Annotated in this window: 209 protein-coding genes and 7 pseudogenes (1 of these 216 only partly in view); 103 read left to right on the top strand and 113 right to left on the bottom strand. The window is 60.5% G+C overall.

Features of this window, described 5'->3' with window-relative positions; genetic code table 11:
• Positions 1-139: 139 nt before the first annotated feature.
• The 4 genes from ACP7D9_RS11050 to ACP7D9_RS11035 all read right to left on the bottom strand — a co-directional run bounded on the left by ACP7D9_RS11050 (position 140) and on the right by ACP7D9_RS11035 (position 4,106).
• Positions 140-742 carry a hypothetical protein gene (locus ACP7D9_RS11050; RefSeq protein WP_426157367.1) on the bottom strand — a complete coding sequence of 201 codons (603 nt, stop codon included), beginning with the start codon at positions 740-742 and terminating at the stop codon, positions 140-142.
• A 46-nt stretch (positions 743-788) separates the two neighbouring features.
• A complete protein-coding gene (locus ACP7D9_RS11045) occupies positions 789-1,733 on the bottom strand; it encodes an alpha/beta hydrolase (RefSeq protein ID WP_426157365.1) in 945 nt (314 codons plus the stop codon).
• A 113-nt stretch (positions 1,734-1,846) separates the two neighbouring features.
• Positions 1,847-2,845: an NAD(P)H-quinone oxidoreductase gene (locus ACP7D9_RS11040; RefSeq protein WP_313003337.1), complete on the bottom strand. Its 999-nt coding sequence runs from the start codon at positions 2,843-2,845 to the stop codon at positions 1,847-1,849.
• Between the two features lie 61 nt (positions 2,846-2,906).
• Positions 2,907-4,106 (bottom strand): YbfB/YjiJ family MFS transporter, encoded by a 1,200-nt coding sequence (locus tag ACP7D9_RS11035; protein ID WP_426157363.1) that lies wholly within the window; start codon positions 4,104-4,106, stop codon positions 2,907-2,909.
• A gap of 112 nt (positions 4,107-4,218) precedes the next feature.
• Between ACP7D9_RS11035 and ACP7D9_RS11030 the strand changes: the two genes are divergently transcribed.
• Together ACP7D9_RS11030 and ACP7D9_RS11025 are read left to right on the top strand one after the other, a co-directional pair.
• Positions 4,219-5,094: a LysR family transcriptional regulator gene (locus ACP7D9_RS11030; RefSeq protein ID WP_101159894.1), complete on the top strand. Its 876-nt coding sequence runs from the start codon at positions 4,219-4,221 to the stop codon at positions 5,092-5,094.
• 247 nt (positions 5,095-5,341) lie between these two features.
• On the top strand, positions 5,342-5,779 hold the full coding sequence (locus tag ACP7D9_RS11025) for a hypothetical protein (protein WP_426157361.1): 438 nt from the start codon (positions 5,342-5,344) through the stop codon (positions 5,777-5,779).
• A 41-nt stretch (positions 5,780-5,820) separates the two neighbouring features.
• Here ACP7D9_RS11025 and ACP7D9_RS11020 read toward each other — a convergent pair whose 3' ends face one another.
• Positions 5,821-6,543, bottom strand: a complete 723-nt coding sequence (locus tag ACP7D9_RS11020; RefSeq protein ID WP_101159892.1) for a pirin family protein — start codon at positions 6,541-6,543, stop codon at positions 5,821-5,823.
• Between the two features lie 217 nt (positions 6,544-6,760).
• On the opposite strand from ACP7D9_RS11020, the gene ACP7D9_RS11015 reads away from it, so the two are divergent.
• A complete protein-coding gene (locus ACP7D9_RS11015) occupies positions 6,761-7,711 on the top strand; it encodes a GlxA family transcriptional regulator (protein ID WP_313003718.1) in 951 nt (316 codons plus the stop codon).
• A gap of 90 nt (positions 7,712-7,801) precedes the next feature.
• A complete protein-coding gene (locus tag ACP7D9_RS11010) occupies positions 7,802-9,274 on the top strand; it encodes an ATP-binding protein (RefSeq protein ID WP_426157359.1) in 1,473 nt (490 codons plus the stop codon).
• Here ACP7D9_RS11010 and ACP7D9_RS11005 read toward each other — a convergent pair.
• Together ACP7D9_RS11005 and ACP7D9_RS11000 are read right to left on the bottom strand one after the other, a co-directional pair.
• On the bottom strand, positions 9,239-12,076 hold the full coding sequence (locus ACP7D9_RS11005) for an ATP-binding protein (RefSeq protein ID WP_426157357.1): 2,838 nt from the start codon (positions 12,074-12,076) through the stop codon (positions 9,239-9,241). The genes ACP7D9_RS11010 and ACP7D9_RS11005 overlap by 36 nt on opposite strands.
• A 134-nt stretch (positions 12,077-12,210) precedes the next feature.
• Entirely contained in the window at positions 12,211-12,642 is a 432-nt protein-coding gene (locus tag ACP7D9_RS11000; protein ID WP_101159889.1) for a helix-turn-helix domain-containing protein, read from the bottom strand.
• A 348-nt stretch (positions 12,643-12,990) separates the two neighbouring features.
• Here ACP7D9_RS11000 and ACP7D9_RS10995 point away from each other — a divergent pair, with 348 nt between their 5' ends.
• From ACP7D9_RS10995 to ycaC, 5 genes are all read left to right on the top strand, one after another.
• Positions 12,991-13,914, top strand: coding sequence for a LysR substrate-binding domain-containing protein (locus tag ACP7D9_RS10995; protein WP_313003308.1), 924 nt, complete (start codon positions 12,991-12,993; stop codon positions 13,912-13,914).
• Between the two features lie 321 nt (positions 13,915-14,235).
• A complete protein-coding gene (locus ACP7D9_RS10990) occupies positions 14,236-14,649 on the top strand; it encodes a DoxX family protein (RefSeq protein WP_101159886.1) in 414 nt (137 codons plus the stop codon).
• The gene (locus ACP7D9_RS10985) at positions 14,642-15,268 is read left to right on the top strand and encodes an antibiotic biosynthesis monooxygenase (RefSeq protein ID WP_426157354.1); all 627 of its coding nucleotides are present in this window, start codon (positions 14,642-14,644) and stop codon (positions 15,266-15,268) included. The genes ACP7D9_RS10990 and ACP7D9_RS10985 overlap by 8 nt, the downstream gene beginning before the upstream one ends.
• Positions 15,269-15,308: 40 nt before the next feature.
• Positions 15,309-17,147 (top strand): amidohydrolase, encoded by a 1,839-nt coding sequence (locus ACP7D9_RS10980; protein ID WP_101159884.1) that lies wholly within the window; start codon positions 15,309-15,311, stop codon positions 17,145-17,147.
• Between the two features lie 69 nt (positions 17,148-17,216).
• Positions 17,217-17,840 carry an isochorismate family cysteine hydrolase YcaC gene (gene ycaC / locus ACP7D9_RS10975; protein WP_016774080.1) on the top strand — a complete coding sequence of 208 codons (624 nt, stop codon included), beginning with the start codon at positions 17,217-17,219 and terminating at the stop codon, positions 17,838-17,840.
• 46 nt (positions 17,841-17,886) lie between these two features.
• Here the strand turns inward: ycaC and ACP7D9_RS10970 are convergent, their stop codons facing one another.
• Positions 17,887-19,314: a mechanosensitive ion channel domain-containing protein gene (locus ACP7D9_RS10970; protein ID WP_426157351.1), complete on the bottom strand. Its 1,428-nt coding sequence runs from the start codon at positions 19,312-19,314 to the stop codon at positions 17,887-17,889.
• A gap of 108 nt (positions 19,315-19,422) precedes the next feature.
• Complete coding sequence (locus ACP7D9_RS10965; RefSeq protein WP_101159881.1) at positions 19,423-20,442, bottom strand: alpha/beta hydrolase; 1,020 nt, start codon at positions 20,440-20,442, stop codon at positions 19,423-19,425.
• Between the two features lie 233 nt (positions 20,443-20,675).
• Between ACP7D9_RS10965 and ACP7D9_RS10960 the strand changes: the two genes are divergently transcribed.
• Positions 20,676-21,575, top strand: coding sequence for a LysR family transcriptional regulator (locus tag ACP7D9_RS10960; RefSeq protein WP_426157349.1), 900 nt, complete (start codon positions 20,676-20,678; stop codon positions 21,573-21,575).
• A 72-nt stretch (positions 21,576-21,647) separates the two neighbouring features.
• The gene (locus tag ACP7D9_RS10955) at positions 21,648-22,298 is read left to right on the top strand and encodes a methyltransferase domain-containing protein (RefSeq protein WP_426157347.1); all 651 of its coding nucleotides are present in this window, start codon (positions 21,648-21,650) and stop codon (positions 22,296-22,298) included.
• A gap of 136 nt (positions 22,299-22,434) precedes the next feature.
• Here the strand turns inward: ACP7D9_RS10955 and ACP7D9_RS10950 are convergent, their stop codons facing one another.
• The 17 genes from ACP7D9_RS10950 to ACP7D9_RS10870 form a co-directional block, all read right to left on the bottom strand.
• The gene (locus tag ACP7D9_RS10950) at positions 22,435-23,127 is read right to left on the bottom strand and encodes a GNAT family N-acetyltransferase (protein WP_426157345.1); all 693 of its coding nucleotides are present in this window, start codon (positions 23,125-23,127) and stop codon (positions 22,435-22,437) included.
• A gap of 69 nt (positions 23,128-23,196) precedes the next feature.
• A complete protein-coding gene (locus tag ACP7D9_RS10945) occupies positions 23,197-23,988 on the bottom strand; it encodes a carbohydrate deacetylase (protein ID WP_426157343.1) in 792 nt (263 codons plus the stop codon).
• Positions 23,960-25,147, bottom strand: coding sequence for a GNAT family N-acetyltransferase (locus ACP7D9_RS10940; RefSeq protein WP_426157341.1), 1,188 nt, complete (start codon positions 25,145-25,147; stop codon positions 23,960-23,962). Before ACP7D9_RS10940 ends, ACP7D9_RS10945 begins: the two co-directional genes overlap by 29 nt.
• A gap of 4 nt (positions 25,148-25,151) precedes the next feature.
• On the bottom strand, positions 25,152-25,841 hold the full coding sequence (locus ACP7D9_RS10935; RefSeq protein WP_426157339.1) for an N-acetyltransferase: 690 nt from the start codon (positions 25,839-25,841) through the stop codon (positions 25,152-25,154).
• A gap of 68 nt (positions 25,842-25,909) precedes the next feature.
• Positions 25,910-27,829 carry a hypothetical protein gene (locus ACP7D9_RS10930; RefSeq protein ID WP_426157337.1) on the bottom strand — a complete coding sequence of 640 codons (1,920 nt, stop codon included), beginning with the start codon at positions 27,827-27,829 and terminating at the stop codon, positions 25,910-25,912.
• Positions 27,826-29,130, bottom strand: a complete 1,305-nt coding sequence (locus ACP7D9_RS10925) for a lipopolysaccharide biosynthesis protein (RefSeq protein WP_426157335.1) — start codon at positions 29,128-29,130, stop codon at positions 27,826-27,828. The genes ACP7D9_RS10930 and ACP7D9_RS10925 overlap by 4 nt, the downstream gene beginning before the upstream one ends.
• A complete protein-coding gene (locus ACP7D9_RS10920) occupies positions 29,127-30,128 on the bottom strand; it encodes a polysaccharide deacetylase family protein (protein ID WP_426157333.1) in 1,002 nt (333 codons plus the stop codon). The genes ACP7D9_RS10925 and ACP7D9_RS10920 overlap by 4 nt, the downstream gene beginning before the upstream one ends.
• 13 nt (positions 30,129-30,141) lie before the next feature.
• A complete protein-coding gene (locus ACP7D9_RS10915; RefSeq protein ID WP_426157331.1) occupies positions 30,142-31,278 on the bottom strand; it encodes a glycosyltransferase family 2 protein in 1,137 nt (378 codons plus the stop codon).
• Positions 31,271-32,239 carry a glycosyltransferase gene (locus ACP7D9_RS10910; RefSeq protein ID WP_426157329.1) on the bottom strand — a complete coding sequence of 323 codons (969 nt, stop codon included), beginning with the start codon at positions 32,237-32,239 and terminating at the stop codon, positions 31,271-31,273. Before ACP7D9_RS10910 ends, ACP7D9_RS10915 begins: the two co-directional genes overlap by 8 nt.
• Positions 32,236-33,606 carry an O-antigen ligase family protein gene (locus ACP7D9_RS10905; protein WP_426157327.1) on the bottom strand — a complete coding sequence of 457 codons (1,371 nt, stop codon included), beginning with the start codon at positions 33,604-33,606 and terminating at the stop codon, positions 32,236-32,238. The genes ACP7D9_RS10910 and ACP7D9_RS10905 overlap by 4 nt, the downstream gene beginning before the upstream one ends.
• Complete coding sequence (locus ACP7D9_RS10900) at positions 33,603-34,694, bottom strand: glycosyltransferase family 4 protein (RefSeq protein ID WP_313003246.1); 1,092 nt, start codon at positions 34,692-34,694, stop codon at positions 33,603-33,605. Before ACP7D9_RS10900 ends, ACP7D9_RS10905 begins: the two co-directional genes overlap by 4 nt.
• On the bottom strand, positions 34,691-36,283 hold the full coding sequence (locus ACP7D9_RS10895; protein WP_426157325.1) for a GumC family protein: 1,593 nt from the start codon (positions 36,281-36,283) through the stop codon (positions 34,691-34,693). Before ACP7D9_RS10895 ends, ACP7D9_RS10900 begins: the two co-directional genes overlap by 4 nt.
• A gap of 16 nt (positions 36,284-36,299) precedes the next feature.
• Positions 36,300-37,322 (bottom strand): polysaccharide biosynthesis/export family protein, encoded by a 1,023-nt coding sequence (locus ACP7D9_RS10890; protein ID WP_426157323.1) that lies wholly within the window; start codon positions 37,320-37,322, stop codon positions 36,300-36,302.
• A 21-nt stretch (positions 37,323-37,343) separates the two neighbouring features.
• Positions 37,344-37,991 carry a CpsD/CapB family tyrosine-protein kinase gene (locus ACP7D9_RS10885; RefSeq protein ID WP_313003235.1) on the bottom strand — a complete coding sequence of 216 codons (648 nt, stop codon included), beginning with the start codon at positions 37,989-37,991 and terminating at the stop codon, positions 37,344-37,346.
• Positions 37,991-38,737 carry a sugar transferase gene (locus tag ACP7D9_RS10880; protein ID WP_101159864.1) on the bottom strand — a complete coding sequence of 249 codons (747 nt, stop codon included), beginning with the start codon at positions 38,735-38,737 and terminating at the stop codon, positions 37,991-37,993. Before ACP7D9_RS10880 ends, ACP7D9_RS10885 begins: the two co-directional genes overlap by 1 nt.
• Before the next feature lie 14 nt (positions 38,738-38,751).
• Positions 38,752-39,786 carry an NAD-dependent epimerase gene (locus ACP7D9_RS10875; RefSeq protein ID WP_101159863.1) on the bottom strand — a complete coding sequence of 345 codons (1,035 nt, stop codon included), beginning with the start codon at positions 39,784-39,786 and terminating at the stop codon, positions 38,752-38,754.
• Complete coding sequence (locus ACP7D9_RS10870; protein WP_426157320.1) at positions 39,783-41,135, bottom strand: UDP-glucose dehydrogenase family protein; 1,353 nt, start codon at positions 41,133-41,135, stop codon at positions 39,783-39,785. Before ACP7D9_RS10870 ends, ACP7D9_RS10875 begins: the two co-directional genes overlap by 4 nt.
• 388 nt (positions 41,136-41,523) lie before the next feature.
• On the opposite strand from ACP7D9_RS10870, the gene ACP7D9_RS10865 reads away from it, so the two are divergent.
• The 7 genes from ACP7D9_RS10865 to ACP7D9_RS10835 all read left to right on the top strand — a co-directional run bounded on the left by ACP7D9_RS10865 (position 41,524) and on the right by ACP7D9_RS10835 (position 50,089).
• On the top strand, positions 41,524-43,221 hold the full coding sequence (locus ACP7D9_RS10865; protein ID WP_426157318.1) for a sulfatase-like hydrolase/transferase: 1,698 nt from the start codon (positions 41,524-41,526) through the stop codon (positions 43,219-43,221).
• 1,429 nt (positions 43,222-44,650) lie between these two features.
• The gene (locus ACP7D9_RS10860; protein ID WP_426157316.1) at positions 44,651-45,304 is read left to right on the top strand and encodes an ABC transporter ATP-binding protein; all 654 of its coding nucleotides are present in this window, start codon (positions 44,651-44,653) and stop codon (positions 45,302-45,304) included.
• Positions 45,304-47,772, top strand: coding sequence for an FtsX-like permease family protein (locus ACP7D9_RS10855; RefSeq protein ID WP_426157314.1), 2,469 nt, complete (start codon positions 45,304-45,306; stop codon positions 47,770-47,772). The genes ACP7D9_RS10860 and ACP7D9_RS10855 overlap by 1 nt, the downstream gene beginning before the upstream one ends.
• Positions 47,762-48,829, top strand: a complete 1,068-nt coding sequence (locus tag ACP7D9_RS10850; RefSeq protein WP_426157312.1) for a lipocalin-like domain-containing protein — start codon at positions 47,762-47,764, stop codon at positions 48,827-48,829. Before ACP7D9_RS10855 ends, ACP7D9_RS10850 begins: the two co-directional genes overlap by 11 nt.
• Positions 48,830-48,963: 134 nt before the next feature.
• Positions 48,964-49,206: a hypothetical protein gene (locus ACP7D9_RS10845; protein ID WP_426157310.1), complete on the top strand. Its 243-nt coding sequence runs from the start codon at positions 48,964-48,966 to the stop codon at positions 49,204-49,206.
• 11 nt (positions 49,207-49,217) lie between these two features.
• Positions 49,218-49,418 (top strand): hypothetical protein, encoded by a 201-nt coding sequence (locus ACP7D9_RS10840; RefSeq protein WP_101162686.1) that lies wholly within the window; start codon positions 49,218-49,220, stop codon positions 49,416-49,418.
• 86 nt (positions 49,419-49,504) lie between these two features.
• On the top strand, positions 49,505-50,089 hold the full coding sequence (locus ACP7D9_RS10835) for a hypothetical protein (RefSeq protein ID WP_426157308.1): 585 nt from the start codon (positions 49,505-49,507) through the stop codon (positions 50,087-50,089).
• A gap of 323 nt (positions 50,090-50,412) precedes the next feature.
• On the opposite strand, the gene ACP7D9_RS10830 is transcribed toward ACP7D9_RS10835, so the two are convergent.
• From ACP7D9_RS10830 to ACP7D9_RS10795, 8 genes are all read right to left on the bottom strand, one after another.
• Complete coding sequence (locus tag ACP7D9_RS10830; RefSeq protein ID WP_426157395.1) at positions 50,413-51,240, bottom strand: glycosyltransferase family 2 protein; 828 nt, start codon at positions 51,238-51,240, stop codon at positions 50,413-50,415.
• Between the two features lie 156 nt (positions 51,241-51,396).
• Positions 51,397-51,894 (bottom strand): hypothetical protein, encoded by a 498-nt coding sequence (locus tag ACP7D9_RS10825; protein ID WP_101162683.1) that lies wholly within the window; start codon positions 51,892-51,894, stop codon positions 51,397-51,399.
• A 183-nt stretch (positions 51,895-52,077) separates the two neighbouring features.
• Entirely contained in the window at positions 52,078-53,457 is a 1,380-nt protein-coding gene (gene hglS / locus ACP7D9_RS10820) for a 2-oxoadipate dioxygenase/decarboxylase HglS (RefSeq protein WP_426157306.1), read from the bottom strand.
• A gap of 88 nt (positions 53,458-53,545) precedes the next feature.
• On the bottom strand, positions 53,546-54,766 hold the full coding sequence (gene glcF, locus ACP7D9_RS10815; RefSeq protein WP_426157304.1) for a glycolate oxidase subunit GlcF: 1,221 nt from the start codon (positions 54,764-54,766) through the stop codon (positions 53,546-53,548).
• Between the two features lie 2 nt (positions 54,767-54,768).
• Entirely contained in the window at positions 54,769-55,818 is a 1,050-nt protein-coding gene (gene glcE, locus ACP7D9_RS10810; protein ID WP_426157302.1) for a glycolate oxidase subunit GlcE, read from the bottom strand.
• Positions 55,818-57,317 carry a glycolate oxidase subunit GlcD gene (glcD, locus tag ACP7D9_RS10805; protein ID WP_426157300.1) on the bottom strand — a complete coding sequence of 500 codons (1,500 nt, stop codon included), beginning with the start codon at positions 57,315-57,317 and terminating at the stop codon, positions 55,818-55,820. Before glcD ends, glcE begins: the two co-directional genes overlap by 1 nt.
• Before the next feature lie 163 nt (positions 57,318-57,480).
• Positions 57,481-58,407 (bottom strand): alpha/beta fold hydrolase, encoded by a 927-nt coding sequence (locus ACP7D9_RS10800; protein ID WP_426157298.1) that lies wholly within the window; start codon positions 58,405-58,407, stop codon positions 57,481-57,483.
• Positions 58,408-58,428: 21 nt separating this feature from the next.
• Positions 58,429-59,883, bottom strand: coding sequence for a flavin-containing monooxygenase (locus tag ACP7D9_RS10795; RefSeq protein ID WP_313003168.1), 1,455 nt, complete (start codon positions 59,881-59,883; stop codon positions 58,429-58,431).
• A gap of 186 nt (positions 59,884-60,069) precedes the next feature.
• On the opposite strand from ACP7D9_RS10795, the gene ACP7D9_RS10790 reads away from it, so the two are divergent.
• From ACP7D9_RS10790 to ACP7D9_RS10770, 5 genes are all read left to right on the top strand, one after another.
• Positions 60,070-61,143 (top strand): diguanylate cyclase, encoded by a 1,074-nt coding sequence (locus ACP7D9_RS10790; RefSeq protein WP_426157296.1) that lies wholly within the window; start codon positions 60,070-60,072, stop codon positions 61,141-61,143.
• A 122-nt stretch (positions 61,144-61,265) separates the two neighbouring features.
• On the top strand, positions 61,266-62,501 hold the full coding sequence (locus ACP7D9_RS10785) for a M20/M25/M40 family metallo-hydrolase (protein ID WP_426157294.1): 1,236 nt from the start codon (positions 61,266-61,268) through the stop codon (positions 62,499-62,501).
• A gap of 471 nt (positions 62,502-62,972) precedes the next feature.
• A complete protein-coding gene (locus tag ACP7D9_RS10780) occupies positions 62,973-63,443 on the top strand; it encodes a hypothetical protein (RefSeq protein WP_426157397.1) in 471 nt (156 codons plus the stop codon).
• 37 nt (positions 63,444-63,480) lie between these two features.
• The gene (locus tag ACP7D9_RS10775) at positions 63,481-63,906 is read left to right on the top strand and encodes an HPF/RaiA family ribosome-associated protein (protein WP_415762988.1); all 426 of its coding nucleotides are present in this window, start codon (positions 63,481-63,483) and stop codon (positions 63,904-63,906) included.
• 11 nt (positions 63,907-63,917) lie between these two features.
• Complete coding sequence (locus tag ACP7D9_RS10770) at positions 63,918-65,093, top strand: hypothetical protein (RefSeq protein WP_426157291.1); 1,176 nt, start codon at positions 63,918-63,920, stop codon at positions 65,091-65,093.
• Between the two features lie 169 nt (positions 65,094-65,262).
• Here the strand turns inward: ACP7D9_RS10770 and ACP7D9_RS10765 are convergent, their stop codons facing one another.
• The 8 genes from ACP7D9_RS10765 to ACP7D9_RS10730 all read right to left on the bottom strand — a co-directional run bounded on the left by ACP7D9_RS10765 (position 65,263) and on the right by ACP7D9_RS10730 (position 73,489).
• The gene (locus tag ACP7D9_RS10765) at positions 65,263-66,132 is read right to left on the bottom strand and encodes an isocitrate lyase/PEP mutase family protein (protein WP_101162672.1); all 870 of its coding nucleotides are present in this window, start codon (positions 66,130-66,132) and stop codon (positions 65,263-65,265) included.
• 154 nt (positions 66,133-66,286) lie between these two features.
• Positions 66,287-67,321 carry an arginine N-succinyltransferase gene (gene astA / locus ACP7D9_RS10760; protein WP_101162671.1) on the bottom strand — a complete coding sequence of 345 codons (1,035 nt, stop codon included), beginning with the start codon at positions 67,319-67,321 and terminating at the stop codon, positions 66,287-66,289.
• Between the two features lie 49 nt (positions 67,322-67,370).
• Positions 67,371-68,387: an arginine N-succinyltransferase gene (locus ACP7D9_RS10755; RefSeq protein WP_426157289.1), complete on the bottom strand. Its 1,017-nt coding sequence runs from the start codon at positions 68,385-68,387 to the stop codon at positions 67,371-67,373.
• Positions 68,388-68,505: 118 nt separating this feature from the next.
• Complete coding sequence (locus tag ACP7D9_RS10750; RefSeq protein ID WP_426157287.1) at positions 68,506-69,855, bottom strand: APC family permease; 1,350 nt, start codon at positions 69,853-69,855, stop codon at positions 68,506-68,508.
• Between the two features lie 68 nt (positions 69,856-69,923).
• Positions 69,924-70,676 carry an N-formylglutamate amidohydrolase gene (locus ACP7D9_RS10745; protein WP_426157285.1) on the bottom strand — a complete coding sequence of 251 codons (753 nt, stop codon included), beginning with the start codon at positions 70,674-70,676 and terminating at the stop codon, positions 69,924-69,926.
• Entirely contained in the window at positions 70,660-71,991 is a 1,332-nt protein-coding gene (locus ACP7D9_RS10740) for a glutamine synthetase (RefSeq protein ID WP_313003128.1), read from the bottom strand. The genes ACP7D9_RS10745 and ACP7D9_RS10740 overlap by 17 nt, the downstream gene beginning before the upstream one ends.
• Positions 71,988-72,632, bottom strand: coding sequence for an isochorismatase family cysteine hydrolase (locus ACP7D9_RS10735; protein WP_426157283.1), 645 nt, complete (start codon positions 72,630-72,632; stop codon positions 71,988-71,990). Before ACP7D9_RS10735 ends, ACP7D9_RS10740 begins: the two co-directional genes overlap by 4 nt.
• Before the next feature lie 2 nt (positions 72,633-72,634).
• Positions 72,635-73,489 carry a MurR/RpiR family transcriptional regulator gene (locus ACP7D9_RS10730; protein WP_101162666.1) on the bottom strand — a complete coding sequence of 285 codons (855 nt, stop codon included), beginning with the start codon at positions 73,487-73,489 and terminating at the stop codon, positions 72,635-72,637.
• A gap of 408 nt (positions 73,490-73,897) precedes the next feature.
• Between ACP7D9_RS10730 and ACP7D9_RS10725 the strand changes: the two genes are divergently transcribed.
• Both ACP7D9_RS10725 and cobF read left to right on the top strand, forming a co-directional pair.
• A complete protein-coding gene (locus ACP7D9_RS10725; protein WP_426157281.1) occupies positions 73,898-74,377 on the top strand; it encodes a histidine phosphatase family protein in 480 nt (159 codons plus the stop codon).
• The gene (cobF, locus tag ACP7D9_RS10720) at positions 74,377-75,132 is read left to right on the top strand and encodes a precorrin-6A synthase (deacetylating) (protein ID WP_426157279.1); all 756 of its coding nucleotides are present in this window, start codon (positions 74,377-74,379) and stop codon (positions 75,130-75,132) included. The genes ACP7D9_RS10725 and cobF overlap by 1 nt, the downstream gene beginning before the upstream one ends.
• A 211-nt stretch (positions 75,133-75,343) precedes the next feature.
• Here the strand turns inward: cobF and ACP7D9_RS10715 are convergent, their stop codons facing one another.
• The 3 genes from ACP7D9_RS10715 to ACP7D9_RS10705 are packed head-to-tail and all read right to left on the bottom strand — an operon-like array spanning position 75,344 to position 77,925.
• Positions 75,344-76,525: an acetyl-CoA C-acetyltransferase gene (locus ACP7D9_RS10715; protein WP_426157277.1), complete on the bottom strand. Its 1,182-nt coding sequence runs from the start codon at positions 76,523-76,525 to the stop codon at positions 75,344-75,346.
• Between the two features lie 11 nt (positions 76,526-76,536).
• The gene (locus tag ACP7D9_RS10710) at positions 76,537-77,202 is read right to left on the bottom strand and encodes a CoA transferase subunit B (protein ID WP_426157275.1); all 666 of its coding nucleotides are present in this window, start codon (positions 77,200-77,202) and stop codon (positions 76,537-76,539) included.
• 24 nt (positions 77,203-77,226) lie between these two features.
• Positions 77,227-77,925: a CoA transferase subunit A gene (locus ACP7D9_RS10705; protein ID WP_076567492.1), complete on the bottom strand. Its 699-nt coding sequence runs from the start codon at positions 77,923-77,925 to the stop codon at positions 77,227-77,229.
• A gap of 255 nt (positions 77,926-78,180) precedes the next feature.
• On the opposite strand from ACP7D9_RS10705, the gene ACP7D9_RS10700 reads away from it, so the two are divergent.
• Positions 78,181-79,077 (top strand): LysR family transcriptional regulator, encoded by an 897-nt coding sequence (locus ACP7D9_RS10700; RefSeq protein ID WP_101162661.1) that lies wholly within the window; start codon positions 78,181-78,183, stop codon positions 79,075-79,077.
• Positions 79,078-79,095: 18 nt separating this feature from the next.
• Here ACP7D9_RS10700 and ACP7D9_RS10695 read toward each other — a convergent pair whose 3' ends face one another.
• The 4 genes from ACP7D9_RS10695 to ACP7D9_RS10680 all read right to left on the bottom strand — a co-directional run bounded on the left by ACP7D9_RS10695 (position 79,096) and on the right by ACP7D9_RS10680 (position 83,235).
• Positions 79,096-79,938: an NAD-dependent protein deacetylase gene (locus tag ACP7D9_RS10695; protein ID WP_397478348.1), complete on the bottom strand. Its 843-nt coding sequence runs from the start codon at positions 79,936-79,938 to the stop codon at positions 79,096-79,098.
• A gap of 54 nt (positions 79,939-79,992) precedes the next feature.
• Complete coding sequence (locus ACP7D9_RS10690) at positions 79,993-81,039, bottom strand: class I SAM-dependent methyltransferase (RefSeq protein ID WP_426157272.1); 1,047 nt, start codon at positions 81,037-81,039, stop codon at positions 79,993-79,995.
• Positions 81,040-81,187: 148 nt separating this feature from the next.
• Entirely contained in the window at positions 81,188-82,498 is a 1,311-nt protein-coding gene (locus ACP7D9_RS10685) for an ATP-binding protein (RefSeq protein WP_426157270.1), read from the bottom strand.
• A complete protein-coding gene (locus ACP7D9_RS10680; RefSeq protein WP_039762337.1) occupies positions 82,495-83,235 on the bottom strand; it encodes a response regulator in 741 nt (246 codons plus the stop codon). Before ACP7D9_RS10680 ends, ACP7D9_RS10685 begins: the two co-directional genes overlap by 4 nt.
• A 297-nt stretch (positions 83,236-83,532) precedes the next feature.
• Here ACP7D9_RS10680 and ACP7D9_RS10675 point away from each other — a divergent pair, with 297 nt between their 5' ends.
• From ACP7D9_RS10675 to ACP7D9_RS10665, 3 genes are all read left to right on the top strand, one after another.
• On the top strand, positions 83,533-83,796 hold the full coding sequence (locus ACP7D9_RS10675; protein ID WP_426157268.1) for a DUF2790 domain-containing protein: 264 nt from the start codon (positions 83,533-83,535) through the stop codon (positions 83,794-83,796).
• 33 nt (positions 83,797-83,829) lie between these two features.
• The gene (locus tag ACP7D9_RS10670; protein WP_426157266.1) at positions 83,830-84,168 is read left to right on the top strand and encodes a hypothetical protein; all 339 of its coding nucleotides are present in this window, start codon (positions 83,830-83,832) and stop codon (positions 84,166-84,168) included.
• Positions 84,169-84,258: 90 nt separating this feature from the next.
• Positions 84,259-85,470, top strand: coding sequence for a cytochrome c biogenesis protein DipZ (locus ACP7D9_RS10665; RefSeq protein ID WP_426157264.1), 1,212 nt, complete (start codon positions 84,259-84,261; stop codon positions 85,468-85,470).
• Positions 85,471-85,488: 18 nt separating this feature from the next.
• On the opposite strand, the gene ACP7D9_RS10660 is transcribed toward ACP7D9_RS10665, so the two are convergent.
• Positions 85,489-85,950, bottom strand: coding sequence for a GNAT family N-acetyltransferase (locus tag ACP7D9_RS10660; protein WP_101162652.1), 462 nt, complete (start codon positions 85,948-85,950; stop codon positions 85,489-85,491).
• Between the two features lie 230 nt (positions 85,951-86,180).
• Here ACP7D9_RS10660 and ACP7D9_RS10655 point away from each other — a divergent pair, with 230 nt between their 5' ends.
• Positions 86,181-86,993 (top strand): class I SAM-dependent methyltransferase, encoded by an 813-nt coding sequence (locus ACP7D9_RS10655; protein WP_426157262.1) that lies wholly within the window; start codon positions 86,181-86,183, stop codon positions 86,991-86,993.
• A 140-nt stretch (positions 86,994-87,133) separates the two neighbouring features.
• On the opposite strand, the gene pcsA is transcribed toward ACP7D9_RS10655, so the two are convergent.
• The gene (gene pcsA / locus ACP7D9_RS10650; protein ID WP_101162650.1) at positions 87,134-87,856 is read right to left on the bottom strand and encodes a phosphatidylcholine synthase; all 723 of its coding nucleotides are present in this window, start codon (positions 87,854-87,856) and stop codon (positions 87,134-87,136) included.
• Between the two features lie 258 nt (positions 87,857-88,114).
• On the opposite strand from pcsA, the gene ACP7D9_RS10645 reads away from it, so the two are divergent.
• Complete coding sequence (locus tag ACP7D9_RS10645) at positions 88,115-88,849, top strand: tellurite resistance TerB family protein (protein ID WP_426157260.1); 735 nt, start codon at positions 88,115-88,117, stop codon at positions 88,847-88,849.
• Between the two features lie 111 nt (positions 88,850-88,960).
• On the opposite strand, the gene ACP7D9_RS10640 is transcribed toward ACP7D9_RS10645, so the two are convergent.
• Positions 88,961-89,404, bottom strand: a complete 444-nt coding sequence (locus ACP7D9_RS10640; RefSeq protein ID WP_426157258.1) for an REP-associated tyrosine transposase — start codon at positions 89,402-89,404, stop codon at positions 88,961-88,963.
• Positions 89,405-89,598: 194 nt separating this feature from the next.
• Here ACP7D9_RS10640 and ligD point away from each other — a divergent pair, with 194 nt between their 5' ends.
• Positions 89,599-92,220, top strand: coding sequence for a DNA ligase D (gene ligD / locus ACP7D9_RS10635; protein ID WP_426157256.1), 2,622 nt, complete (start codon positions 89,599-89,601; stop codon positions 92,218-92,220).
• Here the strand turns inward: ligD and ACP7D9_RS10630 are convergent, their stop codons facing one another.
• Positions 92,221-92,622, bottom strand: coding sequence for a hypothetical protein (locus ACP7D9_RS10630; protein WP_426157254.1), 402 nt, complete (start codon positions 92,620-92,622; stop codon positions 92,221-92,223). It lies immediately after the preceding gene.
• An 80-nt stretch (positions 92,623-92,702) separates the two neighbouring features.
• Entirely contained in the window at positions 92,703-93,017 is a 315-nt protein-coding gene (locus ACP7D9_RS10625) for a DUF2388 domain-containing protein (RefSeq protein WP_039762352.1), read from the bottom strand.
• Positions 93,018-93,176: 159 nt separating this feature from the next.
• Here ACP7D9_RS10625 and ACP7D9_RS10620 point away from each other — a divergent pair, with 159 nt between their 5' ends.
• Positions 93,177-93,830, top strand: coding sequence for a DUF2238 domain-containing protein (locus ACP7D9_RS10620; RefSeq protein WP_101162644.1), 654 nt, complete (start codon positions 93,177-93,179; stop codon positions 93,828-93,830).
• Between the two features lie 4 nt (positions 93,831-93,834).
• Here ACP7D9_RS10620 and sodC read toward each other — a convergent pair whose 3' ends face one another.
• Positions 93,835-94,356, bottom strand: coding sequence for a superoxide dismutase [Cu-Zn] SodC (gene sodC / locus ACP7D9_RS10615; protein ID WP_426157251.1), 522 nt, complete (start codon positions 94,354-94,356; stop codon positions 93,835-93,837).
• 178 nt (positions 94,357-94,534) lie between these two features.
• On the opposite strand from sodC, the pseudogene ACP7D9_RS10610 reads away from it, so the two are divergent.
• Positions 94,535-95,353, top strand: a pseudogene (locus tag ACP7D9_RS10610) (MCP four helix bundle domain-containing protein); the annotation flags it as partial.
• Positions 95,348-96,211: a methyl-accepting chemotaxis protein gene (locus tag ACP7D9_RS10605; protein WP_371918404.1), complete on the top strand. Its 864-nt coding sequence runs from the start codon at positions 95,348-95,350 to the stop codon at positions 96,209-96,211. The pseudogene ACP7D9_RS10610 and the gene ACP7D9_RS10605, both read left to right, overlap by 6 nt.
• 153 nt (positions 96,212-96,364) lie before the next feature.
• Here the strand turns inward: ACP7D9_RS10605 and ACP7D9_RS10600 are convergent, their stop codons facing one another.
• Positions 96,365-96,796, bottom strand: coding sequence for a nuclear transport factor 2 family protein (locus ACP7D9_RS10600; protein WP_426157249.1), 432 nt, complete (start codon positions 96,794-96,796; stop codon positions 96,365-96,367).
• A 526-nt stretch (positions 96,797-97,322) separates the two neighbouring features.
• On the opposite strand from ACP7D9_RS10600, the gene mqo reads away from it, so the two are divergent.
• On the top strand, positions 97,323-98,969 hold the full coding sequence (gene mqo, locus ACP7D9_RS10595; protein ID WP_101162641.1) for a malate dehydrogenase (quinone): 1,647 nt from the start codon (positions 97,323-97,325) through the stop codon (positions 98,967-98,969).
• A 182-nt stretch (positions 98,970-99,151) separates the two neighbouring features.
• Here mqo and ACP7D9_RS10590 read toward each other — a convergent pair whose 3' ends face one another.
• Positions 99,152-99,580, bottom strand: a complete 429-nt coding sequence (locus ACP7D9_RS10590; protein WP_426157247.1) for a nuclear transport factor 2 family protein — start codon at positions 99,578-99,580, stop codon at positions 99,152-99,154.
• A gap of 441 nt (positions 99,581-100,021) precedes the next feature.
• On the opposite strand from ACP7D9_RS10590, the gene ACP7D9_RS10585 reads away from it, so the two are divergent.
• Complete coding sequence (locus ACP7D9_RS10585; protein ID WP_426157245.1) at positions 100,022-100,831, top strand: OBAP family protein; 810 nt, start codon at positions 100,022-100,024, stop codon at positions 100,829-100,831.
• A gap of 730 nt (positions 100,832-101,561) precedes the next feature.
• Here ACP7D9_RS10585 and ACP7D9_RS10580 read toward each other — a convergent pair.
• Complete coding sequence (locus tag ACP7D9_RS10580) at positions 101,562-102,332, bottom strand: alpha/beta hydrolase (protein ID WP_426157243.1); 771 nt, start codon at positions 102,330-102,332, stop codon at positions 101,562-101,564.
• Between the two features lie 111 nt (positions 102,333-102,443).
• Between ACP7D9_RS10580 and ACP7D9_RS10575 the strand changes: the two genes are divergently transcribed.
• Complete coding sequence (locus ACP7D9_RS10575; protein ID WP_426157241.1) at positions 102,444-103,403, top strand: aldo/keto reductase; 960 nt, start codon at positions 102,444-102,446, stop codon at positions 103,401-103,403.
• Positions 103,404-103,409: 6 nt separating this feature from the next.
• Here ACP7D9_RS10575 and ACP7D9_RS10570 read toward each other — a convergent pair whose 3' ends face one another.
• Entirely contained in the window at positions 103,410-104,303 is an 894-nt protein-coding gene (locus tag ACP7D9_RS10570) for a LysR family transcriptional regulator (protein ID WP_426157239.1), read from the bottom strand.
• A gap of 96 nt (positions 104,304-104,399) precedes the next feature.
• Here ACP7D9_RS10570 and ACP7D9_RS10565 point away from each other — a divergent pair, with 96 nt between their 5' ends.
• Positions 104,400-104,870, top strand: a complete 471-nt coding sequence (locus tag ACP7D9_RS10565; protein ID WP_101162636.1) for a (R)-mandelonitrile lyase — start codon at positions 104,400-104,402, stop codon at positions 104,868-104,870.
• A 122-nt stretch (positions 104,871-104,992) separates the two neighbouring features.
• On the opposite strand, the gene paoC is transcribed toward ACP7D9_RS10565, so the two are convergent.
• The 4 genes from paoC to ACP7D9_RS10545 form a co-directional block, all read right to left on the bottom strand.
• The gene (gene paoC / locus ACP7D9_RS10560; protein ID WP_426157237.1) at positions 104,993-107,191 is read right to left on the bottom strand and encodes an aldehyde oxidoreductase molybdenum-binding subunit PaoC; all 2,199 of its coding nucleotides are present in this window, start codon (positions 107,189-107,191) and stop codon (positions 104,993-104,995) included.
• Positions 107,188-108,144, bottom strand: a complete 957-nt coding sequence (locus ACP7D9_RS10555; protein ID WP_313002996.1) for an FAD binding domain-containing protein — start codon at positions 108,142-108,144, stop codon at positions 107,188-107,190. The genes paoC and ACP7D9_RS10555 overlap by 4 nt, the downstream gene beginning before the upstream one ends.
• Positions 108,141-108,764, bottom strand: coding sequence for an aldehyde dehydrogenase iron-sulfur subunit PaoA (gene paoA / locus ACP7D9_RS10550; protein ID WP_101162633.1), 624 nt, complete (start codon positions 108,762-108,764; stop codon positions 108,141-108,143). The genes ACP7D9_RS10555 and paoA overlap by 4 nt, the downstream gene beginning before the upstream one ends.
• Positions 108,765-109,031: 267 nt before the next feature.
• Positions 109,032-110,786, bottom strand: coding sequence for an L-lactate permease (locus ACP7D9_RS10545; RefSeq protein ID WP_426157234.1), 1,755 nt, complete (start codon positions 110,784-110,786; stop codon positions 109,032-109,034).
• A 245-nt stretch (positions 110,787-111,031) separates the two neighbouring features.
• Here ACP7D9_RS10545 and ACP7D9_RS10540 point away from each other — a divergent pair, with 245 nt between their 5' ends.
• The gene (locus tag ACP7D9_RS10540; protein WP_016775135.1) at positions 111,032-111,238 is read left to right on the top strand and encodes a hypothetical protein; all 207 of its coding nucleotides are present in this window, start codon (positions 111,032-111,034) and stop codon (positions 111,236-111,238) included.
• 44 nt (positions 111,239-111,282) lie between these two features.
• Here ACP7D9_RS10540 and ACP7D9_RS10535 read toward each other — a convergent pair whose 3' ends face one another.
• Positions 111,283-111,564 carry a hypothetical protein gene (locus ACP7D9_RS10535; protein ID WP_313002985.1) on the bottom strand — a complete coding sequence of 94 codons (282 nt, stop codon included), beginning with the start codon at positions 111,562-111,564 and terminating at the stop codon, positions 111,283-111,285.
• Positions 111,565-112,044: 480 nt separating this feature from the next.
• Here ACP7D9_RS10535 and ACP7D9_RS10530 point away from each other — a divergent pair, with 480 nt between their 5' ends.
• Positions 112,045-113,130, top strand: coding sequence for a hypothetical protein (locus ACP7D9_RS10530; protein ID WP_426157231.1), 1,086 nt, complete (start codon positions 112,045-112,047; stop codon positions 113,128-113,130).
• A gap of 114 nt (positions 113,131-113,244) precedes the next feature.
• Here ACP7D9_RS10530 and ACP7D9_RS10525 read toward each other — a convergent pair whose 3' ends face one another.
• From ACP7D9_RS10525 to ACP7D9_RS10495, 7 genes are all read right to left on the bottom strand, one after another.
• Entirely contained in the window at positions 113,245-114,246 is a 1,002-nt protein-coding gene (locus ACP7D9_RS10525; protein ID WP_426157229.1) for a glutathione S-transferase family protein, read from the bottom strand.
• Between the two features lie 92 nt (positions 114,247-114,338).
• Positions 114,339-115,340: a glycosyl transferase family protein gene (locus ACP7D9_RS10520; RefSeq protein WP_101162628.1), complete on the bottom strand. Its 1,002-nt coding sequence runs from the start codon at positions 115,338-115,340 to the stop codon at positions 114,339-114,341.
• Entirely contained in the window at positions 115,337-115,672 is a 336-nt protein-coding gene (locus ACP7D9_RS10515) for a TusE/DsrC/DsvC family sulfur relay protein (RefSeq protein ID WP_313002969.1), read from the bottom strand. Before ACP7D9_RS10515 ends, ACP7D9_RS10520 begins: the two co-directional genes overlap by 4 nt.
• The gene (gene tusB / locus ACP7D9_RS10510) at positions 115,669-115,962 is read right to left on the bottom strand and encodes a sulfurtransferase complex subunit TusB (RefSeq protein ID WP_101162626.1); all 294 of its coding nucleotides are present in this window, start codon (positions 115,960-115,962) and stop codon (positions 115,669-115,671) included. Before tusB ends, ACP7D9_RS10515 begins: the two co-directional genes overlap by 4 nt.
• A complete protein-coding gene (gene tusC, locus ACP7D9_RS10505; RefSeq protein WP_101162625.1) occupies positions 115,962-116,318 on the bottom strand; it encodes a sulfurtransferase complex subunit TusC in 357 nt (118 codons plus the stop codon). The genes tusB and tusC overlap by 1 nt, the downstream gene beginning before the upstream one ends.
• Position 116,319: 1 nt before the next feature.
• Positions 116,320-116,712: a sulfurtransferase complex subunit TusD gene (gene tusD / locus ACP7D9_RS10500; RefSeq protein WP_313002958.1), complete on the bottom strand. Its 393-nt coding sequence runs from the start codon at positions 116,710-116,712 to the stop codon at positions 116,320-116,322.
• A 161-nt stretch (positions 116,713-116,873) separates the two neighbouring features.
• On the bottom strand, positions 116,874-117,206 hold the full coding sequence (locus ACP7D9_RS10495; protein ID WP_101162624.1) for a DUF6388 family protein: 333 nt from the start codon (positions 117,204-117,206) through the stop codon (positions 116,874-116,876).
• 133 nt (positions 117,207-117,339) lie between these two features.
• Between ACP7D9_RS10495 and ACP7D9_RS10490 the strand changes: the two genes are divergently transcribed.
• Positions 117,340-117,690: a hypothetical protein gene (locus ACP7D9_RS10490; protein ID WP_426157225.1), complete on the top strand. Its 351-nt coding sequence runs from the start codon at positions 117,340-117,342 to the stop codon at positions 117,688-117,690.
• 103 nt (positions 117,691-117,793) lie between these two features.
• On the opposite strand, the gene ACP7D9_RS10485 is transcribed toward ACP7D9_RS10490, so the two are convergent.
• Positions 117,794-118,219: a GNAT family N-acetyltransferase gene (locus tag ACP7D9_RS10485; RefSeq protein ID WP_313002946.1), complete on the bottom strand. Its 426-nt coding sequence runs from the start codon at positions 118,217-118,219 to the stop codon at positions 117,794-117,796.
• Positions 118,220-118,370: 151 nt separating this feature from the next.
• On the opposite strand from ACP7D9_RS10485, the gene ACP7D9_RS10480 reads away from it, so the two are divergent.
• The 3 genes and pseudogenes from ACP7D9_RS10480 (at position 118,371) to ACP7D9_RS10470 (ending at position 119,586) form a co-directional block, all read left to right on the top strand.
• Positions 118,371-118,808 (top strand): hemerythrin domain-containing protein, encoded by a 438-nt coding sequence (locus tag ACP7D9_RS10480; protein WP_426157222.1) that lies wholly within the window; start codon positions 118,371-118,373, stop codon positions 118,806-118,808.
• A 16-nt stretch (positions 118,809-118,824) separates the two neighbouring features.
• Positions 118,825-118,899 (top strand): annotated as a pseudogene (locus ACP7D9_RS10475) (chitin-binding protein); the annotation flags it as partial.
• Between the two features lie 99 nt (positions 118,900-118,998).
• The gene (locus ACP7D9_RS10470) at positions 118,999-119,586 is read left to right on the top strand and encodes an NUDIX domain-containing protein (protein ID WP_101162620.1); all 588 of its coding nucleotides are present in this window, start codon (positions 118,999-119,001) and stop codon (positions 119,584-119,586) included.
• 71 nt (positions 119,587-119,657) lie between these two features.
• On the opposite strand, the gene ACP7D9_RS10465 is transcribed toward ACP7D9_RS10470, so the two are convergent.
• The gene (locus ACP7D9_RS10465; RefSeq protein ID WP_101162619.1) at positions 119,658-120,173 is read right to left on the bottom strand and encodes a methylated-DNA--[protein]-cysteine S-methyltransferase; all 516 of its coding nucleotides are present in this window, start codon (positions 120,171-120,173) and stop codon (positions 119,658-119,660) included.
• 150 nt (positions 120,174-120,323) lie between these two features.
• Between ACP7D9_RS10465 and ggt the strand changes: the two genes are divergently transcribed.
• From ggt to ACP7D9_RS10445, 4 genes are all read left to right on the top strand, one after another.
• On the top strand, positions 120,324-122,051 hold the full coding sequence (ggt, locus tag ACP7D9_RS10460; protein WP_313002935.1) for a gamma-glutamyltransferase: 1,728 nt from the start codon (positions 120,324-120,326) through the stop codon (positions 122,049-122,051).
• A 66-nt stretch (positions 122,052-122,117) separates the two neighbouring features.
• Entirely contained in the window at positions 122,118-122,651 is a 534-nt protein-coding gene (locus ACP7D9_RS10455; RefSeq protein ID WP_397478327.1) for a cysteine hydrolase family protein, read from the top strand.
• Positions 122,652-122,669: 18 nt separating this feature from the next.
• Positions 122,670-123,770, top strand: coding sequence for a lysozyme inhibitor LprI family protein (locus ACP7D9_RS10450; protein WP_426157218.1), 1,101 nt, complete (start codon positions 122,670-122,672; stop codon positions 123,768-123,770).
• 134 nt (positions 123,771-123,904) lie between these two features.
• Positions 123,905-124,540 (top strand): hypothetical protein, encoded by a 636-nt coding sequence (locus ACP7D9_RS10445; RefSeq protein ID WP_101162615.1) that lies wholly within the window; start codon positions 123,905-123,907, stop codon positions 124,538-124,540.
• Between the two features lie 39 nt (positions 124,541-124,579).
• Here the strand turns inward: ACP7D9_RS10445 and ACP7D9_RS10440 are convergent, their stop codons facing one another.
• Positions 124,580-125,125, bottom strand: coding sequence for a hypothetical protein (locus ACP7D9_RS10440; protein WP_426157216.1), 546 nt, complete (start codon positions 125,123-125,125; stop codon positions 124,580-124,582).
• Between the two features lie 201 nt (positions 125,126-125,326).
• Between ACP7D9_RS10440 and ACP7D9_RS10435 the strand changes: the two genes are divergently transcribed.
• Positions 125,327-126,772 carry a SulP family inorganic anion transporter gene (locus ACP7D9_RS10435; RefSeq protein WP_426157214.1) on the top strand — a complete coding sequence of 482 codons (1,446 nt, stop codon included), beginning with the start codon at positions 125,327-125,329 and terminating at the stop codon, positions 126,770-126,772.
• Here the strand turns inward: ACP7D9_RS10435 and ACP7D9_RS10430 are convergent.
• Both ACP7D9_RS10430 and ACP7D9_RS10425 read right to left on the bottom strand, forming a co-directional pair.
• Positions 126,740-128,971, bottom strand: coding sequence for a response regulator (locus ACP7D9_RS10430; RefSeq protein WP_426157212.1), 2,232 nt, complete (start codon positions 128,969-128,971; stop codon positions 126,740-126,742). The genes ACP7D9_RS10435 and ACP7D9_RS10430 overlap by 33 nt on opposite strands.
• A gap of 187 nt (positions 128,972-129,158) precedes the next feature.
• The gene (locus tag ACP7D9_RS10425) at positions 129,159-129,677 is read right to left on the bottom strand and encodes a carboxymuconolactone decarboxylase family protein (RefSeq protein WP_426157210.1); all 519 of its coding nucleotides are present in this window, start codon (positions 129,675-129,677) and stop codon (positions 129,159-129,161) included.
• Positions 129,678-129,808: 131 nt separating this feature from the next.
• Between ACP7D9_RS10425 and ACP7D9_RS10420 the strand changes: the two genes are divergently transcribed.
• Positions 129,809-130,624 carry a cupin domain-containing protein gene (locus ACP7D9_RS10420; protein ID WP_426157208.1) on the top strand — a complete coding sequence of 272 codons (816 nt, stop codon included), beginning with the start codon at positions 129,809-129,811 and terminating at the stop codon, positions 130,622-130,624.
• Between the two features lie 3 nt (positions 130,625-130,627).
• On the opposite strand, the gene ACP7D9_RS10415 is transcribed toward ACP7D9_RS10420, so the two are convergent.
• Positions 130,628-131,521 carry a DMT family transporter gene (locus ACP7D9_RS10415; protein ID WP_426157206.1) on the bottom strand — a complete coding sequence of 298 codons (894 nt, stop codon included), beginning with the start codon at positions 131,519-131,521 and terminating at the stop codon, positions 130,628-130,630.
• An 88-nt stretch (positions 131,522-131,609) separates the two neighbouring features.
• On the opposite strand from ACP7D9_RS10415, the gene ACP7D9_RS10410 reads away from it, so the two are divergent.
• Entirely contained in the window at positions 131,610-132,941 is a 1,332-nt protein-coding gene (locus tag ACP7D9_RS10410; protein WP_426157204.1) for a PLP-dependent aminotransferase family protein, read from the top strand.
• A gap of 40 nt (positions 132,942-132,981) precedes the next feature.
• On the top strand, positions 132,982-133,356 hold the full coding sequence (locus tag ACP7D9_RS10405) for a c-type cytochrome (protein WP_426157202.1): 375 nt from the start codon (positions 132,982-132,984) through the stop codon (positions 133,354-133,356).
• A gap of 441 nt (positions 133,357-133,797) precedes the next feature.
• Here ACP7D9_RS10405 and ACP7D9_RS10400 read toward each other — a convergent pair whose 3' ends face one another.
• Positions 133,798-135,453, bottom strand: a complete 1,656-nt coding sequence (locus tag ACP7D9_RS10400) for a sensor domain-containing diguanylate cyclase (protein WP_426157200.1) — start codon at positions 135,451-135,453, stop codon at positions 133,798-133,800.
• 175 nt (positions 135,454-135,628) lie between these two features.
• On the opposite strand from ACP7D9_RS10400, the gene ACP7D9_RS10395 reads away from it, so the two are divergent.
• A complete protein-coding gene (locus tag ACP7D9_RS10395) occupies positions 135,629-135,964 on the top strand; it encodes a hypothetical protein (RefSeq protein ID WP_101162605.1) in 336 nt (111 codons plus the stop codon).
• 75 nt (positions 135,965-136,039) lie between these two features.
• On the opposite strand, the gene ACP7D9_RS10390 is transcribed toward ACP7D9_RS10395, so the two are convergent.
• Positions 136,040-136,363, bottom strand: a complete 324-nt coding sequence (locus ACP7D9_RS10390; RefSeq protein ID WP_426157392.1) for a hypothetical protein — start codon at positions 136,361-136,363, stop codon at positions 136,040-136,042.
• A 124-nt stretch (positions 136,364-136,487) separates the two neighbouring features.
• Positions 136,488-137,057, bottom strand: coding sequence for a chorismate mutase (locus ACP7D9_RS10385; RefSeq protein ID WP_426157198.1), 570 nt, complete (start codon positions 137,055-137,057; stop codon positions 136,488-136,490).
• 198 nt (positions 137,058-137,255) lie between these two features.
• On the opposite strand from ACP7D9_RS10385, the gene ACP7D9_RS10380 reads away from it, so the two are divergent.
• The 3 genes from ACP7D9_RS10380 (at position 137,256) to ACP7D9_RS10370 (ending at position 140,021) form a co-directional block, all read left to right on the top strand.
• On the top strand, positions 137,256-138,614 hold the full coding sequence (locus tag ACP7D9_RS10380) for an MATE family efflux transporter (RefSeq protein WP_426157196.1): 1,359 nt from the start codon (positions 137,256-137,258) through the stop codon (positions 138,612-138,614).
• 74 nt (positions 138,615-138,688) lie between these two features.
• On the top strand, positions 138,689-139,246 hold the full coding sequence (locus tag ACP7D9_RS10375; protein ID WP_101162601.1) for a YceI family protein: 558 nt from the start codon (positions 138,689-138,691) through the stop codon (positions 139,244-139,246).
• An 88-nt stretch (positions 139,247-139,334) separates the two neighbouring features.
• On the top strand, positions 139,335-140,021 hold the full coding sequence (locus ACP7D9_RS10370) for a GNAT family N-acetyltransferase (protein ID WP_426157194.1): 687 nt from the start codon (positions 139,335-139,337) through the stop codon (positions 140,019-140,021).
• Between the two features lie 62 nt (positions 140,022-140,083).
• Here ACP7D9_RS10370 and ACP7D9_RS10365 read toward each other — a convergent pair whose 3' ends face one another.
• Positions 140,084-140,524: a hotdog fold domain-containing protein gene (locus ACP7D9_RS10365; RefSeq protein ID WP_426157192.1), complete on the bottom strand. Its 441-nt coding sequence runs from the start codon at positions 140,522-140,524 to the stop codon at positions 140,084-140,086.
• 156 nt (positions 140,525-140,680) lie between these two features.
• On the opposite strand from ACP7D9_RS10365, the gene ACP7D9_RS10360 reads away from it, so the two are divergent.
• Positions 140,681-141,301: a TetR/AcrR family transcriptional regulator gene (locus ACP7D9_RS10360; RefSeq protein ID WP_426157190.1), complete on the top strand. Its 621-nt coding sequence runs from the start codon at positions 140,681-140,683 to the stop codon at positions 141,299-141,301.
• A 1-nt stretch (position 141,302) separates the two neighbouring features.
• On the opposite strand, the gene ACP7D9_RS10355 is transcribed toward ACP7D9_RS10360, so the two are convergent.
• Positions 141,303-142,265, bottom strand: coding sequence for a class I SAM-dependent methyltransferase (locus ACP7D9_RS10355; protein ID WP_426157188.1), 963 nt, complete (start codon positions 142,263-142,265; stop codon positions 141,303-141,305).
• 197 nt (positions 142,266-142,462) lie between these two features.
• On the opposite strand from ACP7D9_RS10355, the gene ACP7D9_RS10350 reads away from it, so the two are divergent.
• The 4 genes from ACP7D9_RS10350 to ACP7D9_RS10335 all read left to right on the top strand — a co-directional run bounded on the left by ACP7D9_RS10350 (position 142,463) and on the right by ACP7D9_RS10335 (position 144,991).
• Entirely contained in the window at positions 142,463-142,876 is a 414-nt protein-coding gene (locus ACP7D9_RS10350) for a response regulator (RefSeq protein ID WP_312998451.1), read from the top strand.
• 56 nt (positions 142,877-142,932) lie between these two features.
• Entirely contained in the window at positions 142,933-143,601 is a 669-nt protein-coding gene (locus ACP7D9_RS10345) for an HAD-IA family hydrolase (RefSeq protein ID WP_426157186.1), read from the top strand.
• 160 nt (positions 143,602-143,761) lie between these two features.
• Positions 143,762-144,559, top strand: a complete 798-nt coding sequence (locus ACP7D9_RS10340; RefSeq protein WP_426157184.1) for an SDR family NAD(P)-dependent oxidoreductase — start codon at positions 143,762-143,764, stop codon at positions 144,557-144,559.
• 21 nt (positions 144,560-144,580) lie between these two features.
• Complete coding sequence (locus ACP7D9_RS10335) at positions 144,581-144,991, top strand: SRPBCC family protein (RefSeq protein WP_426157182.1); 411 nt, start codon at positions 144,581-144,583, stop codon at positions 144,989-144,991.
• 65 nt (positions 144,992-145,056) lie between these two features.
• Here the strand turns inward: ACP7D9_RS10335 and ACP7D9_RS10330 are convergent, their stop codons facing one another.
• On the bottom strand, positions 145,057-146,451 hold the full coding sequence (locus ACP7D9_RS10330) for a sensor histidine kinase (protein WP_101162593.1): 1,395 nt from the start codon (positions 146,449-146,451) through the stop codon (positions 145,057-145,059).
• On the bottom strand, positions 146,429-147,112 hold the full coding sequence (locus tag ACP7D9_RS10325; protein WP_039762250.1) for a response regulator transcription factor: 684 nt from the start codon (positions 147,110-147,112) through the stop codon (positions 146,429-146,431). The genes ACP7D9_RS10330 and ACP7D9_RS10325 overlap by 23 nt, the downstream gene beginning before the upstream one ends.
• Positions 147,113-147,420: 308 nt before the next feature.
• On the opposite strand from ACP7D9_RS10325, the gene ACP7D9_RS10320 reads away from it, so the two are divergent.
• From ACP7D9_RS10320 to hcnC, 5 genes and pseudogenes are all read left to right on the top strand, one after another.
• The gene (locus tag ACP7D9_RS10320) at positions 147,421-148,350 is read left to right on the top strand and encodes a hypothetical protein (RefSeq protein WP_426157180.1); all 930 of its coding nucleotides are present in this window, start codon (positions 147,421-147,423) and stop codon (positions 148,348-148,350) included.
• Between the two features lie 106 nt (positions 148,351-148,456).
• On the top strand, positions 148,457-149,113 hold the full coding sequence (locus ACP7D9_RS10315) for a hypothetical protein (protein ID WP_426157178.1): 657 nt from the start codon (positions 148,457-148,459) through the stop codon (positions 149,111-149,113).
• A gap of 238 nt (positions 149,114-149,351) precedes the next feature.
• On the top strand, positions 149,352-149,666 hold the full coding sequence (locus ACP7D9_RS10310) for a (2Fe-2S)-binding protein (protein WP_101162591.1): 315 nt from the start codon (positions 149,352-149,354) through the stop codon (positions 149,664-149,666).
• Positions 149,663-151,071 (top strand): annotated as a pseudogene (gene hcnB, locus ACP7D9_RS10305) (cyanide-forming glycine dehydrogenase subunit HcnB). The gene ACP7D9_RS10310 and the pseudogene hcnB overlap by 4 nt, the downstream one beginning before the upstream one ends.
• Positions 151,064-152,323: a cyanide-forming glycine dehydrogenase subunit HcnC gene (gene hcnC / locus ACP7D9_RS10300; protein ID WP_426157176.1), complete on the top strand. Its 1,260-nt coding sequence runs from the start codon at positions 151,064-151,066 to the stop codon at positions 152,321-152,323. Before hcnB ends, hcnC begins: the two are co-directional and overlap by 8 nt.
• A gap of 168 nt (positions 152,324-152,491) precedes the next feature.
• Here hcnC and ACP7D9_RS10295 read toward each other — a convergent pair whose 3' ends face one another.
• On the bottom strand, positions 152,492-154,300 hold the full coding sequence (locus tag ACP7D9_RS10295) for a monovalent cation:proton antiporter-2 (CPA2) family protein (protein WP_101162588.1): 1,809 nt from the start codon (positions 154,298-154,300) through the stop codon (positions 152,492-152,494).
• A 258-nt stretch (positions 154,301-154,558) separates the two neighbouring features.
• Between ACP7D9_RS10295 and ACP7D9_RS10290 the strand changes: the two genes are divergently transcribed.
• Entirely contained in the window at positions 154,559-155,473 is a 915-nt protein-coding gene (locus tag ACP7D9_RS10290; RefSeq protein WP_064363592.1) for a LysR family transcriptional regulator, read from the top strand.
• On the opposite strand, the gene ACP7D9_RS10285 is transcribed toward ACP7D9_RS10290, so the two are convergent.
• The 4 genes from ACP7D9_RS10285 to ACP7D9_RS10270 all read right to left on the bottom strand — a co-directional run bounded on the left by ACP7D9_RS10285 (position 155,463) and on the right by ACP7D9_RS10270 (position 160,342).
• Positions 155,463-156,233, bottom strand: a complete 771-nt coding sequence (locus tag ACP7D9_RS10285; RefSeq protein ID WP_312998476.1) for a substrate-binding domain-containing protein — start codon at positions 156,231-156,233, stop codon at positions 155,463-155,465. The two genes, ACP7D9_RS10290 and ACP7D9_RS10285, sit on opposite strands and share 11 nt — an antisense overlap.
• A gap of 13 nt (positions 156,234-156,246) precedes the next feature.
• Positions 156,247-157,539, bottom strand: coding sequence for an MFS transporter (locus tag ACP7D9_RS10280; RefSeq protein ID WP_397478312.1), 1,293 nt, complete (start codon positions 157,537-157,539; stop codon positions 156,247-156,249).
• A gap of 223 nt (positions 157,540-157,762) precedes the next feature.
• Complete coding sequence (locus ACP7D9_RS10275; protein WP_426157172.1) at positions 157,763-159,724, bottom strand: M48 family metallopeptidase; 1,962 nt, start codon at positions 159,722-159,724, stop codon at positions 157,763-157,765.
• 21 nt (positions 159,725-159,745) lie between these two features.
• A complete protein-coding gene (locus tag ACP7D9_RS10270) occupies positions 159,746-160,342 on the bottom strand; it encodes a LemA family protein (protein ID WP_426157390.1) in 597 nt (198 codons plus the stop codon).
• A gap of 199 nt (positions 160,343-160,541) precedes the next feature.
• Between ACP7D9_RS10270 and ACP7D9_RS10265 the strand changes: the two genes are divergently transcribed.
• Positions 160,542-160,850 carry an RcnB family protein gene (locus ACP7D9_RS10265; RefSeq protein ID WP_426157170.1) on the top strand — a complete coding sequence of 103 codons (309 nt, stop codon included), beginning with the start codon at positions 160,542-160,544 and terminating at the stop codon, positions 160,848-160,850.
• Between the two features lie 19 nt (positions 160,851-160,869).
• Here the strand turns inward: ACP7D9_RS10265 and ACP7D9_RS10260 are convergent, their stop codons facing one another.
• Positions 160,870-161,181, bottom strand: coding sequence for a protealysin inhibitor emfourin (locus ACP7D9_RS10260; protein ID WP_426157168.1), 312 nt, complete (start codon positions 161,179-161,181; stop codon positions 160,870-160,872).
• Between the two features lie 14 nt (positions 161,182-161,195).
• The gene (locus ACP7D9_RS10255; RefSeq protein ID WP_426157166.1) at positions 161,196-162,242 is read right to left on the bottom strand and encodes a M4 family metallopeptidase; all 1,047 of its coding nucleotides are present in this window, start codon (positions 162,240-162,242) and stop codon (positions 161,196-161,198) included.
• Positions 162,243-162,375: 133 nt separating this feature from the next.
• On the opposite strand from ACP7D9_RS10255, the gene ACP7D9_RS10250 reads away from it, so the two are divergent.
• The gene (locus ACP7D9_RS10250; RefSeq protein ID WP_426157164.1) at positions 162,376-162,714 is read left to right on the top strand and encodes an FKBP-type peptidyl-prolyl cis-trans isomerase; all 339 of its coding nucleotides are present in this window, start codon (positions 162,376-162,378) and stop codon (positions 162,712-162,714) included.
• A 194-nt stretch (positions 162,715-162,908) separates the two neighbouring features.
• Here the strand turns inward: ACP7D9_RS10250 and ACP7D9_RS10245 are convergent.
• Positions 162,909-163,073: pseudogene (locus ACP7D9_RS10245) on the bottom strand (S-type pyocin domain-containing protein); the annotation flags it as partial.
• Between the two features lie 147 nt (positions 163,074-163,220).
• Positions 163,221-164,177 carry a transcriptional regulator FtrA gene (ftrA, locus tag ACP7D9_RS10240; RefSeq protein ID WP_426157162.1) on the bottom strand — a complete coding sequence of 319 codons (957 nt, stop codon included), beginning with the start codon at positions 164,175-164,177 and terminating at the stop codon, positions 163,221-163,223.
• A 101-nt stretch (positions 164,178-164,278) separates the two neighbouring features.
• Here ftrA and ACP7D9_RS10235 point away from each other — a divergent pair, with 101 nt between their 5' ends.
• The 4 genes and pseudogenes from ACP7D9_RS10235 to ACP7D9_RS10220 all read left to right on the top strand — a co-directional run bounded on the left by ACP7D9_RS10235 (position 164,279) and on the right by ACP7D9_RS10220 (position 167,888).
• Positions 164,279-164,707 (top strand): rhodanese-like domain-containing protein, encoded by a 429-nt coding sequence (locus tag ACP7D9_RS10235; protein ID WP_426157160.1) that lies wholly within the window; start codon positions 164,279-164,281, stop codon positions 164,705-164,707.
• Between the two features lie 252 nt (positions 164,708-164,959).
• The gene (locus tag ACP7D9_RS10230; RefSeq protein WP_101162576.1) at positions 164,960-165,739 is read left to right on the top strand and encodes an ABC transporter substrate-binding protein; all 780 of its coding nucleotides are present in this window, start codon (positions 164,960-164,962) and stop codon (positions 165,737-165,739) included.
• Positions 165,740-165,879: 140 nt separating this feature from the next.
• Positions 165,880-166,992, top strand: a complete 1,113-nt coding sequence (locus ACP7D9_RS10225; protein WP_426157158.1) for a succinylglutamate desuccinylase/aspartoacylase family protein — start codon at positions 165,880-165,882, stop codon at positions 166,990-166,992.
• Between the two features lie 179 nt (positions 166,993-167,171).
• Positions 167,172-167,888 (top strand): annotated as a pseudogene (locus tag ACP7D9_RS10220) (alpha/beta hydrolase).
• Here ACP7D9_RS10220 and ACP7D9_RS10215 read toward each other — a convergent pair.
• The gene (locus ACP7D9_RS10215) at positions 167,878-168,435 is read right to left on the bottom strand and encodes a hypothetical protein (RefSeq protein WP_101162573.1); all 558 of its coding nucleotides are present in this window, start codon (positions 168,433-168,435) and stop codon (positions 167,878-167,880) included. The pseudogene ACP7D9_RS10220 and the gene ACP7D9_RS10215 overlap by 11 nt on opposite strands.
• A gap of 84 nt (positions 168,436-168,519) precedes the next feature.
• Complete coding sequence (locus tag ACP7D9_RS10210) at positions 168,520-169,293, bottom strand: hypothetical protein (protein WP_426157156.1); 774 nt, start codon at positions 169,291-169,293, stop codon at positions 168,520-168,522.
• Between the two features lie 146 nt (positions 169,294-169,439).
• Here ACP7D9_RS10210 and ACP7D9_RS10205 point away from each other — a divergent pair, with 146 nt between their 5' ends.
• The 4 genes from ACP7D9_RS10205 to ACP7D9_RS10190 all read left to right on the top strand — a co-directional run bounded on the left by ACP7D9_RS10205 (position 169,440) and on the right by ACP7D9_RS10190 (position 173,612).
• Entirely contained in the window at positions 169,440-169,976 is a 537-nt protein-coding gene (locus tag ACP7D9_RS10205; RefSeq protein ID WP_101162571.1) for a chalcone isomerase family protein, read from the top strand.
• Positions 169,977-170,093: 117 nt separating this feature from the next.
• Positions 170,094-171,413, top strand: coding sequence for an Nramp family divalent metal transporter (locus ACP7D9_RS10200; protein WP_101162568.1), 1,320 nt, complete (start codon positions 170,094-170,096; stop codon positions 171,411-171,413).
• Between the two features lie 160 nt (positions 171,414-171,573).
• Positions 171,574-172,794 (top strand): putative DNA modification/repair radical SAM protein, encoded by a 1,221-nt coding sequence (locus tag ACP7D9_RS10195; protein ID WP_101162566.1) that lies wholly within the window; start codon positions 171,574-171,576, stop codon positions 172,792-172,794.
• Entirely contained in the window at positions 172,791-173,612 is an 822-nt protein-coding gene (locus ACP7D9_RS10190; protein ID WP_397478304.1) for a TIGR03915 family putative DNA repair protein, read from the top strand. Before ACP7D9_RS10195 ends, ACP7D9_RS10190 begins: the two co-directional genes overlap by 4 nt.
• A gap of 159 nt (positions 173,613-173,771) precedes the next feature.
• Here the strand turns inward: ACP7D9_RS10190 and ACP7D9_RS10185 are convergent, their stop codons facing one another.
• The 5 genes from ACP7D9_RS10185 to ACP7D9_RS10165 form a co-directional block, all read right to left on the bottom strand.
• On the bottom strand, positions 173,772-174,791 hold the full coding sequence (locus ACP7D9_RS10185) for a branched-chain amino acid aminotransferase (RefSeq protein ID WP_039762213.1): 1,020 nt from the start codon (positions 174,789-174,791) through the stop codon (positions 173,772-173,774).
• 233 nt (positions 174,792-175,024) lie between these two features.
• Positions 175,025-176,398: a dihydrolipoyl dehydrogenase gene (gene lpdA, locus ACP7D9_RS10180; RefSeq protein ID WP_426157152.1), complete on the bottom strand. Its 1,374-nt coding sequence runs from the start codon at positions 176,396-176,398 to the stop codon at positions 175,025-175,027.
• Positions 176,399-176,402: 4 nt separating this feature from the next.
• A complete protein-coding gene (locus tag ACP7D9_RS10175; RefSeq protein ID WP_426157150.1) occupies positions 176,403-177,671 on the bottom strand; it encodes a dihydrolipoamide acetyltransferase family protein in 1,269 nt (422 codons plus the stop codon).
• Entirely contained in the window at positions 177,672-178,730 is a 1,059-nt protein-coding gene (locus ACP7D9_RS10170; RefSeq protein WP_426157148.1) for an alpha-ketoacid dehydrogenase subunit beta, read from the bottom strand. It abuts the gene before it with no gap.
• A 1-nt stretch (position 178,731) separates the two neighbouring features.
• Positions 178,732-179,967: a 3-methyl-2-oxobutanoate dehydrogenase (2-methylpropanoyl-transferring) subunit alpha gene (locus tag ACP7D9_RS10165; protein ID WP_101162558.1), complete on the bottom strand. Its 1,236-nt coding sequence runs from the start codon at positions 179,965-179,967 to the stop codon at positions 178,732-178,734.
• A 186-nt stretch (positions 179,968-180,153) separates the two neighbouring features.
• On the opposite strand from ACP7D9_RS10165, the gene bkdR reads away from it, so the two are divergent.
• Both bkdR and ACP7D9_RS10155 read left to right on the top strand, forming a co-directional pair.
• The gene (bkdR, locus tag ACP7D9_RS10160) at positions 180,154-180,642 is read left to right on the top strand and encodes a Bkd operon transcriptional regulator BkdR (RefSeq protein ID WP_039762201.1); all 489 of its coding nucleotides are present in this window, start codon (positions 180,154-180,156) and stop codon (positions 180,640-180,642) included.
• A 157-nt stretch (positions 180,643-180,799) separates the two neighbouring features.
• Positions 180,800-181,516: a class I SAM-dependent methyltransferase gene (locus ACP7D9_RS10155; RefSeq protein WP_426157145.1), complete on the top strand. Its 717-nt coding sequence runs from the start codon at positions 180,800-180,802 to the stop codon at positions 181,514-181,516.
• A 14-nt stretch (positions 181,517-181,530) separates the two neighbouring features.
• Here ACP7D9_RS10155 and ACP7D9_RS10150 read toward each other — a convergent pair whose 3' ends face one another.
• Positions 181,531-181,779, bottom strand: coding sequence for a DUF6555 family protein (locus tag ACP7D9_RS10150; protein WP_101162552.1), 249 nt, complete (start codon positions 181,777-181,779; stop codon positions 181,531-181,533).
• 429 nt (positions 181,780-182,208) lie between these two features.
• Here ACP7D9_RS10150 and ACP7D9_RS10145 point away from each other — a divergent pair, with 429 nt between their 5' ends.
• On the top strand, positions 182,209-182,775 hold the full coding sequence (locus ACP7D9_RS10145) for a nucleotidyltransferase family protein (protein WP_101162704.1): 567 nt from the start codon (positions 182,209-182,211) through the stop codon (positions 182,773-182,775).
• A gap of 486 nt (positions 182,776-183,261) precedes the next feature.
• Complete coding sequence (locus ACP7D9_RS10140; protein WP_426157143.1) at positions 183,262-183,621, top strand: DUF6124 family protein; 360 nt, start codon at positions 183,262-183,264, stop codon at positions 183,619-183,621.
• 91 nt (positions 183,622-183,712) lie between these two features.
• Here the strand turns inward: ACP7D9_RS10140 and ACP7D9_RS10135 are convergent, their stop codons facing one another.
• The gene (locus tag ACP7D9_RS10135; RefSeq protein ID WP_426157141.1) at positions 183,713-184,672 is read right to left on the bottom strand and encodes an EamA family transporter; all 960 of its coding nucleotides are present in this window, start codon (positions 184,670-184,672) and stop codon (positions 183,713-183,715) included.
• Between the two features lie 162 nt (positions 184,673-184,834).
• Between ACP7D9_RS10135 and ACP7D9_RS10130 the strand changes: the two are divergent.
• The 7 genes and pseudogenes from ACP7D9_RS10130 to ACP7D9_RS10100 form a co-directional block, all read left to right on the top strand.
• Positions 184,835-185,017 (top strand): annotated as a pseudogene (locus tag ACP7D9_RS10130) (NADP oxidoreductase); the annotation flags it as partial.
• A gap of 337 nt (positions 185,018-185,354) precedes the next feature.
• On the top strand, positions 185,355-186,995 hold the full coding sequence (locus tag ACP7D9_RS10125) for a sensor domain-containing diguanylate cyclase (RefSeq protein ID WP_426157387.1): 1,641 nt from the start codon (positions 185,355-185,357) through the stop codon (positions 186,993-186,995).
• 155 nt (positions 186,996-187,150) lie between these two features.
• The gene (locus tag ACP7D9_RS10120) at positions 187,151-188,734 is read left to right on the top strand and encodes an EAL domain-containing protein (protein ID WP_426157139.1); all 1,584 of its coding nucleotides are present in this window, start codon (positions 187,151-187,153) and stop codon (positions 188,732-188,734) included.
• A 57-nt stretch (positions 188,735-188,791) separates the two neighbouring features.
• Positions 188,792-189,094 carry an ArsR/SmtB family transcription factor gene (locus ACP7D9_RS10115; protein WP_024012559.1) on the top strand — a complete coding sequence of 101 codons (303 nt, stop codon included), beginning with the start codon at positions 188,792-188,794 and terminating at the stop codon, positions 189,092-189,094.
• Between the two features lie 63 nt (positions 189,095-189,157).
• Positions 189,158-190,132: a zinc-dependent alcohol dehydrogenase family protein gene (locus ACP7D9_RS10110; RefSeq protein ID WP_426157137.1), complete on the top strand. Its 975-nt coding sequence runs from the start codon at positions 189,158-189,160 to the stop codon at positions 190,130-190,132.
• 16 nt (positions 190,133-190,148) lie between these two features.
• Positions 190,149-190,490: an antibiotic biosynthesis monooxygenase family protein gene (locus tag ACP7D9_RS10105; protein WP_426157135.1), complete on the top strand. Its 342-nt coding sequence runs from the start codon at positions 190,149-190,151 to the stop codon at positions 190,488-190,490.
• A gap of 179 nt (positions 190,491-190,669) precedes the next feature.
• Positions 190,670-191,816, top strand: a pseudogene (locus ACP7D9_RS10100) (ATP-binding protein).
• 39 nt (positions 191,817-191,855) lie between these two features.
• Here ACP7D9_RS10100 and ACP7D9_RS10095 read toward each other — a convergent pair.
• Positions 191,856-193,712, bottom strand: coding sequence for an ABC transporter ATP-binding protein (locus ACP7D9_RS10095; protein WP_426157133.1), 1,857 nt, complete (start codon positions 193,710-193,712; stop codon positions 191,856-191,858).
• A 299-nt stretch (positions 193,713-194,011) separates the two neighbouring features.
• Here ACP7D9_RS10095 and ACP7D9_RS10090 point away from each other — a divergent pair, with 299 nt between their 5' ends.
• Genes ACP7D9_RS10090 through ACP7D9_RS10080 form a run of 3 tightly spaced genes read left to right on the top strand, consistent with a single transcriptional unit; the run spans position 194,012 to position 195,899 of the window.
• On the top strand, positions 194,012-194,662 hold the full coding sequence (locus tag ACP7D9_RS10090) for a hypothetical protein (protein ID WP_426157131.1): 651 nt from the start codon (positions 194,012-194,014) through the stop codon (positions 194,660-194,662).
• Positions 194,662-195,090 (top strand): phage holin family protein, encoded by a 429-nt coding sequence (locus ACP7D9_RS10085; protein ID WP_101162531.1) that lies wholly within the window; start codon positions 194,662-194,664, stop codon positions 195,088-195,090. The genes ACP7D9_RS10090 and ACP7D9_RS10085 overlap by 1 nt, the downstream gene beginning before the upstream one ends.
• On the top strand, positions 195,087-195,899 hold the full coding sequence (locus tag ACP7D9_RS10080) for a DUF3618 domain-containing protein (protein ID WP_426157129.1): 813 nt from the start codon (positions 195,087-195,089) through the stop codon (positions 195,897-195,899). Before ACP7D9_RS10085 ends, ACP7D9_RS10080 begins: the two co-directional genes overlap by 4 nt.
• Positions 195,900-195,951: 52 nt before the next feature.
• Here the strand turns inward: ACP7D9_RS10080 and ACP7D9_RS10075 are convergent, their stop codons facing one another.
• Both ACP7D9_RS10075 and ACP7D9_RS10070 read right to left on the bottom strand, forming a co-directional pair.
• Positions 195,952-197,058 carry a M28 family peptidase gene (locus ACP7D9_RS10075; protein WP_426157127.1) on the bottom strand — a complete coding sequence of 369 codons (1,107 nt, stop codon included), beginning with the start codon at positions 197,056-197,058 and terminating at the stop codon, positions 195,952-195,954.
• 439 nt (positions 197,059-197,497) lie between these two features.
• Positions 197,498-198,391: a LysR family transcriptional regulator gene (locus ACP7D9_RS10070; protein ID WP_312998560.1), complete on the bottom strand. Its 894-nt coding sequence runs from the start codon at positions 198,389-198,391 to the stop codon at positions 197,498-197,500.
• Between the two features lie 131 nt (positions 198,392-198,522).
• Between ACP7D9_RS10070 and ACP7D9_RS10065 the strand changes: the two genes are divergently transcribed.
• Complete coding sequence (locus ACP7D9_RS10065; RefSeq protein WP_426157125.1) at positions 198,523-199,734, top strand: MFS transporter; 1,212 nt, start codon at positions 198,523-198,525, stop codon at positions 199,732-199,734.
• A gap of 1 nt (position 199,735) precedes the next feature.
• On the opposite strand, the gene ACP7D9_RS10060 is transcribed toward ACP7D9_RS10065, so the two are convergent.
• Positions 199,736-199,894, bottom strand: coding sequence for a DUF2986 domain-containing protein (locus tag ACP7D9_RS10060; RefSeq protein WP_426157123.1), 159 nt, complete (start codon positions 199,892-199,894; stop codon positions 199,736-199,738).
• A gap of 129 nt (positions 199,895-200,023) precedes the next feature.
• Between ACP7D9_RS10060 and ACP7D9_RS10055 the strand changes: the two genes are divergently transcribed.
• The 3 genes from ACP7D9_RS10055 (at position 200,024) to ACP7D9_RS10045 (ending at position 202,566) form a co-directional block, all read left to right on the top strand.
• Positions 200,024-200,515 (top strand): anti-virulence regulator CigR family protein, encoded by a 492-nt coding sequence (locus tag ACP7D9_RS10055; RefSeq protein WP_426157121.1) that lies wholly within the window; start codon positions 200,024-200,026, stop codon positions 200,513-200,515.
• Between the two features lie 153 nt (positions 200,516-200,668).
• A complete protein-coding gene (locus tag ACP7D9_RS10050) occupies positions 200,669-201,643 on the top strand; it encodes a quinone oxidoreductase family protein (RefSeq protein WP_426157119.1) in 975 nt (324 codons plus the stop codon).
• On the top strand, positions 201,640-202,566 hold the full coding sequence (locus ACP7D9_RS10045) for a LysR family transcriptional regulator (protein ID WP_426157117.1): 927 nt from the start codon (positions 201,640-201,642) through the stop codon (positions 202,564-202,566). Before ACP7D9_RS10050 ends, ACP7D9_RS10045 begins: the two co-directional genes overlap by 4 nt.
• A gap of 125 nt (positions 202,567-202,691) precedes the next feature.
• Here ACP7D9_RS10045 and ACP7D9_RS10040 read toward each other — a convergent pair whose 3' ends face one another.
• Together ACP7D9_RS10040 and ACP7D9_RS10035 are read right to left on the bottom strand one after the other, a co-directional pair.
• The gene (locus tag ACP7D9_RS10040; protein ID WP_426157115.1) at positions 202,692-203,165 is read right to left on the bottom strand and encodes a hemerythrin domain-containing protein; all 474 of its coding nucleotides are present in this window, start codon (positions 203,163-203,165) and stop codon (positions 202,692-202,694) included.
• 254 nt (positions 203,166-203,419) lie between these two features.
• On the bottom strand, positions 203,420-203,635 hold the full coding sequence (locus ACP7D9_RS10035) for a PLD nuclease N-terminal domain-containing protein (RefSeq protein WP_101162514.1): 216 nt from the start codon (positions 203,633-203,635) through the stop codon (positions 203,420-203,422).
• 170 nt (positions 203,636-203,805) lie between these two features.
• Here ACP7D9_RS10035 and ACP7D9_RS10030 point away from each other — a divergent pair, with 170 nt between their 5' ends.
• Together ACP7D9_RS10030 and ACP7D9_RS10025 are read left to right on the top strand one after the other, a co-directional pair.
• On the top strand, positions 203,806-204,933 hold the full coding sequence (locus ACP7D9_RS10030) for a saccharopine dehydrogenase NADP-binding domain-containing protein (RefSeq protein ID WP_426157113.1): 1,128 nt from the start codon (positions 203,806-203,808) through the stop codon (positions 204,931-204,933).
• 1 nt (position 204,934) lies between these two features.
• Positions 204,935-205,432 carry a DUF2269 family protein gene (locus ACP7D9_RS10025; protein WP_426157111.1) on the top strand — a complete coding sequence of 166 codons (498 nt, stop codon included), beginning with the start codon at positions 204,935-204,937 and terminating at the stop codon, positions 205,430-205,432.
• On the opposite strand, the gene ACP7D9_RS10020 is transcribed toward ACP7D9_RS10025, so the two are convergent.
• Both ACP7D9_RS10020 and ACP7D9_RS10015 read right to left on the bottom strand, forming a co-directional pair.
• Entirely contained in the window at positions 205,415-205,867 is a 453-nt protein-coding gene (locus ACP7D9_RS10020) for a thiol-disulfide oxidoreductase DCC family protein (protein WP_426157109.1), read from the bottom strand. The genes ACP7D9_RS10025 and ACP7D9_RS10020 overlap by 18 nt on opposite strands.
• A 415-nt stretch (positions 205,868-206,282) precedes the next feature.
• On the bottom strand, positions 206,283-207,266 hold the full coding sequence (locus tag ACP7D9_RS10015) for a GlxA family transcriptional regulator (protein ID WP_426157108.1): 984 nt from the start codon (positions 207,264-207,266) through the stop codon (positions 206,283-206,285).
• 127 nt (positions 207,267-207,393) lie between these two features.
• Between ACP7D9_RS10015 and ACP7D9_RS10010 the strand changes: the two genes are divergently transcribed.
• Positions 207,394-208,284: an MBL fold metallo-hydrolase gene (locus ACP7D9_RS10010; protein WP_397478286.1), complete on the top strand. Its 891-nt coding sequence runs from the start codon at positions 207,394-207,396 to the stop codon at positions 208,282-208,284.
• 61 nt (positions 208,285-208,345) lie between these two features.
• Here the strand turns inward: ACP7D9_RS10010 and ACP7D9_RS10005 are convergent, their stop codons facing one another.
• Positions 208,346-209,221 carry a LysR family transcriptional regulator gene (locus tag ACP7D9_RS10005; protein ID WP_312998590.1) on the bottom strand — a complete coding sequence of 292 codons (876 nt, stop codon included), beginning with the start codon at positions 209,219-209,221 and terminating at the stop codon, positions 208,346-208,348.
• Positions 209,222-209,319: 98 nt separating this feature from the next.
• On the opposite strand from ACP7D9_RS10005, the gene ACP7D9_RS10000 reads away from it, so the two are divergent.
• The 4 genes from ACP7D9_RS10000 (at position 209,320) to ACP7D9_RS09985 (ending at position 213,336) form a co-directional block, all read left to right on the top strand.
• On the top strand, positions 209,320-210,489 hold the full coding sequence (locus ACP7D9_RS10000; protein WP_426157105.1) for a mandelate racemase/muconate lactonizing enzyme family protein: 1,170 nt from the start codon (positions 209,320-209,322) through the stop codon (positions 210,487-210,489).
• Positions 210,490-210,591: 102 nt separating this feature from the next.
• Positions 210,592-211,899: a C4-dicarboxylate transporter DctA gene (gene dctA / locus ACP7D9_RS09995; RefSeq protein ID WP_101162501.1), complete on the top strand. Its 1,308-nt coding sequence runs from the start codon at positions 210,592-210,594 to the stop codon at positions 211,897-211,899.
• Between the two features lie 203 nt (positions 211,900-212,102).
• The gene (locus ACP7D9_RS09990) at positions 212,103-212,534 is read left to right on the top strand and encodes a MarR family winged helix-turn-helix transcriptional regulator (protein ID WP_426157103.1); all 432 of its coding nucleotides are present in this window, start codon (positions 212,103-212,105) and stop codon (positions 212,532-212,534) included.
• Positions 212,470-213,336, top strand: coding sequence for an NADPH-dependent F420 reductase (locus ACP7D9_RS09985; RefSeq protein ID WP_371918400.1), 867 nt, complete (start codon positions 212,470-212,472; stop codon positions 213,334-213,336). Before ACP7D9_RS09990 ends, ACP7D9_RS09985 begins: the two co-directional genes overlap by 65 nt.
• Positions 213,337-213,957: 621 nt before the next feature.
• Here the strand turns inward: ACP7D9_RS09985 and ACP7D9_RS09980 are convergent.
• Both ACP7D9_RS09980 and ACP7D9_RS09975 read right to left on the bottom strand, forming a co-directional pair.
• Positions 213,958-214,383: a DUF1850 domain-containing protein gene (locus ACP7D9_RS09980; RefSeq protein ID WP_426157101.1), complete on the bottom strand. Its 426-nt coding sequence runs from the start codon at positions 214,381-214,383 to the stop codon at positions 213,958-213,960.
• Positions 214,380-216,275, bottom strand: the 3' portion of a protein-coding gene (locus tag ACP7D9_RS09975; protein ID WP_426157099.1) for a TRAP transporter permease. 132 nt of this gene lie beyond the right edge of the window; the window shows 1,896 of its 2,028 coding nt (coding positions 133-2,028); the start codon falls outside the window, past its right edge; the stop codon is at positions 214,380-214,382. The genes ACP7D9_RS09980 and ACP7D9_RS09975 overlap by 4 nt, the downstream gene beginning before the upstream one ends.

Below are 216,275 nucleotides of genomic sequence, written 5' to 3'. Positions count from 1 at the left end.
TCGATAGAAATCTATAACCGTAAGCGACCTCATTTGTCCCTGAAATACAAAACGCCCGATGCGGTGCATCGGGCGTTTTGAAACTGAAACAGGTGTAAACCTATTTCAGGACTAGACATTTTGGATTTTGGCGGAGCATTCAGTCGACGATCACGCGTTCGTTGTCGTCGTCACCCAAGCACACTGTCAACTGCTGGCCATCTTTGGTAAACGCGCAATGCGGCAACGACATCTGTCTGGCGATATAAATGGGCACGCCAATAAACACTGACGCTATCACTATCGCCATGACCGATCTGGCGATCATCGCCCAAAGCGAGGGAGCGCCTTGCTTCTTGAGCCTTGAACGCAAAAACAGACCGAGCCCCAACAACACCGCACCGATCAGCATCGCGCTGCCGATTTCATGAGGGCTGATGCTATAGATCCTTTGTTCCGCGTCGTCCGGATAATTGATTTGCCACCAGACGCCTATGGCCAAAGGCATAACGCCCGCCAGAATGCAGGCATGAATCGCTCCCGGCATGCGCACCAGCAGAGCCAACAACAAAGCCACGGTAGCGGCGACCCAGCCAATGACGAACAACTGTCCGCCCATTCCGCCCATAAAGGTACCTCCGACGTCGATCGGAGTGAGCAGATACCAGTCATAAAAAGCGCTGTGCAGTACAACCGAACCTAAAGCAAGCCAGCAAATCGGGTAGTAGATCCAGAGGGCATTGGGGCGGGTTAACACACTCATTCCTTGTTGTGATGTCGGAAGGGGCGCCAGTATGCCAGTGCTTCAATCAAGAGTCGCGAGATCGTTTGGCCACTGCCGGCCCGGCAACCCGCGGCAACGGTTTGGTCTGCATCAACGCATCCAGCGCCTTGCGATAACCCTGGCCACCAAGCGCCATGCTGTTGTTGTGCGTCGCCCCAGGCACCAGCAACAGCCGCTTGGGCTGCTCAGCGGCGTTAAAGAGTTGCTCGCTGAAGCGTGGCGGCACGAAGGCATCAGCCAGGCCATGCACGACGAGCAGCGGCATATGAATGTCGGCGATCTTGTCGATGGAATCGAATTTCTGTGACAGCAGCCAACGCACCGGAAGCGAGGTGTCAGCCACTGCGGCGGCGACATCGGCGAGCGAGGTAAAGGTCGACTCAATAACCAGGCCGCGCACGGGCAGAGGTGTGTGATTGCGCGCGGCTGTCTGACCAAGTTCAGCGGCCAGATCGATCGCCACTGCGCCACCGAGAGAATGGCCGTAGATCAGCCGTTTGTCCGGATCTGGCTGCAGCAGTTGAAAGCGTTCCCACGCAACGCGAGCATCTTCATAAACGCTGCGCTCCGACGGCAGGTCGCCCTTGCTTTGGCCAAATCCGCGATAGTCGATGGCCAGCACTGAATACCCCGCCGCTCGCAGCTGTTCGATGCGGAACAGTTGTCCGGTGAGGTTCCAGCGCACGCCATGCAGATACAGAATCGCTGGCGCATTGGCACGTTCTGCCGGCCACCACCAGGCATGGATATTCTGTCCGGCGCTGAAGCTTTTCGGTTGCAGATCAAGTTCCTGGACGCTGCCGGGCAGACCGCGATACCAGCCGGCCGTACCCGGTTCGATGCGGAACAACAGTTTGCGCTCGGTGTGTTCCAGCACCGCACAACTCGTCGGCACGCCAATAATCAGCGCGGCCATTATGGCGAACGCGAACCGGCGGCGCCGCAGACGAGTCAGTAAGGACAGGAACATTAATCGTTTCACCACGGCGCAGACAAAGAACGCTTTTTACCAGATGCCTCAGTCTGCGCGTGATTATTTTCGACCACCGTGCATGCGCAACGATTACAAGATGCTGCAATCGCTCACGTTACTTGCAGCACGAGCTTGCCGATATGGTCGCCTCCCTCCATGCGGGCATGGGCCTGAGCCGCGTCAGCTAGCGGGTAGACCTTGTCGATGATCGGCAGGCAGCGTCCGGCGCCAAGGGCAGGCCAAACGTGTTCCTGCAATTGATCGGCGATGGCGGCTTTCTCCGCAGCGGTGCGCGCGCGCAGCAGCGAGCCGGTGACCACCGCGCGTTTGCCTAGGATCGCCAGCAAATCGATATCGTTGGCGCGGGCACCGCCGAGGAAGCCGAGCATCACCAGGCGCCCGTCCATAGCCAGTGCGCTGATATTGCCGTTCAGATACGAGCCGCCCATGATGTCGAGAATCACGTTCACGCCCTGATCTGCCGTCTTTTCGGCAATGACCTTGGTGAAATCTTCGTCCCTATAGTTGATCGGTTGCCCGCCAAGCTGACGAATCGCCGCGCATTTTTCAGCGCTGCCAGCGGTGGCGAAGGCCTCAATGCCAAATTCACGACAGAGCATCAGTGCGGTGGTACCGATGCCGCTGGTGCCACCGTGAATGAGCACGCGCTGGCCGGCCTTGGCACCGCCGAGACCGAACAGGTTGGCCCATACAGTGAAAAAGGTTTCCGCAATCGCGGCGGCCTGAATCCAGTCGACACCGTCCGGCACGGGAAGCGTTTGCCCCGCTGGCACGGCGCAATATTCGGCATAGCCACCGCCATTGGTCAGCGCGCACACACGATCGCCGACAGCGAACCGCGTTACTCCGGTGCCGAGTGCGACCACTTCACCAGCCACTTCCAACCCGGGAATCGGGTCCATGCCGGGTTTCATTGGATACTTGCCGGCGCGCTGCAAGGCATCCGGACGATTGATTCCGGCAGCGTGAACGCGGATCAGCACCTGGCCCTCGGCAACGGTTGGCAGGGCCACGCGCCTGGCTTGCAACACTTCAGGGCCGCCGGGTTCAGTTATTTCGATACGGGTCATTTCATTGGGCAGTGACATTGTCGATTCCTGTGAAAAAGGTCGTGTAGATGGGAGCGCAGGCAACGCGCAATGATTCCCTTCAGTTCGCCGCGCAACCAGTTTGAGTCGCAGCAGGCAGCCAGCGCATGGCTTGCTCCAGCAGCAGGGCAACGCCGATCGCGCCGGCGGCGATCATAAACAGCAGCGAATGCTGGCCGCCCGAAGCATTGAACAGCGCCGAATAGGCAAACCCGGCCAACGCCTGGAAAGTGGCAAAAGACACCGTAGCGCGGCTCCAGGCAATCTGTTGACGGTGATGCGACGGCACCAGCTCATGCACCCGGGCCAGCGCCAGCGGCACGATGCCCGGCGGGAAAGAGCCGAGAATCACCGCCAGTAATGCCAGCGCCAGAAACGAATGTGTGACGGCCAGCAAGCCGAGGGCGATGGCTTGCACGACCAGCACCATTCGAATGCCTGCGCGTGCGCCAAGCTGGTCAGCCAGGAAGCCGTAAGTCACCGGCCCGACAATCGCCCCCAGGCCATACATGACCCAGACCGTTGCGCCGACATGCGCCCCGGCCCCCAGCCCTCGAGCTACGTAATCGACCAGAAACACCATGGCGGGCACGAGCCCGGCGGCCATGAACGCATATTGAGCGAACAACAGGTAAACACCCGGCGGTGTCGGCTCATCAGCCGACGGGCCATGCACAGCCGCGGCGTGCGCGGTATCCGCAGGCCAGCCAAACCAGCTCGATGCGGTCAGCAACAACGCCAGCGCGCCCAGCCCCAGCCACGTTGCCTGCAAGCCAAGCGTCAGCAGTGGGGGCACGATGGTTCCGGAACCGGCGATGCCGAGGCCGATGCCAAGGAAGATCGCGCCACTGGCCAAGCCTCTGCGCGCCGCCGGAACGTGAGGCAGCACGGTTGCCGCAACCAGCACCATGATCGCGCCACCCGCAATGCCGGACAGCAAGCGCCAACCGAAGAACCAGCTCACCGACAGCGGATAAGCACAGGCAAAAAATGCTGCCGTAACAGCCAGCATCATCAGGCGCAAAGCGTGGCGATTACCCAATCGATGGGCCATAGGCCGACCGAGGAGGGCGCCAATCAAGTAGCCGACCAGATTGGCCGCGCCGAGGTAAACGACATCATTGGCTGAAAACCACTGCGCCTGAATCAGCGAAGGGATCAGTGGCGTGTAGGCGAACCGCGCCAGGCCAATGCTGACCAGACTGGCGCAAAGCCCGGCGAAGATTGGCAGCCAGAGGCCGGAAGAGTTTGAAGTACGCATGTTTAGCGATCTCGCAAGAGGTGTATGGCGCTCACCTTATCGGCTATTGTTGCTGCGCATATGCAGCGATTAAGCGGCACGATGATGCAAAATTGCTTCGGTGAGGATCAGCATGAATTGGGATGATGCGCGGGTGTTTCTGGCGGTCTGTCGCGAGTCGACATTGCGTGGGGCTGCGCGGGTTCTGGGCGTCGACCAGGCCACAGTAGGACGGCGCATCACCGCGCTGGAAAAATCTTTGCGCGCGACGCTGTTCCTGCGCACGTCCGACGGCTACGCGCTGACCGCCGTCGGTGAGGCGGCGCTCAAAAGTGTGGAAAAAATGGAGCACTCGGCGCTGGAACTGGAGCGACACATCCACGGGCTGGATGATCGTCTGACCGGTCATGTACGGGTCAGCACCACCGACTCGCTGGCCATCGATTTCATCATCCCGGCGATGGCGCGCCTGCATGATCAGCATCCGGATGTGCAGATTCAGCTGGATGCGTCGACGCAGATCCTCAGTCTGGCCAAGCGCGAGGCGGATATCGCCGTACGCAATACCCGGCCGGATAACCCGGATCTCATCGCCCGACGAATCGCCCGTTGGCCTGTAGGACTTTTCGCAGCGCAGGCCTACGTCGAGCGCCATGGTGGACCGCAGCCCGGCAGTGCTTTCGAGGGCCATGATCTGGTGGTGTATCAGCCGTATTTACAGAGCAAAAAAGACCTCACACTGGTATCCGAGCCGTTAAGCCGTGGGCGTATCGTGGCGACGCTCAGCTCCAGCCTTCTAGTGCGTCGCTCAATTGCCGCAGGCCTCGGAGTAGGGGAGATCCCGGTGTATATGGGCGAGCGTGACGGTCTGGTCAGACTCTGGCCGGAGCGGACCCGGCCATTGCCGTATGAAGTGTGGCTGGTCACCCACGCTGACCTGCGCCATACCGCGCGGGTGCGGGCCGTGATTGAGCAGATCGTGGAGGCCTTTGCACTGGAAAACGAATAAGTGATTTCGGGTTTTGCCAAGGCTACAACGCCTGACGAAACAGCCTACGTCCGAGGCAGAATGGGCCGGCTTGTCGCCGAGAGCGATGAAATCTATTGTGACGGCAGTTCGATGCGGATTTCAGTCCCGCATCCAAACGAAGAGCCAGGGAAGGCCTCGTAGCCATGAAGGTGTCGCATTGAAAATCAGGGAAGTGAATCGATATGCAGTCACGGACAGATCGGAAACGGGTCGGGATAGGCACATCATGAGCACCATAAGCCGCGAAGAATTCGATGCCAGGATAGAGACCATCGAGACGAGAATGGATGGCCGCGTGGCAGAAATGCGCGCCGACATTCGTGGGTTTCTCGCTGCCCAGGCAGAGCGGGACAAGGTCTATCTTGAGCGGGACAAGGCCCTGCAAGAACGGGACAAGCGTTATGACCTGATGTGGATGGGCGTGCAGAAAATGGCCGACGAATCGCGGGAAGCGATCAGACAGGCATCGACGGTAAAGGCCAATTACTGGGCTGCTACCACTGTGCATTTTCTCGGCGTGGCTTCATTGCTGGTTGGCGCGCATTTCGCCAATCAGGCGGCGGTGTTGACTACGAAACAAACCACGCTGGCGGCGATTCAGATTGGTAAAGAAGTGTCCGTCCCCAAACCTGTCGAACGATCTGCGCCGGTGTCGCCGCAATAAAAAACGGCCTTCATTGGAAGGCCGTTCCGAATCGCGCCAGGTCATGGCATTTCTGGCAACTCCTGTGGCCGCAAGTCGAACACCAGTACTTCGGCATCGACCCCATTGCTCAAGCTCAGCAGCTGCTCTTCTCGAACCCGCACGCCGTCGCCTTCCTGCAACGCCTGGCCATTGAACTCGACGCTGCCGCGCGCAACGTGCACATAGGCGTAACGATTGGCCGGCAATTTCAGCGTGGCACTTTCCTTGCCGTCGAATAACCCCGCAAAGACGCGCGCATCCTGACGGACTTTCAGAGAACCGTTGCTCCCGTCCGGCGAGATGATCAGTTGCAGGCGACCACGTTTTTTTGCCGCGCTGAAGTGCTCCTGCTGATAGCGCGGTTTGGCACCGCTGACGTCCGGCACGATCCAGATTTGTAAAAAGTGCACGGGCTTGGTGGCTGAGTGGTTGAACTCACTGTGTGCCACGCCGCTGCCGGCGCTCATCAGTTGCACATCGCCGGGGCGGATCACCGAGCCAGTACCGAGGGTGTCCTTGTGTTCCAGCGCGCCTTCGAGCACATAGGAAAAGATCTCCATGTCACGGTGCGGATGCTGGCCGAAGCCTTTGCCGGCAGCGACACGGTCGTCGTTGATCACCAGCAGATCGGAGAATCCTTGTTCTCGCGGGTTGCGGTAATTGGCGAAAGAGAAGGTGTGAAACGACTTCAACCAGCCGTGATTGGCGAGGCCGCGATCGGAGGCTTTGCGAAGTGTCAGCATGATGAAATCTCCTGGCGGGACGTGAATTCGTCCGAGTGAGGAGAAGGTTACTGGTTACCAGACAAGGCAATAAGTAGATGGAAATTGAAAGACTGTCCGGCTCAGGTTGACAGTTTTGCGCTATGGTTCACCCATTCGTGTGCGCTGATTAAGCCTGAGTTAGCCATAATGCCCCGGTTCAGCGTGCGTATTGATTCCCGAATGTGTGATGCCTCCCATGAAAACCGTGGCAATGGTGCTGTTTCCTGACTTTCTGATGCTCGACATGGCCGGGCCGCTGGAAGTGTTTTCAGTCGCCAACCGTTATCTGAAACCTGATTTGCACTATCAATTGACGACGTTAGGCACCGAGCGCGGCCTGCTGAGAGCTTCCAATGGCGTGCAGGTGCAGGCTGATCTGCACATCGACGAAGCGGCCGAGCGCTATGACCTGTTATTGGTGCCCGGCGGGCCTGGCGCCTACAACCAGAGATTTCCCGGGCTGTTCGCCTGGTTGAACAACGCCGTACCGCGCGCCGAACGCTACGGTTCGATTTGCACTGGCGCCTTCATCCTCGGCCATGCCTGCCTGCTTGATGGCTATCGCGTCACCACGCACTGGAATTACACCGAACGCCTGATCAAAGCCTTTCCGAAAGCCACGGTGACCACCGATCAGATCTACGTCGAGGATCGTAATCTCATCACCTCGGGTGGCGTGACCGCCGGCATCGATCTCGCGCTGGCCGTAGTTGCCAAAGATCACGGCAAGAAGATCGCTCAGGACGTCGCCAAGGTCTTGTTGGTGGTCATGAAGCGCCAAGGCGGGCAGGCGCAGTTCAGTCCTTTGATGGCCGCAATCTCACCGCAAGAGACGCCAGTCACTCGCGTACAGAATTATGTGCTTGAGCACCTGGACGAGGCCTTCACCGTCGAGCGAATGGCCGGACTGGCGAATATGAGCGCACGGCACTTTGCTCGCCTGTTCGCCCGCGACATCAGCATGACGCCGATGGAATTTTTGCAGAATGCCAGAATTGACTGCGCGCGAAACCTTTTGGAAACCAGTGATCTGCCGCTGAAGACAATTGCGTATAAAAGTGGCTTCGGCAGCGTCCGGCACATGCGCTCGCTGTTCGCCGAAAAGCTCGGCCTAACGCCGATACAATACCGGGAACAGTTCAGCTAGAGCGGTTCTGTCCGTCTGACGCAGCTGGATGTCCGTACTGCGTCGGCTGTGGCGGTTGTATCGTCACGCAAGAGTGCCAAGATGTCTGGCATGAATAATCACAACGACACCCACCCCGGCTCGGTGCTGCGATTTGGCCCTTACGTCTTTCACGTGCGCCAGCGTCTGGTTCTTCAAGGAGAGCAGCCGCTGCGCATGGGCGGGCGCGCCATGGATATTCTTCTGGTGCTGCTTGAGCACGCGGGCGAGGTAGTCAGTAAAGAGCAGTTGATTGCTCGTGTGTGGCCGACATCGATCGTTGAAGAGATCAACCTGCGGGTGCACATCGCAGCGTTGCGCCGCGCACTGGGCGACGGCACCAATGGGCAGCGTTACATCATTCACGTGGCGCATTGCGGCTACAGTTTTGTCGCCCCGGTGGAGCAGAACCCACGTGACGTGCCGCCCATGCCCGCCGCCGCGCTCAGGCCACTGCACAATCTTCCGGCACGACTGACCCCAGTCAGTGGGCGCGATGCCTTGGTCGGTAGTCTGGTTCGCCAAATGCCGGTGTGCCGCCTGATGACGATTACCGGTGCGCCAGGTGTCGGCAAAACCACGGTGGCGCTGCGCGTGGCAGAACTGCTGCTGCAATATTTTCGCGATGGCGCCTGGTGGGTCGACCTTGCCAGCCTTGAAGATGACCTGCCGCTGCTTGAGCAGCTGTTGCACGCCCTGAAGACAGATTTTTCAACACTGACGGGTCGCCACGCCTTGTTGCTACTGGATAACGGCGATCACCAGCGCGAGAGCTGCGCGGCTTTGGTCGAAACCCTGTTGCAGGCTGCGCCTCGCCTGTCGATTCTGGTGACCTGCCGAGAAGCCCTGCAAGTCGCGCAGGAGACCATCCAATACGTGCCGCTGTTGGCGATTCCCAAGCGCTCGACATTGAATACCGTTGAAGAGGCCATGAGCTATCCGGCGGTGCAGTTGTTCGTCAATCGCGCGCGGGCGCGGCAGCATGGCTTCAGCTTACGTCAACAGGATTTGCCAGGCGTGCGCGAGATCTGCCGTCAACTGGACGGTTTGCCACTAGCGCTCGAGCTCGCAGCGGCGCAGATCGACGCGCTGGGCTTGATCGGTTTGCAGGCCCAGGTTGAAAACGGTCTGCAGTTGCTTGGCCAAGGCCGGCGCACCGCGGTGCCGCGCCATCAGTCGATGGGTGCTGCCATCGATTGGAGCGTTCAGCGCCTGACTGCAATGGAACAGCTTGTGCTGCTGCGTCTGTCGGTGTTCAGCATGGGCTTTACCCTCGAGGCCGCACTGAGTGTGATCAGCAGCGCGGATCTGGCTGGCTCCAGGCTCGTCGCGATAATCGAAGGTCTGGCGCGCAAATCGTTGCTGATTCAGCAACCCGTTCAAGCAACGCTCCGCTATTGGATGCTTAATACCGTGCGCCGCTATGCGCGTGATCAACTCGAGCGAACCGACGAGAGGCTCGAGCTGGAGCAGCGCCATGCGCGCTATCTCAGCCGAACGCGCAACGCGTCAGGCCGGGCACTGGTCGCGCAGACGGTCGAGTAGCCGGCGCACTTTGCGCACGTCCGCAGTGGCGTAGCCTTCGGTGAAGCGCTGGTAGATCGGGGTGAGCAGATCCAGGGCTTCGCGCTGTCGGGACTGGCTTTGCCACAGTTCAGCGAGATCCGTGGCGCTGCGCAACTCCCAGGCCAGCGCGCCTTGGCTTCTGGCGATGATCAAGGCTTGTTGCAGCGTTTGTTCGGCTTGCAGGATTTTGGTGGCGCCTGCGCGGGCCGATTCGCGAGCAGGTTCGAGAATCGGCTTCTCGGATTCCTTCAATAATGCCGCCGCGTGCGCGCGCAATATCTCCGCCGCGCTCCACCCCGCATCGCCATTGCGCGCCCGCTCCACCAGTGTTTCGTCGACAAAGCGTTCATCGAGCGTAACCATCACTTCCCGGATCAAACCGCTGCTCTGCGCTGACACAGGCGCGGCATTGTCCGGATCGATCACCTGCGCGTAGTGCCGGCCCCAGTTATTGAACAGCAATACCGAATGCTTCTGCGATTGCTCCAGCAGCAACTGCAGCAGAGCGCGGGCGTTGGCGCGGTCGCCGTTGTAATGGGCGATCAGACAACTGGCCAGCGCCAGGGTGTAGCAGATCGACGTTCCATGATTGATCTGCACGGCAATGTCCAGCGCCTGTCGTGCTGTGCGCCATGCCTGCTCGGGCAGACCCTGCAGCCACAGCACGCGAGCCAGCACCGTCAGCGAAGCAACACTCTGGTCGTATTGCACGCCAAAACCATGGGTGAAGCGATTGAGATGACCGCTGTGGGCCATGCGTTGCAGCACCTGCTCGGCGTGCACGCGTGCCTGCGGTTGGTCGCCGGCATAATGCAGTGCCAGCACCCGCAAGCGATGTGTGCTCAGTGACAGCAGTGGCTCGCCGTGCAGGCCGATGCGATCGAATTGCTCACTCTGGGCCAGCGCCGTGCGGTAATGCCCGCAACTCAGATTGACCGCCATGTGCCCGGACACCGCGCGCAGTTGTCCCGCCAGATCGCCGTGTTTCTCAGCCAATTGGCAGGCATCGACGAAGGCCTGGATGGTCTGTGGCGTGCCGCCCCAGGTGTGATAGCTGGCGCTGCCGAGCGCCAGTTTCAAGGCGATTTGCAGACGAGGGCAGGGCTCGGCGGTTTCCTCGAGCAGACTCAGTGCCCGACGCACATAACGGCTGTAATTGCGCAGCCGCGACAGCTCTTGCCACAACGGTGCTGAAGCGGCTGTCAGTTGTACACCCAGTTCATCTGGTCCCGGCCCGTTGAGGCTCCAATCCAGCGCCGCGCGCAGATCCTCCAGACCCCGGGCATAGCGCTCCATCCATAATACGGTCGGGGTATTGTCCCAATCCGCTTGCGCCTGCTGCATCAATGTCAGGCAGCGCTCGGCGTGGCGTTGGCGGGTTGCACTGAGCTCGTCGGCCTGTTCGAGTTTTTCCAGTGCGTAGTGGCGCGTGGTGTCGAGCAAGCGGTAGAAAACATCTTCGTCGCCGACTTCGACGCTAAGCAGGGATTTGGCCACCAGTTGCGTGACAGCGCTGAACACCGCGCCGGGATCGATCTGCTGGCCGATGACCACTGCCGCCGCCGAGGCGAGGGTGAAGCTGCCGCGGAAAATACCCAATCGCCGCAGGCATGTTTGCTCGCAGGCGTTGAGCAGGTTGAAGCTCCAGTCCATCGTCGCGCGCAGGGTCAAGTGGCGTTCGGCACTGCTGTGCTGTCCGGCCGACAATGGCGGCAGCCCTTTGCGCAATTGTTTGAGCAACCCGTCCATACCCAATTCGCTGACCTGAGCGGCGGCCAGTTCCAGCGCCAGCGGAATACCGTCCAGGCGCTGGCAGATCTCGATTGCTTGCGGCAACTGCGCAGGGCTCAGTTCAAAGCTTTCGCGGGCTGCAGTGGCGCGCTCGACAAACAGTTGCAGCGCAGCAAAACTCAGCGCCTCGCTCGGCGCCATCGACGTCGACATGGACGGACATTCGAGCGATTCCAGACGCAGCACGAACTCGCCCTCGGCGCGCAGGCTTTCTCGGCTGGTCGCGAGGATATGCACCTTGGGCGCGCCGCGCAGAATCTGCTCGCTGAGCGACGCGATCGCATCGATCAGGTGCTCGCAGTTATCAATCACCAGCAACATTTGTCGCTCACGCAAACCATCGACCAGACAACCCTGCGCATCGCCGTCGGGCGCAGATAGATCGAGCAGCGCCGCCAGATGCGTGCCGATCAGCGCGGGCTCGGCGATGGGTGCCAGATCCACCAGGCGGATGCCGTCGCGATACTGGCCGATCAATTGCTCGGCGACACGCAGGGCGACGGTGGTCTTGCCGATGCCGCCGGGGCCGACCAGGGTGATGCAGCGTCGGCGTGGCAGTTGCGCAATCAAATGATCGACGACCGGCTGGCGGCCAATCATCCGCGTACGGCGCAGCGGCAGATTGTGTCTGGCGACGGCAACCGCAGGTTTTTGTTCGAGGCTGTCGAGCAGGATCGGAGCGACAAAGCTGTAGCCACGTTGCGCGACCGTGACGATGTAGCGCTGGCCGTTCTGCCCGTCGCCCAGCGCCTTGCGTAGCGCCGCCATGTGCACGCGTAGATTGATGTCTTCAACGACACTGTCTGGCCAGACCCCGGCCATCAGTTGCTGCTTGCTCACCACTTCACCGGCGTGGGCCAGCAAAATCAGGAGGATGTCCATCGCCCGCCGTCCCAGGCGCAAAGGCTGTTGGCCTTCAAGTAGCAGTCGTTGCCCGGGATGAATCCGATAGGGGCCAAACGCAATGGCCTGATTCGGGGGAAAACTCAACAGCGCGCTCCTGCGGTGATGCGGCGGACAGGGCGAATCAGTGCCTGGCGCGTGCGCAGGCCGTCTGATCCGGGGTGTCCGGGCATAATCCTCAGGTTTGAGCATCAGTGCAACGGGTGGCGTAACGGCAGCAGTCAAAAAACCGCAGGCTGCGCGGCGCTGCTTTTCAGCTTGCCCATGGCTCGACAGCGCCAGGCGAAGGGGTTGATGCCCTCGCTGCGGGTGAACATGTGGCAGAAGTGCGCCTGATCGCAGAAGCCGCACTCCAGGCTGATCTGCGTCAGGCTGAGGTCGGTGTGCTGGATCAGCAACTTGGCCCGCGCCAGACGCTGGGCGCGAATCCAGTCCTGCGGCGACAGGCCGGTGCTGCATTTGAAGGCGCGGGAGAAATGACTGCGGGACAGTGAGCAGGCACGGGCCAGCTCAGCCACTTCGAGGCTTTCGCCCAAGCGGTCGAGGATCAACTGTTTGATGTGGCGTTCGCGCTGTGGACTGAGTCCGCCAGTCGCGTTTTTACGCGGTTCGCAGGCAGGGGCGAGGGCGACGGTTCGCTGTAGATAAGCCATGGCCAAGGTCCGTGTCGGTGGGGAAGGCATGGTCGGCGCATTCCCTCAGGTCAAAACAGCAACGCTGCGCAGAGGACTTCATTGTTGGGCCGTGGCGTGAGGCTGACGAGTTAATCGTTGTTAATTTCCCTGCTCAGGCTGGAACTCAGCACATCCTTGCAAGTCACCGCCCGGCGTTTTGCGCGACGATGTCGACAAAGCATGGCCGCCGTCGGCCAGGTACAAGGGGAATGCAATGACAAGCGGGAGTACGGCCCCTGCAAACGCGCGGCGAAAGTGCCGTTGATCGAGTAAAGTGCCCAGCGCCTGTGGCAAAAAGTGCCTGACACCGACAAGGAAACCACGCCCATGAACCGTAATGATCTGCGCCGCGTCGACATGAACCTGCTGGTGATTTTCGAAGCGCTGATGTTCGAAAAGAACCTGACCCGTGTGGCGGAAAAACTGTTCATGGGCCAGCCGGCGGTCAGTGCTGCACTGGGGCGTTTGCGTGATCTGTTCGACGACCCGTTGCTGCTGCGCAACGGTCGCGGCATGGAGCCGACAGCGCGGGCGCTGGCGATTCTCAAGGAGCTGCAACCGGCAATGGATGTGATTTCCGGGGCGGTCAGCCGCGCCAAGGAATTTGAACCGGCGAGCAGTTGCGACGTGTTCCGCATCGGTCTGTCGGATGACGCCGAGTTCGGTCTGTTTCCGCCGCTGTTGCGCCAGCTTCAGCTGGAGGCGCCGGGGATTGTCGTGGTGGTGCGCCGTGCCAATTATCTACTGATGCCGGCGCTGTTGGCCTCGGGAGAAATCTCAGTGGGCGTCAGCTACACCACGGATCTGCCGGCCAATGCCAAGCGCAAGAAGCTGCGCGACATCCCTTGCAAAGTGCTGCGCGGCGATGACCGTCCGGGGCCGCTGACGCTGGATGAATATTGCGAGCGGCCGCATGCGATGGTGTCGTTCTCTGGTGACCTGAGCGGCAATATCGACCTGGATCTGGCCAAGATCGGCCGATGCCGCCGCGTAGTGCTCGGTGTGCCGCAATTCAGCGGCTTGCGTGCCTTGCTCGCCGGTACCGAGATGATCGCCACCGTACCGGATTACGCTGCCTGTGCCTTGGTCGAAGGCTGCGCCCTGCGCGCCGAAGACCCGCCGTTCCCGATCGATGCCGCGCAATTGTCGATGGCGTGGAGCGGGGTGCACGACAACGATCCGGCGGAGAAATGGCTACGCTCGCGCATCAGCCAGTTCATGGCGGCGCCGCTGGATATTCCGGCGCTTTAACCCATCGCGATCACACAACCACGTGGCAGCCTGCCAACTGAGTGCACGCCACCAACCCCTGTGGGCGCGGGCTTGCTCGCGAAATCGGTATGCCAGTCGCGGATGTGACTGACCTGACGCCTCCGCGAGCAAGCTCACTCCCACATGGTTTTGGGCGGCCCGCCAATTGAGTGAATGCCATCAAATCCTGTGGGAGCTTCACCTTGTCTGTCGTTGGAGGCGGACTGTCCGTGGTCTGAAAAACAACTAAGCACACCCATCCAATTTCTCCCGCCCTGGTCTTGGCATGATTCCCGTCAATGACATTCAAGGGGTCGGGTCATGATGGTGTCGAGGGATGAACAGGCGCGCAACATCGGGTTGCTGTTTCTGCGGGTCAGCGGCGGGTTGTTTCTGTTGTGGGTGCACGGCTTGCCCAAGCTGCTGGACTTCACTGCGCAACTGCAACTGATCGAAGACCCGTTCCACCTCGGCGCCCACCTCACTCTCATCCTGGCGATTTTCGCTGAAGTCCTTTGCCCGTTGCTGATCATCGCCGGCGTGCTGGCGCGATTGGCCTGCTTGCCTATTCTCTTTGTGCTGCTCGTTGCGTTGCTGGTCGTGCATCCGCAATGGAGTGTGGCCGAAGGGCAGTTTGGCTGGTTGCTGTTGATTCTTTTCACCACTGTATTGATCGCCGGGCCGGGACGGCTGGCGATTCCTGTTCGTTTGCCCGGAGTGCTGCGTTATGCCTGAAGTCCTTAATCAACAAGCACTGGGGGCCGATGAGACCGTCACGTTGATCATCAAGCACTCGGTCAAGGCCGGTTTCGAATTGGCCTACGAAGCGTGGCTGCGCAACATCGTGCGCGTCGCCGGGCAACGCGAAGGGCATCTGGGTGTGGACGTGGTGCGCGGCAAGCGCGGGCGTCTGGATTTTTACACCTGCGTGCTGCGCTTCAGCTCCACCGAGGCCATGCAAGGCTGGCTGGAATCCTTCGAGCGTCAGGCGCTGATCGCCGAAGCCGCACCGATGCTGGCTGACGGTGATCAGACCGAGGTCGCACCGGTCAACGAGTTCTGGTTCACACCGCTGGCCGAAGCCGGCTCGCCGCCGCCGCGCTGGAAGCAGGCTGTTGTCACCCTGTTGGTGATTCTGCCGCATACCCTGCTGGTGCCGCTGATCTGGGGCCCGCTGCTGGCGCTGCATCCGATTCTTTCCAACTACGTGGTTGCCACGTTTCTGATCACCCTGACCATCGTTCTCTCGGTGGTCTACGTGGTCATGCCGCCGGTCACCCGTTTGTTCACCCCGTGGCTGGAAGCCAGCCAGGCCCATGAACACCTCGATTCCCAAGAAACCTCGCCGCGTTAACGCGGGGTTGCTTCTTTTCACTTTTGCTTGAGGAACTGCGATGAGCGCCGATCTGATTTTATTCAATGGCCAATTTCATACCGTAGACCGCGAAAAACCACTGGCCAGTGCGGTGGCGATCAAGGATGGCCGCTTCGTCGCCGTCGGTAACGATGCCGAGGCCATGGCCCTCAAGGGCAGCGCCACGCAAGTGGTCGACATGAAGGGCCGCTGCGTCATCCCAGGCCTCAACGACTCGCACTTGCACCTGATTCGCGGCGGCTTGAACTACAACCTCGAACTGCGCTGGGAAGGCGTGCCGTCGCTCGCCGACGCGCTGCGCATGCTCAAGGATCAGGCCGATCGCACGCCAACCCCGCAATGGGTGCGCGTGGTCGGTGGCTGGAACGAATTCCAGTTCGCCGAAAAACGCATGCCGACCCTGGAAGAAATCAACCAGGCGGCGCCGGACACCCCGGTGTTCATCCTGCACCTCTACGACCGTGCACTGCTCAACCGCGCCGCCCTGCGCGTCGCCGGTTACACCCGCGACACGCCGAACCCGCCGGGTGGCGAGATCGTCCGTGACAGTAATGGCAACCCGACCGGCATGCTGGTCGCGCGGCCGAACGCGATGATTCTCTACTCGACACTGGCGAAGGGGCCGAAGCTGCCGCTGGAATATCAGGTCAACTCGACCCGTCAGTTCATGCGCGAGCTCAATCGCCTCGGCCTGACCAGTGCGATCGACGCCGGTGGTGGTTTCCAGAACTATCCGGATGATTACCAAGTGATCGAGCAACTGGCCAAAGACGACCAGTTGACCGTGCGCATCGCCTACAACTTGTTCACCCAGAAGCCGAAAGAAGAACTGACCGATTTCCAGAACTGGACCGGCAGCGTCAAGTTGCATCAGGGCGATGACTTCCTGCGCCACAACGGCGCCGGCGAGATGCTGGTGTTCTCCGCCGCCGACTTCGAAGACTTCCTCGAGCCGCGCCCGGACCTGCCGCAGACCATGGAACAGGAGCTGGAGCCGGTGGTGCGCCACCTGGTCGAGCAGCGCTGGCCGTTCCGTCTGCACGCCACGTACAACGAATCGATCAGCCGCATGCTCGACGTGTTCGAGAAGGTCAACCGCGACATTCCGTTCAACGGTCTGCCGTGGTTCTTCGACCACGCGGAAACCATCACCCCGCAAAACATTGAGCGCGTGAAGGCGTTGGGCGGCGGCATCGCGATTCAGGATCGCATGGCGTTTCAGGGCGAATACTTCGTCGATCGCTACGGCAAACAAGCCGCCGAAGCCACACCGCCGATCAAGCGCATGCTCGCTGAAGGTGTGCCGGTTGGCGCCGGCACCGACGCCACCCGAGTGTCGAGCTACAACCCGTGGACCTCGCTGTACTGGATGGTCAGCGGCCGCACCGTTGGCGGTCTGGCGCTGTACGAAGAAGGTTTGCCACGCAGCACCGCACTGGAGCTGTTCACCCACGGCAGCGCCTGGTTCTCCTCGGAGCAGGGCAAGAAAGGCCAGATCCGCGTCGGCCAACTGGCGGACCTGGCAGCCCTCAGCGCCGACTTCTTCAGCGTTGAAGAGGAAGCGATCAAGTGGATCGAGTCGGTGATGACCGTGGTCGGCGGCAAGATTGTCTACGCCGCCGGCGACTTCGAAGACCTCGGCCCGCGTTCGATTCCGGTGCTGCCGGACTGGTCGCCCGTGGTCAAGGTTCCGGGCCATTGGCGCCCGAATTCGCCACTGCAGGCGCAGGTTCACCAGTGCAGCGGGCCGTGCGCGGTGCACACCCACAGCCATGAAAAAGCGCGGATGTCGAATGCGCCGGTCAGCGACTTCGCCGGTTTCTGGGGCGCGTTCGGCTGTTCCTGCTTCGCCTTCTGAGTTCGAAAAAAAGCGCCGGTCATCACGGCCGGCGCTTCACGCAACAACCATCCCTCCAGGAGTTTTGCCATGAGCGTTCCTTACAAGCGTCTGAACAAAGATGATGCCGTCGTCCTGTTGGTCGATCACCAGACCGGCCTGATCTCGCTGGTGCAGGATTTCTCGCCGAACGAGTTCAAGAACAACGTGTTGGCACTGGGCGACATCGCCAAGTTCTTCAAGCTGCCGACCATTCTGACCACCAGTTTCGACGCAGGCCCCAACGGCCCGATCGTGCCTGAGCTGCTCGAGCAATTCCCCGACGCGCCATTCATTCAGCGTCCTGGCCAGATCAATGCCTGGGACAACGAAGACTTCGTCAAAGCGATCAAGGCTACTGGCCGCAAGCAACTGATCATCGCCGGTGTGGTAACCGACGTTTGCGTAGCTTTCCCGACGCTGTCGGCGATTGCTGAAGGCTTCGAAGTGTTTGTTGTGACTGACTCGTCGGGCACCTTCAACACCACCGTGCAACAAGCCGCCTGGGCGCGGATGTCGGCCGCCGGTGCCCACCTGATGAACTGGTTCGCTGTGGCTTGCGAGCTGCAAGGTGACTGGCGCAACGATATGGAAGGTCTGGCGCATCTGCTGTCCGAGCGTTTGCCTAACTATCGCAACCTGATCAACAGCTACACCAAGTTCACTGCCAAGTAAGAAAATCAAAAGATCGCAGCCTGTTGCAGGCTGCGATCTTTTGCTGTTAGCGCTTCTGCAACCAACCCAAAAAACCTCCCTTCTTCACCGCCACCGGTTTGGCCATCAATGCGAGGCGACTGTTCTGCTGACGCACCGCCTGCAATTTGTTCAAGGCCCGGCCGACTTCGCTGCGCTTGTCCATGCACTCACGGGTCAACTGTTTGTCGAGACGATAGATGATGCTCGACGTCAGCGCCGTGAACGTCGCCTGCGACGGCGTATCGGCGAGAATGCTCTGCTCACCCATGACCTCGCTCGGCCCCATGCGCCCGGCCTCGGTCTGGCCGTTGCCATCCGGCACCGTCGCGCTGACCACACCCGTGGCGATCACGAACAGGCTGTCCGGCACTTCATCCAGGTCCAGCACTACCTGACCCGCCGTGTACTGTTGCGCGACCATCGACGCAGCCAGGCGATCGCGTTCGTCACTGCTCAGCGAGCGGAAAATCTTCACCTCATCCAGCAAGGCACGGGCGCGGCTCGACGGTTCGATCACGCCGTCGGGATGCCGAGAAATTCCCGCCGCTTCGAGATGGCGGTGGGCGAGGTCGAACAGTTGATTGCGCACTTCACTTTTTTTGCCGAGCTCGGCGATGAAACCGCTGGCGACGTATTCCGACATGGTTTCGCCGGCCTCTTTGAGCACGGCTTTCGGCGCGGGACTGAGCAGCAGCGAACTGCTGCCCTGCAAGGTCCGATCAAGGGCATCGAGCACCCGACGCGGACGAATATGGTTCGGTACTTGGATGCTGATCGACACCCCATGCATGTTGCTCGGACGGCTCAGGTTGACAATCTTTGCCTTGGCCGCCACCGAGTTCGGTACCACGGCCATGGTGCCGGCGCTGGTCAGCAGGTGCGTGGCGCGCCAGTCGATATCGAACACCTTGCCTTCAACGCCGTCGATCATCACCAGATCATCCACCTGATAGGGCTTGGTGGTGTTGAGGACGATGCCGGAGAACACGTCGGCGAGTGTGCTTTGCAGCGCCAGACCGACGACGATGGCGACCACCCCGGAAGTGGCCAGCAGACCTTTGACCGGCAGCTCCAGCACGTAGCCGGCGGCTGCGACAATCGCGACCAGAAACACCAGCGCGCCGATGACATCCTGCAGCAAGCGACCGCTGTGACCGATGCGGCGCATCAACGCCAGGCCGATCACCTCGGTCAGCACCCGTGCTGCGTACAACCACCAGAGAATCCCCAGCGCCGTCGCACCCAGTTGTGCCACGCGATCATCGGCGAACAGCGGCGCCTGCAACGGGCTGACACCGGCGTTGATCACCAGCGCGCTGAACGCCAGAAACAATGCCAGACGTACGCCGACTCGCGGTGCGCGATGGCTGAAGGGCGAGAAATGCCAGAGTGCGGCGTCGAGCAGCAACAGTACGGCGCTCCAGGAGAGCAGGTGGGCGTAGAAAAGAGTCATGACCGGTACTCCGCGACGCTGGTGAGAAAAAAGATCGCAGCCTTCGGCGGCTCCTACAGGGAACCGTATTCCAGGGTAGGAGCTGCCGAAGGCTGCGATCTTTTGCTTTTATGGATTCAGATGAGTCTTCAGTTCAGCCGCAGCCTGACGCACCGCAGCCTTCACTTCTGGAATCTGGCTCAGCGGATTGAGCAGGCCGAAGTCATGAATCATCCCGTTGTAGCGCACCGAAGTCACCGGCACGCCAGCCGCATCCAAGTGCCGCGCATAGCCTTCGCCTTCGTCACGCAGCACGTCGAACTCGGCGGTCTGCACCAGCGCAGCGGGCAAGCCCCTGAGCTGTTCGGCGCTGGCGTTGAGTGGCGATGCGTGGATCTGCGCACGCTCGGCCGGGTTGGTGGTGTAGTTGTCCCAGAACCACTGCATCATGCCTTTGGTGAGAAAGTGACCCTCGGCAAATTGCTGGTACGAACCGTCATCGAACTGCGCATTGGTTACCGGCCACATCAACAGCTGAAAGCGCAGGGCCGGGGCTTTCTGTTCCTTGGCCATCAACGCCACGACTGCCGCCATGTTGCCGCCGACGCTGTTGCCGGCCACCGCCAGACGCTTGCCATCGACGCCGATGTCCTTGCCGTGCTCGGCCACCCATTTGGTTGCGGCATAAGCCTGATTGATCGCGGTCGGGTACTGCGCTTCCGGCGATGGTGTGTAGTCGACATACACCGCCACAGCGCCAGAGCCGACCACCAGATCACGGATCAGACGCTGGTGTGTCGGGAAGTCACCCAGCACCCAGCCGCCGCCGTGGAAGAACATGAACACCGGCAACTCGCCTTTGACCTTGGCCGGGCGCACCACTTTCAGGTTGATGGTCTGGCCATCGACCTTGATCGCCTTGTCGCTGACTTCCACGCCGGACAGATCAACCTTCACCGAAGCCTGGGCACCGGTCAGCACTGCACGGGCGTCTTTCGGGCTCAGTTGCTCCAGCGGACGACCGCCGCCGGCGGCGAGCGCATCGAGAAACGCCTGAGTGTTGTGTTCGACGCCAGGACTGCCAGCGGCGAAAGCGCTGCTGACGGACAGGGCAAGCAGGGACGCGGCGAGGGTTTTCTTGATGCTCATGTTCAATTCCATTTTTGAGTATTTATACGTTCGTGTAGGAGCTGCCGGAGGCTGCGATCTTTTGATCCTGTTTTGCCATTTCCAGCGTCACTGCAGATGAAGATCAAAAGATCGCAGCCTGCGGCAGTTCCTACCTGTTCAGGGTTGTTTTCAAACCGTGAGCACAGATTAATGGGCTGCTGAAAAGCGAAAAAGCGGCTATAAAGCGTTTAACTGTCCACCAGAGAGTGACAATGAACCCGTTCGAAGACATGCGTATTTTTTGCCAGGTCATGGACTCCGGCAGCTTCACCGCCGCGGCCGATCAGTTGGGCCTGTCCAAGCAGTTCGTCAGCCGTCGTTTGATGCAACTCGAAGAGCGCCTCGGTGTGCGTCTGTTGAACCGCTCGACACGGCGGCTCGACGTCACCCCATTGGGGCAGAGTTATTACGAATCGGCGCTACGTTTGCTCGGCGAGGTGGAGCAGGTCGAGCAGGGCATCGCCGGTGAAACCGCCGAGCCGCGCGGCACGATTCGTCTGAGCGCACCGCTGTCGTTCGCCGTAGCGCACCTGGGTTGTCTGTTGCCGTTGTTTTTGCAGCGTTATCGCGAGGTGACTGTCGAGGTCGACTTGAGCGATCGCCCGGTCGACCTGCTGGGCGAGGGCTACGACCTCGCCCTGCGCATCGGCGTGCTGGAAGACTCGACACTGATCGCCCGGCGCATCGCCAGCATCGAACGGGTCTACTGCGCCAGCCCCGCGTACCTTGCCGAACGCGGCACACCACTCAAACCCGAAGACCTGCACAGCCACGACTGCCTGCCGTACGGCCACGGGCGCTCGGTGCAATGGCGCTTCAACGAAGCGCCGGGCAAACCGGTGCTGGTCAACGTCACCGGACGCATGCGGGTGAACAACGGCGAACTGCTGCGGGACGCGGCGGTGCAGGGGATGGGGGTTACCTATCTGCCGACCTTCATCGTCGGTGCAGCGCTGAAGGACGGGAGGCTGGTGCCTGTCCTGGATGATTTACGTCCCGAGCCACTGACCTTATCGGCGGTGTATCCGCAACATCGCCAGGCTTCGCGGCCGGTGCAGGCGCTGGTGGAGTTTTTGCGCGAGAAGCTTAATCAGAGCCACGTGAATCTTTGATCCTTACGCTGATTAAACTGTAGGAGCACAAAGTTCACGCAGGAACTGGCTTACAAGTTTGCAACAACCGAAGTGACCAGGCTGATCTTCGTCGACGGCAAAGACGTAATCCAACTGGGCTGCAACGGTCGGGAAAGCCTGTCGCTGTTTGCGCTGGGTGCGCGCAGTGTCGTCGGCGTGGATCAATCGGCAGCCTTTCTCGCACAGGCCCGCGAGCTGAACAGTCGCTCGCCGCACACTGCCGAATTCGTCGAGAGCGACATCCACCATCTGCCCGCATCGCTGCATAACCGCTTCGACGTCGCCCTGATCACCATTGGGGTACTCAACTGGATGCCCGACATCGGCGAATGCTTTCGTCATGTCGCGCAGGTGCTCAAGCCGGGCGGGCAACTGGTGATCTACGAAACCCATCCGTTTCTGGAGATGGTTGATCCCCAGGCTGAAGATCCGTTGCGCCTCGTCAGCTCGTATTTCCGTGCCAAGCCGTTTGTACAGGAAGAACCGATCGTTTACGTAGGTAAAGTCGAGCAGCCGGCGGCAAAGTCGTACTGGTTCGTGCATACGCTGGGGGCGATCTTCAGCGGCGCCATTGGAGCGGGGCTGAACATCGTGGACTTTCAGGAGTACGCGCATTCGAATCGGGAAGAGGTTTATGACTGCTACCTGAATCAGACGGTGCAGTTGCCGATGTGCTTTAGCCTGGTGGCGAGCAAGGCCTGAAACGCTGTATTGCGACGGCTGGCCTTTTCGCCAGCAGGCTCGCTCATACACCGAATTTTCGCCGTACACGAATCCAGTGTGGAGCGAGCCTGCTCGCGATGGCGGCCATGTGACCGCCACATTTTTCGAGAGCCAGTCAAGCCTGCGCCGCTGCACTCACCACCGGCCGTCCCGGTTTGCGCAGCGGGTCCAGGCGTGACCCTTCGTAGCGGGTTTCGCGGAAGAACTTCCAGTGGCCGAACAGGCAGTAAACGTGGGTCACCCGGCCTTGTTCCTGATAGCCCATGCGGATATGCAGTTTCAGCGCCGGGATGTTATGGGTTTCACAGACGTCGACGACCTTGGTGCAACCCTGCGCCGCCATCGCCTGCCACAGCGCAACCTGCACGTCCACCGACAGGCTGCTGCCGAAGTAGGCGCGGATCATTTCGCCGCCGAATTCGAAGAACTCGCCGGGTTTGACCGGGAAGGTGCAGCCGTAATAGTGGCGGTCGTGGTAGTCGCGAATGCTGCCCCAGATGAAACCCACGGCATGGCCATCGGCGTCGAGGTACATGTGCCCGGTGTGGCCCTCGGCAGCCAGTTCGGCCATGGTGCCGACGCGGTCGCCAAAGTGTTTGCTGAACGCCACGGCATTCTGCGCGGTGATGTCGGCTTTGCGCAGGCCTTCATATGGGCGCAGTTTGTGCGGTGGCACCGGGCTGACCAGGTCGCGCTCCATCCACAGCAGTTCCCAGTGGAAGAACACGTAGCGTTTCCACAACGTCCCGACGGTGCGGCCCAGGCCTTTCTGTCTGATGCGATCTTGCACTTTGGTGATGATGCTCATGGTGCCCCTCCAGGGTCTTGGCCCGGATGTTGTGGTGAGTGTCGTGTCGGCTTGCGTTACAGCGGTGATTCATTCGAGCGCCGTGGCACCCTGTGTTTCTTCTCGATTGAGGTCGGCATACGAGACTCGCGCGACGCCTCTCAAACCCTGTTCGAGTATCTCGCTCAATGACTCGCCGGAGTCGAGATAGGCATCGCCGAAATCGACGCCGAGGCGGGTCGGGTGGGCAACGATTTCCAGCACGCCGTCGCTGGGCACGCTGGCATTGCGCAGGTCCACCGGGGTGCAGACGTAATCAGCGCAAACCCGCGCCAGACGCTGCAAACGACCATTGAGCAAACCTTTGAATAAGCGTTTGGGCAGCGTGAGGTTGTGCCCAAGATTGCGCGCCAGCCGGATCGGTACGCCTTGCTCAGCGGCAAACTTCGCGACGACTTCGCCGATCGGCCAGATGTTGTGTACGTGCTGGTGCGAGTCGATGTGACTCGGGCGCATGCCGTGATCGACGCAGCGTTGCCATTGCGCCTGCAATTCGGCGCGCACCGCGTCACGGTCTGCGCGACCCAGCCACAGGCTGTGGCGGGGCAGGTTGAGGTCGAACACGCCGTTGCCATCGCAGAACGTTCGCCGCCCCAGGATCGCCTGGCTCAACGGGCGCCCGTAGGTCAGGTTGAAGTGCAGGCCGATCCGACCTTCCAGTGCCGGATGCCGAGCCATGGCGCATGCGGCTTCGAACGCCGGCATGTTGGCCATGGCCGTGGCCGAGCTGATCAGGCCGGCCTGAAAGGCTGCGAAGATCACCGCGTTTTCATTGGCACTGAGACCGAAGTCATCAGCGTTGACTATGACTTGGCGAGGCATGGCCGCCCTCCGGAGTGATTGCGACAGGTTGCACCAGCGCTGCAGGTTTTTTGTTTGCACGGCGGGCCCGCCACTGTTGCACGGCGGGCTTGCAGCGATACCAGATGCGCAGCGCCAGACCCAATGCCAGCCCACTTGGGCGCCACGAATAGAAACTCCAGCGCCAGTGTTCCAGTTGCCCGGTCATGCGTTCGTGCAGTTGATGGCTGGAATTTTCCAGGCTGACCCGTGACGCGTCGATCCAGCGCCAGTGTTCATCCAGGCCCCAGCGAATCCATTCCTCCAGTAACACCCGGCCACTGCCCAGGTCGGCGTATTGCGGCAGGAATGCAAGGTTGTAATCGTAGAGCCGGCCCTGTTCGAGCAGGCCGAGGCGATAGCTGATGCAGCGGCCGTTCAGCTCGAGCATCACCACGCGTACCAAGCCTTGGCCGGCGAGGGCGGTGAAGGCGCGTTCGATCCATTGGCGACTGCGCGGCGTGGCGAAAATTCCGACGCCTTCATCGCCTTTCCAACTCACCGTTTCGACTTCGCTGAGGGTCTGCAACAAGGCACCCATGCTCAGTGCATCCGGGGTGATCCGGCGGATCTGCGCACCGCACGCGGCAATCCGTTTGCGTGCCCGTCGCAGTTTGTAGCGTGGATCGCCGGAGACTTCCTGATGGTCGGCTTCGCTGATCAGATGCACCGGCACCCGGCAACTCAGGCGTCGCTCGGCGGTGGAGCTGCGCGCCATCCATGCGGTGACGGCACTTTCTTCACCCGCCGGCTCCGACAACTCATTGAGTTGCAGCAGCGCATGGGGCAGGCGCTGGCGAATCAGCACCAGCGCCTCGTGCATGTCTTCGCCGCCGAGCAGCGACAGCAAAGCCAGACGATCGGCCAGCGGATAACCCAAGTGATGCAAGACCCGAAACGGCACCCCGGCGAAGCGCTCGCGGCTGGCCACCAGCGGCAGGCACAGACGCAGTTCTGCGGCCTCCCAACCGAGCAGAATGTGCAAGCGCTGATCCTCGCCCAGGGCCTGTTCCGCCGCGCACAACCAGCCGAGATTGTTGAACGGTGTATGGTCGGTTACGCCCAGGCGCAGCGTTTCATAAGCGGTTGCCGGGAAGTCGGCGGCGCATAGGGACGTGCGCCATTCGAATCGCATCACCATAGGTTCAGGCCGCCGTTGCGTTGACAGGTGGACGGGAAGTTTTACCCAGCGCCGCCAGGCGCGAACCGCTGTAGCGGGTTTGGCGATAGAAGCGCCAGCGACCGAACAGTGTGTAGATATTTGTGATCCGCCGTTGTTCGGTATAGCTCATGCGCAGATGCAGCTTGAGCGCCGGTATGTTGGTCGACTCACAGACATCGACCACTTTGCGGCAGCCCTGGGCGGCCATCGCTTCCCACAGGCGCAATTGCAGGTCCACCGAGAGCTCCGTCCCCCAGTAGGCCCGGGCCAGTTCGCCACCGAACTCGAAGAACTCGCCGGGTTTCACCGGGAACCGGCAGCCGTAGTAGTGCCGGTCGAAATAATCGCGCGGCGTGCCCCAAATAAACGCCACGGCATCACCCTGCTCATCGACATGCATGTGCCCGGTGTGGCCCTCTTTGGCCAGCTCGGCCATCGTGCCGACACGGTCGCCAAAATAACGCGCGAAAGCGCTGGCGTTGTCCGCGGTAATCCTGACCACGCGCAGTGGCGGATAGGGTTTGAGGCGGTGCGGCGGCACCGGGCTGACCAGGTCGCGCTCCATCCATAGCAATTGCTGATGGGAAAAAATGTACATTTTGCGGATCTTGCCCAAGGTCGCTCGCAGGCCTTTACGACGAATATGTCCGCTGAGTTTTTGCAAAACATCCATGGTCTCTTCTCCTGATGAGGGTGCCCTGCGCGGCATCAACCCCGCGCGGCAGAACATCGAAGGGCGGCTCATGAAGCGTTCCAGCTCAGGGCAAACAGGGTTTGTCCCGGCAGTTCGAAACGCACGCGCCCGTTGTCGCAGGCAAACGGTGCGTCGCGGCTGCGATTGTCGGCGCCGAAGTAACGCAGGGCGCCATGGTTCAACGGGCACCTGGCGCCGCTCAGATCGACGCGTTGCAGGCGCGTGCCTTTGTTCACTCCAAGCAACGCGCGCTGCTCTTCGCCGGCCATCGCCAGCACATCCACCTCAAAGGCGTCGTTGTCCAGTTGCAGCACTTGGCGCAGCCAGTGGCGGGCGATGAATTGCTGGGCCAGGCCGACGGGTTTGAGTTCGAAGCGATCCTCGCCCAACACGCGCAACATGCCTTTGGGGTATTGCGGTTCGTCAGCGGCCTGGAACCAGTTGAGCATGCTCAGCAAACCGTCCTGCGAGGCGTTGATCACCACCGAGGCCCACCACAGCGAGGTGTAATGGGTTTCCTGATCGTAGGGGCTGAGGCTGGAGCCGCTCGACAGGTTGGTCTGATCGAGGAGCAGGGCCTTGCGCGGCTGACCGTTGGCGTCGAGGCCGACCAGTGCGGCGGCGCGGCGCACGCTGTCGCGGTAGACGCGAGTAGCGAGCAGATCGCGAATCATCCATTCATGCCAGGCCAGTGCATCGACTTGATCGGCCGACTCGCTGAGCAGGCGCCGCGCCCAATCGATCCCGCGCTTGTCCGCCGCGTTATCGGCGAACGGGCCGTTGATCAGTCGCGAACTGGCCGGCATGGCGATGCGTACACCGGCGCGGGCATTCGCCGGGTCGCTGCGCACCTGACGGGCCATGCTGGCGAAAATCGTCTGATATTGCTCATAGCTGGAATAGTTGAGATTGGGCTCGTCGGCAAAGCCGATGTAATGCGTGCCGTTGCCGCCGAGGGCGCGGGTGCCCGCCAGCCAGGCGTCGAGGCCGCTGTTGCTTTGCAGATCGGCGCGCAGATTGGCCTGACGCTGACTGCCGGCCAGCAGGGTGATGTCGTTGCGGATGCCGAAGCGCTGCTGATAGACCCGGCGAAACGCGTCTTCGAACTGCGGTTTCTGCGCGGTGACGTCGACGAAACTGTAATAGCTCGCCGCCGTCGGCTTCAGCGCATCGAGCAGCGCGTGGCTGGCTGCGGGCGGCATCACGTACGGCAGGGCAATGCCCAGATCCGGCGTGCGTCCAAGGACTTTGTCATGCAGCACCAGCCGCACATCTCCGACCTCTTCGCGCAGCGGCTGCAGTTGCTGTGGATTCTGCGCAAACAGATTGGCCGTGCCATCGAGCCAGAACGCCGCTTTGCCGCTGCCTTGCAGCTGCAGACGCCAGACCTGCTCGCGCGGGCTGACCGGCAACGCCACCTGATCGAACTGCCAATAGGCACGATAGGGTTTCAATGCGAGGGTCAGCACCTCGTGGTCGCCGATCCGCTGCGCCTGCAATGCGGTGACGCCGCCATGGAATTTGCCGGCGAGCACTGCATGCTCACCGGCCGCGACTTTGAAATACAGCACGTCACCATTTTTGCTTTCAGCACTGAAGTGCACTTTGGCCGGGGCAAACAGGGCAACGGTGCGCGCATCGTGTTCGATGCGGTAGTGGCGGAAGCTGTAGCCAGGAATTTCCAGCCGATAACTCGCCGCGCCGGGCAGCAGCGACCAGCTCTGACTGCCACGGGTTTCGCTGGCCTTGATCAGGCGTTCGCCGAGCAATTTGCCGCGACCGTCGAGCAGGTACAACTGCTCTTCGTTGGCATCCGCTTGCCACGCGGGGGTCCAGCGCACGGTTACGCTGTCGGGCTGATCGGTTTGCAGAAACAGACTGCCGTCACGAATCTCGCCCCAGCGCATCGACGCCGCCAAAGCGTCCAGCGACAGGCCGAGACCGAACAGCACGTACAGGCCTTTCATGCCGGCTTCCTCTGCAGCATCGACCACATCGGCAGCACGTCGCGGGGCAGGATGACCAAGGTTTGCCAGAACGGCACAGCGCTCAAACGGCAATACAGCACAAGCATGGCCACGGTCACCGCCAGATAGGCAATCGATGATGCGGCGGCGGCGCCGACGATGCCGTAGGCCGGAATCAGTATCAGATTCAACGCCAGATTGAGCAGCGCGCCCAAGCCCATCAACAACGACACCGAGCCGGGGCGATTCTTGCCCAGCAAGTCCAGGCGCAGAATGCTCGCGTAGCACAGGCCCAACAGGCCAGGCAGCAACGCCAGCAGCGCCGGATACGCCGGTTGGTAGGCAGCGCCAAACAGGGTGACGATCAACCACTCGCCGATCACGGCCATACTCAGGCAGGCGCCGAGCATCACCGTCGCGGTCAGGCGCAGCGCCAGCGGAGTGACCTTGTCCATGCCTTCATCCTGTTGCAGCAGGCGCTTCATCAGCGGTGTGGTCACCGCTTCCGGAACGATCAGCAGCAGTTCCGCAGCAGCGCTGGCCATGGCGTAATGGCCCAGCGCGGTACTGCCGAGCAGGGCGCCGATGAACAGGTAATCGGAGCGCAGGATCACTTGCTGAAACAACAGATCAGGATGGCTGCGCGCGCTGTAGCGCAACAGTTCGTTCTGGCTGGCGCGGTCCCATTGCAGCTGCAACGGCTGCGCGCGCTTCAGCCAGACCCAACCGGCGAGCACCACCAGACTGATCCCCGCCAGCCAACTGATCAGCGCTGCCTCCAGCGCCGCGCTCTGCCACATCCAGAACAGTGCGACGAACAGCAACAGCGGCGCCAGCGATTCGATCAGGCGCAAGACGTTGAACGCGACCACGCCACCTGAGGCGTTGTGCAGCGTCAGCAGGCCGCTTTTCAACACGGTCAACGGCACCGCCAGCAGCAACAGCCAGGCGAGCAGGCCCAGTTGCATGGTCATGTCCAGTTGCGTGCCGAATTCGCGCACCAGCGCCACCACCAGCAAAGTCAGCAAACCGGCCAGCAGACAACCGAACACCAGCACCTGGCTCAGCAGCAAACCCATCGGCCGCTGCTTCGCCGCCTGATAGCCGACCGCCGAATTCAGACCGCCGCTGGTGGCCGCGCTGATCAGATCAGGCAGGGTGCTGAGCAGGGCGAACAGGCCGCGTTCGCTGGGGCCGAGAATCCGTGCGAGCAGGACGTTGCGCAGCAAACGCAAGGCGATCATCGCCAGCTTGGTGCCCATGCTCAACGCGAGATGCTTGAGGTAGCTGCCTCGGCTCATGGCCGCGCTCCCCGGTAAATCCGCCACGACAGCAATTGCGGATGGCGCGCAGTGCGCTGGCTGACGCCAAAACGCGGCAGGTTCAACGGGTCGCCGTCGCCGCGATAAATTCCGGTGCCGGTGCCCAGCGCAAACGGGTAATCGTGATCGGCGACCTGCTGGCGCACCCGCTCATCGTTGTCGCCGTTGGGGTAGCAATAGACCGGTAGAGGCCGATTGCAGCCGTTACTCAAGGCTTCGCGGCTGCGGCGGATTTCTTCGCTCAGGCGCACGTCGTCGAGGCCGGTAAGAATCGCGTGGCTGGCGCCGTGCGGGCCGAACCGCACCAGACCGGAGGCTTCCATCGCACGCACCTGATGCCAGTCCAGTGCCTGTGGCAGCGAGTCCTTCGGGCATTCGTCGGTGAGCTCTTCCAGTTCCTGCGGGGCCAGGCTTTTCAGCCCTTGCAGGTAATGCAGCAGTGCCAGACTGCGGCGCTCGACATCGATGTCATCAAGCAGCACCGGCAGCGGATGTTTGCGCGCATGCAGGCATTCGATCAGGTGCATGCGCGCTTTTTCGCCGTGGCTTCCCCAGAGGGTTTCGCCAAGGCTTTCCCACCAGAATCGCTGGCGGCTGCCGATGAAATCGGTGGAGAGAAAGATGCTCGCCGGCACCTGGTGTTTCTGCAGCAACGGGAAGGCGTTGACTGCGTTGTCACGCCAGCCATCGTCAAAGGTCAGCGCCACGCGTGGGCGCTCGCTGCGCAGGGCGTTGGGCTGGAGAATTTCCATCAGCGGCACGCAGTCGAAATGCTTGCGTAGCCACACCAGCAAATGCTCGAACGCTTTCGGCCCGACGCACAATTCATTGCGATGCGGCAGATCGGCGGCGCGGTCGTTGGACAGCACGCGATGCAGCATCAGAATCACCCCCGCGCCCTGCAACTGCTGGCGGCCCACGGGCGAGTTGAGATAGAGCCAGCCACTGGTGCTTTTTATCAGTTGTTTGATCGCCATGGCTTCGGTCCTCTTAACGGTTCTGTTCCGGATTCCACTGGGCATACCGCTGGCCGCGCAGGAACTGCCACAGGCCAAGACTCATCCCGGCGAGGGTGACCAGCAGAAACGCGGCGAGGCGGAACGGTTTCGGCAAGCGGTGTTGCCCATCCAGCAGCCCGGCAATCGCCACGCTGTAGCCGAACAGTTGCGCGATCAGGCTCAGGCGATAGAAGCCGTGTTCTTCCCACAGCCAGCAGTTGCTCAACAGCAACGGCAGCAGCAGCACCGGCGCGAGGCGGCGGATCAGTTTGTGGCTGATCAACGCCAGGGAATACAGGCCATGCTTGAGCGGATTGAGCAGCTCGCGGCGCTGAGCCAGGCTTTGCAGGCCACCGACGGTGACGCGCTGCCGGCGGCGGAACTGTTTGTCCGCCTCGTCGACGCCATGGTCGATCACTTGCGCTTCGGGCACGTAGACGATGCGCTTGCCGGCCACCGGTGCGCAGGTGCTGATAAAGAAGTCGTCGTTGACTTCGGCCGGTACGTTCTGGAACAACTCGCGGCGCAGGGCGAGCAGGGCGCCGTCGGCCGAGACCATGCAGCCGGTACGGTTCTCGACCCGGCGCAACCAGCCTTCGTAATGCCGATAGAGGCTGTCGCCGACGCTCAGGCCGCCACCGGTGACCGGGATCACCATGTGCCCGGCACAGGCACCGACCTGCGGGTTGCTCAGCGGCGCGAGCAAGTGGCCGAGAGTGTCGCGCGACCATTGGTTATCGGCATCGGTGAACACCAGAATGTCGCCGGTGCTCAGGGCCGCGCCGGCATTCAGCGTGGCGGCCTTGCCCTGACGCGGCAGGTCGAGCACGGTGACGCGCGGATCAATCACTTTGTGCGCGCAGGCCACGGTGTCGTCGGTCGAGCCGTCGCTGGCGAGAATGATCTGCAACGTCGCCGGTTGATAATCCTGGGCCAGCAGCGTGCGCAACTTATGCTCGATATGCCGCGCCTCGTTGTGCGCAGCGATGACGATGCTGACGTTCAGCGGCGGTGCCGGCGTGTGTCGCCACGCCGGAAACAGCGGCGCGAGGATCGTCAACAAAAGCGGGTAGCCGACGTAGGCGTAGACCGGCAGCAACAGGCACATCCAGAAAATGAACTCAGCCACGGGCAGGCCTCCTTGCGTTCCACTGACACAGACTCAGGATGAAAGCGGCGCCGGCCAGGTGCAGGCGCAGCCAGTGCAGGCCCCACAGTTGCAGGGTCAGGATCGGATCACGGTGCTTGAGGCTCTGGCGAACGCTGAGGATCAGACCGGGAAGCATGGTCAGCGCGACCATCACCGCCGCGTGATGAGGAAAACCGTCGAACAACGCGGAAATCGCCAGGAAATCAAGCAGCCAGACCAACAGCGACAGCATCGGGAAGCGCAGCAGGCGCAGGCTCATGCCGTGGGTGCGCAGCAGTTGCAGGTGGCTGCCCTGACGCCACATTTCTTTGCCCATCCATTCGCGCCAGTTCATTTCGTAACCCCAGTGCAGGGCGACGAGGTCGTTGACCGACAGCAGGCGAGCGCCCTGTTTGTGCAAGCGCAGGGTGAATTCCTTGTCTTCGCCAGTGCGCAGGGCCTCGTTGAAACCGCCGACCTTGTCGAACCATGCGCGACGCATCAGCAGGTTGGAACTGGGCAGCCAATCGACGCTGTGGCTGGCGCGGTGCGCCGGCTGCGAAGTGCGGCGCTGCCAGGCCGTGGCGAACCATGGCGCTTCGGCCGGCGTGTGCAGATCCAGGCCGAACACATCGGCCTGGCCACTGGCCTCGATGTCGAATAACGGCTGCAACCAGGTTTCCGGCATTTCTACGTCGGCGTCGATAAAGGCCAGCCATTCGCCGCTGGCGATCGCCGTGCCGCGATTACGCAGCGCACCGATCAACAACCCCGGCAAACTGAGCACGGTTGCGCCGAACTGCCGGGCAATGTGCGGTCCCTGGTCGTTCGAGCCGTTGTCGACCACGATCAGCTCGCACTCGACATTGGCCGCGTGTGCGGCCTTTTGTGCGGCGAGCAGGGTTCGGCCAATGTGCCGCGCCTCGTTGTACATCGGAATGACGATGCTGATCCGCTTCATGCCTGCGTCTCCGGGGTCAGTGGCGCCTGCTCGGCCTTGACGCGCAGCACGCTGGTCAGTGCCAGCATGATCCACACGTACTTCTGGTTCGGCGCGCTGAGGAACATCAGGAACAGGGTCAGCGACAGAAAGCTCACACCCAAATGGGTCATCATGTCTGCCCGATGCCCATCACCGCGGAGCATCCACGCCGACCGCGCGCGGATCAGGTTGTACAGACCGAGCCCGAGCATGCCGACGAAGAACAGCCCGGCAGGCACCCCCAGTTCGCTGAAGATTTCCAGATAGGTGTTGTGGGCGCGGCGGTACAGGTCGCCGATCTTGCGGTTGGCGGAAAACGCCTTGGCGTAACCGGTGGTCGCGTAATGCAGCGGGAAGGTGCCGGGGCCGGAGCCAAGCACCGGGTGCTCGCGGATCATCTGGCTGCCGACGACGATGTAGGAAGCACGGCGCCCGAGGGATTCGTCCTGCGCCTTGGAGCCGGCGCTGAGGATGCTCAATGACTGGATCCGCGCCATGTAACCGGCCGGCATGGCGTAGATCGCCAGCGGAATCACGATGGCCGCACCGAGCATGACGAAACCCAGGTGCCGTGGGCGGATGTGGGTCAGTTGCGCGCGGTAGTGCCAGATGCCGATGAGCAGGCTCAACGCCAATACCACCAGACCGGAACGCGATTCGGTCTTGGTCATGCCACCCAGCAACAGCAGGCAGCATGCGCCCCAGAACAAGCGGTGCAGCAGGTTCGGGCTGCGGATCACCAGCAGCAGTCCGAGAGGAATGGCGAAGGCGATCAGCATGGCGAAGGCGTTGGGGTCTTCGAGCAGGCCGGCGGCGCGGCCCTGATCCTGAAACTTCGCCGAGAACATCGCCATGGCGCAGGTCGCGGTGACGGCGAGGGTTACCAGCCGGGCGAACAGGTCGAGGTTCAGTTCGCGGCCAATCAACAACGTAATGACAAACAGCACCAGACCGACGCTGAGTTCGCGCAGGTGCCCCAGCGACATGCCCATGTCATCGGTATTGAGCAGGCTGAGAAAATACAGAACCATGAAGCCGATCAGGCAGTGCCACAGATTACTGCGCAGGCGCTGCGACGGAATCTGATGCAGCGCCAGTTGCAGCATCACGATCACCGCCAGCGAGGCACCGAGCAGCTTGCTCCCTGACACCGAGCTGTCCTTGAAGAAACCTTCGAACGGCACCAGCGCGGCAATGCCGAGCAGACCCCAGGCCGGTTTGCGATACAGGACGGTAAAACCGACCAGGCCAATCACCGCCCCCGGCGCCAGATAGGGCCAGGGACTGGCCAGCAAACCGAGGCTGACCAGGGCGAACAGACTGACGATCGAGAGCGGGAAAATCATGCGCGTGCCTCCCGTGCCGTTTGGATGTACAGCTGCGACCAGCGTTCGGCCAAAGCCTTGAGGTCGTAGCGTTCCTGTTGGGTGCGTCTGGCGTTGTCGCGCAATTGCGCGGCCAGCTTCGGTTCGGCCAGCAAGGTGTCGAGCTGGCGGGCGAGGGCGGCGGTATCGGTTGGCGGGGCGAGTAGCCCGTTCACGCCGTGCTGCAGGACATCGGGAATACCGCCGACCGCGAACGCCACCACCGGCACGCCGGCCTGCATCGCTTCAAGCAGAATCATCGGCGTGCCCTCGGTGCGCGAGCTGATCACCAGCGCATCGAGTTGCTGCCACCAGCCTTGCATCGCCGTCTGATAGCCCGGCAAGCGAATCCGCTGCTGCAAACCGGCAGCGTCGATGCGCGCCTGCAAGGCTTCGCGTTCCGGGCCGTCACCGAGCATCACCGCGTCCAGTTGCGGATGCTGGTGACACAAGGCAATCAGCGCATCGAGAAACAGATCCGGACCTTTCTCGCTGCTCAAGCGGCCGACGTATCCGGCCAGCCAGCGTTGCCGGTCTGCCACCGGCGCCATCGCCGGTGCTGCTGGCAAACCGTTGGGAATCACCTGCAACTTCTCCGCGCGCACGCTGGCCTTCAGGTGCAGCGTGGCGATGCTTTGCGCCACGCAGACCACCCGTTTCACCGACGCGGTGCGGCACAGTTGCAGGCTCAGCCAGGTGTAGAACTTCTGCTTGCGACTGCGCGGTGTGAAGCCGTGCTGAGTGATCACCAGCGGCAGGCGCAACAATGTTGCGCCGAGCCAGCCGAACAGCAGCCCCTTGAAGTTGTGGGTGTTGAGCAACGGTTTGTCGCCCCGGCGCTGACGCAAGTGCCGCAGCAGCTCGCCCAGCCCTGAACAAGCGCGAGCGTCCACCCCGGCTTCACGAAAGCGCGCGATCAGTTCTGGCGGCGCGTCGAGAAACAGCACTTGGTGCTGCCCCGGCGTGGCCAGACAATGATCCAGCAACATCCGCTCGGCCCCATAGAAGCCGCCGCTGCTGAGCACATGAATGATCGGCAGGGCGACGATTGGGGTGGACACCGCGTTCAATTGCGCACCCAGTGAACCAGGCTCGGCATGGTCCAGTTCTTGTGCGGATTGCCCGCCTGCGAGGTTTCTTCGTTGAGCACCAGCAAGACCGGCAGACCGAGCTCATGGCTGATTTGCGCCGGATGCTTGAAGCGATGATCGAAGAACTCACGTACGTAGACGAACGCGATTGCCAGCAACAGACCGGTGAACAGCCCGAACGGAATGATCAGCAGCGGTTTCGGAAACGCAGGCTCGGTGGGTTCGAACGGCGGGCTGAGCACCCGGGCGTTGGACAGGTCATCGTTGAGCGAGCGCGTGGTGCTGCTTTCGGCAAAACGCTGGGCATAGGTCGAGAACGCTGCGTGCAGCGCATCGATCTCGGTGTCCATCTGGCGCAGTTTGCTCTGGGTCTGCTGCAAGTCGCGGATACGGTTCTTGAACTCGGCGATGCGCGCGGTTTTTTGCTCGATCACCTGCTTGACCACGGCCAGGTCGGCGGTGCGTTCCTGGATGCGGTTGCTCACCACTTTGAGAAACTGCTGACGGGTGCGGGCGATCTGTTCGCGAGTCAGCAGCATCGGTTCGCTACCGGCCTGGAACACCGCCAGATCGTTCATGTAACGGCTGACCTGGCTGGTCAGTTGCTCGCCCATCTGTTTGATTTCCCGATCCTCGAACGCCACGTTGTCGACAGTGGTGGTGAAGGTGTAGGGGAAGGTGTAGTCGTTGAGCTTGCTACTGCTGGCGGCGGCGAGCGCGGTTTTCAGATATTCGAGCCAGCGTTCGCTTTGCAGCAGGCGATCCTGATACAGGTTCAGCGCCTGTTCTTCAGTGTTGATGGCGTTGAGGCGAAAGGTGATTTCCTCCTTTGGATCCGCCGCGCCGACGTTTTCCAGCAGTGCCTGGCGGTTACCTTCCAGGCCATCGAGGCGCACTTGATACTGGTGCTTTTTGGTCTCGTAGAAGGACTGCGGCAAGTCGATCGATTGCAGTGCCTGACGGCTGACCAGGTAGTTCTGCAACAGCGCGCTGACAAACATCGTGCCTTGGCGCGGATCCGGAAAGCTGTAGGTGATCGAGATCACGTTAGAGCCGGGCAGGGTCTCGATTTTCAGGCTGTCGACGGCTTGCTGGGTCAGGGCGTCGAGGGTGGTGTCACGCACCGGATCGGTTTCCATGCCGAGCCCGTTGCGCAGCGGGTTGATCACGTACTCGCGCAGCGGTGTCGAGACGTAGCGCTTGAACGGTTCTCCGAGCAACTTGGCGAACACCCCGGGTGGCGGGCTGTACTCACCGTTGTCGTGCAGTTCGCTGATGGTCTGGCGGATCAGCGCTGGCGAGCGGAGGATGTTGCTCTCGGTTTCCATGTCCGCCAGTGACGGTGGAATGAAGGTCGCGTTGTCCACCGTGAGCGACGTGGTGGCGTCGCCCTGAGACAGCTTTTTCGACTGCACGATGACCTGCGCGGTGATATCGAAGCTCTGTTTGAGCAGCAGCGGCAGGAGCAGGGCGATCACTGCAAAGGTCAGGAAGACGCGCTTCACCAGTTGCTTGTTGGCGAAGAAAATCCTGAAGAACTCATGCAGGTAGTTTTCCTTTGGGTTCATGTCGGTCACCTGTGAGTTAGTTGTCACTGTCTTTGTTGTCGACGCGGTAGCCGAAGCTGAAACCGACGCCCTGGAACAACACCACATCAGCCAGTTGGCGGGCGAGTTCGCCGGCGCTGGCCAATTTGGTTTTTGGCACGTAGAGCATGTCGTCCGGTTGCAGGTAAGCAATTTGCGGAGCATCACCGGACAGCGCTTTTTCGACGTCGTAGCGCACCGCTTTCACCTGATTGCCGTTGCGCCGCATGATCACCACCGAATCCAGCCGCGCCTTGACGTTGGTACCGCGCGCCAGGGTCAGCGCCTCGAGCACCGACACTGGCCGGCGGATCGGATACGAGCCCGGTTGTGCGACTTCACCCAGCACGTAGATCTCGTTGCCGGCGGTGGACTTGAGCAGCACGTCCACGGTCATGCGGCCCGGCAGTTGCGCATACTTTTTGTTGAGGAAGGTTTCCAGTTGATTGACGGTCATGCCTTGCAGCGGCACGGCGCCGATTTCCGGAAAACTCGCGTAGCCGTCAGTGCCGACGGTGATCTCTCGGCTCATGCCGGTGGCCGGGTGGTTCAACGCGCTTTTCAGGTTCTGCTCATTGCTCAGCGGGCTGATGATCTGCACGGTGAGCTGGTTGCGGTTGGGCTGGAACAGTTGTTTGCGCTGATAGACGCGCTGGATTTCCTGGCGCGCTTCTTCGCTGGTCAACCCGGCGATTTTCACCGAGGTGTTGGCGCCCGGCAACTCGATGGTGCCGTCCGGCAGCACCAGTTGATTGCCGTTGAGCTGGCTGGCGGCGGTGAAATTCAGGCCGATCTGGTCGCCCGATTGCACGCGGTAAGCGTCCGAGCCGCTGGTGCTGATATGGAAGATCACATCCAGCACATCCTGCGGGCGCAGGGTCTGCTCGATCTTCGGCATATCGGTCGCCTGGGCGTTGGCCGGTGTGGCGGTGAGAATATTCACCGGCATGTTCTGGGTGTCGGAAGTGCTGGAGCAGCCCGCAAGCGGCAGCAACAGCAGGACAAGCATTCTGGCGTTCATGGCGTCATCCTTTGCGTTCGCTTACAGGTTTTTGTAAAGCCATTTGGGCATGTAGTACTTGCGCCGGTTGAACACGCTGCCGACCACTTTTGCCCCGGCCTGGGTCAGGCGTTGCACAGCGGCCTGGGCAACTTCCCAGCGGGTGTCTTCGGCGCGGACGACAAACACCACACCGTCCACTTGCGTGCTGATGACCAGCGTGTCGGCGTCGGAATACACCGCGTCGCCATCGATCACCACAAAGCGGTACTGGCTGCCCAATTGGTCGAGCAACGGGCTCAGGCGTTCGGCGGTCAGGTGCTCCAGCGTACGGATCGGCCGGCCGTTGGGCAGCACATGGAACGGCAGGCTGGAGGTGTGCACCACACAGTCCTGCAACAGTGGCGGGTTGCCAGAGCTGAACAGCAAGTCGCGCAGGCCGCGTTCCTTGCTCAGGTTCAACTGCTGGGTGAGGTTGCTCGCCGACTGGCTGGCATCGACCAGCAGCACCTGGCCGCTGCTCATTTGCGCCAGTTGGCTGGCCAGTGCCATGGCACTGGTGGTGGTGCCCGCGCCGGGGTTGGCGGCGGTCAGCAACAGGATCCGCAGATCGAGATCCAGCACGGTCGACGTCAGATTCGATTCGCTGGGGCTGGCGATGCTCAGGCTTGTATTGGTTGAACCGTCCATTAGCTTGCTCCGTGGCCGCTGAATACTTTGAAGGGGGTTTTCAACAGAATCTTCAGATCAAGCAGAAGGCTCTGCTCGGCGATGTAGCTGAGGTCCAACTCAACGCGCTGGTCGAAGTCGATATTGCTGCGTCCGGAGATCTGCCACAGGCCGGTCATGCCTGGGTAGATCGCCAGACGCGCGAGGTGATTGTCCTTGTAGCGGTAAGCGTTGAACGAGGTCGGGCGAGGGCCGACCAGGCGCATGTCGCCGGTCACTACGTTGATCAGGTTGGGTAATTCGTCGAGGCTGGTACGGCGCAGAAAGCTGCCGATGCCGGTGACGCGCGGGTCCTTGTCGATCTTGAAGTCGATGGCGTCGGCCCCGTGTTTGTTCAGGTGGCGCAGCGACTCCTTGAGGTCTTCGGCGTTGCTGACCATCGTGCGGAACTTGAACATGCCGAACTTGCGGCCGCGATAACCGGTGCGTTTCTGCACGAACAGCACCGGCCCCGGGCTGGTGAATTTGATCGCCAGCGCCAGACCCAGCAGCACGGGCGAGATCAGCAGCAGAATCGTCAGCGCGCCCAGGCAGGCGACCACCCGGTTGGTCCGCGACAGCTGCCATGGGCGGCCACCATCGCGGCCGCTGAGCCAGCCGCGACCCTGACGGTGGATCGCCGCGTCGAGGCGCATTCGATGTTCCGGGTCGACGCGCTTGTCAGGGCGCATTTGTGCAATCGACACACTTCTTTCATGTCCAGTCATGGCGTCCTCCGCATTCATTCAGCCGCAAGCGGCGCACGGGCAGTGGGGTAGTAGTTACGGAACCAGGCAATGAAGCGGCCCAGCCCTTCATCCAGTTCTATCCGGGGCTGGAATCCGGTGGCCTGGGCCAGATCGCTGGCCTCGGCGCAGGTGTTGAGCACGTCGCCCGGTTGCAGTGGCAGCAGCTCGACAATGGCTTTGCGATCGAGGTGTTTTTCCATCAACGCAAGGTAGGTTTTCAGCGCGACGGGTTGTTGCCCGCCGATGTTGAACAAGCGCCACGGCGCCATGCTGCTGGCCGGGTCGGGCTGCTCGCGGTCCCACTGCGGGTTGGCTTGCGGTGGCTGATCGATCAGGCGGGCGATGCTTTCGACGATGTCGTCGATGTAGGTGAAGTCGCGCTGATGCTCGCCGTAATTGAACAGCTTCAGCGGTTCGCCTTCGCTGATCGCCCGGGCGAACTGAATCGGCGACATGTCTGGCCGGCCCCAGGGCCCGTAAACGGTGAAAAAGCGCAGGCCGGTGCAGGGAATGCCGAACAGGTGGCTGTAGCTGTGTGCCATCAGTTCGTTGGCTTTCTTGGTCGCGGCGTACAGCGACAGCGGATGGTTGACACCATCCTTCACTGAGTAGGGCGTGTGTTGGTTGGCGCCGTACACCGAACTCGACGAGGCATAGATCAGATGCTCGACCGGGTGATGCCGGCAGCTTTCGAGAATGTTCAGGAACCCATTGAGGTTGCTGTCCAGATACGCTCGTGGATTGTCCAGCGAATAACGCACCCCGGCCTGCGCGGCCAGATGGATCACCACTTGCGGCAGCTCGCGAGCAAACAATGCGTCGATGGCTGAAGCGTGGGCCAGATCCACTGTGGCCAGCGGAAAATCGCCAACCTGCTCGCGCACCCACTGCACGCGGTCGTGCTTGAGCTGCGGGTCGTAGTAGTGGTTGAAATTGTCCAGGCCGACCACCGAATGCCCGTCGCGCAGCAAGCGCAGGACGCAATGGGCACCAATGAAACCGGCGGCACCGGTCACCAGAATCTTCATGGTCGCAGCCCTTCGGGGGCGATGTGGCGCAGGCCGATGCCGCTGTAATGCAGACCGGCGGCGGCGACTTGTTCGGGGTTGTACAGGTTGCGGCCGTCAATGATCACCTTCGAACGCAGCTTCTCGGCGAGCAGATCGAAATCAACCACGCGAAAGTTTTTCCATTCGGTGCAGATCACCAGCGCGTCGGCGTCTTCGAGGGTGTCATCGCGGGTGGCGCACAGGTGCAGGTCGTTGCGGTAGCCGTAGATGCGCCGGCACTCGGACATGGCTTCCGGATCGTAGGCCTGCACGGTGGCGCCTTCGGCCCACAACGCGTCCATCAGATAACGGCTGGGGGCTTCGCGCATGTCATCGGTGTTGGGTTTGAACGCCAGACCCCAGATTGCAATGGATTTGCCGGCCAGGCCTTGCGGAAACTGCGCGCGCAATTTGCTGAACAGGATATGCCGCTGGCTGTCATTGACGTCGGTGACGCTGCGCAGCAGTTTCAGCGGCATGCCGTTGTGTTCGGCAGTGTGGAGCAGGGCGCGCAGATCCTTGGGAAAGCACGAGCCACCGAATCCGCAGCCCGGATAAATGAAGTGGTAACCGATGCGCGGATCGGAGCCGATGCCTTTGCGTACCGCTTCAATGTCGGCGCCGAGTAATTCGGTGAGGTTGGCCAATTCGTTCATGAAGCTGATGCGGGTGGCGAGCATCGCATTGGCCGCGTACTTGGTCAGTTCGGCACTGCGGTTGTCCATGAACATCAGCTTTTCGTGGTTGCGGCAGAACGGCGCGTACAGCTCGCTCATCTGCTCGCGGGCAGCATCGTCGCGGGTGCCGATGATGATCCGGTCCGGACGCATGCAGTCGGCGAGCGCGCTGCCTTCCTTGAGAAATTCCGGGTTGGATACCACGCGCACCTGCAGCTCGGTTTTGCCGCGCAACAGCAATTCGCTGGTGGCCGTGGCCAGAACCTGGTCGGCGGTGCCGACTGGCACGGTGGATTTGATGATCAGCGTGCGATCGCCTTCCATCAGGCCGGCAATCTGTCGGGCGACGTTAAGCACATGACTGAGGTCGGCGGATCCATCTTCGTCCGCCGGTGTGCCGACGGCGATGAAGATCAGCTCGGCGTGAGTCACCGCATCGCTGGCCTGAGTACTGAACGAGAGGCGCCCGGCCTTGATGTTTTCTTCAAGTGTTGCGGACAGGCCTGGCTCACTGATCGGCGGTACCGCTTGTTGCAGTTGTCTGATCTTGCTCGGATCAATATCAATGCATAAGACCCGATGGCCGACATCAGCAAGTGCGGCGGCTTGTATAAGCCCGACATAGCCAGTGCCAAATACGCTTACGTCCATCTGCGCACCTCGATAAAACCGGAAAAGTTAACTACGGAATAAGATTGTTAAAGGGGTATAGCGCAGGGTTGGAAAAGCGTGTCAGCAAAATGACATGTTGCACGGGTATAACACTTGAGTCTTTTTTGGCGATTGGCCATCAAGTCATTGCTGCGATTGAAATTGTTCGTTTTTTGCAGATTTGTTCAGATTTAAAATAAGCGACAAGCGGTAGAAGGTATTGGTTTTAAAGGAATTTAGTGGCTGGTGTGTCAGATTTGAGGCACCGTTTTTTTGACGCTTGATTCGGCTATCAATCATTTCTTGCGCTTTCAGGGGCGGGTGCTAGTGTCAGGTTCTGACCGACAAACCTTTGACATCATGTTTTTTTTGCCCACCTGGTAGCGCCATGTTCAGATATGCCAAAGAACTGCTCTTAGTTGTCTTTATGTTGTCGTATTCCGACTATTACCTGGAGCGGTTAAATGCTATCGGGTGGAGTTTCAATGCACTTGTTTTTGGCGCGATGTTTTTGGCGCTAACGGTGGCGTTATATCTAACTGCCTATATACGTCAGGCTCTCGTTCGACAGACATTCGCATTGGCGATGTTTGCCGCCGCAGTTTTTTTTGATGTCTACACCCGGGTCACTGCGGATTACCTGAGGTACAGCGATTTTGTTTCTCTTGTGTATTCCGGCGGCTTCATCCAGGAAGCGGCGTATCAGTACCGCGACGCGATCCTGCGCGCGGTGCTCATTGGCTTGCTGCTGTTGTTCGGCATCGGGCTCAAGCCGCGTCATCCGCTGGTCATACCGAACACGCTGCGGGTCGCGGCGCCTATCGTCAGTGTGTTGATGCTCAGTGGAGTGCTTTTTTTACGCGCGGGCGAGGGCGCCCGGGGCCTGCCGATCATGTACACGCCTTTGGCCTACCTCAACCTGTTTGCCTATGAGGCACTGCACGACACCGTTGGCCCTCGCGAACCGGTGACGCTGGCTCGCGCCGCGCCTGCTGTCGGCCACGACATCGTGCTGATCATCGACGAAAGCATTTCCGGCAACTACCTCGACATCAACGCGCCGTTCGGCGTGCACAGCAACCTCAAGCAAGCGCCGCCAGGGGTCGATGTCTTCAATTTTGGTTATGCCGCGTCCATTGCCAATTGCAGCGCCGACACCAACGTCACCTTGCGCTACGGCGGCACCCGCGCCGACTACAGACGCATCAACAGCACGTTGCCGTCGATCTGGCAGTACGCGAAAAAGGCCGGGCTCGGCACGGTCTACATCGACGCCCAGCGCACCGCCGGCAACCTGCAGAACCTGATGACCGTCGCCGAGAAACACGACATCGACAGTTTCGTGCAATTCGACCAGACCAGCGTGCGCGACCGCGATATGGCCGCAGCGGCGAAGCTGATCGAACTGCTCAATGACGATCGTCCGGAACTGATCGTGATCAACAAGGTTGGCGCGCATTTTCCGGTGCACGACAAATACCCCGATGCGTTCATGGCCTACCGGCCGACGCTGCCACGCGGGCGGTTCACCGAAGTTGCCGACACGGGCGAACGCGCCGGTTTCAACGGCCAGCCGGATGACTGGTTGCTGTATCGCAACGCCTACAAGAACACGCTGTTGTGGAACGTCGGCGAGTTCTTCGCACGGGTGTTCGCCCAGGCCAATCTGAACAACGCCCTGCTGATCTACACCTCCGATCATGGCCAGGATCTGCATGAACGCGGCAACCCGGGCTTGAATACCCATTGCGGCGGCAACCCGGTGGAGGAGGAGGGACTGGTGCCGCTGGTGGTGATTCAGGGCCGTGGATTGCAGGCGCCGGACTGGGCGGCGAATCTGCCGGCAAACAAGAACCGCTCGAGTCACTACAACATCTTCCCGACGCTGTTGCAGGTGATGGGTTACGACCTGGCTGCCGTTGAAGCGGTGTATGGCAAACCGTTGAGCGTGCCGACGGCTGATGACTTCACCTTCAACTACCGTTTCAATGCGCGGTTGGGGGCCAAGCCTGAATGGAAGCATATCGATCTGAGCCGCATCGTCACCCCGGAGCGGGCGCCGGCGAGTGTGGCTTCGGGGCAGTGAGTCTGGCATAAACCCGGCGGGCCCTCTTCGCGAGCAAGCCCGCTCCCACACTGAAATACGCCGCGCCGCCGATGGCCGGCCAGCCGTTGCTCTTCTGTGGGAGCGGGCTTGCTCGCGAAGAGGTTGGGTCAGTCGATGCAGCGGCAACTGCCAGGACGCTTTCGCGAGCAAGCCCGCTCCCACACTCAAATACGCCGCCGCCGATGGCCGGCCAGCCACCGCTCTTCTGTGGGAGCGGGCTCGCGAAGAGGTTGGGTCAGTCAATGCAGCGGCAACTGCCAGGACGCTTTCGCGAGCAAGCCCGCTCCCACACTGAAATACGTCGCGCCGCCGATGGCCGGCCAGCCGTCGCTCTTCTGTGGGAGCGGGCTTGCTCGCGAAGAGGTTGGGTCGGTCAATGCAGCGGCAACTGCCAGGACGCTTTCGCGAGCAAGCCCGCTCCCACACTGAAAACGTCGCGCCGCCAATGGCCGGTCAGCCGTCGCTCTTCTGTGAGAGCGGGCTTGCTCGCGAAGAGGCTGGGTCAGTCGATGCAGCGGCAACTGACAGGGCGCTTTCGCGAGCAAGCCCGCTCCCACACTGAAAACGTCGCGCCGCCGATGGCCGGCCAGCCGTCGCTCTTCTGTGGGAGCGGGCTTGCTCGCGAAGAGGCTGGGTCAGTCGATGCAGCGGCAACTGACAGGGCACATTCGCGAGCAAGCCCGCTCCCACACTCAAATACGCCGCCGCCAATGGCCGGTCAGCCGTCGCTCTTCTGTGAGAGCGGGCTTGCTCGCGAAGAGGCTGGGTCAGTCAATGCAGCGGCAACTGCCAGGACGCTTTCGCGAGCAAGCCCGCTCCCACACTCAAATTCATCGCGCCGCCGATGGCCGGCCAGCCGTCGCTCTTCTGTGAGAGCGGGCTTGCTCGCGAAGAGGTTGGGTCAGTCAATGCAGCGGCAACTGACAGGGCACTTTCGCGAGCAAGCCCGCTCCCACATTCAAATACGCCGCCGCCGATGGCCGGCTAGCCGTCGCTCTTCTGTGGGAGCGGGCTTGCTCGCGAAGAGGTTGGGTCAGTCAATGCAGCGGCAACTGACAGGGCACTTTCGCGAGCAAGCCCGCTCCCACACTCAAATTCATCGCGCCGCCGATGGCCGGCCAGCCGTCGCTCTTCTGTGAGAGCGGGCTTGCTCGCGAAGAGGTTGTGTCAGTCGATGCAGCGGCAACTGACAGGACGCTTTCGCGAGCAAGCCCGCTCCCACACTCAAATGCGCCGCGCCGCCGATGGCCGGCCAGCCGTCGCTCTTCTGTGGGAGCGGGCTTGCTCGCGAAGGGGCCCGGACAGGCAGCGAAACGCTTAGCTCTTGAGCAACCGGGACCGATCATCAGCGGACAAAAACCCTTCAGGGCCGCTATCCTAGGCCCAGGTTCACTGATCGGGTTTGCTCATGCTTGAGGTTCGCGACGTTTTCAAAAGCTATGCCACGCCCCAGGGATTGTTGCCGGTACTGCAAGGCGTCGATCTGACGCTCAAGGCCGGTGGCAGCCTGGCGCTGATGGGCGAATCGGGCAGTGGCAAAAGCACGCTGCTGCATCTGGTGGCCGGGCTGGACAAGGTCGATAGCGGCAGCATCCGCAGCGGCGAGCATCGCCTGGAGTCGATGAGCGAAGCGCAGTTGGCGAATTGGCGGCGCACGGAAATCGGTCTGGTGTTTCAGCAGTTCAACCTGATCGGTAGCCTGCGCGTAGAAGACAATCTGGCCTTTCAAGCGCGCCTGGCCGGGCGCCATGAGCCGCGTTGGCAGGCGCATCTGGTGCAGCGTCTGGGGCTAGGGGATCTGCTCTCGCGGTATCCAGAGCAACTCTCTGGTGGCCAGCAGCAACGGGTCGCGCTGGGCCGTGCGCTGGCCTCGCAGCCGAAATTGCTCCTGGCCGATGAACCCACCGGCAGCCTCGATGAAGCCACCAGCGATGAAGTATTACGGCTGCTGCTCGAACTACTTGATGACACATCGACGACCTTATTGATGGTCACCCACAGCCAACGCGTCGCGGCACGATTGGCCCAGCGCGTGGTGTTATCGAACGGGCGGGTCGCCTGATGATCTGGCGGCAAACCCTGCGCGCGCTGCTCAGCCACTGGCGGCGCCATCCCGTGCAGTTTTTCAGTGTGCTGACCGGGTTGTGGCTGGCTACCAGTCTGCTCACCGGCGTCGAGGCGCTGAACAGCCAGGCCCGCGACAGCTATGCGCGGGCCAGCCAGATGATCGGCGGCGAACCGCAAGCCAGCCTGAGCACCCCGAATGGCGCACCGTTTCCCCAAGGCTGGTTCATCGAGCTGCGCCGTCAGGGCTGGCCGGTGTCGCCGGTGTTGCAGGGCCGGCTGACGCTCAAGGGCCACGAAGACCAACGCATTCAGGTGATGGGCATCGAGCCGGTGTCGCTGCCGGCGGACTCCCCAGTGGCCGGGCAGGCGATGCCGATTGAGGGAATCGTCGAATTTTTCAGCCCGCCGGGCAGTACCTGGATTTCCCCGGAAACCTTGCAGTTGCTCGGCTTGCGCGAAGGTGACACACCGCAAACCGCGGCAGGCCAGACTCTGCCGCCGCTGCTCGCGCAGAAGGACATGGCGCCGGGCCTGTTACTGGTCGACATCGGCGTAGCACAAAGCTTGCTGGAACAACCCGAGCAGTTGTCGCGGCTTCTGTTGCCCAAGGATTTTCATCAGGATTTGCCAGCCAGTTTCAAGGATCGCTTGCAGCTCAAAAGCAGCGGTGAAGAAAACAATCTGGCGCGGCTGACCGAGAGCTTTCACCTCAATCTCGATGCCCTTGGATTTCTATCGTTTCTGGTCGGTTTGTTCATCGTCCACGCCGCCATTGGCCTCGCTCTGGAACAGCGCCGAGGCTTGCTGCGCACGTTGCGCGCCTGTGGCGTCAATGCGCGAATGCTGATCGCGTGTCTGGTGGTTGAACTGGGTGTACTGGCGCTGATCGGCGGATTGTTCGGCGTGATCAGCGGCTATTGGCTGGCCAGCGTTCTGCTGCCGGACGTCGCCGCCAGCTTGCGCGGGTTGTATGGCGCGGAAGTGGCGGGGCAGTTGCGTTTGAGTCCCTGGTGGTGGCTCAGCGGTATCGGTCTGAGTCTGCTCGGCGCGTTGCTGGCCGGGGCCAACAGCCTGCTGCGGGCGGCGCGCCTGCCGTTGCTGGCGGTCGCCGATCCGCAGGCCTGGCATCAACAGTATTCGCGTTGGTTGCGCCGGCAGGGTTGGCTGGCGACGGTGCTGCTGGCGATTGCGCTGGCGGCGCTGATCTGGGGTGACAGCCTGAGCAGCGGCTTCGTGCTCATGGCCGGTTTGTTGCTCGGTGCCGCGCTGGCCTTGCCGGTGCTGCTCAGTGCGTTGTTGAATCCGTTGCTCGGGCGCAGTCGTTCGGTGCTCGGCCAGTGGTTTCTCGCCGACTGTCGCCAGCAATTGCCAGCCCTGAGTCTGGCGCTGATGGCGCTGCTGCTGGCACTCGCCGCCAACATCGGCGCCGGCAGCATGACCGCCGGTTTTCGCCAGACCTTCAATGACTGGCTCGAACAACGCCTGAGCGCCGAGTTGTACATCAACCCGGCCAACCCGGCGCAGGCCCGCGAGATGCACAGCTGGCTCAAGCAGCAGCCCAACGTGGCCGCAGTGCTGCCTAACTGGCAAGTCTCGGTAACGTTGAAAGGCTGGCCGGCCGATGTCTACGGCATTATCGACCACCCGCACTATCGCCAGCACTGGCCGTTGCTCGACAGCAGCGGCAGCGAACCATGGGGGAAGCTGGCGACGGATGATGCGGTGATGCTCAGCGAACAACTGGCGCGACGCCTGAAACTCAAAGCTGGCGACCATCTGCCCATTCCCACACCGAACGGCACGTGGTCGCCGCGCATCGTCGGCATCTACGCTGACTACGGCAATCCGAAAGGGCACGTGCTGATCAGCAGTGAGCACTTGTTGCAGGGCTGGCCGCAGCTGACGCCGAACCGTTTTAATCTGCGCATCGATCCGCCACAGATTCCGGCGCTGCTCAAGACCTTGCAGGCGCGCTTTGAGCTGGATGACAACCACATCGTCGATCAGGCGCGGCTCAAAGGCTGGTCGGTGCAAGTCTTCGAACGCACCTTTGCCGCGACGGCAGCATTGAACAGCCTGACCTTGGCCGTGGCTGGCGTGGCGCTGTTCATCAGTCTGCTGACCCAGAGCCAGAGCCGACTCGGTCAACTCGCACCGCTGTGGGCGCTGGGCGTGACGCGCAAACAATTGATGTTGCTCAACCTCGGCCAGACCTGGCTGCTGGCAGTGCTGACCCTGCTCTTGGCGCTGCCGTTGGGCATCGCTTTGGCATGGTGCCTGGATGCGGTGATCAACGTGCAGGCGTTCGGCTGGCGACTGCCGTTGCGGGTGTTCCCGTGGCAGTTGTTGCAACTGATGGGGCTGGCCTTGCTGGCGACATTAATGGCGTCGGCATGGCCGCTGTATTCTCTGTACCGCACGCAACCGGCGGATTTGCTGAGGACGTTTGCCCATGAGGATTAAATGGCGCGTGCTGATGCTGGCGTTGCTGCTCGGTGGCTGCGATCAGCCTGCACCCGAGGAAAAGGGCTTTGCCGGCATGGGTGATCAAGCGCAATCGTTCACGCCGGTGGTGCCCGATCGGGTATTCAGCTTCCCGGCCGATCACGGCGCGCATGATGGTTTTCGCATCGAGTGGTGGTACGTCACCGCCAATCTCAAGGATCAGCAGGGCAACGATTTCGGCGTGCAATGGACGCTGTTTCGCAGCGCCCTGAAACCGGTTGCCGAGCAGGCCGGGTGGGGCAATCAGACGATCTGGCTCGGCCATGCGACGGTCACCTCGCGCTCGGTGCATCACGCCGCCGAGCGCTACGCGCGTGGCGGCGTGGGCCAGGCGGGCGTGCGTTTGGCGCCGTTCGAGGCGTGGATCGATGACTGGATGTTTGCCAGCCAGGCGCAGGATCCGTTGCGCGATATGCAACTCAGTGCCCGTGACAAGCATTTCGCGTATCAACTGCGACTCACCTCCAGTCGCCCGCCGGTGCTGCAGGGCAACAACGGCTTCAGCCAGAAATCTGAAGAAGGCCAGGCCTCGTACTATTACAGTCAGCCGTTTTTCCAGGCCAACGGTACGTTGCAAATCGACGGCCAGACTTACACCGTCAGCGGCCCGGCGTGGCTCGATCGCGAATGGAGCAGCCAGCCGCTGACCGCCAATCAGACTGGCTGGGACTGGTTCTCGCTGCACCTGGACAGCGGCGAACACGTGATGCTTTATCGCATGCGACAAAAGGACGGCGCGCCTTATCTCACCGGCACCTGGATCGCCGCAGATGGCCAGATCCAGACGTTGCACCGCGAGCAGATCAGTCTTGTGCCGCAGGATACGGCCAAGGTTGCCGGTCGACCGATGCCAGTGACGTGGTCGATCCGCATTCCAGACAAGAAACTCGATATCCGCGTCGACGCGATCAACCGCAATGCGTGGATGGATTTGCGAATTCCCTATTGGGAAGGCCCGGTGAAGATCGATGGCAGCCATCCTGGCCAGGGTTATCTGGAAATGACCGGATATTAGCGGCGGGAACCGCTCTCCCGCCGGCGGCGAGCCTGCTCGCGAAGGCGCCAGCGCCGTGACCGTTGAGCGAACTGACTGAACTCTCACCAGCGCCCATCGCTCTACCTGGAAACCCGCTATTTTCGGACCCATCCATGAGCGACGACCTGCAATCCCCAGACCTCGATACCTGGCAGCGGCTGTTCGACGATCAGGCCTATTGGCAGGACTCCCCTGACGCTCACTACCTCGATCTGCAGCGCATCGCCGACGACCTGCTCGGCCAAGGCGCGATCGATCTTGAGCAATGGCAGTTGTTGCGTGCCAAAGCAGACGATCTGCACCGGCACTCACCCGAGGTCAACGTCGCCCGCGAACTCGACGATCCCGAAGCCTGAGGACTAGCGCCGTGAATAAATCCAGCAAGCCAAACGATAACCCCGATGAACCACGCCCGGCCGGCGAAACCGAACGCGACAACGACGCCTTGCGCCCGACCGACCCCAAACAGCGGCAGGACAGCGGCAAAGGCACAGCGAGTGGCGAGTCCACCGCCCAGGAGACCGCCGAGCCACACACCCGCGGGCCACAAACCCAGGTCAAGCCCTGAACAGCGTCTATGCTCACTGGCACGCCCGCCGCTGAAGTCGCTTCGGCGGCGGGCTTCGCCATTTCATCACAGGGAAAGTAATGCATATGAAGCTCAACGCACTGGCCAAGGCCATGACCCTCGCAACACTGCTTTCTGCCGTGAGTCTCGGCGCTTTGGCTGCCGACATTCCATTATCCGCCGTCGTTGAGGCTGATTCCGTTACCACCAAAGTGCTCGCCGTTGACCCGGCCAACCATCAGGTGGTGCTGGAAGGTCCCGAAGGTCGTCAGGTCCACGTCCAGCTCAGCGACAAAGCGAAAAACCTCGCCAATCTTAAAGTGGGCGACCTGGTGAAGATCGAGGTGCAGCGGTCTGTCGCCGCCTATCTCGACACCGAAGTGGATAAAGGTCTGCCAGGCACCACCGAACGCACCGGCGAACTCCGTAAAGCACCGGGCAGCGACAACCCTGGGGGTGAGGCCTATCGTCAGGTTCAGGTGCAGCTGAAAATCAGCAAAATTGATTTGAAGACCCATCAGGTCACTCTGGAAAATCCTTCCGGACAATCGAAGACGCTCGAGGTGAAGAAGCCGGAGATTCAAGCCAAGTTGAAAGATCTCAAAGTAGGGCAGAGCGTTATTGTCACTTACACCGATATCCTGAAAGTGACCAGCCAGCACGATAGTTGAGTATTAGCTCTACAAGTTTATTGCTCTTGTACAACTTTGCGTGTGAGAGCAATTATATTAAATATTTTGTAAGACAATTCTGGAGGAAAATCGGTAAAACACGGTTTTTAACTTTTCAGTTCAAAAATTTCATCTTTGTGCATGAGGACATGTGCACTCGTTTGAATTAAAATCCTCGGCGTTCGCCCAGTGTCGCGGCTCTTTACCGGTGCATGGATTGCCAGGCCATAACACTGGGCGAACTCCACCACGACAGCAGATGTATACAAAATTCAACAACAAAAAAGGGCGACTTCGAAGTCGCCCTTTTTTGTTGTCGTGGATTAAGCCGAAGCTTGCACGCCAGTCTTGCCTTGCTGCCCCTGAAAGCGTTTGAGCGTCGCCTGATACATCTTCGTACGGCGATGATCCTTGCCATACGTGCCTGCCGCCGCGACGGTCCCGGCCTGGATATGATCGAGGTAACGGAAAATCGTCCGCGGCGAGAGGAACCTGACGCCATAACCCAACTCGACCATTCGATCCTGCAGGGCGTATCCCGGCACCTCCTCATCCATGCAGAAGTGCAACCCCTGGGACTTCATCAAGCGCGCATTCCATAGCGTGCAGAAACTTTTCAGATGCGTTTCTTTATACGGACGTGGTGGTTTCGAACGCAGGCCAAGATGGACTTTCAGCCGCCGGACATGATGTTTGCAGAAGCGCGAAGTTAATCGCCAGGTATCGCGAAGTAACCCGCGATCAAGTTGCTCCACACAACCGACCGCCGCCATGTCCGCACTTTTCGTGCACTCGCGCATCATCATCGCGAACACTTCCATGTCGTAGACAAAGGTATCGGTGTGCAGCAGAAACAAGTAGTCCGTCTCAACTTTCGCCAACGCCAGATCCAGCGCCTTGCCATGGGCAATATGCCCCATTTCCTTGCCCGGCGACGGTCGCTCGATGAGATTGATCCAGTCCAGCGAACGCAAATAATCAAGGCTGGCATCCGCCGAATCGTTGTCCACCACCCACACCGGAATGCCCTGCGCCTGAACATGCTCGCGAAGCAGTTCAAGGCACATGCGAGTAATGTCCGGGGTTTTGTAATTGACCAGGACGAGGCTGAAGTTGGGATGCGGCGGGGCAGGCAGGTCGAAGGCTTTCATGTCGGAGGGACTCATCCACGGCTCAAGACGACAGGTTGTTGAGCCGGGATGCTAGCGGGGGAAGCTTAGGTGAAACTTAATTTGGCAGGGTCGAACCTGGGGGAATGAGAGGACGTAAAACGGTTCGGATGCGTTCCGGATGTCTTCATGCGTTCATCAGCTTGCGAAGTAAAGCTCATCCAGTTGGCGCCTGCGGATTGCCAGGTATTGCTCCCACAACTTAGGAAAATCCTCATCTCTGGTTAGCGGAAAGGTCAGATAGATGTGTTTCCCGGCAACACTGAGGTACTGGCGCACACGTTTGAAGGCCGGCTGTTCATACAGCGCAAGGCTTTCGTCGTAAACGTCGTGATGGTGGCGAATCGTTACTCGATGAGGGGCAATCATCCCTCGCGCAAAATCGATCACCCAGTCGCCGTCTACGGCCGTACGCAAATAGCCGTAAACACCATCGACCGAGAGCAGGATGCAGGTGTTGGCTTGGTTGCCGTCCTCGTCGTTCGCCAGAACAATCTGGTCTGCAAAGTATTTGATCGCCTGATCATCCGGGCCCTGTAGAAGCAAGCTCCAGCCCTCGACGCCCATGCGAAACTCACCGATGTTTTCGAAGGTCGCGGTCCATCCGTTGGCGAGAATTATGTGACGGGTTTTCATTGGGTTTTCAGACTCGAAAATTGTCGACTTATGGTCTCGGATAAACCGAAACAAATCGGCTTAACGTTTTAACAGATGTTGAAAATTGAAAGAAGCAGACGAACTGGGTTGCTCACATTTCATCCATGCAACCCCGCCACTTTGCACTATAGGAGCTGCCGCAGCCTGCGATCTTTTGATGTTTTAACGCGCAAGTCGGGTCAAACACTCCTCAATCGACCGCCGTTGCGTCTCGGCATACAACGCTAGTTCATCGATAGTCGAACGCCCCAGCGCCTGTTCGAAAGCCAAGCGATTGGAATGTTCGGCGTAGTGCGTCTGTGCAGAATCGCCGAGGTTCGACTGAAAAATCCCCGCCGCGCTCACCGGCAGGAAATCTTCGTACACCAGCGGCTCCGCTTTTACATAGCCTTCGCGCAGCAAGTCCTGCAGGGACGATTCGCCAAGTCCGTGCGCCGCCAATCCTTTTTCCGTAGCGAAATAACGAAAATACGCCAGCCCCTGTTCACGCATGCCCTCGACGCTGTCAGGAAATTGCGCAAAGTGCTGATTCATCAGCGCGTTGTAGCGTACGGCGTTGGCTTCACTGGGAAAGTCGCCCAGTTCATCCCGTGCGGCATTCAACAGGCGGTCGTACAGCGCTCGACCCTTTGGCGTCAGGGCTGCGCCGCGTTGTTCGATTTCGCCGAAACGCGCGCTGTGGCTGCCAAGGGTTTCGGGCTGATCGATGAAAGCGATCGGCTCGTCGAGCGCCTTGAAGCTGGTCTGGCGCAGCAGGATCGGGCAGTTGCGGCGCGGTGGCCCTTCGATCACGGCTTTCGGTGTGATGCCATGAACAGGCATCTGTTGCTGCACAGTGTCGATGTCCAGCGTGCGCGGCGTCAGGTGATTGATGTGCGGGCCTTTGAACGCAACGACGTCCGCGACCAAGCGGTGTTGTGCGCTGAGTTTCTGATATTGCGCGGCGCTGACGGTGGCGCTGTGGTGCCAGCGAAAAGTCTCCAGTGCTTGTCGGACGAATTCTGCGGCTTCGGCGTCATTCAGCCCGCCCGCCGTTTCCGCCTGTTCAATCAGGCGCAACGCGGAGTCGGTGAAAATCGAACGACCGGCCAGCACCGATTCGGCAAACTCACGCAACTCAGCGTCTTCAATCAGCTCCAGCCGCAGCAACGAGGTGAACACGCGAAACGGGCTGACCTGCAGCGCCTCTTCATGCACCGCACGAAACGCCGTTGAATGCACCGGCACGCCTGCCGGGGTCAGGTCGTAATAACCCACCGGTTGCATGCCCATCACCGCGAACAGGCGGGCGAGGGTGGCCAGTTCGCTCGCGGTGCCGACGCGGATGGCGCCGTGGCGTTCCATGTCCAGCCGTTCGATTTCGCCGCTGCGCTTGAGCTGTCCGGCGACATCAGGCTGCTGCGATAGCAGCGCGCGGTTGGTGTTTTCCACCAGTTCCATCAGCGCGCCGTACAGTGGCACCTCTTCGCGGTACATGTCGGACATCGCTCGGGAGAAGCGTTGGCGGATCAGGTCGGGGCTGACGAACGGCTGCACAGTCATGAAAAAAATTCCTGCCATGGTCACGGAATGAGTGCTGGAAAAGATCGCAGCCTTCGCCCACGCGGGCAAACGAAGAATCCGACGAACTTCATTCTGCCAGCGACTGATCCACCAGCTCGATCCAATGCTTCACGGGGGTGCGCCCGGCGCTGGCCAGATGACTCTGACAGCCCACATTGGCAGTGACGATCAACTCGGGCCGGCCACTTTCCAGAGCGTTGAGGCGCTGATCGCGCAGTTGTCGCGCCAGCGCCGGTTGCGTCAGCGAGTAAGTGCCCGCCGAGCCGCAGCACAAATGGCCGTCCGGCACTGGCGTGAGGTTGAAGCCGAGTCGGGTCAGAACTGCCTCGACGGCGCCGCCGAGTTTCAGTGCGTGCTGCAACGTGCACGGGCAATGCACGGCGATGCGTCGTTCGCTGGCTGCGCACACTTGCTCCAGCGGTTCCTCAGCGATGATTTGCACCAGATCCCGAGTCATTTCGCTGATCTGCCGAGCCTTCTCGGCATAGACCGGATCATCCGCCAGCAAATGCCCGTAATCCTTGATGAACGCGCCACAACCACTGGCCGTCTGCACGATAGCTTCGGCACCGTTTTCAAGATGTGACCACCAGGCATCAATATTCTGCCGAGCACGGTCGAGGCCTTTGGCCTGAGCGTCGAGGTGATAATCGAGGGCGCCGCAGCAACCGGCTTCGCTCACAGGTATGACGCTGATGCCCAGGCGATCGAGCACCCGCGCGGTTGCGTCATTGGTGTTCGGTGAAAGGCCCGGCTGCACGCAGCCTTCGAGCAACAACACCCGGCGCGCATGCCGAGGAGCAGGGCGCGACCCCATAACCGCGACGTGCTGCGGCAGTTTGCTTTCCAGCCGGCGCGGCAGCAGCGGCCGAAAGGTCGCGCCCATGCGCAGCAAGCCTTTGAACAACCCCGGATTCGGCGCCAACGCGCGCAGGCCTTCACGCAGCAAACGCTGGGCAGCCGGGCGCGCCACTTGGCGATCAACCACCGCGCGGCCAATGTCGAGCAGGTTGTGGTAATCGACGCCGGATGGGCAGGTGGTTTCGCAGTTGCGACACGACAGGCAACGATCCAGATGCAGTTGCGTCTGCTCGGTGGCCGGTGCGCCTTCCAGCACTTGCTTGATCAGATAAATGCGCCCGCGCGGCCCGTCGAGTTCATCGCCGAGTAATTGATACGTCGGGCACGTCGCGTTGCAAAAGCCGCAATGCACGCAGGTGCGCAGGATCTTTTCCGCTTCGCCAGCGCGGGGCAATTGCCGCGATTGCTCGCTGAGGGTGGTTTGCATGGCTAGACCTCCGCGTACATTCGTCCGGGGTTGAACAGCCCTTGCGGGTCGAGTTGCGCCTTGAGTTGCCGATGGTAGCGCAGCAGGGTCGGCGCCAAGGGTTGGAACGGCGAATCGGTGGCGCCGTGGGTAAAGCACGTCGCGTGGCCGCCGAAGGAATGGGCGAGTGCATGAATCTCGGTGCTGTCGGATTTAAGCCAGCGTTGCGCCCCGGCCCAATCGATCAGTTGCTCGCCGGGCAGCTCGAGCGGGCCGAGGTTGTTGGGCAATGACAGGCGCCACAGCGGCAAACCTTCGTCGAAAAAACTCAGGCGCTGTTCGTTGAGGTCGCGCCAGAAACCAGAATCCAGCGGCTCGCCGCCGAGGCGTTGATGCGCCGCCGTCACCGAACCTTCGCCACCTTCCAGACGCAAATACAGACTCTGGCCATCGTGACACGCGGCGCTGATCGGCAGCGGTTGCTGGCCCCATTCGGCTAGTTTGCTCAACGCCCGAGCGCAGTCGATATCGAGGCGAATGCTCAGGCACTGGCGCGGTTTCGGCAGGACTTTCAGCGACACTTCGGTGAGCACGCCGAGGCAACCGAAACTGCCGGCCATCAGCCGCGACAGGTCATAACCGGCGACGTTTTTCATCACTTCGCCACCGAAGCGCAGATGCTGACCGAGGCCGGTGATCACCCGCGTGCCGAGAACGAAGTCGCGCACCGAGCCGGACCATGGTCGGCGAGGTCCGGACAGTCCCGTGGCGACCATGCCGCCGACCGTGGCGCTGTCGGCAAAGGATGGCGGTTCGCAGGGCAACATTTGCCCGGCGTCATCTAGCGCCGCGAGCAGCTCGGACAACGGCGTGCCGCCGCGCGCCGTGACCACCAGTTCGGTCGGGTCGTACTGAACGATGCCGCGATGAGCGCGGATGTCGAGCACTTCGCCGGCCACTTCGCGGCCGAGAAACGCCTTGCTGTTGCCGCCCTGAATCTTCAGCGGCGTGGCATTGGCCCGCGCGGCGTTGACCTGATTGAGCAGGGCGTTGGCGGCGTCGAAATCAGCCATCAGAATCGCTCCAGCTCGGGGAAGGGCAGTTGCCCGGCGTGGATGTGCATCGCGCCGAATTCGGCGCAGCGGTGCAGGGTCGGGATGTTCTTGCCGGGGTTGAGCAGGCCTTGCGGATCAAACGCGGCTTTCACCGCATGAAACAGCAGCAACTCATCGCTGTTGAACTGTGCGCACATCTGATTGATTTTCTCGCGACCGACCCCGTGCTCGCCGGTGATGCTGCCGCCGACTTTCACGCACAATTCGAGGATCTTGCCGCCCAGTGCCTCGGCGCGATGCAGCTCCCCCGGCTGGTTGGCATCGAACAGGATCAGCGGATGCATGTTGCCGTCGCCGGCATGGAACACATTGGCCACGCGCAAGCCATATTCTTCGCCAAGACGCGAGATGCCTTGCAGCACAGCGGGCAATTCGCGGCGCGGGATAGTGCCGTCCATGCAGTAATAATCGGGCGACAATCGACCGATCGCCGGGAAGGCATTTTTGCGCCCTGCCCAGAAACGCACGCGCTCGGCCTCGTCCTGAGCCTGACGCACTTCAGTCGCGCCGGCCGCTGTCATGACTTCGCGCACCCGCTGGCAATCGTCGTGCACGTCGGCTTCAACGCCGTCGAGTTCGCAGAGCAGAATCGCCTCGGCGTCGACCGGATACCCGGCGTGGATAAAATCTTCGGCGGCGCGAATGGCCAGGTTGTCCATCATTTCCAGACCACCCGGAATGATCCCGGCGGCGATGATTTCGGCGACCGCGCGGCCGGCCTTTTCGACCGAGTCGAAACTGCCCAGCAGCACCTTGGCGACTTGCGGTTTGGGCAGCAGTTTCACCGTGACTTCGGTGATGATCCCCAGCAGGCCTTCGGAACCGGTGAACAGTGCGAGCAAATCGAAACCCGCCGAGTCGAGCGCCTCGCAGCCCAACGTCAGGCGTTCGCCCTCGATGGTCAGCACTTCGATTTTCAACACGTTATGCACTGTCAGACCGTACTTGAGGCAATGCACGCCACCGGCGTTTTCCGCAACGTTGCCGCCGATTGAACAGGCGATCTGCGAGGACGGATCCGGCGCGTAGTACAGGCCGAACGGAGCGGCGGCCTGGGAGATGGCGAGGTTGCGCACGCCAGGCTGAACCCGCGCGATGCGAGCAGCGGGGTCGATGTGCAGGATGTTGTTGAACCGCGCCATCACCAGCAGCAGGCCTTTTTCCAGTGGCAGGGCGCCGCCGGACAATCCAGTGCCGGCACCCCGCGCGACTACGGGCACATTGTTCTGATGGCAGAGTTTGAGCAGGGTTTGCACTTGCTCCAGACGCCGGGGCAGGGCCACCAGCATCGGCGTGGTGCGGTAGGCGCAGAGGCCGTCGCATTCGTAGGGTTTGAGCTCATCCTCGCGCCAGAGGATGTCCAGGTCCGGCAGGGCTTGTTGCAAGGCCTTTAGCAGTTCGGCCTTGTTCACCTCGGGCAAGGGACCGTCGAGGCGTTCGTCGTAAAGGATGTTCATGGGAACGCCAACCTTCTGTCTCCGCTGATCGTTCCCACGCTCAGCGTGGGAATGTAGCCCGTGACGCTCCGCGTCACTGGACGCAGAGCGTCCCCTGAGGCATTCCCATGCAGAGCATGGGAACGATCAGTTTCGCAACCTGGGGCATTGCGAATATCCATGTTCATCGCTGTCGTTCCAGAAAATCCTCGTACAGCCGTGCGGTATTTCCTGGCTGTTCGACCATCGGCATGTGCCCGACGTGATCCCATACATCCACTTGGAGATTGGCGATGCCCTTGCTCCACACCGGCACGCTGCTGACGTCGATCAGGCGATCCTTGCGCCCCCATAGCAGCAGCGCCGGGCATTTGATGGTGGCCAGTTTTGGCTCCATCGGCGCACTGGCATGGAATTCGCGGAATATTTCTTCGAGTTCGTCACGTTGCTGCTCATAACGCTGGGCGACGGCATCGAGCACCAGTTTCGGCACCCACGGCGGCGACTCCATGGTCATCGCATAGAAGCGCTGAAACTCTTCGCGGGAATTGATCAGAAACGGATTGTGCCCGCGCGCCAGGTGACGCTCCATGTCGCTCGGCTGCGGTGCGGTGACGCCCGCCGGGTCGATCAAGGCCAGCGAGGCGATCCGCTCCGGATAGGTCGCCGCCAGCCACGCGGCAATGTAGCCGCCCATGGAGTTGCCGATGACGTGGACTTTTTCCACGCCGCACACATCGAGCAGTTGAATCATGCGTTTGGCCTGCACCGCGATGTCATAACCGCCGCCAGCCTTGAAGCCGGTTTCACCGTGACCGGCCAGATCCGGGATGATCACCCGGTACTGGCGCACGAAATGCCGGGCGCAGCGCAGCCAGAGATTTTTGTCGGCGCTGAAGCCGTGCAGCATCAGAATCGCACTGGACGCCTCGTACGGCCCGCCTTGCCAGGTCGACACGGTCATTTCGGCGATCGGCACTTCGATCTTGTGCAGTTTGTACAGCTTGGCCTCGATGGCCATGGCCAGGTCGTACAGCCAATGGCCCACCGCTGGGTAACTCAACCAGCTCCAGGCCACGAACACCGCGAGTGCGACAAACAGCAAAAGCATCGACGTCTTCCTTATACGTGTTCAGGACAAAATATGGTCGGCCGGTTTCAGCGCCCGGGTCAGCAGGTGATAGCTGAAACTGAAGCCGGGAAACATGGCGATTACATGGCCGCTCTTGCTCTGGTACCAACTGTGGCAGCCACCGGACTTCCATACCGTGCGCTGCATTTCCCGGTGGATCATTGCAGTGTAGGTACGTTCCGCGTCAGGGCGCACTTCGATGCTGCGCAGGCCTTTGGCCTGCACGGTACGGATGCAGTCGAGGATGTAATTCATCTGCGATTCGATGATGAACAGCGCCGAGGTGTGGCCAATGCCGGTGTTCGGCCCGGTGACGATAAACAGATTGGGGAAGTCTGGCAGGCTGGTGCCGAGGTAAGCGCGCGGATATTCGGCCCAGACATCTCTGAGTTGCACGGCGTTTTTGCCGCTGACCGGGTAGGAAATCACCCCGTCCGTGGCGTCGTAACCGGTCGACCAGACGATCAGATCAACATTGACATGCTCGCCGTCTACGGTGTTGATCCCGCTTTCGTCGATCGAAGCGATGCCGTGGTCGCGACTGTGCAGCGTGACGTTGGCGCGGCTCAGCGCCGGGTAGTACGTGCTCGACACCAGCACGCGTTTGCAGCCGATGGTGAAATCCGGGGTGAGTTGCTGCCGCAGCAGCGGGTCTGGAACCTGACGCTTGAGGAACCGCAGCGCATGTCGCTGGACCAGGTGAATCGCCGGTTTCGAGTATTTGAAGGCGATGACCCGGGTTTCGAATTGCCAGTAGATCAGCCAGCGCAACAGCTTGTACGCCGGCTTCAAGCCGAGCAGCCAGCGCTGGAACCGGCCGAATTTACGATCGGCACGCGGCAGCACCCAATGCGGCGTGCGCTGGAACACATGCAGATGTTCGACCTGGGTTGCGATCGCCGGAATCACCTGCGCAGCGCTGGCACCGCTGCCGACGATCGCCACGCGTTTACCGCGATAGTCGTAGCTGTGATCCCAATGATTTGTATGAAAAGTCTTGCCTTGAAAGCGATCACTCCCTGGGAAGTGTGGAATGACCGGCTGACTCAACGGCCCGGAAGCATTGATCAGGAATTGCGTATGGAAGATGCCCTTGGCGCGGGTGTGCACCGTCCAGTGTTTTTCCGCTTCGTCCCATTCGACGCGCTCGACATCGGCTTGCAACTCGACCCGGTCGCGCAAACCGAATTGCTCGATCACCTGTTCGGTGTAGCGCTGCAGTTCCGCCTGTTCGGCAAACATCTGCGACCAGCGGTAGGGCGCGAACGACAGAGAATACAGCGGCGACGGCACGTCCACTGCGGCACCGGGGTAGGTGTTCTGGCACCAGGTGCCGCCGAAAAATTCGCGTCGTTCCAATATGCGAAAGTCATCGATCCCGGCCTTGAGCAGGTTGACCGCTGCGCACTGGCCGCCGAAACCGCTGCCGATGATCAACACATGGTAGGTGTGCATGGGCCCCCTTCTTATAATTGTCGTTGCTTTTCCCTCTTTCATTTATAGCCAACTCTGGGCCGCGTGTGCGGCGCTGATAGCGCTCTATTCAGGCCGCTGGCCGGTGATGGCTATTTAACGGTGCCCTGATAGACTCCGAACACACCGTGTCGGGGTGTAACCATGCATCGCGCGGTCGAGGCCCTTATGGGAAATACGCGAGGAAAGGGACTTTCACTGGCCAGGAGGCTGTATACGTCGCGGGTGTTCGGGCTGCTGCTCGGGCTCATATGCATCAGCGCCGCAATGTATTCCCTCGATCCGCCGCTGTGGGTGTGGGGCCTGATGCTGTTCAACGGCCTGGTCTGGCCGCATCTGGCTTTCCAATGGGCGCGCCGCTCGAGCGTGCCGTTCCGCGCCGAACACCGCAATTTACTGATCGACGCGTTCATGGGCGGTTTCTGGGTCGCTGCCATGCAGTTCAATCCGCTGCCCAGTGCAACCACGGTTTCAATGATGGCCATGAACAACGTCGCCATCGGTGGCGGCCGGTTTCTGCTGGCGGGCACGGCGGCACAGCTGCTCGGTATGGGCGTGGGGCTGGTGGTGTTTGCGCCGACGTTCATCCCGCAGACAACGCCGCTCCAGCTTTACGCCTGTTTGCCGTTGCTGTTGCTGTATCCGCTGGCGCTGGGCTGGATCTGCTTTCGCCAGGCCTCCACCCTCGGTCGACACAAGCGTGAGCTGCTGGCGTTGAGTCGCACTGACAGCCTGACCGGTTTGCTCAATCACGGCGCATGGAAAGATCAACTGAACCTTGCGTTCCAGCGTTGCACACGCCAGCAGCAGGGCGCGGCGATTGCGCTGATCGACATCGATCATTTCAAGGCAATCAATGACACCTATGGCCACGTCGCTGGCGATATCGTCCTTCGCCAGTTGAGCAAACTGCTCAAGTACAACCTGCGCGCCAGCGATGTGGCCGGGCGATATGGCGGGGATGAGTTCTGCGTGATCCTGCCGGACCTGCCGCTATTCAATGCCGCCCAAGCCATGGAAGCCCTGCGCGAGCGCTTCGCGATTCTGGGCTATGAGCAGAACCCGGCGCTGAAGGTCAGTCTGAGCATTGGCCTGGCCGCGTACGACCCGAGCCATGCCGACGCCACGCGGTGGCTGGATGATGCCGATCAGGCCTTGTACGAAGCCAAGGCCAGTGGGCGCAATCGAGTTATCTGCAACAGCGATAACAAACCGAGGCAGGCGCTGCTGGATTCGGTCTGATGGATGTCGGCAGTTCCTGCAATTTGTTCGGTGGCGGTCGGGCAAGTGTCGCATCCGCTATAGAGCCTCGCGCCGATGTCGGTTACGGTTGAATCCCTCCGACACGAAACAAGGACTGCTTCATGACGTTCTCATTTCCCCGCTCCCTGCTGGCCGCCAGCCTCGGTCTGTCCCTCGCGTTCTCGGCCGCAAACGCCGCTGAACCGCATAAGCAAGTGCTCGCCGATGCCGAGCAGTACCAGCCCGAAGCGCTGAAGTTATTGGAACGACTGGTCAATATCGACTCCGGATCCGGCTATGAACCGGGCCTGAAACAGGTCAGCGACATCGCCATCGATGAGCTCAAAAAACTTGGCGCAACCATTGAATTGGTGCCGAACACGCCGGAAAAATCCAACCACGTGCTGGCCACGTTCAAAGGCACCGGCAAGGCAAAAATCCTTCTGATGGCGCACATGGATACGGTGTTCAAGGAAGGCTCCGCTGCCGAGCGGCCATTTCACATCAAGGACGGCCGTGCCTACGGGCCGGGGGTGATGGACGACAAGGGCGGGATCGTCGCCGGTATCTACGCGCTGAAAGTGCTGAAAAACCTCGACTTCAAGGATTACGCGCAGATCACTTTCCTGCTCGACGCCAGCGAAGAAACCGGCTCGGACGTTGCTACCGACCTGCTCAAGAAAACCGCCAAACAGCACGATGTGACCCTCAACCTCGAACCGGGCCGCCCGGCCGATGGCCTGGTGGTGTGGCGCAAGGGCAGTGCGACGGCGCTGGTCGAAGTCAAAGGCAAGGCCGCCCACGCCGGCGTCGCGCCAGAGCTTGGACGGAACGCGGCGATGGAAGCGGCGCATCAGATTCTGCAACTGGGCAAGCTCGGCGATGAGGCGAAGAAAACCACCATCAACTTCACCGTGCTCAAGGCCGGCGATCGCACCAACGTGATTCCTGATCAGGCCACGGCCAAGGCGGATGTGCGCGCGGCGGTGCCGGAAGAGTTCGATCGCATCGAGAAGGATCTGGCGCGGGTCTCGCAGGACAAGCTCATAGCTGAAACCGAAGTGAAGACTTCCTTGCAGCGCGGTTTGCCGCCGATGCCGCAGACAGCCGAGTCGGATCGCTTGATGGCCATGGCGCAGGGGATTTACGGCGAGATCGGCCGCCAGTTGACGGAAGAGGGCAGCGGTGGCGCGGCGGATGCCAGCCTGTCTGCCGGGGTGGGGACGCCGACGCTGGATGGATTCGGGATTGTCGGCGGCAATATTCACACCCCGGAAGAATATGCCGAAGTGGCGAGCGTGGCGCCGCGGATTTATCTGTTGTCGCGGATGATCATGGAACTGGCCAAACCGCGATGAAGCAAGGGGTGTCTTGATGGTGGGCACGACCAGAACACCAGTCGGTAAAAGACCAGAGCGCGGCTCCTCGAGTGAGCTGCGCCTGTGCCTGAAACAGTTCCTTGCGCACTGCAAGAGCCGCCACAAGCGCTGAGATTGTGCCGGTTCTGCCAACCTCGCTGCGCTTCAATCCCATTGAAGCCACATCCGCTCATCGGTTTTCAATGCAAAAAAACCGAAGCTTCCTGATTGCTTGCTTGTCATCTCCATGAGACCGCAGCCCTTTCAATGCGGCCGTTTCGCTGTATCACACCGTCCGTCGACGCAGAGGAATGAGCGCACGATAGGCGCAGTCGACTTTGCACGGTGAGTGGCCATCCGCTGATTGCCAAGCGCTCAAACATGCGCTGAAGCAGGTGAGCTGAGCCGTGCGCAACGCCTGGTTCTGTACCGAGGACAACGTGCAACCATCGAGCCGAGAAGGACACCGCCGTGAGTGAAACCGATCTTGAAATGGAACTGAAAGCGTGGCGTCTGTTGCTGGAGGACGACGCCTATCGCCTGGATTTCCCCGACGATTATCACCGCACCCTGATCCAGCGTGCCGACGAATTGCTGCTGCACGAATGGATCACCCGTGACGATTGGCAGTTGCTGATAAACGCGGCGGATGACGCGCGTGATTTTACTCTCCAGAGCCTCGCGCGTGAGCAGCGCGATTGCCTGAAAATCCCGTCGCTTCGACTATCGACAGGCCAGGAAGACGAACAGCCTCAGCGACCGCAAGGCGCCGCATGTGTATCAACCAACGGGAGCGTCATCATGACTGATGAGAAGAAAGATCAACCAAGCAACCCGCCGAACAATCAGCCGAACGACACCATGCCTGCGCATTCCACCGAACAGGAGCGCGAGCGCTTGAAGGACTTCAACAAGGACGGCATCCCGCCGGGAAGCTGCTGATTGCCCCTCAAGCCCAGAGCACGCGGAGTATTTCACCATGCAAGTACAAGTAGACAGCAACCATATCGAAGGCAGCGCCGAACTGCAGGACTGGGTGGGCAGTACGGTGGTTGATGAACTGGACCGCTATTCGTCTTTTCTGACCCGATTGGAAATTCACGTTGGCGACGTCAACGCACAGAAATCCGGTGCGCAAGACAAGCGCTGCCAGATCGAGGCGCATCCCAAGGGGCACACCTCGCTGTCGGCCAGCCATCATGCCGAAAGTCTGGAGCTGGCCGTCGCCGGAGCGGCAAAAAAGATTGCCCATGCGCTGGAGCATCTGGTGGGGCGCCTGTCGCCGCGCGTCGAATCGACCGGACGCCTGACGGCACCGCCGGTCCGGGAGGACTCGCCAGCGGAAATCGACGCCATGCTCGAAGACGAGTTTCTCGCCAGACAAGCTGACCTGGAGAAAGAGTAAGGAGTGTCGTCATGGCCCGGATTCAACCCTTTACCCACGAAACGCTGAGCACACTGCTGGCCCTGAATGACCGTCTCAACCTCAGCCTGTACATGCCGGCGCATCGAACCTTTCCGGAACGCTCGCAAGACCCGATCCGTTTCAAGAATCTGGTCAGGCAGCTGGAAGGTTTGCTCGAACACCATTCTCCCGAGTCGCCCAGGGACAGCGTGTTCGCGCCATTTCATGAGCTGCTGGACGATCAGTCCTTCTGGAACACCTGCCCCGAGTCCATCGCAGTTTTCGGCGGCGAGGACCATTTCATCCTGGTCGGCCTGCATCAGGCGGTTCGCGAAGCGGTCATCGTCAACAGCCATCCGTATCTCAAGCCGTTGCTGCGCCTGGCGCCGGTGATTGATCGTTGCCAGGTGCTGTGCCTGTCCCGTGACAGCGTGCAGATTTATCAAGGGACGGGGCAGCAGATGCAGGAGGTCGAGCTGCCCGAAGCGGTGCCCACCCGACTGGCGGATGCGCTCGGTAACGAGCTCACGCCACGCGATCAGCAGGGCCACCCTGATGGCTTCAGCGGTGGGGGGGAGCGTGGTGATCCGATGATGCACGAGTCGGGCGGTGGCGGTAAGCAGGATGAAATCAACCTCGACCGAGAGCGGTTTTTCCGCGCGGTCGATAAAGCTGTCACCGAGCATTGCTCGCGCCAGTCCAGCCTGCCGCTGGTGCTCGTTGCGCTGCCGCAGAACCAGGCGGTCTTCCGTACGGTGAGCCATAACCCGTTTCTGTTACCCGACGGCATCGAGCGGGATCCGGCGACGCTTCAGCCCGCGCAACTGGCGGCAGCCTGCGCGGTTGTGTTGCGCAAGCGTCATGACGATGGGCTGAACAAAGCATTCGATCGCTATGGCGTGGCGCTCGGTCAGGGAGCGGTGGGGCAACATTTGTCGGAGATTGCCCAGGCAGCGGTAGAGGGCAGGGTGGCTTTGTTGCTGGTTGAGGCCGAACGTGAAATTGCCGGAACCATTGCGGCCAATGCGCTGAACCGCGAGGCTGCCGATAGCCGCAAAATTCATTCGAAGGACGTACTCGACGAACTGATTCTGGCGGTGATCCGCCAGGGCGGTGAGGTGGTGGTTGTACCGCCGGAACGCTCGATGCCGACCGAGACGGGGGCGGCAGCGGTTTATCGGTATTGATCGATTAGCCGAGACGTTGCTCAGTTACTTACGCCGGTTCAGCGCTGTGACGGCTGCCCCATCTCTGGCAAGCCAGGCTCCACAGGTTGCGCGTTGAACATCAATTGATGGTTCAACGCAAACTTTGTGGGAGCTGGCTTGCCAGCGATGGCGCTGGCCCAGCCAACGTTTACTCCTTGACGCTCATGTACTCCTTGGCCCAGAGAATGTATTCCTCGGGTTGGGTATAGGTGTGCGTCAATTCGGTCGCGCTCAGATCGGCGGCTTGGGTGAAGATCTGCCGCTGTTCGCGCAGGCTGTCGTAAGTCGCTTTGATCGCAGCGAAGTAGGCGCCGTGGCCGTCGATGGTCACGCGCACCCCGAGTTCTGCCAGACGTTTGTCATCGCGCAGGGCCGGGTTACCGTAGGTGACCAGCATCAGCGGCACGGTCAGGTGCTCGGCGATTTGTTCCAGTTGGTCGAAGTCCTGCACGCCGACCATGCAGATACCGTCAGCGCCGGCCGCTTGATATTGGCGGGTGCGGCTGATGATTTCCTGGATCGGCAGAATGCCGGCGTTGGTGCGGGCGACGATGGCCATTTCGGTGTCGACCCGGGCTTCCAGCGCCGCGCGGATCTTGCCGACGCCTTCTGCCACCGTAATCAGATCAGTGGATTTGCGCCCGAATTGCGCTGGCAGCAAGGTGTCTTCGATGGTCAGTGCCGCAACACCGGCGCGTTCCAGTTCGACAATGGTGCGCATCACGTTGAGGGCGTTGCCATAGCCGTGATCGGCGTCGGCAATCACGGGGAGTTGGGCGACGCGACCGATGCGCGTGGCCTGTTCGGCGAATTCGCTGAGGGTGATCAGGGCGAAGTCCGGTGCGCCGAGCACCTGCAGGGAGGCCACGGAACCGCCAAGAATACCCACTTCAAAACCCAGGTCAGCGGCGATGCGGGCGGACATCGGGTCAAACACCGAAGCCGTGTGGTAGCAGGTGTCGGAGGCCAGCAGCTGACGGAAATTACGGCGCAAATCTTGATGGGAAAGCCTGGTCATACGAGTTCCACCAATACATAAGAAATGGAAAGGCTTGAGCAAAGGTGTCAACGCCGAAGAATGAAAAGGCTATCACGCGAATGGGTCAGGAATCATGACGAATTTGCGCGGCAGGACTGGCGGCTGAAAGGTTTAACCTCTCGCGCCGGGAATATCAGGCTGCCACGGCGTGTGGTTGTTGATGGGGCAGGCGCACCGCGCGTACCGAATTGCCCGGCTGAAGCTGCAGGCGTTTGGCAGTGAGGCGATCGACCATCAGGCTGTTTCCGACCATTCGACCGGGCGCCACGGTGATGCGGCAGTTTTCCAACCGGCGGTTATGAATCAGCCACAGCGGTGCCTGCTCGTCCGGGGTGCCAAGGCTCAGGGCCAGTTCGAGGCTGTCGCGTACCGTGCGGATGCTGCGGATCGGCGCTTCGATGACCGGACCACCGTCAAAAATGTCGATGTAGCCCTGGTGCGCAAAACCCTCCGCCTGAAGGATTTTCAATGCCGGCTGGGTATTTGGATGAGTCTGGCCGATCGCGGCCTGCGCCTGCTCGGTCAGCAGACAGGTGTACAACGGCTGGCGAGGCATCAGTTCGGCGATAAAGGGTTTGTTGCCCAGGCCCGACAAGTGATCAGCGTAGGTGAAATCCATCTGGAAGAAGTGCCGGCCGAGGCTGTCCCAGAACGGCGAACAACCATTTTCATCGGCACTGCCTCGCAGCTCGGCGATCATTTTCTCGCCAAACAGATGCGGGAATTCGGCGACGAACAGCAAACGACCCAGCGACAACAGGCGGCCATTGCTGCCGCTGCGCTGGTCATGGCGCAGGAACAGCGAGCACAGCTCCGATTGACCGGTCAGTTCATTGTTGAGGAACAACGTCGGGATCTGCCGCTGAATGCCCAGGTCAGGTGCCGAACTGACCGTCATGCCGAGCCGGTAGTTGTACCAGGGCTCGCGCAAGCCAACGGCGCCGGCCATCGCGCTGACACCGACGACGCGCTGTTCGTCGTCTTCAAGCACGAACAGGTAATCGGCATCGGCCCGCTCCACCTGTTCGGCAAAAGCCCGTTGCGCCCAGCGCACCCGATGCGCCAGGCGGTCTTCGTTGGCCGGAAGTGTGGTGAACCCCGGTCCGGCCTGTTCGACGAGGGTCATCAAGGCAGGCAGGTCGCTGACTTTTACCGGACGAACTATCATGCTCCAACTCCTTCTGCGTACCGATTCAGGCACCCACGGCAAACGCGGCTCACAGCGCGACCAGTCGTATCGAACCGCCATCACTGACTTTCAGCGCCGCGCAGATCGCGGGCGACAGGGGCAGCAGCTGGTCGGTGTGATAGTCGAGTTCGGTGACAATCGCGCGGTAATCATGCAGGCCGTCGTTGCTCAGCAGATAACGGCCGCGGGCGTCGGTCGATGCTTGTTGGCGAACGATGGCGGTCTGGCTGTCAGCGATCGAGCGAATGTTCGCAGTTCGCGCATACAGCGTCGGGCCGGCGTCGAACAGGTCGATGTAGCTGTTGGTTTCGAAGCCTTCGCGCTCGAGAATGTCGAACGCTTCCTGGCCGTCCGGGTGCACGCGACCGATGCAATCCTGCGCCGCTTGCGGCAGCATCGGCACATAGATCGGGTATTGCGGCATCAGTTCGGCGAGGAACGTGCGGCTCTGCAACCCGCACAGACGCTCGGCTTCCGCGTAGGGCAGATCGAAGAAGTGTTTGCCCAGGGCATCCCAGAATGGCGAGTGACCGTGCTCGTCGCTGTAGCCGACGATCTCGGTGATTACCGCCTCAGAGAACCGCTGTGCATGCGCGGCAATGAACAGCAGGCGCGCCCGCGACAGCAGTTCGCAAAAGGGTGTGCGCACCAGCGCGGCATCGATGTGGAAACCGCGCAGCAAGGTGTGCCCGCTGAGGTCATGGCACAGCGACAACGCCGGCACGCCGTGCTCAATGTTCAATTCCCGCGAAGCGCTGGTGAAGTGGCGATTGCGCAGGCTGTAGAACGGCTCCTTGAAGCCGGCGGTGGCAAGGATCTCCGAGCAGCCGAGCAGTTGCTGGCGTTCGAGGTCTTCGAGCACAAAGAAATAGTTCTCCGGCCCCTGCGCTGTGGCGGCGCTGTCGAAGGAGGCGCACGAGGCGGCGATTTTTTCGCGCAGGTGTTCGCTGTCATCCGGCAGCGAGGTGACGCCGATCATGCTCTCGCGGGCCAGGCGCTGTAGCTGGGGCAGATCGTTCTGCTCGACTGGGCGTAAGACCAGCATGGATGTACTCCTGTATCAAAAGGTTCGGCCCGTTCGCCGAACCTGACTATCACTGTCGATTTCCACGCGATAAATCGGCGGTTACCTGATTTGTTGTCAGACGCCGCTCTTTTTCTTGTCAGCCTTTACTCGGATCGGGCAGCGCGGTGCTGGCGCCGAGCTTGTTGAGGAAGAACAGGTAAACCAGACCCAGGGCAATCCAGATCAGGCCGAGCTTCTGCGCATCGACGCCCATGTTGTACATGATGGCGGCGACGATGATGAAGCCGATCACCGGGCAGAGCAGATGGCGTACAACCTGCCCCGACTTCTGCCGACGCCAGTAGTGGTTGATTACCGTCAGATGCAGCAGCATGAAACCGCTGAGGGCGCCGAAGTTGATCAGCGAAGTGAGAATGTCCACCGCATTGATGAACAGGTAGCAGATAAGCAACGACAATACCGCCACCAGATAGATGCTCAGGTACGGCGTGTTGTGTTTCGGGTGAACCCTGGCAAGCACCTTCGGCAGCTTGCCGTCGCGGGCCATGCCGAACAGCAGACGAGAGACGGCGGCCTGCGAGGTGATCGCCACGGCCACGCCCCAGGCCAGCGCCGTCGCCACCGCAGTCAGGGTCGCCAGCCAGCTGCCGGCGGCGATTTCAGCAATTTCATAGAATGCGGTGTCTGGGGACTTGAAGCCCATGCCCGCCGCCAGATCGGTGGCAATCCACGTCTGTACGACGAAAATCGTGCCCATGACCGCGAGGGTAATCAGCGCCGCTCTACCCACGCTGCGGCCCGGGTCTCCCTTGATTTCTTCGGCAAGGGTCGAGATCGCGTCGAAGCCCAGGAACGACAGCACGGCGATCGACACCGCTTGCATCAGCAGGGCGAAGTTGAAGGTTTCCGGGTGATACAGCGGCGCCATGGTCAGCTCGCCATTTCCCGCGCCGTTGTGCAACGCGTTCCAGGCGTAGAACAGGAAGATGCCCAACACCACCAGTTGCGCCAGCAGGAACAGGATGTTCATTCGCGCGGTAAAAGTGATGCCGCGCAGGTTGACGAATGTCGCACTGACCAGAAACGCCAGGATGAAGCCAACCTTGGGAATGTCCGGGTACAGATGGTTGAGCGCCATCGCCGCATACAGGTACAGCAACGGCGGAATCAGCAGATAGTCGAGCAGCATCAGCCAGCCAGCGATGAACCCGACATGCTGATTAAGGCCGCGTTGCGCGTAGGAATATACCGAGCCGGCAATCGGAAAGGCCTTGGCCATGCTGCCGTAACTGAGCGCGGTGAACAGCATCGCGACCATGCCGATGATGTAGGCCAGCGGCACCATCCCTGGAGCTTCGGCGTTGACGTAGCCGTACACCCCGAACGGTGCGATGGGGATCATGAAAATCATCCCGTACACCACCAGATCGGTCAGCGTCAGGCTACGTTTCAACTCTTGCTTGTAGCCGAATTCTTCAATTTCCATGAAGCGCAACTCCTTGTCAGCCATCGGTCGTTTCAGTTGTTCCGTCGGTTCATCATTTACTGCGATTGCTACAGCAACGGTGCGAGATAGGCGGCCCAGCGCGATACCTCTGCGGGGCTGCGCAGCAAGTCATTGCGCACCTCGATCAGCACCGCTTCAAGGCCGCGGGCATCGCCGTGCACCGGCACGGTCATATCGCCCAAAGGATCGATTCTGTACGGCTGGTTGCCCGCGACTTTCAACGGATGCGCTTGCAGCCCGTCGAGCAGGCGCTGGGCGTAGGCTTTCGCCTGACCGAACAACACGCCGACTTCCAGCGGTCGCGGCTGACCGTAATACACCGGAGTGAAACTATGAATGCCGACCACCCGCACCGCTTGGCCTTTGGCAATGCGCTCGTCGATCAATGTCTGCAAACGCGCATGAAACGGTTTGAACAGGGTCTGCCGGCGGTATTCGCGGGCTGCTTCATCCAGATCGCGATTGCCCGGGATCTGATAGATCTCGCTTTGCAGTGGAATGCTGTCCGGCGCATGGCGCGGGCGGTTGAGGTCGATCAACAGCCGTGAATAGTTGGCACTGAGCAGGGTAGCACCGAGCTGTTGCGACAACTGTTCTGCCAGTTGCAGCGCGCCGATGTCCCAGGCGATATGTTCGCGTGCGGCCGCCTCGTCCAGGCCCAGATTGTTCAGAGCCTCGGGGATATAACGACTGGCGTGCTCGCACACCAGGATCAACGGGTTCGTCGAGTCCTCGCGGCTCAGGTCGTAGACCGGGCGAGTGAACAACCCCAGCTCGGCCGATTCAGTACAGGCGTGCATAGTGCTCACACAAGTCAGCGGGCGAGAGCTGTTCCGTCAGCGCCAGTTCCTCGGTTTTCAGGGCGTAATACGTGTCGAGCAGCGGCTTTGGCAGCCATTCATTGAAAGCTGCACTGTCGCGCAGGCAATCCAGCGCCTGGGACAGCGAGGCGGGCAGGGCGACGATACCCCGGGCCTTGCGTTGCTCATCGTTGAGTGAATCGGGGATTTCATCGGTGATCGCATTCAGCGCTAAGCGCTGCTCGATGCCCAGCCGCCCGGCAATCAGCAGCGCGGCCATGGCCAGGTGCGGCGAGGCAGTGGCGTCCATGGCGCGGAATTCCAGGTTGAACTGTTGCGCGGCGGACTTGCCACCCAACGTCACGGTCGGGCAGATGCGCAGCGCTGCTTCACGGTTCTGCTGCCCCAGGCAGGCGTACGACGCGCTCCAGTGGTGCGGCTGCAAGCGCTCGTACGACAGCGGCGTCGGCGCAGTGAACGCGCACAGCGCCGGCAGAAAATGCAGGATCCCGGCAGCCCAGTGCTGGCCGATGCTCGACAGGCCATTGCTGGTGCCGGCGTCGTACAGCATCGGCTGGCCGGCCAGGTCGTGCAGGCTGACGTGCAGATGCACACCGTTGCACACGGCTTCGGCGGCAGCCTTGGGCGCGAAGCTCAGTTCGAGGCCCATCTGCCGGGCGATTTCCCGGCTGATTTCGCGCACATTGACCGCGCGATCCGCCGCCGCCACGCCAAGGGTCGGACGGCAGGTGATTTCGTATTGGTGCTTGCCGTATTCCGGCAGAAACATTTCCGGCTCGACGCCACCGGCGCGCAGGGCGCTGAGTAGCCAGCCGCCGAATTCGGCGCCCTGGCGCTGAGCTTCCAGGGAGAACGCTGCGTGTTCGGCGAAGCCTGCATGCAGATTGAATTCATGTTCGAACGCCGCGTTGACCTGCAAGCCCAGTTCATCGCGATAGCGCTCGATCTCATCGCGCAGCAATGTGCGTGGGCAAGCGCCCCAGGCTTGGCCGTCGGTCTCGCGAATATCGGCGTGGATGAAATCGAGCACCGGTGCATTGGCATCCGGGCCGCTGCCAACAGTGACGCGGCTGTCCAGATCGGGTACCAGCCGCAGGTCGCCATACGCGCCCCACGGATTGCTCGAAGCGATGATGTCTTGCGGCGTCAATGCGCTGTTGGCCGGAACCCAGCCGCAACCGGCTGCCTGGTAATGCTCCAGCTCATCGGTTGGAAACGAACGGCCACGGGTGATGCCGATCAGGTCAGTGGTGACCAGCGTGGTCATCGGCAGCGGCGTCAGGCGTGCGCTCATGGCTGCATCTCCTGTATACGGCCGAGCACAGTCTGAGTATTGGTGATCCAGCAGTAACCCTTGATGGCGTTGAGGCAGGCGTGATGGCGTTCAGCGCTGTAAGTGGCGCAGGCGTCCTCCACCAGTGTCACCAGGTAGCCACGGTCGGCGGCGTCGCGCACGGCCATGTCGACGCACTGGTCGGTAACGATGCCGGCAATGATCAGATGGCGGGTTTGCAGGTTGCGCAGCACGTAATCGATAGTGGTCGAGTTGAACACCCCGGATGAGGTCTTCGGCAGCACGATTTCATTTTCCGTCGGGGTCAGTTCAGCGATGATCTGCGCTTGCAAGCTGCCTTTGGGCAGGTGCATGTCCGACAGTTTGTGATCCAGCGAGCGGTCGCGACCATCGGCGGTCAGGCTTTCGATAATCGTGTGCAGCACGTCCTGCTGCGCTTGGCGAACGGCGCTGAGCAGTCGTTGCTGGTTAGGCACCACCTGGCTGCGCGTGCGCCGGAGGAAATACTCGGCATCGGGCCTGCTCAGGTGCGGGTCGAATTGCGGTTCGAGCCAGGCGCGCTGCATGTCCACCAGCAACAAAGCCGTGTGGTCGAACGCAAACGGCAGATCCCGAGGCGAGCGGTGGGGAAGGCTGAACATCCTTATTTTTCCTCCAGCAGATGAGTCGCAAAGTCGTTGCGCAGGGCATCGATGCCTTCCAGGCGATCGGCCGGATCCGGCACGCGCAAGGTCAGGCAGGCAATCAACGCCTCGACCTGCGCCAGCGCTGGCACCATGGTATCGAACGGCGATGCCGACTCCACCGGTGCGCTGATGATCAGATCAGCCATTTCGCGCAACGGCGAGGCGTAGACATCGGTGAACAGCACCACTCGCGCATTATTGTTTTTCGCCGCAGTGGCTACACGCAGGGCTTGGGTCTGGTAGCGCCGGTAGTCGAACACCAGCACCACGTCCTGGCGTTGCAGATCGAACAAGCGGTCAGGCAACAGGGCGTTGTCTTCCAGGGCAAAGCAGCCGGGACGCAGCAGGCGCAAGTGGTTGAGCAGGTAATGGGCCATGAGAATGCTGAAGCGGCCACCGAAGCAATAGACCTGATGACGGCTGTCGAGCAGCCATTCGACGAGGATTCGCACATCTTCGGGTTGGGTCAGGGCTTGGGTGTCGACCAGCAAACGGTGGCTGTCGGCCAGGTAATGGGCCCAGGCATCGTCCTTGTTCTGCTGCGAGCGTGGCTGCAAAAGTGTGCGTGGCGAACGCAAGCGATGGTCCATGTCACTGAGCAAGGCTTCCTGAAACTCGGCATAACCGCCGAAACCGAGCTTTTTCACCAGGCGGACTATGGTCGGATCGCTGACACCGGCATGTTCGGCCAGCCGCGCCATCGGTCCGAGACCATTACGCGGATACTGATCGAGCAGGGCGCGGACGACTTTGCGCTCTGACGGCGTCAGGTCCAGGCCGGGATCCGTGATCAGGTCTCTGAGAGGGGGCATCCGTGCTCCTGCTGGATGGGGTGTCGAATTCGTTTCACAATCCGTTAAAAAGAGTATTTATGTAATGAGTGCTACATGTCTAGCGAATTTTTGTACACGTGCAGCGAGCACCCAAAGCGTGCAAGGTTCCCGTTTAACAAGGGCTACACCGAAGTAGCTCGGCGTTGTAGTCCATTGCCTTGGTTGGTGTGAGACATTGCCTATCCAAGCTTCTGCGGCTGGCAGGACGGCAATCCCGATACCCACGGTTTTACGGCACAATGGCTCGCGGATTGGCTGTGCCGTCACTTGTATTAACTTTCAACCGAGAACCTGCTTGTGCCAAGTAGCCGTTTGACATTGATTTGCCATGCGCGAACCGTCGCACAAAAACTGGCGCGTTTTCCTACGGACGAGCCTGTTGAAGATTTGCCTGCAGCGTCTGACGCCTTCAAGGCGCGATTCGCTCCGCCATCGCGACTGATTTGCGGGCCAGAGTTGCGGACTCGGCAGACGGCGGCGTGGCTGGGCGTCGATGCGCACATTGACTCAGCCCTGCGCGATTGCGATTGGGGAGGCTGGCACGGCCAGTCGATCAAGGGTTTGCAGGCCAATCACGCCAACGCGTTGCGGGTTTGGCTGGCCGATCCAGACGCGGCACCCCACGGCGGCGAGTCGCTCAGGCAACTGACGGAACGGGTCTCAAGATGGCTCGACAGCATCGCCGCAACGCCGGGGCCCGTGATGGCGGTCACCCATCCGTTCGTCATGCGCGCGGCGTTGATGCAGGTGCTGCAAGGCGTAACGTTTAACGCGATCGACGTCGAACCGCTGTCGATGATCGAGCTGCGCTTCAACGGCATCTGGCGACTACGCTTGCCGGGCACGGCTCTCGGAGAGGAATTGTGATGAAACAACTGCTGGTCATCGGCATTGGCGCCGGCAATCCGGACTACATCACGATGCAGGCGGTGAAAGCGCTGAACCGGGTCGATGTGATCTTTCTGCTGGATAAAGGCGAGGGCAAGCAGAAGCTGATCGATCTGCGCCGCGAGATTTGCGAGCGCTACATCACCGATCACGCTTATCGCTTTGTCGAAGCCAGCAGTCCGGAGCGCGACCGGGGTGATGTCGATTACACGGCAAGCGTCGATGCACTGAACCGCACCAAACAACAGACCTTCGGACGGCTGATCGATGAACAATTGTCCGACGGCCAGTGCGGCGGTTTCCTGGTCTGGGGCGACCCGGCGTTATACGACAGCACAGTGCGGATCCTTCAAGCGATTCGGGCATCAGGCCGCTGCGCGTTCGAGTACGAGGTGATCCCCGGGATTACCAGCGTCCAGGCTCTGGCTGCGCAGCACAAGATACCGCTGAATACGATCGGCCGTTCGGTGGAAATCACCACGGGCCGGCAGTTGGCGGCGGGGCAGGTGAGTGAGGCGGACAGTGTTGTGGTGATGCTTGATGCCGAAGATTCGTATCAGCGGGTGGCGGACCGGCAGACCGAGATTTTCTGGGGGGCTTACCTGGGCACGCCGGACGAGGTTCTGCTTAGCGGCACGCTGGCGGATGTCGCCGATGAGATTGAGTGGGTGCGCAAAGCGGCACGGGCGAAGCATGGGTGGATCATGGATACCTATTTGCTGCGCAAGCCATAGATTGGGTGGCTGACCTGGCCCCTTCGCGAGCAAGCCCGCGCCCACAGTGGAATGCATCGCAAATGGGAGAGAGCCTGCTCGCGAAGGGGCCAGACCATCCCTACGATTCTCGACGGCAAAAAGAAACCCGGTGCAACGCAAGTCGCACCGGGTTTTTTGTTGCCAGCCAACAGCGGATGTCGTGGATCCGCCGCTGGCCTTGAACTTCGTATCAGACGCGTTCCAGCGCCAAAGCCACACCCTGGCCGCCGCCGATGCACAAAGTCGCCAAGCCTTTTTTCGCGTCGCGCTTGAGCATTTCATGCAGCAATGTCACCAGCACGCGGCAGCCCGATGCACCGATCGGATGGCCGAGGGCGATGGCGCCGCCGTTGACGTTGACCTTGGCCAGATCCCATTGCAGGTCTTTGGCCACGGCCAGCGATTGTGCGGCGAACGCTTCGTTGGCTTCGATCAGGTCGAGCTGATCGATGCTCCAGCCGGCCTTGTCCAGGCAGCGGCGGGTGGCCGATACCGGGCCGATGCCCATGATCGCCGGATCGACGCCAGCGTTGGCGTAGGCAGCGATTTTGGCCAGCACCGGCAGGCCCAGCGACTTGGCTTTCTCGGCACTCATCAGTATCACGGCCGCAGCGCCATCGTTCAGCGACGAGGCGTTGCCAGCGGTGACGCTGCCGTCCTTTTTGAACGCCGGGCGCAATTTCGCCAGGGATTCGGCGCTGGTGTCGCCGCGTGGCTGCTCGTCGACCTTGAACGCGACAGGATCACCTTTACGCTGCGGAATCAGGATCGGCGTGATTTCCTCAACGAAGCGGCCCGCCTCAATCGCAGCGGCAGCTTTCTGCTGGGAAGCGGCAGCAAAGGCGTCCTGCTGTTCGCGGCTGATTTCATACTTGTCCACCAGATTCTCGGCGGTAATGCCCATGTGGTAATCGTTGAACGCATCCCACAGGCCGTCGCTGATCATGGTGTCGACGATTTGTGCGTGGCCCATGCGCAGACCAGTGCGCGCGCCCGGCATGATGTAGTTGGACAGGCTCATGTTCTCCTGACCGCCGGCGATGATCACTTCAGCGTCGCCGCAACGGATTGCCTGTGCCCCGAGATGCAAGGCTTTCAGGCCCGAACCGCAGACTTTGTTCAGCGTCATGGCCGGCACCGCGTGGGGCAGGCCGGCCTTGATTGCGGCCTGACGCGCCGGGTTCTGCCCGGCACCGGCGGTCAGCACCTGACCCATGATCACTTCATCGACCTGCGCAGCGTCCAGACCGGTCTGCTCGAGCAACTGGCGGATCACCGCCGCGCCCAGATCTACGGCGGACACGCTGGCCAGGGAGCCCTGAAAACTGCCGATCGCGGTACGCGTGGCGGCAATAATGACGACGTCTTGCATTTTCGAATTCCTCACTCGGCAGCGAACTGCATTTGCGGTACGTGATCCGGGACGATCAGTTTACCAGCGGTTTTGGCGACGATTTCCTCGACGCTGACGCCAGGTGCGCGTTCCTTGAGGACAAAAGCGCCATTTTCGATTTCCAGATAGGCGAGGTCAGTCAGCACGCGCTTGATGCAACCGGCTCCGGTCAGCGGCAGACCGCATTTGGCCAGCAGCTTGGATTCACCGTCCTTGGACGCGTGGGTCATGATGACAATGATGTTGTCGGCACCGGCCACCAGATCCATCGCGCCGCCCATGCCCTTGACGAGTTTGCCGGGGATCATCCACGAAGCGATGTTGCCTTCGACGTCGACTTCGAACGCGCCGAGTACGGTCAGGTCGACATGGCCGCCGCGGATCATCGCAAAGGATTCGGCGGAATTGAAGATCGACGCGCCGGTCCGTGCGGTCACGGTTTGTTTGCCGGCGTTGATCATGTCGGCATCAATGGTTTCTTCGGTCGGAAACGGTCCCATGCCGAGCAGGCCGTTTTCCGATTGCAGCATGACTTCCATGCCTTCGGGGATGTAGTTGGCGACCAGGGTCGGAATGCCGATACCGAGGTTTACGTAGTAGCCGTCCTGCATTTCGCGGGCGACGCGCTGAGCCATTTGTTCGCGGGTAAGTGCCATGTTGTTGTTCTCCGTAGGCCTGAATTATTTGCGGATGGTGCGCTGTTCGATGCGTTTTTCGAACGTGCCGCAAATGACTCGATCGACGTAGATGCCCGGGGTGTGGATCTGCGTGGGGTCGAGTTCGCCGGGCTCGACGATTTCTTCGACTTCGACCACGGTGATCTTGCCGGCAGTGGCCGCCAGCGGGTTGAAGTTCTGGGCGGTGTGGCGGTAAACGACGTTACCGAAATGGTCAGCCTTCCAGCCTTTGACGATGGCAAAGTCGCCGGTGATGGACTCTTCCATCAGGTACTTGCGACCCTTGAACTCACGCACTTCCTTGCCTTCAGCCACCGGGGTGCCGACGCCGGTGGCAGTGAAGAACGCCGGAATGCCGGCACCGCCAGCGCGCATTTTCTCGGCGAGGGTGCCTTGCGGGGTGAGGATAACTTCGATGTCGCCCTTGAGCAGTTGCTCCTCGAACAGCTTGTTTTCGCCGACGTAAGAGGCGATGACTTTGCTGATCTGGCGATCGGTGAGCAGCACGCCGAGGCCGAAACCGTCGACGCCGCAGTTGTTGGAAACCACGGTGAGGTCACGGGTGCCCTTGCGCTTGATCTCGGCGATCAGATTTTCCGGAATGCCGCATAGCCCAAAGCCGCCGGCGATAACGGTCATGCCGTCTTCCAGCCCGGCCATCGCTTCCTCGTAGGAATACACACGCTTGTCGAAACCTGCCATAGGCACCTCTTTTATTATTTGCGGGCGGCTGGCTAGCCGAATGACTGGAGTGTCTCTCCGTGAAATATATTTGTTAAGTTGATTTTTGCGGTTGATTGATTGATAAAGTTCAACAATCGCCGAAATTACTGAAATGGGTGATTCCCTGTAGGAGCTGCCGAAGGCTGCGATCTTTCGATCTTAAAAATCAACGTCAAAAGCTCGCAGCCTTCGGCGGCTCCTATATGACCGTGCTTCATGCTCAGAGCATTTATTATGACCATCAAACAGATCCGTGCCTTTCTCGCCGTGGCCCATAGTCTGAGTTTCGCGGTGGCCTGCGAGCGTCTGCACCTGTCGCAGTCGGCGCTCAGCCTGACCATCAAGGCGCTGGAAGAAGGCTTGGGCGGGCGCCTGTTCAGCCGCAACACCCGTAATGTCGCGCTGACCGCGGAAGGGGAATCGCTGCTGCCTTTGGCGCGCCGCTTGATCGCCGACTGGGACAACGCCGAGGACGAAATGCGTCAGCGCTTCAGCCTGCAGCGCGGGCGCGTAACGCTGGCGGCGATGCCGTCGTTTGCTGGCAATCTGCTGCCGCCGATCCTCAAGAGTTTTCGCGCGCGATATCCGAACGTCAACGTGACGGTCAATGACGTGATCAACGAGCAAGTGCTGGAAATGGTCCGCGATCGTCAGGTTGAACTCGGCGTGGCGTTCGCGCCAATGCAGAGCACTTCGATGACGTTCACGCCGCTTTATGTCGACCGCTTTGTCGCAGTGGTGCCGGCGGATTCAGTGCTGGCCAAACGCGCCGACATTGATTGGCAGACCTTGCTGCAAGAACCGTTCATCACCCTGCAGCGGCCCTCGACAGTGCGGGTCATGCTTGAAGAGCATCTGCAGGCGCGCGGGATGAAGTTACCCGTGGAATTCGAAAGCCATCAATTGGCGACGGTCGGCCGGATGGTGGCCAGTGGGCTCGGGGTCAGCGCGGTGCCGGCGTTGTGTGCGGGGCAAATGCGCGAGCTGGGCGCGCAGTGTCTGACCTTGAATGATTCGGTCGAGCGGGCAATTGGCGTGTTGACCGAGCCGGGCAATGAGCTCTCGGCGGCGGCCCAGGCATTGTTCGATATTCTCCAGCAGGAAAACCTGAGCGAACGTCTGCTGCCCTGAGCACCTGCGAAGTGGGCTTCAGAATTGCAGACGCTGTGCCAGCAGCGGCAGTAGCGCTTCGCACGACCCTTCAATCTTCAAATCGAGCAAATCGTCGGCCCGGGTCTTGCCCAGGTTGATCGCAATCAGCGGCTTGCCGCGCTCGGCGATGACCCGGCACAGGCGAAACGCCGAATACGCCATCAACGACGACCCCACCACCAGCAACCCCGCCGCATTCTCGGCAGCCGCCATTGCCCGTGCCGCCGTCGGCGGCGCCACGTTTTCGCCGAAAAAAACCACATCCGGCTTCATCCGCTCACCCGCACAATGCGGACACTGTGGCACCTGAAAGCGCGCCTCGAACGCCGGATCAAGCAGGGTATCGCCATCCGGCGCCTGCACCGCGTCAACGCCTCTCAGATAGGGATTGTGTGCTTCCATCTGCTGCTGAATCTCGTCGCGCTGGCTGCGCTGGCCGCAGTCCAGGCACAGCACCCGATGCAAGCTGCCGTGCAGTTCGATCACATCATGGCTGCCGGCCTGATCGTGCAAGGTGTCGACGTTCTGCGTGATCAAAGCGCTGATTCGGCCACGCTGTTGCAGCGTCGCCAACGCTTCATGCGCGGCGTTCGGTCGGGCCTGGCGCACGCGTGGCCAGCCGAGCATGGCCCGTGCCCAATAGCGACGACGTGATTGCGGGGCGGCAAGGAATTCCTGATACATCATCGGCTGCCGTCCGCGACGCACGCCGTCGCTGTCGCGGTAGTCCGGAATGCCCGAAGGTGTGCTGATGCCGGCGCCGGTCAGCACTAGAAACTTGTCTTCGGCCATGGCCTGCAGCAGCGTGTCGAAATGTTCACGGATCGGGCTGTCGAGCATGCTCAGCACTCCAGATTGGACAGTGCTCGCAGGTTAGCACGCGATCCGCATGGGTTACTTGCGCGCCTCCAGAATCAGGTTGAACGGCGTTTGCGTGGCACGGCGGAACTGTTTGAACCCGGCTTCGGCAAAGACTTTGCGCAAGCGCAATTCACCTGCCTGCGCACCGAGCCCGAGACCGACTTCCTGAGACAGTGAGTTGGGCGTGCAGATAAACGTCGAGGCGGCGTAGAACAGGCGCCCGACCGCGTTGAGATTGTCGTCCAGTTTATCGTTGGCGAACGGTTCGACCAGCAACACTGTTCCGTCGTCTTTGAGTGACTCATACGCATGACGGGCGGCACCGACCGGGTCGCCCATGTCGTGCAGGCAATCAAAAAAGCAGACCAGGTCATAGTCGCCGCCAGGATAGTTTTTCGCCGTGCCCTCGAAGAATCTGGCGCGGTTGCCCACGCCACCTTCTTCGGCGCGTTGCGTGGCAACCGTGATCGACGGCGCGTGAAAGTCAAAACCGACAAACTGCGACTTGGGAAACGCCTGGGCCATGATCACCGTCGACGCTCCGTGGCCGCAGCCGATGTCGGCGACTTTGGCGCCGCGTTCGAGTTTGGCCACCACACCGTCGAGTGCCGGCAGCCATTCCGCGATCAGATGACCTTTGTAGCCGGGGCGGAAGAAGCGTTCGGTGCCGCTGAACATGCACGGGTGGTGATCGCCCCAGGACAGAGCGCCGTTGCCGCGCATGGCCTTGACCAGTTTGTCCTTGTCATGGAAAAACGACGCGACCACGCCGAGTCCGCCAGCGACGTACACCGGCGAATCCTCTACGGCCAGCGCCATTGCCTGTTCTTGCGGCAAGCGAAACTGACCGTCAAGGTGCTCCATGTAACCGGACGCGGCGTGGGCGCTCAGCCATTCGCGCACCAGGCGCGGGTTGCAGTCGGTTTTTGCCGCGAGGGCTTCGGGGCTGAGCGGTTGGCTGTCGGCCATCGCGCGGTACAGGCCAAGCTCTTCGCCGACAATGACATTGGCCAGCATCGCCGCGCCGCCCATGTCGTTGACCAGTTTGCCCATGAATTCGTTGAGTTTCGCCTCATTCATCACGTGTGCTCCTGAAACAGGATCACCGTCCGGCGGCGTTGAATGTCGAGGCAGGCGCCACCGGGCGGTGGTCACGGATAGGGCAGGGCACAGCAGACGTCCTGCGGCCCCCTCGACTGGGTAAGAATGAGTCTAGTCGGTGTTTTTCTCAGCGTGGCAGCGGCAATTTCAGTTCCGCGCACAACCCGCCACCATCACGATTGCTCAACATCAGCGAACCGCCCAGCGCCATTGCCAATTGCTGGGCAATCGCCAGCCCGAGCCCGGTGCCTCCGGTGTCACGATTGCGCGAGTTTTCGACGCGGTAGAACGGTTCCAGCACCTGCGCGAGTTCGGCCTCGGCGATGCCCGGGCCACGATCAAGGACTTTCACCGACAGGCTGTTGCCCTGCGTTTCAACCTGCAGCTGCGCGGCGCCGGCGAATTTCAGGGCGTTGTCGGTCAGGTTGACGAGGACGCGGCGCAGCGCTTGCGGGCGGGTTTCGATCACCGCTTTGCTCTTGCCGCCGAGCTGCACGTCCTTGCCCATGTCCTGATAGTCGAACACCAGGCTGTCGAGGAACGAGTCGAGATCGGTGCGGCGACTTTCTTCGGTGGCACCATGAATGCTGCGGGCATAGGCCACGCCTTCGCGCACCAGATGTTCGATCTCGCCGAGGTCGCTGCTCAGTTTGTCTTTCTCGACCGAGTCGTCCATGAACTCCGCGCGCAGTTTCATCCGCGTGATCGGCGTTTGCAGATCGTGGGAGATCGCCGCCAGCAGTTGCATGCGTTCTTTCAAGTAGGCGGCAATGCGCGTTTGCATGGCGTTAAACGCCCGCGCCGCGTGAACCACTTCAGTCGGGCCTTGCTCGTCGAGTTTGACCGGGTGTGCGTTGGGGTCGAGGGTTTCCACGGCGTTGGCGAGGCGGGTGAGGGGACGAATGGCGATGCGCACGGCCAGCCAGGTGCAGAGGATCAGCAACGCCAGTTGGCCGAGCAGCACCACCGGCAACCACGGTGACAAAGGCACCATCGCCGGACGGATATCGATGGTCACGGGGCTGCCGTCGCTCAGGCGCAGATGGCCCTGGAAATGTCGTCTCTGCCCACCGGGAACCTCGGTAAACACGATTGGATAAGTATCGCCGATGGCCGCGGTAATCGAGGCAATGGCAACGGACTCTTCAGCCGAGGTCACCGGCATGCCCGGTTCGCCCTCATTGAGCAGGTAGCCATAATTGCGCCGCGCCAGACGCGGCAACCAGGCCTCGCGTTCGGCGGCGGGCAGGCGATCGAGGATCGCCATCGACGTCGAGACGTCGGTTTCGAGGTTGCCGAGCATGGTGCTTTTCGCACTCTGGTAACGCTCGTAATACTGCGCGCCGAACGACAGGCCCTGCGCCAGAATCAGCCCGATCAGGAAAATCAGCGACAGGCGCGAGGCGAGTGTGCGCGGCCATTGCAGCTTGAGTTTCATGCCGACGCCCCGAGCAGTTCGACCGGCAGTGAAAACACGTAACCTTCACTGCGCACGGTCTTGATGTAAGCCGGCTCGCGGGCATCGTCGAGCAGACGCTGACGCAGGCGGCTGACCAGCAGATCGATGGAACGGTCGAACAGATCGGCTTCGCGTCCCTGGGTCAGGTTGAGCAATTGGTCACGGCTGAGCACCCGTTGCGGATGGTCGAGAAATACCCGCAGCAGGCGGTATTCGGCGCCACTGAGGGCCACCATGGTGCCGTCGCTGTCGAGCAAGTGCCGGGCCGAGGTATCCAGCTGCCAACGACCGAATGCCAGCAGGCGTCCGGCTTCGGTGACCACCAGATTCGGCGGCAACATACGCGTGCGGCGCAACACGGCGTTGATCCGCGCCAGCAATTCGCGGGCAGCGAAGGGTTTGGTCAGGTAATCGTCGGCGCCCATTTCCAGGCCGATGATGCGGTCGGTTTCATCGTTGCGCGCGGTGAGCATCAGCACCGGCGTCGCCTTGTGTTTGCCGACTCGCAATTCGCGGCACAGCTGCAGGCCATCGTCGCCGGGCATCATGATGTCGAGCACGATCAGGTCGACGGTGTTGGCATCAAGGAAGCTGCGCATCTGCCGGCCATCGGCGACCACTGTCGTGCGCAGGCCGTTTTTCTTCAGGTAGTTGCCTACCAGCTCACGGATCTCGCGGTCGTCGTCGACGATGAGAATGTGATCGACATGTTCCATCGGTTCAAGCCTCTGTCAAAGGGGGAATGCCGTGCAGTCTATAGCGCCGTGAACTGCACGCCTGCCTGCCTTTGTATTGCAGTGTATCTGCCGCAACGGCGGATACACGCCGACGCAAAAACGCGATTTTCTGCGGGTTTTGTATCGCTGTGTATCTACACGCGGCGTGGATACACAACGAGTGATTCTCGTCCTTTCCTGACACAGACGCGATACCTCGAGGGCCTCAAATAGGCTCCATCGAGGCACACACAGACCGCCTCGGCTCAAACCCACTGAAGCCTTGAGGACACCACCATGATCAACAAATCCGTAGTCGCCGCTTGCCTGTTCGCCGCGCTGAACATCTGCACCCTGTCGGCCCACGCCGAAGCTGACGTCAGCCGGCAAACCTACACCTACGGCACCCATCTGGATATCAAGAAAGTGCTGTCGATGACTGAGGACACCTCGGTGACTTGTGGCATCACCGAGGCGCGCATGACCTACCTCGATTCTGCCGGCAAAACCCACGAGCTCGATTACAGCAAATTCGCTGAAGGCTGCAACAACCAGAACTGAGCCATCCCTACTTTTTCTGCAAGGAGTTTTGCCATGAACAACGTCTCGCGCTTTTTGACTGCCGCAGCCTTCGCTTTCACCGGCGCCGTCGCCCACGCCAACAGTGCCGTAGAGCAGAGCAGTTGCGCCAGCAGCACCTGCTTCCAGCTGACCACAGTGGCGAAGGAGGGCAGTGATGCACTGATCGCCGCTGACGGCTTCAGCCGCACGCCGCAAGGTCAGATGGTTGCTGCTGATGGGTCGAGCCGCACGCCGCAGGGCCAGATGGTTGCTGCTGATGGTTCCAGCCGTACACCTCAGGGCCAACTGGTCGCGGAAAACGGTGCCAGTCGCACGCCCCAGGGGCAATGGCTGGATGGCCAGAGCGCATGAGCCACGGCGTTAACAAAACAGGCTAGCGAGGGGGGTGTTTCTCCTCGCTGTCCGGTTGCGTGTCCAGCCCCCATTTCAAGGTGACCACTTATGTACCTCATCGCATTTCTCGGCGGTCTGCTGACCATCCTCAGTCCCTGCATCTTGCCGGTGGTGCCGTTTCTGTTCGCTGGCGCCAACCGCACACGCTCCTCAATCCTGCTGACCCTCGGCGGCATGGCGCTCACCTTCGCGCTGATCGCAAGCCTCGCCGTGGTCAGCAGCGAGTGGGTGATTCAGGCCAGCAACACCAGCCGCCACATTGCTCTGTTGGTGATGGCGCTGTTCGCCCTGTCACTGATCTCGGCCCGCGTCGGCGACTGGCTGACCCGCCCTTTTGTCGCGCTGGGCAACCGTCTCGATCAGGACACACGTAAACGTGCAGGACCGATGGGCTCGATCATGCTCGGTGTCGCCACCGGTCTGCTGTGGGCGCCGTGTGCCGGGCCGATCCTCGGCGTGATTCTCACCGGCGCGATGCTGCAAGGCGCAAATGCCCAGACCAGCCTGTTGCTGCTGGCTTACGGCGCCGGCAGCGCCTTGTCCTTGGGTACGCTGATTTTCGCCGGGCGCGGGTTGGTCAATCGGCTGAAACCGTCGATCCCGTTCAGCGGCTGGTTGCGCCGTGGTGCCGGGGTTGCGGTGCTCGCTACGGTCGCGGTGATTGCGACGGGCGCGGACAAATCCCTGCTCGCCAATACCTCGTCCGAAGGCGTGGCCAGCGTGGAGAAAAACGTCCTGGAAAACGTGCCGAAAGTGGTCGACTACTTTGTCAGCAAAGTCCGCGCCGACTCGATGATGGACGAAGCTCAGGGCCCGATGCCGTCGCTGGCCGGCGCTGTGCAATGGCTCAATTCACCAGAGCTGAGCGCCGAATCCCTGCGCGGCAAAGTGGTGTTGGTGGACTTCTGGACCTACGACTGCATCAACTGCCAGCACACCCTGCCGTACGTCAAAGCGTGGGCGAAGAAATACGCGAAGGATGGACTGGTGGTCATCGGCGTACACACCCCCGAATACGGCTATGAGCGCATCATCGACAACGTCACGGATCAGGTGAAAAAACTCGGCATCACCTACCCGGTGGCCATCGACAACGACTACGCGATCTGGCGCAACTTCGACAACCAATACTGGCCGGCGCATTACCTGATCGACGCCAAGGGCCAGGTGCGCTACAGCCACTTCGGCGAAGGTCGCTATGAGGCGCAGGAACACATGATCAAGCAGTTGCTGGAAGAGGCCAAGGCACCGGCCGCCTGATCAAAACAACGCAATGGCTCAAAGGTCGCGGACCATGAGCCATTGCGTTTTGTCCCACGCTTGAAAATGCTGCAGAACCTGCCAGCCGCGTCTGTTGTAGTAGTCGTGTTTGTCCTGCGTGTGCAGATACAGGCGCGCCACTCCTCGTTTTTTCGCCTCTTCGCATATCCCTTCAATCAACCGCTCGGCCAGGCCTTGACCACGCGCCTGGGGATCAACGAATACGCAGGCCAGCCAAGGGCCGAGATCGGCTCGATCAGCGAGGTCATCGCGCGCCAGTGCTGCGCCGCCGAGCAGCCGTTCACCGTCGATGGCAATCAGGCACGACCAGTCGCCATTGCTTTGGCCTTCGGCAAATTCCCGCTGCCATTGAGCCAAGGGTTGGTCGACATACTCGTAATGAAATTGATGATGAATCCATGCCGCGTAGCGATCGCTGTGCTGCATGTGTGCGGCGAGCCAGTCGAGTTGAAGTGACATCGGTCGAGTCCTTTCCTGAGGCGAGCCGGCATCAGAAACCAATCCAGCGGCGGTGGCAATGCGCAAGGTGTATCAGGCGCTTGACAGATCCCCGCCGCTCATCGGCAAAGTGCCCGGTTTACGGGGTTGCCGGACGATTGACAGGGACGCCGGGCAGCCCCGGCGCGATAGTGAGCAAGCACGGGCCGCGTCGACGCCTGTGCATTCTCTCTGCCACGGAGCTCGCTGTCATGAGTACCCCGATTGATCTCACTGCCCTGAAGGAACGTCAGAAAGTCGCTTGGGCCAGTGGCGACTACGCCGTGATCGGCACCACGTTGCAAATCGTCGGCGAAAGCCTCGCCGAGGCTTGCGATCTGCGCTGCGATGAGGAAGTGCTGGATGTCGCCGCCGGTAACGGCAACGCAACTCTGGCGGCGGCGCGGCGCGGTTGTGTGGTGACCTCGACCGATTATGTGGCGGCTTTGCTGGAGCGTGGCCAGGACCGCGCCCGGGCCGAGCATCTGGAGGTGATTTTTCAGGTGGCCGATGCCGAGGCACTGCCTTTTCCCGATGAAAGCTACGACGCCGTACTGTCCACTTTCGGCGTGATGTTTGCACCCGATCAGGTGACCGCAGCGACTGAGTTGGGGCGAGTCTGTCGTCGTGGCGGACGGATCGGTATGGCCAACTGGACGCCGGAGGGCTTTGTCGGCCAGATGTTCAAAATTCTCGGCCAGCATCTGCCCCCGCCCGCAGTTGCTCAACCTCCATCGAACTGGGGCTCGGATGCGTGGCTGCACAAACATTTCGATGATCGCGATTTTGTCGTGCGCGTGACGCGCAGCCATTTCAACTTCCGCTACCGGTCGGCGGCGCATTTCATTGACATCTTTCGGCACTGGTATGGGCCTGTGCACAAGGCATTTGCGGTGTTGTCGCCCGAGGCCGGGCAGGCGCTGGAGAATGATTTGACAGAGTTGCTCAACCGATCGAATCGGGCGGGAGAGCAATCGCTGGTGGTGCCGAGTGAGTATCTGGAGGTGGTGATTACCAAGCGCTGATGTTCGATTCGTCAGTATGACAATCGAATGTGCAAGTGGGCTTGCTCGCGAATGCGGTGCATCAGGCGGTGTGTGTTGACTGACACACCGCATTCGCGGGCAAGCCCGCTCCCACAGGACCTGCATTTCAGTCCGGATTCCTATTTCATCTGAGGCCGGTCAAACCACTCCAGCGCCGTGCGCCAGATGCAGATCCCCAAAAAGTAAGCCGACATCAGCAGCCACAAACCCATCACCAACGGATTGATCACCGGGTGATTGAGCACCAGCGACAAGCTGCACAACAGCCAGATCGCCGTCACCGCAATATTGATCGGCATGAAGCGGCGCACGCGGAACGGGTGCAGGAACTTCATCCGCGTCACCGTCAGCAATGCCAGACCGATCACGGTGAGAAAGGTAATCCACGGCCCCGGGCCGATGATGTACAGACACAACGCAACCACGTTCCAGGCTGCCGGGAAGCCGACAAAGTAGTTGTCCTTGCTCTTCATGTTGACGTTGCAGAAGCAGAACAGCGACGACACCAGAATCACCGACACCGTCAGCAGCAGGGTGTAATCGGGCAGGGGAATGTAGCGGTAGATAAACAATGCCGGGATGAATACATAGGTCAGGTAATCGATGACCAGATCGAGGATCGAACCGTCGAAACTCGGCAACACCGATTGCACATTGACCTTGCGCGCCAGAGCGCCGTCGAGGCCGTCGACGATCAGCGCCACGCCCAGCCACATCAGGCAATGGATTGGCTGGTTTTCCAGCAGGGCGAGGGTGGCAAGGAAGGCTGTGACCACGCCGGTCGCGGTAAAACCATGGGCGCCCCATGCTTTGAGCCTGGCGATGTGTACGGTGGATATCACGGGGGCGTTCTCCAGAAAGTGAAGCAAGCCGGGTATCGCCCATCGTCAGAAAGGGCGTCGGCAAACCGGGTCGGGTTGCAGCTATCGACCGGTTTCGCCGGGATAAGGTTCACCACCCTTGAATCTTAGCTCGCCGGCGGAAAATTTCTTGCGCGGCGATCCAGCGGTTATCGGGCGTCAGCCCAACGGTGCTGGCGCTATGGCCGCATCGGTCTATCGTTGCCTGACGCAATAGGGCCGGGCCCTGAGGATGACGTCATGAATACCAGCGATTTGCTCGAACAACTGCTGCGAGGCCAGGCCTCGGCGGGACAACAACGTGGTGCTTCGGCTGGCGGCGGGCTGGGCGGATTACTCGGTGGCCTGCTGGGTGGTGGCAGTCAGACCGGGGCGGGCGAGGCTGCTTCGGGTGGCCTCGGCGGCCTGGGTGGTCTACTCGGTGGCCTGCTCGGCGGTGGTGGCTTGGGAAGCGCCCTCGGTGGTGGTAGCCGAAGCCGTTCTGGCGGCACCAATTACGCCGCACTCGCTTCGCTGGGCATGATGGCCTACCAGGCGTATCAAGCCTGGCAACGCAGTCAGGCCAGCAAGGCACCGCAAAAACTGCCACAAACCGCCGACCTGCTCGCCGGCCCGCAAATCGAAACCCACAGCCACGCGGTGCTGCGCGCCTTGATCGCCGCCGCCAAGGCTGACGGGCGTATAGACGATGCAGAAAAGCATCTGATCAGTAGCGAAATCGGCAAACACACCGCCGATCCGCAATTGCAACAATGGCTCGACGCCGAAGTTGCCAAACCGCTGGATGCCGGTGACGTCGCGCAATCGGCTAATGGCGATCCGGCTGTAGCCGCCGAAATGTATCTGGCCAGCATCATGCTGGTCGACGATCAACAGGCCGCCGAACGCAGCTATCTGGATGAACTCGCTGCAGCGTTACGCATCGATCCGGATCTGCAGGTGCATCTGGAACAGCAGGCCAAAGGGCAAGCCTGAATCAACAGCAAAAGATCGCAGCCTTCGGCAGCTCCTACCTTTGAAATACGGTTCACCTGTAGGAGCTGCCGAAGGCTGCGATCCTTTGATCTTCAGAGCCATAATGGCGTCTCACAAAGGGTAGTCCCCAAGGCGTCTCACCAGACCGGCTCGCACGGGATTCTTGACTACGTAGAGCGCAGCGGCTTTGAGGTCTTCATCTCGTCTCAAGGCACGATCGTAATACCCTCGCTGCCATAATTGTCCTTGGCGACCATGTTGTCGATTGTATGCCTGGCAACTTCGTGATTTAACGCGACACATCAAATCTGCAAGCGAGCCCTCATTAAGTTCAATTAGCCAATAATGCAGATGGTCTGGCATTACGACCCAAGCCAGAGAGATCGCTAACCCGGATTCACTGCACCTCCTCAACTCGTTGACCACTAATCTCCCGTCGTGCCAATTGGTAAAGACACGCTCACGTTGGTTAACCACAGCGGTCAGTAAATAAACTCTTCCGGTTTCAGAATATCGGCCCGTTCTCAGACGACAGGCTGTTGCAGCAGCAGGCATTCCATTGCCTCCCTTTCAAGACCCTGAAAAAACCTTAGCGTCTGCACCCTATTTAGCCAGCTCATGCAGTTACTCGATGTGTCGCTAAACGCCTCGGCCATTCCATCCGTCCGGGGCTTTTTTACCTCGATTGAATTTTTCCGCTGCCGTATCGCTCTTCTGCATAACAGAACCCGCTTGCCATCGGTGTGCTCATGAACAGGAACCTCGACGATTACAACCGCATGCGTGATTTTTCTGCGACTTCGGAACCGGCTGCGGTCAAGCGCCCGGGCCGTAAGTCGGCCAAGGATCACGCCTTGCAGTTCTGCATCCAGAAGCACGACGCTTCGCACCTGCATTACGACTTTCGCCTGGAACTCGATGGCGCACTGAAGAGCTGGGCGGTGCCGAAGGGGCCGTCGCTGGACCCGAAGGTCAAGCGCCTGGCCATTCATGTCGAGGATCATCCGCTCGATTACGCGACGTTCGAGGGCAGCATTCCAGAGGGGCATTACGGCGCCGGCGATGTGATCGTCTGGGATCGTGGCGTGTGGATTCCATTGGAGGATCCGCACAAGGCCTATGCCAAGGGGCGGCTCAAATTCGAGCTGCAGGGCGAGAAGCTTGGCGGTGTCTGGAATCTGGTGCGCACGCATATGCCGGGCAAGAAGGAACAATGGTTTCTGATCAAGCACCAGGACAACGCCGCGCGTCCGCAGGATGACTTCGACGTGCTGGTGGCCGAGCCCGACAGCGTGCTCAGCGAGCGCACGATCGTCGGTAAATCTACGCCTGCCGTCGATAAGGCCAAACCGGTAAAAAAGGCCCCTGCCAAGGCGCGCAAGCAGGCGTCCGGGCAGCTCACCGGTGCGCGCAAGGCCAAGCTGCCGGCGCTGATAAAGCCGGAACTGGCGACGCTGGTCGACAGCGCACCCGACGGGCAGTGGAGTTACGAGATCAAGTTCGACGGCTATCGGATCATGGCGCGGATCGATCACGATGAGGTTCAGCTGTTTACCCGCAATGGCCATGACTGGACGCACAAACTGCCGCAGCAGGCCAAGGCGCTGGCGGCGCTGGGCCTTGAGTCTGCGTGGCTGGACGGCGAGATGGTGGTGGCCAACGAGCAGGGCGTTCCGGATTTTCAGGCGCTGCAAAATGCCTTCGACGCCGGGCGCAGCGGCAACATCGTTTATTACCTGTTCGACGTTCCATATCTGAACGGCGTCGACTTGCGCGACGTGCCGGTGGAAGAGCGACGCGCGGCGCTGAGCACCATCCTTGGCGCACAGAAAGACTCTTCACCGCTGCGCTTCTCCGAAGCCTTCGAAGAAACACCGGACGCGCTGCTCAACAGTGCTTGCCAGATGCAGATGGAAGGGCTGATCGGCAAGCGCCTTGGCTCGCCCTATGTGTCGCGGCGCAGCGGCGACTGGATCAAGCTCAAGTGCAAACATCGCCAGGAATTCGTCATCGTCGGCTATACCGATCCGAAAGGCGCGCGCAGTGCCTTCGGCGCTTTGCTGCTTGGCCTGCACGACCGTGACAGCGGCGAGTTGCGCTACGCCGGCAAGGTTGGCACCGGGTTCAACGAAACCACGTTGAAAAGCATCCTTGCCCAGCTCAAACCGTTACAGACCAAAAGCGCGGCGGTGGTCAATCCGCCCAGTGGTTTCGAGGCCAAAGGCGTGCACTGGCTCAAGCCCAGACTGCTGGCGGAAGTGGCATTCGCCGAGATGACCAAGGACGGCTCGGTGCGCCACGCCGTCTTCCATGGTCTGCGCGATGACAAACCGGCCAGGGACATTACAGAGGAGCGAGCGAAGCCTGTGAAAGCTGCCAAGTCGGAAAAAACCGAGAAGACCGAAAAAACCAAAACCGCTGGCAAGCAACCGGCGAAGAAAACCGCTGCCAGCAAAGCCGAAACCGCACCGTCGCAATCAGGACTGGCCGGCGGCAAGGTGCGCATCACTCACCCGGATCGGGTGATCGACGCAGTCAGCGGCACAACCAAAATGCAACTGGCGCAGTATTACGCCAGCGTCGCCGAATACATTCTGCCGCAACTCAAGGATCGCCCCGTGGCGCTGGTGCGTGCACCGGACGGCATTGCCGGCGAACTGTTCTTCCAGAAGAACGCCGATCGCCTGGCCATCCCCGGGATCACTGCACTGGACAAGGACGTGACCGGCCAGCCAGTGATGATGATCAACAATCCCGAAGCGCTGGTCGGCGCAGTGCAGATGAGCACCGTCGAGCTGCACACCTGGAACGCCACGAAGGTGGATCTGGACAAGCCTGATCGCTTTGTCCTCGACCTTGACCCGGATCCGGCGTTGCCGTGGAAAAGCATGGTGGAAGCCACCGCACTGACTCTCACCGTGCTCGATGAACTGGGCCTCAAAGCCTTTTTGAAAACCAGCGGCGGCAAGGGTATTCACCTGGTGGTGCCGTTGACGCGCAAGCACGGCTGGGACGAGGTGAAGGACTTCAGCCACGCCATCGTCAGCCATATGGCCAAGTTGCTGCCGGATCGTATTTCCGCGGTGTCCGGCCCGAAAAACCGCGTTGGCCGCATCTTCATCGATTACCTGCGCAATGGCCTCGGCGCCACCACCATTTGCGCCTACGCCGCACGCGCTCGTGAAGGCATGCCGGTCTCCGTGCCGCTGTACCGTGAAGAGGTCGCTGAAATCAAGGGCGGTAATCACTGGAACATTTACAACGTTCATGAACGTTTGACCGAAGTCGGCGACGAGCCTTGGGCAGACATGAAGAAAACCCGTCAGACGATCACTGCCGAGATGCGCAAACGGGTCGGCATGAAAAAGTGATCAGGTGTCGCGCAGCAAGTCGTGGGCGTTGAGCAGTTCGAAGGCGATTTGCGGATGGTTTTCCAGTCCTTTGCGGATCGCCGCCGGGATCGCCGCTCGTGTCTTGCGACACAAGCCCGGCAGTTCGTCGATCTGAATGGCAATGCCGCGCATGGTGCGCACTTCATTGAAGCCCGGGGCAACGTTGACGCGAATGCCTAGCTGTTCATACATGCGTTGCTGCAGCCGTTTGAGGTCGTCGAGGTCTTTGAGCTGTTCCAGGCGCGCCAAGAGGATTTTCTCCTCGGCGCGAGTCAGACGCAGGATGCGCAGATCGGCGCCGGGCGTTTCCAGCAACGGATCGCGCCCGCAGATGCAGGCGCCGGGTGGGCAGGGTGAGCGCAAGGGCACGTTCGTCGTCATGGCCTCCATCATAGAGGCCGGCGAACATATTTGCCTATGCGCACTCAGCGGCCGTCCATCGGCCGCTGCTTCCCGCGTGACTACTGATGCACGCCTTCGTATTGCACCAGAATGGCGTTGGCCAGGTCTTCATCGCTGGCATTCAGACCTGGGTTGGCCTGACGCACCTGTTGCAGTACCGACTCAAGATAAACCCCACGAATGGCGCCGCCGCTGGCGACAAACGCCGACACGTCGTCACGGGCCGGAATGACCATTTTGTCATCCTTGAAGGTCGAGTACAGCGACGCGGAGACACCCGCCGAAGTGGCGACATCACCCGCATCGACGCGGGCCAGCGCCGAACCAACCGGCAGGCAAAGCATAAGAGACGAAATCAGGACTAACTTGCGCATGACGTGTTCCTCCACAAGCGCGAAGCAAAAAGAGAAGGGACTACATAACCTCAGAGGTAAACGGCGCACCGGAGTTCCGTAGCGGCGAAAACGCAGCGGTAAGGAACCGGGTAAAACGGCCCAGGTCTACCGCATGCCTGTATTGCCGAGAAGCGAACCATGCTCGTCAGAGTCAGCCCCACTGTTGCCCGCCCCGCAGATCCGCGAATCGAAGCCGCATTGCTCGGCGGATTTGTCCTGTTGGCCTTTGCCCTCGGCATCGCCCCGCGCAGCCGCGTCGACTGGTTGCTGGAGAATGTTCTGGCACTGGCGCTGGTGTTGGCGCTGCTGTTGGCGCATCGGCGTTTTCGTCTGTCGACACTGTCGCTGGGGATGATTTTCGCCTTCCTGTGCGTTCATGAAGTCGGCGCCCATTACACATATTCCCGCGTGCCATACGACCAGTGGAGCACGCTGCTGACCGGCGTCAGCGTCAACCAAGTCTTCGGTCTGGAACGTAATCACTATGACCGGCTGGTGCACCTGAGCTATGGGTTGCTGCTGGTCTGGCCGATGCGTGAAGTGCTGCTGCGCCTGACCCCGTTGCGTGGCGCTTGGCTGGCGCTGATGACGTTGAATGTGGTGCTGGCGACGTCGGCGGTGTACGAGTTGATCGAGTGGATTGGCGGCGCTTATCTGGGTGACGACACCGGCCAGGCTTTCGTCGGTGCGCAGAATGATCCATGGGATTCACAGAAGGACATGGCCCTGGCGCTGTTCGGCGCCGGGCTGTCCTTGCTGGTGTTGACGCGCTGGCGTCGCACGCCGCGCTGATGGGTCAGATCACCCCGCAGGCCATGCGATCACCGCCACCGCCCAGTGGCTTGGGCATGTCGGAATGGTTATCGCCGCCGGCGTGAATCATCAGAGCGTGGCCCTTGATCTCGGAAAGCTTCTTCAGGCGCGGCGCCAGCACCGGGTAGTTAGCGACACCTTCAGCCGTCACGTACACCGCCGGCAGATCGCCCAGATGCCCATCGGCGTAAGGGCCAAGGTGCTTGCCGGTTTTCGCCGGATCGAAGTGTCCGCCAGCGGCCAGTGCCGCGCCTTTGACGCCATCCTTCATGCCGGCTTCGCAACTGCCGTTTTCATGAACATGGAAACCATGGATGCCGGCCGGCAATGACTTCAGGTCCGGGGTGAACAGCAGACCGTACGGCGTCTCGCTGATAGTCACCGAGCCGATCGCCTGCGGCGCGCCGTCGGCGCTGACCAGATTGATCGTGACTTCCTCCGTTGCTGCCTGTGCGGTGCCAATCGCCAGGGTGCCGAGCAGACCAAACCACAGTGCACGTTTCATAAGCGTTTCCTTGAGCTGCATGAATGTTCGAAAGGCTGGATTGATAGCCTGCCAGGGTTTACCGGCGATGAGGGCGTTATCCAGGCGCTGCAACGTGTGACCGGGCGCGCAGTTGAAAAGTTTTGCCCGATTCAAGTCGCCGCTGACATCAGCCGATACGCTCTTTGTCGGCAGTGCCATGCAAATAGGCTTAACTGAATTCCGACAAGCGCAATTCAGCGTGCCCACGGGAGATTCCACGGTGTCGATCAAACTGCGTTTGGTGCTGCTGATTGCGACCAGCCTGCTGACGGCGCTGATCGTGAGTCTGGTCAGTTACGTCGGCAACCTGCGAATGGCCACGGCGGTCGGCGACAACACGGTGAGCATGAGCGCGCTGCGCAATCACATGGAGGCCGACATGATGCACGACGCCCTGCGCGCCGATGTCTATTCGGCGATGCTGTTCGGCCTGGGCAAAAGCACCGCCACCGCCACAGAAGTGCGCGATTCGCTCACCGAGCACGCCGGGCATTTTCGTGAAGTGCTGAATGACAACCTGAAGCTGCCGATCAACCCGGCATTGCGCACGGCGCTGGAGCAGATCAAGCCGAGCCTCGACACCTATATCAAATCCGCCGAGCAGATCGTCGGCATGGCGCTGGACAACCCCGACGCTGCCCAGCAGCAGCTCGGCACGTTCAACAGCGCGTTCAGCCAGCTCGAAGAACAGATGGCAGCGCTCAGCGAGTTGATTGAAAGCAACACCCGACAAACCAGCGAAGGCACCGAAGCCGCCATTCGCAATGCCAATCTCGCCCTTGGCGTGGTGCTGATCGCCATCCTGTTGTTGCTGCTGGTTCAGGGCCGCTGGGTGATGCGCAGCATCCTCGGGCCGCTGAAGTCTGCCAGCCGCATCGCTGAAAGCATTGCTCATGGCAACCTCAGCGAGCCGATTATCGAGCCCGTCGGCAAGGACGAAGCCAGTGTTTTGATTCGGACATTGGCGACCATGCAGCGCGACCTGCGCAATATGATCGACGTGGTCCGGCGCAACGCCCACGGCGTCAGCGGCATGAGCGAGCAACTGAGCCACGGCTGCCATCAGGTCGCCGACAGTAGCCAGCAGCAGAGCGTCGCCGCCGGGACCATGGCCGCCGCCGCCAGTCAGATGACCGCCAGCATCGAAGAAATCACCCGCCACGCCGAGCGCGCCCTGAGCATGGCCAATCAAGCTGAAACCCTGGCCAAGGAGGGTGGCGGGGTGATTCATCAAGTGGTCAGCGACATGGACGACATCGCCCGCTCGGCGCAGCAGTCGGCGCAGGTGATCCGCACGCTGGACCAGGAATCCGAGGCGATTTTCAACATCATTCAAGTGATCAAGAGCATCGCCGACCAGACCAACCTGCTGGCACTGAACGCCGCGATCGAGGCGGCGCGGGCAGGTGAGCAGGGCCGGGGTTTTGCAGTGGTCGCCGATGAGGTGCGCAGTCTGGCGGCACGCACCAGCGCCTCGACTCAGGAAATTGCTGCGATGGTCGCGCGGATTCAGAGCAGCACGCGCGAAGCAGTAACCAGCATGGAGGCGGGCGTGGCGCAGGTCGACAAGGGCATGGCGGTGACGGCGGAAGTCGAGCGGGCGATTCGCGAAATCCTCGACGCCACGCTGAACACCACGCAACTGGTCAATGACATCACCCGCACGATTGGCGAACAGAGTATGGCCAGTAACGAAATCGCCCATCAGGTGGAGATGATTGCCGGGATGAGCGAGGGCAATAGCCGCGTGATCGGGCAGACGGCGACGACCACGGATGAGTTGTCGGATCTGGCGGGACAGTTGGCGCGGTCGGTGGATCGGTTTCGGTTGTGAGATTCATGTGAGGGTTTTGTGATGCCTGATCTGGCGCTTTCGCGAGCAGGCTCGCTCCCACAAGGTTCGGCAATGTCGGGTCCTTGGTGGGCGCGGGCTTGCTCGCGCAGAGGCCGGCTCGGGCAAATGTGGATCAGGCCAATGTGCCCTTGATCAAAACCTGAACGCCTGCCGCCCGACCAACAGCCATTTCCCGCCCTGTTTCTGCCAGATCTGAAAATTCTCGATCTCGGTCGGAATCACCTCGGTTCCCTTTAATGCCTGCGCAGAAAAATGGTGACGCACCAGCGCGGTATCGCCGGACATTGTGATCGTCTGCTTCTGCATTTCCAGGGTTTTGAACGCACTGCGGCCGGTTTCGATATCGGCGATGAATTCCTGCTTGTCCTGGATCTTGCCGCTGGAGTGGCCGTAGGTCAGGTTCGGTGCGGTGAGAGCGTTCAGTTCGGCGATGTCTTTGTGCAGCATTGCCTGGGTCAGGTGATCGACCGCTTGGGCCACTTCTTTTTCCGCTGGGGCAGGGGCAGCCATGGCGCAAGCGCTGAAGGCGCAGAACAAGCCGATAATGAGGCGAAATTTGATCATGTTGTTTCCTTGTTGTTATTGGATTGGAATAACTGGCGCATTGTTCGTCAGTCATCGTACAACGTAGCAGGTTATTTTCGACGTGAGCAACGAGCCGTTGGCAAATTCGCTGAGATGCGATGCGCATCGCGCAAAAATTTTCGTGGCCAATGCTTTAGCGGGGTCATGTTTGGAGCTTGATGGCCGATAAGTCCCTGAGCGCAAAAAGACTTTCAAGTCGGGAACAGACGCGCGGGTTCGCCCTGACGTGATATTCTCCGCGCCAATTTGCTTTGACCTAATTCGGTTGGCCTGCTTTTTCAGCGGGCCGACGGGATCCCTGTCGCTCAAGCAGCTGAAGCCAATAACGATAAGAAGTCAGTTCAGAAGGGACATTAACTGAGGTCGATGCAACAGGTCGGCCTTGTGTGCCCACCCGTCAATATTGAAGTGTGCCGATTGCGCGACGCCAGCCTGAGCGTCAACACAGCGCAACGCAGACTGATAACAACGACGGGCGGAAGGCGTTTTATCATAGGTGCAACAGATGTTTAAGAAAGTGAACACAGCCTTGCTCGGTCTGGCTTTGGCGATGGGGATGTCGTCTGCCAATGCTGCCGAAGCCAAGAAAGTTGACGTCCTGCTGATCGGCGGCGGCATCATGAGTACCACACTGGGTGTGTGGATCAATGAGCTGGAACCGACCTGGTCGATGGAAATGGTCGAGCGTCTCGATGGCGTCGCCCAGGAAAGCTCCAACGGCTGGAACAACGCGGGTACCGGTCACTCGGCGCTCGCCGAGCTGAATTACACCCCGGAAGACGACAAGGGCAACGTAACGATCCCGAAAGCCGTCGAGATCAACGAAGCGTTCCAGGTTTCCCGTCAATTCTGGGCCTGGCAGGTTCAGCAAGGCGTGCTGAAGAACCCTCGCTCGTTCATCAACACCACACCGCACATGAGCTTCGTGTGGGGTGATGACAACATCAAGTTTCTGAAAAAGCGCTACGAAGCCCTGCAGGCGAGCCCGCTGTTCGCTGGCATGCAGTACTCCGAAGACCCGGCGGTGATCAAGAAGTGGGTACCGCTGATGATGGAAGGGCGTGACCCGAACCAGAAAATCGCGGCCACCTGGAGCCCGCTGGGTACCGACATGAACTTCGGCGAAATCACCCGCCAGTTCGCCGCTCACCTGCAAACCAAACCCAACTTCGATCTGAAACTGTCGAGCGAAGTCGAGGACATCACCAAGAACGCCGACGGCACCTGGCGTGTTAGCTACAAAAACCTCAAAGACGGCAGCAAAACCGAGACCGACGCCAAGTTCGTGTTCATCGGCGCTGGCGGCGGTGCCCTGCACCTGCTGCAGAAGTCGGGCATTCCTGAAGCCAAGGAATACGGTGGCTTCCCGGTGGGTGGTTCGTTCCTCGTCACCGAAAACCCGACGATTGCCGAACAACACCTGGCCAAGGCTTACGGTAAAGCCTCGGTGGGTTCGCCACCGATGTCCGTTCCGCACCTGGACACCCGCGTTCTGGATGGCAAGCGCGTCATTCTGTTTGGCCCGTTCGCAACCTTCAGCACCAAATTCCTCAAGGAAGGTTCGTACTTCGACCTGCTGACCAGCACCACCACCCACAACATCTGGCCAATGACCAAGGTCGGCATCAAGGAATACCCGCTGGTCGAGTACCTGGCCGGTCAACTGATGCTGTCGGATGAAGACCGCATGAACGCGCTGAAGGAATACTTCCCGAACGCCAAGGCTGAAGACTGGCGCCTGTGGCAAGCCGGCCAGCGCGTACAGATCATCAAGCGTGATGAAGCCGCTGGCGGCGTGCTGAAACTGGGGACCGAGATCGTGGCTTCGCAAGACGGTTCGATCGCCGGTCTGCTGGGCGCATCGCCAGGCGCGTCGACTGCTGCACCGATCATGCTGAGCGTGCTGCAGAAAGTCTTCAAAGATAAAGTCGCGACTCCTGAGTGGCAGGCCAAGCTGCACCAGATCGTGCCGAGCTACGGCACCCAGCTCAACAGCGATCCGGCCAAGGTCGCTGCCGAGTGGGCTTACACCGCGAAGATCCTCGAACTGCCGACGCCTCCGGTGATCGGCCAGGTCGTTGCTCCAGCGGCACCTGCGGCTGAAAAAGCTGTAGCGCCGAAAGAAAATGCTGCACGTGACATGGCTCTGTAACCAGAACCCTGACACACCAAACCCACTGAACCGGCGACGGTCAGTGGGTTTTTTATGCCTGGTTGGTAGGAGCTGACGAGTGCAACGAGGCTGCGATCTTTTGACTTTGACGTTTTGAAGATCAAGATCAAGAGATCGCAGCCTCGTTGCACTCGTCAGCTCCTACGCACCGGTAATGGGATTCAGGCTTTTGTGGATGCCAGATAAGCCCCCAAACGACTTCCCATTTCCTCGCCCAATGCCTGCAATCCGCTCAACGGCCGCACCATCACTTCGAACTCGACGATCTTGCCGCTGGCGTCGAAGCGAATCATGTCGATGCCCTTGAGTTCCTTGCTGCCGACCCTGGCGCTGAATTCGAGAATCACATTCAAGCCATCCGCCGTCGCCAACTCGCGGTGATAAGCAAAATCTTCAAACACCTCGAACACGGTGTTGAGGATCATCGCCACTACCGGCGCGCCGGGGTAGGGCGTGTGAGCCATGGGCGAGCGGAATACAGCATGCGCATCGAGCAGTTCGGGAAGCGCTTTGAGCTTGCCGCTGCGGATCATTTCGTGCCAGCGCTTCAGGGACGCGGCGACGTTGGGCTGCAAGGTGAGGTCGGGCATGGTCACTCCGGTTGTTATTGTTGTCAGTGGGCAATGACTTTAGATCAACCGGGCCGAAAGTGGATCCTCACGCCTCAGGCTGAATACCGGTATATGCCCGAAGCGGATCAGATGCGCATCTGATCCGTATATTTCTGTTTCATCTGCCTCTGTATTCAGTACAGCCTCAGCCTCACAATGCCCCGGCAGTGCGGACATACATCCTCCGACCTCATTCCGAAGCGTCCGGTGCACCGCACACTCAGCATCAAGGAGCGCAACATGTACAAGATGGCGATTTTCCTCGGCGGCTTTCTGACCTTGACCATCCTGATTGGCGTACTGGCGACGATCTCTCCCGTCTGATTCGCACGCAGCTTTTTCGAACTCTGCCGTTCTCCTGCTTTCAGTTGCAGAACAGGGCCAGCACGTGCCCGCCACTGAATGTTTGAGGAGCGAAACATGCGTACTACAACCTCGCAGGGACGTTGGGTTCCCATCGGTTTCATGGTCGCTGTGCTGACCGGTTGCGCGATGAGCAACACCGATTCGCCGGTGCAGACTCCCGGTCACGCCAAGGCTTCCGACACAGAGATGCTCGAAGTCGGCGCGCAATGGTTGCAGGACAAACCGCCGATCCGCGCATTGAACATGTACCTGGATGGTTTCCATTTTTACAACGGCCATCCCGGCGCGCAGATGGAAGCACACCACTACTGCTCGGCGCTCAACGAGGAAGTTTTCCAGTGTGTGATCTACGACGGCAACAGCGCTGAAGCGAAGTTGATGGGCGTGGAGTACATCATCAGCCAGCGTCTGTTCACGCAATTGCCTGCGAAGGAAAAAGCCTTGTGGCACAGCCACGCCCACGAAGTGACGTCCGGCCAGTTGATCGCGCCCGGCATTCCGCAAGTGGCAGAAACGCGATTGATGGAGAAGCTCGCCAATACCTACGGCAAGACCTGGCACACCTGGCACACCGATCAGGACAAGCAACTGCCGCTGGGCGTGCCGCAGCTGATGATGGGCTTCACTGCTGACGGCCAAGCGGATGCGCAAATGGTCCGCCAGCGCGACCAGCGTCTTGGCATCGATAGCGCCGAAAAGAAAAAGGCCCGCGCCGACATCAAACCCGCGCCTGTCGCACCAGGGGCTGATGCGTGGCAGAAGGGCAATGCCGTGCAGCTCACCGACCCGACCGGGCATCAGCACGTCATGCCGCGCCCGGCCACGCCTGGGGATGAAAATGCCCGGAGCAGCAGTCAGCCATAGTCATATGCGCTAACCGATGTGGGAGCGAGTCTGTTTGCGAAGGCAGTGTGTCAGATACAGATTTTTGACCTGACCCGCCGCTTTCGTGAGCAAGCCCACTCCCACAGGTTTTTCGGCTGCACCCGGATCCCCGCCAACCCACAAATCTCCTGTAGGAGCGGGCTTGCTCGCGAAGGCAGTGTGTCAGATACAGATTTTTGACCTGACCCGCCGCTTTCGTGAGCAAGCCCACTCCCACAGGTATTTCGGCTGCACCCAGATCCCCGCCAACCCACAAATCTCCTGTGGGAGCGGGCTTGTTTGCGAAGGCAGTGTGTCAGATACAGATTTTTGACCTGACCCGCCGCTTTCGTGAGCAAGCCCACTCCCACAGGTTTTTCGGCTGCACCCAGATTCCGCCAACCCACAAATCTCCTGTGGGAGCGGGCTTGCTCGCGAAGGCAGTGTGTCAGATACAGATTTTTGACCTGACCCGCCGCTTTCGTGAGCAAGCCCACTCCCACAGGTATTTCGGCTGCACCCGGATCCCCGCCAACCCACAAATCTCCTGTGGGAGCGGGCTTGCTCGCGAAGGCAGTGTGTCAGATACAGATTTTTGACCTGACCCGCCGCTTTCGTGAGCAAGCCCACTCCCACAAGTTTTTCGGCTGCACCCGGATCCCCGGCAACCCACAAATCTCCTGTGGGAGCGGGCTTGCTCGCGAAGGCGGCCGCGTGATCGCTACATCCCTCAGCGATGCAACACATCCTTTATCCACCGCAGATATTCCTCACGCTCGGATATCGAGTTATGCCCCGAGTCCGGCACCACCTTCAGCGTCGCCACGCCCGCAGGAAAACTCTCGAACAGCCGCTGCGTGCTGCTGCGTCCAATCACTTCGTCATGACTCGCCGCCAATAACAGCGTCGGCACGCGAAGGTGCGCCGCGTATTTGCCCGATTCGAATCGATCCTTGAGCAACCATTTCACCGGCACCCAAGGGTATTGCCGGGCGGCGATTTCTTCGAGACTGTTGAACGGCGTCACCAGGATCAGCTTGTGCACCGGCCGCTGACTGGCCAGGCGCACCGCCACGCCCGAGCCGAGGCTGCGCCCGATCACCGCAATCTGTGGATGGCTGGCGTAGACCTGATCGAACAACGCCAGCGCATCTTCGGCAATCGCGGCCTCCGAAGGCGAGCCGGTGCTGCCACCAAAGCCCCGGTAATGCATGAAATACAGCGCATAGTCAGGAAACGCGTCAGTGAACTCCGGCAGATTGCGCGAGACGTCCTCGGCATTGCCGCCAAAATAGATCAGCGCCCGTGATCCGCTGCGTTCTCGCGCAGTCACCCACACGTCAGCGTCCGGCATCGACAGTTTCAATCGCGAATCTGCTGAAACCACCGCGGCAGGCTGGGGAAACCAAATCAGCGAACGCTGAAACACGAACAGCGCGGCGCACAGCACCAGGTACACGGCAATGATGAAAACGACGAGTGACATCAGGGTTCGGGACATTCGGCTACTTTTAACGGAGTGAGGAGGTGGCTGTGGCAGTGTAGTTCAGCGACTGCGCCTGCCAGCCTGCGCACACACCATGCAACAGATCCGCGCAGCAGGAGGATCCGCATGCGCCACACTGAAGGTTATACCCGTCGCCGCTTGCTGACCCTGGCTGCCGAGGCTGCGGTGGTGTTGACGATTGATCGGGCGTTGGCCAGCGGCACACCGCCGGCCATCACTGCGCCACACGCGGCAGGAGACCAGACCATGCAGACCCGCGCCATCCCTTCCAGCTCCGAGTCGCTGCCCATGGTCGGGTTGGGCACCTATCGCGGTTTCGACGCTGCACCGGGCGACCCGGTTTACCGACAATTACCCGCCGTACTCGAAGCGCTGTTCAGGAAGGGCGGCACGCTGATCGACAGCTCACCGATGTACGGCCGCGCCGAGCAGACCACCGGTGAACTGTTGTCGATCCACGAACCGCGATCGCCGGCCTTTCTCGCCACCAAGGTATGGACTCGCGGACGCGAGGAGGGCATCGCGCAGATGGAGGAGTCGTTCAGCCTGCTGCAGACAGAGCGCATCGACCTGATGCAGATTCACAACCTGCTCGACTGGCAAACCCACCTGCCGACACTGCGCGAATGGCGAGAGCAGGGGCGGATTCGCTACATCGGCATCACTCATTACACCTCGTCGGCGTATGACGAGGTCGAAGCGGTGCTGAAAGCCGAGCAGCTCGATTTCCTGCAGATCAACTACGCCCTCGATGACCGCGGCGTGGAAAAGCGCATCCTGCCTCTGTGCCGTGAACGCGGTGTGGCAGTGATCTGTAATCGACCTTTTGGCGGCGGCGACCTGCTCAACAGGCTCAAGGGCAAGCCACTGCCGGCCTGGGTCTCGGATGTGCAGGTCCACAGTTGGCCGCAACTGGCACTGAAATTTCTCCTGGCACATCCGGCGGTGACTTGCGTGATTCCGGGGACGAGCAATCCGCGCTACATGGCTGAGAACGCCGGAGCCGGATTTGGGCCGATGCTGACCGATGCGCAGCGGCATCAGCTGATTGCGTTGCTGGGCTGAACCGGATCAACCGCGATAGCGCAACGCTTCCAGCAACAACGCAAACGCCGGCGCTGCCTGGCGTCGGCTCGGGTAGTACAGGTGATAACCGGAAAACTTCGGGCACCAATCGGCCAGCACCTGGACCAGGCGGCCGTCGGCCAGAAAGGGCGCAGCAACGTTTTCCGGAATGTAACTCAGACCAAAACCGTCCAGCGCGGCGTCGAGCAACGGGTACACGCCGCTCAGCGTGACTTGTCCGCAGACGCGAACCTTCAGGCTTTCTCCCTCCTTTTCGAATTCCCACGCATACAGTCCACCATTAGTGGGCAGGCGCAGGTTATTGCAGGCATGGTTGGTCAGATCGCGCGGGGTCTGCGGCGTACCGCGCCGGGCAAAATAAGCGGGCGACCCGACTACGACCATGCGCATGTCCGGGCCGATGCGCGTGGCGATCATCCCTTGTGCCACGTCCTCGCCCAGACGCACCCCGGCATCGAAGCCCTGACCGGCGATGTCGACGAAACCGTAATCACAGCAGACTTCGACGGCGACATCCGGGTACTGCGGCAGGAACGCTTGCAACACCGGGCGCAGGATCCAGTTCAACGAGTGGTCAGTGGCACTGATGCGAATCTTCCCGGCCGGGGTCTCGCGCAGGCTGCTCAGGGCGGCCAGTTCGATCTCGATTTCCTCGAAGCGCGGACCGATGGTTTGCAGCAGATGTTCGCCGGCCTCGGTCGGCGAAACGCTGCGCGTGGTGCGGGTCAGCAGGCGCAGACCGAGCCGTGCCTCGAGGCTGCGAATGGTGTGGCTGAGCGCCGACTGCGACACACCGAGCTTGGCGGCGGCCTTGGTGAAACTGCGTTCACGGGCAACGGCGAGGAAGGCGAGCAGGTCGGTGGCATTTTCTCGAAGCATTGATGATTGTCCTGCATAAGTTTTTTTGGATTCTAGTCGATTATCCAAAGAGTGCTGACCGCTACAGTGAGCCATTATTTATCCGGAGGAACCGCCATGAACCCGATTGCTGCTTCCGCACTGGCCCTGTCGCTGCTGACTGGCGAGGTGCAGGCCACCGAAAAACCGCGTGTCACCGTTACGCCGAATGGCTCCCAGCCCTCGGCCAAGGGGCCGGCTGAGTGGTTCACCGGCACGGTGCGAGTGGATGCCCCGTTCAAGGGCACCGACGAGGGGCGCGTCAGTGGCGCCACCGTAACGTTCGAGCCGGGCGCGAGAACGGCATGGCATACCCATCCGCTGGGGCAGACATTGATCGTGACTTCGGGAGCTGGGTTCGTACAGGAATGGGGCCAGCCGGTTCGTGAAATCCGTCCGGGCGATACCGTGTGGATAGCCCCGGGCGCCAAGCATTGGCACGGCGCGGCGCCGACGACGGCGATGAGTCACATCGCGATTGCGGAAGTGCTGGATGGCAAGGTCGTGGACTGGATGGAGCAGGTCAGTGATGAGCAATATCCGCGCTAAGCAAAACACCCTGTAGGAGCTGTCGAGTGCAACGAGGCTGCGATCTTTTGATCTTGCTTTGGAGATCAAGAGATCGCAGCCTGCGGCAGCTCCTACAGGAGTGTTTTTACGTCGACGTTTCTTCAGATCATCTCGGGCAACGAATCAAGAATCTTGTCCAGCGTAATCGGATACTCACGCACTCTCGCGCCGGTAGCGTTGTAGATTGCATTCGCCACCGCCGCACTCACGCCGCAAATCCCCAATTCACCCACGCCTTTGGCCTTCATTGGCGATGAGATCGGGTCAGTTTCTTCGAGGAAGATCACTTCCTGATGCGGAATGTCGGCGTGCACCGGCACTTCGTATCCAGCCAGGTCATGGTTGACGAAAAAGCCCAGACGCTTGTCCACCGCCAGCTCTTCCATCAATGCCGCGCCGACGCCCATGGTCATCGCGCCGATGACCTGACTGCGCGCCGACGTCGGGTTGAGAATTCGCCCGGCAGCGCACACCGCGAGCATGCGCCGCACCCGGACTTCGCCGGTGGCGGCATCGACGGCCACTTCGACGAAGTGCGCGCCAAACGTTGATTGTTGATACTTCTCGGCCAGATCGCCGAATTCGATGCTGTCCTCGCCAACCAGCGCGCCGCCTTCAGCGGCATTGCGCAGCGGCAGGCTCTTGTTGCCGACGCGCACCTGACCATCGACAAACTCGGCCTGATCCGCCGCCAGCCCGAGCTTGGCGGCGACCGCTTCGCGCAGTTTCACGCACGCAGCGTAGACCCCGGCGGTCGAGCAGTTGCCGCCGAACTGGCCACCAGAACCGGCCGACACCGGGAAGTCCGAATCGCCCAGACGCACCACCACATCATCCAGGCCGACGCCCATCATCTCCGCAGCCGTCTGGGCGATGATCGTATAGCTGCCAGTGCCGATGTCGGTCATGTCGGTTTCGACGATCACCTTGCCGTCGCGCTCCAGGCGTACACGGGCGCCGGACTTGACCAGCAGGTTGTTGCGAAACGCCGCCGCGACGCCCATGCCGATCAGCCAACGACCTTCACGGCGGGTGCCCGGCTGCGCGTTGCGCTGATCCCAGCCAAATTTCTCGGCGCCGAGCTGTAGACATTTGACCAGTTGACGCTGAGAGAACGGCCGCTCGGTTTTTACCGGATCGACCTGAGTGTCATTGACGATGCGGAACAGCACCGGGTCCATTTTCAGCTGTTCGGCCATTTCGTCCATGGCGATTTCCAGCACCATCAGGCCCGGCGCTTCGCCCGGTGCGCGCATGGCGTTGCCTTCGGGCAGATCGAGCGGGGCCAACCGCATGCTGACGCGGCGATTTTCTGCGGCGTACAACAATTGACTGGGTTGCGCGGCCAATTCGACCTTGCCGTCGGCGAGGTTGCCCGACCAGCCCTCGTGGGCGATGGCGGTCAGCTTGCCATCGGGCGTGGCGCCCATGCGGATGCGCTGAATCGTTGCCGGGCGGTGGGTGGTGTTGTTAGCCATTTGCGGGCGGGCGAGGGCGACTTTTACCGGCCGACCCGCCATGCGCGCACCGAGGGCCGCGAGGATCACATCAGCGCGAATGAACAGTTTGCCGCCGAAACCGCCGCCGATGTACGGCGAGACCAGGCGAACGTTCTCCTTCGGCAGGCCAAGGGTTTTTGCAATGTCGCCGACACTCCAGGCGACCATCTGATTCGACGTCCACACGGTCAGTTGGTCGCCTTTCCACGCAGCCAGTGTCGCGTGCGGTTCCATCATCGCGTGGGACTGATCCGGGGTGGTGTAGGTCTGGTCGAACTGCACCGGTGCGGCGGCCAATGCCTTGTCGAAATCACCGTGATTGACGTCGGGCAGCTCGTCTTTCGGCTCGACGCCGAGGTCTTTGACGCTGGCCAGATCGAACTTGCCCTCGAGGGTTTCGTAATCGACCTTGACCAACTGCGCGGCAGCGCGGGCCTGTTCGAAGGTCTCGGCAACCACCAATGCGACGGCTTGCTGGTAATGCTGAACCTCGGGACCGGCGAGCAGATGCGCGGCGTTGTAATCACCTTTATCGAGTTTGCCGGCGTTCTCGGCAGTGACGATCGCCAACACACCGGGGGCAGCTTTGGCCTCGCCCAGATGGATGGCTTTGATTCGTCCTTTGGCGATTGCCGAATCAACCATGAAACCGTAGGCCTGATTGGCCGCCGCTTCATGTTGCTCGTAGGCATAGGTCGCCTGGCCGCTGGTTTTCAACGGGCCTTCGATGCGCTCGGTAGGCTGGCCAACGACCTTCAGACGATCGATGGGGTTGGTGGTGGCGGGCGTGTCGAATTTCATGCGGTTTCCCTCGCTTGCGCCAACACCGAGGCCAGCGTGCGCTCGACCAGTGTCAGTTTGAATTGGTTGTCATCGGTAGGTGTCGCGCCTTCGAGCAGGCGTTCGCTGACCGCTTTGGCGCCCTTGGGCAGCAGCGCTTCTGCGGCTTCGACCCGCCACGGTTTCGGCGCAATGCCGCCGACGGCAACGCGGCCGGTGCCATCCTTTTGCAAGATCAAACCGACCGAAACCAGCGCGAAGGCGTAAGACGAGCGATCGCGAACCTTGTGATAAATGTGCGTGCCGCCGACTGGCGCGGGCAGGGTCACGGCGGTGATGAATTCACCGGGCGTGAGACTGGTTTCGATGTGCGGCGTGTTGCCCGGCAATTGATGGAAATCCGCCATGGCGATGCTGCGCTTGCTGCCGTCAGGTTTGACCGTTTCGATCTGCGCATCCAGCGCGCGCATGGCAATGGCCATGTCGCTCGGGTGGGTGGCGATGCAAGCGTCGCTGACGCCGATGATCCCCAACTGCCGAGTAACGCCGCCGATCGCTGAGCAGCCGCTGCCCGGATTGCGTTTGTTGCAGGCCTGGTGGGTGTCGTAAAAGTACGGGCAGCGGGTGCGTTGCAGCAGGTTGCCGGCGGTGGTCGCCATGTTGCGCAGCTGCCCGGAAGCCCCTGCAAGCAAGGCGCGGGAGAGCAGGGCGTAGTCCTTGCGTACGCGGGCGTCAGCGGCCAGATCGGTGTTGCGCACCAGCGCGCCGATGCGCAACCCACCTTCGGGCGTGGCTTCGATCTGGTCCAGGCCCAAGTGGTTGACGTCGATCAGGTGCACTGGGGTTTCGATGTCGAGTTTCATCAGGTCGAGCAGGTTGGTGCCGCCGGCGATGAACTTGGCGCCTTCGACTTGCGCAGCCTGGGAAGCGGCTGCGGCAGGCGAGTCGGCGCGGCTGTAATTGAAGGCTCTCATGCCGGCACCTCCGCGACTTCAGTGATGGCTTCGATGATGTTCGAGTAAGCGCCGCAGCGGCAGATATTGCCGCTCATGCGTTCCTGCAGTTCGGCGGCGATCAGTTTGGGCGCCTCAGTCAGGCTCGGGCTGACGTGGCTGGGAATGCCATCGCGAATTTCCTTGAGCACAGCGACCGCCGAGCAGATTTGCCCCGGCGTGCAATAGCCGCATTGGTAGCCGTCGTGCTTGATGAACGCGGCCTGCATAGGGTGCAGCTTGTCGGGCATGCCGAGGCCTTCGATGGTGGTGACTTCGCTGCCTTCGTGCATCACCGCCAGGGTAAGGCAGGAGTTGATCCGCCGACCGTCGGCGATCACCGTGCACGCGCCGCACTGGCCGTGGTCGCAGCCTTTTTTGGTGCCGGTCAGGTGCAGGTGTTCGCGCAGGGCGTCGAGCAGGGTGGTGCGGGTGTCGACTTCGAGGGTTTGCGGTTTGCCGTTCACTTGCAGGGTAACTTGACTCATGGCCGGTTGCTCCAGACTGGCCGCGTAGGCCTTGAGGCTGATAAAGGGGGGCATGGCGAACGCCGTCGCGGTTACGGCGCCGAGGATCATGAAGTTGCGTCGGGAAATCGGCATGGTTCGATTCCTTGTCTCTCATCGGGCGGCAGGATTGCAAAGGGCCCAAACGGGCGCGCCGGCATGCATGCCAGTCTCGTAAAAGGAGTGACCGCCGAAGAGGGGAAAAGGTTTTGTCGGATTTGCGCTAAAGAGTTATGTGCTCAGCTCATCAATAGACCTGTGGGAGCGAGCCTGCTCGCGAAGAGGCCGGCACATTCAACTTCTTCATTGACTGAGCGTATGTCTTCGCGAGCAAGCTCTCCCACAGGGAATGGGTCTATCTGACTAATGTGAACCCACCACCATCGAGGTAAACGGCGCGACATACGCCTGCAACGTCACCAGCCCGCCGACCAGGATCGCCAGCACGATCGAGTGGAAGAACACGTAACGCAGGATCTCGCCCTCATGCCCGTACCAACGGGTCGCAGTGGAAGCGACGACGATCGACTGCGCATCGACCATTTTGCCCATCACCCCACCGGAACTGTTCGCCGCCGCCATCAGCACCGGGCTGATACCAAGTTGTTCCGAGGTCACCCGTTGCAAGCCGCCAAACAGCACGTTCGAAGCGGTGTCCGAGCCGGTCAGCGCCACCCCCAGCCAGCCGAGCAGCGTGCCGAACATCGGATAGAAAATCCCCGTCGCCGCAAAGGCCAGGCCCATCGTCGCGTCGAGTCCCGAATAACGCGTGAGAAAGCCCAGCGCCAGCATCGCCGCAATCGTGATCAACGAAAACCGCACCACCCACAGCGTGCGCAGGTATTGCTTGATCAATTGCGGGATCGAATAACCCATCAGCAAACCGCCAACAATCGCCGCCAGCAGGATCCCGCTGCCGGTGGCGGTCAGCCAGGTGAATTTGTAAATCGCTTCCTCGGCTTTCGGCGCCGCAACCACTGGCGGCACCTTCTCGATCTGCAGGTGCAGGTTGGTGAAGGTCACTGCCGGGGCGAAGATCGGGTTGGCCTCGCGCACGGGTTTGCCTTGCGGGTCGAGCTTGGCCGATTGCGTAACCGGGTCAATCACCGGGCGCGTGTCGAACATGTTCTTGAAGCCCTGCGTGCCCCAGGCGAACACGAATAGCGTGAGAATGATCCAGGGCATCCACGCGCGCATCACGGCCGGGCGCGCCTGATCGCTGAAGGCGTCACTGGCGGTGACTGTTTCTTCATCGACTTTCGAGTTGTCGACGCGCCCGGACAGCGCTGCCGAGGTGTGGATGGTCGCCGGTTTCCACACTTTCAGGAACAGCGTCAGGCAGGCCATGGAAATCAGCGCGGCGATCACGTCCACCAGCATCGGCCCGTGGTAGTTCGACACGAGAAATTGCGGAATGGCGAAACTGACCCCGGCCACCAGAATCGCCGGCCACACTTCGAGCATCTTGCGCCATCCGGCGAAGGCCCAGATCAACCAGAACGGCACCAGCACCGAGAAGAACGGCAGCTGCCGACCGACCATCATCGACAGCTCCATCTCGTCCAGCCCGGTGACTTTGGCGAGGGTAATGATCGGTGTGCCCAGGGCGCCGAAAGCCACCGGCGCAGTGTTGGCGATCAGGGCCAGGCCCGATGCGGCCAATGGCGAGAAACCGAGGCCGATCAGGATCGCGCCAGTCACCGCCACCGGAGTGCCGAAACCCGCCGCGCCTTCAAAGAACGCACCAAAGCAGAAGGCGATCAGCAGCAGTTGCAATCGTCGATCGTCGGTGATGCGCGCGAGGGAATCCTGCAGCACTTTGAACGAGCCGTTCTCGGTGGTCAGGCGATGCAGAAAGATGATGTTGAGGACGATCCAGCCGATCGGCAGCAAGCCATTCGCCGCACCGAACAACGCCGCCGAGCCGGCCATGCCCGCCGGCATGTCGAAGGCGAAGATCGAAATCAGCAGGGCGGACGCCAGCGCCAGCAGCGCCGCCAGATGCGCCTTGACGTGAAAGAACGCCAGCGCCGCAAGCATTACCACCACCGGCACCGCAGCCATCAGCGTGGAAAGCACCGGATTGCCGAACGGGTCATAGATTTGCTGCCAGACCATGGTCCACCTCTGCTTGTTGTTATTTGAGGGTGCAGATCCATTGCATGGGGGTTGGTTGCAAGCAGTATAGGTGGCGTTACGCCGCTGTTCGGCTGCGACGAACAAGCCGACAAACGGTCAATAGTGGCCAGTGAATCAACGTGCTTTTGCCCGGTCGTATTTGCGGCTGCGCGCACTGCGTCCGAAGACGCGGGCAGCGTGGCTATTTTCCGTCGTCAAGACCTTGGGTTTTAGGGAAGTGTTGAATGAAGCAAGCGACAACCATGCTGCTCACTGTGACCGCCGCCGTATTGCTCAGCGGCTGTATTGCGGATTTCGATGATGATCATCGGCATGGCCGGCATTACGACCGCGACCATGGCCGCTATTACGACCATGACCGGCGCTGGGACGACCGCGATGACGACCGCCGCGATGGCCGTCGTTATCACCGCGATCGCGATGATGACTGAATGAATGAAGAGGGCGTTGCCGCTAACGGAACGCCCTCTGTGCATCAGTTGAAAAAACGAGCGTTCGCCTGGACGCGGGATCGCGCAGGCACCGAGGCCTCGTGACCGAGCAAATGGGTGGCGAGTATGTCGCTCAGAAAGCGGAACTGATCGTTGAGGCCGACCACTTCATTGCTGAAATGATTGCTTGCGGCGGGCATCAGCAGATCGTCGAAGTCTTCGTTGAACACCAGCGCCTGAGCCTTGCGCGGCACGACGTGCTGTTGATAGTAGTTGCTGCCGAACACCGGGAAACTCACGGAGAGGGTGACTTGGGTGTGGACCATGATGTAAACGCCTGGTTGTGTGTCGGATGAGCTAATCGTGCCTTTGGCGAGGGAGGGGCGGAAGGCAATCGTGGCGATGGTGGATATCGACGACAGTGATGATGAACGGGATTCCCTTTTAGAGCGGGCTTGCTCGCGAACGGTATCTCAGTCGATACATGGGGTGACTGACGCACCGCTTTCGCGAGCAAGCCCGCTCCCACAGTCGATAGCTGACACTCCTCAGAGCCTTGGCAACCTCCAAACCAGCCGGTCCTGGCACGCCACCAATCCACAGCCATGCCGAAAAACCTGTGGGAGCGGGCTTGCTCGCGAAAGCGGCAGAGCAGTCAACATCGATGGCGACTGGCAAGACGCTTTCGCGAGCAAGCCCGCTCCCACATTGGTTCGCGGGGTTCTCCACTAACATCAGCCAAGCAGCCACAAGCCTCGCACCTATACTCAAATCTGCACCTCCCCAAGCCAAAGGACACCACCACCGTGAACCCGCGCGCGCTGGTCGTCGCCGCACTGTTTCTGTTTGCCGGCTGCTCCACCTCGGCCCGGGCGCCGGTAACTGCGCCGCGAGCCGTGGTGGTGTCGGCGCACACCTGGCAGCAGATCGACCGCGAAATTCTCAGCGCTTCGCAGCAAGCCACCGACCAGGTGAAGTTGTTTGCCCGTGGCTCGATGGAACATTGGCGCACTCGGATCTATCAGCAAACTGAAGAAAATTTCATCCCCTGGTTCAGCAGCTACTGGACCCAGGAATGGCTGTCGATGAAGGTCAGTTGGTACACGATCAGCGCCGGCGGCGAGCAGGACGCTTCGGCGAAACGGCTGGCGGCGTATCTGCTTGAGCAATATCAGGAAAAGGTCCTCGCACCGGTCGCAGTGGAGGTTGACCCGGACGCGATCCTGGCTCAGGCCACGGCGTTTTACGCGCAGTTGATGGCGCAACAGATGCCGCTCATCGCTCAGCGTCATGGCGTGCCGATTGCGCAGCTCAACGCACGCTTGCAGAAAATCCCTGCCATTGCCCTAGGCCCACCGCCTGCACGGGATGCTTCGCTGTTCAAGGTGATCAGCACCGAACCGCTGAACACTCTGCCGGCGTACGCCGCGCTGATCGACAAGATCCACACCGACGGCGGCACCAAAGGCATTTCCTCCACCGACGCGGCGATGGCGCCGGTGGCCAAACGCGCCAGCCAGCGCATCGAAGCGGAAATGGCCCCGCGCGGCGCCGCCAGTGCAGTGGCGGCAGCGGCGGGCAAACTGGCCGGAGCAATGATTTCGGTTGGCGTGGCCGGCATTCGCGCCATCATCCAGGCCAACGATCGCCCCGACAGCGAAGCGCTGATCCGCAGCAGCCTTGGCAACACGTTCGACAAGGCCTGGCTGAAGTTGCTGCAGAATCCGACTACGGGGGTGATGGCGGGCACGTTGCACATGGCCGGGCAGGTCGAGGGCAGTTTGGGTGCACATGAGGAGCCGCCGGTCGGGCTTGGGGCAGATGGTGCGCAATGGCGTCCACCGCAATCGCCCAGTCAGCAGATCGAACCCCTCCTCCTGCAGGCCCGATGAAGTTTGACGGCCAGCGGATGATTTCGGCGGTTTGAAAACGCTTCCTGTACCGACTCCTGTGGCAGCGTGCAGTCGCAGCGCTTGCCACAGAGCCTGGAGCGCCAAGTCGAGCAATCAACGTTGACGCCAGACGCCTTTGCCGCTCAACCGCGACCGGTCATGCGCCACGGTGAAATTCTGCTGCGGGCCCTTCGGCACCACCCCGGTCGGGTTGATGGTTTTGTGGCTGCCGTAGTAGTGATGTTTGATGTGCTGCAAATCCACCGTCTCGGCAATCCCCGACCATTGATACAGCTCGCGCAGCCAATTGGACAGGTTCGGGTAATCGGCAATGCGCCGCAGGTTGCACTTGAAGTGCCCGTGGTACACCGCGTCGAAGCGAATCATGGTGGTGAACAGACGCACATCGGCTTCGGTCAGGTATTCGCCGCTCAGGTAGCGATTGGCGCCGAGCAACTGTTCCAGATGGTCCAGCTCAGCGAATACTTCGTCGAATGCCTGCTCGTAGGCCTGCTGCGACGTAGCGAACCCGGCGCGGTAGACACCGTTGTTCACTGCCGGATAGATCCGCTCGTTCAGTGCATCGATCTCGTTGCGTAGCGGCGCGGGGTAGAAGTCCAGGTCATTGCCGGTGAGGCCGTCGAAGGCGCTGTTGAACATGCGGATGATTTCCGCCGATTCATTACTGACGATGCGCTTGAGCTGTTTGTCCCACAGCACCGGTACCGTCACACGCCCGGTGTAGTCAGGGGTATCAGCGGTGTAGCGCTGGTGCATGAAATCGAAGCCATCGAGTTTATCGCCTGTCGAGCCGAGCGCCTTGTCGAAGGTCCAGCCATTTTCCAGCATCAGCCAGCTGACGACCGAAACGTCAATCAGGCTTTCCAGGCCTTTGAGTTTGCGCACGATGAGCGTGCGGTGTGCCCAGGGGCAGGCGAGGGAGACGTAGAGGTGATAGCGCCCGGCTTCGGCAGCGAAACCGCCGTCACCGCTGGGGCCGGGCTGGCCGTCGGCGGTTACCCAGTTGCGGCGTTGCGCTTGTTCGCGCTGGAATGCGCCGTCCTTGCTGCTTTCGTACCACTTGTCCTGCCAGTGGCCGTCGACAAGTAAACCCATGATCAAGACTCCTGAAAACCAATATTCGTTGGAGTCGAGTCTATTCCTGTGAGTTCGAACAAAAAGCGCAAAGATCGGGCGCTAATCATCGGTTAGATCGATGTGTTGCGTGTCGCCCAATACTGCTCGGCGGTTGCAAACGCCTCTTCACGCTGTTGACCGAGGCCGCGCAGGGCGAGGGCCATGGTCGCAATCAGGGCCATGTGCGGATAACTGTCGACCACGTCGCCTCGCCAAACCGCTTTCAAGTGTTCGATGTCCAGCGAGGCGGGTTTGACGTGACGTTGCGCTGACAGTTGTGGCCATTCTTCATCCCAGCTCTGGCCGCCGCTGGTGCCATACAGATGGCTGGTGGCGTCAGGGTTGATCTCGATTTCACCGCCATCGCCCTTGACCACAATGGCCGTGTCGCCGAGCAAGCCGCTCGCATCGCGATGCACCGCCTGGTAGCCCGGATGGAAAATGCTCTGCAGGCCACAACGTGCACCGAGCGGATTGAGGATTCGCGCCAGCGAGTGAATCGGCGAGCGCAGGCCCAGGGTATTGCGCAGATCGATCATCTTCTGCAACGGCGGCGCCCAGTCCATCAGCGGCATAAAGGCCAGTGCACCGTTGTCCAGCGCCGCGCCGACCTGCTGCCAGGTGCGGCACAAAGGGATATTCAGTTCGCCCAGCAGTTGTTCGCTGTACAGGCGTCCGGCCGTGTGTGCGCCGCCGCCATGCATGAAGATGCGCACGCCGTTCTGCGCCAGGCATTTCGCCGCCAGCAGGTACCACGGCAGATGGCGCTTTTTGCCAGCGTAGGTCGGCCAGTCCAGATCGACATTCAATGCCGGCGCCTGCAAGCGTTCGCGCAGGGCTTGGGTGAACCCGGCCATTTCCTCGGCGCTTTCTTCCTTGTGCCGCAGCAACATCAGGAAAGCACCGAGCTGGGTGTCTTCAACCTGATCGTCAAGCACCATGCCCATGGCCTGGCGGGCTTCCTCCCGCGTCAGGTCGCGGGCGCCGCGCTTGCCTTTGCCGAGAATGCGCACGAATTGCGCGAACGGGTGCTCGGCGGGCGTTTCGAGGGTCAATGCTGGGAAGTCGTTCATAGGCAATTCGTCGGTTTGGGCAGGCCCGCCAGTTTCGCGGCGAGTTTGGCAGGGGTGCCTTTGAACAGTCGGTTGAGGTGCAGACTGTTGCCTTTGTCCGCGCCGAGTTTCAGCGCGGTGTACCTGATCAGCGGGCGCGTGGCAGGGGACAGCTGGAATTCGCTGTAGAAGCTGCGCAGCAGCTCGAGGACTTCCCAGTGTTCGGGGGTCAACTCGATATCTTCGGCGGCGGCGAGGGCGGCGGCGACTTCAGTCGACCAATCGCTGAGGTCGACGAGAAAACCGTCCTTGTCCAGTTCGATGGCGCGGGCGCCGACGGTCAGAGAATTCATAGCCAGCTGTTGACCTTGTCATGATGGATCGACAGCTCGACGAAGGCCGGGTAGTCGACGGCTTTGGCCCAGTCCGGAACCGCAATCGCACGTGCTTGTGCGTCTTCAATCAACACAAACAGGTTGATGGGTCGCTCTTGCAGGGCTTCGAACGGGGCTGTCTCCGGCTGCAGCGCATACACCGCATCACCGGACAACAACACAGCATCGGCGCTGCCGAGCAAGCGCAGGCAACTGCTCAGGCGATCGTCGCCGAACGGGGAATGAGACAACACATGCAAAGTCGACATCAGAGGGTGATCACCTGGTCGTAACGGTCAATAAGGGCGGTGATTTGTTCAATGGCAAGCGGCTGCGCTTCGTCCAGCGACACCTTGCCGAGGCCGCGCGCAATGGCGCTTTGCGCGCAATAGTACAGCTCTTCGACACCAAACATCGGCAGCGCCTGCAGATTGGCGCTGAGGTCTTTTTGCTGCAAGGCTTTGGCGTTTTGCCCGGCGGCCAGTTGCAGCACGCCGTCATCGAGAAACAGCACGCCAAGCGGCAGATCGAACGCGCCACCGGCCAGCACGATATCCAGCGCTTCCCGCGCGCCTGGGCCGGACCAGGGCGATTGGCGGCTGATGATCAAAAGCGATTTGGCCATGTCACGCGCCTCCGAAGCAGATGAGACGGTCAGCGTCCTGCACGGCGTCGTGCAACTGACCAAGGCCGGACAATTCCCACGGCGCGCTCAGCGAAATCGCTTCACGCTGGTAACGCTTGGCTTCCTCTTCATTCAACACGCCACGGCGCAGAGCAGCGGCGATGCAGACCACGCCATCAAGTTGCTTTTCGTTGATAAAGGCGCGCCATTGTTTGGGCAGGTCCAGCTCATCCTGCGGTGTCACCACCGCATCGGAGGCATTGAATATGCCGTCCTGATAGAAGAACAGCCGGACAATCTCGTGCCCGCCGGCCAGCACGGCCTGGGCGAACAGCAGGGCCCGGCGCGAGGAGGGCGCATGGGCAGCAGAAAACAGCGCAATGGCGAACTTCATGGTGGACTCGATCAGCGAAACTGCGGCCATGATAAAGCTTTATTACGCCAGCCGCGAAACCCGGGTTTCACGCAGATACCTTTGTTGGAGCTGCCGAAGGCTGCGATCTTTTGATCTTGAAGAGCAAAATCAAAAGATCGCAGCCTTCGGCAGCTCCTGCATCAATTCGGAGTAATGCCGTAGAGATCGCAATACTCGATCCAGTCCATCCCCGCCATTTCCGCGACTTCCCGATGCACCTCAAGCCGTTGCGCCTGATAGTCCTCTGGCGATTCAGCGGTTAGCTGCAGCGTCAGCTCCCAGGCAAACAATCCTTGGCTTTCCGCCTCAGCCTCAAATGCTTCGTGCAAGCGCTCTTCGCGATACTGCGCCTGGGTTTCGCCCTTGGCCTGGGCCAGCAGCGGGTTGAGATGATCGAGGGTTTCACGCAATTCGGGTCGCGCCTCGAGAAACAGTTTCAGAGCCTGTTCATGCCGCTGGTCGCTAGGCGCCATGTAATTTCCTTGTGTGACGGATGACGGTAGGGTGCCGCAGCTGCTCGCGCGTGTCGCGCATAAAAACAGTAAAGCAGAACGATTTGCCGCGTTGCGGTGCTACAGTCCGCTTTTTTCACGATGAGCAAATGCAATGCGAATGCTGATGGTAGCGCTGGCGGCGGCCTTGTTGGCCGGGTGCGCCGGTTCGGTGATGAACGATGCTCGCACCAAGAGCCCTGACAAGGTCCTGACCTCCGACAAACCCGAAAAAGACGTCGCCCGCTGTGTGCAATTTGCCTGGCAGGACGAAGCGGTGTTCGGCGTCGACGCGGCAGCCTATCTGGAACCGCGCAAGTCTGGCGGCACGACGGTTTACACGCGTTCGGCGGAGTCGTTTGTCGATGTGATCACCGAAGCGTCGGGCACGACGTTGAATTATTACGCGCAGCAAAATGATTTCGTCGCGATGCGGCGGATGGCCGCGATGGCGACCTGCCTCTGATTTTGCGTCGAAATGGCCAGTATTCTCGACAGGAGGCTCGCTCCCACATTGGAACGAAGTTCGACTTGTGGGAACGAGCTTGCTCGCGAAGACGGCGGCACATTCAATCGATCAGGCGCTTCTGAAAGTAGTGCCGCTTGTGCCCTGGTGGGTAATCAACGATTTCCCCAAACTGGCTGAAACCCAGCTTCTTGTAAAATTCCGGCGCCTGAAAATCGAAGGTGTCGAGCCAGAGGCCGTAGCAATTCTTTTCCTTGGCCAGGGCTTGCGCTTGAGCCATCAATTTCGAGCCGATCCCCTGTCCGCGACACTGTTCCGGCACTGACAGCAGTTCGATGAACATCCAGCGAAAAATCATTCGTCCATACAAGCCGCCCAATATCGCGCCATTTTCGTCTTTGACCATCAAGGCGAACGGCTCGGATTTCGAGCCGCCGGTTTGTGCATCGTTGTACTCGATCAGCGGCTGCAGAATGGCCTGCCGCTGTTCCTCGGTAGGGTTCTGCGTCAACTCGATACGCAAATTCATGCATGACTTCCTTGTGTAATCGGACCGCCAGCCTAACGCGTCCTGGCAAGCGCCTCCAAGCCCTTCGACCAAACAAGCGGAACCGTCGATCAAGCGCTGGGGTCTAGGCTTTATCGCGTCTTGCCCTGAGCGCGATTGATGAGGAAATCCCGTGAATATTTTTGAAGCCCTGCGCGAAAGCCACGAGCGCCAGCGCACTTACGCCAAAGCTCTGATCGCGACCAGCGGTGACAGCCCTGAGCGGGTCGAGGCCTACAAGCAGCTCAAAGCAGAACTGCAAGCGCATGAAACCGCCGAAGAGCGGCACTTCTACATCCCGTTGATGGAAATCGACGAAGGCGTTGATCTGAGCCGCCACGCCATCGCCGAGCACCACGAAATGGACGAGATGATGGAAGAACTCGACGAGACGGAAATGTCCAGTCCGGCCTGGCTGGCCACAGCGAAAAAACTTTCGGACAAGGTTCATCACCACCTCGAAGAAGAAGAGCACAAGTTCTTCCAGATGGCCGGCAAGCTGCTCGACGACAAACAGAAAACACAGCTCGCCGGACAGTACGAAAAGGAGTATCAGGAGCAATTGTCTTGATCGGCCAAGGGCAGCACGTCATGTGCTGATGTGGATCGTCGCCAACACCGGCAACGCGTTTTACCAGGCCTTCGACGTCGACTTCCAGTAACAGCGGCGACTGAACCTGCCCCGTAGCGCTGCCGGGCTTTTTTTGTCGGTGCATTTGTTCGACCATGGCGGTCCACCCATGAAGACAGGATCAGACGCGATGTCCAACACAGCCGCACGGGTCAACATCGTCGACACTCAGGTGTTGTCCCACGATTGGTATCTGCTGAAGAAAATCACTTTTGATTACCACCGCAACAACGGCGAGTGGCAACGCCAGACCCGTGAGGTCTACGACCGGGGCAACGGCGCGGCGATTCTGCTGTTCAACCGCGAAAAGCGCACGGTGGTATTGACCCGCCAATTCCGCTTGCCGGTGTTCGTCAACGGCCACGATGGACTGCTGATCGAAGTGGCGGCGGGACTGTTGGAAGGTGCCGCACCTGAACAGCGCATTCGTGACGAAGCCGAGGAGGAAACCGGTTACCGCGTGCACGACGTGAAGAAAGTATTCGAGGCGTACATGAGCCCCGGTTCGGTGACCGAAAAGTTGCACTTCTTTATCGCCGAATACGATGCCGCCTCCAAGGTCAGCGACGGTGGCGGCCTGGAAGAGGAAACCGAAGAACTGGAAGTGCTCGAATGGAGATTCGATGAGGCGCTGGCAGCGTTTCAGCGCGGCGAAATCTGCGATGCCAAGACCATCATGCTGTTGCAATACGCGGCGATGAATAACCTGTTCGGTTGATGAAAGATCGCAGGCTTTAACGCATTTTCATGTGGGAGCTGCCGAAGGCTGCGATCTTTTGATCTTTCTGCCTAGAAAAGATCGCCGGTTTTACCGATCTGCGCCCACCGGCCGCCTTCAAGTATCAGCAAGCGTTCTTTGGCTTCAAGCCCTCCGGCAAACCCGGTGAGTTTTCCCGAAGCGCCGATCACTCTATGGCACGGCGCAACAATGGAAATCGGGTTGCGCCCGTTTGCGGCGCCGACCGCTCGAACCGCCGCCGGATGGCCAATCTGCAAGGCGATCTGGCTGTAGGTGCGTGTCTCGCCAAACGGAATCGTCAGAAGGGCGGCCCAGACTTTTTTCTGAAATTCGCTGCCGACAAAGTCCAGCTCGAGATCGAAGCGATTCCGTGTCCCGGCGAAATACTCTTCAAGCTGGCGCGCGGTCCGCAACAGGATCGCACTGTCCGGCGCTTCGCTCAGCGGGCCGAGCCTTACCCGATTCGGTCTGTCGTTTTCCCAGAGGATGGCCGCGAGTCGACTGCCGTTCGCGACCAGCTTCAACTCACCCACGGGCGAGGGCAAGGTGATGAACGTGTAAGACATGACGGCGACTCCGGCTCAAGGCGATGACGTGGCTCAGCATACTGGCTGAACGGGGAGGCGCGATACGCAAAGCCGACCATACTGCTTGTTGCTCCTGAAGCGTTGCCTGCGTTTGGCGCAGCCCCCAACAACAAAAAAAGAGATCGACTCATGAAGTACGAACCTTTGGCCAGATCGCTCATTGCGACCACCCTGGCGCTCAGCTGTCTCATGGCTCACGCGGCGTCAGTGGCGCCGGTTGCGGCGCAAAACGGCATGGTGGTCACCGCGCAACATCTGGCGACCCACGTGGGTGTCGATGTGTTGAAGAGCGGCGGCAATGCCGTGGATGCAGCCGTGGCCGTGGGCTATGCGCTGGCAGTGGTCTATCCGGCTGCGGGCAACCTTGGCGGTGGCGGTTTCATGACCATTCAGCTGGCGGACGGGCGCAAGACCTTCCTCGACTTCCGCGAGAAAGCGCCTTTGGCAGCAACCGCCAACATGTACCTGGACAAAGAAGGTAACGTCATTCCAGACCTGAGCACGCGCGGTCACCTGGCGGTCGGCGTACCGGGCACCGTGTCCGGTATGGAGCTGGCCCTGAGCAAATACGGCACCAAACAGCGCAAGGAGATGATTGCCCCGGCAATCAAACTGGCTGAAGACGGGTTCGAGCTGCAGCAGGGCGATGTCGAACTGTTGGAATACGCGACGGATGTGTTCAAAAAGGACATGCGCGACTCGGGCTCGATCTTCCTCAGCAACGGCGAGCCGATGCAGGTCGGGCAGAAACTGGTGCAAAAGGATCTGGCGAAAACCCTGCGGACGATTTCCGACAAGGGCGCCGACGGCTTCTACAAAGGCTGGGTTGCCGATGCCATCGTCACGTCCAGCCAGGCGAACAAAGGCATCATCACTCAGGCTGACCTCGACAAATACAAGACTCGCGAACTGGCTCCGGTGGAGTGCGATTATCGCGGCTACCACGTGGTCTCGGCGCCACCGCCAAGCTCCGGCGGGGTGGTGATCTGCCAGATCATGAATATTCTCGAAGGTTATCCAATGAAAGACCTGGGCTTCCATTCCGCTCAGGGTATGCATTATCAGATCGAAGCCATGCGCCATGCGTATGTTGATCGCAACAGCTATCTCGGCGATCCGGATTTCGTGAAGAATCCGATCGAGCATCTGCTGGACAAGAATTACGCGACCAAACTACGCGACGCCATCCAGCCGCAAAAGGCCGGCGTATCGGCCGAACTCAAACCCGGTGTGGCGCCCCATGAGGGCAGCAACACCACGCATTATTCGATCGTCGACAAGTGGGGCAATGCCGTTTCGGTCACCTACACCCTCAACGACTGGTTCGGCGCGGGCGTTATGGCGAGCAAGACCGGGGTGATTCTCAACGACGAAATGGACGACTTCACCTCCAAGGTCGGCGTGCCGAACATGTACGGGCTGGTTCAGGGTGAAGCGAATGCCATCGCGCCAGGCAAGGCGCCGCTGTCGTCGATGAGTCCGACCATCGTCACCAGGGACGGCAAAGTGGTGATGGTGGTCGGCACGCCGGGTGGCAGCCGGATCATCACCGCGACCTTGCTGACCATGCTTAACGTCATCGATTACGGCATGGGCCTGCAGGAAGCGGTCGACGCGCCACGCTTCCATCAGCAGTGGATGCCGGAAGAAACCAACCTGGAGGATTTTGCCGCCAGCCCGGATACGAAAAAGATCCTGGAAAGCTGGGGCCACAAGTTTGCCGGACCGCAGGATCCCAACCACATTGCCGCGATTCTGGTCGGCGCGCCGTCACTGGGTGGCAAACCGGTTGGCAAGAACCGCTTCTACGGCGCCAATGATCCACGGCGCAACACTGGCTTGTCATTGGGTTACTGAGCGGAGTAAAAAAGGGGCGGGCTCAAGCCCGCCCGATTCTCAAGGATTGATCAAGGAAGGCTCGACATGACCACCGCGTTACTGATCATCGACGTCCAGCAAGCACTGTGTGCTGGTGAATATGAATGCTTTGAAATCGCCCGCGTGATCGCCACGATCAATGATCTGAGCCAGCGCGCCCGCGATGCCGGCGTTCCGGTGGTGCTGATACAACACGAAGAACAGGACGGTCCATTCGTGCGCGGCGCTGACGGTTGGCAATTGGCCAAAGGTCTGCTGACTTCGACGACAGACTTGCGGGTAAATAAAACCACCGGGAATTCTTTCTACCAGACCGATCTCGGCAAGCTGCTGCCCAGCGAAGATTTTGAGCGGCTGATCATCTGCGGTCTGCAAACCGATTATTGCGTCAATGCCACCGTGCGCAGCGCGCATGAGCTGGGCTACGACGTCGTTGTTGCAGGAGATGCACATTCGACAGTCGATAACGGCACCATGAGCGCCGAAGACATCATTGCCCAACACAACAAGGATTTCGCGGCGCTCACTGGCTCCGTGGCGCGAGTCGACGTCAAACCCGCTGCCGACATCACCTTCTGATACGCACGCCGACAAGGATTGGGGTCGGCCCAAATCCAGGAACACCTGAGATTTGGGCCGAGCGTACTGGCATACTTGCCGCCGTCTCAAGAATGGAATCTCCCGATGTTCGCCGTTTCCCTGCGTCACGCCGTGGCGCTGACATCTCTCGTATTCGCATGTTCTGCCCACGCCACCAGTTTCGATTGCAGCAGCGCCGCCAGCAAAACCGAAAAAGCCATCTGCGCGGATCCCTATCTCTCCAGGCTGGACGATAAACTCGCCGACCAATGGCGGATCACGCTGGGCAATGTTGCCGATCCCCAAATTCTCAAAACCGATCAACGCCAGTGGCTGAAAAACCGCAACGCCTGCGGCGGCCTGAGTGCGTGTCTGCGTCGCGAATACCTGATGCGCGTCACCGAACTCGAACATGCGGTCAAGCCGTTCAGTTGGGACGCTACCTGGCAACTGATCCCGCCCGGCACCTCGACCTCGGCGACGCTCGTCACCCAACGTCGAGATGCCACGCATATCGACATCGATATTTCAGCAGGCGAGGGCGCCAATTCCGGGGACCTGACCGGCGTTGCCATACTCAAGGATGGAACAGCCGTTTACGCCAGGGACGCCTGCACACTCACCTTCACGCCAATCAATGGCGTACTGAGCGTCACGCAAACCGGTGCCGATTTCGATTGCGGCGGTGGCATGGGCGTTTATTACGCCGGCCGGTATGTCGCCTCCGTACAAACGCTGCAGCTGAACTACGACCTGCTCAGCCTGGGCCTGGCCCGCACCCCCGCAGAAGATCAGGCACTGCGTTCGCTGCTCAGGACCGACTACCAAAAACTGGTCGAGACGTCCGGCTCCTTGCAGGTCGGCGAGGCCTCAAAAGATGTGCCTGATGCTCAGGTTTCAGAAATGTGGATGCGCGGCCTCGGTGGTATCGGCATCCTGATGAGTACGGCCGACGCGCAAGTCTGGTTGATCTTCAAAAGCTACGATGACCAGGGCAAGGAGCATCTTCGTTACTACACCAATGCGAAGCAGTGGAAGCGGCAGCTCCCTGACGTTCTGCAAGCCTGGTACGAGCGCTTCAAAAGCAATCAAACGCTGGAACTGGAATTCATGCCCTGACCAGACTGGAATCTTCGCACTAACTATTTTTCCCGTTCAGTCTTTCCATTATCAATTGCTGTCTCTAGAATTCGCCCGCTTCTGCGATGGAGGCGCATTGCCATCATCTGGTATTTCTTTAAGGGACGGACATCATGCAATTCGGGAAAATACTGGCGCTGGGGCTGGTTCTTGCGCTGGGTGGTTGTGCCAGCTTCACCAAAGACGAAGTGGCGCCGGTAACCCTGCCGTCGATGGCCAACTACGCCAACAAGCCAAACGTTTATGTCGATTTCGACTTCTACCAGGGCGAGCCAAAAAGTGCGTCTGCTGTAGAAGTGCCGCAAGCGCGCGACCAACTGAAACCACAGCTGCAGAAAATTCTTACCGACTCCGGCCTGTTTGGTCGGGTCACGCTGGATGAATTCCAGAAACAGCCGGGCGACTACAGCCTGCGCCTGAAAATGTACAACCATCCGCCGAATGCCGGTTCCATGGTGCTGGCCTTCATCAGTGGTTTCAGCATGATGATCATCCCGGCCTATGGCAGCGATCAGTACACCCTGAGCCTGGAAGCGCTGGATGGGCAGGGTCAGGCTGTAACGACGGCGAGCAACCACGACGCCATCGGTACGTGGATCGGCATCTGGTTCATTCCGCTGATGGCCAACACGCCGAAAGACGCCGTGAACGACACCTTCACCCGTCAGGTCAATGCGCTGCTCAAACAAATGGTTGATAACAACAACCTGAAGTACTCGGCGCTGGACGCCGGTATTCCCCGGGCGTGAAACAAAAAGAGCCGCAATCGCGGCTCTTTTTTTTTTGAGTTATTTCAGCGCCTGAATGAATTTCGGGTCGCTGTACAGTTCTTTGAGCAGATCACGCAGCATCGGGTTGTAGGCATTGACCGCGTTCGGGATCGCAATGAAACCGAAGAAGCTGCTGCTCCACTGGCTGCTGACATCTTTGGTCGCGTCATACACCACATCACTGCCGTTGAGCAGCGTGAAGCGTGCAGCGAGCTGGCCGTCACCTGTGCCCATACCGGCGGACAGGTTGTTTTTCACCACGAGAACCTTCAATTGGCGCTCAGCCTGGGGGTCGAGCAGACCGGCCTTGCGCAGTTCTTCAGTGATGGCGTCCTGAATGTGCGCCGGGATGCTGCCGGACGGCGAGCGGACCGGGTTGGCGCGAACCACCAGCGAGCCTTCGCCTGATTCGGCGGTGACCTGCGGATGGCCGATAGCGTGCAGCGGCGGGGTCTGCTTGAGCTTCTGAACATTTTCATAGCTCGGCTCGTAGCGAGTCATGGTCATGCCACAACCTTGCAGCAGCAGCGCCAGCATCGGGATCAACAGCAGAGACTTCTTCACGGCAATACCTTGCACAGAACATAAAGGGGCGCGAATTATGGGCAGAGTGCCATCATTGAGCAACTGGGTTTTCCATTTCTGGCGCGAGCCAATCCACGTCAGCGTTTCACTGGCCCGAGGCCAAACAATTCCGTAACATTCGCCTCCCTCTTTTTTCGCGAAAACAGCGGCCATGCTCGATGCCGCTCAATCAGGTAAGCCATGAAACCAATTCGTCTGCGCGCCGATGTCCTCGCCGGACTCACCACCTCGTTCGCCCTGTTGCCCGAATGCATTGCCTTCGCCCTGGTCGCGCATCTCAATCCGCTGATGGGCCTGTACGGCGCTTTCATTATTTGCACGCTGACGGCGTTGTTTGGCGGTCGACCGGGCATGGTCTCCGGCGCGGCGGGTTCGATGGCGGTGGTAATCGTCGCGCTGGTGGTGCAACACGGCGTGCAATATTTGCTGGCGACGGTGCTGCTCGGCGGTCTGATCATGATGGCGTTCGGGCTGTTGCGCTTGGGCAAACTGGTGCGCATGGTGCCGCATCCGGTGATGCTCGGTTTCGTCAACGGCCTGGCGATCATCATTGCTCTGGCGCAACTGGAGCATTTCAAAAGCGGCGAAGACTGGCTCAGCGGTACCCCTTTGTACCTGATGACCGGGCTGGTGCTGCTGACCATGGCCATCGTTTACCTCCTGCCGCGCCTGACCAAAGCGGTGCCGCCGGCACTGGTAGCGATCCTTGGCGTCGGCCTGCTGGTCTACCTGTTCGGCCTGCCGACCCGCACCCTCGGTGACATGGCGCACATCGCTGGCGGTTTGCCGACTTTCGCTGTGCCGGACATTCCGTGGAGTTTCGAAACGCTGCGCATCATCGCCCCGTACGCGATCCTGATGGCGATGGTCGGTCTGCTCGAAACCTTGCTGACGCTGAACCTGACCGACGAGATCACCGAAACCCGTGGTTACCCGGACCGTGAGTGCGTGGCGCTTGGCGCGGCGAATATGGTGTCCGGTGCGTTCGGCGGCATGGGCGGTTGCGCGATGATCGGTCAGACGGTGATCAACCTCAGCTCCGGCGGACGCGGGCGGTTGTCCGGCGTGGTTGCCGGTGTGCTGATTCTGTTGTTCATTCTGTTTCTGTCACCGCTGATCGAGCGTATTCCGCTCGCCGCGCTGGTGGGGGTGATGTTCGTGGTGTCGCAGCAGACCTTTGCCTGGGCTTCATTGCGGGTGATCAACAAGGTGCCGCTGCACGACGTCCTGGTAATCATCGCCGTGACCACCATCACCGTGTTCACCGATCTGGCCACGGCGGTGCTGTGCGGGATCATCATCGCCGCGCTTAATTTCGCCTGGCAGCAAGCGCGCGAGTTGTACGCCGATGAACATCTGGAGGCCGATGGCAGCAAACTCTATCGCCTGCACGGCACACTGTTTTTCGCCTCGACCACGCCGTTTCTCAACCAGTTCGACCCGGCCAACGACCCGGCCAGGGTCATTCTCGACTGCCGGCATCTGAGCTTTGTCGATTATTCGGCAATTGCCGCGTTGAAAACCCTGCGTGAACGCTACGCCAAGGCTGGCAAGCATTTACAGGTGTTTCATCTGTCGGAACGCTGCAAGAAATTACTCAACCGCGCTGGCGTTGATCACGACTGACGCCGCTGGCGTGGCGTCCTTGAGCCAGGTCTTGCCGAGAATGCGTGAGACCTGTTCGGCGGAGTAGGGTTTGGCGAGAAACTCAAACCCTTCGTAACCGCTACGCGCCAGTTCTTCGCTGTAGCCGGAGGTCAGAATCACCGGCAGATCGGGACGGCGCTGGCGCAGCTCTTTGGCCAAAGCAACACCGGTAATACCCGGCATGACCACGTCGGAAAACACCGCATCGAACGCCATGGCATCGCTGCCCGCCAGTTGCAGGGCTTCTTCGGCATTGGTCGCCCATGCGGTTTCGTAGCCCAGATCCTGGAGGATCTGATTGGCGAAACGGCCGACGTCCAAATTGTCCTCGACCACCAGCACCCGGCGCTTTTCGCACGCCGGCTGCACCTCGCCATCGTCCTCTGTCTCGTCCACTTCTGCCTCGCCCGCCGGTACCTGCGGCAAGTACAAGGTGAACTCGGTGCCTTGGCCGAGCACGCTGGAAACATCGACATTGCCGCCCGATTGCTTGGCGAAGCCGAATACCTGCGACAACCCCAGGCCCGTACCCTTGCCGACCGCTTTGGTGGTAAAGAACGGTTCGAAAATGTGTTCGAGGGTGTGTGCGTCGATGCCAGCGCCGGTGTCGGCCAAGGCAATCGACACAAAGTGACTGCTGGAACCGGCGTGGCCGCGAATCGACGGCAGTGGTTTGTGGCACTCCAGGCGCAATTTCAATTCGCCCTGACCATTCATGGCATCGCGAGCGTTCAGCGCGATGTTGATCAACGCGGTTTCAAACTGGCTGAGGTCGACACGGATGTAGCAAGGATGATCCGGCCGCTCGACGCACACATGAATCTGCGCGCCAGTGACCGACTCGAGCATCTCGCCGATGTTGGCCAGACGTTCCCCGGCATCGACCACTTGCGGATTGAGCGGTTGGCGACGAGCGAAGGCGAGCAACTGGCTGGTCAGTTTGGAGGCACGCTCGACCGTGTCGGAAACCGCACGCATGTAGCGCTCACGCCGCTCCTGCGACAGGTTGGGCTGACGCAGAAAATCCACCGACGAGCGAATGATCGTCAGCAGATTGTTGAAGTCATGGGCGACGCCGCCGGTCAACTGCCCGATGGCTTCGAGCTTTTGTGACTGGCGCAACGCCGATTCGGCTTGAGCCAGACGCAGGCTGCGTTCCTCGACTCGTTGCTCCAGCGTGGCATTGAGTTCCGCCAGCGCGAGCAAGCCTTCGCGCACGTTGGCGTCGGCCCGCACCCGCTCGATGTGCGCCCAGCAACGTTCGGTGACTTCACTCAGCAGGGCCTGTTCGAAGCTCGACCAGATGCGCGGCTCTTTGTCATGGATGGCCATTAATGCGGTAAGGCGGCCTTGTTTGATCAGCGGCACACAAATGGTGGCGGTGATGCCGATGGCCTGGAACGTGGCGGATTCTTCAGGTGGTAGTTCGCTGCGATTGTCGTGGATAACCAGCGGCTCACCGGCGCGCAGCAGACGCACAGCCTTCTCACCGAAATCGCGCAACTGATAATGGCCGACGATGCTTTGCGAACCCGGCGCTGCATAGTCGCCGCGAATGGTAAAACCATCTTCATCGGCGTCCATGTCGGCGTAGGCGCAGTTGGACAGACGCAGTTGCTCAACCATCAGCCGCGTGCTTGCTGCCAGGATTGCCTGCGCATCGGTGGCATTGGTGACTGCGTTGCCAATCGCATCGAGGACGGCCAGTCGCCGGTTCAGGTAAACCGTCTGGGTCGTCTCGGTGACAGTGTCGATCATGCCGACGACTTGGCCTCGAGAATCACGAACAGGGCTATAGCAAAAGGTAAAGAACGCCTGTTCCGAGCCATTGCCGCGCTCGATCTGCAAGGCGAAGTTTTCGATGTAAGTGGCTTGGCCCGCGTACGCCGCGTCGGCAATCGGACTGATTTCGTGCCACGCCTCTTGCCATATATCGCTGAACGGACGCCCCAGGGCGTGCGGCTTGTCGCCGAGAATCGGCACGAAGGCGTCGTTATAAAGGGTGATCAACTGCGGGCCCCAGACGATCGCCTGAGGGAAATGAGACGCGAGGCTGAGCGAGACGGTGGTCTTGAGTACATCGGGCCAGTCTTGCAACGGGCCGAGGGGCGAATTCGCCCAGTCGTGACGGCGGATCTGCCCGGCCATCTCGCCGTTGTCTTGCAACCAGTCTGTCATGAGGTTCGTGTTTTTCCGGGCGTCTGTCTGAGACAGAGACCTTCGCGCAGGGTGTTTGGTTTCAGCACACCAGGCACTTGTTTGCGCAGCAGATTCTCTGGACGGCCATCATGGCAGCAAAACCGATGGCTGGCGCAAAAGCCTGCTCTTGCGCCAGCGGATTTATCACGGTTTTTTGAACCACTGCTCAGGCATCGATTGCCGGGAAGTCGATATCGGTGAGTGCGGTGTTGTTCAGGTAGTTGGTCAGCGTCTGTAAGGCCACCAAGGCAATCACTTCTATGATCTTGCGGTCATCGATACCAGCGCCACGGGCAGCAGCGAGTTGTTCGTCGCTCAAGTGCCCGCGGGTTTCGGTCAATTGACGGGCCAGGGCGGCGTAGGCATTCAGTTCGCCGTGACGTGCCGCAACGATGTCCTGTGCCGAAAGCCCGGCCTTGTCGGCAAATACAGTGTGTGCGGACAGGCAGTAGTCGCAACCGTTGACCTGCGAAGTGGCGAGGTAAATCGCTTCTTTTTCCTTTGCGTTCAGTGAGGTCTTGCCGAGGATGGCCGAAGCTTGCAGATAAGTGTCGAGTGCCACCGGTGCCTGGGCGAGGGTGGTGAAGACGTTGGGCAGGAAACCGATTTTTTTCTTCACGCCTTCCAGTGCAGGACGGGTGACATCGGTGGCGGTGTCGAGGCTGATTGCAGGGATGCGGCTCATGATGATTCTCCTCAGTTGCGCTGCGAAGTGCAGCGGCGATGGAGAGATCTTAAAGACGGCCCATAGCGTATTGGCGGCAAATCGTCGAGGATATGCGGCAGATCGTCCAGATATGCTTTTGGGAGTCAGCCATGGATCGCCTTTCCACACTACTCGGTCATTTCGGCGTGAACGCCGGCACTTTTCATAGCGGCGCGTTTTGCGGCGTCAGTGTTCACCAGGGCGAGCCGGTTGGGCATGTGCATGTTCTGCAGGCCGGGGCGTTGCTGCTCAAACCGGGCAACGAGCGGGAGATCCGTCTGGAAGAGCCGTCGCTGATTTTCTTTCCCCGCCCGTTCACCCACCGCATGTTTGCCGACGAGGCTATGGCCAGCCGGGTGGTGTGCGCCTCGCTGACCTTCGATGGCGGTTCGGGCAATGCCCTGGCAGCCGCCTTGCCCGACTATCTGGTATTGAAACTCACCGACATACCGCAATTGCGCAGCACTCTTGACTGGTTGTTCAACGAGGCGTTTGAAGGGCATTGCGGGCGAGTGGCGGTGATGGATCGCCTGTTCGAATTGCTGGTAATCCTGCTGCTGCGCCATCTCATCGGCAGTCGCGATCAGCAGCCGGGCATGATGGCCGGGCTGGCTGACCCGCGCTTGTCCAAGGCTTTGAACCTGATCCATGAACAACCCCACAAGCCGTGGAGCATCGCCGACCTGGCTGCGGCCGCGAACCAGTCCCGCGCCGGTTTTGCCGAGCAGTTTCGTCGCGTGGTCGGGCAAACGCCGGCCAATTATCTGTTGAGCTGGCGGGTCAGCCTGGCCCAGAAACGTCTGCGCGAAGGCCGGCCGATTGCGCTGATTGCCGAGGAGGTCGGTTACGAAAGTCCGTCGGCGCTGGCCCGGGCCTTTCGGCGCAAGACCGGGCTCAGTCCTCGGCAATGGAAAACCGAACACTGAGTCCTATTTGGCAAATTTCTTTGCCCCAGCCACACACAAAATCACTCCTAGCGTCACGCCCAGCATGCTGGCGCTGACTTGCTCGCGCAACAACGTCGCCGCCAGTGCCAGACCGAAAAACGGTTGCAGCAGTTGCAACTGCCCGACCGCGGCGATCCCGCCCTGGGCGAGGCCGCGGTACCAGAACACGAAGCCGATCAGCATGCTGAAAAGCGACACGTAACCCAGGCACATCCACGCCGACAGGCTGATGTTGGCGAACGAGGCGGGCGCCAGCCACAGACTCAACAGCACCATCAGCGGAAACGACAACACCAAAGCCCAGCAGATCACTTGCCAGCCGCCGAGGCTGCGCGACAGCTTCGCACCTTCGGCGTAACCGAGGCCGCAGGCCAGAATCGCCGCGAGCATCAGCAAGTCCCCGGTCGGTGAGGCGCTCAGTCCCTGGGACAAAGCGAAGCCCACCACCAGCGCACTGCCCAGAATCGAAAAAATCCAGAACACCGGCCGTGGTCGCTCACCGCCGCGCAATACGCCAAATATCGCTGTGGCCAACGGCAGCAATCCTACAAACACGATCGAATGCGCCGACGTCACGTGCTGCAATGCCAACGCGGTTAATAGCGGAAACCCTACGACTACGCCCAACGACACAATCAACAACGACAGCCACTGCTCGCGAGCCGGTCGCCGCTGTTTGAACAACAGCAAGAGCCCCAAGGCCAACCCTCCGGCAATCGCAGCTCGCGCCACGGTCAGAAATGCCGGCTCGAACTCCAGCACCGCCAACCGTGTGGCCGGCAGCGAGCCGCTGAAAATCAGCACGCCGATAAAACCGTTGATCCAGCCACTGGTTTTTTCCAGAGCCGGGTTGGCCGCGGTCGATGTTGTGTGCATGTCGGTGGCGCTCAAAAGTGGCTTGTATTGCTGCGATGCTAGAGCCGAGAATCAGCACAATCAAAAAATTGTCATGGATACAGCCGGCATGCCCCGTTCTCGTTACAAGACATTGGTTGACCGATATGCGGCGGACATTCGCTGCGGCCGTCTGGCGCCGGGCATGCGATTGCCAACACATCGGCAACTGGCCGCGCAGGAAGGACTGGCGCTGGCCACCGCATCACGGGTGTACGCCGAGCTCGAGGCGATGGGCCTGGTCAGCGGCGAAGCCGGGCGCGGCACCTTCGTCCGTGAAACATCGTTGGCGCCGGGGCAGGGCATCGATCAGAAAGACGTGGCGGTCGGCATGATCGACCTGAATTTCAACTATCCAGCGTTGCCCGGTCAGGCCGAATTGTTGCGCGTGGCGTTGCGCCAACTGGCGTTGTCCGGTGATCTGGAAGCGCTGCTGCGTTATCAGCCCCACGGAGGACGTGCCCACGAACGTGCTTCGGTCGCGCGGCATTTATCGGCACGCGGCGTGACGGTCGAAACGGGCCAAGTGCTGTTCGTCAATGGCGCTCAGCAAGGTTTGGCGGTGACCCTGATGGCCCTGCTCAAACCCGGCGACGTGATCGCCGCCGATGCGCTGACCTATTCCGGTTTCAAGGTGCTGGCCGAAGCGCTGCACCTGGAAGTGCTGGCGATACCGATGACGGAACATGGCCCGGATTTGCCGGCACTCGACAAGCTCTGTCGCCAGCGTGCGGTACGCGCCGTGTACAGCATGCCGACACTGCACAATCCGCTGGGCTGGGTCATGCCACTGGAACAGCGCGAGCGATTGGTCGCGATTGCCCGCAGGTATGATCTGACGCTCATTGAAGATGCCGCCTACGCGTTTCTGGTTGAGAACCCGCCGCGAACCTTGATCGATCTGGCACCGGAACGGACGTTTTATGTCTCGGGTCTGTCGAAAAGTATCGCCACTGGTTTGCGGGTCGGCTTCATCGCGGCGCCTCTCGCTCAGGTGCCTGCACTGGAGCGGGTCATTCGCGCGACAACGTGGAACACGCCCGGGGTCATGACCGCGATCGCGTGTGGCTGGCTCGATGACGGCACCGTCACGGTGCTCGAACAGCAAAAACGTGAGGATGCCATGGCGCGACAGGCTCTGGCGGCCGAGGTGCTGAAAGGGCTGTGCTGCATTGCTCATCCGGTCTCGTATTTTCTGTGGCTGCCGTTGCCAGAAGACGTGCGCGCCGATCAGATCGTGGTCGAGTTGATGCAGCAGCAGATTTCCGTGACTACCGCCGAGCCGTTTTCGCTGTCGACCAACACGCCCCATGCGATTCGTCTGGCGCTCGGCTCGGTGGACATGCAGGTGCTGCGTCAGGCGTTGACCACCGTCAGAACGATCGTCGGCGCTTATCTGTAAACTGCGCCTACGCCATGAAAAGCCAGGTTTGGACTGTTCAATGAAATTCATCACAACACTGCTTCTCGCCTTGATGTTCAGCGCCAGCGCCCAGGCTGAGGGCGACCCTGCAGCCGGGGCGAAAATCTTTCCGCGTCTGTGCGGCGGTTGCCATCAGGTCGGTGATTCGGCCCGCCCGGGTTTTGGCCCGCAGCTCAACGGCATCATTGGACGGGCTGCGGGGACTTCGGCCAATTATGTTTATTCCGATGCGATGAAAAATTCCGGGATTACCTGGGATCGGGCAACGTTGAAGGCTTATCTGGAGGATCCGAAAGGGGTGGTGCCGGGGACGCGAATGATCTTTTGGGGGCTGAGTGATGAGGAGAAGTTGAATAATTTGTTGGCTTATCTGCAGAAGTTCAGTGCTGAATAACTACGGGAACGCGCTGTTCCAGGGTGTTTGGGTAGTTTTGACCGGGTACATATCCATTGCTGCGGTAACGGCTGCTTAGGGTTTCGCCCTTACGGCGACTGACTTTTTTACAAGCGCCCGGAATGCCGGCCCAGTAAAAAAATAAGCAAAAAACGCTTGCTCCTGCGTTCGGCCCTCGCAGGCTCGGGTTCCTTCGCTGCGGGATCGATCCGCTCAGCCTTCCGAAGTCGCCCGTGGATCAAGATCAAGATCAAGAGCAGGCGAGCTGACACTCGACCTCATGGTTGACGCGATCTCTGTAGGAGCTGCCGAAGGCTGCGATCTTTTGCTCTTGTAGGAGTGAGCCTGCTCGCGATACAGGTTGACTCAATCCCTGTGGAAGCAGGCCTGCCAGCGATGGCGGCCGGCGAGCCGACCTGTCTCTGGCTGATATACGAAGTATCAGTGGGCATGAAACGCCACCTGATTGCGCCCCGCAGCCTTCGCCTGATACAGCTGCTGATCGGCGCGTTTGATCAGGGCTGTGTGGTTGTTGTCTGCCGGATCTGCCAGCGCCAGGCCAACGCTCACCGTGACTTTTCCTGCGCGGGGAAAGTCCGCTTCGGCCACCGCCGCGCGGATCTTCTCGGCGACGACTTCCGGGGTGTCGGGTTGTGCCACTTCCGGCAGCAGCACGGCGAACTCTTCGCCACCGTAACGCGCGACGAAATCGGTACTGCGCACGCTGTTTTGAATCAACGTCGCCAGTTGCTGCAGGACCTCATCACCCACCGCATGGCCGTGGCTGTCATTAATGCGTTTGAAGTGGTCGGCATCGATCAGCAGCAGGGCATATGGGCGCCCGGTGCGTCGGGACAGCAGCGAATACTCAGTGATTTTTTCGTCAAAGCGACGCCTGTTGTAAACCCCGGTCAAGCCGTCGTGTGTCGCCAGACTCAGGAGCTCGGCGTTGGCCTGGGTGAGTGCGGCGGTGCGTTGCGCCACGGTGTCTTCCAGGGAAGCGTTGGCCTCCTGCAGTTCGCGTTCCTTGCCGAGCAGTGATTGCGTCATCGCATCGATGGACTGGCCGAGCTGAGCGATTTCCAGCACCGGATGCTGGAGCTGGAATTGCGCGCCGGCCTGATTGTTTTGCACTTGTTTGGCCGAGCGCGCGAGTTGTTCGATCGGGCGGCTCAGATACAGCGCCAGGTAATAAGCCACCAGCCCGAAAACGATGGCGGCGAATACGCCGAGTATCAGCAATTCGTATTGCAGCGTCCGCGCCGGTTGCAGGGCGGTCTCCAGTGGTTGACGAATAGCGATCGACCACGACAGCGCCGTACCCGATGGCGTCGGCACGGTGACCATGCTGGTCAGGAAACCGTTGGCCGCCGTCCAGCCCGGCAATACCGAATCGTTCATTGCCAGCTGCTGACCCATCAGCGCTTCGGGGTAGAGCACCTTGCCATCGTGGTCGACGATCAGCGCCTGTATATCCGGCGCCGAGTGTTTATGGGAAAACGCTGCGGATTCGACGATGCGGGTCACCCAGCTCCAGTGCGCATGTGCGCCCAGCACGCCGATCACTTGTCCTTCGGCGTTGTGAATCGGCGCGGCAAAGTCGATGAAGCGCAGCGGCTCACCATTGGGCAGGCCCGGCAACAACTTCGCCAGTAACACAGCTTCGTGCGGATCGCCTGTGTATTGCCGGCGCAAGCCGATCTGGAACCATGGGCGTTTTTGCACGGATTGCCCGACCAGCAAATCGTTGACCGCCTGACGGACGTTGCCTTCGGCATCGGTGACGCCCATCCACGCATATTCGGCGCGCGCCTGTGTTCGCAGTTGCATCGACTTGAGAATGTTCGGGTTATCCAGATCGCCACGCTCCAGATGCGGCGCGCGACTGAGCAGGTAGACCTCCAGTTGTCGCTCGCGCAATTGTTCGCCCAATAACGTCGCCGCCGCGCGCGCGGTATTCAGCAAGGCATTGCCGCTGGCCTGCTTCATTTGTTCGGTAGTGATGTGACCGACGTAAAAGCCCACACTCAATAATGTCAGCAGGGACAAACCGCCGAACCACAGGGTGAGATGGCTACGCAGACTGGCTTTGAACATGGGGGCGGGTGTCTGTCTTTATTGAAGTGGCGCCATGGTATGCGACATCGCCGACAGCCGGCCAGCGAACGGGTTCATGGAAACACAAAGAACATTGATGCTAATGCGCCATCATTTGCTAAGATGCGCGCCGCCCGCGAGACGGATCCCGGGCGTTCCCCCATGGAGTTTTACTGTGAAATACCTCAGCAAAGTAGTCGCTGCCGCACTGTTCGGTGTGGTCCTGGCAGGTTGCACCGGCGCCCCGATGAAAACCGCACATTACGACAGCAACCAGTACACCGTGGTTGGCCATAGCGAAGCCTCGGCTACCGGCCTGCTGTTGTTTGGCGTCATCCCGATCCGCCAGAACAGCCGCTTCGTGCGCGCACAAGACGCGGCCATCAAAGCCAAGGGCGGCGATGCGATGATCAACACGCAAGTTCAGGAAAACTGGTTCTGGGCCTGGGTGCTGACCGGCTATACCACCACCATCTCCGGCGATGTGGTCAAGCTGAAAACCGCGCAGTAAGCGCCGTTTGAATGCAAAAAAGCCCGGCTGATCAGGCCGGGCTTTTTCATGGGTGTTGCGGTAACGCGATTTGATTCAAGCTACACGGCGTTCGATCAGACGATCCGAACCACCTTCAGCCACACGGCGTTCGATCAGACGATCCGAACCACCTTCAGCCACGCGGCGTTCGATCAGACGATCCGAACCACCTTCAGCCACGCGGCGTTCGATCAGACGATCCGAACCACCTTCAGCCACGCGGCGTTCGATCAGACGGTCCGAGCCGCCTTCAGCCAAGCGGCGTTCGATCAGACGATCCGAACCACCTTCTGCGACCAGGGTATGAACAGGGGCTGCTGCAAAAGCGTTAGCTGCGAGAACCGAGAAAGCGATGCCGAAGAGGGTTTGGCGTTTCATGATCGTGTGCTCCAGAAGGTTGTTTGTTTGTCTGGAGCCGATGTTACGCCGCGCAGCTTTTATGAGAACTTCATTGAGGTGATGATGAACATCGACGCCGATGATGTCTGCCAGCACCCCCTGTTCAGAGCGGTTTGGCCCGGATGCACAACTCGCCGCTGGCACGAATCAGTGCCAGATCATGTAGCGCATCGGCGGCTAGTCCGCTGCGGACATTGGCCAGCCAGGACGGGCAATTCGGGTCTCGCCGATAGGGCGCGAATTCGGCGTATTGCTGTAACAGATGCTTTTGCAGCTCATCCAGGCGCGGGCGGATCTGCCTGCCGAGGTCCGGACGCGGTGTCTCCGGTGCCGCACCTGCCGCTTGCCATTGTGCGAGCAGACCGTATTGCACCAGTTTGTTCGCCTCCATTTGCGCGGCGATCAGCTGTTCGACGTCATCCGGGTCGAGTTTGTTTTCGGCGGCCAGGGTTCGGGCATTGGCGATGACCTGCGCCTCACGCGGGCTGTCCTGGATCGGCTTGCCGCTGTCCCATTTGGTCAGCGCAACTGCATCACCAATGTTCAGACGTTCATTCAAAGTGGCCAATAGCTGTTTCAATGAAGCAGGCGCCGCAGTGGTTGCGCCTGCCTGGGCGCTGGCGGCGAGCAAGACGAGGAGTGAGCCAAACAGAAAATTTGCAACGTTACGCATGGACCGAGCCTCAATAGTACGTGTCGAGAGAAACGCTGATTTACCACAGCCGCACGTTGATACAAAGCCATGCGTGCCACTTACACAAATGCAAAACTGAGGATCAGCACCAACTGGAAATGTTGATTGCACGCTGCACGCAACTCACCGAAGCTATCGTCAACCAGGCCTCCCGCCGTCGAGATGGACCTCCATTCAATGCAAAGCGCCACCTTCGCCAAACCCCTCTGGCAAACCTATCTACTGTTTCTCGCGCCGATGGTGGTGTCCAATTTCCTGCAGTCGATGTCCGGCACGGTCAACAGCATCTACATCGGCCAGATGCTCGGCACTCAGGCGCTGGCGGCAGTGTCCGGCATGTTTCCCGTCGTGTTTTTTTTCATCGCCCTGGTCATCGGCCTCGGAGCCGGCGCGGGCGTGTTGATCGGGCAGGCGTGGGGGGCACGCGAAACGCACAGGGTGAAAGCGATTGCCGGGGCGACGTTGCTGCTGGGGGGGTTAATCGGTCTGGTCGCGGCGGTGCTGGGCACCGTGTTTGCACGACAGGCACTGACGGGGCTGGGCACGCCGATCGATGTGCTTGACGATGCGGTGGATTATGCCCACGTCATGTTATGGATCCTGCCGTCGCTGCTGGTATTCGTGCTGTTCACCCAGTTGCTGCGCGGGGTCAGCGATACGCTGTCGCCCTTGCTCGCGCTGATCGTCTCTACCGCCGTAGGGCTAGCGCTGACGCCGGCGTTGATTCGCGGCTGGCTCGGTTTGCCGCCACTTGGCATTCAGAGCGCGGCTTATGCCGGGCTGGCCGGTAATCTGGCAGCGATGGCATGGTTGGCGTGGCGGCTGATCCGCAAGAGCCATCCACTTGCGCCCGATCCAGAATTCTTCGCTGCGTTGCGACTGGACCGGGTGATCCTCGGCAAGGTGTTGCGCATCGGCCTGCCGACCGGGGTGCAGATGATCGTGCTGTCATTGTCGGAGCTGGTGATTCTGGCGCTGGTCAACCAGCACGGCTCGCAAGCGACGGCGGCGTATGGCGCGGTGACCCAGATCGTCAATTATGTGCAGTTTCCGGCACTGTCGATTGCGATCACCGCATCGATTCTCGGCGCACAGGCGATCGGCGCCGGACATCTGCAACGCATGGGTCCGATTCTGCGCACAGGGTTGCTGATCAACGTGTGTCTGACCGGTGGCCTGATTGTGCTGGGTTATCTGCTGTCGCACTGGTTGCTGGGCCTGTTCCTGACCGAAGACTCGACCCGGGCGATGGCCGAGCATCTGCTGCACATCATGCTCTGGAGCCTGCTGGTGTTCGGCTTCCAGGCCATTATCGGGGGGATCATGCGCGCCAGCGGCACGGTGTTGGTGCCGGTGGTCATTTCGATTATCTGCGTGGTCGGCGTGCAATTGCCGGCGGCGTATTGGCTAAACGGACAGTTCGGTTTGCAGGGCGTTTGGATGGCGTTCCCGGTCGCTTACCTGGGAATGCTGGCCCTGCAGACTCTGTATTACAAACTTGTCTGGAAACATCAGAAAATCGAGCGGTTGATATAGGCCCTGGCATAACGGCAGGTTGTTTGCTTAAGTCACCCAAGGCCCTTGACGGCGCGCGCCACCCGGAGAACTCCATGTCGATGCGATTGCTGCTGGTTGCCGCGTTTCATCTGTTCGCCACGACCGTCGCTCAAGCCGCTGAATACACTCGCGTGAACACCAGCGCCAGCCAGATCAGCTTCACCTACAACCAGATGGGCTCGCGAATGTATGGGACGTTCGGCAAGTTCGAGGCGACGCTGGACTTCGATACCGACAACCTTGCCAACGCCCGCACCACGTTGCATATCGATCTAAGCAGCATCGATGCCGGCAGTGAAGACGCCAATTCCGAGCTGGTGAAGCCGGCCTGGTTCGACACCGAGACATTCCCCCTCGCGGTATTCGAGTCCAGCCGCTTCACTCAGGTGGCCGAACACCGTTACCAGATCGCCGGTCATCTCACGCTCAAGGGCATCACTCGCGAGGTTGAGGTTGCGGTGCAGTTGAAACCGGACGACGCCGTCGGCATTTTCGACGGCGAACTGGTGCTCAACCGCGACGAGTTCGGCCTCGGAGCAGGGGAGTGGGCGGACAGCGTGGTGTCGCGAGACATCAACATCAAATTTCGGGTGGTCGCGCCGCAACAGTGACAGTTCAGTTGATCCTTGCAAGGTATGATGTCGCGGTTCGTCGACGGCTCTGATCATCGGCAACGTTTTTTATCGCCGGAGTTCGCCCATGCCACGCATCACCCATTACACCTCCCCATGTCCTGAAAGCGTCAACAGCCAGATCCTGCAAATGGTCGTCGACTACCTGACTGACATCAGCGCGGTAGGCCTCGGTCCGAGCAATCTGCTGTACAACGTCTATCAGTACGCAGTCGGTTACGAGGTGCATCTGTATCTTGAGGCGTTGAACGGCCAGAAGGGTACCGAAGTGGAATTGCTGGTAGCCACTGACGATGAAAATCCGGAGCAGGTCATCGGATTTCTCATCTGTCTGCCGGTGCAGGGCGATTGGGAGGCGTGCAGCGTCGCCTACATGGCGGTGCGCGAAGGCCATCGGCGTCAGGGTGTGGCGAGGGCGCTGCTCGCTGACATGGTCGGGCGCTATCCGCATGCGGAACTGGCCTGCAGCATCGGCAAGGTGCCGTACTTCGAGGCGCTGGGTTTTGAGGTGATCGGCCAGCGCGAGACTCAGGTGCTGATGAGCACGCGGCATTACCGCAGCAACGGCTTGCGCGGGTTTATCGACACGACGCCTATCTATCGCTCGCTGGAAGTGCAGCAGATTCACACCTATCTGCTGCAGAAGAATGGCAAGCGCGCGATGCTCGATGCAGAAAAACAACGCGACCGGCATCTTGACCAGACCAGTCGCCACGTAGAGGAATTTGTCCGTCAGCGCCTTACCCTGCATTGACCCCGTCTATACAAAGCCCTTGCTGTGCACTGCACAGCAAGGGCTTTTTTGTGCCTGCAATCTCAACCGAGCTTGACGTTCATGGTGATGCGCGCGGTGAAGACTTTCTTGCCCTCGGTATCGTGAATGTCGACATTGACGACCTTGTCGCCATCGCTTTGCCAATCCACACCGTCTGCGCTGGCCACGGCGGTGACGTCGGTTTTTGCCTTGGCCAGATATTCCACGGTCATGCCCTTTGGAATCCAGCGTGCGCCGGCGGGGATCGAGACGTCGGTCATCATTCCGCCGGCCAGTTCCGCTGCGTTGCACATGGCGATGGCATGCACTGTGCCGAGGTGATTGGTGATTTCCTTGCGAAACGGCACTTGCACGGTGGCGGCGTTCGGACGCAATTCGCTGATCAATGGATTTATGCTGCTGAAATACGGGGCGAACTGGCAGGCCATCTTGCTGAAAGCGTCCGGACCGACGCTGTTGAACATGCTCAGAGATTGACTCATGGGAAGCCTCAATGGAGTTTGCAGAATGATGTTCCGTTACAGAATTATGTTCTGTAACGGAGCGGTATTCTGTTAGCGGCAAATCTGTCAACCTAGGCGCAATTTATCCACGGGCAAACTTCGCCTTGTTCAAACCCTTTTCGGACCCGAATCAGCATGGACACCACCGATCTACTGGAACGCAGCTACCCCGGCCGCCGCGCCGAGCTCAAGCGCGATATCTTTCGCAAGTCCTTGAACCTTTTCAACGAGCAGGGAATTGAGGCGACCACCATCGAAATGATTCGCGCCGAATGCGACACCAGCGTCGGCGCGATCTACCACCATTTCGGCAACAAGGAAGGATTGGTCGCGGCGCTTTTTTTCACCGCACTGGAGGATCAGGCGCGTTTGCGTGATGCGTATCTGGACGCCGCCGGTACCACCGAAGAAGGCGTGCAGGCGCTGGTCTTCAGTTATGTCGACTGGGTCGAGCAACAGCCGCAGTGGGCGCGTTTCCAGTATCACGCCAGGTTCGCCGTGACCAAAGGCCCGTTCAAGGAAGAGCTGGCCGAACGCAACAAGACGCGCAATCTGCGTTTGCGCCAGTGGCTGGCCGAATCAGGGCGCGCCGCCGAGCTCAAGGATTTGCCTGCTGAACTGCTGCCATCGCTGATCATCGGTCAGGCCGACAGCTATTGCCGCGCCTGGCTGGCAGGGCGGGTGAAAGGCAGCCCGACCGACTATCGCGAAGTCCTCGCGCAAGCGGCGTGGTGTTCGATTCGCGCTGAGGCGTGAGCTACTCGAAATCTGTCGGGTGTCCGCTGGTGCGCTGGAAAACCAGGGCCTTCAAGCCGCTCTGCGGATCGACATCGGGAAACTCCGGCGGATTGTCCAGCCGATGATCGAAGCGCAGGCTTGGCGCTTCCTGTGTCACACCATCAATCAGAAAGTCCGAACCGAACGAGGGGTCGTTCATGCACGCCAGTACCGTGCCTTGCGCGGTCAGCAGTTCCGGCAAGCGGCGCAACACGCGTTGATAGTCCTTGGTCAGCAAAAAGCTGCCTTTTTGAAAAGATGGCGGGTCGATGATCACCAGATCGTACGGGCCGCTGCTGATCACCTTGCCCCAGGACTTGAAGAGGTCGTGGCCGAGGAAGCTGACCTTGCTCAGGTCGTGGCCGTTCAGACGATGGTTGTCGCGACCACGGCTCAAGGCCGCGCGGGACATGTCGAGATTGACCACGTGGCTGGCGCCGCCCTCGATCGCCGCTATGGAAAAGCCGCAGGTGTAGGCGAACAGGTTCAATACCCGTTTGCCCGCCGCTTGTTCGCGCACCCACTTGCGCCCGTAACGCATGTCGAGAAACAGCCCGGTGTTTTGCTTGCGACCCAGGTCGACGCGGTACTGCAAGCCACCCTCGATGATGGTCATTTCCTCGATTTCCTCGCCGATCAGCCATTCTGCCGTGCTCTGCGCCAGGTAACGGTGCTGAATCAGCAAAGTGTGCGCACCCGACTGTTGCCATGCGATCGAGGCGGCGAGTCGTAGCAGCGAATCCTTCAGGCCTTGCAGATGCTCAGGCGCCGGCTCCTTGAACAGCGACACCAGCACCACGCCCTGCAACCAGTCCACGGTCAGTTGTTCCAGCCCTTGCCAGCAGCGTCCGCGGCCGTGGAACAAGCGGCGGGTTTCGTTGGGTGCCGCTGCCAGCGCAGGCAGCAAATGGGCGTGGAGGGTGGCGAGGGCTTCAGGGGTCATGGATCAGAATCGGCCGGGCAAAGGGCGCGCATTTTAACCACAAATGAGCATTCTGGATGGGGACTGTGGCCCGAAAAACAATGTCTTGGCGAAATCTGCTGTATCAAAAGTGAATTTCTGCAAGGCGCGCTGCTCATACCTGATAAGCAGCGGATTCAAACCGCTATTCGAAAATGTAATTCGGGGGAGTGCTGTTCATGTGCCCTACACCTACGTCGAGCGCGCACCTTCCTGGCGGGTTGATTCTGGTTGTCGAGGACGATCCGTTGATTCTGGAGTTTCTTTGCGAAATTCTCCAGGAGGAAGGGTTCAAGGTCGAACCGCAAACCAGCGCTGACGCCGCATCGCAATATCTGGAGCAACACGCAGCAGACGTTGCGCTGTTGCTGACCGACATCACCATGCCCGGCATGCTCAACGGCGCCGACCTGGCCAATCTCGTCGGCGACCGCTGGCCGGAAAAACCGGTGATGGTCATGTCCGGCTATGAGACGCCTGAGACCTCCGGGGTCAAGCATTCGGTGGCGTTCATCAAAAAGCCGTGGGCGATCGGTCAGTTGCTCGACTGTGTGGAAAGTGCGTTCAAATCCAAGGCCCCTCAGCTGCACTGACAAGTGCTACATTGCCGGGCCAGGCTGCCCGGCCATCTGTCAGAGGATTTGCTCTCTTGTCTGCACAAGCATCGGTTTCTGATCGCGCGTTCGGCGCTTTTCTGTTCGACATGGACGGCACCGTCCTCAATTCCATCGCCGCCGCCGAGCGCATCTGGTCCGCGTGGGCGGTGCGCCATGGCGTTGATGTCGAGACGTTTTTGCCGACCATCCACGGCGCGCGCGCGATCGACACGATCACCCGGCTGAACCTCCCGGGCGTGGATGCCGAGCAACAAGCGGCGTTCATCACCGCTGCGGAAATCGAAGACGTTGAAGGCATTGTCGAGATCCCCGCTGCGGCAGCGTTTCTCAACGCACTGCCGAAAAATCGTTGGGCGATGGTGACGTCGGCGCCGCGCGATCTGGCGCTGCGGCGGATGGCGGCGGCGGGGATTCCCGAGCCTGCGGTGATGATCACGGCTGAAGATGTAAAGGCTGGCAAGCCTGATCCGTCGGGTTATCTGCTAGCGGCGCGAAAGCTCGGTGTCGAGCCAGCAGACTGCCTGATTTTTGAAGATGCGGCTGTCGGCATTCAGGCTGCCGAAGCGGCGGGCGCAGCGCTGATGATCATCACCACTACGCATCAGCATCCGATCCAAACGGCTCACGCTACGCTGGCCAGTTACGATGCGATCAGCGTTGACGTCGACAACGATGGTTGGCTTCGCTTGAGAGAAATCTGATCTGCGGCAAAGATCGCTGATCGCTGTCACCGGTCGGCAGCTTATTCACTGACGCAACATCGCGACTACGCTGATCCATGCCTTGAAATCGTCGCCAGCGTCGAGCCTCTTAAAGGCATCGACCACCCGGCGATCCCTTGCCAACCGACGAGGTAAACGCATGAAGATCGATCTGAGTGGAAAACTGGCCATCGTCAGCGGCAGTACCGCCGGCATCGGTCTGGGCATCAGCCAGTCGCTGGCCGGGGCGGGCGCCACGGTGGTGGTGATTGGCCGCGACACGGCCAAAGTCGAGCAAGCACTGGCAAGCATCCGCCAAGCCGTGCCAGCGGCGCAACTGCGCGGTTTGACTGCTGATCTGGGCACGGCCGAGGGCGCGGAAAAGCTCTTCGTCGCCGAGCCGCGTGCGGACATTCTGGTGAACAACCTTGGCATCTTCAACGACGTCGATTTCTTCGAGACCCCCGACAGCGAGTGGACGCGCTTCTACGAGGTCAACGTGATTTCCGGTGTGCGCCTGGCGCGGCATTATGTGCCGGCGATGGTCGAACAGGGCTGGGGCCGGGTGATCTTCCTGTCATCGGAATCCGGCGTGGCGACGCCAGCGGATATGCTCAATTATGGCGTGACCAAAAGTGCCAACCTCGCGGTGTCCCACGGCCTGGCCAAACGTCTGGCCGGGACGGGGGTCACGGTCAATGCAATCCTGCCGGGGCCGACTTTCACCGATGGCCTGCAGGACATGCTCAAGCCTGCGGCCGCCGAGTCTGGGCGCAGCCTGCGTGACGAAGCCGACGCGTTTGTGCGCAAGGCCCGTCCGACCTCGATCATCCAGCGCGTGGCGGATGTCGCGGAAGTGGCGCATCTGGTCACTTACATCGCTTCGCCGCTGTCCTCGGCCACCACTGGCGCCGCTTTGCGTGTCGATGGCGGTGTGGTCGACAGCCTGACTATCTGAATTTTCCGAAAGAGAGGTTTTATGCCTACAGCATCCGCAACTATCGACATCCCGGCCTCGGCCGATCAGGTCTGGCAATTGATCGGCGGCTTCAACACCCTGCCGGACTGGTTGCCATTGATCAGCAGCAGCCAGCTGAGCGAAGGCGGGCGGGTACGCAATCTGCAAACCGCTGACGGCGGCGTGGTGGTCGAACGTCTGCAGACCTTCGATAACGCCGCCAGAACCTATAGCTATTCGATTGAACAGGCACCGTTCCCGGCCAGCGATTACCTGGCGACGATCAAGGTTGAAGGCCAAGGGCAGGGCGCAAGGGTGACGTGGTCGGGACGCTTCAACGCGGTTGGTGTGAGCGATGAGGAAGTGGTGGCGTTTTTCAACGGACTCTACCAGGGCGGCCTTGATGCCCTGCGGGCCAACTACCCAACCTGAAACCTTACACGGCCCCTGTGGGAGCGGGCTTGCTCGCGCTCCCACATTTGATCGTATTTCAATGCTCAGGCCTGGCTGATCAGACTCGGCCGACAATCCAGCAGCAGTTTCGCTCCGCCCAGATCACTGCTGCCGACCTCAAGATTGAAGCCGTGCAGGCTGACAATTGCCGCAACGATCGACAGCCCCAAGCCAAAACCACTTTGCGGCTGGCCGCCCTCGGTGCGATAAAACCGCTGGAAAACTGCCTCTCGTTCAGCCTCGGGTATCCCCGGCCCTGAATCATGAACCTCGATCCGCGTGTGCCCACCTGCATTGACCCCGCGCAACATCACCGTGCCGCCGGGCGGGGTGAATTTGATCGAGTTGCTCAGCAGATTCGCCAGCGCTTCGAACAACAAAGCGCGGTCGCCATTGAGCGGCGGCAGCGTTTCCGGCATGTTCAGCTGGAAACGCAGATCGCCTTCCTCGGCCAGCGGCAGATAGAACTCGTGCAACTCTTCCAGCAACTGCGCCGGGTCGAGTTCGACGAAACCTGAGCGGCGCTGGCGATCTTCCAGTTCGGAAATCCGCAGCAAACCGCGAAAGCGTGCCATCAGCGTGTCTGCTTCAGCCAGCACCAAATCCAGTTGCGCCGCTTGCTGCGAACCTTCGCCGGCCTGTTGCTGCATGCGGTACAACTGCGCACGCAAGCGCGTCAGCGGTGTGCGCAGGTCATGGGCGATGTTGTCGCAGACGCCTTTGACCTCGTTCATCAAGCGCTCGATGCGCTCGAGCATGGCGTTGACGATGGCGGCGAGCATGTCCAGTTCATCGCGGCGATTGGACAGCGGCAAGCGGTGCGTCAGGTCACCGGCAACGATGGCCTGGGCGCTGTTCTGGATCGCGCGAATGCGCTGCAACGGTCGACGCCGCAGCAGATGCCAACCGGCGACCCCGGGAATAATCGTCAACGACACGCCCCAGAACAACGCGTGCAAAATGATCCGCGTGACCGCGAACAGCGAGCCGTTGTCACGCAGCAGCACCAGCCAGCGACCGTCGCGAGTCTGGGTGGCCACAGCATCGCAGCTGTCGTTCGGCAGGGTCGGGTCATCGGAATCGGCGCACTCGGCGAGCATGTGAATCTTGCCGTCCAGCGGCAGCCCTTCGGGAATTTGCTGGAGTGCGCCGCCCAGATAAACGCCGTCAGCGCTGAACAGGCCGTAGGCATCGATGCCGCGAATGTCGAAGGTCATGCTGGCGGCGAGGGCGTCTTCGAGTTGCTCGCCGCGAAAGTGCGAAAACAGATGCTGACGTTGCATCAACGAATGTTTGGCGAGCTTGTCGAGGTAGCCGGATACCTCGTAGTACATGACCCCCATGAGGATCGCGCTCCACGCCACGAACAGCGAGCTGTACAGCGCCAGCAAGCGGCTGCTGGAGGAGCGCCAGCCGTCAGACGGGTTCGGCAATGACATAGCCCGAGCCCCGTACGGTGCGGATCAGCGGAACGTTGCCGGCTGCGTCGATCTTCTTGCGCAGACGACCGATGTGCACGTCGATCAGGTTGGTGCCCGGGTCGAAGTGATAACCCCAGACTTCTTCGAAAATCATCATCCGCGACAGGATCTGGCCGCTGTTGCGCATCAGGAACTCGAGCAGTTTGTATTCGGTCGGCAGCAGCGTCAGCACCTGCCCGGCGCGTCGGGCTTCGTGGCTGATCAGGTCCAGTTCGAGGTCGGCAACTTTTAGTGTGGTGGCCTGGGTGGCGACGCTGTTCTGTCGGCGCAGCAACACTTCGACCCGCGCGGCCATTTCATCGGTTGCGAACGGTTTGGTCAGGTAGTCATCGCCGCCAGCGCGCAAGCCGCGCACGCGCTCGTCGACATCGGAGAGGGCGCTGATCATCAGAATCGGCGTCGCCACGCCCATGGTGCGCAAGGTGGTGACGATGGCCAGGCCATCGAGTTCGGGCAACATGCGGTCAAGGGTGATCAGGTCGTAGTTGCCGCTGACGGCACGGTCCAGGCCCTCGCGGCCATTGTCGACCCAGTCGACGTCCAGCCCGTGGCTGCTGAGTTCGGCAACGATTTCCCGCGCGGTCACGGCGTCGTCTTCGATGGTCAAGATACGAGTCATAGACAGGCCTGCTGATCGGTTCAAATGCAATGGCAGCATTTTGCCAAGAAATTACCGTGACGCTTTAAATTAACTTTCATCTTCGTCGCTGCGGTAAATCAGAACTGATCGGATTTGACCCTCCGTCATCAATGCAGAAAACCCGCAGCGGCTAGCCGTTTATTGCAAATTGCACGGAGTGGCGAAGTTCAAAGTTTATAACTTGTTGAAAAGAAACGATTTATCCAGACGAGGTAACTGGCACGGTCACTGCAATTCCTCTCATGACGAGTTGTAACACCATTTTTCATGCCTGGAGCAGTACAACAATGAATAGATCCCCTGATGGCTATTATCCTGCCGTGGAAGAGTCGAGCAGCGTGTCGGGCGTGTCCTGGGGCGCGATCTTCGCAGGTGCTGCTGCGGCGGCCGCACTGTCGATGATTTTGGTACTGCTCGGGTTCGGCCTGGGCTTTTCGGCCGTTTCACCGTGGGCCGGCGAGGGCGTCAGCGCCAAGGGCCTGGGCATTTCGACGATTGTCTGGCTGGCGGTGACCCAGATCATCGCTTCCGGCATGGGCGGCTACATTGCCGGCCGTCTGCGCGTGAAGTGGGCGAACATGCACGGCGATGAAGTGTATTTCCGCGACACCGCCCACGGCTTCCTCGCCTGGTGCGTTGCCACTTTGGTAACCGCTGTGTTGGTGGTCGGTTCGGTCAGCAGTGTCGTCAGCGGGGGTGTACAGGCGGGTGCCAACGTCGTCGGCGGTGCTGCCGGTGCGATGAGCCAGGCCGCCGGTTCTGCCGCAGCCAATACTGACAGCGATCAGTACGGCTACTTCGTCGACAGCCTGTTCCGTGATGATCGTCCTGCTGCCGTCAGTGACGACGCCGCACGCGGCACCGTGACCCGAATCTTCGCCCAGAGCCTGGCCAACGGTCAGCTCAGCGCCGAAGACCGTACGTACCTCGCGCAACTGGTATCGCAACGCACCAACCTGAGCCAGGCCGATGCCGAACGCCGTGTCGACGAGATCTACGCCAACACGCAGAAAGCCATCGCTGACGCCAAGCTGAAAGCCCAGCAAGCTGCAGACACCGCCGCCAAGGTCGCGGCCTACACCTCGCTGTGGATGTTCGTTGCGCTACTGGCCGGTGCGTTCTTCGCCAGCCTCGCAGCCACCTTTGGCGGTCGTCGTCGCGATGCGGTCGAGTACGTTGAAGTCGACGCCTATACCACTACCACTCCGGTCCGTTAAAAAAGGAGAGTCACCATGCGCTCACTACTGTTGTTCTTCCTCGGCGTACCGATCCCGATCATCATCCTGATCGCTCTGTTCGTACACTGATTCCCTCTGAGGCAGGATGCCTCTGCCGCTTTCATCTTCGGGTGAAAGCGGCTTTTTGCTTTTTAGCGAGCGCTGCAGCGAAAATCGCTTAGCAAAGCGGGCGGTCCGCTTTATCTGTTTAAGGATGAGTCAGTTGGACAAGAAGGAAATCAAACGCCAGGTCGGCGCAATGCTTGCTGCCGGACATTCCCGGGCCGAAACGTTCAAGGCCCTGGCGGGTGGCAAAGTGAAGGATAGAGTCTTAGCGACCTGGATCGGCGCACACCCGGATCCGGTCCTCAGAAAAAGGCATTCGGTCAAAGTCAATGTGCTGGTCACGCTGATCAGCATGATGGGGCTGCTTGGAACGATTGCCGGCCTGCTTCAGATCAATGACGGCGGCATCGCTATGGCACTGTTCATGGTGTTGATTATTGGCGTGATTCCGTTTTTGTTTGCGTGGGGGTTCTACAAGGGAATAGCGCTGGTTTACACGATCTATATCACGTTCACGATCAGCCAGATTCCGCGGGAATTTGTAGGTTTCAGCGAAGAACCCGTGTCGACTGTGCTCGGTGCACTCTTCATTCTGGCCATGGTGTTTTACGCGGCATGGGTCAAATCGCTGTTGTTCCCTGACCTTGCATTGGTCGGCGCAAAGAAGATCAAAGGCCAGTTCGTCTTCTCCGACTGATCGTTGCACGTCCCGCCATTTTCACTGGCCTGGGTCAATATTTTGCGCGGCTGTATCGCCTACCGTAATTGACCCAGGCCTTTGCTGAGGTATGAGCTACAGTGCTTCTCGCGCACCTTGTTGCGCTGACGAAGTATCCGCGTCGACGTTGAAAGCAGAGCCATGAAAACGTCGACGAGGCGTAGTGCAGCAAGGAGCTGTCACAACCTCAACTGAATCTTCACGGACGAACACCGTAATGAACTGCCTAGAAAGAACCTTCGATATCCAGCCCTTGGTGCAGGCGGACATGACCGTGCACATCAATGGCCAAGCGGTCAGCGCCGCCATCGGCGAAACCGTCCTCAGCGTCATCCAGTCCCTCGGCGTGCGCCAGATCGCACGCAATGATCACGACCAGATCAGCGGCGCCTACTGCGGCATGGGCGTGTGCCAGTGCTGTCTGGTAAAAATCGACGGTCGCCACAAGCGCCGCGCCTGCCAGACCGTGGTGCGCGACGGCATGCAGATTGAAACCCGAGTCAACCGCGTCGTCGGGCAGGAGGTCGTATGAGCCTGCAACCGATAATCGTCGGCGGCGGGCCGGCGGGTATGGCAGCGGCCACCGAACTGGCGCGCCACGGGGTGCGTTGCACTTTGCTCGAGGAGGCTTCGCGCCTCGGCGGCGTGGTCTATCGAGGGCCGTTGCGTGATGGCGTGCAAATGGATTATCTCGGCCCGCGCTATTGCGAAGCGCTGGACAAGTTGCACGGTGAGTTTCAGCAGCATTCGGCCCTGATCGACGTGCGCCTCAACCATCGCGTGGTCGGCGCCGAAGGCACCCGCGCGCTGGTGGTGCTCGACGGCGATGAGCAGCTGCACGAGATGGCTTATCCGCAAGTATTGCTGGCCGCCGGCTGCCATGAACGCAGCGTACCGTTTCCCGGCTGGACGTTGCCTGGCGTCATCCTGCTTGGCGGCCTTCAACTGCAGATCAAGAGTGGCGTGGTCAAGCCGCAAGGGCCGGTGATCATCGCCGGCACCGGGCCGCTGCTGCCGCTGGTGGCGACCCAATTACATGCCTCTGGCGTGCGCGTCGCTGGCGTTTACGAAGCTTGTGCGTTCGGCAAAATCGCCCGCGAGAGTCTGGCGTTGCTGAACAAGCCGCAAATGTTCCTCGACGGCTTGAGCATGCTCGCTTATCTCAAATTGCATGGCATTGCGATGAACATGGTTGGGGGGTGGTGGAGGCCCATGGCGAAGGCGAATTGAAAAGTGTCAGCGTCGCGCCGTATTCGGCCACGTGGGGGGCGGATCTGTCGCGGGTCGAGCGCTTCGAAGCGCAGACGCTGGCGGTCGGTTACGGTTTTATTCCACGCACGCAATTGAGCCAGCAGATGGGCCTTGATCACGGCTTCAGCGACGACGGTTACCTGCGTGCCATCGCCAATGTCTGGCAGCAAAGCAGCGTGGCGCATGTGCATCTGGCCGGCGACATGGGCGGGATTCGCGGCGGTGAAGCGGCGATGCTGGCCGGCAGGATCGCCGCTACTTCAATCCTGCTGCAACGCGGTGTGCTCGACGTCGAACTGGCCCGTGTGCGCCGCGACCGCTACGCGAGCAAGCTCAGAGCTATCGTGCGCTTTCGTGCAGCAGTGGATCGCTACACCGAGCGCGGTGTTGGCCAGACTGCTTTGCCCGCAGCCGACACAGTGATTTGCCGCTGCGAACACGCAACCCGCGCCGACATCGATCTGGCGCTGGAGCAGGGCGTGCAGGACATCGCCAGCCTGAAAATGCGTACTCGCGTGAGCATGGGCGATTGTCAGGGACGAATGTGTGTCGGCTATTGCAGCGACCGCCTGCGGCAGGCCACCGGACGCCAGGATGTCGGTTGGCTGCGCCCACGTTTCCCGATTGATCCAGTGCCTTTTTCCGCGTTTCAGTCCTTCGGTAAGGAGGCCGCTTCCCATGAGTAAGTTCTACGACGTGGTCATTGCCGGTGGCGGCGTGATCGGCGCGTCCTGCGCCTACCAATTGTCCAAACGCAAAAACCTCAAGGTGGCGCTGATCGATGCCAAACGCCCCGGCAACGCGACCCGCGCCTCGGCTGGTGGTTTATGGGCGATCGGCGAGTCGGTCGGCCTCGGCTGTGGGGTGATCTTCTTTCGCATGATGTCGGCCAATCGCAAGCGCGCAACCCAGGGTGCGGCGGTGGCGGTGGACGCGAGTACGCCGCACATCTTGCCGGAATCGTTTTTCGATTTTGCTTTGCAATCCAACGCGCTGTACCCGGCGTTGCACCGTGAGCTGAAAGACAATCACGGCATGGATTGCAAGTTCGAGAAGACCGGGCTGAAGTTCGTGATTTATGACGACGAAGACCGGCTCTACGCCGAGCACATCGTCGGCTGCATTGCGCATCTCGCCGATCAGGTGCGCTGGCTCGATCAGGCGGCGTTGCGCGCAGCGGAACCGAGTGTCAGCCATGAGGCGCAAGGGGCGCTGGAGTTTCTCTGCGATCATCAGGTCAGTCCGTTCCGCCTCGCTGATGCCTATCTGGAGGGCGCGCGGCAGAACGGGGTCGACATCTTCGTCAACACCAACGTCACTGGCGTGTTGCATCACGGCACGCGCGTAACCGGCGTGCAGACGGCCGAGGCGGGTGTGTTTCATTGCAAGACGCTGATCAACGCCGCTGGTGCCTGGGCGGCGGACTTGAGCGAGTGGGCGACGGGGATTCGTATTCCGGTGAAACCGGTGAAAGGGCAGATTCTGCTCACCGAACGCATGCCGAAAATCCTCAACGGCTGCCTGACCACCAGCGATTGCTACGTGGCGCAAAAGGACAACGGCGAAATCCTCATCGGCAGCACCACCGAAGACAAAGGCTTCGACGTCACCACCACCTATCCGGAAATCGCCGGGCTGGTGCAGGGCGCGGTGCGCTGCTTGCCGGAGCTGGCGGACGTCAATCTGAAACGCACCTGGGCTGGACTGCGCCCGGGGTCGCCGGATGAATTGCCAATCCTCGGCCCGATGCGTGGGGTGGAAGGTTATCTGAATGCTTGCGGGCACTTCCGCACCGGGATCCTGACGTCGGCAATCACCGGTGTGTTGCTGGACAAACTGGTGAATGACGAGCCGCTGCCGCTCGATATCGCACCGTTTCTGGCGGATCGGTTTGCAGTTGCAGCCGTCGAGCCAGCATCCGCGGTGGAACTGGCCTGACCCTCTCCCACATGATCGTTCCCACGCTCTGCGTGGGAATGCCTCAAGGGACGCTCCGCGTTCCAGCTCGGGAAGTGGAACGCGGAGCGTCCCGGGCTGTGTTACCACGCGGAGCGTGGGAACAATCAAGCAGGCTCGCTCCCACAGTTGAATCTGCGCAAGGCACGATCAGGACTTGCGGGCTTGTTCTTCGAGCTGATCGGATTCGAACAATTTGGCCAGTTCCGCCCGGGCTTCCTGGGCGGTCTGCAGGACTTTGGCGGCGTCATCGTAGACCGCGTGTTGCGCCTCCAGCACCTGTTCGTCGTGATGCTTGAAACGCTTGATCCTCGCATCGGCCTGGGCCTGCGTCAGACCGAGGCCGACCAGCGTGCGCCGGCTCATTTCCAGGCTCGAATAATAGGTCTCACGAATCGCTTCGGCGCCGACATCAACGAGGCGATGGACATGCTGGCGGTTGCGCGCGCGGGCGATGATTTTCATGTGCGGATACAGCTTGTGCACCACTTCGGCAGTTTTGATGTTGGTCTCCGGATCGTCCGTGGCGATGACGAAATATTCCGCCTCGCCAACCTTCGCCGCATGCAGGATTTCCGGGCGCATCGGGTCGCCATAGAACACCGGCACACCGCCGAAGCTGCGCGACAGCTCGATGGTTTCCACCGAGGTGTCCAGCGCGACGAACTTGATGTTCTGCGCGCGCAGAATCCGCGCCACGATCTGACCCATCCGGCCCATGCCGGCAATCACCACGCGCGGCGCTTCGGTGTCGATCTCGCGGAATTTCTCCGGCACTTCCACCGGCTGCACTTTCGGGCTGACCAGGCGTGCGCAGATCAACAGCAACAACGGCGTCAACGCCATCGACAGGGTAATGGTCAGCACCAGCAAGTCGTACAGACGCGGCTCGAACAAGCCTTGATCGCGGCCGATCTTGAACACTACAAACGCAAATTCCCCGCCAGCAGCCAGAACGATGCCGAGGCGGATCGCGCTGATCTTGTTCAGCCCGCCCGCCAGGCGCCCGACGACAAACAGCAGCGGCAATTTCAGGCCGATCAGCAGCAGGGTCAGGCCTAACACGGTGCTCGGGCTACTCAACAACAAGCTGAGATTGGCGCCCATGCCGACGCTGATGAAAAACAACCCGAGCAGCAGGCCCTTGAACGGTTCGATCTGCGCTTCGAGTTCATGCCGGTATTCCGAATCCGCCAGCAGCAGACCGGCGAGAAAGGCCCCCAGCGCCATCGATACGCCGACCAGATCCATCAGCCACGCCGTGCCGATCACCACCAGCAATGCGGTGGCGGTGGACACTTCCGGCAGACCGGTTTTCGCCACCACGCGGAACACCGGACGCAGCAGATACCGCCCGCCGATCACCACCACGGCGATGCCGCCGAGCACCTGCAGGCTGTGACGAATATCGTCGGCGGTGCTGGTGTGATGATCGACGCCGGCGAGCATCGGCACCAGGGCAATCAACGGAATCGCGGCGATGTCCTGAAACAGCAGAATCGCAAAAGCCAGCCGCCCGTGAGGGCTGGTCAGCTCCTTGCGTTCGGCGAGGCTCTGCAGGCCAAACGCTGTAGATGAGAGCGCCAGACCGAGGCCCAGCACAATGGCGCTGTTGAGCGGCTGGCCGAACACCGTCAGTGCCAGCACACCGATCACCGACGCGGTCAGCAACACCTGCGCCAGACCGACGCCGAACACCGATTTGCGCATTACCCACAAGCGCCGCGGCGACAGTTCGAGGCCGATGATAAACAGCAGCAACACCACGCCCAGCTCGGAGATATGCGCAACGCTTTGCGGGTTGCCGATCAGGCCCAGCACCGAAGGGCCGATGATCACCCCGGCAAACAGATAACCGAGCACAGCGCCCAGTTGCAGACGTTTGGCCAAAGGCACGGTGAGCACCGCCGCGAACAGAAACACGACAGCGGCTTGCAACAGATTGCCTTCATGGGGCATGGAACGACTCCTGACTACGGGTACGGCGGGGCGACAAGGATAAGGGTTGACCGGATGTCAGATCCACCAAAGATCCCCTGTAGGAGCTGCCGAGTGCAACGAGGCTGCGATCTTTTGGTCTTGCTTTTACCTTCAGAGAATCAAGATCAAAAGATCGCAGCCTGCGGCAGCTCCTACAGGGTATTTCCGGTGCCGCTGTAATAATTTGCATCAATTGGTTACATTTATAACCCCTGCGCATCAATTTCCGGAAACGCCATGGCCATCAACTTCGATCTCAACGACTTGCAAGCCTTTCGCGCGGTGGTCGAGCAGGGCAGTTTCCGCAAGGCTGCCGATACCGTGCGCCTGTCGCAGCCAGCGCTGAGCCGGCGCATTGAAAAGCTCGAAGACGCACTCGGAGTCAAACTGTTCGAACGCACCACGCGCAAGGTCAGCCTGACCCAGGCCGGGCGCGGCTTCATGCCCAGCGTCGAGCGCTTGCTGGATGATCTCGACATCGCTTTGCTCGGCATCAGCGAAGTGGCCTCGACCCGCTTGGGCCATGTCACCGTCGCCTGCGTGCCCTCGGCGGCGTACTACTTCATGCCTCGCGTGGTCGCGCGCTATCACCAGCAGTTTCCGCGGATCAAAGTCAAAGTCCTCGATTCCAGTGCGCACGATGTATTGAGTGCAGTGGTCAATGGCGAGGCGGATTTCGGCTTGAGTTTTCTCGGCACGCAGGATGCCAAAGTCGAGTTCGAACCGCTTGTGCAGGAGTGCTACGTTGTCGCCTGTCGCCGCGATCATCCACTGGCAGGGCGCAGCAGCGTCAGCTGGGACGAGTTCTATCAGCAGGATTACATCGCGCTGGACAAGACTTCCGGCAATCGCTTTCTGCTCGATCAGGCCTTGGGTGGGGTGGTGCCGCAACGTCAGAGCATCTGCGAGACGCGCCATGTAACGACGATGATCGGGCTGGTAGAGGCGGGTTTGGGCGTGGCGGCGGTACCGTTGATGGCGATGCCCGGGCCGGATCATCCGATCCTGACGCGGGTGCCGCTGACCGAGCCGCAGGTGATGCGCAGTGTTGGCATCATCAAACGCCGGGATCGCACGCTGACCCCGGCGGCATTGGAACTGGAGCGGCTGGTCGTGGAGATGCGCGTCCAGCCGCCAACGATCAGCGCTTGACCGAATCCAGCCCGGTGGCCTGCACGTCAGCCTGAGCGGCGGGTGCAGCGAGGTAGGCGAGCAGGGCTTTGGCCTCTTCTGGATGTTCGGCCTTGACCGGAATGCCAGCGGCAAAACGCGTCACCGACTGTACCGATTCCGGAATCTTCGCGACGAAGCTCACGCCCGGCACCGGCAGCAATTCACTGACCTGCTGGAAGCCCAGCTGATAGTCGCCAGTGGCAACCACCGAACCGACCGGGATCCTGGCAATCATCTTCGCTTTCGGTTTCAGCTGATCTTCGATGCCGAGTTTCTTGAACAGCTGCTGCTCGATGTACACGCCACTGGCGCTGTCGGAGTAGGCCACCGATTGCGCATCGAGCAGGGTGTTCTTCAGGCCGTCGACGCTGCTGATGTCCGGTTTCACCGCGCCTTCGCGCACCACCATGCCGATCCGCGAATCCGCCAATTCAACGCGGGACGCCGGGTCGACCTTGCCTTGTTTGATCAGCTCATCGAGGGCGTAGCCGACCATGATCACCACGTCGGCGTGCTCACCGCGCGCCAGACGATTGGGGATCGCTTCCGGCGCCTTGCCCATCGACGGGCCGAGACTGGTGGTCAGGGTGTTGCCAGTGGCGGCCGCGAATTTCGGCCCGAGGATCTTGTAGGCGGCAGTGAAACCACCCGACGTCATCACGCTGAGTTCTTCGGCCTGGGCCGCGAAATTGAAGGCGAGACCGGCGAGCAGGGCGGTGACAGTAAAGAGTCTTTTCATGGCGAGTTTTTCCTCAGGCCGCGACAGGTTGCAGACGACCACCGGCACGGCGGTACAGATAAAGCGTGGCGCACAGCGCGCACAGGGCACCGATGCTCATCCAGTAACCTGGCGCGGCTTTGTCGCCGGTGTACTGGATCAGGAAGGTCGACATTGCCGGGGTGAAACCGCCGAAGATCGCCGTGGCCAGGCTGTAGGCCAGGGAGAAACCGGCAACGCGCACTTCAACCGGCATGATTTCGGTCAGCGCCGGAATCATCGCGCCGTTGTACAAGCCATAGATGAAGGACAACCACAGCAGCGACAGCAGCATGTTGGTGAAGCTCGGCGCCTGCACCAGGAACGACAGCGCCGGATAAGTCGTGGCCAGCGCCAGCAAGGCCATACCGATCAGCACCGGACGGCGGCCGATACGGTCGGACAATGCACCTCCAATCGGCAGCCAGAAGAAGTTCGATACGCCCACCAGCAGGGTCACCAGCAACGCGTCGGAAGTGCTCAGGTGCAGCACGGTTTTACCGAAGGTCGGCGCATAAACGGTGATCAGGTAGAACGCGGTGGTAGTCAGCGCGACCATCAGCATTCCGCCAAGTACCACGCCCCAGTTCTGGCCCAGCGTTCGGAACACTTCGCGCATGCTCGGGCGGTGTTTGCGCGCGGTAAACTCTTCGGTTTCCGCCAAGTTACGACGCAGGAAGAAGATGAACGGGACGATCATGCAACCGACGAAAAACGGAATGCGCCAGCCCCACGCGGCCACGGCTTGCGGCTCCATCCACTGATTCAGACCGTAGCCCAGTGCAGCCGCGACAATGATCGCCACTTGTTGACTGGCCGACTGCCAAGCGGTGAAAAAGCCTTTGCGACCCGGCGTGGCGATCTCGGACAGATACACCGAAACACCACCGAGTTCCGCACCGGCGGAGAAGCCTTGGAGCAACCGGCCGATCAGTACCAGCGCGGGAGCGAACAGGCCAATGGTTTCGTATCCGGGCACGAGCACAATCAATATCGTGCCGCTGGCCATGATCGACAGGGTGACGATCAGGCCTTTGCGACGGCCGACATCATCGATGTACGCGCCGAGCACGATGGCGCCCAACGGGCGCATCAGGAAGCCTGCGCCAAATACGGCGAAAGTCATCATCAATGAGGCGAACTCGCTGCTCGCCGGGAAGAACACCGCCGCGATCTGTGTGGCGTAGAAGCCGAACAGAAAGAAGTCGAACTGTTCGAGGAAGTTCCCCGAGGTCACTCGGAAGATGGCACCGGCCCGCGAGCCGTTGGTAGGGATTGAGGCTGTCATAGAAAAGTACTCCACTCTTTTATGACGTGCGCTACGCAGAAGCGGCGCACGGTTTTTATTGAGGTGGATGGTGGCGCAGATGTAACAATCTGTTAATTGCATTATTGGCATGGATTGATGCGTCGGACGGATCAATGGCTTCAGTGCTTGGCGCCTTTGCGGGAGCGAGCCTGCTCACGATAGCGGTGTGTCAGGCGCCAGTGCTGTCGGATTATCAGTCGGTCTAAGCCGTAGCCGCCACGGCCCCCTGTTCGCGAGCAACCTCAGTTGCGCCGTTATCAACCTGCACCGGGATACTCAAAAACGGCGGTAGCGGACAATCGAGCAGGTCGGCAACCGCCCGGAACAGCTCCGCCTCGGCCACGGTGATCACGCCGTCGTGCATTACGCAGCGAGTCATCGCATCGAGCAGGGCGGGGCGCTCTTCCGGCATGAGATGGCGCAGACGATTGAGCGCGGTTTCCAGGCCGATCAGCTCTTCGAGATCCTTGCGTATCTCTTGCGGCTGTTCGAAGGCAAGCCCCTGCCAGGCGGATTGCAGTGCCTGTGCGGCCGCCGCTTGATCGTTTTGTCCGGCACGGGCCAGCGCGCTCAGCAGCGCCAACAATTCTTCGGCACACTGGAACAGGCCAAACTTGAACTGCACCGGTGCCGCGCCCAGCACATTGCGCTCGACGATGCGCAACAGCGTCCATTCAAGCAGTTCGGTTTCGTTGTCGGCTTCAATCAGCGCGATCAGGTTGGCATCGACTCTGGCGAAACTTTTGCCGAGCTGTTGCAGGCTCGGCGTTGCCAGATCGAGCAACGGCAAACGCAGCCCGGGCTGCAGCGATAACAGCGGATTTTGCAGCAGCTCCAGTTGCTCGAATACCGCATCGTCGACGCCCCCTCTCAGTGTATCGAGCTGCATGCCCAGTACAGGCGCCGAGCGTGACAACAACAACCCGTAGACGATCGCTTGGGCGCCGTCGACGCTGCGCGCAGCCTCTCTGAGAACCTGCGGAATATCGCCGAGCACACGGCGCGCCTCAATCAAATGCTCTGCCTGCGGCGCGCCGATCGCCGCAACGGACGCCTGTGCCGCACTCAGGTCGTACAGCGCCGCCATGGCGGCAGCCGGAACACCGCCAAATGCATCCGATATCGGCAGGTCGGGTTTGGCCTGCAGTTCCACCGCAGGCGCGGCGATTTTCACGAAGCTGCCATCCCATTGCGCATCAACCCGGCGGATCCGCTCGCTCAAATCCGGATGCGAGGCCATCAGGTCGAACGAAGACGTGCCCGAACCGAAATACAAATGGCTGAATTCGGCAGCACGCGCGGCATTGAGTGTTGCGCCCAATTCATAGCCGCCGATTTTCTTCAGGGCACCGGCGATGCTTTGCGGGTTGCGCGTGTATTGCACAGCCGTCGCATCAGCGAGGAACTCGCGCTGCCGCCCGATCGCTGCCTTGATCAGGTTGCCGAAATACGACCCGGCAAATCCTGCAACGCACAGGACAAAACCGACCAGCGCGCTGAATGCGACAAATTTGTTGCGGCGCGCGGCTTCTTTGCCCACCGCGTCGGTGCCACGCAGGATGTAACTTCCAGTCAGCCCGAGCACGAGGATGCCGTGGACGATTGCGATCAATCGCGTGTTGAGGCGCATGTCGCCGTTGTAGATGTGGCTGAACTCATGGGCAATGACGCCTTGCAACTCCTCGCGCGTCAGCAGATTGATCGCGCCCTGAGTCACGCCGATCACCGCGTTTTGCGGTGTCATACCTGCGGCGAAAGCGTTGATGCCCAGCTCCGGCAACAGATAGACGGGGGGAACGGCCGTGCCTGAGGCGATCGCCATCTCTTCCACAACGTTGAGCAGGCGCTGCTCTTCCAGGGTTTGCGCGTTATGGTTGATCAGCCGGCCGTTGAGGCCACGGGCAATGACTTTGCCGCCGGCCGACAGCTCGGAATGTTTCGCCGTGCTGCCCAGCAGCACGACGCTGATCACCACCGCTGACACATATCCGATCAGCTCCCAGCTCATCTCCAGATCGAAGAGAACATTGCCGTCGCCATCCTCCACAGGAATGGTCATCAGCACGCAGGAAACGGCTATCAGACTCAGGACGGCCAATCCCATCAAAACGATAAGCAGCAGGGTGCGACGCTTGGCCTGGCGCTGTTGTTGGAAAAAATTCATGGTGCCATCCGTTGGCTGGGGTCAGAACGAAACCTGTGGTGCTTGCTGAATCGCGGCGCTGTCGGCGAACGTCAGCACCGAGGCATCGGCAGCATGGCCGAAAAGCGGCGCGAACAGCGCAGCCGGAAAACTCTGCTTGAGGGTGTTGTAGGTCATCACCGCATCGTTGTAAGCCTGGCGAGCAAAACTGACCTTATTCTCGGTGCTGCTCAGCTCCTCGCTCAATTGCTGCATGTTCTGCGAAGCCTTGAGATCCGGATAGGCTTCGACCGTCACGTTCAAACGGCCCATCGCAGTGCTGAGCGCGGTGTCCGCCTGCCCGAGCTGGACAATGTTCCGCGCATTGCCCGGCTGCGCCTGAGCTGCCTGCAGGCCTGCAACCGCGTTGTTGCGCGCGGCAATTACCGCTTCCAGCGTCTCGCGCTCGTGGGCCATGTAGCCTTTGGCAGTTGCCACCAGGTTGGGGATCAGGTCGTAGCGACGCTTGAGCTGTACCTCGAGTTGCGCAAAGGCATTGCTGATCTGATTGCGGCGGGCAACGAGCCGATTGAAGAGCTGGATGGCGTAAAGGGCGAGGAGGCCGGCGACGACCAAAAGGATGATGAGAGTGGTGTTCACGGTGATGTCCTTATTCACACGGTTGAAAGGGGCGCGGCATCTTAGCGCAATACAGGGGTCGTGTGGCAGCGGGCCACCTTTTGCCACAGGCCAGGTCGGCAGCGTCAAGCTGTCCGCCTGCCCCGCGAGAAAAACAAGGAATGTTTCCCGCGCCGCGCAGTCGGAGTTCAGGTACTACTCATCTGAAAGAGGTTCACCGATGAACAGCAAAAACCTAATCGCCAGCCTGGCCCTCGTTGCGGGCATTGCCGGGATCACGCCCATTGTTCAAGCGGCGCAAACCTCCAGCGACCCCTCAGTCCAATCGCCGACCAGCGACCGCCAACTGAAGGTCAACGACCGCGCACCGGAAATGTATCAGCGCGAAGACAAGGCGCTGAAAAATTGGAAAGCCAAAGGTCTGAAAGCACCGATCGAACAGGCGCAGTGGGTGCAGATCAACGACAAATACGTGATGGTGATGATCACCAACGGCACGATTGTCGAGATGCAGCCGGTTGAGAAATAGCTGATACAGCGGGGAGCTTCTATACAAGCTCCCCCTTGTCCCACAGATTCACCAGCTCCCCTGGCGCCCGGTCCTCTGGCACCTTCAGCACCATTTCCCCGGACTGATAGCGCACTTCAATTTGATAGAAACGCTGATCCCCACGGCCCGATTCGCTGCTGTCCAGTGGCAGGCAACCTTCGAGCACCGAGCAGATCCTTGAGCGCTGACTGATATCGCATTGCGCGAATTCGATTTCCCGAGGGCGGCTCAGGCTGTGAATCGCTGCAACGCCACCCTGGCGAGATACGCGCAAAACAGAATCTTTATCCAGTTCGGGTAGCGTTTTCATGCGGACTCCTCGGATTATTCGATACCGACTTGCGCCCAGGCTTGCTGCACGGTGTCGGCTGCTTCGGCGCCAAAGCGCTGGCCGGCGTGGTCGACGGTCAGTTTTGCGAACGCGTCGAACGTTGCCTCCTGGCTCAAGCGGTTGTCGCACAGCGTGTCGTACCAGATTCGTCCGGCCTTTTCCCACGCGAAGCCGCCAAACGCTCGGGCTGCCAGGTAAAACGCGCGGTTGGGAATGCCGGAATTGATGTGCACACCGCCATTGTCTTCGCTGGTGAGGACGAACTTGCGCATATGGTCCGGTTGCGGATCTTTGCCCAGCAACGGATCGTCATATGCTGTGCCAGGGTGCGACATCGAGCGCAGGCCCTTGCCCTGAATCTTCGGCATCAGCAGGTCGGCGCCGATCAACCAGTCGGCCTGCTCGGCGGTTTGCCCGAGGGTGTACTGCTTGGTCAAGATGCCGAAGACATCCGACAGCGACTCGTTCAGCGCGCCGGACTGATTGGCATAAATCAGCCCGGCCTCGCTCTCGGTGACACCGTGGGCCAGTTCATGGCCGATGACATCGAGCGAGCGGGTGAAGCGCTGGAAGATTTCGCCATCGCCGTCACCGAAGACCATCTGCGCGCCGTTCCAGAATGCGTTCTCATAACCCTGGCCATAATGCACGCTGCCGATCAGGGCAAATCCCTGATTGTCGATCGAATCGCGCCCGAGCACTTTCCAGAAGAAATCATAGCTGGCGCCCAGCGCGTCGTAGGCCTCATCGACCGCCGGGTCCCCCGCAGGTGGCTGGCCCTCGAGGCGTACCGGCATACCGGGCAGAAGCATTTTGTTCTGTGCATCATGCACACTGCGCCGGGCGAGGCCAGGCTTGGTCGCCTCCGGCAGAATCGCCCGCGCCGGCGGCTGCGAAGGGCGGCCGGGGTTGGGCAACAGGCTGCGCACATGATTGAGTGTCTGCATCGCGGCACTGCGCTGCGGCTCCGAGCCGTGGGCGATGATGCGGTTGAGGATGTAGGGCGGGATGAAACTGCGCAGCAATCGGGAGTCGGTCATCAAAGCATCCTTGTCGTCATACGATGTCGATACACATGTGAGCGGCAACGCGTGTTTTCGGTTCCATGGATTGCCATCGTGGACGGATTCTGCGAAAAACGCCGTCCGCGAACACCTCGACAGAGCCTACGACATGACAGACGAACTGCAAATCATCGACCTGCAACCCGGCGACGGCAAAGCCGCAGTCAAAGGCGCGCTGATCACCACCCAATACACTGGCTGGCTGGAAGACGGCACGGAATTCGACTCGTCCTGGAGCCGGGGCAAACCGTTTCAGTGCGTGATCGGCACTGGCCGAGTGATCAAAGGCTGGGATCAGGGCCTGATGGGCATGCAGGTCGGCGGCAAACGCAAATTGCTGGTGCCGGCGCGTCTGGGGTACGGCGAGCGGACCATGGGCAAGATCCCGCCGAATTCGAATCTGGTGTTTGAAATTGAGTTGTTGGAGGTTTTGACGCGCGAGGATTGAGGTCTGAGGAACGTGCGTCTGGATGAAGCAACCCTCATCCAAACGCTTTCAACTTCGGATGCTCAGGTGAACATCTCTATATCGTCCATTGTGTCCTCAATGACGCCCTGCAACGAGGGCATCCGACCCCTTAAGTTTTCGAGCGCCGGCAAAGCGGTTTCGGTATTTTGCTGTTGATGTATGACCTGGTGGCCAAGTCGATCTTCGTGAGCCTGCTGCCGCGCCAGCATGTCTTCATAAGCGGCATGCGCGGCCTCGCGCGCAGCAAGTTCGCTGGCAGTCATGTAGCGGCTGGTGATGTGGTGTCCGTCTCCCTCTGGCGGGTTCTGGGTTCGGGGGATGTCTTTCTTGCGAGCCATGAGCGTCCTTGTCCGCTGTTTAAAAACGAAGCGGACGCTAAAGCTACGAAGGAGTGATGGATGTAGGACGCGTCTGAAAGTGTTGCGGTTGTCAGGACTGCAAAAAGATCAAATCCATGGCCAGAGAGGTCAACAAATCGCCTTACCCTACCGCCCAAACCGCTCCCGATAAACCGACGGCGGCACGCCCACCACACTGCGGAACGCCGCTCGAAAGCTCTCCACCGAGCGATAGCCGCAGCGCTGGGCGATCTGTTCGGTGTGTTGGTGAGTGCTTTCAAGCAATTCTCGCGCCCGCGCCAGGCGTTCATGTTGCAGCCACGCCTTGGGCGTTTGCCCGCTGGCTTCGGCGAAGCGCCGCAAAAAGGTGCGCTCGCTCATCGCCGCTTCACTGGCCAGATCGCGGACTTCCAGTGGTTCGTGCAGGCGTTCGCGGGCCCATTGCATGACGCGCGACAGGTCGCTGCGTGGGGTCGGGCTGACCGGCGTTGGGATGAATTGGGCCTGGCCGCCGGTGCGTTGCGGCGACATGACCAGGCGCCGCGCGACGGCGTTGGCAACCTGCGTGCCGAAGTCGCGGGTTACCAGATGCAGGCAGGCGTCGATGCCGGCGGCGCTTCCGGCGGAGGTGATCAGTTGACCGGCGTCGACGTAGAGCACGTCCGGATCGACCTCGATGGCCGGGAAGCGTTGCGCCAGTTCGCTGGTGTAGCGCCAGTGGGTGGTGGCCCGGTGACCGTCGAGCAAGCCGCTGGCAGCGAGGACGAATACGCCCGAGCAGATCGACAGCAACCGCGCGCCTCGGGCATGGGCCTGACGCAACGCGTCGATCAGCGCTGGCGGTACTTGGGCGTTGCGATCGCGCCAGCCGGGAATGACGATGGTGCGCGCTTCGCTGAGCAGTTCCACACCGCCATCGGCTAACACTTGAATCCCGCCCATGGCGCGCATCGGGCCTTGATCGACTGCGGCAATCGCATGCTCGTACCAAGGGAAATCGAACTCCGGTCGGGCCAGGCCAAAGATCTCCACGGCAATGCCGAACTCGAACGTGCAGAGGCCATCGTAGGCGAGAATGGCGACGAGATTGGGCTGAGTGAGCATTTGGCGGAAAACTCCCGGTCGGTGTCTTGCGCGCCACTGTAGCGACAAGCGCCGGCTCGATAAAGTCTGTTCATACCCCACAGACAAAGGAGCAACACTGCATGACCAGCCTGGTTCGCGAAATCCCTGCCGCCCCCTCGGCGATTGCGCTGATGCATTTCAGCAATCGTCTGACCTTCGAAACTGATTGCTCCGACGTGTTCAGCAGCCACGAGGCCGGGGAGGTCGACTTTGTTCTGGTGGACGTGCGCGGCCCATTGGCGTTCGAACGCGGCCATGTGCCCGGTGCGATCAACATCCCGACACGCTTGCTCACGGCGGAACTCCTGGCCGATTACCCGAAAAACACCGTGTTCGTGGTCTATTGCGCCGGGCCGCATTGCAACGGTGCGAACAAGGCGGCGGTGAAGCTGGCGGCGCTGGGTTACCCGGTCAAGGAAATGATCGGCGGCGTTACCGGATGGCTGGATGAGGGCTTCAAGCTGAGCGCGGTGACAGTCGCCAACACACCTATCGCCTGCGAATGCTGACGTTTCTGTAGGAGGATCGGCGTTTCTTGCTCTGAAAACAGTCTTGTCCTGCAGCCTTCGCACCACCACGGCGCACGCGCTGACCCTCGTCAATGCGTGCGCCGATGTTCTGTAAGTATTTGTCGCTTAAAAACAATTGCCCCTGTGCGCGTCGCCATAGACTGCCGGCCACTTCGGTTTTTGCTGTTAGAACGCCATGACCGAATGCTGACTCGAAAGCTGCCAATAAAAGCCTCCGCACGGGAGTAATAAATGAAAAAGCTAGTGATGTTCGGTGCCCTGGCACTGTCGATGTTGTCCCTGACTGCTGTGGCTGAAGACGCCAAGCCGATCCGCATCGGTATCGAAGCCGGGTACCCGCCATTCTCGATGAAAACCCCTGACGGCAAACTCACTGGTTTTGACGTGGACATCGGCGATGCACTGTGTGCGCAGATGAAAGTTAAATGCACGTGGGTCGAGCAGGAGTTCGATGGTCTGATCCCGGCACTGAAAGTGAAGAAGATCGACGCGATCCTGTCGTCGATGACCATCACCGACGACCGCAAGAAAAACGTCGATTTCACCATCAAGTACTACCACACCCCGGCACGCTTCGTGATGAAGCAAGGCTCGGGCGTCAAAGACCCGCTGACTGAACTCAAGGGCAAGAAAGTCGGCGTGCTGCGCGCCAGTACTCACGACCGTTATGCGACCGAAGTGCTGGTTCCGGCCGGAATCGAACTGGTGCGCTACGGCTCGCAGCAGGAAGCCAACCTCGACATGGTGTCCGGGCGTATCGACGCGATGCTGGCCGACTCGGTCAACCTCAGCGACGGTTTCCTGAAAACCGACGCCGGCAAAGGCTTCGAATTCGTCGGCCCGACGTACGAAGACGCCAAGTACTTCGGCGGCGGCGCTGGCATTGCCGTGCGCAAGGGCGATACCGCACTGGCTGAGCAATTCAACAAAGCCATCACTGAAATCCGCGCCAATGGCGAGTACAAGAAAGTCCAGGACAAGTACTTCGACTTTGACGTATACGGCCATTAATACGCCGTGAGAAAAAGTGGCCCCGTTTGCGCGGTGGCCACTTTTTTTATGCTTTCTTTCTACTGATAGAGATCCATTGTGGGAGCGGGCTTGCCCGCTTCCAAAGGGGATCTGTGTGATGCAGATATGAGGAGTTAACCATGCAACGCATCGACCACGTTCTGCCCTGGAGCCATTTGGGCAGTGAGCGCTCCCTCAGCGTGTTCCGCTATGGCGCCGGCAGCCGCAAGGTGTATATCCAGGCCAGCCTGCACGCCGATGAGTTGCCGGGCATGCGCACCGCGTGGGAACTCAAGCTGCGCCTGAGCGAACTGGAGCAGCAGGGCCGCTTGCAGGGCGTCATCGAGTTGGTGCCGGTGGCCAATCCGATTGGCCTGGATCAGCATCTGCAAGGCAATCACATGGGCCGCTTCGAATTGGGCAGCGGCAAGAATTTCAATCGCGCATTCGTCGAGCTCAGCGCGCCGGTAGCGTCGCTGGTTGGCGAACGCCTGGGCGCGGATGCCGAGGCCAACGTCGCGCTGATTCGCCAGGCCTTGGCTCAGGTCTTCGATGAATTGCCGGCGCCGGCCTCGCAACTGCAAGCCTTGCACCGCTTGTTGCTGCGCCACGCCTGCGACGCCGACATCACCCTTGATCTGCATTGCGACTTCGATGCTGCGATTCACCTTTACGCACTGCCGCAACACTGGCCGCAGTGGCAATCGCTGGCGGCGCGGCTGAAGGCCGGCGTCGCATTGCTCTGCGAGGATTCCGGCGGCAGCTCGTTCGATGAGTCGTGCTCGACGCCGTGGTTGCGTCTGGCCAAGGCATTCCCGCACGCGGTGATTCCGGCGGCGAATCTGGCGACGACGCTGGAGTTGGGCAGCATGGGCGACACTCGCGTCGATCAGGCTCAGGCCAACTGTGAAGCGATTCTGGGCTTTCTCGCCGAGCAGGGGTTCATCAGTGGTGAGTGGCCGACCGCGCCGAGCGAATGCTGTGAGGGCCTGCCGTTCGAAGCCACCGAATACCTGTTCGCCCCGCACCACGGCGTGGTCAGTTTCCTGCGCAATGCCGGCGAGTGGGTAGAGCAGGGTGATGCGTTGTTCGAGGTGGTCGATCCGCTGCAAGATCGGGTGACCACCGTGCGCGCCGGCACCAGCGGGGTGCTGTTTGCGATTGATCGCGGGCGTTATACCGAACCGGGAATCTGGCAGGCGAAAGTGGCGGGTAGGGTGCCGTTTCGTACCGGCAAGCTGACCAACGACTGACAGGTGCGGTGAATGTGCCGGCCTCTTCGCGAGCAAGCTCGCTCCCACAGACAAACGCATTTTACCTGTGGGAGCGAGCTTGCTCGCGAACGGGCCATCAGCCACTTCACAAATTTGGATCCTCTTCCAAGGATGTTAGGCTCCCCGGCGAACCCGACACTCTGTGAAGGAACGCTGCAATGCTGAAAATATTCACCCTACTAACGCTGCTCGCATCCACCGCCGTCCACGCACAAACCACCGTGCAATCCGACCTGCCGCTCAAATACCTCGAACAGGTCCACGCCGACGCAGAACCACGTCCGCTGGTGATTTTCATGCACGGCTACGGCAGTAACGAGGCCGATCTCATCGGCATGAAATTTCAGCTGCCGGCGCAGTACAACTACCTGTCGGTGCGCGCGCCGATGACGTTGGGTGAAGGACGTTACCAGTGATTTCGCAAGAAAGGCGAAGGTGCCTACAACGGCGAGACTGATGATCTGAAGGTCAGCGGCCAGAAGCTGCGGGACTTTATCGCCCAGGCGGCGAAGAAATATCACGCCGCGCCGGACAAGGTGTACCTGATCGGCTTCAGCCAGGGCGCGATGATGAGCTACGAAGTGGGCCTGCGCGCGCCAGCAGCCGTGGGCGGATTCGCTGCGTTGAGCGGGCGCTTGTTGCCGGTGCTCAAGGCCGAACTCAAGCCCGGGCAAGCGCCGTTGCCGCTGAGCATTTTTATCGGCCACGGCACCGCTGATGATCCGGTGCCTTACCGTCACGGAACCGAGGCCAATGCGCTATTGCAAAAGCTCGATTACAAACCCGAGTTTCATGCTTATCCGGGCGTCGGCCACAGCATCAGCGCGGCCGAACTGCGCGATCTGAATGGCTGGCTGCAGCGGCTCAATCCTTGACGATGGCTTTGACCAGAGCATCGTGAGCCTTCTTGTCGCTGGCGCGGGAGATCACCTGCACCAGCGCCATCTTCGTCCCGGAGCCGGCCAGCAATGTGGTGTTGAGCGTCTGGCCACCACCCTGAGTGGCCGTACTGTCAACCTGACGCAAACCCAGGCCGGTGCCTTTCTGGGTCAGGCTTTTTTCGCTGAGCTTGTTGAAGTCCGGCAGGGCCTTGCGCTGATCGTCGATGAAACTCGACACGCTGGCGTCAAGAAACTCACCGTCGTTGTCCTTGACGTTCTGTCCTTCGGGGATCTGGTTTTCGGCGGCGATGACCACGGTTCTGGTGGCCTGGTTGGTGTACATCGTGCCCTTGGCGCCGCTTGGGCTGGCGGGCAGCGGGTCGGCAACGAAGCCTTTGGGCAGGACGAAGGCAAACTTGCCGTCGAGCAGCGAGACCTTCTCGGTTTTGACTTTTTCCTTGGCGGCGTGCGCGTTGATCGCGGCAAAACCGGCGACGGCCGCCAACATCAGGATGACGGCTTTTTTGCTCAACAATGACATCTGAATCTCCGGGAATAAGTCGCGCGAGGCGGGCGATCATCCCACGGAGCGTACCGGGCGTTCCAGCGCGATTCGTCCGGGCGTTTATTGCGCTTGCGCCTTCGCCGCTGGCCGCGCCAGCAGACGCCGGGTCACGCCGAGCATCGCTACCGACACCGCTACGCCCACCACGAAGCCGCTCAGGCCCATGCTCGGCAGCGTCAAGGCTGACACCAGGCAGAACGCTGAGAACGAATACATGCCGGTCGCCGTTGCGCGCAGTAACGCAGCGGTAAACGCCGGGCCTCGCGTTTGTTGCGAAAACACCGCCATGACGCTGCCAAGTACGGGGAACACCGCGAGCAGGCCGCTCCAGCGCTCCCCGACGGTGCTGGCGAGCATCGTCACCACCAGTGTCAGCGCAGCGCCGGCAATCATCCGCCAAATCAGTTTGTCCGACTTCGGCGCTCGCCCGTTCAACGCCGGCTGCACCTCGGGAAACAGGTACGGCGATGCAAGCAGCGCCACCGCCGCGGCAATTACCGAAAACGGCAAGGATGCCGGGATCACCGACAACACCGCTGCCAGCACGCCCCAAACCGCCAGCGAAAACGTCAGTGCCCACGGCCAATCGGCGCGTTGCGCGACCTGCGCATAGGTGACGCAGAAGGCGATCATCGCGAACATCGCTGACAGCGCCGCCACCGCAGATTGCGCGGCAAACTGCGGGCCTTGTTCGACCGCGAGAAAAAACAGAATGGGCCCGACCACGACCGGCAATCCCGACAACCACCCAGCCACGCTCGGGCCCCAACGTTTGCCCGCCAGAGAAATCAGCAGGAGAAAAGCGGGAATCAGCAGCAGTTTGAGGATCAGCACGCGGGTCTCTCCGTTGGGTCAGGGTGGGTACGTTAGCACTGCGCTTGGGAGATTGCTGCCTATGTGTGCAAAGTTTGTATACAAAATTTCAAGCGTGAATCCGGCTATGCTTCGAACATTCAGAGCGTGGCGCAGAGGATACGGCGATGAGCAGAACACCCAAACTTGTCCGTGGCTGCTGTGGCATCGGCTTGTGGGCGCTGTTGCTCACGCCGACATGGGCCAATTGGCAAGACGCCGTGCCCGGTGCGCAAATCATCGGCAGCGGCGATTTCAGCGTGTTCGGCTTCGATGTTTACAGCGCTCGTTTGTGGAGTGCCGCACGACCTCTCGCGGACGGCCAGCCTTTTGCGCTGGAGCTGATCTATCGCCGCGCGATCTCGCGCGACGATCTGGTCAGCACCAGCGTCGACGAGATCAAGCGCCTGGCCGGCCCCAGCGTCAGCCCGGCACAACTGGCCAATTGGCAGGTGCAGATGCAGCAGTCGTTTATCGACGTGCAGGCCGGTACGCGAATCACCGGCGTGTATCTGCCGGGGCAGGGTGCGCGGTTTTTTGTCGGCCAGAAGCTGCAGCACGAGATAGAAGACCCGCAATTTGCCAAGGCGTTTTTCGATATCTGGCTGGATCCGCGTACACGCAGCCCCGAGTTGCGCGAGCAGTTGTTGGGGGCGAGTCAATAAGATCAGCAGATCGCGTTCCAAATGCACGAGCTGCTGCAGGCTGCAATCTTTGCTCTTCAAGGCTTCTGGCGAAACGTCTAAGCTGCCGGGTTCCCGTTTTTGTTTCTGGATGTGTGCGTGAAATTCAGTTTGCCCAAAATCGCCACCGCGCCGTTTTGCCCGCCGGAAGTGGCCGGCAGTGTCGCGGTCGATCCGACTGCGTCGTTCTTCAAACGCGTGCTGCGTTTTGCCGGTCCCGGTTTGCTGGTGTCGATCGGCTACATGGATCCGGGCAACTGGGCCACTGCGATCGAGGCCGGTTCGCGTTTTGGCTACAGCCTGTTGTTCGTGGTGTTGCTGGCGAGTCTGGCCGGCATGGTGGTGCAATGCCTGTGCTCGCGGCTGGGCATTGCCACCGGTCGCGATCTGGCGCAATTGTCCCGCGAGCGCTACAGCACGCCGACCGCACGCCTGCAATGGGGGCTGGCGGAAATTTCGATCATCGCCACCGACCTCGCCGAAGTGCTTGGCTGTGCATTGGCGTTTCACTTGCTGCTCGGGTGTTCGCTGACGTTCGGCATCGCCTTGACGGCGTTCGACACTCTCCTCGTATTGGCCCTGCAAAACCGTGGCTTCCGCCGCCTGGAAGCGATCATGCTGGTGCTGGTCGCGACCATCGGTGTGTGTTTCTTCGTCGAGTTATTGTTGATCAAGCCGTACTGGCCGGACGTGGCGCAGGGCTTCAAACCTTCGCTGTCGGCCATTGGCGATGCTGCGCCGTTGTATCTGGCGATTGGCATCCTCGGCGCCACGGTGATGCCGCATAACCTTTATCTGCACACCTCGATCGTGCAGACGCGGATGATCGGCAAGGACTTGGCGAGCAAGCAGGACGCAGTGAAGCTGGCGCGCATCGATACGATCGGGTCGCTGGCCCTGGCGCTGCTGGTCAACGCGGCAATTCTGATTCTCGCAGCGGCAGCGTTCCACCAGTCCGGGCACACCGATGTGGTCGACATTCAGGACGCCTATCACCTGCTCGATCCGCTGGTTGGCGGTGCGCTGGCAAGCGTGCTGTTTGGCGTAGCGCTGCTCGCGTCCGGGCAAAGTTCCACGTTCACCGGAACCATCGCCGGGCAGGTGATCATGGAGGGCTATCTGAATCTGCGAATCCCGTGCTGGCAGCGACGCCTGATCACCCGCGGCCTGGCGCTGATTCCCGCGTTCATTGGCGTTTGGCTGCTCGGTGATGGCGCGATTGGCAAGTTGCTGGTGTTGAGCCAGGTCGTGCTCAGCCTGCAACTGCCGTTCGCCTTGTATCCGTTGATCCGCATGACCAACGACCGGCAATTGATGGGGCCGTTCGTCAATCGCTGGCCGACCCGGGTGCTGGCCTGGGGGCTGTTTGTGCTGATCAGCGGGGCGAATTGCTGGCTGATATTGCAGTGGGCAGTTTGATAGCCGGTGTGCGGTGATCAGCTCGCCCTTGGAGGAAAGCTCGCTCCCACAGTTTTCGCGGTGACCACCTCGAATCACCAGCCGACGAGGGGTCATCCATCAACTTGTTTCGCAGCGGGCGAGCCTATACTGTATATGCACACAGTAAAGGGCCCGCGCCATGCAAATCATCGACAAGCTCAGCATCCTCGCCGACGCCGCCAAGTACGACGCCTCCTGCGCCAGCAGTGGCGCGCCCAAGCGCAGCTCCGAAGGCAAGAGCGGGCTTGGATCGACGGACGGCATGGGCATTTGCCACAGCTATACGCCGGACGGGCGCTGTGTGTCGTTGTTGAAGATCCTGCTGACCAACTTCTGCCTTTACGATTGCCAATACTGCGTCAACCGCCGTTCCAGCGACGTGCCGCGTGCACGGTTCACCCCGGAAGAAGTCGTCACGCTGACCATGGATTTCTACCGGCGCAACTGTGTCAGCGGCCTGTTTCTCAGCTCCGGTATCATCCGCTCGGCGGACTACACCATGGAGCAACTGGTGCGCGTGGCGAAGTTGCTGCGTGAAGAGCACGAGTTTCGCGGCTACATCCATCTCAAGACCATTCCGGAAGCCGATCCTGCTTTGATCGAAGAAGCGGGGCGTTACGCCGACCGCCTCAGCGTCAACATAGAATTGCCCACCGATGCGAGCCTGCAAACGCTCGCACCGGAGAAGGACATCACCTCGATCAAGCAAGCGATGAACACCATCTACACCGGTGTGCAGACCGTGTTGAACGAGCCGCGCTCGGCGAAGTTCGCCCCGGCCGGGCAAAGCACGCAGTTGATCGTCGGTGCCGATGACACCGATGACAGCACCATCCTGCACAGCGCCCAATCCTTGTACGGCAACTTCCGCCTGCGCCGGGTCTATTACTCGGCGTTCAGCCCGATCCCCGACAGCCCGAAAAGCGTGCCACTCGCCGCGCCGCCGCTGATGCGCGAGCATCGTTTGTATCAGGCCGATTTCCTCCTGCGCAGCTACGGCTACAGCGCAGACGAATTGCTCAAGGGGCCGGGCAATCTGGCGCTTGATATCGATCCGAAACTGGCGTGGGCGCTGGAAAACCGCGAAGTGTTCCCCTTGGACCTGAATCGTGCCGACGCGGCATTGATCTCGCGCATTCCCGGCATCGGCTTGCGCACTACCGAGCGCCTGGTCGAGCTGCGTCGCCAGCGCCGCATCCGTTACGAAGACGTTGCGCGGATGCGCTGCGTGCTGGCCAAGGCCAAGCCGTTCATCATCACCAGCGATTACCACCCGCAACAGGCTGAAGTCACCAGCCACATGCTCTATCAGCAATTGCGCGACCGGCCGATGCCGCAGCAGATGGGGTTGTGGGGATGATCAGTCTTGATTGCGATGACCTGTTCGACAACTGGCGCCAGCAAGCACGCTGGTTGCTCAGCCATGAAATCGATCCAAGTCTGGTGAGCTGGGCGGTGGAAGGGGTGGGGGATCTGTTTGCCGGTGACGATCACGTGCCCGCTGGGCTGGGACCCTTTCAGGCGCGTATCCCGCGCGCGCTGCTCGACACCCTCGAACAAGCGGCGCGTTATCGCGGCGAGCAACGCTGGAGCCTGTTGTATGAAGTGCTGTGGCGCGTCAGCCATGGCGACCGCACGGCGATGATGGCCGGCGATAAACTCGGCAGCGAACTGCAGCGTCGAATCAAACAGGTCAGCCGCGAAGCCCATCATCTGCATGCGTTTGTGCGCTTTATCGAGCGCCCGAAGGGTCTGCCCGGCCCGCAATATGTGGCGTGGCACGAACCGGCGCATGACATTCTGCACAGCGCCAGCGAGCACTTCATCGGGCGTATGGGCCAGCATCGCTGGTTGATCGCCACGCCACGCGACGGTGTTTATTACGACGGCGAGCAATTGATTCACGAGCGTCAGTGCCCGATTGAATGGCAGCAACTGGCGCAGAACGTTGATGATCCGCATGGCGATTTGTGGTTGACCTACTACAGCCACATCTTCAACCCGGCGCGGTTGAACCCCAGGGTCATGCAAGGACACTTGCCGGTGAGATTCTGGAAGAACCTGCCGGAGGGTGAGTTGATTCCCGGATTGATTACCCAGGCGCGGATGGGCAAACAGCAGAACGGGCAGGCGAGCGGGATTGCCAGTCGAGCCGGAAAGCGGATTGCTTTGAAATAGAAGATCAAAAGATCGCAGCCTTCGGCAGCTCCTACAGAGACCGTGTAGGAGCTGCCGAAGGCCGCGATCTTTTGATTTTTTGATTTTCTGTAGCCCAGCAAAAAGCCCTCCATCAATCGCTCAATGGAGGGCTTCTTTTCAACATCAAAAACCGTCAGTTCAAACCTTGACGATCCAGCCCGCTGGCGCTTCGATGTCGCCGGTTTGCACTCCAGTCAGCTCCTTGTAGAGCTGCTGGGTCACCGGACCCACCTCGGTTTCGCTATGGAACACATGCAGATGATCGTTGTAGCTGATGCCGCCGATCGGCGTGATCACGGCAGCAGTACCGCAGGCACCGGCTTCCTTGAAGTCCGCCAGTTTGTCGATCAGCACATCGCCTTCGACCACTTCCAGACCCAGACGCGATTTGGCCAATTCGATGAGCGACAGGCGGGTGATGCCTGGCAGGACCGATGGCGAGTTCGGGGTGACGAACTTGTTGTCGTGAGTGATCCCGAAGAAGTTGGCCGAGCCCACCTCTTCGATTTTGGTGTGAGTCATCGGATCGAGGTAGATCGCGTCGGCAAAGTTGGCTTTCTTGGCTTTCGAGCCCGGCATCAGGCTGGCCGCGTAGTTGCCACCGACCTTGGCGGCGCCGGTGCCTTGCGGGGCGGCGCGGTCGTAGCTGGAGATCTGGAAGTTGTGCGGAGTCAGGCCGCCCTTGAAGTAGGCGCCGACCGGAATGCAGAAGATCGAGAAGATGAACTCGGGCGCGGTGCGCACGCCGATGTTGTCACCGACGCCGATCACGAACGGGCGCAGGTACAGCGCGCCGCCGGTGCCGTAAGGCGGGATGAAACGCTCGTTGGCGCGAACCACGGCTTTACAGGCTTCGATAAACTGCTCGGTGTCCACGGTCGGCATCAGCAGACGTGCGCAGCTGCGTTGCATGCGCAGGGCGTTCTGGTCCGGGCGGAACAGGTTGATCGAGCCGTCCTTGCAACGATAGGCCTTCATGCCTTCGAAGCACTGCTGGCCATAGTGAAGAGCCGTCGAGCCTTCGCTGATGTGCAGGACGTTATCTTCGGTCAGGGTGCCTTTGTCCCACTCGCCATCGCGAAAGTACGACAGATAGCGTTTGTCGGTCTTGATGTAGTCAAAACCCAGCTTGTCCCAATTGATGCTTTCGTTACCCATGACACCCTCTATCGCTGAACAACCGCCGAAACGGTTCAAGGCTTCTGACGTTTTTTTGGATGGGCACAACAATACTTCATTCTTGAGCGGTTTCGCAGCCCGGACTATCGGATGACGCCCAGATAAATCGCGTTGCTCTCAAGAATTCGCAAGCAAGCCCACACACATTTGAAGTGCATTCCCCCTATGGGAGCGGGCTTGCTCGCGAAGAGGCCCTTACAGCCCCCCGTAAATTACAGATGCAGAGCATGCCCCAACGCACGCAACGCCGCTTCCTGCACCGCCTCACCCAAGGTCGGATGAGCATGAACGGTGCCGCCGATGTCTTCCAGCCGCGCGCCCATTTCCAGGCTTTGCGCAAACGCCGTGGACAATTCGGAAACCCCGACGCCCACGGCTTGCCATCCGACAATCACGTGATTGTCGCGACGCGCGACCACACGGACGAAGCCACTTTTCGATTCCAGGGTCATCGCCCGGCCATTGGCGGCGAACGGGAAGCTGGAAACGATGCAGTCCAGCCCGGCAGCCTTGGCCTCGTCCGGGGTGTTGCCGACCACCACCAGTTCCGGGTCGGTAAAGCACACGGCGGCGATGGCGGTCGGGTTGAATTCACGGCGCTTGCCGCTGATCAGCTCGGCAACCATTTCGCCCTGGGCCATCGCGCGGTGTGCGAGCATCGGTTCGCCGCTGACATCGCCGATGGCGTAGACATTGCGCATGCTGGTCTGGCAATGGCTGTCGATCCTGATTGCCGAGCCGTTCATGTCCAGATTCAGCGCTTCGAGATTGAAGCCTTGAGTGTTGGGTTTGCGCCCGACCGCGACCAGCACCTGATCGGTTTCCAGGTTCAAGGTGTCGCCTTCAGGATCGCGCACCTGCAACGTGCCGTCGAAGCCCAGCACGCTGTGCTTGAGGTAAAGCTTCATGCCCAATTGCTTCAATGCGTCGTGCACCGGTTGGGTCAGCTCAGCGTCGTAAGCGGGCAAGATGCGATCCTGCGCCTCGACCACGCTGACATCGGCACCGAGCTTGCGGTAGGCGATGCCCAGCTCCAGACCGATGTAACCACCGCCCACCACGACCAGACGTTTGGGCACAGAAGTTGGCGCCAGCGCCTCGGTGGAGGAAATGATCGGCCCACCGATTGGCAGGATCGGCAGGTTGACGCTGGTCGAGCCGGTGGCCAGCACCAGATGCTCGCACTGGATGCGCGTATCGCCGACTTCCACGGTTTTGCCGTCGATGATTTTTGCCCAGCCGTTGACGACCTGAACCTTGTTCTTCTTCAGCAATGCGGCGACGCCAGTGGTCAGACGATCAACGATACCGTCCTTCCACTCGACGCTTTTAGAGATGTCAAGACTCGGCGCGGAAACGCTGATGCCCAGCGCCGAATGCTGATGGTGATGCTGCGTCTGATGGAACTGCTCAGCGACATGGATCAGCGCTTTCGATGGGATGCAGCCAATGTTCAGGCAGGTGCCGCCCAGAGATTGGCCCTCCACCAGAATGGTCTGGATGCCCAATTGCCCAGCGCGAATCGCTGTTACATAACCGCCGGGGCCACCGCCAATAATCAGCAGCGTGGTGTTCAGAGTCTGCATTGCGTTACTCCACAAACAAAGTGGCGGGTTGTTCGAGCAAGCCCCGAATGGCCTGGATGAAGAGCGCCGCGTCCATGCCGTCGACCACGCGGTGATCGAATGAACTGGAGAGGTTCATCATCTTGCGAATCACCACTTGGCCTTTGATCACCATTGGCCGTTCGACGATTTTGTTCACGCCGACAATCGCCACTTCCGGCAGGTTCAGCACCGGCGTACTGACGATGCCGCCCAGCGCACCGAGGCTGGTCAAGGTGATGGTCGAACCGGACAATTCGTCGCGGCTGGCCTTGCCATTGCGAGCGGCATTGGCCAGGCGCGAAATTTCCGCTGCGCTGTCCCACAGGCTGCGCGCTTCGGCGTGACGCACCACCGGCACCATCAGGCCGACATCGCTTTGCGTGGCGACGCCGACATGCACCGCGCCGAGGCGGGTGATGACTTGCGCTTCGTCGTCATAACGCGCGTTCATTTGCGGGAAGTCGCGCAGGGCGACGACCAGCGCGCGAACGAGGAACGGCAGCAAGGTCAACTTGCCTCGGCTGGCGCCATGTTTTTCATTCAGATGCGCGCGCAGTTCTTCGATCGCGGTGACATCGATCTCCTCGACATAGCTGAAATGCGCGGCACGCTGAGTGGCATCCTGCATGCGCTGGGCGATCTTGCGGCGCATGCCGATCACGGGGATCTGTTCTTCGTCGTTGCGCTGGGCATAAGCGGCACCTGCCGGCGCCGAGGCATTGGACTGACCTTGCGCCAGATGAGCTTCAAGGTCTTCATGCAACACCCGACCGGCCGGGCCGGTGCCGCGCACCAGACGCAGTTGAATACCAAGATCCAGCGCATGTTTGCGCACGGCTGGCGAGGCCAGCGGACGCTCATCGGCTTCACGGGCAACCATCGGGCCTTGGCAAACCGCAGCCGGACGTGGGGCCGCTGGAGCAGGTTTGCTCTCGACAACAGCTTCCACGTTCGGTGCAACGGACTCTTTGGCAGCTACAGGAGCGGCGGACTCTTTGAGGTTGCCAGCCCCTTCAACCTCGATGCTGATCAGCACACTGCCGACCGCCATCACTTCGCCCGGCTGACCGCCAAGCGCAATAACCTTGCCGTGTACTGGCGATGGAATATCGACCATCGCCTTGTCGGTCATCACATCCGCCAGCACCTGATCTTCTACGACCAGATCGCCGACCTTGACGTGCCACTGCGACAGTTCTACTTCTGCGATGCCTTCGCCGATGTCCGGCATCTTGATAACGTGCGTGCCCATTCAGACCTCCATGACCCGTTTCAACGCCGCGCCCACTCGGGACGGCCCTGGGAAATACGCCCACTCCTGCGCGTGCGGGTAGGGAGTGTCCCAACCGGTGACGCGCTCGATCGGCGCTTCCAGGTGATGGAAGCAATGCTCTTGCACCAGCGACACCAGTTCGGCGCCGAAACCGCAGGTGCGCGTGGCTTCATGAACCACCACGCAACGGCCGGTTTTTTTCACCGATTTGACGATGGTGTCCAGGTCCAGTGGCCACAGACTGCGCAGGTCGATGACTTCGGCATCCACCCCGGACTCCTCGGCAGCCACTTGCGATACATAGACGGTGGTGCCGTAGGTCAGCACCGTCACGTCCTTGCCCGGACGAGTGATCGCGGCGATGTCCAGCGGCACGGTGTAATAACCGTCCGGCACCTGGGCTTGCGGGTGTTTCGACCACGGGGTTACCGGGCGGTCGTGATGGCCATCGAACGGGCCGTTGTACAGGCGTTTCGGCTCAAGGAAGATCACCGGGTCATCGTTTTCGATGGAGGCGATCAGCAGGCCTTTGGCGTCGTACGGGTTGGACGGCATCACCGTACGCAAACCGCAGACCTGAGTGAACATCGCCTCGATGCTCTGGCTGTGGGTCTGGCCGCCGTAGATGCCGCCGCCGCATGGCATGCGCAAGGTCATCGGTGCGGTGAACTCGCCGGCCGAGCGATAACGCAGACGCGCGGCTTCGGAAATGATCTGGTCGGAGGCGGGATAGACGTAGTCGGCGAACTGGATTTCGGCGACCGGGCGCAGTCCGTAAGCACCCATGCCGACAGCCACGCCGACGATGCCGCTTTCCGAAATGGGGGCGTCGAACACGCGCGAGGTGCCGTACTTGGTCTGCAGGCCTTCGGTGCAGCGGAACACACCGCCGAAGTAGCCGACGTCCTGACCGAAGACCACGACATTGTCATCGCGCTCAAGCAACACATCCATGGCCGAGCGCAGGGCCTGGATCATGGTCATGGTGGTCGTGTTCATGGCGGTTTCCAGCTGAATATTGTTGTTGTGATCGTTCATGTCAGATCCCCAACTGCTGACGCTGGCGCTTCAAGTGCTCCGGCATCTCTTTGTAGACGTCTTCGAACATGGTCGCGGCGCTCGGAATCTGCCCGCCGGCAAGGGTGCCGTACTGTTCGGCCTGTTTCTGCGCAGCGATGACTTCAGCTTCGAGCTCGGCGCTGACGGCGGCGTGCTCTTCTTCGGACCAGTGGCCGGCCTTGATCAGGTGCTGTTTCAGGCGCGCTATCGGATCGCCGAGAGGGAAGTGGCTCCAGTCATCGGCGGGGCGGTATTTGGATGGATCGTCGGAAGTCGAGTGCGGGCCGGCGCGGTAGGTGACCCATTCGATCATGGTCGGGCCGAGGTTACGGCGGGCGCGTTCGGCAGCCCAGGCGGAAGCGGCATAGACCGCGTAGAAGTCGTTGCCATCGACGCGCAGCGAGGCGATTCCGCAACCAACGCCGCGTCCGGCGAAAGTCGTGGCTTCACCGCCAGCAATGGCCTGGAAGGTGGAAATCGCCCATTGGTTGTTGACCACGTTGAGGATCACTGGCGCGCGATAAACGTGAGCGAAGGTAAGGGCGGTGTGGAAGTCCGATTCGGCAGTGGCGCCGTCACCGATCCACGCTGAAGCGATTTTGGTGTCGCCCTTGATCGCCGAGGCCATGCCCCAGCCGACGCCCTGAATGAATTGGGTGGCGAGGTTGCCGGAAATGGTGAAGAACCCGGCGTCCTTGACCGAGTACATGATCGGCAATTGCCGGCCCTTGAGCGGATCGCGCTCGTTGGACAGCAACTGGCAAATCAGGTCGACCAGCGGAACGTCGCGGGCCATCAGAATGCTCTGCTGGCGGTAGGTCGGGAAGCACATGTCATCGATGTTCAATGCAAGGGCCTGGGCGCTGCCAATGGCTTCTTCGCCAAGGCTCTGCATGTAGAACGACATCTTTTTCTGGCGCTGCGCGACGACCATGCGGTTGTCGTAAATGCGCGTCTTGAGCATCGCGCGCATGCCTTTGCGCAGGATCTCGACCGGCACGTTTTCAGCCCACGGGCCGAGCGCATTACCCTGATCGTCGAGCACGCGAATCAGGCCACGCGCCAGGTCGGCGGTGTCGGCAGGTTCTACGTCGATGGGAGGTTTGCGCACCGTGCCTGCGTCGGTCAGATGCAGGTAGGAAAAATCGGTTTTACAGCCGGGACGGCCCGAGGGTTCAGGGACGTGCAGGCGCAGCGGTTCATACGCTTGGGTCATGGCTTCTACGCTCGATCTTGTGAATTTCTTGTAGTGAGCTGGCAGTCATTCCGGGGTAGAGGAAATCTTGTCCTACAACAATCATAGGCGCGGCTAAGAAGAATATTTCTCTCTGTTTTGTTGCGCTGGCGACCATTTGCAGATAGAAATTCTGCACAAGCATAAAAAAACAGGTAATTTTGTCTCATGCGCAAACTGGACCGCACCGATATCGGCATTCTCAACAGCCTTCAGGAGAACGCGCGCATCACCAACGCCGACCTCGCCCGCTCGGTGAACCTGTCGCCCACGCCATGCTTCAACCGGGTCAAGGCAATGGAAGAATTGGGCCTGATTCGTGAACAGGTGACGCTGCTCGACGCGGACTTGTTGGGGCTGCACGTCAACGTGTTCATTCACGTCAGCCTGGAGAAACAGGTTGAAGAAGCGCTGCAGCATTTCGAGGAAGCGATCTCGGATCGCCCCGAGGTCATGGAGTGCTATCTGATGGCTGGCGACCCCGATTATCTGATCCGCGTGCTGGTGCCGAGCATCCAGTCGCTGGAACGCTTCATGATGGATTTTCTGACCAAGGTGCCGGGGGTGGCGAACATTCGTTCCAGCTTTGCGCTCAAGCAGGTGCGCTACAAGACGGCGTTGCCGTTACCCGCGAATGGTTTGACGCTGGGTACCTGATCTGTCCGCAGTTGGGTGCGGGAGCCTGAGCCATGTTGGGTCGGGTCTTCGCGGCGGGGCGGGCGTATTCCTCAACGGAATGTCCCCCATGAAATCATTGGATTTTTCTTCTCTACGCTCGTCGCGTAGCGTGCCATCAAGGACACGGAGAAACGCCATGACTCAACCCACCGCTGACGCCGCCGGCAAATTCGACACCTCGCGCGCCAACGAGTATGCCCGCCAGAGCCGCATTGCCCTGGCCGGCTACGATGCCTGCCACGACTTGTCCGCCTGCATGCTCGCCGCCAGCCTCGGTCCGTCGCGTTCGGCACGCGTGTTAGTCGTGGGCGCAGGCGGCACTGCACAGGAAATCATTGCCATGGCCGCGCTGGAGCCGGGCTGGGAATTCACCGCAGTGGATCCTTCCGAGCCGATGCTGGAGACCGCAGCCGAGTACTTGCGCGGCAATGATCTGTTGCACAGAACTCAAATACATCTCGGCCATGTCGAAGACTTGCCGGCAGACGCGTCCTTCGATGCCGCCACGCTGATCGGCGTGCTTCATCACCTGGGCGGTGACGCGGCAAAGCAGCAAATCTTGCGATCCATTCACGCCCGGCTCAAACCCGGGGCGCCGTTGATTGTGGCCGGCAATCATTACGCTTACGCCAGTCAGCCGTTGCTGCTGCAAGCGTGGAGCCAGCGCTGGCGACAGCAGGGCGCAACGGCCGAGGAGGTGCAGGCGAAACTCGGGAAGATTTTGCAAGGTGCTGATCCGCCGCACTCGGAGGCGGCGGTTCAGGCGTTGTTGCATAACGCGGGGTTCGGTGACATGACGCGGTTTTTCAGCAGTCTGTTCTGGGGCGCATGGCTGACATGCCGGGTCGCTTGAACAGCACAGTTCAACTAAGCCTCCGTCCAGTCCACTGCCGCTGTTTCGCGCCACTTGACGTCGGTAATGCCATACCGTTCGGCCTGAGGCTTGGAGACAACTTTCAACGGTGGTTTGCCCGGTTTTGGAATCGGCGCAATACCGGCGTCACAGCTCGCCCAATGCCAGGCATCGGCATTGCGCATGCTTTTGGCGCGGATGACGAAAGATTTTGGCCGGTCGTGATGTTTGTATTCGATGACGAAAATATCGGTGCTACGCATGAGTTCCTCCTTACGCTCATACATAAATGATTTTGTCCGACAAAAAAAATTCAAAGGATTTTCTGGCCGGATGATCAGCGACACGAAACGCTCTGGAACGCGGTTTTTCGAGGAACCTCAAGAGCCGTAGAACCTGCTCGACGATCAACGCATAAGTGCCGGCGCAGACACTTCAGGTCGCTCGCAGCAGCTGCGCCCGGCAAGTGCCGGGCGAAGCTTTTTCAGGCGTGCAATCAGTCATCCCGGATTGCCGGAATCCAGCGAAACGCATCGCCATTGACCGCCACTCGGCCTACCGCCGGGAAGGCCAGATAGATGGCGATGTGACGGCAACTTGTCGGTCAAGATGTTGCGGTCAGAGCGCCGGTTGGGGCGCTGAACCGAGACCTCTGATAGGCTCTCGCAACCATGATCAATGGAATGAAAAAGATGAATCTGGAAGCGCTACTGCGGGATCTGATTGCCGAGGATCCCGTCCGGATGCACATCCTGCACGCAGTCAGGGAAGTCAACTTGCCGGACAGCTGGGTTGCCGCAGGATGTGTGCGCAGCCTGGTTTGGGATCATTTGCATCAACGCGTTTCTTCGCCGTTGCCCAAGGACATTGATGTCATCTGGTTCGACAAAGCAGCCATCAGTGCGCAAACGGACTTAGCCTTGGAGGCCGAGCTTGCAACGTTGTGTAGCGGCCTGAACGGTTCGTGGTCGGTGAAGAACCAGGCACGCATGCACCAGCGAAACGCCGATGTACCTTATGAATCGTCTGCCGACGCTATGTCCCATTGGCCCGAAACAGCGACGGCGGTTGGGGTCAGGCTCGATCAGCGGGGGGCGATAGAGGTTTCGGCGCCGTTGGGGCTTGAGGATCTGTTTGCGCTTAACGTGCGGCCGACCGCTCGATTTGAAAGTGATAAATACGCGGTGTTTCTGGAGCGCGTGCGATCGAAGAGATGGCTCAAGATCTGGCCGAAGTTGACGCTCCTAACGCAGGGTTGATGCCGCCACCTTCAGGTCAATACGCTGGCGAGAACGCTAGCGCGCACCCGGGCGATTATGGGTCTGCCTCCAATTCCCTTGAAGGAGCGCGCCTGCTCGCGATGGCGCCAGCCGCTTCATCACCAAATAAATAGAGAACACTCAGCCCGTTTAAACAATTACTCAGGCGTCAAGCAAACGGCTACAACACCTTGCGTCATTCCTTACGACTACGCCAGAATCCGCCGGCTTGTGCGTCTGCCGTTTCCGCCGTAACTTGATTCCTGTCACTGCTCACCAGTGATCGGGTCTGCAAGCCCGTCGGAAATCAGTCGCATAGCCCCGTCAAAGGACACTCGTTCGTGTCCGCTCAATGGCGGCTTTGTGCGGGAGACCTTCGGGTCTGCCGGGTTCCTGATTTCCCGGTCTTGCAGACCCGCACACAGCTGCCACCCATCATCTGCAAGTGATGTTGGCAGCTCCAGACGAATAATCAGGAGTTTCACCATGTTCAAAGTCACACCCAATCCCCCAACCACCGACCCCGCATCCCCTTACCAATCCAGTGCTTCGAAAAAGCTCAACGAGGCTGCCGAACGTGCGCTCGATCACTACCTCGGCCCGGCGGGCATCCTGGCCAGCACCAACACCCCGCAACAGATGTTCCTCGCCAACCCGGCATACGACACCGAATCCCTGCTGGCCAACGCCAGCGAATCCCTCGGCTCGGCCACCACCATGCTCTACGACTTCGCCGCGCTGCTCCACAACCCGCGCCGCAAAACCCTGCTAGGCATCGCCCAGGTCGTCATGCTCGGCGAAATCGCAGTAAATCAGGCTTTGGATAAGGTCGAAATCGCCCAATAACCCACATCGCGACGAGGGCGAAAATCCAGTATCGAGATGGCGGCGATAAGCGAGATTCACCCGCGAAGCGTTCCGCGACCGCCGCCAACCCTCATACGCCAGCTTTCGCCTCAACCTTCACCGCCGCTTTGCGATACGTCAGCAAAACAATCCCGCTTACGACGATCACTCCGCCCACGATCTGCCCTCGGCTGAGCATCTGATCCAGCACGATCCAGCCCATCAATAACGTCGCCAATGGCTCAATGTTCATCACCGGCGCGTTGCGCGGCATGTCCAGTCGGGGTACGGAAATGAACAGGACGATAAAACCGGTGCCGTACAGCACGACAAGCGTGGCGAGGGCCAGCCAGCCGGTCGAGGTGGCGGGCAGGTTGAGTCCGCCGGGGAGGGCGCCGGTCAGGCCGGCCAGATTGACACTGCTGAAGACGATGAAGATGGTCAGCAGGCTGCGCACCGAGCCTCGCACCTGCGACAGCTTGTGGTCGGTGATCCATAGCGCACAGGCGAATACGCTGGCAGCGCAGAAGGCGAGCGCGACGCCCAGCAGCCATTCCGGGCCGACGCTGGCGCTGTCTGAAAGTCGTCCGGGGACATCGAGAACGAACACCAGCCCGACGAGAATCAAGCCCATCAACATCGCGGTGCGTGCGCTTGGTCGCGGGCCGCCCAATGCCCAGGTCAGCAAGGCCAGCAGGATCGGAAATACGTTGGCCACCAGCAGCGCCAAAGCGACCGGGACCCGCGCGACGGCAGAGTACAGGCACAGGCTCTGCGCGGTAATCAGCAGGCCCAACAACAATTGCCAATGCCAGGCGCCCGGCGGCAGACGCAGGCTTTGTCGTTGCCACAGCACCATAATCGCGAGCACCAGCAGGGTCCCGCCGGAACGCATCAGGATCGCCAGCAACACCCCCGCGCCATCATCAAAAGCCACCCGGGCAGCGACGTGGTTGCCGGCGAACGCACAACCCATGCACAACAGAATGATCACGGCGAGATAACGGGGGAAGGGCGGCGGTACGGTCGGTGCGAATTCAGGGCGGGACATGGCAGATCTCAAAAGTGATAGCCACTCGAGGTGGCTCAGGTTTTTATTATGTTGTCGTACAACCTCGTGATTTGTACCGTAATCATGCAGGGGCGGCAAGCTCGAATGGCCATACTGTCGGCATGGCTTGGGCGATGCTTGGGTTTCAGAGATCGTATGACTGCCGAGGGCGGCAAGCGTGTGCTGTTTTACTCCGGTGAGGATGCCGCCAGCAAAGCCAGGGTTGCAGAGCTGATTGACCAGTTGGGTTTTTATGGCATCGATCTGGGCGGTGTGCAGCAGGGTCTGCTTGCGCAGTTCCCAGGCGGCCCGCTACCGGCCTTGAACCTGGTCAAGCATGGTTAACCGTTGAGCCCGGGCGACCGGGCTTCACCGACCAATCGAGGATTCAATAATGTCTGGTTCAGATTCGCAAAATAGCAATCAGCACACGGCTTGGGTTACCTGCGCTGGCATGCAGGCCCGGCTGCAGGCCCGGTAGTCGTCAGCGGCGTTGATGTGGCAACAATCAGTGAAGGGAAAATCGTGCGGTTGCGGGTGTTGCTGGACCCGGCTTGAAGCCCAGACGCAGCAGGCAGGTACTTCCTTATTTCGAGCTCGATCAGGCGTGTCTCGCGCAAGCGCTTATACTCGCTCAGGTGCTTGCGCAGCACATTCCCAAACAGACCTGTCAGGGCAGACGATGATCGACAGAACGGACACCCCGCATGAATCAGTCAGCGAAGAGACGCTGGCTGCCAAGCAACCCGCCGTCGCTCTCAACCTGCGTGGGCTCATTTTGTCTCTGGTGTTGCTGTCTGTTCTGGCGACGTTGGGCAACAGCCTTGTCACTGCCTACCGCGTGCAGCGCGATGCCTTGATTGACCACGCGCTGCAATCTAACAGTGCCTATGCAGCAAAGGTCGCTTCGAGCCTCTCCGAATTCATTCATTCGGCACAGAACCATCTGCGTTACAGCGCCAGTGAATTGGGCAAGGCCTGGGGTGACGCGAATGTGATGAGCGCCGAGGCGGTGCGCCTGCAAAAACAGGATGCCGATTTCAACTCGATCGCCGTTATCGATCGCAATGCCAAGGTGCTGAAGGCGTACCCGGACACCCTGCAAATCAATGGTTCGACGTTGAGCTCGGATGCCATTCGCAAGGCCATCGAGGCGCAGCGGCCTTTCATCAGCCCGGCCTACCCATCGAGCGCCGGCAATCTTGTGGTGTTTATCTCCCAGCCCGTTTACGACGCAGCTGAGCGTTACGTGGGCATCATCGGCGGCTCGGTTTATCTGCGCGAAGACAACGCACTGCACACCTTGATCAGCCGTCATTTTCAGCACGAAGGTACTTTCGTCTTTGTCACCGATCAGGACCGCCAACTGCTTTTTCACCCTGATGCGGCGCGCATTGGCGACACCCTGGGCTGGAGCAAAACCGCGGATGCGGCGTTACGGGGCGAGAGCGGTTCAATGACCGTGCGCAATTACAAGGGCGTGACGATGCTGGCCGGGTACGCTCAAGTGCCGGGCGCCGGTTGGGCCGTGGTCGCGCAGCAGCCGCGCGAGGTCAGTCTGGCGCCCATGAACACCTTGATGCGCGATGTTTTTGAAGGGATGGTGCCTGCCGCTCTGATCGGCTTCGTACTGATCTGGTTCGGCACCTCGCTGGTCTGTCGCCCTCTCAACCAGCTCTCGCGTATTGCCCGGCAATTGTCAGCGCCGCAGGCCACTGAGCAACTTCGCCACGTCAAAGCCTGGTATCAAGAAGCGTTTTCCATTCGCCAGGCGATGCTGGCCGGCGTTCAGTTGTTGCAAGCGAAGCTGGGCCGCCTGAACCAGCAGGTGCTGACCGACCCGATGACGGGACTGGCCAATCGCAGGGCAATGGATGAAGAGTTGCGCGGCCTTGAGCGCGCCGGTCGGACCTATTCGGTCTTATCGCTGGACATCGACCATTTCAAAAGGGTCAACGACACCTTCGGCCACGACAAGGGCGACCTGGCGATAAAGCAGGTCGCACACACACTGAAAACCCATTCTCGCACCGGCGACCTTGCCTGCCGGGCCGGGGGAGAGGAGTTCCTGCTGATTTTGCCGGAAACCGATGTAGCCTCGGCCAGCGTCATCGCTGAGCGGATTCGTCAGGCCATTGCGACCAGCGATATTGAGACGGTGGGGCACATCACCGCTTCGATCGGCGTGGCCACGTGTGAACATTTGCCGACCACCGCAGAGATCGTGCTCAAGAAAGCCGACGAATGCCTGTACCGGGCCAAGCAGGGCGGACGCAACCGGGTGGAGTCGCACCTGTCGCTGCCCTCAGGCACATGCGAATGAGACAACCAATTGATGCATGTCACGGGGCTTTCAACTAATCGGCAGAGTTGTTGATTCTGCTTCGAATCCACGTTAAAAGCAGCAACAGGTGCCGATCAAGCGACCGTCCAGCCATCGCAAAGGCGCGTCACGGGCCAGTTTATTCAGGCGGTGAAATGAAGCGTTCAAAGATCATGCAGCGGGGAATATTGCTGACCGTCCTTGCGGTGATCGTCCCGTTGGGCTTGACCTTCGCGGCAAGCTGGATGCTGTCGATCTACGCGGCCCATGACCGTCTTCAGACACTCGCCGCGATTGCCAACGATCGCGCCAGACAGACATTCGCGCAAGCCTCCCAAGCACTGAAAAGCATTGCCGTCACTGACCTCGAACCCTGCTCGCCACAAGGCATCGAGCAGATGCGCATGATCGCCATGAATACGTTTTCGGTCGAGACGGTGGGCTACGAAGAGGATGTGTTTGCCTGCACGTCATGGGGCGCCACGCCGCCTCGTTCGAAGCAGTGGGCGGAGGATTTCGTCACTGACGACGGGGTGAAGGTATCCATCGATGCGCACGATGACAACGATCTGATCAAGCCGATGCTGGCCTTGCAGTTCGCTGCGTTCAACGTGCTGGTCGACCCGGAACAGTTTCGCGAAGTCGTACTGGATGAAGGCGTCAGGCTGGCCGTCGGCACACGTCAGGGCCGCTTGCTCGGCCCGGCGGACCCGAACATGGCGAGTTTCCTCGCCTTGGTGCATGAGGGGCCTACGCACGGCCTGAAGGACGGCTTCCTCTACACTCTGGTGGCCCAAGGCAACTTCACCGTAATTGCCGCAATTCCCCGACAGCAACTGTTGCGCAGCCTCGGGCGACACGTTCTTTATCTGCTGCCGATCGGTCTTGCCATCACCACAGGCCTGGTCTTCGCGAGCCTGCGCTGGTGGCGTCGCAAGCTGTCTCCGCTGGCCGCACTGGAGCGCGCGGTGCGGCGACAGGAATTCGTAGTTCATTATCAGCCGATCATTGAAATTGAAACCCAACGCTGCATCGGCGCTGAAGCCTTGGTTCGCTGGCAAAAACCCAACGGCATGCTGGTCTATCCGGACATGTTCATTCCACTGGCCGAATCCAGCGGATTGATTGAAGCGATCACTGATCAAGTGCTCCATCGCGTATTCGCAGACCTTGGCGCCATGCTCGCCAGTGATCGTTCGTTGCACGTGGCCTTGAATCTCGCTGCGGCCGACGTGAGTTCTGGGCGACTGATACCCATTTTGTTGGATGAAAGCCGTCGCCTCGACGTGCAGCCCGCGCAGATATGGCTCGAAGTGACAGAACGCAGCCTCGTCGACCTGGCGTGCGCGAAAATCACGCTGGAGCGCGCGCGAAGCGCCGGGTTTGTTGTCGCGCTGGATGACTTCGGCACCGGCTATTCGAGCTTGCAATACCTGCAGCAATTACCGCTGGACGTGCTCAAGATCGACCGATCCTTCGTTGACCAGATCAGCGAAGCAGAGGAGAAGACCCTGCTGGTCACTCACGTCATCCAGATGGGCCACGCGTTGCGGCTGACACTGGTCGCTGAAGGCGTTGAGACTCCGGCGCAGCTCGAATTGCTGCGCGCCAGCCAGGTGCGATATGCACAGGGATGGCTGTTCGCGAAAGCCATGGAATGCGCACAGTTCAAACAGCACTGTCTGGACAGTCGGCCTCGCACCGACGCAAGCATTGCCCAGGCTCCGATTGCTTCCTGATAAAAACACACTGAAAAACTGCATTGACATATCGAAGAATCTCGATATCCTCGGCGCATGGAACTGATCGAAATCTTCAAAGCCCTCTCGAACCCGACGCGCCTCAAGATCCTTGAAGGCCTGAAGGATCCCGTCAAGAACTTCCCCCCGCAGGATGAGGGTGATGTGCTTGTTGAGGGCGTCTGCGTCAGCAGCATCCAGGAAGGTATCGGCCTGTCGCAGTCGACGGTGTCGAGTTACCTGGCCACGTTGCAGCGCGTGGGGCTGGTTGAAGTGCGACGCATCGGTCAATGGACCTACTACAAACGCAATGAGGCTGCTATCAGCGCGCTTGCAGAGATCATAGGGAAAGAGCTGTAATTTTTTTTACTCTAGGATATCGAGAATTCTCGATATCCCTCTTTATCGATACGAGGTTTTGCCATGAAAGCGATGATTTTGAAATCCTTCGGCGGTCCTGATTCGTTCGAACTCAACGATGTGCCCAAACCGGTTCCGCAAGCGGGCCAAGTGCTGGTCCGAGTGCACGCCACTTCCATCAATCCGCTGGATTATCAGGTTAGGCGCGGTGACTATCCCGATCTGGTGCCGCTGCCGGCCATTACCGGTCACGACGTGTCGGGCGTGGTTGAAGCCATCGGGCCGGGCGTCAGCGCTTTCGCGCCGGGCGACGAAGTCTGGTACACCCCGCAGATATTCGACGGGCAGGGCAGTTATGCCGAGTACCACGTCGCGGCCGAAAGCATCATCGCCAGAAAGCCTGCCTCGCTGAGTCACCTGGAGGCGGCCAGTCTGAGTCTGGTCGGCGGTACTGTGTGGGAAGCGCTGACCGTGCGCGCCGTGCTCCGCGTGGGCGAGAGCATTCTGATCCATGGCGGCGCGGGTGGGGTCGGTCATGTGGCGATTCAGGTGGCCAAGGCCATGGGCGCCAGAGTGTTCACCACCGTGCGCGAGGCCAACGCCGAGTTCGTCCGCAGCCTGGGCGCTGATGTGGTGATCGATTACACCCAGGAGGACTACGTCGAAGCGATCATGCGCGAAACTGCCGGGCATGGCGTCGATGTGGTGTTCGACACCATCGGCGGCGATACCCTGTCCCGCAGCGCCGACGCGCTCGCCCAGCTTGGCCGCGTCGTCTCGATCGTCGACATTGCGCAGCCACAAAACCTTGTCCAGGCCTGGGGCAAGAACGCCAGCTATCACTTCGTCTTCACCCGCCAGAACCGCGGCAAGCTTGATGAACTGAGCGCGTTGATCGAGCGCGGCCAGTTGCGGCCCCACGTTGGCGCGGTGTACTCGCTCGCCGACATCCCGCTCGCCCATGCCCGACTGGAAAGCGCCAACAACGGTCTGCTGGGAAAAATCGCCATCGCCGTCGAGCCTTCGCTCATCGTCTGAACTTTGGAGAAACATCATGGTTTACGAGATCGCTGTGCTGCCCGTTCACCCACAACAGACTGAAGCCTTCCGAAGGGCATTTGCCGAAGTCGAACCGTTGCTCACTCGCGCCAAAGGCTACGGCGGCCACTTGCTGGCGCAGGGTATTGAAACGCCCGAACAGTTCAATTTGATCGTGCGCTGGCGCTCACTTGAGGATCACTCGCCGGGGTTTGAAGAGAGTGACGACCATCAGCGCTTCATGCTGGGGCTGGCGGAATATTTCTCCGCAGAGCCGAAGGTCTACCACATTGAGGGTGGTGCTTTTCCGGGCGGCGACTTGAGCGTTGCGGGTAGCAGCTCAAGCACAGGGAGTTAAGTGTTCTGATGGCTTTTGTCACAAGCGGCTGTTGCCGATTTTCCTCCCGCGTTGAACCACTGCAATGATGTTAGGCTGCACGAGGTCAGCCGTACCTTCTGTACTCCTGAGTTTGTTCTTTTACTGTCTGCGCCGGCGCGCCTGTCGGCGCAGATGGATTTCCTCTATGGATTACAGCCATGCGCCTGCCAGATTTCATTCTCGAAAACCTAGAGCCGATCCTGCAGGCCTGGGAAGATTTCGCCCGCACCATCGAGACGCCGGGGGTGGAGCTCGATAACGTCGCGCTGCGCGATCACGCCGAGCAGATGTTGCGCGCCATCGTGATCGATCTGCGGACCAAGCAGACCATGAGCGAACAAATCGCCAAAGCCCAGGGCCAAGCGCCGCGCGACGATGAAGAAACGGCTGCGGAAACACACGCGGTGACGCGGCTGATGGCCGGTTTTACCATCGATCAGATGGTGTCGGAATACCGCGCGCTGCGCACCGGTGTGCTGAGCCAGTGGCTGCGTCAGGTCAAAGATGGCAAATCAGTGAATGTCGACGACATGACACGCTTTCACGAAGCCATCGATCAGGCGCTCGCCGAGTCGATTGCCAGCTACTCGCGCGCCGTCGAGGCGTCGCGCAATGGGTTTCTGGGGATTCTCGGCCATGACTTGCGCACGCCGCTGGGGGCGATTCTGCTCGGTGCGGATATGTTGCGTCGTACCGAAGCCACCGACCCGCGCACCAGCAAAGTGGCCAGGCAGATCTACGCCAGCGTGCAGCGCGCCAGCCAGATCGTGGGCGACCTGCTGGATCTGACGCGCTGCCAGATGGGGCCGGGGGATTCCGGTGAAAAAATCCCTGATCGATCTCAGCCCTGTGTGCGAGCGGGTGATCGAGGAAATCCGCGCCTTTCATCCGCAGGCCAACGTGCGGTTCGATGCAAAGGAAGCGGTGATGGGAGCGTTCGATGGCGCCAGAATGGAGCAGGTGTTTTCCAACATCATCAGCAATGCGGTGACCCACGGCGATAATCAGTTTCCGGTTTCGGTTGCGCTGGAAGTTCAGGAGGATTTCGCGGTGTTCACAGTGCACAACGGCGGCGAGCCGATTCCAGAAGACGTGTTGCCGTTCATCTTCAACCCGATGGGGCGCTTCTCACAGCGCTCCGTAGTTGATCACGGGCCGGTTGCCGGGCTCGGGCTGGGCCTGTTCATCGCCGCGGAAATCGTCGCCTCGCATGCCGGCTCCATCGAGGTCAGCTCTGACCTGGAAGGCGGAACCGTGTTTCGCGTAAAGCTTCCGATTGATGCCGAAAGCCCCGTCACCATCTAGGCCAATCGATGGAGAGCCGGCCCCGGCCCTCCAGCCTGATCACTCCTCCATCACCTCAACCAAACCGCGATCTTCACCGAGGAACCCGCCGCTCTGGTGCTGCCACAGTCGCGCATAGGTGCCGTTCTTCTCGAGCAGTTGCGCGTGGGTGCCTTGTTCGATGATGCGGCCTTCGTCCATGACGATCAGCCGGTCCATCGCCGCAATGGTCGACAAGCGGTGGGCGATGGCGATCACGGTTTTGCCCTGCATCATTTCATCCAGGCTTTCCTGGATCGCCACTTCGACTTCCGAGTCCAGCGCGCTGGTGGCTTCGTCGAGCAGCAGGATCGGCGCGTTTTTCAGCATCACCCGGGCGATGGCGATGCGTTGGCGCTGCCCGCCCGAGAGCTTGATGCCGCGTTCGCCGACCAGCGTGTCGTAACCGCTGTGGCCCTGCTTGTCGCTCAACTGGCTGATGAACCCGTCTGCCTGGGCGTTCACCGCCGCGCGGTGGATGTCTTCGTCGGTAGCGTCCGGGCGACCGTAGGCGATGTTGTCGCGGATCGAACGGTGCAACAGCGACGTGTCCTGGGTGACCATGCCAATCGCGCTGCGCAGGCTGTCCTGGGTGACCTCGGCGATGTTCTGCCCATCGATGCGGATTTCGCCGCGATCAACGTCATAGAAGCGCAGCAGCAGGTTGATCAGCGTCGACTTGCCTGCACCGGAGCGGCCGACCAGGCCGATTTTCTCGCCGGGGCGAATGTGCAGCGTCAAGCCGTCGAGCACCTGGCGTTCACCGTTGTAGTTGAAGCTGACATTGTCGAATACCACTTCGCCGCCGGCAGGCTCCAGCACTTTGGCATCCGGCGCGTCCTGGACTTTCGGGCCGCTGGTCAGGGTAGCCATGCCATCCTGGACGGTGCCGATGTTTTCGAACAGCGAAGTCATCTGCCACATGATCCAGTGCGACATGCCATTGATGCGTAACGCCATGGCGGTGATCGCCGCGACGGCGCCGGTGCCGACTTCGCCCTGATGCCACAGCCACAATGCGTAGCCGCCGGCACCCAGAATCAACGCGACCACCAGCGCCTGATTGACGATTTCAAACTGGCTGACCAGCCGCATCTGACGGAATCCGGTGAGCTTGAAATCTTCCATCGCCGCTCGGGCAAAGTGCGCTTCACGCTTGGAGTGCGAGAACAGTTTGACTGTGGTGATGTTGGTGTAGGCGTCGGCAATCCGTCCGGTCATCGAGGAGCGTGCATCGGCCTGCTCCTGGCCGACCTTGCCCAGACGCGGCACGAAATACACCATCGCCAGCCCGAACAAAACGATCCACGCCAGAAACGGCAGCATCAGTTTCAGCGCAAAGCCACCGGCCAGCGCAATGATCGCGATGAAGTACACGCCGATACCGGGGAGGATTTCGATCAGGGTGAACAAGACCTCGCGAACCGACAGCGCGGTCTGCATCACTTTGGTGGTGACTCGCCCGGAAAACTCGTCGGAGAAGAACGACAGGCTTTGCCGCAGCATCAACCGGTGAAAGTCCCAACGCAGGCGCAGCGGCAAATTGATCGCCAGGATCTGGTGCTGAACCATCGTGCGCAGCGCCACCAGCCCGATGCTGACTACCAGCACAATGCCGATACCCCACAGCACACGGCTTTCCTCATCACTCGCGGCGCCGCCCGATTGCCAGGTCGAGAGCAGATCCACCACTTGCCCGAGGAAGGAAAACAGCCACGCCTCGTAGATCGACACGCTGGCGCTGAGCAGGGCGAAGGCGAGGATGTAACCGCGCGCACCCCGGGTGCAGGCCCACAAAAAACGCATCAGGCCGACTGGCGGTGGCGGCGCCTCGTCGGGCGGGAAGGGGTCGAGCCTTTCTTCAAACAGGCGAAGCATTGCGGTCTCCGAAGTGATCAGGGTGTGGGGATTCTGCCATCTATCAGCGTTGTTGCGGGTTTCAGCGTCGTGTTCCAAATAAATGCTAGTGCCTTGTCTTGACCGCGGCCAGGCGCAGAAGCTCAACGCAATCTCGCCAGGCGCAACCTTTCGTCGGTGATCCAGGCCAGACGTTGCACGCTCATCAACCTCTTTGAACTCTCGCGCAAGCTGCTCCGTCCTTTTCTATGTGGGGGCTCGAGGCAATGTTGCCGTGTAGCTCCGTTTTTTCCGTTTCCAGTCAGAACGCGAGGGGCCACATGAACACTTCAGACAGCAGGGCAGGCTTTGAATCAGGTGATCCGAACAGCAAGCCTGGACAGGGTTTTGAACATTTGAAGGACGACGTCAATGAAGCGCTGGGCGGTGCGCGGCAACAGGCCGACGCGCAGTTCGGCCAGTATCGCGATACGGCGGCCGAGCAGATCGAAGCCTTGGCGCAAGGGGCTAAAAGTTTCGTCTTGGAACTGCAGGACAAGGACACGCTGGGCATGTCCGATTACTTGACTGACATGGCGGATTCCATGACCGGACTGGCGGGCAATCTGCGCGGCAAGAGTGCCGAACAGCTGCTGCACGATGCAGCGGATCTGGCGCGCAGCAACCCGGGCTTGTTTATCGCCGGCAGCATTGCCATCGGCTTCGGCCTGTCGCGGTTTCTCAAGGCAGGCACGGCTGCGGCGGCGACGGTCAGCGCCGAACACGATCCGGCGCAGGGCACGACATCGACGCCACCGTCAGCCGATTACGGCGCGCAGCGGCCCTATGAATCGTCAATGCCGCCATCGAGCCAGGCCAATCCGGGACTGGCCACCGGCATCACCCCGACTTCACCCGATGAACATGATCACCCCGCTGATTTTGCGGGAGCTTCCGTACCGCATGCACCCGACACCAAAGGAGAACTGTGATGAACAGAGATGAATCTGATCTGAGCGGGGCAAGGCCCCTTGGCCAAACGGATGACGCTTCGGTGGTCGGCCTGTTGCGGCAACTGTCTCGCGAGGTCCCGGCGTTGTTCACCAAGGAACTGGCACTCGCCAAAGCCGAATTGCAGAACAGCCTCAGCACGCTGAAGGCAGGCATCGGTGCGGTTGCCGGCGGCGCCATTGTGTTCCTCGCCGGCTTCATCATTCTGCTGATGTCGGCCGTGTACGGCCTGAGCCTGTTCATGGCGCCGTGGCTGGCCGCGCTGATCGTTGGCGTGGTGGTGATGATCATCGGCTTCGCCATGCTGCAATCCGGGAAGAAACAATTCGAGCCGTCTCACTTCAAACCTGATCGCACCCTCGACGCCTTGAACAAGGATCAGGAAGCGCTGCGGAGGAAAGTCTCATGAAAAGCGAACTGGATATCGAAGCGGAAAAAAGTCCGGAGCAGATCGAGCGCGAAATCGATGCGCAACGCGCGAGCATCGGCAATATCGTCGATCAACTGGAAAGCAAGTTTACCCCCGGGCAGATGATCGATCAGGCCTGGGGAATGATGCAGAGCAATGGCTCGACGTTCTTCACTAACCTGGGCACCAGCGTGCGCAATAATCCGGTGCCGGCGGTGCTGACCTCCGTGGGGCTGCTCTGGCTGATGATGAGCCAGAATCGCCCACCCGTGCCGCAACCGACCTATCGCAGCGGACCGGATCAGGACAAGGCTGGTGAATGGGCCGATGGTTTGGCGGACGGCATCGACAGCGCTCGTGCCCATCTGCACTCCACCACTGACTCGCTGAAGGGCGGCTATCAGTCGCTCAAAGGCAAGGCCAGCCACCTCGGTGACAACGTCGGGGCCGCCAGGGAAAATCTGAGCCATGCGATGCATGACGCCGGCGATCGGTTGTCGCGCAATTCGCAAGTGCTCGGGCAGCAATTCAGCCACATGCTCAAAGAGCAGCCGCTGATGGTCGCTGCTGCCGGGGTCGCCTTGGGGGCCTTGCTCGGTGCGGCGTTACCGACGACCTCCACTGAACAGCGCTACATGGGCCGCACCAGCGCCGGGATGGTCGACAAAGCCAAACAGAAAGCCCAGGAGGGCTACGATGCGGTGCGCGACACGGTGACCCGAACCACCGAGCAAACCGGGGTTGAAACCAAGACCGATCCAGCGCGGCCGTCGTCTTCGGATCTGTCGCAGGGTCTGGGCACTTCGTGAAGGTGAGAAACCAGGGAGGCCTGTAATGGCCTCCCGTTTTGTTGCGCAACGGTCAGGTCGATGCTTCGTTCTGCAGGCCTTGCAGATACTCCACCAACGTCTGCGCACACGCCTCAATCGCGCCGTCGACCACCAGCTCGAAACCGTGGGTATTTTCCGTCGGGATCGCAATGCAGCCGGCCTGGGCGCTGATGCCTGAGCTCATGACCGCACTGGCGTCGGAGGCGAAATCCAGCAGCAGGGCAAACTGCGGATCGAAGCCGCAACGCTTGGCCGCGTCGGCCAAAGCCATAACCACGCCGCGCGAGTAATAGCCTTTCTGGTCGCCGGTATCGATGATCGGGTCGACACTCAATCGCGTTGCGTATTCACTCATCACCGGGCCGACTTCCACGGCAATCGTGGTGTCACCGGGCACGTGCGCGGCGGCATACATCGCGCCGGCGTTGCTTTCTTCCTCAAGCGTGGTGAAGACGAAGTAGGTGTCGTGCCGCAATTCGATGGGGCTGTGCTTGAGTTGCTCGGCAGCGAGGAGCATGGCGACGACTGGCGCGCGGTCATCGAGAAAGTGCGCAGCGGTGGCGTCACCCACCCGGAACGGCGTACGCCAATGCTGGCTGAGCACAACGCGCGTGCCGGGCCGCACGCCCATGGCTTGCAAAGTCTGCTGATCATGGCGGGTGATGATGTGCACGTCTTTCCACTCGACAGCGCCGCTCATCACATCCTGGCCCTGTGGCGAGCCTGCCGTCGCGTGCATCGAACCGAACGACAGCACACCGGGCAGCGTTTGCGCGTCACCAAGAATGTCCACCGGGCAGACACCGAAATTCACCGGATTGGCGCCGCCCAAAGCCACCACCCGCAACGTGCCGTCCGGCTCGACGCGTTTGACCACCATGGCGATCTCATCCATGTGGCCCATGATGCGCACGGCGTGCTGCCCGTCTGGATCGGGTTCGCGGCCCTTGCGCAGGCCGATGACATTGCCGGCCCGGTCGGTCCAGACCTTATCGCAATGGCGCTGCAATTCTTCCAGACAGATCGCTCTGACTTCGTCTTCCTGACCGCCGGGGCCGCGCGCCATGAGCAAACGGCTCAATAGCGTCTGGGTGGATTGCTGAGTATTGCGCGGCGAAGGCGCCTGGTTATCCGACATGCGTGCTGACCCTCCTTACATCGACGAACGTGTATCGCCCGTTCAGAGTTTTAGGGGGCAGATCGGCAGGAAAATTCACATCGGAATACGACGAAGATTCTTGATTTGATCTCGAATATTGTGGAAGCGAGCTTGCTCGCGAAAGCGGAGTGTCTGGCAATGATGATGCTGAATGTGCCAACGCCTTCGCGGGCAAGCCCACTCCCACAGGGATCTTGGTTGCGCTGAAGATGGTCGATTCGCCTCCGGACCAATGTGGGAGCGGGCTTGCTCGCGAATGCGGTGCATCAGGCAATGATGATGCTGAATGTGCCAACGCCTTCGCGGGCAAGCCCACTCCCACAGGGGTTTCGTTTGCGCTGAAAACTGGATTGGATCCTGCGTTTACCGGGAGCTCACTTCCACAGTAAATCGGTGTTGGGCTCGGCGCATATTGGTGTCAGCGGTTGTACTTCAGCGCTTCGACGAAAGCCGCAAACGCCGCCGAGCCCTGGCGCCTGTTCGGGTAATACAGGTGATAGCCCTGAAAGGTCGGGCACCAGTCGCTTAACACCTCCACCAGTCGCCCGTCGGCCAGATACGGCGCGACCAGTTGCTCGGGCACGTAGGCCACGCCGATGCCATCTACGGCGGCATTGAGCACATGCATGATGCTGTTGAACACCAATTGCCCGTCGACCTTCACGCTGAAATCCTGACCCTTGTGCGCGAACTCCCAGGCGTAAATCGCGCCGGCTGGTTGGTGGCGGATGTTGACGCAGGTGTGCTCCATCAACTGATGCGGCGTGGAGGGCGCCGTGTGGCGGGCGAAGTATTCGGGCGAAGCGACCACGGCCAGGCGCCAGTCCGGACCGATGCGCACGGCGATCATGTCCTTGCTGATCGACTCGCCGAGACGGATGCCAGCATCGAAGCGTTCCTTGACCACATTGGTAAATCCGTAATCGACGTAAAACTCCAGGATGATGTCTGGATAGTCCTGCAAAAACTGCGCAAGCATCGGCCGGATGCACAATTCAATCTGATCGTCCGTGCAGGAAATGCGGATGGTGCCGCTGGGCTTGTCGCGAAGTTCACCGAGGGCCTCAAGCTCGGCGCTGATCTGCTCCAACAGCGGCGCAATAGAATGCATCAAGCGATCGCCTGCCTCGGTGGGTGAGACATTGCGCGTCGTACGAGCGAGCAAGCGGATACCCAGACGCTGCTCCAGCGCGCGGACCGTATGACTCAGCGCGGACGGCGTAACGCCGAGGCGGGCGGCGGCTTTGGTGAAGCTCTGCTCCTGGGCCACCGCCAGAAACGCCTGCAGGTCATTGATTTTGCCGTTACTCATTGCTGAATTTTTCTCAAAAGCACATGAAGATTATCGCTACTAATCAAGTTAGGCCCGATCCGTCAAGCTTTGCAGCCTGAGTAGCGGGGTACAAATGCCTCGATGATTTCTTCTTCAAGACAGGTTTTCGCATGACGGCTCAAGCAATCGATAACCCGACGGCCCAGGCCATGGGCGTATCTGCAACTGGCGAACAACCGGCGTATTGGAGCGGCGTGTTCGCGATGACCTTGTGTGTCTTCGCCCTGATCGCCTCCGAGTTCATGCCGGTCAGTCTGCTCACGCCAATGGCCACGGACTTGCACATCAGCGAAGGCTTGGCCGGCTATGGCATCGCCATCTCCGGCGCGTTCGCGGTGCTGACCAGCCTGACGATCACCAGGCTCGCCGGCTCGATGGATCGCAAGCGCCTGTTGCTGCTGTTGACGGCGCTGATGTGCGCGTCCGGTCTGGTGGTCGGCCTGGCGCCCAATTACACGGTGTACATGATCGGTCGCGCATTGATCGGCGTGGTCATTGGCGGCTTCTGGTCGATGTCGGCGGCGCTGGCCATGCGTCTGGTGCCATCCGCCAGCGTGCCCAAGGCGCTGGCCATTTTTAACGGCGGCAATGCACTGGCGACCGTTGTGGCGGCACCGCTGGGCAGTTATCTGGGCAGTGTGATTGGCTGGCGCGGTGCGTTCTTTTGCCTGATTCCAGTGGCGTTGATTGCGCTGCTCTGGCAGTGGATCAGCTTGCCCGCGCTTCCCGCTGCGCCGCGCAAGGCCAGCGCAGGCAATGTCTTTGCTTTGTTCAAAAGCCGCCGGGTGGCGTTGGGCATGGTTAGCGCCGGCCTGTTCTTCATGGGCCAGTTTGTTCTGTTCACGTACCTGCGACCCTTTCTGGAAAACGTAACCCGGGTCGATGTTTCGCTGCTGTCGATGATGCTGCTGGCCATTGGTGTGGCCGGGTTTATCGGCACCGTGATCATTGGGTCGGTGCTGAAGTCAGGCCTGTACAGAGTGGTGATCGCCATTCCACTGCTGATGGCGATGATTGCGGTGGCGCTGATCGGGCTGGGCAGCTCGCTGATCGCGACGTTCGTGTTGCTGGGTTTGTGGGGGGTGATCGCGACGGCGGCGCCGGTGGGCTGGTGGTCGTGGCTGGCACGCACGTTGCCCGACGATGCCGAAGCGGGCGGAGGGCTGATGGTTGCGGTAGTGCAGTTGTCGATTGCTGCGGGTTCTACCGTTGGCGGTCTGCTGTTCGACGGCAGCGGTTATCGGCTGACGTTTCTCGCCAGCGCAGTGTTGCTCGTGCTGGCGGCGTTGATGACCTGGCTGACGTCGCGACAGAAAGGCTGATTCAGCTTTCGGTGTGTTCGACCGCCGCCTGCGCGGCGTCTGCTTCCAGCTTCAGGCGATCGGCCTTGCAAATGTACTTGGGCTTTTTCGGCGCCAGTTTGGCGTTGGCCTTTTTAGCCTTTTCCTTGAACAACTGCTGCAGCTTCTTTTGACGGTTCATGACTTTTCGATCGCGGGTGGAGAGGGTGGGAATCCTGAAGCAAGGCCGAGTGGTCAGCAAGAAGAAATCCACTAAGCTGAGCACATTCCCCCATACTCAAGAGCATCCCCCCAACCGAAGGAATCGCACATGAGAAAAGCTCGCAAATTGATTGTCGCGTTGTCTTGCCTCGCGCTTGTAATCGGCAGCACGACGGCACTGGCCGACCCCGGCAATGGCAAGGGACAAGGCGGCCAAGGCAACGGCAAGGGCAAACCGCAGAACATGCAGGACCACGGGAAACAGGGTGGAAGCGGTCAAGGCAACGGCAACAAAGGCCAGCCATCCTCCGGTAATCGCGGTGGGGGACCCAGTGTTGATCACGGCAATATTCTTGGCATCGTCGGCGGTTATCGCGGCGAATACTGGAATCCGGGGCCGCCACTGCCGCCGGGCATTCAAAAGAATCTGGCGCGGGGCAAACCGCTGCCTCCGGGTATCGCCAAGAAGCTGGACGGGCGTCTGCTCGGCCATTTGCCCCACTATGACGGCTATGAATGGCAACAGGTGGGCACCGATCTGATCCTCGTTGCGCTGGCTACCGGGCTGATTTACGAGGTACTTAACGGCGCGTTCGATTGATCTACCCGTAAGGAGTGGCAGCAAGTGTCGCTCCTTTTTTGTGTCTGCATAGCTGCATCAGGTGCAGTAATGAACTGCATTCAGCCTGCCTTGTTCGTCGAGCGTTGAGCTTTCAGACTCCGATCAACGCTTAATGACTGAAAGGAGATGAGCATGACCAGCGCAATTCGCTTGACCGAAACGGGCGCTCCGAACGTCCTGGCGTTGCAAACAGTCAACGAGCAGTCCCCCGGCACCGACGAGGTCTGGCTGGAGCAAGAGGCGATTGGTGTCAATTACCTCGATGTGACCCAGCGCAAAGGTGCGGTGCCGGTTGCATTGCCCTCGGGGCTGGGGCTTGAGGGCGCCGGTCGGGTGGCGGCTGTCGGCGCCGGTGTGAGCAATGTACGCGTGGGTGATCGAGTCGCCTATGCCACTGGACCTTTGGGCGGCTACGCGTCGGCGCGGCTGTTCCCGGCAGAGCGTCTGGTGAAAATCCCCGATGAGTTGTCGTTCGAAGACGCGGCGGCGGTGTTGTTCAAAGGCATCACTGCACAATACCTGCTGAAGGCGACTTATCCCGTCGGGCCAGGCACGACGATGCTGCTTTATGGCGTGGCCGGCGGGCTTGGGGAGATCATGGTGCCGTGGGCCAGACACCTTGGTGCGACAGTGATCGGCGTGGTGTCGAAACAGGCCAGCGTTGACAAGGCTCGCGCGTCGGGCTGTGACGACGTGCTGGTATTCGACGCCGAAACCCTCGCCGCCGATGTGTTGCGTATCACCGAGGGGCGCAAGGTCGATGTGGTGTATGACCCGATTGGCCGGGTGTCTTTTCAAGCCTCGCTGGACAGCTTGCGCCCACGCGGACTGATGGTTTCGTTCGGTGCACAGACCGGGGCGCCGGCAGCGGTAGAAATGGCCACGCTCAATGCCAAGGGCTCGCTGTTCCTGACCCGTCCATCGCTGGCCGCACATACCGCCACGACAGCCGAATATCAGGAGCGTGCGCAAGACGTGCTGGCCGCTGTTGCCGCCGGTATCATCACGCCGCAAATCCGCGCGCGTTATGCATTGGCCGACGCGGCACTAGCGCATGCCGATCTCGAATCGGGGCGATCATCAGGGGCGATCATTCTAAAACCATGAATCTGGATGTTCTGAGCAATCCGCACAGCGATGAGATCGCAGCCTTTCTCGCCGTCGCCGCGCAAGGCTCGTTTGTCGCGGCGGGCCGCTTGTTGCAGCGTCATCCGACCATCGTTTCCAAGCGCCTGGCGGCGATGGAAAAACGTTTGGGTGTGCGGCTGGTAGAGCGCTCGACACGGCACGTGCGCATCACCGAGGCTGGCCTGCAACTCGAACAACGTTTGCGCGCGGCCGTCGAACTGATGAACGAGGCGCAACAGCAAGCGGTGCAGGGGGCCAGCGAAGTGCGCGGCACCTTGCGCCTGGCTTTGCCGGCGGCGATGGGGCGGTTGTGGCTGGGGCCGTTGCTGCCGCAATTTCTCAAGGCGCATCCGCACGTCTCGCTGGTCGCCGATTACAGCGAAGGCCTCGTCGATATCATCGAGCAGGGCTTCGACGCGGCCATCCGTATCGGCGAGCTGGACGACAATCGGCTGATCGCGAAAAAGCTCAGTGACCATCGACGGATTCTCTGCGCATCGCCAGCCTACATCGAGGCCCACGGCATGCCGAAAACGCCGCACGACCTGCTGCAGCACAATTGCCTGCGCTTCAGCGGGCTGGCATCGTTCCCGTTGTGGCGCCTGCATCGCGGCGATGAACTGCAAACCATCACGCCACACGGCAACCTGACCGCCAGCGACAGCGAATCCCTACTCGCAGCAGCCCGGGCCGACGCCGGCATACTGGGTGCCGGCGACTGGCTGATGAGCCGCGATCTGGCGGCCGGACGGTTGATTCGCGTGCTGCCTGACTGGCATCTGGATTCGGCGGGCGGCGTTTATCTGATCAGGCCGTCGTCGCGGTTCCCGGCAGCGGCAGTGGTGGCGTTCAAGGAGTGGATTGAAGCGAAATTCGAGCTCGGGCCACCCTGGGCCCTCTGAGCAAAACCAGCATTTGCTGTCACCACCGTCCCTGTGGGCGTGCTCGCCTTTGCGTCAACACAGAAATCGATGTCGGCGCACAAAAAGGCCCGGCATCGCTGCCGGGCCTCGGTGTATTCAATACTTTACGCAGCGATATTGGCCGCCATTTCCTTTTTATGGCTCGCCTTCATGGCTTCCATCTGTGCGCCCAGTTCCTCGAGCTTGGCCTTGCCCAAAAGCTTTTGGGCTTTCGGGAACATTTCCTCTTCTTCCTCTTCGATGTGGTGCTCGAGCAACTCCTTGACCACTTTGACCCGACCGGCAAATTCCGGCGTGCCCGGATCGGTCTCTTTCAGATCAGGCAGTACCAGCGAATCCACGGTGCGGTGCTCTTCCTTGGCTTCGTGGTACATGATCTCTTCTTCCTTGCTGCCGGCTTCCTTGAAAGCAGGGTAAAGGATCTCTTCTTCGAGGCGGGTGTGGAGGGTGATTTCCATCTCCAGTTTGCCCAGCAACTCCACGCGTTTTTTCAGCGCGCGCTCGGTGGATTCACTCAGTTGGCTGAGGATCGCTTTTACTTTTTCATGGTCGGCTTTGAGAAGGTCGATGGCATTCATTTTTTTAGGGCCTCTGCTTTTCACGGATTGAACACAGCGTTTTTTTTCGCGCTGCTGTGTATTCGGAAGAGGCTATCGCATGACTCATGCCAACTCGACGAGCAAGCGCAACCCACGTACATCAAGGGCTGGCGCGCAAGAAGGCATAACGCCTTCGTGCAGGCTGCAAGATCTCAGCTGGCGCGACATTGCATATAACAAGCCCGGCAAAAGCCGGGCTGTGGGTGATACTTGAGTCGCCCCTGCGACAGCGTTTACCGATTCGCCTGGGAAGGGGAACCGCGACCGATATGCTTGGGCCCCGCCAACGCCCAGGCGATCAGGCCGAACAGCGGCACGAACACGATCAGCACGATCCACACACCTTTATTACTGGATTTCCCCTCGCTTTTACGCACCCGGTTGATGGCCCAGAGCTCGATCAGCACGAGAATGACCGCCAATACGATCCACACGGTTTCGATTTGCATAGGCTTACCTCCTGATGGTCTGTGCGTTAGGCGACAAGCGGGGCGTTGGGTTCATTCTTTTTGCCCGGGACGCGAGGACGCGGCGATACCCGATTGCAAAATAGATGTCTGATCGCCGCTGCGGCCTATATCCTCTGCGCCACACGTTTGGGCAGGAACAGGGACAGGCAATGGCATTCAGGGTGATGGTCGTCGGTGGTTACGGCAATTTCGGCAGCATCGTTTGCCGGCATCTGGCACAAATGCCAGAAATTGATCTGCTGCTGTCGGGCCGTGATGCGCGCAAGTTGCAGCGCAAGGTCGACGAGCTGCAAGTGCAATCGGGCCGTACGTGCCAAGGCTGGTGCGGCGATGCAATGGGCGCGGATTTTCAAGCGGCGTTGCGCGAGTTGAATGTTCAGTTGGTGGTGCACACCGGTGGGCCGTTTCAGGGGCAATCCTGCGCAGTCGCTGAAAGCTGCATCGGTGCAGGGGTCAATTACTGCGATCTGGCTGACTGCCGCACCTTCGTCAACGGCATTGATGTGCTTGATGCCCGCGCCAGACAGGCCGGTGTGGCCGTGCTCAGTGGTTGCAGTTCAGTGCCGACCTTGTCTTCGGCCATCATTGATCAGCAGCGCGAGCGCTTCGCCCGAATCGATTCGATCGAACATGGCATTTCTTCCTCGGCGAAGATGCCGGGGCTGTCAACGGTCGAAGGCGTGCTGGCCTACGCCGGCAAACCGATCAGGCAATTAAAGAATGGCCAGGTTCACGAAGTATTGGGCTGGCTCGACCTGACCTTGCGCAGGATGCCGCAACTGGGCACGCGGGTGCTGGCCAATGTCGATGTGCCGGACATGGATATTTTCGCGCGCCGCTATGGCGCGCAGACGCTGCGCTTCAAGGCTGGCGCCGGTCTGAAACTCGGCGGTGTTGCCAATGCTTTGCTGGCGCAAGCCTTGCGCGTGGGTCTGGTGCGCGATCATGTGCGCTGGGCGGCGCGCCTGCATCGACTGGGTACGCGGTTCGAGCGTTTCGGGGATGGCAAAAGCGCGATGTACATCGATGTTTGCGGCATCGGTGTCGACGGCCAGCCGCTGAGCATGACCGCGCAACTCACCGCGTTGAATGACAAGGGCCCGGAAATCCCCAGCTGCGCCGCCGTCGCCCTCGCAACCAAAATGGCCCACGGCTACGTACCGCAGGCCGGCGCGCGACCATGTGTGGGCGAAATCAGCGTTGAGGAATATCTGGCGGCGATCAACGATCCGGGTAACTTGAGCCTGTCGGTCCAGTTCGCCGATGGGCAGCGTTGAGATGCTCTATCTCTGTCTGAAGTATTTGCATGTGATCGCAGCGGTTTTCCTGTTCGGTTTCGGCATGGGCTCCTACCTGTACCTGATCGCCGCCAGCCGCACCGGCAACCCGCAAGTGGTCGCCCATGTCGCGCGGATGGTGGTGCGTTTCGATACGTGGATCACCACGCCGGCCGGGTTTGTGCAGGTCATCACCGGGTATCTGCTGATGCGGCTGTCCGGGCTGTCGATGAGCACCGAGTGGCTGCTGACCTCGCTGATCGTTTTTTTCTGTGCAGGCGCGCTGTGGTTGCCGGTATTGGTCCTGCAAAAGCGTTTGCAGAACATGGCGCTGAGTGCGGTTGAGAGTGCCCAGCCTCTGAATGATCGCTACGCCAGTACTTACCGATGGTGGCTCTGGATGGGCATCGCCGGGTTCGCCGGGATGTTTGTCATCGTGCTGATGATGGTGACGAAGATGACTCCCCTGCAACTGATCGGGTCAGCGATGGGCGTTTAGGAAACGGCTTTCATGATCCGCCGTAGGCAGCAGGCAAGTGTCGTACTTGCCAAACAGTCGATAGCGATTCAGCGCAATGCGATCGTAAGCCCAGTCGCGTAGGCGGAGCGGGAAAATCCGCAGCAGTTTCAGCGGCTGCCAGCGCCCCGGCAGTTGCCCGACCACTTGCAGGAATGCATCCGAGCGCTCCCAGTAATGCTGGTCGCGGATCACCGCCATGGTGTCGAACTCATCCAGCGGCAGACCGGCCCATGCCAGCAAGGCCTGGCCCTCGGGCGATTGCACCGCTGCCAGCCGCACACGGCGCTGGCGATCATGGCGAATCAAAAAGCGCGCCCAGCCGTTGCACAGCTTGCACACGCCGTCGAACAGCACCACGGTTTCGCCGGGCTTGAGCAGTGGCGGGGGGTCAGGGCGGGTTTTCATGGCTGGCATCGGCATGTTCCTGGCGGCGGTTGTCGCGATGATAACCCCGATCAACAGGCGCTTGTTCCATAGCCGCGGATCGCGGCGGTATTGCCCCGGCGAGATTCCATGCACGCGGCGGAACGCAGCGCCAAAAGCCGCGTCGGACAGATAGCCCAGAGAAGCTGCGATGGTCGCGACATTGAGCCTGAATCGGGCCGCAAAGGCATTGCCAAATGGGCGGCGAATGCTGAGTTGGCTGAGCGACTCTGGGTGTTGTCGGAGCCGTGGACGGGGCTCAAGGTGGCGTGAATAGAGTCAGATGTCAAAAGTCCCTCAGCTCAGCCCAGCCCAGCCCACTGCCTCGGATGAGGGCTGGGGCGATGGACAGTTGCGCCGCTGCAACAAAGTCGAACCCGAACAAGACAACCCGGCTAAAGGCGCGTCACGTCTGTTCACCCCCCTCGCGCCTCACTCCTCGACAAAACATCTTCCGATAGTCCGACGGCGACGTCCCCAAGTGCGCTGCGAACTGCTGCCGTAACGACAGCGGCGTGCCAAACCCGGCTTCCCCGGCGATGCACTCGACCGATAAATCCGTGGTTTCCAACAATGCCTGTGCTCTGACCACGCGTTCAGCGTTGAGCCATTTAGCAACCGTAGTACCGGTCGTTTCCTTGAATCGCCGGGTAAACGTGCGGCGACTCATCCGGGCTTTCTCTGCCAACAGATCCAGCGACAGATGTTCACCCAGATGCATGCGCGCCCAAGCCAGAACCGCAGCCAGATGCGTTTCGCTCGACAGTTGCGGCACCGGGTGCTCGACGTATTGCGCCTGGCCTCCTTGCCGGTGCGGTGGGGTGACCAGCATTTTCGCCGTGTGATTGGCCACGTCAGCACCGAAGCGCTGGCGCACCAGATGCAGGCAGCAGTCGATAGCCGCTACGGTGCCTGCCGAGGTCATCAGATTATCGTCGGTGACATACAGCACCTCGGGACGAAAGCGAACCTTGGGAAAGCGCCGCGCAAACTCGTCGCGCGCCGCCCAGTGCGTCGTTGCCTGTTTGCCATCAAGCAGTCCGGCATCTGCCAGCACAAAGGCGCCCAGGCATAACCCGACGATCAGTTTCCCTGCGGCGTGGGCTTGTTGCAGCGCTTGTACAAGCCCTGCCGACGCGGTGATCGATTGATCGCCCCATGCCGGAATGATGATGACGTCGGATGCCGCCATCAGTTCCAGGCCATGGTTTATCGCCAGGCCGATTCCTTGGTCACTGCTGACCATGCCAGGTTCTTCTGCGCAATAACTGATTTGGTAACGCGGCTCAGTGGACGCCAGATTCGCCGTCGCCAGAACGATGCCCGGCACGGACAGGTGGAACAGGCTGACGCCGTCAAATGCCAGAACGGCGACATGGATGGGGGACATAAGACAGATCTCGGTTTCACGGTGTCGGGATGGCCCGATTATAACGATATATGTCATTCAGGCCACTGTTGGCTGCGTCGGGCCTCAGCCAAAATGGACGCATTCACCAACGAACAGGATGATTCACATGACACTCAAGACTCTACCATTTGCCCTGAGCATGGCTTGCGCCGCTGCGACTGTTCCAGCCTTCGCGGAGACAGAAACCCGCTCAAACCCTGAATCTGCACACAAGCTGGATCTGCAGCAGGTGCGTAACGCTACGGTGAAAATCACCTACGGCGACACGACCTTTCTGATCGATCCGATGCTGGCGAAAAAAGGCGCATACCCTGGGTTCGAAAATACTTACCGCAGCAACCTGCGTAATCCGCTGGTGGATTTGACCGAGTCCCCTGAGCAAGTGATTGCCGGCGTCGATGCCGTGATCGTTACCCATACGCATCTGGACCACTGGGATGACGCGGCACAAAAAGCACTGCCAAAAGACATCCCTCTGTTCGCCCAGCATGAAGAAGATGCGCAGTTGATCCGCTCGCAAGGCTTCAAAAATGTGCGCGTGCTGAAGAATGAAGCCGAGTTCGGCGGCGTGAAAATCAGCAAAACCGGTGGTCAGCACGGCACTGACGAAATGTATGCCGTGCCGGCCCTCGCCAAACCGCTGGGCGAAGCCATGGGCGTGGTGTTCCAGGCGCCTGGCTACAAAACGCTCTATCTGGCCGGCGATACCATCTGGCGCAAGGAAGTCGATCAGGCCATCGAGAAATTCCAGCCTGAAGTCATCGTGCTCAACGCCGGCAAAGCGAAAATGAGCGGTTACGAAGGCTCGATCATCATGGGTGAGGAAGATGTTCTGCGAGCTGCGCAGGCGGCCAAAGACGCGAAGATCGTTGCCGTGCACATGGATGCGATCAACCACATGTCGCTGACTCGTGAAGAATTGCGCAGCTATGTGCAAAAGCACGGCATCGAGAGCCGCGTGGACATCCCGGCAGACGGTGCATCGCTGCAATTCTGATGGATTCAGACCTGCCCGGGCGTACCGTTGACACGCCCGGGCTCCCGGGTTTGGTGGCGCATTACTCCCCCAGCTTCGCCCAGAATTCCTCCGCCGAAGGGCTGATTGGTGCCGTCGGGCGAGTCAGATGAATTTCCAGCGCAATGTCCCAGCTTTCATCCAGGGCCCTGACCAGACGCCCGTCGGCCATTTCCTGTTCGGTCAGGCTTTTTGGCAGCCAGGCGACGCCTTTGCTTTCCAGCGCCATCGACATCAGCACTGCTGCCAGATGGCTGCTGAACAGCGGTTTCAAATGCAGGTAATCTGCTTTGCCATGCAGCCTGTGGGAGACGATTCGGCCCAGACCGGATTCGTGGGTATAGGCCAGATAGGGCAGGGTTTCGGGCGAAGTGCCAAATTGCGCCGAAGCACTCGCCAGCGGCACGAGCACATCTTCGCCGACCTTCTTGCCAATGAACTGATCAGGCGCCAGTAATGGCGGAACGTCGGGGTGGCGATGGCACAACAGAAATTGCACCTGACCATGAATCAGCATCTGCTCGCACACGGCCATGCTGTCGGAATGCAGGCGAACCGCATCGATTGGCGCGCCATTTTCGGCGCTGCGCAACCAGCGTGGGAAGAAGGTGAATGACAGCGAATGAGTGGCGGCAAACTGCAAGGTTTTCGCAGCCATGCCAGCCACTTCCTGCGCCTCGGAGCGCATGCGGTACAGGCGTCTGGCTGCTTCCTGGGCACTGGGCAAAATTTGCCTGCCGGCCTCGGTCAACGTCGCGCCTTGCGGGGTGCGCACGAACAATTCGACACCCATCCAGTTCTCCAGCGAGCGCACTCGGCGACTGAACGCCGGCTGCGTCACGTGGCGCGCTTCAGCGGCCCGGACGAAGCTGCCGTATTCGGCCAGCGCTGAAAAATCCTCAAGCCAAACCAGTTCCAAGGGCAATGCCTCCTGTGCATAGGGCGCGGCATTAATAGCATTGGGCGGGTGTCGTCGCAAAGCATAACGTTGGGTCACCACAACAAGAGGAACCCGTCATGCGTATCGTCGATATCCGTGAAAAAACCGTCTCCATCGCTTCCCCGATCGCCAATGCCTACATCGATTTTTCGAAGATGACCTGCTCGGTCGTCGCGGTCATTACCGACGTGATTCGCGACGGCAAACCGGTCATCGGTTACGGCTTCAACTCCAATGGTCGCTACGGCCAGGGCGCGTTGATGCGCGATCGTTTTCTGGCACGGATCACTGAAGCCGACCCGCAAACCCTGATCGATCACGAAAACAATAACCTCGATCCGTTCGCCATCTGGAAAACCTTGATGACCAACGAAAAACCGGGCGGGCATGGCGAGCGTTCGGTAGCGGTCGGCACCATCGATATGGCGGTGTGGGACGCGGTGGCCAAGATCGAAGGCAAGCCTTTGTATCGGCTGCTCGCCGATCGTTATCGCAACGGCGTCGCCGATGACAAAGTCTGGGTGTACGCGGCGGGTGGTTATTACTACCCGGGCAAGGACCAGACCAAGCTCAAGGCCGAAATGCAGAGCTATCTGAACCGTGGCTATGACGTGGTCAAAATGAAGATCGGCGCGGTGCCGCTGGACGAAGATATTCGCCGCATTGAAGCGGTGCTGGAAGTGGTGGGCGACGGCCAGCGCCTGGCGGTCGACGCCAACGGCCGTTTTGATCTGAAGACCGGTATCGCGTATGCCGAAGCGATCAAGAAATACAACCTGTTCTGGTACGAAGAAGTCGGCGATCCGCTGGATTACGCGCTGCAGGCCGAACTGGCCAATCATTACGAACTGCCGATGGCCACCGGTGAAAACCTCTTCTCTCACCAGGACGCCCGCAACCTGTTGCGCCACGGCGGCATGCGCCCTGACCGTGATTATCTGCAATTTGACTGCGCACTGTCCTACGGTCTCGTCGAGTACATGCGCACCCTCAAGGTGATGGAAGAGCTGGGTTGGTCTTCGCGCCGCGTGGTGCCGCATGGTGGTCACCAGATGTCGCTGAACATCGCCGCCGGTCTGCATTTGGGCGGCAATGAATCCTACCCGGATGTGTTCCAGCCGTTCGGAGGTTTTGCCGATGGCATCCGCGTCGAAAACGGCTACGTCGGTCTGCCGGATATCCCGGGTGTCGGCTTCGAAGCCAAATCTGCGCTGTATGCCGTCATGCGTGAACTGGGCGAGGGCTGATTCAGTTTTATCGGCGGTCTCGGTTGCCGAGGCCGCACCCTCAGGCGTCATCGTCGACGCCCACACCACATGCCCACCACAACAATAAAATGAGGTGCTTTCGTGGAAACTTCAAAATCGCGCTGGTACAGCCAGCTCTATGTGCAGGTGCTGATCGGTATCGTCATCGGTGCTGCGATCGGTTATTTCGTACCGGACATCGGTGCCAAGCTGCAGCCGTTTGCCGATGGTTTCATCAAGCTGATCAAGATGCTTCTGGCGCCGATCATTTTCGGCACGGTAGTGGTCGGTATCGCCAAGATGGGCAGCATCAAGGAGGTCGGGCGCATCGGTGTGAAAGCGCTGATCTACTTTGAGATCCTTTCCACCATTGCTCTGGTGGTCGGCCTGATCGTAGTCAACATCGTCAAGCCTGGCGTTGGCATGAACATCAACGTCGGAACGCTCGACAGCAGCGCGATCAACAAATACAGCCAGGCCGCGAGCGAGCAGGGCGGTACTGTCGATTTCTTCCTCAATATCATTCCGCATACCTTTCTCGGCGCCTTCTCCAACGGCGTCATGCTGCAGGTGATTCTGCTGTCGGTGTTGATGGGGGTTGCCCTCGTGCAGATGGGCGAAACCAGCAAGCCGCTGATCAACACCATCGATCTGTTCCTGCAGGGCCTGTTCAAAATTGTCGCGATGGTCATGCGCCTGGCGCCGCTGGGTGCGGGAGCGGGCATGGCGTTCACCATTGGCAAATACGGCATCGGCACTTTGCTGTCGCTTGGGCAGTTGCTGGTCGCCCTGTACATCACGACGTTGATTTTCATCGTGGTGGTCCTGGGTGCGGTGGCACGATGGTCAGGCATGCCGCTGATGCAGTTTCTGCGCTATTTCAAGGATGAAATTCTGATCACGCTGGGCACCTGTTCGACCGAAGCGGTGCTGCCGCGAATGATGGTCAAACTGGAAAAGCTCGGCTGCAAAAAATCCGTGGTCGGCATGGTCCTGCCGACGGGCTACACCTTCAACGCAGATGGCACCTGCATCTACCTGACCATGGCGGCGATTTTCATTGCCCAGGCAACCAACACGCCGCTGACCTTCATGGATCAGATGATTCTGCTCGGCGTGTTCCTGCTGACCTCCAAGGGCTCGGCCGGTGTGGCGGGGGCAGGATTTGTGACCCTGGCGGCCACGCTCACCACCATTCATTCGATACCTCTGGTGGGCCTGGTGTTGCTGTTGGGCATCGACCGTTTCCTCAACGAGGCCCGAGCGGTAACCAACCTGATCGGCAACGGCATCGGCACCATTGCCATTGCCAAGTGGGACAATTCCTTCGATGCCGAAGCGTGCGAGCGGGAAATCGCTGCCATGAAACACGAAAAGGCTGCACGCAAGGCGCTGCTGGCGCACAAGTAATCGGCGCAGCGTAGCGGACTTTCCTGCATCTCTCACGGGCATGGATCGGCACTGAAGTTCACAGATACCGCAAGCGATCAACCCTCTGTTGACGATCTGGATCGCCGACAGAGGTGCTGATCAGCACTGCGCGACCTTTCTCGGTTGACACTTCTAACATTCTCATGAAATATATAGTGCACTATACAATAGCGAACTATGAAATGAGTCCGAACCGAAATCAGGTGGGAACGCAGCTGTCGTTTTCACTCTACGCCGCGGCCAACCGGGTCGTGCGTTTGCACAAGCCGTATCTGGAACCGCTGGGCTTAACCTTTCCGCAATACCTGGTGATCCTTCAGCTTCTGGATGGTGCGCCACTGTCAGTGGGCGAACTCGGCGCTTACCTGGCAATGGACGCAGGAACCATCACGCCGCTGCTCAAACGTCTGGAGAGCGCCGGGCTGGTCACGCGCAAGCGCGATCCGGCAGACGAGCGTCGTGTGCTGATTGACCTGACGTCCGAAAGCCGGGCCATGGAAAACGACATCAGAGCCATCACCGGCAAAATCAAATCTGCCTGTCAACTCGATGAACAGGGGATTGAGGCGCTTCGTCTCACGCTCGATGCGCTTGGCCATCCGGCCGCAGACTGAGTTCACAACTCAATCCAGAAGCGCGCTCAACCGGGCGATAACACACGTACCAAGAGAGGGTATTGAAATGAACATCGGAATCATCGGCGCCGGCCACATCGGTGCGACGCTGGCGCGCAAGCTGGCGGCGTGCGGCCATCAGATCAAACTGGCCAATTCGAAAGACCCGCAAAGCATTCAGACGCTCGCTGACGAAGTCGGTGCCAAGGCGGTAACCAAAGAGCAGGCCGTGGCCGACGTCGACGTGATCATCCTGTCGATCCCTTTCGCCCGATACCCTGATCTGAAGCAGACGCTGAGCCAGGTTCCCGAGCAGGTCGTGGTCATCGATACCTCCAATTACTACCCGCAGCGTGACGGGGCAATCAGGGAAGTGGACGAGGGCAAACCCGAAAGCGTCTGGGTCAGCGAGCAGATCGGCCGTCCCCTGATCAAGGCGTGGAATGCTGTGCTTGCCGCTACGCTGGCCGATCAAGGCCAACCTGCTGAATCCGCGAATCGTATCGCTCTGCCCGTCGCCGGTGATGATCCGAGGGCTGAGGCAATCGCTCAGGATCTGGTTGAAGAAACCGGCTTTACTGCGCTCGCGGCAGGTGGTCTTCAGGACTCATGGCGTCAACAACCGGGCACGCCGGCTTACTGCACCGAGTTGACCTTGCCGGCGTTGAAGCTCGCCCTCGAAGCGGCGGACAAGGCCCGCGCACCGCTGAACCGCGACGCCTTGATGGTCCGATTCATGGCGCCGGACAGCGAGTTCACCCGCGAGCAAATGGTTGCAATCAATCGGGAGATGACGGCCTGATTGGCCAGCCGACGCCTTCAGTTTTAAAGTGCCGAAAAACCTGTGGGAGCGGGCTTGCTCGCGAAGGCGGCAGAGCAGTCAACATCGATGGCGACTGGCAAGACGCCTTCGCGAGCAAGCCAGCTCCCACAGTCGATAGCTGACACTCCTCAGAGCCTTGGCAACCTCCAAACCAGCCGGTCCTGGCACGCCACCAATCCACAGCCATGCCGAAAACCTGTGGAAGCGGGCTTGCTCGCGAAAGCGGCAGAACAGTCAACATCGATGGCGACTGGCAAGACGCCTTCGCGAGCAAGCCCGCTCCCACAGTCGATAGCTGACACTCCTCAGAGCCTTGGCAACCTCCAAACCAGCCGGTCCTGGCACGCCACCAATCCACAGCCATGCCGAAAACCTGTGGGAGCGGGCTTGCTCGCGAAAGCGGCAGAGCAGTCAACATCGATGGCGACTGGCAAGACGCTTTCGCGAGCAAGCCCGCTCCCACAGTCGATAGCTGACACTCCTCAGAGCCTTGGCAATCTCCAAAACCAGCCGGTCCTGGCACGCCACCAATCCACAGCCATGCCGAAAACCTGTGGGAGCGGGCTTGCTCGCGAAAGCGGCAGAGCAGTCATCAGGCCTTTACCGCGTACGTGGCGGAGGTTCATCCGGTAGCAATGGCGCGGTCGTCTCGCAAGCCCACAGTTGCAGGAACGGGTGGCTGCTTCTGGCTGGGCCAACCCATCGGCTGATGAACTCGCACCTCCCATCAATGCATAGCTGATAATCACCGGCCTCCGGGGTTCGGCCCAATCGCAGTGGTTGCAGCGGCGGCAAATGGCGCCGGAAGTGCCAACTGCCGTTTTCCAGCCGTGCGTCGTCGGGTATCTCCATACCAGCACCGTTTCCGCGTACCCGGGCCTGCTCCAGAACCAGCCCTTGGGCCGTGACGCTGTAGTCTTCCTCCCAACGGATTTTTTCGATGCTGTGGTTCCATGCCAAGGTGAAGTGCGCGACGGGCAACTGCGCCCAAATGCTGCCGGCCAGACCCAGGCACAAGCCGATCATGCACACGCCGTCCGGGCCCGCCGCGAGCGCCAGACATGTTGCACGATGACCAGGATCCCCAGTGCGAAGCCGAGTTCGTCGGTCACCGGCAGTGCCACGATCAGCAGGGCGCCGGCGACGAGACTGAGCACCCGCTCCCAGATCAGCATTTTCATTTGCAGAAAACCGGTAGACGCCATGCCCCAGAGACCCACCGCCAGAAGAGTCTTGATCAGCATGTAGGCAGTCGCCCACAGGTTGTCGCCTTGCAGCATCAGCGCCGGGTTGTAGACCGCCATGAACGGGATGACAAAACCTGCCAGCGCAATTCGCACCGCCCATAAACTGATTTTGAAGCCGCTTTCCTTGGCAATCGGGGCGGCGGCGAAACAGGCGAGGGCGACAGGCGGGGTCAGGTCGGCGAGGATGCCGAAATAGAACACGAACATGTGCGACACGATCAGTGGCACACCCAGCTCCAGCAGGGCAGGCGCGGCGATCGAGCTGGTGATGATGTAGTTGGGAATGGTCGGGATGCCCATGCCCAGCACCAGGCAAGTGATCATCGTCAGGATCAGCGACAGCAGCAGGTTGTCGCGGCCAATGGCGAGGATGTAGCCAGCAAATGTCGAAGCGACGCCGGTGAGCGAAACGATTCCGATAATGACGCCGACCAACGCGCAGGCGATTCCCACCGGTACCGCGTGGCGCGCGCCCTCGACCAGCGCATGCAGGCAGATCTGCAATGTTTCGCGGCCGCCCTTGATGAACCAGCACACCAGCACCAGTACCGCGATGACCGCAAAAATCACCCCGATACCGAGCTGGAAAAAACCTGTGCACAGCACACCCAGTGCAATCCAGAACGCACAGCGCAGGCCAAAGCTGTGCACCCGGAAAATGATCGCCGAGCCGAGAATCACGATGGCGGTCAATGCCAGGCCGACCATTCCCGAGAACAACGGCGTGCGCCCGGAAAACAGCAGATAAACCAGAACCAGCAGAGGAATCAGCAAATACCAGCGAGCCTTTACCGCGCCCCATGCGCTTGGACATTGATCTTTGGGCAAGCCCTTGAGGTTGGAGCGCTTGGCTTCCAGGTGGACCATCCAGAATACCGAACCGAAATACAGCAGGGCGGGTATCAGCGCCGCCTTGGCGATTTCGACGAAGGGCACATTGATGGTTTCGGCCATGATGAATGCGACTGCGCCCATCACCGGAGGCATGATCTGGCTGCCCATGCTGGAGGTGGCTTCAACACCACCAGCGAACGCGGCGCGATAGCCAAAGCGCTTCATCAGCGGAATGGTGAATTGCCCGGTGGTCACCACGTTGGCAATCCCGGAGCCTGTGATCGTTCCCATCAACGCTGAGGAGGCGACCGCCACTTTGGCCGGGCCGCCGAGTTTGTGGCCGAATAACCCCATGGCGAAGTCGGTGAACAGCTTGATCATGCCGGCCTGTTCGAGGAAGGCGCCAAACAGAATGAACAGGAAGATGTAGGTTGCCGACACATAGGTCGGCGTGCCGTACAGCCCTTCGGTGCCGAATGACAGTTGATTGATGATCTGATCGAAACCATAGCCGCGATGGGCCAGTTCGCCGGGCAGGTATTGCCCGAACAGGCCGTATGCCAGAAACAGCCCGCAGATCACTGGCAGCGCGATGCCCATGACCCGTCGCGCGGCTTCGAAGACGAGGGCAATCAACACGATCCCGATCATCAGATCGGCCAACGTGAGGTCACCTGAACGCTGGATCAGGTCGGCTTCGAACACCCACTGATACAGCGCGGTGGCGATACCGGCCAGGCTCAACAGCCAGGCCAGCGGTTGCCAGGGTCGGTCTTTACCGTCTGCGGGATAACTGAGGAAGACTACCCACAGCAGGAAGCCGACGTGCACCGCACG

The sequence above is a fragment of the Pseudomonas sp. TSRC2-2 genome, from assembly GCF_049897785.1.
Classification (GTDB): Bacteria; Pseudomonadota; Gammaproteobacteria; order Pseudomonadales; family Pseudomonadaceae; genus Aquipseudomonas.
This window is presented reverse-complemented; position numbering and strand designations above follow the sequence as displayed.

Excerpts from the sequence above, each read along its gene's own strand:
- ACP7D9_RS11050 (WP_426157367.1), bottom strand. The coding sequence starts at position 742 with ATGAGTGTGTTAACCCGCCCCAATGCCCTCTGGATCTACTACCCGATT.
- ACP7D9_RS11045 (WP_426157365.1), bottom strand. The coding sequence starts at position 1,733 with ATGTTCCTGTCCTTACTGACTCGTCTGCGGCGCCGCCGGTTCGCGTTC.
- ACP7D9_RS11040 (WP_313003337.1), bottom strand. The coding sequence starts at position 2,845 with ATGTCACTGCCCAATGAAATGACCCGTATCGAAATAACTGAACCCGGC.
- ACP7D9_RS11035 (WP_426157363.1), bottom strand. The coding sequence starts at position 4,106 with ATGCGTACTTCAAACTCTTCCGGCCTCTGGCTGCCAATCTTCGCCGGG.
- ACP7D9_RS11030 (WP_101159894.1), top strand. The coding sequence starts at position 4,219 with ATGAATTGGGATGATGCGCGGGTGTTTCTGGCGGTCTGTCGCGAGTCG.
- ACP7D9_RS11025 (WP_426157361.1), top strand. The coding sequence starts at position 5,342 with ATGAGCACCATAAGCCGCGAAGAATTCGATGCCAGGATAGAGACCATC.
- ACP7D9_RS11020 (WP_101159892.1), bottom strand. The coding sequence starts at position 6,543 with ATGCTGACACTTCGCAAAGCCTCCGATCGCGGCCTCGCCAATCACGGC.
- ACP7D9_RS11015 (WP_313003718.1), top strand. The coding sequence starts at position 6,761 with ATGAAAACCGTGGCAATGGTGCTGTTTCCTGACTTTCTGATGCTCGAC.
- ACP7D9_RS11010 (WP_426157359.1), top strand. The coding sequence starts at position 7,802 with ATGAATAATCACAACGACACCCACCCCGGCTCGGTGCTGCGATTTGGC.
- ACP7D9_RS11000 (WP_101159889.1), bottom strand. The coding sequence starts at position 12,642 with ATGGCTTATCTACAGCGAACCGTCGCCCTCGCCCCTGCCTGCGAACCG.
- ACP7D9_RS10995 (WP_313003308.1), top strand. The coding sequence starts at position 12,991 with ATGAACCGTAATGATCTGCGCCGCGTCGACATGAACCTGCTGGTGATT.
- ACP7D9_RS10990 (WP_101159886.1), top strand. The coding sequence starts at position 14,236 with ATGATGGTGTCGAGGGATGAACAGGCGCGCAACATCGGGTTGCTGTTT.
- ACP7D9_RS10985 (WP_426157354.1), top strand. The coding sequence starts at position 14,642 with ATGCCTGAAGTCCTTAATCAACAAGCACTGGGGGCCGATGAGACCGTC.
- ACP7D9_RS10980 (WP_101159884.1), top strand. The coding sequence starts at position 15,309 with ATGAGCGCCGATCTGATTTTATTCAATGGCCAATTTCATACCGTAGAC.
- ycaC (WP_016774080.1), top strand. The coding sequence starts at position 17,217 with ATGAGCGTTCCTTACAAGCGTCTGAACAAAGATGATGCCGTCGTCCTG.
- ACP7D9_RS10970 (WP_426157351.1), bottom strand. The coding sequence starts at position 19,314 with ATGACTCTTTTCTACGCCCACCTGCTCTCCTGGAGCGCCGTACTGTTG.
- ACP7D9_RS10965 (WP_101159881.1), bottom strand. The coding sequence starts at position 20,442 with ATGAGCATCAAGAAAACCCTCGCCGCGTCCCTGCTTGCCCTGTCCGTC.
- ACP7D9_RS10960 (WP_426157349.1), top strand. The coding sequence starts at position 20,676 with ATGAACCCGTTCGAAGACATGCGTATTTTTTGCCAGGTCATGGACTCC.
- ACP7D9_RS10950 (WP_426157345.1), bottom strand. The coding sequence starts at position 23,127 with ATGAGCATCATCACCAAAGTGCAAGATCGCATCAGACAGAAAGGCCTG.
- ACP7D9_RS10945 (WP_426157343.1), bottom strand. The coding sequence starts at position 23,988 with ATGCCTCGCCAAGTCATAGTCAACGCTGATGACTTCGGTCTCAGTGCC.
- ACP7D9_RS10940 (WP_426157341.1), bottom strand. The coding sequence starts at position 25,147 with ATGGTGATGCGATTCGAATGGCGCACGTCCCTATGCGCCGCCGACTTC.
- ACP7D9_RS10935 (WP_426157339.1), bottom strand. The coding sequence starts at position 25,841 with ATGGATGTTTTGCAAAAACTCAGCGGACATATTCGTCGTAAAGGCCTG.
- ACP7D9_RS10930 (WP_426157337.1), bottom strand. The coding sequence starts at position 27,829 with ATGAAAGGCCTGTACGTGCTGTTCGGTCTCGGCCTGTCGCTGGACGCT.
- ACP7D9_RS10925 (WP_426157335.1), bottom strand. The coding sequence starts at position 29,130 with ATGAGCCGAGGCAGCTACCTCAAGCATCTCGCGTTGAGCATGGGCACC.
- ACP7D9_RS10920 (WP_426157333.1), bottom strand. The coding sequence starts at position 30,128 with ATGGCGATCAAACAACTGATAAAAAGCACCAGTGGCTGGCTCTATCTC.
- ACP7D9_RS10910 (WP_426157329.1), bottom strand. The coding sequence starts at position 32,239 with ATGAAGCGGATCAGCATCGTCATTCCGATGTACAACGAGGCGCGGCAC.
- ACP7D9_RS10905 (WP_426157327.1), bottom strand. The coding sequence starts at position 33,606 with ATGATTTTCCCGCTCTCGATCGTCAGTCTGTTCGCCCTGGTCAGCCTC.
- ACP7D9_RS10895 (WP_426157325.1), bottom strand. The coding sequence starts at position 36,283 with ATGAACCCAAAGGAAAACTACCTGCATGAGTTCTTCAGGATTTTCTTC.
- ACP7D9_RS10890 (WP_426157323.1), bottom strand. The coding sequence starts at position 37,322 with ATGAACGCCAGAATGCTTGTCCTGCTGTTGCTGCCGCTTGCGGGCTGC.
- ACP7D9_RS10885 (WP_313003235.1), bottom strand. The coding sequence starts at position 37,991 with ATGGACGGTTCAACCAATACAAGCCTGAGCATCGCCAGCCCCAGCGAA.
- ACP7D9_RS10880 (WP_101159864.1), bottom strand. The coding sequence starts at position 38,737 with ATGACTGGACATGAAAGAAGTGTGTCGATTGCACAAATGCGCCCTGAC.
- ACP7D9_RS10875 (WP_101159863.1), bottom strand. The coding sequence starts at position 39,786 with ATGAAGATTCTGGTGACCGGTGCCGCCGGTTTCATTGGTGCCCATTGC.
- ACP7D9_RS10870 (WP_426157320.1), bottom strand. The coding sequence starts at position 41,135 with ATGGACGTAAGCGTATTTGGCACTGGCTATGTCGGGCTTATACAAGCC.
- ACP7D9_RS10865 (WP_426157318.1), top strand. The coding sequence starts at position 41,524 with ATGTTCAGATATGCCAAAGAACTGCTCTTAGTTGTCTTTATGTTGTCG.
- ACP7D9_RS10860 (WP_426157316.1), top strand. The coding sequence starts at position 44,651 with ATGCTTGAGGTTCGCGACGTTTTCAAAAGCTATGCCACGCCCCAGGGA.
- ACP7D9_RS10855 (WP_426157314.1), top strand. The coding sequence starts at position 45,304 with ATGATCTGGCGGCAAACCCTGCGCGCGCTGCTCAGCCACTGGCGGCGC.
- ACP7D9_RS10850 (WP_426157312.1), top strand. The coding sequence starts at position 47,762 with ATGAGGATTAAATGGCGCGTGCTGATGCTGGCGTTGCTGCTCGGTGGC.
- ACP7D9_RS10845 (WP_426157310.1), top strand. The coding sequence starts at position 48,964 with ATGAGCGACGACCTGCAATCCCCAGACCTCGATACCTGGCAGCGGCTG.
- ACP7D9_RS10835 (WP_426157308.1), top strand. The coding sequence starts at position 49,505 with ATGAAGCTCAACGCACTGGCCAAGGCCATGACCCTCGCAACACTGCTT.
- ACP7D9_RS10830 (WP_426157395.1), bottom strand. The coding sequence starts at position 51,240 with ATGAAAGCCTTCGACCTGCCTGCCCCGCCGCATCCCAACTTCAGCCTC.
- ACP7D9_RS10825 (WP_101162683.1), bottom strand. The coding sequence starts at position 51,894 with ATGAAAACCCGTCACATAATTCTCGCCAACGGATGGACCGCGACCTTC.
- hglS (WP_426157306.1), bottom strand. The coding sequence starts at position 53,457 with ATGACTGTGCAGCCGTTCGTCAGCCCCGACCTGATCCGCCAACGCTTC.
- glcF (WP_426157304.1), bottom strand. The coding sequence starts at position 54,766 with ATGCAAACCACCCTCAGCGAGCAATCGCGGCAATTGCCCCGCGCTGGC.
- glcE (WP_426157302.1), bottom strand. The coding sequence starts at position 55,818 with ATGGCTGATTTCGACGCCGCCAACGCCCTGCTCAATCAGGTCAACGCC.
- glcD (WP_426157300.1), bottom strand. The coding sequence starts at position 57,317 with ATGAACATCCTTTACGACGAACGCCTCGACGGTCCCTTGCCCGAGGTG.
- ACP7D9_RS10800 (WP_426157298.1), bottom strand. The coding sequence starts at position 58,407 with ATGCTTTTGCTGTTTGTCGCACTCGCGGTGTTCGTGGCCTGGAGCTGG.
- ACP7D9_RS10795 (WP_313003168.1), bottom strand. The coding sequence starts at position 59,883 with ATGCACACCTACCATGTGTTGATCATCGGCAGCGGTTTCGGCGGCCAG.
- ACP7D9_RS10790 (WP_426157296.1), top strand. The coding sequence starts at position 60,070 with ATGGGAAATACGCGAGGAAAGGGACTTTCACTGGCCAGGAGGCTGTAT.
- ACP7D9_RS10785 (WP_426157294.1), top strand. The coding sequence starts at position 61,266 with ATGACGTTCTCATTTCCCCGCTCCCTGCTGGCCGCCAGCCTCGGTCTG.
- ACP7D9_RS10775 (WP_415762988.1), top strand. The coding sequence starts at position 63,481 with ATGCAAGTACAAGTAGACAGCAACCATATCGAAGGCAGCGCCGAACTG.
- ACP7D9_RS10770 (WP_426157291.1), top strand. The coding sequence starts at position 63,918 with ATGGCCCGGATTCAACCCTTTACCCACGAAACGCTGAGCACACTGCTG.
- ACP7D9_RS10765 (WP_101162672.1), bottom strand. The coding sequence starts at position 66,132 with ATGACCAGGCTTTCCCATCAAGATTTGCGCCGTAATTTCCGTCAGCTG.
- astA (WP_101162671.1), bottom strand. The coding sequence starts at position 67,321 with ATGATAGTTCGTCCGGTAAAAGTCAGCGACCTGCCTGCCTTGATGACC.
- ACP7D9_RS10755 (WP_426157289.1), bottom strand. The coding sequence starts at position 68,387 with ATGCTGGTCTTACGCCCAGTCGAGCAGAACGATCTGCCCCAGCTACAG.
- ACP7D9_RS10750 (WP_426157287.1), bottom strand. The coding sequence starts at position 69,855 with ATGGAAATTGAAGAATTCGGCTACAAGCAAGAGTTGAAACGTAGCCTG.
- ACP7D9_RS10745 (WP_426157285.1), bottom strand. The coding sequence starts at position 70,676 with ATGCACGCCTGTACTGAATCGGCCGAGCTGGGGTTGTTCACTCGCCCG.
- ACP7D9_RS10740 (WP_313003128.1), bottom strand. The coding sequence starts at position 71,991 with ATGAGCGCACGCCTGACGCCGCTGCCGATGACCACGCTGGTCACCACT.
- ACP7D9_RS10735 (WP_426157283.1), bottom strand. The coding sequence starts at position 72,632 with ATGTTCAGCCTTCCCCACCGCTCGCCTCGGGATCTGCCGTTTGCGTTC.
- ACP7D9_RS10730 (WP_101162666.1), bottom strand. The coding sequence starts at position 73,489 with ATGCCCCCTCTCAGAGACCTGATCACGGATCCCGGCCTGGACCTGACG.
- cobF (WP_426157279.1), top strand. The coding sequence starts at position 74,377 with ATGAAACAACTGCTGGTCATCGGCATTGGCGCCGGCAATCCGGACTAC.
- ACP7D9_RS10715 (WP_426157277.1), bottom strand. The coding sequence starts at position 76,525 with ATGCAAGACGTCGTCATTATTGCCGCCACGCGTACCGCGATCGGCAGT.
- ACP7D9_RS10710 (WP_426157275.1), bottom strand. The coding sequence starts at position 77,202 with ATGGCACTTACCCGCGAACAAATGGCTCAGCGCGTCGCCCGCGAAATG.
- ACP7D9_RS10705 (WP_076567492.1), bottom strand. The coding sequence starts at position 77,925 with ATGGCAGGTTTCGACAAGCGTGTGTATTCCTACGAGGAAGCGATGGCC.
- ACP7D9_RS10700 (WP_101162661.1), top strand. The coding sequence starts at position 78,181 with ATGACCATCAAACAGATCCGTGCCTTTCTCGCCGTGGCCCATAGTCTG.
- ACP7D9_RS10695 (WP_397478348.1), bottom strand. The coding sequence starts at position 79,938 with ATGCTCGACAGCCCGATCCGTGAACATTTCGACACGCTGCTGCAGGCC.
- ACP7D9_RS10690 (WP_426157272.1), bottom strand. The coding sequence starts at position 81,039 with ATGAATGAGGCGAAACTCAACGAATTCATGGGCAAACTGGTCAACGAC.
- ACP7D9_RS10685 (WP_426157270.1), bottom strand. The coding sequence starts at position 82,498 with ATGAAACTCAAGCTGCAATGGCCGCGCACACTCGCCTCGCGCCTGTCG.
- ACP7D9_RS10680 (WP_039762337.1), bottom strand. The coding sequence starts at position 83,235 with ATGGAACATGTCGATCACATTCTCATCGTCGACGACGACCGCGAGATC.
- ACP7D9_RS10675 (WP_426157268.1), top strand. The coding sequence starts at position 83,533 with ATGATCAACAAATCCGTAGTCGCCGCTTGCCTGTTCGCCGCGCTGAAC.
- ACP7D9_RS10670 (WP_426157266.1), top strand. The coding sequence starts at position 83,830 with ATGAACAACGTCTCGCGCTTTTTGACTGCCGCAGCCTTCGCTTTCACC.
- ACP7D9_RS10665 (WP_426157264.1), top strand. The coding sequence starts at position 84,259 with ATGTACCTCATCGCATTTCTCGGCGGTCTGCTGACCATCCTCAGTCCC.
- ACP7D9_RS10660 (WP_101162652.1), bottom strand. The coding sequence starts at position 85,950 with ATGTCACTTCAACTCGACTGGCTCGCCGCACACATGCAGCACAGCGAT.
- ACP7D9_RS10655 (WP_426157262.1), top strand. The coding sequence starts at position 86,181 with ATGAGTACCCCGATTGATCTCACTGCCCTGAAGGAACGTCAGAAAGTC.
- ACP7D9_RS10645 (WP_426157260.1), top strand. The coding sequence starts at position 88,115 with ATGAATACCAGCGATTTGCTCGAACAACTGCTGCGAGGCCAGGCCTCG.
- ACP7D9_RS10640 (WP_426157258.1), bottom strand. The coding sequence starts at position 89,404 with ATGCCTGCTGCTGCAACAGCCTGTCGTCTGAGAACGGGCCGATATTCT.
- ligD (WP_426157256.1), top strand. The coding sequence starts at position 89,599 with ATGAACAGGAACCTCGACGATTACAACCGCATGCGTGATTTTTCTGCG.
- ACP7D9_RS10630 (WP_426157254.1), bottom strand. The coding sequence starts at position 92,622 with ATGACGACGAACGTGCCCTTGCGCTCACCCTGCCCACCCGGCGCCTGC.
- ACP7D9_RS10625 (WP_039762352.1), bottom strand. The coding sequence starts at position 93,017 with ATGCGCAAGTTAGTCCTGATTTCGTCTCTTATGCTTTGCCTGCCGGTT.
- ACP7D9_RS10620 (WP_101162644.1), top strand. The coding sequence starts at position 93,177 with ATGCTCGTCAGAGTCAGCCCCACTGTTGCCCGCCCCGCAGATCCGCGA.
- sodC (WP_426157251.1), bottom strand. The coding sequence starts at position 94,356 with ATGAAACGTGCACTGTGGTTTGGTCTGCTCGGCACCCTGGCGATTGGC.
- ACP7D9_RS10605 (WP_371918404.1), top strand. The coding sequence starts at position 95,348 with ATGCAGCGCGACCTGCGCAATATGATCGACGTGGTCCGGCGCAACGCC.
- ACP7D9_RS10600 (WP_426157249.1), bottom strand. The coding sequence starts at position 96,796 with ATGATCAAATTTCGCCTCATTATCGGCTTGTTCTGCGCCTTCAGCGCT.
- mqo (WP_101162641.1), top strand. The coding sequence starts at position 97,323 with ATGTTTAAGAAAGTGAACACAGCCTTGCTCGGTCTGGCTTTGGCGATG.
- ACP7D9_RS10590 (WP_426157247.1), bottom strand. The coding sequence starts at position 99,580 with ATGCCCGACCTCACCTTGCAGCCCAACGTCGCCGCGTCCCTGAAGCGC.
- ACP7D9_RS10585 (WP_426157245.1), top strand. The coding sequence starts at position 100,022 with ATGCGTACTACAACCTCGCAGGGACGTTGGGTTCCCATCGGTTTCATG.
- ACP7D9_RS10580 (WP_426157243.1), bottom strand. The coding sequence starts at position 102,332 with ATGTCCCGAACCCTGATGTCACTCGTCGTTTTCATCATTGCCGTGTAC.
- ACP7D9_RS10575 (WP_426157241.1), top strand. The coding sequence starts at position 102,444 with ATGCGCCACACTGAAGGTTATACCCGTCGCCGCTTGCTGACCCTGGCT.
- ACP7D9_RS10570 (WP_426157239.1), bottom strand. The coding sequence starts at position 104,303 with ATGCTTCGAGAAAATGCCACCGACCTGCTCGCCTTCCTCGCCGTTGCC.
- ACP7D9_RS10565 (WP_101162636.1), top strand. The coding sequence starts at position 104,400 with ATGAACCCGATTGCTGCTTCCGCACTGGCCCTGTCGCTGCTGACTGGC.
- paoC (WP_426157237.1), bottom strand. The coding sequence starts at position 107,191 with ATGAAATTCGACACGCCCGCCACCACCAACCCCATCGATCGTCTGAAG.
- ACP7D9_RS10555 (WP_313002996.1), bottom strand. The coding sequence starts at position 108,144 with ATGAGAGCCTTCAATTACAGCCGCGCCGACTCGCCTGCCGCAGCCGCT.
- paoA (WP_101162633.1), bottom strand. The coding sequence starts at position 108,764 with ATGCCGATTTCCCGACGCAACTTCATGATCCTCGGCGCCGTAACCGCG.
- ACP7D9_RS10545 (WP_426157234.1), bottom strand. The coding sequence starts at position 110,786 with ATGGTCTGGCAGCAAATCTATGACCCGTTCGGCAATCCGGTGCTTTCC.
- ACP7D9_RS10540 (WP_016775135.1), top strand. The coding sequence starts at position 111,032 with ATGAAGCAAGCGACAACCATGCTGCTCACTGTGACCGCCGCCGTATTG.
- ACP7D9_RS10535 (WP_313002985.1), bottom strand. The coding sequence starts at position 111,564 with ATGGTCCACACCCAAGTCACCCTCTCCGTGAGTTTCCCGGTGTTCGGC.
- ACP7D9_RS10525 (WP_426157229.1), bottom strand. The coding sequence starts at position 114,246 with ATGGGTTTACTTGTCGACGGCCACTGGCAGGACAAGTGGTACGAAAGC.
- ACP7D9_RS10520 (WP_101162628.1), bottom strand. The coding sequence starts at position 115,340 with ATGAACGACTTCCCAGCATTGACCCTCGAAACGCCCGCCGAGCACCCG.
- ACP7D9_RS10515 (WP_313002969.1), bottom strand. The coding sequence starts at position 115,672 with ATGAATTCTCTGACCGTCGGCGCCCGCGCCATCGAACTGGACAAGGAC.
- tusB (WP_101162626.1), bottom strand. The coding sequence starts at position 115,962 with ATGTCGACTTTGCATGTGTTGTCTCATTCCCCGTTCGGCGACGATCGC.
- tusC (WP_101162625.1), bottom strand. The coding sequence starts at position 116,318 with ATGGCCAAATCGCTTTTGATCATCAGCCGCCAATCGCCCTGGTCCGGC.
- tusD (WP_313002958.1), bottom strand. The coding sequence starts at position 116,712 with ATGAAGTTCGCCATTGCGCTGTTTTCTGCTGCCCATGCGCCCTCCTCG.
- ACP7D9_RS10495 (WP_101162624.1), bottom strand. The coding sequence starts at position 117,206 with ATGGCGCCTAGCGACCAGCGGCATGAACAGGCTCTGAAACTGTTTCTC.
- ACP7D9_RS10490 (WP_426157225.1), top strand. The coding sequence starts at position 117,340 with ATGCGAATGCTGATGGTAGCGCTGGCGGCGGCCTTGTTGGCCGGGTGC.
- ACP7D9_RS10485 (WP_313002946.1), bottom strand. The coding sequence starts at position 118,219 with ATGAATTTGCGTATCGAGTTGACGCAGAACCCTACCGAGGAACAGCGG.
- ACP7D9_RS10470 (WP_101162620.1), top strand. The coding sequence starts at position 118,999 with ATGTCCAACACAGCCGCACGGGTCAACATCGTCGACACTCAGGTGTTG.
- ACP7D9_RS10465 (WP_101162619.1), bottom strand. The coding sequence starts at position 120,173 with ATGTCTTACACGTTCATCACCTTGCCCTCGCCCGTGGGTGAGTTGAAG.
- ggt (WP_313002935.1), top strand. The coding sequence starts at position 120,324 with ATGAAGTACGAACCTTTGGCCAGATCGCTCATTGCGACCACCCTGGCG.
- ACP7D9_RS10455 (WP_397478327.1), top strand. The coding sequence starts at position 122,118 with ATGACCACCGCGTTACTGATCATCGACGTCCAGCAAGCACTGTGTGCT.
- ACP7D9_RS10445 (WP_101162615.1), top strand. The coding sequence starts at position 123,905 with ATGCAATTCGGGAAAATACTGGCGCTGGGGCTGGTTCTTGCGCTGGGT.
- ACP7D9_RS10435 (WP_426157214.1), top strand. The coding sequence starts at position 125,327 with ATGAAACCAATTCGTCTGCGCGCCGATGTCCTCGCCGGACTCACCACC.
- ACP7D9_RS10430 (WP_426157212.1), bottom strand. The coding sequence starts at position 128,971 with ATGACAGACTGGTTGCAAGACAACGGCGAGATGGCCGGGCAGATCCGC.
- ACP7D9_RS10425 (WP_426157210.1), bottom strand. The coding sequence starts at position 129,677 with ATGAGCCGCATCCCTGCAATCAGCCTCGACACCGCCACCGATGTCACC.
- ACP7D9_RS10420 (WP_426157208.1), top strand. The coding sequence starts at position 129,809 with ATGGATCGCCTTTCCACACTACTCGGTCATTTCGGCGTGAACGCCGGC.
- ACP7D9_RS10415 (WP_426157206.1), bottom strand. The coding sequence starts at position 131,521 with ATGCACACAACATCGACCGCGGCCAACCCGGCTCTGGAAAAAACCAGT.
- ACP7D9_RS10410 (WP_426157204.1), top strand. The coding sequence starts at position 131,610 with ATGCCCCGTTCTCGTTACAAGACATTGGTTGACCGATATGCGGCGGAC.
- ACP7D9_RS10405 (WP_426157202.1), top strand. The coding sequence starts at position 132,982 with ATGAAATTCATCACAACACTGCTTCTCGCCTTGATGTTCAGCGCCAGC.
- ACP7D9_RS10400 (WP_426157200.1), bottom strand. The coding sequence starts at position 135,453 with ATGTTCAAAGCCAGTCTGCGTAGCCATCTCACCCTGTGGTTCGGCGGT.
- ACP7D9_RS10390 (WP_426157392.1), bottom strand. The coding sequence starts at position 136,363 with ATGAAACGCCAAACCCTCTTCGGCATCGCTTTCTCGGTTCTCGCAGCT.
- ACP7D9_RS10385 (WP_426157198.1), bottom strand. The coding sequence starts at position 137,057 with ATGCGTAACGTTGCAAATTTTCTGTTTGGCTCACTCCTCGTCTTGCTC.
- ACP7D9_RS10380 (WP_426157196.1), top strand. The coding sequence starts at position 137,256 with ATGCAAAGCGCCACCTTCGCCAAACCCCTCTGGCAAACCTATCTACTG.
- ACP7D9_RS10375 (WP_101162601.1), top strand. The coding sequence starts at position 138,689 with ATGTCGATGCGATTGCTGCTGGTTGCCGCGTTTCATCTGTTCGCCACG.
- ACP7D9_RS10370 (WP_426157194.1), top strand. The coding sequence starts at position 139,335 with ATGCCACGCATCACCCATTACACCTCCCCATGTCCTGAAAGCGTCAAC.
- ACP7D9_RS10365 (WP_426157192.1), bottom strand. The coding sequence starts at position 140,524 with ATGAGTCAATCTCTGAGCATGTTCAACAGCGTCGGTCCGGACGCTTTC.
- ACP7D9_RS10360 (WP_426157190.1), top strand. The coding sequence starts at position 140,681 with ATGGACACCACCGATCTACTGGAACGCAGCTACCCCGGCCGCCGCGCC.
- ACP7D9_RS10355 (WP_426157188.1), bottom strand. The coding sequence starts at position 142,265 with ATGACCCCTGAAGCCCTCGCCACCCTCCACGCCCATTTGCTGCCTGCG.
- ACP7D9_RS10350 (WP_312998451.1), top strand. The coding sequence starts at position 142,463 with ATGTGCCCTACACCTACGTCGAGCGCGCACCTTCCTGGCGGGTTGATT.
- ACP7D9_RS10340 (WP_426157184.1), top strand. The coding sequence starts at position 143,762 with ATGAAGATCGATCTGAGTGGAAAACTGGCCATCGTCAGCGGCAGTACC.
- ACP7D9_RS10335 (WP_426157182.1), top strand. The coding sequence starts at position 144,581 with ATGCCTACAGCATCCGCAACTATCGACATCCCGGCCTCGGCCGATCAG.
- ACP7D9_RS10330 (WP_101162593.1), bottom strand. The coding sequence starts at position 146,451 with ATGTCATTGCCGAACCCGTCTGACGGCTGGCGCTCCTCCAGCAGCCGC.
- ACP7D9_RS10325 (WP_039762250.1), bottom strand. The coding sequence starts at position 147,112 with ATGACTCGTATCTTGACCATCGAAGACGACGCCGTGACCGCGCGGGAA.
- ACP7D9_RS10320 (WP_426157180.1), top strand. The coding sequence starts at position 147,421 with ATGAATAGATCCCCTGATGGCTATTATCCTGCCGTGGAAGAGTCGAGC.
- ACP7D9_RS10315 (WP_426157178.1), top strand. The coding sequence starts at position 148,457 with ATGCCTCTGCCGCTTTCATCTTCGGGTGAAAGCGGCTTTTTGCTTTTT.
- ACP7D9_RS10310 (WP_101162591.1), top strand. The coding sequence starts at position 149,352 with ATGAACTGCCTAGAAAGAACCTTCGATATCCAGCCCTTGGTGCAGGCG.
- hcnC (WP_426157176.1), top strand. The coding sequence starts at position 151,064 with ATGAGTAAGTTCTACGACGTGGTCATTGCCGGTGGCGGCGTGATCGGC.
- ACP7D9_RS10295 (WP_101162588.1), bottom strand. The coding sequence starts at position 154,300 with ATGCCCCATGAAGGCAATCTGTTGCAAGCCGCTGTCGTGTTTCTGTTC.
- ACP7D9_RS10290 (WP_064363592.1), top strand. The coding sequence starts at position 154,559 with ATGGCCATCAACTTCGATCTCAACGACTTGCAAGCCTTTCGCGCGGTG.
- ACP7D9_RS10285 (WP_312998476.1), bottom strand. The coding sequence starts at position 156,233 with ATGAAAAGACTCTTTACTGTCACCGCCCTGCTCGCCGGTCTCGCCTTC.
- ACP7D9_RS10280 (WP_397478312.1), bottom strand. The coding sequence starts at position 157,539 with ATGACAGCCTCAATCCCTACCAACGGCTCGCGGGCCGGTGCCATCTTC.
- ACP7D9_RS10275 (WP_426157172.1), bottom strand. The coding sequence starts at position 159,724 with ATGAATTTTTTCCAACAACAGCGCCAGGCCAAGCGTCGCACCCTGCTG.
- ACP7D9_RS10265 (WP_426157170.1), top strand. The coding sequence starts at position 160,542 with ATGAACAGCAAAAACCTAATCGCCAGCCTGGCCCTCGTTGCGGGCATT.
- ACP7D9_RS10260 (WP_426157168.1), bottom strand. The coding sequence starts at position 161,181 with ATGAAAACGCTACCCGAACTGGATAAAGATTCTGTTTTGCGCGTATCT.
- ACP7D9_RS10255 (WP_426157166.1), bottom strand. The coding sequence starts at position 162,242 with ATGACCGACTCCCGATTGCTGCGCAGTTTCATCCCGCCCTACATCCTC.
- ACP7D9_RS10250 (WP_426157164.1), top strand. The coding sequence starts at position 162,376 with ATGACAGACGAACTGCAAATCATCGACCTGCAACCCGGCGACGGCAAA.
- ftrA (WP_426157162.1), bottom strand. The coding sequence starts at position 164,177 with ATGCTCACTCAGCCCAATCTCGTCGCCATTCTCGCCTACGATGGCCTC.
- ACP7D9_RS10235 (WP_426157160.1), top strand. The coding sequence starts at position 164,279 with ATGACCAGCCTGGTTCGCGAAATCCCTGCCGCCCCCTCGGCGATTGCG.
- ACP7D9_RS10230 (WP_101162576.1), top strand. The coding sequence starts at position 164,960 with ATGAAAAAGCTAGTGATGTTCGGTGCCCTGGCACTGTCGATGTTGTCC.
- ACP7D9_RS10225 (WP_426157158.1), top strand. The coding sequence starts at position 165,880 with ATGCAACGCATCGACCACGTTCTGCCCTGGAGCCATTTGGGCAGTGAG.
- ACP7D9_RS10215 (WP_101162573.1), bottom strand. The coding sequence starts at position 168,435 with ATGTCATTGTTGAGCAAAAAAGCCGTCATCCTGATGTTGGCGGCCGTC.
- ACP7D9_RS10205 (WP_101162571.1), top strand. The coding sequence starts at position 169,440 with ATGAGCAGAACACCCAAACTTGTCCGTGGCTGCTGTGGCATCGGCTTG.
- ACP7D9_RS10195 (WP_101162566.1), top strand. The coding sequence starts at position 171,574 with ATGCAAATCATCGACAAGCTCAGCATCCTCGCCGACGCCGCCAAGTAC.
- ACP7D9_RS10190 (WP_397478304.1), top strand. The coding sequence starts at position 172,791 with ATGATCAGTCTTGATTGCGATGACCTGTTCGACAACTGGCGCCAGCAA.
- ACP7D9_RS10185 (WP_039762213.1), bottom strand. The coding sequence starts at position 174,791 with ATGGGTAACGAAAGCATCAATTGGGACAAGCTGGGTTTTGACTACATC.
- lpdA (WP_426157152.1), bottom strand. The coding sequence starts at position 176,398 with ATGCAGACTCTGAACACCACGCTGCTGATTATTGGCGGTGGCCCCGGC.
- ACP7D9_RS10175 (WP_426157150.1), bottom strand. The coding sequence starts at position 177,671 with ATGGGCACGCACGTTATCAAGATGCCGGACATCGGCGAAGGCATCGCA.
- ACP7D9_RS10170 (WP_426157148.1), bottom strand. The coding sequence starts at position 178,730 with ATGAACGATCACAACAACAATATTCAGCTGGAAACCGCCATGAACACG.
- ACP7D9_RS10165 (WP_101162558.1), bottom strand. The coding sequence starts at position 179,967 with ATGACCCAAGCGTATGAACCGCTGCGCCTGCACGTCCCTGAACCCTCG.
- bkdR (WP_039762201.1), top strand. The coding sequence starts at position 180,154 with ATGCGCAAACTGGACCGCACCGATATCGGCATTCTCAACAGCCTTCAG.
- ACP7D9_RS10155 (WP_426157145.1), top strand. The coding sequence starts at position 180,800 with ATGACTCAACCCACCGCTGACGCCGCCGGCAAATTCGACACCTCGCGC.
- ACP7D9_RS10150 (WP_101162552.1), bottom strand. The coding sequence starts at position 181,779 with ATGCGTAGCACCGATATTTTCGTCATCGAATACAAACATCACGACCGG.
- ACP7D9_RS10145 (WP_101162704.1), top strand. The coding sequence starts at position 182,209 with ATGAATCTGGAAGCGCTACTGCGGGATCTGATTGCCGAGGATCCCGTC.
- ACP7D9_RS10140 (WP_426157143.1), top strand. The coding sequence starts at position 183,262 with ATGTTCAAAGTCACACCCAATCCCCCAACCACCGACCCCGCATCCCCT.
- ACP7D9_RS10135 (WP_426157141.1), bottom strand. The coding sequence starts at position 184,672 with ATGTCCCGCCCTGAATTCGCACCGACCGTACCGCCGCCCTTCCCCCGT.
- ACP7D9_RS10125 (WP_426157387.1), top strand. The coding sequence starts at position 185,355 with ATGATCGACAGAACGGACACCCCGCATGAATCAGTCAGCGAAGAGACG.
- ACP7D9_RS10120 (WP_426157139.1), top strand. The coding sequence starts at position 187,151 with ATGAAGCGTTCAAAGATCATGCAGCGGGGAATATTGCTGACCGTCCTT.
- ACP7D9_RS10115 (WP_024012559.1), top strand. The coding sequence starts at position 188,792 with ATGGAACTGATCGAAATCTTCAAAGCCCTCTCGAACCCGACGCGCCTC.
- ACP7D9_RS10110 (WP_426157137.1), top strand. The coding sequence starts at position 189,158 with ATGAAAGCGATGATTTTGAAATCCTTCGGCGGTCCTGATTCGTTCGAA.
- ACP7D9_RS10105 (WP_426157135.1), top strand. The coding sequence starts at position 190,149 with ATGGTTTACGAGATCGCTGTGCTGCCCGTTCACCCACAACAGACTGAA.
- ACP7D9_RS10095 (WP_426157133.1), bottom strand. The coding sequence starts at position 193,712 with ATGCTTCGCCTGTTTGAAGAAAGGCTCGACCCCTTCCCGCCCGACGAG.
- ACP7D9_RS10090 (WP_426157131.1), top strand. The coding sequence starts at position 194,012 with ATGAACACTTCAGACAGCAGGGCAGGCTTTGAATCAGGTGATCCGAAC.
- ACP7D9_RS10085 (WP_101162531.1), top strand. The coding sequence starts at position 194,662 with ATGAACAGAGATGAATCTGATCTGAGCGGGGCAAGGCCCCTTGGCCAA.
- ACP7D9_RS10080 (WP_426157129.1), top strand. The coding sequence starts at position 195,087 with ATGAAAAGCGAACTGGATATCGAAGCGGAAAAAAGTCCGGAGCAGATC.
- ACP7D9_RS10075 (WP_426157127.1), bottom strand. The coding sequence starts at position 197,058 with ATGTCGGATAACCAGGCGCCTTCGCCGCGCAATACTCAGCAATCCACC.
- ACP7D9_RS10070 (WP_312998560.1), bottom strand. The coding sequence starts at position 198,391 with ATGAGTAACGGCAAAATCAATGACCTGCAGGCGTTTCTGGCGGTGGCC.
- ACP7D9_RS10065 (WP_426157125.1), top strand. The coding sequence starts at position 198,523 with ATGACGGCTCAAGCAATCGATAACCCGACGGCCCAGGCCATGGGCGTA.
- ACP7D9_RS10060 (WP_426157123.1), bottom strand. The coding sequence starts at position 199,894 with ATGAACCGTCAAAAGAAGCTGCAGCAGTTGTTCAAGGAAAAGGCTAAA.
- ACP7D9_RS10055 (WP_426157121.1), top strand. The coding sequence starts at position 200,024 with ATGAGAAAAGCTCGCAAATTGATTGTCGCGTTGTCTTGCCTCGCGCTT.
- ACP7D9_RS10050 (WP_426157119.1), top strand. The coding sequence starts at position 200,669 with ATGACCAGCGCAATTCGCTTGACCGAAACGGGCGCTCCGAACGTCCTG.
- ACP7D9_RS10045 (WP_426157117.1), top strand. The coding sequence starts at position 201,640 with ATGAATCTGGATGTTCTGAGCAATCCGCACAGCGATGAGATCGCAGCC.
- ACP7D9_RS10040 (WP_426157115.1), bottom strand. The coding sequence starts at position 203,165 with ATGAATGCCATCGACCTTCTCAAAGCCGACCATGAAAAAGTAAAAGCG.
- ACP7D9_RS10035 (WP_101162514.1), bottom strand. The coding sequence starts at position 203,635 with ATGCAAATCGAAACCGTGTGGATCGTATTGGCGGTCATTCTCGTGCTG.
- ACP7D9_RS10030 (WP_426157113.1), top strand. The coding sequence starts at position 203,806 with ATGGCATTCAGGGTGATGGTCGTCGGTGGTTACGGCAATTTCGGCAGC.
- ACP7D9_RS10025 (WP_426157111.1), top strand. The coding sequence starts at position 204,935 with ATGCTCTATCTCTGTCTGAAGTATTTGCATGTGATCGCAGCGGTTTTC.
- ACP7D9_RS10020 (WP_426157109.1), bottom strand. The coding sequence starts at position 205,867 with ATGCCAGCCATGAAAACCCGCCCTGACCCCCCGCCACTGCTCAAGCCC.
- ACP7D9_RS10015 (WP_426157108.1), bottom strand. The coding sequence starts at position 207,266 with ATGTCCCCCATCCATGTCGCCGTTCTGGCATTTGACGGCGTCAGCCTG.
- ACP7D9_RS10010 (WP_397478286.1), top strand. The coding sequence starts at position 207,394 with ATGACACTCAAGACTCTACCATTTGCCCTGAGCATGGCTTGCGCCGCT.
- ACP7D9_RS10000 (WP_426157105.1), top strand. The coding sequence starts at position 209,320 with ATGCGTATCGTCGATATCCGTGAAAAAACCGTCTCCATCGCTTCCCCG.
- ACP7D9_RS09990 (WP_426157103.1), top strand. The coding sequence starts at position 212,103 with ATGAGTCCGAACCGAAATCAGGTGGGAACGCAGCTGTCGTTTTCACTC.
- ACP7D9_RS09985 (WP_371918400.1), top strand. The coding sequence starts at position 212,470 with ATGAACAGGGGATTGAGGCGCTTCGTCTCACGCTCGATGCGCTTGGCC.
- ACP7D9_RS09980 (WP_426157101.1), bottom strand. The coding sequence starts at position 214,383 with ATGATCGGCTTGTGCCTGGGTCTGGCCGGCAGCATTTGGGCGCAGTTG.